Source organism: Xanthobacter sp. DMC47 (genome assembly GCF_056313845.1).
On sequence record NZ_JBQUZM010000004.1, the window covers coordinates 167,786 to 398,471 of the forward strand.

A 230,686-nucleotide genomic window follows, 5' to 3' on the forward strand; every position below is an offset into this window, starting at 1 on the left:
GACACCTTGGAAACCATGGGTCACACCTCCAATCCGCGGCCCCGCCTGCCATCAGGAAGGGGGAAGACGGGACCGGACACTTCATTGTCGGCTACACACTTTGCCAACGCCAAGGCTAAAGATTGGTTTCCGTCTGCAAAAACAATGCTCTAGCAGCCTTCGCACGGGATTGCTGACAGCCGCCGGCCGGGCCGCGGCCGCGCCAGCGCAGCGCCCCTTCAAGGCGGCGCTTTCGCTGCAAGCTGGCAGAATAACGGCCGCTAGCACTCCGTTCCCCTGAGTGCTAATTTTTTTGAGCCGACCCCTTGCGGCCCGAAATGGGCGCCCTTAGATCGCGGTCGGGCCGGGTGGAGGGGTTCCCGGCGCCTTCAAAACAGGCAACCCCGATGGACAACATCGAACCGGAGGTTTCCCTATGGGTTTCCGTCCCCTGCACGACCGCGTGGTCGTCAAGCGCATCGAGGCCGAGCAGAAGTCGGCCGGCGGCATCATCATCCCCGACACCGCCAAGGAGAAGCCGCAGCAGGGCGAAGTCGTCGCGGTCGGTCCCGGCGCCCGCAACGAGAAGGGCGAACTGGTGGCGCTCGACGTCAAGGCCGGCGACATCGTGCTGTTCGGCAAATGGTCCGGCACCGAAGTGAAGATCGACGGCCAGGATCTCCTCATCATGAAGGAGAGCGATATCCTCGGCGTCATCGAGAACGCGGCCGGCGCCAAGAAGGCGGCCTGAGTCGAGGCGGCCTGATCTCAGGCTGCGTGATTTTCGGTCGCAGGATCGAGGCTGCCCGAGGCGCCCGGTCCCGCGGCATTCGCCAATCCCATTTAATCGTCCCAATCTGAAGGAGCACGCCCCATGGCTGCCAAGGACGTGAAATTCTCCGTAGACGCGCGCGACAAGGTTCTGCGCGGCGTCGACATCCTCGCCAACGCCGTGAAGGTTACCCTGGGTCCCAAGGGCCGCAACGTGGTGATCGAGAAGAGCTTCGGCGCCCCCCGTATCACCAAGGACGGTGTGTCGGTGGCCAAGGAGATCGAGCTCGAGGACAAGTTCGAGAACCTCGGCGCCCAGCTCGTGCGCGAGGTCGCCTCCAAGACCAACGACCTTGCTGGCGACGGCACCACCACCGCCACCGTGCTCGCCCAGGCCATCGTGAAGGAAGGCGCTAAGGCGGTTGCCGCCGGCATGAACCCGATGGACCTGAAGCGCGGCATCGACGTCGCCGTGGACGCCATCGTGAAGGACCTCGCCGCCAACTCGCGCAAGGTCACCTCCAACGAAGAGATCGCCCAGGTCGGCACCATCTCCGCCAACGGCGACGCCGAGGTCGGCAAGTTCCTCGCCGAGGCGATGAAGAAGGTCGGCAACGAGGGTGTCATCACCGTCGAGGAAGCCAAGACCGCCGAAACCGAACTCGATGTCGTCGAAGGCATGCAGTTCGACCGCGGCTATCTCTCTCCGTACTTCATCACCAATGCGGAGAAGATGCGCGTCGAGTTCGAGGAGCCCTACATCCTCATCAACGAGAAGAAGCTCGCTGGCCTGCAGGAGCTGCTGCCCGTGCTCGAGGCGGTGGTGCAGTCGGCCCGTCCGCTGCTGATCATCGCCGAGGACGTGGAAGGTGAGGCCCTCGCCACCCTCGTGGTGAACAAGCTGCGCGGCGGCCTGAAGGTGGCTGCGGTGAAGGCCCCCGGCTTCGGCGATCGCCGCAAGGCCATGCTGCAGGACATCGCGATCCTGACGGGCGGTACCGTGATCTCCGAGGAAGTCGGCATCAAGCTCGACAGCGTGAACCTCTCCATGCTCGGCCGCGCCAAGAAGGTGGTGATCGAGAAGGAGAACACCACGATCGTCGACGGCGCCGGCGAGAAGGCCGACATCGAGGCGCGCATCGCCCAGATCCGCGCGCAGATCGAGACCACCACCTCCGACTATGACCGCGAGAAGGCCCAGGAGCGCCTCGCCAAGCTCGCCGGCGGCGTCGCCGTGGTGCGCGTGGGCGGCTCGACCGAGGTCGAGGTGAAGGAGAAGAAGGATCGCGTTGACGACGCCCTGCACGCCACCCGCGCTGCGGTGGAAGAAGGCATCGTCCCCGGCGGCGGCGTCGCCCTGCTGCGCTCCATCAAGGTGCTCGACGGCCTGAAGGTCGACAACGCCGACCAGAAGACCGGCATCGAGATCGTCCGCCGCGCCATCCAGGCCCCGGCGCGCCAGATCGTGCAGAACGCCGGCGACGACGGCTCCGTCGTGGTGGGCAAGATCCTCGAGTCCAACGACTACACCTTCGGCTACAACGCCCAGACCGGCGAATATGTGGACATGGTGAAGTCGGGCATCATCGACCCCACCAAGGTCGTGCGCACCGCCCTGCAGGACGCGGCGTCCGTGTCCGGCCTGCTCATCACCACCGAGGCCCTCATCGCCGAGCTGCCCAAGAAGGCCGGCCCGGCCGCCCCGGCCATGCCGGGCGGCGGCATGGACTTCTGAGGTAAAGGAAGCCTCTGATGCCGCCCGGCTTCTTTACGAAAGTCGCAAACCGGCAAGGCGGTTTGCTCGGGCGGCGGCATGGACTTCTGAGGTAAAGCAAGCATCTGACGCCGCCCGAAACGTTGGGCGGCCAATGAACGGAACGGCCGGGCGAAAGCCCGGCCGTTTTGCTATTGCGGGCCGCCGCACGGGTGGGCGAGCTTCCCCAGCGCCAGATTGAAATCGCTCTATATCACAGGGCTTTGCCGATAATCTGGCCGGGCATGGGTTAGCGTCGGCGGCGAATGGGGGTATAAAGGCGCGAGCCAGCTATTCCCGGCGGAGGGATCGCCAGCCTGTCCGTTTTGATCATTGGTGATGCGCGATGCCTGTTCGCCTGATTTCGCGCACGTCTGCCGGGCGTGCTGATTTTCGTCTTTCCTCGCTGGCGCCGAAGAGCGTGGCTGTGCTTTCGCTGGGCCTGTTGCTGGCCGTGACCTCCGCGCCCGTCGCCGTTTGGGCGCAGCCGGCCGCTCCCACCGAGACGCACCAGCACGCGACGTCCGTTGCGCCACAGCCTTCTGCGGCTGTACCTGCTCCTGCCCCCGCCGCCGAGGCCGCGCCTGCCCCGGCGTCTGCCACCCCGGTCGAGCCCGCGCCCGCTGCGCCCGCACCGGAGAGCATGGCCGATGCGCGCCTGCCCCATGATCTGTCCCCCTGGGGCATGTTCATGGCCGCCGACATGGTGGTGAAGGCGGTGATGCTGGGCCTCGCCTTCGCCTCGATCCTCACCTGGAGCGTGTGGTTCGCGAAATCGCTCGAGCTGCTGTTCGCCCGCCGCGCCGTCGCCCGCACGCTGAAGGCGCTGCGCGGCGCGGTCACCCTGTCGGACGCGGCGGCCGAGATGCCCAAGGCCAACAGCCCGGCCACTGCGACGGTGCGCGCCGCGCTCGCCGAGTGGCACGCCTCCGCCGGCCTGCCGGTGGACGGCATCAAGGAGCGCGTCGCCGTCGCCCTGTCGCGCATCGAGGCCAAGGCCGGCCGGCGGATGACTGCGGGCACCGGCATTCTCGCCACCATCGGCGCCACGGCGCCGTTCGTTGGCCTGTTCGGCACGGTGTGGGGCATCATGAATGCCTTCATCGGCATATCGAAGGCGCAGACCACAAACCTCGCAGTGGTCGCCCCCGGCATTGCCGAGGCGCTGCTCGCCACCGCCATCGGCCTCGTCGCCGCCATTCCGGCGGTGGTGATCTATAACGTGTTCGCCCGCGCCATCGCTGCCTACAAGGCCAACCTTGCCGACACGTCCGCCGAGGTGATGCGCCACCTCTCCCGCGACCTCGACCGTGCCGCGGCCGAGGTGGAGGCCCCGCGCCTGCGCGCTGCGGAGTGACCCGGGATGGCCGCCAAGCTCGATCATGGCGGGGACGACCTCGCCGAGAACCACGAGATCAACGTCACGCCGTTCATCGACGTGATGCTGGTGCTGCTCATCATCTTCATGGTGGCGGCGCCCCTCGCCACGGTGGACGTGAAGGTGGACCTGCCCGCCTCCAACGCCCAGCCGCAGCCGCGCCCGGACAAGCCGCTGTTCCTCTCCGTGAAGAAGGACCTCACGCTGGCGCTGGGCGATGATCCCGTCTCTCGCACCGGCCTCGGCGCCATGCTGGACGGACGCACCAACACCGACCGCCAGCAGCGCGTGTTCGTGCGCGCCGACAAGACGGTGCCCTATGGCGATGTGATGGAGGTGATGAACCTCCTGCGCACCGCCGGCTATCTCAAGGTCGCCCTCGTCGGCCTGGAAGGCGGCGAACCGGCACCCGCCGCCCCCGCCGCGCTCCCTGCCGCCGCACCGGCCCCGGCCGGAGCACCCGGAGCGCCCCGGTGAGCGCGGTTCACCATCATCACCACTGGCACGACTTCGACCGCTACCACCTGCGCAACATGATCCTGCGGCTCGCCGCGGGCGTGTTGCTCGTCGTCGGGCTCCATGCCGCCGCGGTCTATGTGGCGCTGAACTGGAACAAGGAAGCGCCGGGCGAGCAGTCGCCGCCCGCCGCCATCATGATCGAGCTGGCGCCCATGGCCGTGAGCCAGCAGTCCCAGGAGGAGGTGGCGCCCGGCCCGCAGATGGTTCAGGCGCCCGAACCGGTGCCTGACGCCAAGGAGGACCCGCAGGAAGACGCCGAGCCCCCGCCGGTCCCTCAGGTGACCGAGACCGTGGAGAAAATGCCGGAAACCCCGCCCGCGCCCGCCGAGGCAGAGGTGGTGCTGCCCAAGCCCGAGCCGAAGAAGGTGGAGGAGGCGAAGCCCCGGCCCAAGGAGGTGGAGAAGCCGAAAAAGGAGGCGAAGCCCACCCGCCGGCCGGCCGCTCCCACCACCGCCGCCGCGCCGCGCTCCGAGGCGCCGACCGCCCAGACCACGGCCGCCCCCTCCCCGGGGGCCGCGGCCGCGCGCTCGGCTGCGCTGGCGGACTGGAAATCGCGCGCCTTCGCCCACCTCAATCGCTTCAAGCGCCCGCAGGGCTCGAACGTGGGGCGGCCGGGGATCAACATCTCCATATCCGGGTCGGGCGCCGTCACCGGCGTCTCGCTGGCGAGTTCCTCAGGCAATTCGGTGCTGGACCAGGAGGCGGTGGCCATGGCCCGCCGCGCCTCGCCCTTCCCCGCCCCGCCCGATGGAAAGGGCATGAGCTTCGGGGTGGCGATCAACTTCCGCAATTGAGGGCGTCGGTGGGCCGTTCAGAACCAGATGCGGCCGCGCACCGCCTGCTGGGCGGCCCACCACATGGCGAACTGCCTGCGGAAGGGGGAGAGGCCGGCAGGTTGGCGGAAGGGGTCACGCACCTTGGCCAGCGCCTTGAGATCTCCGGAGACCAGCGCCAGCGGCAGGAATGGCGGAGCGATGGACGTGGCGGCATAGGTCTGCCCTGCCGCCTCGCGGGCGGCCCAGAGGTGGCGCGCCGCGGCCTCTCTCATGTCGCCAAGCGCCGCCAGCAGGCCAGGCGTGACCGTGCCGGACACCGCCTCTTCCCGTCCCACGCCATGGCGGGCGAGGACATCGAGCGGGATGTAGCATTGCCCGCGCGCGGCATGGATGGGGAAGGCCCGCATCAGCCCCGTCATGGCGATGGCGACACCGCCGTGTCCCGCCAGATCGCCCGAGCGGCCCACGTCCGGCAGCAGGATGAGCGCCGAGAGCTGGAGCAGCGCCGAGGCCGTCTCGCCCGCATAGCCCTCGAGATCACCCACGGTGGGCATGGGATCGTCGTAGAGGTCGAAGACGCGCGCGTCGGCCATCGCGATCAGGCTCTGGCGCGGCAGGCGGAACCGTTCGATCGTATCGAGCAGCGCGGCGGCGACCGGGTGGCCGGAGACATCGCCCCTGCCCTCCCCCTCGATCACCTCCCGCCACCAGGCGAGGCGCACCTCGCCGGGCAGCGCCTCGCGCACCACCTCGCGCACGCGGGCGACATCGAGATTGTAGGCATAGAGCGCGAGGAGGTGCCGGCGCTTGTCCTGTGGAGCGAACAGGGCGGCAAGGAAGCGGTCGCGATCCTGTGCCTGCACCTGTGCGGCACAATAGGCATAGGCCTCGTCGAGCGCCGCGCCGTCCGTCGTGCGGTCTTGCATGGCTTAGACCGCGATCAGCGCCGCGCCCACCCGCCGGCCCTCGGCGAGGAGCACGTTGTAGGTGGCTGCGGCGGAGGGCGTCGGCATCAGCTCGAAGCGGATGCCGGCATCGCGCAGCACCTGCTTCAACGGCTCTTTCAGGTGCGCGGGATCCTTGCCGGTGCCGATGAGGAGCAATTCGACGGTCGCGGCGTCCGCCACCACCGGGGCGAGCGAAGCCGCGTCGATCTCCGCCATGCTCACCGGCGCCCAGCCGCGGATCCCAGAGGGCAGCGCGAGGACGGAGCCAGCATGGGACATGCCGGAGAAGTGGAAGAAGGTGTCGCCATAGCCGTCTATGGCGACCTGCCGCGGCAGGAAGGGGGCGCCGTCCGGGGCGGCCACCACCCGCGCCTCAGGCCTTGGCCGGGCGCGCGGGGCCGGCCTTGCCGTTGGGCTTGCCGTTCTTGCCCTTGCCGCCCTTGTTTGCCCCCCCGCTGGCCGACACGCCGGTGGCGGGCGCGGCCTCGGGCGGGACAGCGGCGGCGGCGTCCTTGGCCTCCAGCTTCACCAGCTCGTCCAGCTCCTTCACCTCGGGATCGGCCTCCTTGGCCGGCAGGCTGACCGTGGAGGCACGCAGGCCGAGGTGGATGAGGATGGGGGCCGCGACGAAGATGGTGGAATAGGTGCCGATCACCACGCCCACCGTCATCGCCAGCGAGAAGCCGCGGAGCACCTCGCCGCCGAAGAAATAGAGCGCGAGGGTGGCGAAGAAGGTGGTGGTGGAGACGATGATCGTCCGCGAGAAGGTGGCGTTCACCGCGATGTCGAGCAGTTCGGGCAGCGGCAGCTTCTTGTAGCGTCGTAGCATCTCGCGGATACGGTCGTACACGACCACCGTATCGTTGAGCGAATAGCCCATGATGGTGAGGATCGCGGCAATCGACGTGAGGTCGAAATCCACCCCGAACGCAGAATAGATCATCAGAGTGACGAAGATGTCGTGCAGCGTCGTCACGATGGCGCCGACGGCGAACTGCCACTCGAAGCGGAACCACAAATAGGCCAGCACCGCCACCGCGCCGAGCACCAGCGCGAGGATGGACTGGCGCACCAGCTCGCCGGACACGCTCGGGCCGACCGTCTCTACGCGGCGGACGGTATAATCGGTGCCGAGCACGCCATTCACCTTGGCGAGGATGGCCTGCTGGGCCTCGTCCGTGGTGCCGAAGGCGCCGATGCGGATGAGCACGTCCCGCGGAGAGCCGAACTCCTGGATCTGCACGTCGCCCACATCAAGGTCGGTCAGATGCTCACGCAGCGCGCCGATGTCGGCCTGCTGCTGGCTGGTCTGCGCCTCGATGAGCGTGCCGCCCTTGAAGTCGATGCCGAGGTTGAAGCCGTGGATGGCGAACAGCAGGCAGGCCACGATGGACAGCGCCGCGGAGAACGGGAACGTCCAGTGCCGCAGGCGCATGAAGTGGATGTTGGTCTGCGCCGGGATGTAGTCGATCAAAGGCATGTGCGGCGCACCTTCAGATGGGCAGCTTCGCCGGCCGCCGCCACTTCACCCAGTAGGCGATCATGAGCCGCGTCAGGGTGTAGGCGGTGAACATGGTGGTCAGAAGGCCGAGGATGTAGGTGACGGCGAAGCCGCGCACCGGTCCGGACCCACCCATGAGGAACAGGATGACCGCCGTGGCGAGCGAGGTGATGTTGGCGTCGAGGATGGTGCCCAGCGCGTTCACGAAGCCCTTGTCGATGGCCGAGATGGCGGATCGGCCTTCCCGCGCCTCGTCGCGCATGCGCTCGAAGATGACGACGTTGGAGTCCACCGCCATGCCGATGGTGAGGACGACGCCCGCGATGCCGGGAAGGGTCAGCGTGGCGCCGAGCACCGACTGGAGCGAGAACATCAGGATGATGTGCACGGCGAGGGCGATGAGCGCGAACAAGCCGAACAGGCCGTACACGGCGATCATGAACACGGTGACGAGGCCGCCGGCCACATAGGCCGCGGTCTTGCCCGCGTGAATCGAGTCGGCGCCGAGGCTCGGGCCGACGGTGCGCTCTTCCACCACCTTCAGCGGGGCCGGCAGGGCACCGGCGCGCAGGAGGATGGCGAGGTCGTTCGCCTGCTGGACGGTGAACGACCCGGAGATCTGGCCCGCGCCGCCGAGGATCGGCTCGCGGATCACCGGCGCGGAAATCACCTGGTTGTCGAGCACGATGGCGAAGGGCCGACCCACCGATTCCTGCGAGACGGCGGCGAAGCGCTTGGCGCCGTTGTTGTTGAAGCGGAAGGAGACGATGGGCTCACGGGAGTTCTGGTCGAAGCCCGGCTGGGCATCCACCAGGTCCTCGCCGGAGACGCGCACCTGCTTCTCCACCAGATACGGCTGGCCATCCTGGCCCTTCAGCACTTCCGATTCCGGCGGGGCGCGGCCTTCCAACGCCTGCTGCGGCGACATGGACTGGTCCACCATGCGGAAGGAAAGCTTGGCGGTCTGGCCGAGCAGGTTCTTCAGGCGCTGCGGGTCCTGCAGGCCGGGCACCTGCACCAGGATACGATCGAGGCCCTGGCGCTGGATGTTCGGCTCCACCGTGCCGAGCTGGTCGATACGGCGGCGGATGATCTCGATGGACTGGTCCACCGCGGAACGCATCTTGGCGGTGAGGCCGGCATCGGTGAGCTGCAGGGTGACGACGCCGTCGGCGCCGGACGAGACGGTCATGTCCATCTCGCCGGAGGAATTGCCGAACAGGGCGTTGGTGACCGGCGCGGCGAGCTTCCTCAGCTCGGTGACGGCCTTCTGCGTGTCGTTGGGGTCACGCAGGCGAAGCGTCACGCTGGTATCGCGCAGCGCGAGGTTGGAATAACCGATCTTCTGGTCGCGCAGGACGCGGCGCACTTCGTCGCGCAGCTGCTCCGTGCGCTCCTTGCGGAGCGCCGGCCCGTCCACTTCCAGCAGGATGTGCGAGCCGCCCTGCAGGTCGAGGCCCAGCGTGACCCGGCTCGAAGCCAGCCACGAAGGCAGGTGGTCGAGCGTGCCCGGGGAGAGCACGTTGGGCAGCGCGAACAGGAACCCGATGGCGATGGTGATGAGGATCGCCGCGGTCTTGAGACGGGAGAAGTGCAGCATGTCGCGCGCGGTCTTTCAGAAAGCGTGAGGCGGCCGGATCAACCGGCCGAGGCCTCGTCCTTGGCCGGTTCGCCCTTGGCGCGGACGGTGGCGATCTGCGAGCGAATCTGGCGGATGCGGACGTTGTCGGCGATCTGCAGCTCGACCTCGTTCTCGTCGATCACCTTGGTGACCTTGCCGACGAGGCCGCCGCCGGTCACCACCACGTCGCCGCGGCGCAGGGAATTCACCAGTTCCTGATGCGCCTTGGCCCGCTTCTGCTGCGGGCGCAGGATCAGGAAGTACATGACCACGAAGATCAGCAGGAACGGGGCGAGCTGAATGAGCATGTCGGCCCCGCCGCCGGCTCCCGTGGCGCCTTGGGCGAAAGCGGGCGTGATGAACATCTCGATCCTCGTTCGTCTGTGAAGGGAATCCGCATTCCGCCGGGGTCCGGCGAAGCGGCGGGACTATAGCGGCCGCCCCGTCGAATGCAAACGCGGGGCCGGTTGGTTCGCGCAGCTGTTGAAAAGAGAAGGGCGGCAGCGGGTTCTGGGTGCCCGCCGGGGAGAGACTCGCCCAGCCAGAAGATGCCGTTACGGAAGACTTTCGCCTACTTCCCGTCGAACAGGAGCGCGAGGCGGGTCATCCAGGGTTCGTCCGTCTGGTCGAGCCGCAAGGGGGTGACCGAGATGCGCCCCTCGTCCAGCGCGCGCAGGTCCGTGCCGGGGGAGGTCTCGTAGATGCGGCGCTCGAAGGCGATCCAGTAATAGGGATTGTTGCGGCCGTCGCGGCGCTCGTCGATGCGCATCAGGCGCTGGTCGCGCTTGCCCTGGGCCGTGGCGGCGATGCCGGTAATTTCGTCCGGGAGGCGATCCGGGAAGTTCACGTTCATCACGATGCCGGGGGGAATGCCCTCGTCCAGCAGCATCCTGATGATGCGCGGCGCGTGGGTCTCGGCGGTGACGAAGTTGGGATTCTCGCGGGTACGCATGCCGAAAGCCTGCGACAAAGCGATGGAGGGAATGCCGAGGATGGTGCCCTCGATGGCGCCGGCCACGGTACCCGAATAGCTCACGTCTTCGGCGATGTTCTGGCCGCGATTGACGCCGGAGAGCACGAGGTCGGGCGGATTGTCGATGAGCAGATGCCGCACGGCCATGATGACGCAGTCCGTGGGCGTGCCCTTCACCGCGTACCGCTTGTCCTCCACCTGGCGCAGCCGCAGCGGGTCGGAAAGGGACAGCGAATGGGCGACGCCCGACTGATCGAACTCCGGCGCCACCACCCACACGTCGTCGGTGAAGGTCCGCGCGATGGCCGCGCAGCTGTCGAGGCCCGGCGCGTGGATGCCGTCGTCGTTGGTGACCAGAATGCGCATGGCTCAGAAATCCTCGTTGCGGCACAGCCGCTGCTCCCCTCTCCCCTTGCGGGAGAGGGGCCGGGGGTGAGGGGTCAAGGGGGCTGGAAGTCCCTCACGGCGCCCCCCTCACCCGTCTCGCGGCTTCGCCGCGATCCACCCTCTCCCGCAAGGGGAGAGGGGCACACCGACGCCCCGCTACTTCAGCTTCTCGATCGTCTTCAGCCCGCCCATGTAGGGCAACAGAGCCTCAGGCACGGCCACGGAGCCGTTCTCCTGCTGGTACGTCTCCAGCACCGCGACGAGGGCGCGGCCGACCGCCACACCGGAGCCGTTGAGCGTGTGGACATAGCGCGGCCCCTTGCCCTCCGCCGGGCGGTAGCGGGCATTCATGCGCCGGGCCTGGAAATCGCCGCAGACGGAGCAGGAGGAGATTTCGCGATAGGCGTTCTGCCCCGGCAGCCAAACCTCGATGTCGTAGGTCTTCTGCGAGGCGAAGCCCATGTCGCCGGTGCAGAGCGTGACGACGCGATAGGCGAGGTCCAGCTTCTTCAGCACCGCCTCGGCGCAGGCGAGCATGCGCTCGTGCTCCTCGGCCGACTTTTCCGGCGTCGTGATGGAGACCAGCTCCACCTTGGTGAACTGGTGCTGGCGGATCATCCCCCGCGTATCACGGCCCGCAGCGCCGGCTTCGGCCCGGAAGCAGGGCGTGCAGGCGGTGAGGCGCCTGGGGAGCTCTTCCTCGGAGAGGATGGAGTCGCGGACGAGGTTGGTCAGGGGGACTTCGGCGGTAGGGATGAGCCAGAACTTTTCTTGCCAGTTTGGAACATCAAGTCCCCCAAATGCCGAAAGGTCTCCTGCCTGACTAGCATGTTTCTCTAGTGCGGCATTGACCCGCTCGTTTATGGAAGGCGTCCGCGTAGCGAGAAACTGGTCCTCTTCAAATTTCGGCAATTGCGCCGTCCCAAACATGGCCTCATCCCGCACCAAGATCGGCGGGTTCACTTCCATGTACCCATGCTCGCCGGTATGCACATCGAGGAAGAACTGCCCTAGCGCCCGCTCAAGCCGCGCCAGCGGACCCTTGTTCACCACGAAGCGCGCGCCGGAGAGTTTGGCGGCGGTTTCGAAATCCATCTGGCCGAGGCCTTCGCCCACTTCGAAATGCTGCTTCGGAGTGAAGCTGTAGGTGCGGGGCGCGCCGAAGCGGCTCTTTTCCACATTGTCGTGCTCGTCGGCGCCCTGCGGCACCTCGGCGAGGGGGGCGTTGGGTATGGCGGCGAGTTCATCCTCCAGCGCCTTCTCGATGCGCTTGGCCTCGACCTCCAGCGCTGGCACGTCTTCCTTCAGCTTGGCCACCTCGGCCATGAGGGCCGAAGCTGCGGCCTCGTCCTTCTTGGCCTTTGCCTGCCCGATCTCCTTGGAGGCGGCGTTGCGGCGCGCGAGGAGGGTTTCGAGCTTGGTCAGCGTCTCGCGACGGCGGGTGTCGAGGTCGAGGAGCTTGGCGACCAGGGCTTCCGCCGCCGCCTTCGCCTCGTCGGAGCGGTTGCCACGGCGCGCCAGCGCGTCGATGAGGCCGGCCGGTTCCTCGCGGATCCATTTGATGTCGTGCATGGCAAGCTCCGCCGCGTAGGGGCGGAACGGCATTCTCTCCACCGTCATCCCCCGGCTTGTCCGGGGGATCCACGCCTCCGCGTAGACCGGCGCCCGGCGGCGCGGTGGATGCCCCGGACAAGCCGGGGCATGACGGCGGTTCACAGGAGAACCCGCGCGCCCAAATTCCAATAATCCGGGAAGGCCCCGCCGTCAGTCCGCTGTCGCGGCGTCGGCCGCATTGCGCGCCGCTTCCGCCACCAGCCGACGCTTCTCGACGACGCCCACCAGATAGACGGACACCTCGTAGAGAAGCAGCGTCGGCAGGGCAAGGGAGAGCTGGCTGATGACATCCGGCGGGGTGAGCACCGCGGCGAGCACGAACACGCCGACGATGGCGTAGCGCCGCGCCTTCACCAGCATCTCCCGTGTCACCACACCGATCTGCCCGAGCAGGGTGAGGATGACCGGAAGCTGGAAGCAGATGCCGAAGGCCAGAATCAGCGTCGTGATGAGCGAAAGGTATTCGGAGACCCGCGGCAGCAGCGAAATCTCGGCCTTCCCGTCGCCGCCCACCTGCTGCATGCCGAGGAAGTAGGTCATGGCCAGCGGCATGGCGACGAAATAGACGAAGGCCGCGCCGATGAGGAAGCAGATGGGCGTCGCAATGAGATAGGGCCGGAAGGCCGCCTTCTCGTGCTTGTAGAGCCCCGGCGCCACGAACATGTAGACCTGCGTCGCCACCACCGGGAAGGAGATGAAGGCGGCGCCGAACATGCCGAGCTTGATCTGGGTGAACAGAAATTCCTGCGGCGCGGTGTAGATGAGCTTCACGCCGTTGCTGAAGCCGGAGGCGAATTCATAGGGCCACAGCAGGATGTTGTAGATCTGCTTCGCCAGCATGAAGCAGGCGATGAAGGCCACGAGGAACGCCACCAGCGACTTGATGAGCCGCGAGCGCAGCTCGATCAGGTGCTCGATGAGCGGGGCCTTGGAGGCGTCGATCTCGTCCTGGTCGCTCATCACGCGCTCTTCGCTTCGCCTGCGGCGGGCTTGGTCTCGCCGGCGGCGGGAAGGCTCTCAGGAGCCGGCTCAACGGCACCGGCAGGCGACGCGACCGGAGCGGGGGGCACGGCGGCCTCAACGGAGCGGCGGATTTCGGCGCGGATGGCGGCCATGGGATCGGGCAGTTCCACGGGCGGGGGCAGATCGGGCAATGCGGCCGGGGTGACGGGAGCCGGCGGCGTCGGATTCGCGCCTTCCACGGTGGAGCGGATCTCCTCGCGGATGGAGCGCAGCGGGTCGAACATGTCGGAGGTAGCGAGGGTGGAGCGGGCGCTCTCGGTGACGTCGCTGATTTCCTTGCGCATGTCCGCAAGGTCCGCCTCGCGCAGGGCCTCCTGAAACTGGCCCTGGAACTCGCCGGCCATGCGGCGCAGCTTCGTGACGGTGCGGCCCACGGTGCGCAGCACCGTAGGCAGCTCCTTGGGACCGATGACGATCAGCGCGACAATGCCGATCAGCATCAGCTCGGACCAGCCGATATCGAACATGAGCCCGTCTGTCCGGCGGTGGTGCCGCCGCCCTCTTCAAGTGTTCAGGGGCAGAGGTCCGTCAGACGGGCTTCTTCTCGGCTTCGGGGGCGCTCGACGTCTGGTGCGGCAGCGGGCGCGGCGCCTCGGGGGCGGCCGGGGGAGCCTTCACCGGCTCGTCGTCGTCGGCCATGCCCTTCTTGAAGGACTTGATGCCCTTCGCCACGTCGCCCATCAGATCGGAGATCTTGCCGCGACCGAACAGGAGGAGCACCACGGCCAGCACCACGATCCAGTGCCAGATGCTCATCGAACCCATCTAACCATCCTCCAAGGATATTCTTTGTGCCCCTACGGCAAGCCGTAAGGCATTTCGGACGGCGACACTAGGCTCCGCCCGCGGCGAAAACAAGGACTTCACCGGGATCGACCAGAAGCCCCGCCTCGTCGCCTTTTTTCACGTTTCCCGCATCCCTCAGGCGCAGCACCAGCGGGCGCTCCAGCCCGTCCACGATCACTTCCACGAGATCGAGTTCGCCCAGAAAGCGCCGCTCAAGCACCCGCCCCGGAACGCCACGCCCGGCCGGCACGAGCGAGATTCCCTGCGGGCGGACCGCAGCGATGGCCAGTCCCTCCGGAAGCCCCGGGGCGGCAAACCGGCCCAGCGGCGTCTCTGCAGCGCCGTCAATGATCTCCGCCTCGATCTCGTTCAGCTCGCAGAAGAATCGCGCGACGCCGAGGTCCGCCGGGTGGCGGTAAAGCTCCGCCGGCGGGCCGAGTTGCACCAGTTCGCCCTTGCGCAGCAAGGCGATGCGGTCGGCAAGGCGCATGGCTTCTTCCGGATCGTGGGTGACGATGATGACCGTCGCCTTCGCATCGCGTAGCACGGCGAGGGTGTCCGCGCGCACCTGGTCCCGCAATCGCCGATCGAGGCCGGAGAAGGGCTCGTCGAGCAGCAGAATGCCCGGCCGGGGCGCCATGGCGCGCGCCAGCGCCACGCGCTGCTGCTGCCCGCCAGACAATTCGTGGGGATAGACGTCGGCGAGATCAGCGAGGTCCACCCGCGCCAGCGCGAGGCGCGCCTCGCGCGTCGCCTCGGCCCGCTTCAGGCCATTGAGGCCAAACATGACGTTCTCGAGGTTGGTGAGGTGGGGGAACAGGGCATAGTCCTGGAACACCAGCCCCACGCCGCGCCGCTCCGGCGGCACGAAAGTCCCCTGCCCCGCCACGACCGCGCCGTCGATGAGGATGCGGCCGCGGTCCGGCTGCTCGATGCCGGCGGCCAGGCGCAGCAGCGAGGTCTTGCCGCAGCCGGATTGGCCGAGCAGGCACAAAACCTCCCCCGGCTCCACCGCGAGGCTCACGCCGCGCACGGCGGCGACATCGCCATAGGCGAGTTGCACGGCCTCGAAGGAGAGACCCTTGGCGAAGGCGGCGGGGGTGCGGCTGCGGGTCATCCCAAGAGTCTCGATCTCGTCAGCCAGAACCGCCTCCTCACGCGTCACGCTCATTTTCGGGCTCGGCCGCGCCGGGCTCCTCATCCTCCGGCGGGGGCGAGAGGTGGAAATCCAGCATGTCCGGCTCCAGCGCCTCCTCGTCCTCGCGCAGGCCCGGATCGTCGGAGGGCAGCGGAATCGCGAAGCCGGCGGGGATGCGCCCGTCGATAAGGCCGGCGCCCTTCAGTTCGTCGAGGCCGGGAAGGTCCTGCACCGCGTCGAGGCCGAACTGCACGAGGAAGGCCGGTGTCGTGCCGTAGGTCACCGGACGCCCCGGCGCCTTGCGGCGGCCACGCAGGCGCACCCATCCGGTCTCCAGCAGCACGTCGAGCGTGCCCTTGGAGGTGGAGACGCCGCGAATCTCCTCGATCTCGGCGCGGGTGACCGGCTGGTGGTAGGCGACGATGGCCAGGACCTCGATGGCCGCGCGGGAAAGCTTGCGCGCCTCCGGCACCGGGCCGGCGACGACGCGGGCGAGGTCCGGCGCCGTGCGCAGCATCCAGCCCCCGGCGGCCTTCACGATATTCACGCCGCGTCGGGCGTAATCGGCCGTCAACGCCTCCATCAGCGCACCGATATCGGCATCAGCCGAGAGGTGCGGCTTCATGGCCTTGGCATCCACCGGCAGCGGCGAGGTGAACAGAAGCGCCTCGATGGCCCTCAGATCGCGCGCGAAGGCATAGGCGCGCTCGTCCTCCGGACGCACGTCGAACAGGTCGATGCGCGGGGCGGAACGGGTCATCTCTCCTCTCCGGGCGCCGGGTCGGGCGGGTCGAACGGCAAAAGGGGCTCCGGCTCTTCGGCGCGCGGGCGCAGCCACAGGGGAGCGAAGGGGGCATCCTGGCGAATGTCCAGCATGCCCTCGCGCACCATCTCCAGGCTGGCCGAGAAGCTCGACGCGAGCGCGGTCGCCCGCTGCTCGGGCGTCGCCATGTAATCTAGCAGGAATTGGTCGAGCCGCATCCATTCGCCCACCACGTCCGCCCCGAGCAGCCGCTCCAGCCGGGCGCGGGCCTCGGCAAGGGACCACACCGTGCGCGTCTTCAGCGTGACGTGGGACAGCGCCTTGGTCTGGCGCTGGCGGGCATAGGCGGTCAAGAGGTCGTAGATGGTGGCCGTGTAGACGGTATAGAGCGGTTCCTTGGAGGGCGGCGGAAGGGCGCGGGCGAATGCGTCGCGACCCATCTGCGGGCGCGCCATCAGCTGTGCGGCGGCGCGGCGGATGCGCTCCAGATGCCGCAGGCGCCGGGCGAAGGCGGCGGCCATCTCCTCCGCGCTCGGACCTTCTTCCTGCGGCGGTGCAGGCAGCAGCAGGCGCGACTTCAGGTACGCGAGCCACGCCGCCATCACCAGATAGTCCGCCGCCAACTCCAGCCGGCCGCGTCGGGCCTCCTCGATGAAGGTGAGGTATTGGTCGGCGAGGGCGAGGATCGAGATTCGGGACAGATCGACCTTCTGCGTCCGCGCCAGCGCGAGAAGGAGGTCGAGGGGGCCCTCGAAACCGTCCACGTCCACCACGAAGGTCTCGTCCGAAGCGGGGGGCGCGCGGTCCGTACCGATCTCGAAGGCGTCCGGGCCGGCCTCGCCGGAGATCGGCCCCGAGGTCGGCCCCGTCACGGGTCAGCCCACCGTCTTGAGCTGGGCCGCGACGGCGGCCCGCAGCGCCTTCGCATCCACCGGATCGGGCACCACCCGCAGCGACAGGGCCTTGGCGGCGCGGGCATAGGCCTCGCCGGTGAGGACGGGGGCGGAGGCGGCGACCTTCTCCATCTCCTCCATCTTGCCGTTGCAGTGGAGGAGCATGTCGCAGCCCGCCGCCAGCGCATCGCGGCTGCGGGATTCCATGGTGCCGGCCAGCGCCCCCATGGAGAGGTCGTCGCTCATCAGCAGGCCGTCGAAGCCGATGGAGCCGCGCACCACCTCGGCGAGCACCACCGGCGAGGTGGTGGCGGGGCGGTCGGGGTCGATATCGGCATAGACCACGTGGGCGGTCATGCCGATGGGCAGATCGGAGAGGTCGCGAAAGGCGGCGAAGTCCATGCCTTCCAGCTCGCCCCGCTTGGCGGTGACGACGGGCAGCTTCTCGTGGCTGTCCACCGGCGCGCGGCCATGGCCGGGAATGTGCTTGAGCACCGGCAGCACGCCGCCCTCCATCAGGCCCACCGCCGCCGCCCGCGCCAGCGCCGCAACCGCGACCGGCTCGGTGCCGTAGGCGCGATTGCCGATGATACCGTGGCCATCGGGATGGCGCAGGTCCGCACAGGGAAGGCAGTCCACGTCGATGCCGAGGGCGTAGAGGTCCGCCGCGATTGCCCGCGAATTGAGCCGCACCGCCTCCAGCGCCGCCACCGGGTCGCCCAGATAGAGGCGGCCGAACGCCTCGGCAGGGGGATCGTCGGTCCAGTGGGGCGGGCGCAGGCGCTGCACCCGGCCGCCCTCCTGGTCGATGAGCACCGGTGCCGTCCAGCCCACCGCCTCGCGCAGGTCGGCGACCAGCGCGCGCACCTGGTCCGGGTCCGCCACGTTGCGGGCGAACAGGATGAAGCCCCAGGGTTCGGCATCCCGGAAAAAGCTGCGCTCGGTGGCCGAGAGGTTCGGGCCGGCACAACCGGCGATGAAGGCGCGCGACGTCATGTCTCCGGCCTATAAGCGGGGCCCGGCGGCGTCAAGCGCGCCTGCGGCACCGCTTCCGTCTGTCCCGTCGCAGATTTTGCCCCGGCCTGTCGGCCGTGGTCATACTCGCGCGTCCTCGTCGTGACCCTAGGGAGCCCAACCGATGATGTACGCCATCCTCTGTTACCATGAAGAAGACGTTGTCTGTTCCTGGACCCAGGAGCAGGACGACGCCGTGATGGCGAAGATCGCGGCGGTTCAGGAGCGCCTCACCAAGGCCGGCAAGATGGGGGCGTCGCTCCGCCTCCTGCCGACCACCGCGGCGACCACCCTGCGCAAGACGCAGGATGCCCCCCTCGTCATCGACGGCCCCTTTGCCGAGACGAAGGAGCAGTTGCTGGGATTCTATCTCGTCGATGCCACCGATCTCGAAGACATGCTCTCGATCGTCAGAGACCTTTCGGAGGTCAATCCCGGCGCGACCTATGAAATCCGGCCGGTTCGCGCCTTCTTCCCCGACCGGCGACTCGCCGAGGTGGACCAGAAGACCGGCACATGAACACCGCCCCCCTCACGGATCCGGATTGGATGAACGGCACCCTCACCGCCGCCCGACCGCAGGCGGTGGCGGCGCTGCTGCGCTATTTCCGCGATCTCGACACCGCCGAGGAAGCGTTTCAGGAAGCCTGCCTGCGCGCGCTGCGCACCTGGCCGGTGAACGGCCCGCCGCGCGACCCCGCGGCCTGGCTGATCCTCGTCGGCCGCAACGCCGCCCTCGACGGGGTGCGCAAGCGGGCGAAGCACGATCCCCTGCCCCCGGACGACCAGCTCTCCGATCTCGACGACGCCGAAGCCCCGCTGGCCGAGCGGCTGGACAATTCCCACTATCGCGACGACGTGCTGCGCCTGCTCTTCATCTGCTGCCATCCCGAATTGCCGGCGACGCAGCAGATCGCGCTTGCCCTGCGCATCGTCTCCGGCCTCACGGTGAAGGAAATCGCCCGCGCCTTCCTCGTCAGCGAGGCGGCCATGGAGCAGCGCATCACCCGCGCCAAGGGTCGCATCGCGCGGGCCGACGTGCCGTTCGAGGCCCCCGGCCCTGTCGAGCGCGCCGAGCGGCTGGGGACGGTGGCGGCCATGGTCTATCTCGTCTTCAACGAAGGCTATTCGGCCGGCGGCGAGCCCAGCCGCGCGGGCCTGTGCGACGATGCCATCCGCCTCGGCCGGCTGCTGCTGCGCCTGTTTCCCACTGAGCCGGAAATCATGGGCCTCGTCGCCCTCATGCTGCTCCAGCACGCCCGCGCCGCCGCCCGCTTCGATGCCGACGGCCGGGCCATCCTGCTCGACCGGCAGGACCGCTCGAAATGGGACCGCGAGCGCATTGCGGAGGGGCTGGCGCTCATCGACAAGGCCATGCGCCACCGGCGCCCCGGCGCCTACCAGATCCAGGCGGCGGTCGCCGGTCTCCACGCCCGCGCGGCAACGCCCGAGGAGACCGACTGGGCGCAGATCGACGCGCTTTATGCGGCGCTCGAATTCCTCCAGCCCTCCCCGGTGGTGACGCTCAACCGCGCCGTCGCCGTCAGCAAGGTGAAGGGCGCCGAGGCGGCCCTCGCCATGATCGAGCCGCTGGCGCCACAGCTCTCCGGCTATTTCCATTTCTTCGGGGCCCGGGGCGCATTTCTGCTGGAGCTTGGCCGGCATCAGGAGGCGCGCATCGCCTTCGACCACGCCATCGCCCTCGCCAATACCCCGGCCGAGGCGGAGCACATCCGCGCGCAGATCGATCTCATCCAGTCACGTCCTTGAGAAAAAATGCGAGCAGGCTGTCGGGACGGGCGCCACCCGCCCGTCATGACAACAGGCGCGCGCCTGCGCCGGAGGAGGAACGCATGTCCGACACTGCCGAGACCACCATGCCGTCCATCGATCCCGCCGCCATGCCTCCGGTGAAGGGCGGCGTCACGGCCTATGTCACCGTGGAAGGCGCCATGAAGGCGGCCGAGTTCTACAAGCAAGCCCTCGGAGCCGAGCTTGTGTTCGCCATTCCGCCGGACGCGAGCGGGCGGACCATGCACGTCCACCTCTACATCAATGGCTCGTCGGTGATGCTGGCGGACCCCTATCCGGAATATTGCTCCGGCCCGGTGGAGAAGATTGGCGGGTTCAACCTTTCGCTCCATGTGGGCGACACGGATGCCGCCTTCGCCCGCGCGGTGGAGGCCGGCGCGACCCCGGTGATGCCGCCGGAGGATATGTTCTGGGGCGCCCGCTATGCGCAGGTGCGCGACCCGTTCGGCGTGCTCTGGGCCTTCAACCAGCCGCGCTGACGCCGGCTGGAGCAGCGCGCGGGATCAGCCCACCGCGCGCACCCGCTCCTCGTCCATCCCCTCCTCGTCGGGATGCCGGGTGGGGACGATCTCCAGCCCCTCTTCCGCCTGCGCGCGGGCGAGGGCCGCGGCAGCGTCCTCCGCCTCCCGCTGGCGGTTCCAGAGGGCGGCATAAAGGCCGCCCTTGGCCAGCAGCTCCGCATGGCACCCGCGCTCGGCGACCTTGCCATCGGCGAGGACGAGGATTTCGTCTGCGCTCACCACCGTGGAGAGACGGTGGGCAATGACCAGCGTGGTGCGCCCCTCAGACACGCGGTCGAGCGCGTCCTGGATCTCCTTCTCGGTATGGCTGTCCAGCGCGGAGGTCGCCTCGTCCAGCACCAGGATGGGCGGCGCCTTCAAGAGCGTGCGGGCGATGGCCACGCGCTGCTTCTCTCCGCCGGAGAGCTTCAGGCCGCGCTCGCCCACCTCGGTCTTGAAGCCTTTGGGCGTGGCGCGGATGAAGCCGTCGATGCGGGCGAGCCTTGCCGCCTCCTCAACCTCGGCATCCGACGCCGCCGGGCGGCCATAGCGGATGTTGTAGGCGATGGTGTCGTTGAACAGCACCGTGTCCTGCGGGACCATACCGATGGCGGCGCGCAGGCTCTCCTGCGACACGTCCCTGAGATCCTGCCCATCGATGGTGATGCGCCCGCCGGAGACGTCGTAGAAGCGGAACAGCAGGCGCGAGAGCGTGGACTTGCCAGCCCCCGAAGGCCCCACGATGGCCACCGTCCGCCCCGCCGGCACCTCGAAGGAAATGCCCTTCAGGATTTCCCGGCCCTCGTCATAGGAGAAGCGCACGTCCTCGAACCGCACCGTGCCGCCCGAGACCACGAGGTCCGGCGCGCCCAGGCGGTCGGTGACTTCCGGCGCCACCTGCAGCACGGCGAACATGGCCTCGATGTCGACGATAGCCTGCTTGATCTCGCGATAGATGAAGCCGAGGAAGTTCAAGGGGATATAGAACTGGATCATCATGGCGTTGACCATGACGAAGGAGCCCACCGTCTGCCGCCCGGCGCGGATATCCAGCACGCACATCACCATCACCGCCGCGAGGCCGATGGAGAAGATGAGCGCCTGCCCGGCATTCAGCCAGGCGAGCGAGGTGTAGGTGTTCACCGTCGCCTTCTCGTAGCGGGCCATGGAGCGGTCGTAGCGGGCCGTCTCCCAGCGCTCGGCGCCGAAATACTTCACCGTCTCGTAGTTGAGCAGGCTGTCGATGGCCTTGGTGTTGGCGTCGGTGTCGCTCTCGTTCATCTCCTTGCGGATGGCGAGGCGCCACTCGCTGGCGACATAGGTGAAGAGGGAATAGAGCACCACCGTCGCCGAGACGACGGCCACATAGCGCCAGTCGAAGGCGAACAGCAGCACGCCCAGCACCATCACCAGCTCGACGATGGTCGGCGCCAGCTGCAGCGCCAGCATGCGCACGATGGTTTCGATGCCCGATCGCGCCCGCTCCAGCACCCGCGTCAGCCCGCCCGTCTTGCGCTCCAGATGGAAGCGCAGGGACAAAGCGTGCATGTGCTCGAACGTCTGCATGGCGAGGCGCCGCACGGCATTGAGCGCCACCTTGGCGAACAGGCCGTCACGCAGCTGGGTGACGCCCGCCATCAGGATGCGGCCAAGACCATAAGCCAGCGTCAGCGCCACCGGCGCGCCGATGACGAGGGCCCAGAAGCCGACATCCGGTGTCGCAGCCTTGCCGGCGGCGACCTCGGCGGTGAGAGCGTCGGTGGCCCATTTGAACAGGAAGGGCACCGCCATGGTGGCGCCCTTGGAGGCGAACAGCAGCACGAAGGTAACGACGACGCGCGCGCGCAGGTCCGCCCTGTCGGCCGGCCAGAGATAGGGCCACAGGCTGCGCAGGGTCGAGAACATGGCGTCGGAGGAAACGGCGGCCCGCCGGGCTGCGGGCTTCTGGGTCTTTGACATGATGGCCTAACTTTGGTCCGAAGCGCCGGGCGTGCAGCAGCCCGACGGACGGCGGAGCGCCTGGAACAGCGCATCGATCTCTTCAGCCAGCGCATCGAGCGCTGCCCGATCGAGGCAGTAGCTGGACCGCTGCCCCTCGGTGCGGCTGCGGATCAGCCCGGCATCGAGGAGAACCTTCAGATGTTGCGAGACGGTGGACTGCGCAAGGGGCAGCGCCTTCACGATCTCCCCGCATACGCACCGCTCCTGCCCCGCAAGCCGCTCCAGCATGGCAAGCCGCGCGGGATGGGCGAGCGCGCGAAGGCGTGCAGCGAGATCGGCCCGTGCCATGCCGATCTCATCAGCAGCGGCGAGGTCCGGGACTGGGAAGGTCGGAGCATTCATCGTAAATCGACGATAGACGATGGAAGGATACCGAACAAGCGCTTTGCCTCCGCCCGCGTCACGCCGCCGTCGCGGGTGCGCACTATTCGCGCTCCATTCGTCCTCGGGCGGCCTGCCCTACCGGCCGCCAAGTTTGGTAAAGTGCGCGCATGGCCAGAATCGACAGCGTCTGTGTGTATTGCGGCTCCGCCACCGGCGGCGACCCGGTGTTTGCCGAAGAGGCCCGGCGTTTCGGGCGCATCCTTGCCGCCGAGGGCGTGCGCCTCGTCTATGGCGGCGGCGGCATCGGACTGATGGGCGAGGTGGCGAGCGCGGTGGCGCTGGCCGGCGGCGCCGTCACCGGCATCATCCCCCGCTTCCTCATGACCCGCGAACGCGCCTTCGCCCACGAGGCAGAGATGATCGTCGTGGAGGACATGCACGAGCGCAAGCGGCTGATGTTCGAGCGGGCCGACGCCTTCGTGGCCCTGCCCGGCGGCGTCGGCACGCTGGAGGAACTGGTGGAGCAACTCACCTGGGCCCAGCTCGGCCGGCACAGAAAGCCGATCCTCATCCTCAACACGGCGGGCTTCTGGGGTCCGTTCGTGACGCTGGTGGACCACATGCGCGGCGCCGGCTTCATCCGCTCGGACACGCCGGTGGACATGCTCACCGCCGACCGGGCCGAAGACATCCTCCCGCGCCTGCGCGCCGCCGCCGAGAAGGTGCCCGAGCGCGCGCTCCATGCGGCAGACGGCACCATCGCCGGCCGCATGTAGGCATGCAGGCTCCTGCCGGTTCCGCTGCGCGGTCAGCCGTGAGGCTGGTCCAGCGCGGCGATGGCGACCATGACCACGGAGCCGATGAGCATGATTGCGACGACGGTCTGCATCTCCTGAGCCCTTGCTGCACTGCGGCAGAACGAGCGTAACCCCGGACGAATAATTATTGCACTGCACAACGCGCAGAACACGGATGTTCGCGACGCAGGTCAGCGGTAGCAGGGGCGGAAAATGTAGAAAGCTCAATGGGCGCGCCAGAGCGTGGCAAGCCATTGGCGACCCCGGCAGGGCTCGAACCTGCGACCTAGTGCTTAGAAGGCACTCGCTCTATCCAGCTGAGCTACGGGGCCCCGTTCCGCCTTTTACGGCGTGCGGCCGCACAGCGGAAGCGCCTTTCCCGGTCGCGGTCGGGGCGCGGCCGGCTCAGTGGGTCCACTGGCCGGTGCGGGTGAAGGCGAAATTGTCCGAATAGGCGATCCGCCGGCGCCCTGCCTCGTGCGGCTCGGACACGCGATAGGGGATGCCCCGCTTCTCGCAATAGGCCACCGCCTCTTCCTTCGTCTCGAAAGAAAGGCGGATCTGGCTGCGCATGTCGGCCGAGGAGGTGTAGCCCATCAGGGGCTCCACGCGGCGCGCGTGCTCCGGCTCGTAATCGAGCACCCAGTGCTTGGTCTTCGCCACGCCGGACTGCATGGCGTTGCGCGACGGCTTGTAGATGCGAGCGACCATGGTTCGAACCCGTCAGAATGCCCGGCAGCCTCAGCCGGGCGGCCCGTTTCGTCTATAGTGAAGGCGCGCACGCGAGGCAACCGAGCACGGCGCCGCGCCCGCCCCCGAAGGCCTTCAGCGCAGAATGAGGCACTCCGCCGCCGCCTGCGCCGATTCGGCCGCGGTGAGGTGGCTCACCTTGCCCGAGAGCACCAGGGAGCGGGTCTGGTCCGTCACCACGGCGCGACCGTCGGCGCCCTTCACCAGCAGCGGCGCGCTGGCCACATAGATGGCGCGGGCATCGTTGGAGAGCTTGGCCGCGCAGCGGTCGGCGGCGGCCTTGTCGGCAAGAGCGGGAGCCGTCGAGAGGAGTCCTGTGGCCACAGCCATCGCCGCCAGATTCCAAACCGTATTCCGCATCCGCTGACCCTTCACCACGTCCGGCACCTGCCGGGCGCGTTCTTGTTGAGGAGATCGCAGGGGAATGCAAGCCGCACCGGTCAAGTCGCGAACCACCATGTGGCGAGCCCGAGGAAGGCGAAGAAGCCCACCGTGTCCGTCACCATGGTGACGAACACCCCGGAGGCCACCGCCGGATCGAGCTTGAGCTTGGAGATGGCGAGAGGAATGAGGATTCCGAACAGGCCGGCGGCGATCATGTTCAGGATCAGCGCCGACGAAATCACCATGCCGAGGTGCACGTTGGCGAACCACAGCCCGGCGATGAGGCCGAGCAGGCAGGCGAGCGTCGTGCCGTTGACGAGCCCCACCAGCACCTCGCGCGAGACGATGCGCCGCGCGTTGTGGCTGGACAATTCCTTGGTGGCGAGCGCGCGCACCGCCACCGTCATGGTCTGGGTGCCGGCATTGCCGCCCATGGAGGCGACGATCGGCATGAGGATGGCAAGCGCCACCATCTTCTCGATGGTGCCCTCGAACAGGCTGATGATGGAGGCGGACACGAAGGCGGTGCCCAGATTCACCACCAGCCACGGCAGGCGGCTGCGGGCCGTGAAGGCCACGGTGTCCGACAGTTCCTCGTCGCTGCGCACGCCGCCAAGGGCGCGCAGGTCTTCGTCCGCCTCTTCCTGGATCACGTCCACCACATCGTCGATGGTCATGACGCCCACGAGCCGGCCGGCATCGTCCACCACCGGCGCGGAGACGAGGTTGTAGCGCTCGAACATGCGCGCCACGTCCTCCTGATCCTGCGCGGCCTTCACCACCTTGGCCTGCTCGGCCTTTACGGCGCTCATCAGCACGGGGCGGCGCGTGCGCAGCAGCCGGTCGAGCGGCACCGAGCCGACGAGGCGATAGGCGGGGTCCACCACGAACACCTCGTAGAAGGTGTCCGGCAAGTCGGCGGTCTCGCGCATGTAGTCGATGGTGCGGCCGACGGTCCAGAACGGGGGGACGGCGATGAACTCCGTCTGCATGCGCCGGCCGGCGCTCTCCTCGGGATAGTCGAGGGAGCGCTGCAGCGCCACCCGCTCCGGCGCCGGCAGGTGCTCCAGCACCGCGGCCATCTCGTCCTCATCGAGATCCTCGAGGATGTAGACCGCATCGTCCGAATCGAGGTCGCGCATGCCGCGAGCGACGGTGAGCGGCGAGAGGCTGCGCAGGATGGAGAGGCGGACGGTCTCGTCCAGCTCGGTCAGGGCGGTGAAGTCGAAAGCGGGACCCAGCATCTCGATGAGCCGGCGCCGCTCGTCGGCATCCAGCTCCTCGATTAGGTCGCCCATGTCGGCTTCGTGGAGGTCGCTGGCAACCGCTTTCAGCGCGTCCACGTCGCGGGCGGAGATGGCCTCCTCGACCCGACTTCGGAAGGCAGTCGAGAGAGCGCCGTCCTCGTCGCGCACCGTCAGCGCCGGGACGTCTGCGTCAGCCAGTGCGGCGGCCGGATCAGCATCGTCGCGCATGGGCTCCTCCCGGAGGGTGGACGGGGTCGGGCGCCCGCCTCCAGTGTGGATGCGGGCATGGAATGGGGAGATGGGCCCCGGCCGCCCCCCATCACGACGGAGGGGCAGGTGCCTCCCGCTGCGTCTAGTGATCCCGGCGGCGTTTGTGAAGCCTTCCCCGGGGCCTCCTCCCTTTTCGCTGGACCGCGCGGTCTCCATGTCACTATGAACACGCACCCGCCGGCCGGACGGAGAGCTGCCAGATGAACACCCTGCCCTATTCCGAGCGCCCGCTCTTCCGCCCCGGGCCGCGCACGCTCAACTGGATGATTCCGCTGGGCATGGGCGCGGTCGGATGGGCGCTCTACATGCGCTACATGGTGGTGGAGCCGACGCTGGTCTCCCTCGCCTGCGAGGCGGGACTGGAAAGCGCCGGCTGCTACGGCCGCGCCGCCGTGCTGGCGCTGTCGCTGTGGAACGTGTTCGGCGGCGTGGCGCTGGTGGTGGCGCTCATCCAGCTTCTGGCGCCGGGCCTCGCCACCTTCTCCGTGGGCATGGTGTTCGCGAGCTTCGCCCTCGTCTTCCACAACGAGGTCGCCGGCGCGCTGGCGGCGATGATGCTCATCCTCTCCTTTGCACGGCCTGGACCCGCCACAGCGTGAAGGCCATGACGAGGCAGAGCGCGCCGAACCAGGCCGCCTGCCAGTTGGCGAGAGTCTCGTTGAGCGGCACGTAGATGCCGGCCACCAGCAGCACCCACATGGCGATCAGCTCGGCAAGGCCGGCGCCGTCGCGATCCGCCCGCCGCACGAGCAGCGGCGCAGCGACCGCTGCCACGAGCGCGGTGAGCGGGAACACCGGGAAATCCTTGTAGCGCGGATCAAACACCAGCTCGAACGCCACCGAACCGACCGCAACCGTCGCGAGCGCCAGAACCGCCCCCGCCGCAATGGCTGCACCGGACGTCGCGGACCAGCGACGGGAATCGAGCGCGACCGAGAAGGCGGCGAGCCCCTGCCCGCGCACGATGATGGCTGGCACGGTCACCATGGCCAGCGCGGCGGCGGCAAGGATGAGGCCGTTGCGCAGCCAGCCGACGAAGCCCAGGCTTTCCAGCGGCAGCGCCGAGAGCGCGGCGCCCAGCGTCGCCCCGCCGAACAATGCGATGGCCGCGATCGCGTACCATTCCATCGGCCGCACCAATTCCTCCCGGCGGCGGGTGGCGGCGAAGGCCGAACCGAACACGGCCGCGACCGAGAGGATGCCGACGGCGATGTGCATCCTCCAGCCGGGAAAATCCTCCACAGGCTGGCCCCAGGCGAACTTGGGCAGGCGCGTTCCGGCATCGATCACGCCCCAATGGCCGCCCACCGTGCCTTCGCTGCGCCGCTTCCAGGGCTGGTCGAACGCCTCGATGACGTTGACGCGGTAGCCCTGGCGCTTGGCCAGCGCCACCACGTCGTGCATCACCCGCGCCTGATTGGCGGGAGAGGGCAGCGCGTCCTCGCGCATGCGGCCGGCGCTGGGCCAGCCGGTCTCGCCGATGAGAATCTCCTTGCCGGGAAACGCCTCGGCCATGCGCTGGCGGATTTCGTCCACATGCGGGCCGGCATCCTCGGCCGAGACGGGCAGGTCCTCCCAATAGGGCAGGATGTGGATGGTGACGAAATCCACGTTCTCGGTGAGGCCCTTGTTGCGCTCCCAGAACTCCCACACATCGGCATAGGTGACGGGCACGCCGCCCACCTCCCGCTTCACGCGGGCGAGAACGCTGGCGAGTTCCGTGGCCGACATCTCGCCACGCAGCAGCACCTCGTTGCCGACAACGACGGCCTTAACCACGTCGGGATTTTCTTTCGCGAGACGGATGCCGGTCTCCAGCTCGATGCGGTTGCGGTCCGCGTCCGGCCCCAGCCAGATGCCGAGCAGCATGGTGAGCCCGTGCTTGCGGGCGAGCGCCGGTGCCTTGTCGAGGCCCATCTCTATGGAATAGGTGCGCACGCAGGACGTGATCTGCGCGAGGCGGACGAAATCCTCCTCGATCTGCGCCTCGGGAATCACCAGACCCTTCTGGAAGGGCGACTGGCCGTCGCGGAACGGAGCGTAGGAGACACAAGGCAGCTTCTCGCCCGCGGCCAGCGGCGACGGCGGCATCTCCACCGGACGCCCCACATAGGTCCACAGGCCGGCGATGAGGCCACAGACCAGGAGCGCCAGCACCAGCGGCAGCCGCACGGAGGAAGGCATCTCGTCTCCAGAGGTGAAGGTATCCCCCGCGCCACATAGAGCCTTGGACGGGCGGTGTGAAGCCTCCGCCTCAACCTTGGCGGACGGCAGGCGAAAGCCACGCTTTCCATGCGGCATGTGCCGAACGCCGCGCCGTCATGCTGACAAATTCTCTCCCTTCTCCTAGGGTGTCGGGCGCGGCGCCCGCCGACCATTTTCTCGAGATCATGATCCTCATGCACCCCTACCGCCTCCCGCTGCTCGCGGCCGCAATCGTTTTCGCGTGCCTCTCGCCGGCCTCGGCCCAGTCCCAGTCCCAGTCGGCCGACCAGAAGCCGGCGGCGGAGCTGACCCCCGAGCAGAAGGCCGCAGCCGAGCAGCGCCGCTCGGTCGAGGAGTTCAATGAGGCGGCGAAGCTGCCCGGCGCGGCCGGTCTGCCCGAATGCGTCTTCACCGGGCGGCGGATCGCCGCACTGATCTGGAACGACGACGTGGACACCGCACGGCGTCATCTCGAATTCTACGAGCGCTTCGGCTGCCCCACCGAGCACCTGAAGGTGGCGGTGCGCTGCCTCGTGCGGCAGGGCAAGATCGACACCAAGGCGCGCGAGCGGGTGGATGCGCGGGCCCAGCAGTGCTGGGTGAACCCGGATTATGTCGCCTCCGCCCCGGCCCCCGCCGCCGGTGCCGCCCAGGGCGCAACCCCTGCCGCCCCTGGCGCGGCGCAATAATAAGATCATTGCGCAGACACCCGGCTGACGCAGCGGCGTCGAAGAGGCGCCATGATCGGGATTTATCTCTCTGCCTGAGAGTGTTAGTGTCTCGACGCACTGCAGCGTAAATTTACCGTTAACGCTGCGGTGCCGACCGTGGGGCAGGTCGAAAGCGTGCCCCGGTCCGTTCGCGTAATTCCCCGGAAACGTCCTCTGGAACCTGCGCCTTAAGCCAGCGTTCAGGTTCCGACTTCCCCTGATGGGTGGGCATCGCCATGCGTCCCGGTCTTGCTGCTGCGGCAGCGGTCATTGCGGTTGTGACCTCGTTCCACGCCGCGATGTGGCTTTCCATGCGTCCAGAGGCGAGCGCTCCGAACATCACGGACCGCTTCCAGAGCCTGTCCTTCGCGCCCTTCTCCCGGGACATGAGCCCGGAGGGTGACGCCCCCACCACCGAGGCGCAGGTGCGCTCGGACATGGCGGTCGTCGCGCCCTACAGCCGCGGCGTGCGGACGTATTCTTCCACCCACGGCAAGGAACTGATCGCCCCCATCGCGGCCGAGCAGGGCCTGCGCGTGACAGCCGGCGCCTACCTGAACCGCGAGGTCGACAAGGATACGGGCAAGCCGATCGAGGTGGTCGACAAGAAGACCGGCAAGAAGGTCACCGTTAAGGACCTCAACGACCTTGAGATTGACGGCGTGGTTAAGGTCGCCCGCCAGAACCGCAACGTGAACGCCGTCATCGTCGGCAACGAGACGCTTCTGCGCGGCGACATGACCCCGTCGGAGCTGGCCGCCGTCATCCGCAAGGTGAAGCGCCAGGTCAACGTGCCCGTGAGCACCGGCGAAATCTGGAATACCTGGCTGGAGCCGGGTGGGTCCGAGCTTGTCGCCTCCGTGGACTTCATCCTCGCCCACATCCTGCCCTACTGGGAGGACGTGCCGGCGGACCAGGTGGTCGACTACAGCATCAACGCCTACAACCGCCTGCGCGCAGCCTATCCCGGCAAGCGCATCGTGATCGGCGAGTTCGGCTGGCCCTCGCACGGCTACAACCGCGGGGCCTCCGTGCCTGATCCCATGGAGCAGGCCAAGATCATCCGCAATTTCGTCGCCCGCGCCGATGCGCTCGGCATCGAGTACAACATCATCGAGGCCTTCGACCTGCCCAAGAAGCAGAACGAGGGCTCGGTGGGTCAGTACTGGGGCGTGTTCGACGCGGACCGCACCCTGAAGTTCCCCCTGACCGGCCCGATCTTCGAGAAGACCTACAACCAGACCGCCATCCTGGCGCTGCTGCTGGGCGTGCTGTTCACCCTGCCCCTGCTGCGCATGCGCGACCTCACCGTGACCCAGGGCCTTGTGCTGGCCGCCTCGGCCAACGGCGTCGCCGCGTGGCTGGCGCTGGTGGTGGACTACTGGCTCAACCACTATGTGAGCGGCGGTGACTACCTCACCCTCGCCCTGAGCGTGGTGATGCTGGTGCCGCTGGTGTTCGTGCTGCTCTATCGCATCGAGGAACTGGCGGCGGTGGCCTTCGGCAACGGCCCCAAGCGCCTCGTCGAGGAGCAGAAGCACGCGGCGCCCACGCGCTTCCCCAAGGTCTCCATACACGTGCCCGCGTATCGCGAGCCGCCGGAGATGCTGATCCAGACCATCGATGCCCTCGCCCGGCTGGAGTATCCCAACTACGAGGCGATCATCATCGTCAACAACACGCCGGACCCGGCGATGGTGGAGCCGGTGCGCGCCCACTGCGCCACGCTCGGCGACCACATCAAGTTCATCAACGCCGAGAAGGTGTCGGGCTTCAAGGCCGGCGCCCTGCGCATCGCGCTCGACGCCACGGCTCCCGACGCCGAGATCATCGGCGTGATCGACGCGGACTATGTGGTGACGCCGGACTGGCTGAAGGACCTCGTGCCCGCGTTCGACGACCCGACCGTGGGCCTCGTCCAGGCACCGCAGGACCACCGGGACGGCCACCGCAGCCCGCTGCACGAGGCGATGAATGCCGAATATGCCGGCTTCTTCGACATCGGCATGGTGCAGCGCAACGAGGACGACGCCATTGTCGTCCACGGCACCATGTGTCTCATCCGCCGCGCGGCCATGGTGGAGGCCGGCAACTGGTCGTCCGACACCATCTGCGAGGATACCGATCTCGGCCTCTCCATCGCCGAGAACGGCTGGAAGACCCACTACACCCGCAAGCGCTACGGCTATGGCCTGCTGCCCGACTCCTTCGAGGCGTTCAAGAAGCAGCGTCACCGCTGGGCCTATGGCGGCTTCCAGATCATCAAGAAGCACTGGCGCCGGTTCCTGCCGAACAATTCCCGCCTGACGACGGCCCAGAAGCGGCACTTCGTGCTCGGCTGGATCTCCTGGCTCGGCTCGGAATCGGTGGGCGCCTTCATGGCCATCGCGTCCCTGCTGTTCGTGCCCTTCGTCGCCTACTTCTCCATCTCGGTGCCGGCCCACGTGCTGACGCTGCCCATCCTCATCACCTTCCTGGTGTACGTGCTGCATTTCATCAGCCTATACCGCCTCAGGGTGGAGACCACGCCGCTGCGCATGCTCGGTGCGGCAGTGGCGGCGAGCGCGGTGCAGTTCACGGTGGCGAAGGCGGTGGTCGACGGCTTCCGCTACAAGGATCTCGCCTTCGCCCGCACCGCCAAGGGCAACAACTGGCTGGCCGGCGCGGCGCGCTCCTTCCCGGCCTTGCCGGAAGCGATCATCGGTGGCCTCCTGATCGCCGCGGGCACCTACATGCTGGTGGCGAACAACCTGCCGGGCTCTTCCATCGTGAAGACCTCCAACGACTGGCGCCACATCCGCGAGATCAACCTCTACGGCATCGCCCTGTTGGTGCAGAGCCTGCCGTTCGTGGCCGCGGCCGTCATCGGCGCCTTCGAGCCCTCGCGGCTGAACGACTTCGCCACCTGGCGGGCCGTCCGCGCCAAGCTCGCGGCGGTGCCCCGCCGCCTCGGCCTCAACGCGCCGCCCGCCGTCGCGGACTGACCGAAGTCGCACACCTGAACCGAACGCCCGGCCCCCGCGCCGGGCGTTTGCTTTTGCCCTCCCCCTCACCGCCTGAAATGGCGACGCCCTGAACAGCCATGCCCGATCAGCCGCCCGCTTCCCCCCCCACCCTGCGTCCCCCCGCGCTGATCCTCGCGGGCGGCCTGGGCCGGCGGATCAATGCGCCGGCGCTGGGGGCCGTGGAAAAGCCGCTGGTGCCGCTGGGGGGGCGCCCCCTCATCGCGCACGTCATCGAACGCCTGAGTCCGCAGGCGGGTCCCCTCCTCATCAATGCCAATGCGCCCGCCGGCACCTACGCCGGATTCGGCCTGCCCGTGCTGCCGGATACCATCGCCGGTCATCCCGGGCCGCTGGCCGGCGTGCTCGCGGGGCTGGAGCATCTGGCGCAGGCAGCCCCCGGAGCGAGCCTTCTCACCGTAGCCGCCGACACGCCGTTCCTGCCCGACGATCTCGTCGTTCGGCTCATGGAACGGCATCGGGAGACCGGCACTGTGGTATGCGCAGGCTCCGGCGGACAGCGCCATCCGGTGATCGCGGTATGGCCCGCGGCGGCTCACGCCGCGCTGCGGCATAGCCTTGCGTCGGGACGGCTGAAAGTCGGGCTTCTCCTCGATGCCCTCAATGCCGTAACGGTGACGTGGGAGGGCCTTCCGGACGACCCATTCTTCAATGTGAACACGCCGGAAGACCTTGCCATTGCAGAGAAACGCCTCGTTGCCCGCCAATGAAGCATGGTCATGCTTGCGGCAGGATTGGGGAGGGTTTAGGACTGCAGGACGGCGGCTTCGCATTCGCGAAGATGCCGGAGCGGAGACGGACTTGCCGCTCGGAGACCGGACCGCCACCTCCGGACCTCTGCCGAAAACGGGTCTGTCCGCCCAAAGGATGAGGGATCCATGGACGCCACCACCAACACCGGGGCAAAAGCGGCCAAGCTAAGCTTGGGGGAGAAGAGCTGGGACCTTCCGATCCACGAAGGCTCCATCGGACCCGACGTGGTCGACATCTCCAAGCTCTACGGCCAGACCGGGATGTTCACCTACGACCCCGGCTTTACCTCGACCGCTTCCTGCGAAAGCAAGATCACCTACATCGACGGCGACGAAGGCGTGCTGCTGTATCGCGGCTACCCCATCGAGCAGCTCGCCGAGAACGGTGACTTCCTCGAGACCTGTTACCTCCTGCTCTACGGCGAACTCCCCACTGCGGCGCAGAAGGCGGAATTCGACAAGTCCGTGACCAATCACACGATGGTCCACGAGCAGATGACCCGCTTCTTCCAGGGCTTCCGCCGCGACGCCCACCCCATGGCCATCATGGTGGCCTCGGTCGGCGCGCTCTCGGCCTTCTATCACGACTCCACCGACATTTCCGACCCGACCCAGCGCCTGATCGCATCGATCCGCATGATCGCGAAGATGCCGACGCTGGCGGCCATGGCCTACAAGTATTCCATCGGCCAGCCGTTTGTTTATCCGAAGAACGATATCGACTATACGTCGAACTTCCTGCGCATGTGCTTCGCTGTCCCGTGCGAGGAATACAAGGTCAACCCGATTCTCTCGAAGGCGATGGATAAGATCTTTATCCTCCACGCCGACCACGAGCAGAACGCATCCACCTCCACGGTGCGCCTCGCCGGCTCTTCCGGCGCCAACCCCTTCGCCTGCATCGCCGCCGGCATCGCCTGCCTGTGGGGCCCCGCCCATGGCGGCGCCAACGAGGCGGCCCTCAAGATGCTGGCCGAGATCGGCTCCGTGGATCGTATCCCCGAGTACATCAAGCGCTCGAAGGACAAGAACGATCCCTTCCGCCTGATGGGCTTCGGTCACCGGGTCTACAAGAACTACGACCCGCGCGCCAAGATCATGCAGCAGACCTGCCATGAGGTTCTGACCGAACTCGGCATCAAGGACGATCCGCTGCTCGACGTGGCCGTGGAGCTGGAGCGCATCGCGCTTCACGATGACTACTTCATCGAGAAGAAGCTCTACCCGAACATCGACTTCTATTCGGGCATCACCCTCAAGGCGATGGGCTTCCCCACCACCATGTTCACCGTGCTGTTCGCCCTCGCCCGCACCGTGGGCTGGATCGGCCAGTGGAAGGAGATGATCGAAGACCCGAGCCAGCGTATCGGCCGTCCCCGCCAGCTCTACACCGGTGCCGCTCAGCGCGACTACGTGGCCATGTCCAAGCGCAAGTGAGCTCTGAAGAGTGTCTGAAACAGGAAAACGCGGCCTCCGGGCCGCGTTTTTCGTTTGGGGATGCGTGTTTCGTTTGGTGGCCCTTGGGATCAGACGCCGCCTCAACGCGGTGGAGGCAGAGCGCCCGGACGTCCCTCCCGTGCGAGGCGGAGGACCACCTCGGCCGCACGCGCGCTGGGGCTGGGGCCGGCGATGCCGAAAATCTCGTCGAAGCTGGCGAACGCCTGCTCCTGCCGCTGCCGCGCCGGGCTGTCCTCCAGCAAAGCGGACAGGGCGCCGACGAGCGCCGGCACGGTGCAATATTCCTGCAGGAACTCCGGCACCACATTCTCGCCGGCCACCAGATTGGCGAGGATCACGGTCGTGCCCTTCAGCACGCGCCGGCCGATCTGCGCCTCGAGCCAGCCGATACGATAGGCGGCGACATGGGGAATGGCCGCGAGCGCCAGCTCCAGCGTCACGGTGCCCGATGCGGCGAGGGCGGCGTGGGCGGAGCGGAAGGCGGCGAGCTTCTCCGCCTCGCTCGTCACCACGCGCGGCTTCAGCGGCCACTGCGCGATCGTCTCGCGCACCAGCCCTTCCAGCCGCGGCAGGGTGGGCAGCACCAGCTCCATCTCGTGGGTGCGGCCGACTTCGGCAAGCGCCGCGCCAAAGTCGGCGCCAATGCGTGCGATCTCCCGCCGCCGGCTGCCGGGCAGCACCAGTACCAGCGGCGGTTTGGCGCGCCGCCGCTCCGCCTCGACCGAGGACGGCCTCAGTTCGCCGAGCCGCTGCAGCAGGGGGTGGCCCACATAGAAGGTGGGCGGCCCGCCCAGCCTGCGGTGAACCTCCGGCTCAAACGGCAGCAACGCGAGCAGCGCATCCACATAGGGCCGCATGGCCGCCGCCCGCCCCGAGCGCCAGATCCACACCGTGGGCGAGACATATTTGACGATGGGAATGTTCGGGTTGCGCGCCCTCACCCGCGCCGCCACGCGGTGGGTGAAGTCCGGCGCATCCACCAGCACCAGCACATCCGGTGGGTCGGCCAGAACCGCCTCCACCGTCTCCCTGAGGCGCCGCAGGATGGTGGGCAGCTTTCCGACCACGGCGGCGATGCCGATGGCGGTCAGGTCATCCATGGGATAGAGGCTGTCGAGGCCCGACGCCGCCATGCGCCAGCCGCCGACGCCCCGGAAGGTGGCCCCGGGCGCGGCGGCGACAACCGCCTCCATCAGCGCGCCGCCGAGCTGGTCCCCCGATTCCTCCCCCGCGACGATGAAGATCCGCGGCGGGCGCCCGCCGTTCTCGATGCTCACGCGACACGCCCTCCGATGCCAGCGACGAACAGGCCGGCGGCATCGGCCGCCTCCACCAGCGCCTGCGCATCCGGCACGATGGCGCCCCCCGCCTCGAAGGCGATGCCGGCGAGGCCCACCTCAGCCGCCCGTTTCACGGTCTGCGGGCCGAGCGAGGGCAGATCCACCCGGCGGTCCTGGCCCGGCTTCGGCGCTTTGACCAGAACACCCTTGCCGGCGGCGAAGCGCAGCCGGCCGGAGCGGCGCATATCGCCATAGCGGGCCAGCATCTGGTCCGTTCCCTCCGCGGCCTCGACGGCCGCGACGAGCCCATCCACCACGATCACCCCCTGCCCCACGTCGAACGGACCGAGGGCGCGGATCACGTCGAGCCCTCGTGCGATGTCCGCCTGCTGAGTCTCGCTCGGCCGGCGGGCGCCGAGCACGCCCTGCGGAAGCAGCAGGCGGGGGGCCACCTCATGCGCGCCGACCAGGGTGAACCCCTGCTCAGCCACGAGGCCCAGAACGCCCGAGAGCAAGTGATTGTCGCCGCCCCGGAACAGGCGGGCGATACGCGGCAGCAGCCGCAGCATGGTGAAATCAAACCCGAGGTCGCGCACGCGCGGGCGCGTCAAGGCACCCACCATGACCACATCGCGCACCCCGCGCGCCTTGGCCCATGTGGTGACGGAGCCGAGCGAACCGAGGCGGAACCAGAGGTGCGGCCAGCGCTCCAGCGCCGGATCGGCGAAGCCCTGGATGAGAAGCAGCACCACCTCACGCCCATCAGCCGCGGCCGCTTCGGCGACCGCAGCAGGAAAGGCGCCACTGCCGGCGACGATGCCGAGCGGTCCCTGGCTGAGGGCGCCGCGCTTCTGCGACGCGCCGAGGCCGGCCAAACCCGGGCCACGCGCCGCCCCCACGGCACGCCCCTGCCCGTCTTCCCCCGGCAGGCCCACGGCTCAATCCTCCTTGATGACGCCCCGCGCCGGATGACAGATGGGGCGCTTGCGATCGGCATCGATGAAGGCCACCACGGCCGCCGCGAACGCCGATTCCCCCACCATCTGCCGCACCTTCTCGAGGCGCATGTCGAACGTGCCCTCGCCGAAGAAAAGATCGCGATAGACCGCGCGGGCCGCGTGCAGGTCGGACTTGGTGAAGCCGCGCCGCTTCATGCCCACCACGTTGAGGCCGACCAGCTTGCCGGCCTGTCCGAGCACGTTGGCGAAGGGGATCACATCCTCGCGCACGCCGGTGAGGCCGGAAATCATGCACTGGGCGCCGATGCGGGTGAACTGGTGCACCGCGCACTGGCCGCCGAGGAAGGTGAAGTCACCGACGCTCACATGGCCGCCGAGCACCGCGTTGTTGGCGAAGATGACGCCGTTGCCGACCGTGCAGTCATGGCCCACATGGGAGCCCGTCATCATCATCACGCCGTTGCCGATGCGCGTGACGCCGCCGCCGCCCACCGTGCCGGTACTCGCCGTCGCGTGCTCGCGGAGCATGCAATCGGTGCCGATGACGAGCTTCGTCGGCTCGCCCTTGTAGTGCACCGATTGCGGCGCCGAGCCGAGCGAAGCGAAGGGGAAGACCTGCGTGCGCGCGCCGATGGTGGTGACACCCTGAATAACCACATGAGCGTGCAGCTTCACGCCCGCTTCAAGCACCACGTCCGGACCGAGGATGGCATAAGGACCGATCTCGACATCATCCGCGAGCCCCGCTGGGTTCTCTACCCGGGCGGTGGGATCGATCTTCGCCACTAGCTGTTCTCCACGATCATTGCGCCGACCTTGGCCTCGGCCACCAGCTCGCCGCGCACCTTGGCTTCGCCGCGATACCACCACATGTTGCGGCGGCGGCTGATGCGGGTCATGTGGTATTCGAGCACATCTCCCGGCACCACGGGACGACGGAACTTCGCCTCGTCGATGGTCATGAAATAGACCAGCGAGGGCTTCTCCTTGTTTTCCTTGCCGAGCACGCAGACGACCCCTGCCGTCTGGGCCATGCCCTCGATGATGAGGACACCGGGCATCACCGGATTGCCCGGGAAGTGGCCGAGGAAGTGCGGCTCGTTGGCGGTGACGTTCTTGACGCCGATGCAGGAGAGATCGCCGTCGATCTGCTCCACCCGGTCCACCATGAGAATGGGATAGCGGTGCGGCAGGCAGGCGAGCACCTTCTGGATGTCCGCGCTGCCGAGCACCTTGGGGGCTTCGGCCTGGGACGCACCGGCCTCTCCGGCTGCGCGCGTGGTGTCGTTCATTCCTGCGGTCCTTCCCCTTCCTCGTCGTCCTTGCCCCGGCGAGCGCCGGCAGCGGCGATGCGCTTGAGCGTCGCGACTTCGCGGAACCATTCGCGCACGGGCTTTGCCGGCGAGCCGCCCCAGCGCACGCCCGGCGGGACATCGCCCTTCACGTTGCTTGAAGCGGCGATCTGCGCGCCGGTACCGATGGTGACATGGCCCACGACGCCCACCTGCCCGCCGAGCATCACGAAATCCCCGAGCGTGGTCGAGCCCGAGATGCCGGTCTGGGACACGACGATGCAATGACGGCCGATCACCACGTTGTGGGCGATCTGGACCAGGTTGTCGATCTTGCTGCCCTCGCCGATCACCGTGTCGGTAATGGCACCACGGTCGATGGTGGTGTTGGCGCCGATTTCCGCATTGTCCTGCACCACCACCCGGCCGAGTTGGGGCACCTTCACATGACCGGCCGGGCTCGGCTGATAGCCGAAGCCGTCCGAGCCGATCCGGGCGCCGGCATGGATGATGACGCCATTGCCGACATAAGCGTGGATCACGCTGGCGCCAGGGCCGATGGCGCAGCCCCGGCCGATGCGTACGTGGGGGCCAATGATGGCGCCAGCGCAGATGACCGAACCCGCGCCGATCTCGGCGCCGGGGCCGATGACCGCGCCGGGGTCCACCGTCACCCCATCCTCCAGGCGCGCCTTCGGATGGACCTGGGCACCCGGGGCTACGCCCTCATGGCCGAAGATTGGCAGCGGACGGAGCGCGGCGGGAAACATGCGCCGCGACACGGCGAGGAAGGCCGCGGCCGGACGCGGAGCGATCAGCAGCGGAAGACCGGCCGGTGCCTTCGGAGCGAAGCGCTCGGAGGTGATGAGGGCCCCAGCCCGCACGCTCCCGAGCTTCTCCGCGAAGAGGAAGGAATCGCAGAAGGCGAGTTCGTCAGGACCGGCGGTTTCCAGGGTGCCAAGGCCGCTGATGCGGCGGGCGCCAAGCTCAGCTTCTTCCTCCGGACTGGAGGCGGCGAGCCGCGCCCCTGCGAGCGCAGCCACTTCTGCGAGGGTCAGAGGCTCCGGAAGCGGGAAAAAAAGGTCGTGACTCATGACGGATACGCCCAGGCGCCGGAGAACGAAACGGGTGGTTCCACGTACGGAGCAACACGCCCGGCGGGGCACGCCTCATCCGTGACCGCGCCGATCGAAGGCTGGCCGGCCGAAGGCGAGCCGCCCCTCACGGGCAAACGTGGGCACGTCGCAACCTTCAGCACGTCTTGGCCAGAAGCGGGTCTCTGTTCTCGGAGGGTCCTCATCTGGCTGGCCATCCGGGAGATCGGCGCGGCGCAGGCAAAGGCCGGTGCGGGCGAGAACCTCGACAAGGGATTGGGCCGGGGACGAAGACCTCGAAGGCGAAACCGTTGCGGCTGGGATCGGCGCGTCAGTGCGAAATACGCCCCTCCCATAGCGAGACTGCCTCCCCGATGCAACGCACCGGAGAGGCAGTTTGAGGTCTCATCCCTTAGGGGTTCCGGCAACAAGGTCCGCCGCAACCGCTCTATTCGGTCAGGTCAGAACCGGGTGCCGCCCGAGAAGCGGAACGCCTGGGTCTGATCGAACTGGGCCTGCGAAAGCACCCAGGCATAGTCGAAGCGCAGGGGACCGAACGGCGACTGCCAGATCAAGCTGACGCCAACCGAGGATCGGATCGTGTCGTCGTTATAGACGCACACGTTACCCTTGGCATTCTGGGAACCGGCCGGGCAGGTCACGAAGTTCGGGTTGCCGTAGAAATTGCTTCCCTTGTAGTTCGGCACGAGGGGGAAGGTGGTCGGACCGTTATAATCGAACAGCGAGCCGGCATCCGCGAAGATCGCACCCTTCATGCCGATATCCTTGGGCAGGAAGGCGAAGGGGAACTGGACTTCCGCAGAGACACCCCAGTAGGTGGTGCCGCCCAGAGCATTGAGCTGATTGTTGTAGCAGTTGTAGGCGAGCGGAGTGCCGGCATTCGACTTCGCGCAGGGTGCGAGATCGCGAGGACCGATACCGGAGGGCGCAAAGCCGCGGACCAGGTTCGGACCCATGTAGAAGTTGTCCAGAACGTCCAGATCCTGATCGCCCCACGAGGAGACGTAGCCCGCCTGACCCCGCAGGATCAGCACGCTGTCGCCCGGCAGCGGCGTGTAGTGGCGAATGTCACCCGTGGTGCGGATGAAGTTCACGTCACCGCCGACGCCAGCCAGATCCTGCTTCAGCTCGGCATAGATGCCCTGCGTCGGGTTCTGGTTGTTGTCGAGCGAATTGAACGACAGCGTGTAGCCGAGCGCCGAGGTAATGGTCGCACCCTGAGCTTCGGCGTCACGAATGGCCCAGGAAATCGAGGTCGCGCAGTAGTTGTAATAGGCAGTGCCCGGATCACCATACCCGCTGCAAAGGTTGATCGAGCGCTGATAGAGGTTGTAGCGCAGGGCGAGCGTGATCTCGTCCGTGATGGGCAGGCCGAGGCGCAGGCCGCCACCGACCATGTTGGTGCCATACGGCGTGTAGCTCGTGGTCTCGGTGTTCTTCCAGTAGAGGTCGAAGCCGGCGGCCACGCGATAGCCGAGGAAGTAGGGCTCGGTGAAGGAGAATTCCGCGCCCTGCGAATACTGGCCGAGGGTGCCGGACACCTTCACGTACTGGCCACGGCCAAGGAAGTTCTTCTCGCCCAGCGAGACCTCGCCGATGATGCCATCCGCGGTCGAATAGCCACCGGAGATGGAGAACTCGCCCGTGGGCTGGTCTTCCACGTCCACCGCGAGGATCACACGGTCGGGCGCGGAGCCCGGCTCGGTGGTGATCTTCACGTTCTTGAAGTAGCCGAGGTTGCGCAGCCGGCGCTCGGCCCGATCGACCAGCACGCGGTTGTAGGCGTCGCCCTCGCCGATATCGAACTCGCGCCGGATGACATAGTCACGGGTGCGGGTGTTGCCGCGGATTTCGATGCGCTCGATGTAGACCCGCGGGCCTTCCTCGAGCACGAACGCCACGTTGATGAGCTTGGCCTGGAAATCCCGATCGCCACGCGGACGGACCTGGGCGAAGGCATAGCCGGACTTGGAGGCCTCGATGGTGAGGTTCTCGACCGACTTCTCGACCAGCTCGGCGTTGTAGATCTGGCCCTCCTGGGCGCGCACCACGCGCTTCAGGGAGTCGGCGGACAAGTCGCGGATGTTGGACACCACATCGACCTTGCCGAAGCGATACTGGTCACCCTCTTCGAGGGTGAAGGTGAGGATGTAGCCGCCGCCACCGGGATCAAGCTCGGCGGTCGCGCCGACGATGCGGAAGTCCGCATAGCCGTTCTTCAGATAGAAGCGGCGCAGCAGCTCCTGGTCCGAGTTCACCCGGTCGGGATCGTAGGCGTCGGTGGACTTCAGGAACGACAGCCAGTTGGTCTGGGTCGTGGAGATCACGTCCTTCAGCTTCCAGTCCGAAAAGGCCTTGTTGCCGACGAACTTGATGTCCTTGATGCCGGTCTTGCTGCCTTCCGTGATCTCGAAGACCAGATCGACGCGGCCGTTGCCGCGGTCGATGGTGACCGGGTTGACGCGCACGTCGCTACGGCCGGAACGGCGATAGATCTCGATGATGCGCTGGGTGTCGGCCTGGACGGTGGACTTGTTGAACGGCGCGCGCGGCTTGGACTGAACCTCGCCCTCGAGCATCTCGTCCTTGAGCTTCTTGTTGCCCTCGAAGATGACGCGGTTGATCACCTCGTTCTCGGCCACCCGCACCACGATGCGACCGCCGGACTGGTTGATCTGCACATCCGAGAAGAGGCCGGTCGCGTAGAGCGCCTTCCAGGCCTCGTCGATCTTGGCAGCCGTGTAGGGACCGGAGCCGAAATAGGAGCGGATGGTATCCGCGTCCACACGGCGGTTGCCCTCAACCACGATGGAGCTGGACTGGGCTGCGGCGGGGGACGCCACAACGAGAGAACCGGCCACCGAACCCGCCGCAACGCAGGCGGCGAGACCAAAGGCGGCGGCCAGATTTCTCAGGACCCGGAGCGTAGCAGTCATATGGTGCGCAACCTTGAAATTTCGTTGTTCTCGAACCCGCCGCCTTCCCCGGACAAACGCACCGGGCACAGGGACGGATTCTCACCCTGCGATGCCGCTTGTACAGGCTTTTACCGCAGGTGCAAACCGAACCGCGGCCGAAGACTGCCCTTTTCCGGAGACCGTTGCCCGCTCGCCACGACCCCGGTGCGACAAATCAAAATCCCTTACATTGCAGCAATATGCAGCACGTCGTTCCAGGTGGCGAAGATCATCAGCATAAGCACCAGCGCAAGGCCGATGCGGAAGCCGATGTCCTGCGTCCGGGCACTCAGCGGGCGTCCACGGATCGCCTCGAAAGCGTAGAACAGAAGGTGTCCGCCATCCAACAGCGGGATCGGAAAGAGGTTAAGCAATCCGATAGACACGGATAGCACCGCCGCCAGGGACAGAAGTGCCCCGATACCAAATGTCGCGACTTGCCCGGACACCTGGGCAATGCGGATGGGGCCTCCGAGCTGGTCTGCCGACTCGCGCCCGGCCACCAGGCCGCCGAGGTAATCGAAGGTGCGGGCCACCACGAACCAGGTTTCCTGGACGCCCATGCCGATGGCTTCGACGGGGCCGAACCGCTGAGTCGTCACGTCGCCAGCCGCCAGCGAGCGCGAGATTCCAAGCAGCCCGGTCCGGTGGCTGTTGCCGAAGGGGTCCTTGACTTCCTTCAGCTCGGGCGTGGCCGTCAGGGTCACTTCGCGGTCGCCCCGGGCGACGGTGAAGGCCAGCGGCTGGCCGGCGTGGGAGCCGACGATGCGCTGCATGTCGGAGAAGCTCTCCACCTTGGCGCCGTCGATCTCCAGCACCAGGTCGCCGGGCTTGAAGCCGGCGATCTCGGCGGCGCTGCCGGGGTTGATCTGGTCCACGCGCGGCGCCGTCACCTGCTTGCCGAACACCATGAAGACGATGGCGAAGATGGCGATGGCCAGGAGGAAATTGGCGATGGGTCCGGCGGCGACGATGGCCGCGCGCCAGGCGACCGGCTTGTAGAAAAAGCTTTCGTTGCGCTCGGCCGCGGTCATCTGGGAGAGGCGCGCGGCGTCGGGCGTGGAGGCTGCGTCCTCGTCTCCGAAGAAGCGCACATAGCCGCCGAGCGGCACCGCGGCGATGCGCCAGCGGGTGCCATGCCGGTCATTGAAGCCGGCGATCTCGGGCCCGAAGCCCAGCGAGAAGGTCAGCACGCGGACGCCGGCGCGCCGCGCCACCCAGAAGTGACCCAGCTCGTGGAAGAAGACCACCAGCGTCAGGACGAACAGGAACGGGATGACATAGCCGAGGAGAGTGGAGGACAGCGTGCCAAGGTTCGCACCAAGACCAGAAATCACATCCATCATCGGTTCCTCTTCTCCCCGTGCCCGCGGGCGGGATCACCCTACACACTTATCCCGCACCCGCCAGCCTCGGCAGGCCGGAGCTGTGCGACGGGAAACTGCTCTTAGGATGCCTTTGCGGCAAACTTGGGCAGAAGTCCGGAGGCCGTGCGGCGCGCCATTTGGTCGGCCTCCAGCGCATCATCGATGCTTGCCGGTGCCGGACCACCGTTGATCCGGTCGAGGGTCGCCCCGACGATGTCGGTGATGCCGTAGAAACCGATCCGCCCTTCGAGATAGGCCGCGACGGCAATTTCGTTCGCCGCATTGAGCACGGTCGCTGCGATTCCCCCCTGCTTCAGCACTTCGCGGGCGAGGCCCAGCGCCGGGAATCGCGCCACGTCCGGGGCCTCGAAGCTGAGGCGCCCCAGGGCCACGAGGTCGAGCTTGCGGCAGGAGGTCGCGACGCGCTCGGGATAAGCGAGGCAATGGGCGATGGGCACGCACATGTCGGGCAGCGCCAGCCCCGCCGTCACCGAGCCGTCGATGAAGGAAACGAGGCCGTGGACCACCGACTCGGCATGGACCACCGCGTCCAGTTGCTCGGCCGAGACGGCGAACAGGTGCTGGGCCTCGATCAGTTCCAGCCCCTTGTTCATGAGGGTCGCGGAATCGATGGTGACCTTGGCGCCCATGTTCCAGTTGGGATGCTTCAACGCATCCTGCGGCAAGGACCGGGCGATCTCTTCGCGGCTCTTGAGGCGGAACGGACCGCCGGAGGCCGTGAGCGTGATCTTCTCCACCGCCTTGTGGGGACCGGCCGCCAGCGCCTGGAAAATGGCGTTGTGCTCCGAATCCACAGGCAGGATTTCGGTTTCGAGCCGCGCCGCCTCGGCCATGAAGAAGGCGCCGGCGGCGACCAGGCATTCCTTGTTGGCGAGCGCGATGCGCCGGCCCGGCGCGAAAGCCGCGACCGTCGGCGCGAGCCCGGCGCAGCCGACGATGGCGCTCACCACCACGTCGGTCTCGCGACGCGCGGCTTCCAGCACCGCCTCGGGGCCGGCGCCACATTCGATGCCGCTGCCGGAAAGTGCCTCCCTGAGCGCCGCGCCGCCCGCGGGATCGGCCAGCGCGGCGAAGCGGGCACCCAGCGCCAGGGCGGTCTCGGCAAGGGCGGCGGCATCGCGTCCGCCGGCCACCGACTCGATCGCGAAGAGGCCGGGCGCGTCCGCGAGCACCTTGCGCACGCTGTGGCCGATGGAGCCGGTGGCCCCGAGCACGGAAAGACGTTTCATGGGGAGCGTCCTACCACAAAAGCAGTCCGGCTGCCGGGTCGCCCGCATTGCGCAGCACGGCGACGACGACCGCCAGCAGGGCTGCGGCGGCGAAGCCGTCCAGCCGGTCGAGCAGCCCGCCATGGCCGGGAATGAGCCGGCTCGCATCCTTCACGCCGAACAGGCGCTTCACCGCCGATTCCGCGAGGTCGCCGGCCTGGCTGACGATGCTGAGCAGGAGGGAGAGGCCGGCGACCGGCAACAGGGCCGGCGCGCCGGAGGCGTAGGCGACGCCGAGGCCGCAAAGGGTGGCGAGCACGGTTCCGCCGATGGCGCCGGACCACGTCTTGTTCGGCGACACCCGGGGCCACAGCTTCGGCCCACCCAGCGCGCGGCCCGTGAAATAGGCGAAGATGTCGGTCGCCCAGACGATGGCGCACAGATAAAGCACCGCAGAAAAACCCAGTGGCGACGCGCCCCGCAGGACGACCACGGGCAGCGCTGCACTGGCGGCGGCGAGCACCCCGGCCATGGCCCAGGCGCTCTGCCGAGGCACCGCGAGGGTGCAGGCGGCGGCGGCCAGCACGGCTGCGCTGAAGGCCCAGGTCGGCTCCGCCATCACGGCCAGCACGCCGCCGGCGACGAGGCCCAGGCCGCCGAGGCCGAGATAGGCCACGCGATGCTCGAGGCGGGCGACGTCCGCCCATTCATTGAGGACGAGGAGCCCGGCTGCCACCCACAGCACCGCGAACGGGATGCCGCCGTACCAGGCTGCCGCGAGCACCAGCGGCACCAGCACGAGGGCGGAAAGGGTGCGATGCCTGAGATCAGAGCCGAAATGCACGTGGGTCAGGGTCCGGGGCGAGGCGTCACGCCGCCGAACCGCCGGTCGCGCCGGGCATATTCGTCGATGGCCGCGATGAGGGCGGCCTTGTCGAAGTCAGGCCAGTAGATGGGCAGGAACACGAATTCCGAATAGGCGGCCTGCCACAGCAGGAAATTGGACAGCCGCTGTTCGCCGGAGGTGCGCACGATGAGGTCGGGGTCGGGGATGCCTGCGGTTTCGAGCCGCTGGGAGATCATTTCCACGTCCACGTCCTCGGGCTTCACCCGCCCGGCCGCGACGTCCGCAGCGATGCGCGCCACGGCAGAAGCGATCTCCTGGCGGGCGCCATAATTGAAGGCGACGACCAGCGTCAATCCGGTGTTGGTGCAGGTCAGTGCCTCGGCATCGTCCAGCAATTGCCGGATGTCCGGGGCAAGCCCCGCCCGCTCGCCGATCACCTTCACCCGCACATTGGCGGAATTCAGTTCGGCGAGATCGTGCCGCAGGAAGAACTTCAGCAGCCGCATCAGCTCCGTCACCTCGGTGACGGGACGCGACCAGTTTTCCGCGGAGAAGCTGTAGATGGTGAGGAAGCGGATACCGATTTCGCGGGCCGCGCGCACGCAGCGGCGCAGGGCCTCCACGCCGCGGCGATGCCCTTCCACCCGCGGAAGCATGCGCGAGGTCGCCCAGCGGCCGTTGCCGTCCATGATGACGCCGACATGGACGGGAACGCACCGTGGCGCCCCGGCAGGCGTCGGCTGACCGGCGGCCGCCGGCGCAGCCGGCGACGTCCGGCCGGGGACGGCGGTCTCGCTTGCGGCGCGCACGGTCATGGCTTGCTCAGGGCTCACACCTTCGTCCTCAAACCGCGTTGGTTCTCAAACCGTGGCGACTGACCGGCGCCGGTCAACCGCGTCCCAGTCAACCGCGTGCCTACCACTTCCCTGGCCTCGCGCTGCCGCTGCCCTCAGACGGAGAGGATTTCCTTTTCCTTCTGGGCGAGCGTCTGGTCGATGTCGGCAATGGTCTCGTCGGTCGCCTTCTGGACGTCCTTGGAGAGGCGCTCCAGCTCATCGGACCCCATCTCGCTGTCCTTTTCCAGCTTCTTCAGCAGGTCCATCCCGTCCCGACGCACATGACGTACCGCCACCCGGGCGGCCTCGGCATACTTGTGCGCAACCTTGACGAGTTCCTGGCGCCGTTCCTGGTTGAGTTCAGGGATGCGCAGGCGCAGCACCTGGCCTTCCGTCGCCGGATTGAGGCCGAGATTCGAATCGCGGATCGCCTTTTCGACGGCGTTCACCATGCCGCGGTCCCACACCTGCACGGAGAGCATGCGGGCCTCGGGCACAGAGACGGTGGCCACCTGGTTCAGGGGCATTCGCGCGCCATAGGCCTCGATCGTGATGGGCTCGAGCAGGCTGGCCGAAGCGCGGCCGGTGCGCAGGCCGCCCAGTTCGTCCCTGAGCACGCCGACCGCGCCCTGCATGCGGCGCTTGAGATCGGCCATGTCGAAGGTCCCGGTGGTCATGACTATCCTCTGTCTTCAAGATCGCGGGCACGCTTCATTCGCACGGAAACGTTTCTGATTCCATGCGAACGCGCGGTTCCTGGCGGGAAAGGCGCGGCGGAGGAGCCCTGGTCGAGGTTGCGGCTTGCGCGGACATGACAGGACGGCACGGCAATTCGGTGGCCATGCCGCACGCGGTGCGACCAGGACGATGCCCAGGCCCCAGCCTTCTACCTGCATCCGTCGACAGCGCCCCCTGTCCTTCCGGAAAACTCAAGTCGCGGTCCGTCTCGCCCGATCAGGGCGCGACGACCGTGACGCGTCCCTCCCCCATCGCTGCCGTGGCGATGGCGCCGGGCTCACGAATGGAGAAAACGATTATCGGCAAGGCCGCTTCGCGGGCAAGCGCGAACGCCGCCGCATCCATCACCTTGAGGTCGCGGGACAGCGCCTCGTCGTGGGTGATGCGGTCGTAGCGTGTGGCCGAGGGATCGAGCTTGGGATCGGCGGAATAGACGCCGTCCACATTGGTCGCCTTCAGCACCGCGTCGCAGTCCAGCTCGGCCGCGCGCAGCACGGCGCCGGTGTCGGTGGTGAAATAGGGATTTCCCGTTCCGCCGGTGAGCACGACGATGCGGCCGCGCCGCAGGTGCCGCATGGCCGGCTGGCGGGCGTAGGGCTCGCACACCGTCGGCATGGGGATGGCGGAAAGGGTCCGCGCCGGGGCGCCGGCCGCCTCGATGGCCCGCTCCAGCGCGAGGCCGTTCATGACGGTGGCGAGCATCCCCATGTGGTCGGCGGTGGCGCGGTCGAGATTCTCATCGGCCACCCGCGCGCCGCGCAGAATGTTGCCGCCGCCGACGACCACCGCCACCTCACACCCCGCCGCACGGGCGGCGACGAGGTCACGGGCGATGCGGGCGACGGTGGGCGGGTGCAGGCCGAAAGGCTCTGCGCCCATCAGCGCTTCGCCGGAGACCTTCACCAGGATGCGGGGATAAGGCAGTCCCGGCGCCGCGAAGGGCGCCGGGGGTTCCGGATAGTCCGAGTCGTCGGAGATGGCGGTCATGGGAGCCCCCTCCCCGCCTGCGATCAGGACTGGCCGGCGGCGGCGGCCACCTCGGCCGCAAAGTCGGTCTCTTCCTTCTCGATGCCTTCGCCGAGCGCATAGCGCACGAACGCGGTGAGCTTGACCGGCGCGCCGACCTGGCCTTCGGCCTCCTTCAGCACCTGGGCAACGGACTTGGAGCCGTCATGCACGAAGGGCTGGTCGAGGAGGGTGTTCTCCTTGAAGAAGCTCTTCATGCCGCTTTCGGCGATCTTGTCCTGCACGTTGGCGGGCTTGCCCTGGTGCTTCTCGAGCAGGATGGCCTTCTCGCGGGCGATGGTGCTCTCGTCGATGCCGGAGGCGTCGAGCGCCAGCGGGTTGAGGGCCGCCACGTGCATGGCGATCTGCCGGCCGAGGGTGGAGAGCTTCTCCACGTCGCCTTCGGACTCGAGCGCCACCAGCACGCCGATGCGGCCCTGGCCCTCGACCACGGCGCCGTGGACGTAAGAAGCGATCACACCCTTGGAGACCGTGAGCTTCACCGAGCGGCGGAGCGTCATGTTCTCGCCGATGGTGGCGATGAGCGCGGTCAGGCGGTCGGCGACGGACACGTCCTCGCCCGGGAACTTGGCGGCGGCGACCGCCTCCACCGAGCCGTCCGTGTTGAGGGCGACCTTGGCCACCTCACGCACGAATGCCTGGAAGTCCGGGTTGCGCGCCACGAAGTCGGTCTCGGCATTCACCTCGACGGCGGCGGCGTAGTGGCCGGAGGACTCGACCGCCACCAGGCCTTCGGCGGCCACGCGGCCAGCCTTCTTGGCGGCCTTCGCGAGGCCCTTCTTGCGCAGCCAGTCGATTGCAGCCTCGACGTCGCCGTTCGTCTCGGTGAGCGCGGACTTGCAGTCCATCATGCCTGCGCCGGTCTTGTCGCGCAGTTCCTTCACGAGCCCGGCGGTGATCGCAGCCATGTTCAATCCCTTCTTCTCGCGCCACGGCCGGCCACGGTGCGCCCGAGCCGGCCGTGGGGGCGCGGTGCGCGCCCCATTACTCTCGATTCGTTTTCAGATCTGCGACAAGGTCGGTGACGGGTGTCACTCGACCTCGGCAGACAGCTCCTTGGCCTGGGCAACCCAACCGTCCACGCGGCCGGGAAGGCCCACTTCTTCGCCGATGCGGTGGGCGTCGACGGCATCGAGGCCGGCCACCTGGCCGAAGTGGAACACGCCGAGATCGTTGAGCTTCTGCTCAATCTCGGGGCTCACGCCGGTGAGCTTCTTCAGGTCGTCAGCAACGCCGCGGGGACCGGAGAGGGGCTCGAACGACGACCACACGCTGGTCTCGGCCGGCAGGTCCTCCACGAGCGGGGCCTCTTCGGCGCCCACGTCGTAGCCGAGATCGCTGTGACCGCGGCCGATGCCGTCGATTGCGGCGCGGGCGACGAGGTCGCAGTAGAGCTGGATGGCGCGGCCGGCGTCATCGTTGCCCGGGACCGGATAGGCGATGCCGTCCGGATCGCAATTGGTGTCGAGGATGGCGGCCACCGGGATGCCGAGGCGCTGCGCTTCCTTCACCGCGATGTCTTCCTTGTTCGTGTCGATCACGAACAGCAGGTCCGGCAGGCCGCCCATGTCGCGGATGCCGCCGAGCGCCTTGTCCAGCTTCTCCTTTTCGCGGGAGAGCGTCAGGCGCTCCTTCTTGGTGTAGCCGGAAGACGCCTCGGGGGCGGCAAGCATCTCCTCCAGCTTCTTCAGCCGGGCGATGGAGTTGGAGATGGTCTTCCAGTTGGTGAGCATGCCGCCGAGCCAGCGGGAGTTCACATAATACTGGGCGGAGCGGCGGGCGGCGTCCGCCACCTGCTCCTGCGCCTGGCGCTTGGTGCCCACGAACAGCACGCGGCCACCCTGGGCCACGGTGTCGGACACGGCCTGCAGGGCGCGGTGGAGCGCCGGCACGGTCTGCGACAGGTCGAGAATGTGGATGTTGTTGCGAACGCCGAAGATGTACGGGGCCATCTTGGGGTTCCAGCGGTGGGACTGATGTCCGAAATGCACGCCAGCTTCGAGGAGCTGACGCATCGAATAGTCGGGAAGAGCCACTTTGGTATTCTCCGGTTGAGCCTCCGCGGACGTACCTTCGCCAATGGCGATAGGCACCGGATGGCCGATCTGGCCTGTGTCCGCGTGCGGAATGGGTCGGGCACATACACGAGGTGGGCCTGATAGGCAAGTATGGGCGGGGCGCGCGTCGCCCCTTTCACCCTCCGGCGGCGCGCTGCCGCTCCTCTTCCACCAGTTCCTTCTTGGAGAGCTTGCCCACCACGCTCTTCGGCAGGCTCTCGCGAATCTCGACGGCCCTGGGCATCTCGATCTTGGAGATCTGGGCGGAAAGGAACTCCATCAGCTCGGCCGGCGTCGCCTCGGCGCCCTGGCGCAGGGTGACGAAGGCCTTGGGCGCCTGGCCGCGATAGCTGTCGGGAATGCCGATGGCCACCGCCTCGGCCACGGCCGGATGGAGGTAGAGCGCCTCCTCGATCATCCGCGGATAGACGTTGTAGCCGCCGCAGAGAATCACGTCCTTGATGCGGTCCACGAGGAACAGATAGCCGTCCTCATCAAGGTAGCCGACGTCGCCCGTGCGCAGCGCCCCATCGACGAAGACGGCGGCCGTCTCGTCCGGGCGGTTCCAGTAGCCCGCCATCACCTGCGGCCCGCGCAGGCACACCTCGCCCTTCTCGCCCACCGGCATCAGGCGGGTGGAATCGGCGAGGTCGCGAATCTCGATCACCGTCTGCGGCAACGCAGTGCCCACGGAGCCATCCTTGACCACGCCGAGCGGCGGATTGGCACTCACCACCGGCGAGCTTTCGGAGAGGCCATAGCCCTCCACCAGCGGGCAGCCGGTGAGTTCCTGGAAGCGCGTCCGCACATCGAGCGGCAGCGGCGCGCCGCCCGAGATGGAGAGCGTGAGGGAGGACAGGTCGCGCTTCTCGATGTCCCCCACATTGTTGATGGCGGCGTAGATGGTCGGCACGCCGGGGAACATGGTGGGCTTCTCGCGCTCGATGTCGTCGAGCAGCGACGTGAGGTTGAAGCGTGGCACCAGGATGATCTCGGCGCCGAGGCAGATGGGAATCAGCATCACCGTCTGCATGGCGAAGACGTGGAACAGGGGCAGCACCCCCAGCACCCGCTTCACCCCGATGCGCTCGCATTCGGCATGCTGGACCAGCTGGCGGGCATTGGCGGAGACGTTGGCGTGGGTGAGCATGGCGCCCTTGGGCACGCCCGTGGTGCCGCCGGTGTATTGCAGCACCGCGAGATCCCTGGCCGGGTCCACCTCCACCGGCTCGGGGCGATCACCGTGCTTCAGGAGGGAGGCGTACTCCACATGCAGCCCGTCACCAGTGCTGTAGGCCGCCTTCTCCTTGCGCTTGAACAGGTTGAAGAGCAGTCCCTTGGGAAACGGCAGGATGCCCGCCATGGGGCAGACGATGATGGATTTCAGCCCCGCCTCGTGCGCCACCGCGACCACGCGGGAATGGATGAGCTTGAGGTCGGGCACCACCATGATGGTGGTCCCGGAATCGCGGATCTGGTGCCTGAGCTCGCGCTCCACATAGAGCGGGCTGAAGTTCACCACCGTGCCGCCGGCCTTCATCACGGCGAAGAAGAAGATGACGGAATAGGGCGTGTTGGGCAGGCACAGGCCCACATGGGTGCCCTTGTGGACCCCCATGGCCTGGAGCCCCGCCGCGACCCTGTCCACCGCGGCCCCGACCTCCGCATAGGTCCACTTGCGGCCCAGGAAGCTCAGCGCCGGCTTCGCGCCGTGAGCGGCGACACTGGCGTCCAGAAGCTCGGGAACGGGTGAGATGACGATGGGCGCGGCATCGGTGCGATGGAGCATGATGTCCCTCCTGCGCCGGCGCTCTTCTATTTTCTTGGGCAAGCCGGCGGCGTGATCTCCGACGTCGGGTCAGCAACGCCGTGATTCAAGAATGCTGGCGCGCGATTGCGCCGGAAAGGCGGATTGTGCCGGGTCGGCTACGCGGAAACCGGCGGCGCGGACGCCGCCGGGAACACTCAGGCCCTACTTGGTGATGAGGGCCGCCGCCTGGGGCGCGTCGAACTTGTAGCGCAGGCCCACGGAGATGATGTCCACGTAGCCGTTGCTCACCTGGCCAACCAGAGTTCCGCGCAGGGCGTTGGCCGGATCGGCGGGGGTGAGGAGGATCGGGCTCGTCTCGCCGAAGATGTGGGTGTAGGCGAAGTCCGCCGAGAACTGAGACGAGAAGTTGTAGGTGAGGCCACCCGAGAGCCAGAACCGGTTGGTGTCGGGCAGGCGCGGCGAGCGCGTGGAATCGGGCACGGGGGTCAGCTCGTAGCCGACGCCGGCGCGCAGGGCGAGCTTGGGATCCCACTGGTATTCGACGCCGCCGGAGAAGAACCAGCCGTCGTTCCACTGGAGGTCGAGGGTGCTGACCGGCAGACCTGCGGCCTTCACCGTCAGTTCCTGGACCGTCGACCAGTTGGTCCACTCCACCGTACCGAGGACGGTCCACTGGGGATCGAGCTTCGAGCGGAACGAGGCCGTGACCTGATCGGGCAGCGTCAGGCCGGCCGTCACGTTGGCGCTCTTCACCGGAATGATGTTGGCGACTGACACGTCCAGCATGCCGTTGAGCGTCTGCGAGATCTGCGACTTGTAGCCGATGCCGAGCGTCGTTCCGGGCGCCAGCGTGAACAGCACGCCGAGATTGACGCCGTAGCCGATGTCGTCGCCGTTGACCTGGGCATAGAGATTGTTGGACGGCGGCGCGAAGCCCGCGAACTGCGCGTTGGTGAGCTTGGCGTTGATGTAATTGACGTTGAGCCCGCCGCCGATGGTCATCCAGTCGGTGAGCTTGTAGGCCACCGAGAGCTGGGCGTTCATGTCGAAGATGCTGCTGTAGCAGCCGTAATAGCGGCCGGACCAGCTGCACGGCGCGTCGGTGACGAGACCGTATGGAGAGGTGACGCCGAAGCCGATCGCCCACCTGTCCCACGCATAGGTGGCAAAGAAGGTCGGCAGGGTGCCGTTGTCCACCATGTCGCTCACGCCGACATTGCCGAGGCTGGTGCCGGTGATGGGCGCCCCGGCCGCGAACACGTCGATGGAGGCGTGCGGCGCGATATAGGTGACGTTGCCTTCCACGTTCAGCCCGGGATTGAAGCTGATGGCCGCGGGGTTCCAGAACATGGAGGCAAGGCCGTCGCCGCCGGCCGCCGTGCCGGCGAAGGACGTGCCCTGATAGTAGGAACTCTGCTCGCGAAGCCCGAAGCCGCCGGCCTGCGCCGTCGCCGCCGCGAACAGGACAGGGATCGCGACCGCGGAGGCGGCGAGAACCGGAGCGAGGCGGCTCGCCCGGTCGGTGCCGGTCCGGTCGCGCCGCTGCTTGGCTCGCACCGCTTTGGCGACGGACTGCCCGGCACGCATGTGCATCGTCATTGATTGCCCCTCCTCGGCTGTTCCTCCGGGCCCGGCACGCTGCGGTGCACTATACGTTTTATCGGTGCCCTATACGTCACCCAGCATGCCGTTCGCGAATGATCCGTCAACCGGCTTCCTGCAGCGTATCGGCTCTCGACGCTGGGGAAGTCGATGGGCGTTGCGCCGCTGCAACAGTGCCGAAGCGACAGCGCGGCTGTCCAGAAATCTCGGCGCGCGGGCGGCGTCTATCCACGGGCTTATGGCGCGCTCCGGCTCCGCCGCTTGTGAAGCGGCAACCGTTCCGTCATCTGCCAAACGGGTCTTGCGGAGAAGGTCAAAGCATGTATCTTCAGGGCGACTGAGTGACGTATAGGTGAACCGGTGGCATCCTCTGGCAAACGTGGCGGCGCGCCCGCTCTGACCGACACGTTCTTTACCGTCACGCAGTTGGCGCGGGATCTCTCGGTCACGCCGCGCACCATCCGATTCTACGAGGACAAGGGGCTCATCACCCCCCGCCGCGCCGGCACCATGCGCGTCTACACCAAGCGCGACCGCGCCCGCATGGCGCTGATCCTGCGCGGCAAGCGCCTCGGTTTCTCGCTGCGCGAGATCAAGGATTATCTCGACCTCTACGACCTCGACCCAAGCCAGAGCGAGCAGATCCGCCTGCTGCTCAAGAAGGTGCAGGACCGCCTCGAGATGCTGGAGGACCAGCGCCTCGCCCTCGAGGAGACCATCATCGAGCTGAAGGAGATCGAGGACCAGGCGTTGTCTGCCCTCGCCAGCGAGACCGGCGACCAGAAGGCCGCCAGCTAGGCCCGCACCATCCGGCCCGCGGCCGGGTGGAACGCAGGCCATCCTGAGTTTTCCGTGGGTGTTCCCCGGGCGGATTTTCCATTCGCGCGGTGCGCTCCCCCATGCCCCGAGGACCGGCCGCAAGGCCAAGCCACCGCGCCGAGTGGTGGCGGACGCCAGGAATATCCGTCGCACCAAAGCGGCGGAAGACAACAATGGACAGGCAGGAGAGCCCAATGAACGCGCCGATGCGCAACGTCGTGATTGCAGGCTATGCCCGCTCGCCCTTCACCCTCGCCAGGAAGGGTGATCTGGCGCGCGTGCGCCCCGATGACCTCGCCGCCCAGGTGGTGGCCGATCTCGTCGCCCGCACGGGCGTGAAGGCCGAGGACATCGAGGACCTGATCGTGGGCTGCGCCTTCCCCGAGGCCGAGCAGGGATTGAACGTCGCCCGCCTCATCGGGATGATCGCCGGGCTGCCGGAAAGTGTCGCCGGGGTGACGCTGAACCGCTTCTGCGGCTCCTCCATGCAGTCGGTTCACAACGCTGCCGGGCAGATCCAGCTCGGCGCCGGCGAAGTGTTCATCTGCGCCGGCATCGAGAGCATGAGCCGCGTGCCCATGACCGGCTTCAACATCATGCCCAACCCTGCGCTCGCCAAGTCCATGCCGCAGGCCTACATGGGCATGGGCGACACGGCCGAGAACGTCGCGGCCAAGTGGCAGATCACCCGCGCGGACCAGGACGCCTTCGCCCTCAAGAGCCACCAGAAGGCGACGAAAGCCGAGGCGGAAGGACGCTTCAAGGACGAGATCGTCGCCATCAAGGCCAATGGCAAGGTCAACAAGACCGTGGACCAGGACGGCTGCATCCGCCGCGACGCCACGCTCGAAGCCCTCGCCGGCCTCAAGCCGTCCTTCGATGAACATGGCACGGTGACGGCCGGCACCTCCTCCCCGCTCACCGATGGCGCCTCGGCGGTGCTGGTCTGCTCGGAGGACTATGCGCACAAGAACGGCCTCACCCCCCTCGCCCGCATTCGCAGCGTGGCGGTGGCCGGCTGCGCGCCGGAGATCATGGGCATCGGCCCCGTCGCCGCGACGAAGAAGGCGCTGGCCCGCGCCGGCATCGACGTGTCCGAGATCGAGGTGGTGGAGCTGAACGAGGCCTTCGCCTCCCAGGCCCTCGCCTGCCAGCGGGAACTCGGCATCAAGGACGAGGTGCTGAACCTCGACGGCGGTGCCATCGCCCTCGGCCATCCCCTCGGCGCCACCGGCGCGCGCATCGTCGGCAAGGCGGCGTCGCTGCTGAAGCGCGAGGGCGGCAAATATGCCCTCGCCACCCAGTGCATCGGCGGCGGACAGGGCATCGCCACCATCCTCGAGCGCGTCTGAGGAGGGCCGGATGTCCCAGGAAAACGCTAGCGAAATCAAGAAGGTCGCCGTCATCGGCGCCGGCGTCATGGGCGCCGGCATCGCCGCCCACGTCGCCAATGCGGGCGTGGAGGTGCTGCTCCTCGACATCGTTCCCGAGGGCGCGAGCAACCGCAACGCCATCGCCGAAAAGGCGGTGGAGAAGCTGCTGAAGGCCGATCCCGCGCCCTTCATGTCCAAGGCCGCGGCGAAGCTGGTGAAGCCCGGCAACATCGAGGACAACCTCGCCGACATCGCGGACTGCGACCTCATCATCGAGGCCATCATCGAGCGCCTCGACCTCAAGCAGGCGCTCTACGCGAAGATCGAGGCGGCGCGCCGGCCGGGCTCGGCCGTGTCCTCCAACACCTCGACCATTCCGCTCGCGGACCTCACGGCGGGTCTGCCCGAGAGCTTCCGCCGCGATTTCCTCATCACCCATTTCTTCAATCCGCCCCGCTACATGCGGCTGCTGGAGATCGTCTCGGGGCCGGAGACGAACCCGGACACCGTGGCCGCCGTCGCCCGCTTTGCCGATGTGAAGCTCGGCAAAGCGGTGGTGATGTGCAAGGACACGCCCGGCTTCATCGCCAACCGGCTCGGCACCTATTGGCTTCAGTTGGCCGTGGGCGAGGCCTTCGCGCTGGGCCTGAAGGTGGAGGATGCGGACGCGGTGATGGGCCGCCCCTTCGGCTTCCCGAAGACCGGCGTGTTCGGCCTCATCGACCTCGTGGGCCTCGACCTGATGCCCCACGTGCAGGGCTCGCTCAAGCGGGCGCTGCCGGCCGCGGATCCGTTCCACGCAACGCTTCGCGACGAGCCGCTGATCGAGAAGATGATCTCGACCGGCTACACCGGCCGCAAGGGCAAGGGCGGCTTCTACCGCCTCAACCGTGACGGCGGGCAGAAGCTGAAGGAGGCCATCGACCTCTCGACCGGCGTCTATCGCCCGCAAGCCAAGGCGCAGGTCGCGGAGCTGGAGGACGGCGGCGGACGGGACCTATTCGCCCTCCTCTCCGCCCCCGGAGAAGGCGGACGCTATGCCCGCGCGGTGATGGTGCGCACGCTGGCCTATGCCGCGCGGCTGGTGCCCGAAGCGGCCGATGACATCGTTGCCATCGATGATGCCATGCGCCTGGGATATAATTGGAAATCGGGGCCCTTCGAGCTGATCGACAAGATCGGCGCGGCCCGCCTCATCGACCTCCTGAAGGCGGACGGGGAAGAGGTGCCGCCGCCGCTGGCGCTCGCCGCCGACAAGCCCTTCTACCGGGTGGAAAACGGCCAGCGTCAATACCTTGGCCTCGACGGCATTTACCGCGACATCGCCCGTCCCGAGGGTGTGCTGCTGCTCGCCGACATCAAGCTGAAGTCCCGGCCTTTGGCCAAGAACGGATCGGCGGCGCTGTGGGATATCGGCGATGGCGTGGTGTGCCTGGAGTTCACCTCCAAGAGCAATTCGCTGGACGAGGGCATCATCACGATGCTCGCAAAGGCGCTGAAGCTGGTGAAGGACAAGTACAAGGCGCTCGTTATCTATAATGAGGGCACGAACTTCTCCGTCGGCGCCAATCTCGGCCTTGCTTTGTTCGCCTGCAACATCGGCGCCTTCGGCGAAGTCGAGAAGCTGGTCGCCACAGGCCAGAAGACCTATCAGGATGTGAAGTACGCGCCCTTCCCCGTGGTAGCGGCGCCGTCCGGCATGGCCCTCGGCGGCGGGTGCGAGATTCTGCTGCATGTCAGTGCGGTTCAGGCCCATGCCGAGAGCTACATCGGGCTTGTGGAATGCGGAGTGGGCGTTCTGCCGGCCTGGGGCGGTTGCACCGCCATGCTGGAGCGCTGGGCGGCCGACCCGAAATTCCCGAAGGGACCCATGCCGGCCCCCTCGAAGGTGTTCGAGACCGTCTCCACCGCCACCGTCGCCAAGTCCGCCGCCGAGGCGAAGGAGCTGAAGTTCCTGCGCGAGGGCGACGGCATCACCATGAACCGCGACCGGCTCCTCGCCGACGCCAAGGCCAAGGCCCTCGCCATGGTGGATGGGTACGCGCCGCCCAAGCCCGTGGAATTCTTCCTGCCCGGCCCCGCCGGCAAGGTGGCCATGGACATGGCCGTGGAAGGCTTCGCCAAGCGCGGCATGGCGACCAAGCACGACAAGGTGGTGTCCTCTGCGCTGGCGGAAGTGCTCACCGGCGGCGACGCGGATCACATCGCCCCGGTGCCGGCGGCGCGGCTGCTGGAGCTGGAGCGGGAGGGCTTCATGAAGCTCATCCGCACCACCGCCACGCTGGACCGCATCGAGCACGTGCTCGAAACCGGGCGGCCGCTTAGGAACTGAGGGGCGCGAGCGCCGTCGCCCTCCGGTCAAGCCGGAGGGCGACGGCGGTTACATGCAGTCCGCCCCGCCCCCGGCCAGAAAGCCGGCGCGTGCAAAGGCGGAAACCAAAACGGGAGCCAACGCCATGCAGGTCTATACCCCCCCGCTGCGCGACATGCGCTTCGTCCTCCACGAGCTGCACGGCAGCGCCGAGCTGAGCAGGCTCAAGGGGCTGGAGGAGCTTTCGCCCGACCTCATCGATGCGGTGCTGGAGGAGGCGGGCAAGTTCGTCACCGAGGTGCTCGCGCCGCTCAACCAGTCCGGCGACCTCGAGGGCTGCACCTATGAGAACGGCGTGGTGCGCACGCCCAAGGGCTTCAAGGAAGCCTACGCCGCATTCCGCGAGGGCGGGTGGAACGGCATCGCCTGCGATCCCCAATATGGCGGCCAGGGCCTGCCGGCGAGCGTGAACAAGCTTGTGGAGGAGATGCTCTGCTCGGGCAACCTCGCCTTCGGCATCTGCCCCGGCCTGACACACGGCGCCTATCAGGCGCTGAAGGCCTATGCCTCCGAGGAGCTGAAGGAGCGCTTCCTGCCGAAGATGGTGGATGGCGTGTGGTCCGGCTCCATGTGCCTCACCGAGCCGCAATGCGGCACTGACCTCGGCCTCGTGCGCACCAAGGCCGAGCCGCAGCCGGACGGCAGCTACAAGGTCACCGGCAACAAGATCTTCATCTCCGCCGGCGAGCAGGACATGACGGAGAACATCGTCCACCTGGTGCTCGCCCGCCTGCCGGACGCGCCCAAGGGGATCAAGGGCATCTCCCTGTTCCTGGTGCCGAAATTCCTGCCGAAGGAGGATGGCTCGGTCGGCCCGCGCAACGGCGTGCTGTGCACCGGCATCGAGCACAAGATGGGCATCCACGGCTCGTCCACCTGCCAGATGTCGTTCGACGAGGCCACCGGGTGGCTGGTGGGCGAGCCCCACAAGGGCATGCGCGCCATGTTCGCCATGATGAATTCGGAGCGCCTCTCGGTGGGCACGCAGGGCCTCGGACTGGGCGAAGCCGCCTATCAGGCCGCCGTCGTCTACGCCAAGGAGCGCCTGCAGGGCCGCGCCCTTTCCGGCGCCAAGCACCCGGACAAGCCGGCCGACCCCATCATTGTCCATCCGGACGTGCGCCGCACGCTGATGACCATGCGCGCCTACAATGAGGGCTGCCGGGCGCTCGCCGGCTGGGTCGCCCGCGCGCTGGACCTGATGGAGCGGGCGGAAGACCCGGAAGAGCGGAAGCGCGCCGAGGACTTCACCGCGCTGATGACGCCCATCGTGAAGGCGCTGTTCACCGACCTCGGCTTCGAGGCCACCTCCATGGGCATGCAGGTCTATGGCGGCCACGGCTACATCCGCGACCACGGCATGGAGCAATATGTGCGCGATGCCCGCATCGCCATGATCTACGAGGGCACCAACGGCGTGCAGGCGCTCGACCTCGTGGGCCGCAAGCTGCCGGCGCACATGGGCCGCTACCTGCGCTCCTTCTTCCATCCTGTGCTGAACTACATGGATGCGAAGCTGGACGACGAGAATCTCGGCCCTCTCATCACGCCCCTGTCCAAGGCGTTCGGCGCGCTGCAGCTCGCCACCGCCCACATCGCCGAAAAGGGGCTGAAGGACCCGGAGGAGGCCGGCGCCGCCGCCACCGAATACCTGCGGCTGTTCGGCCTCGTGGCGCTGGGCTACATGTGGGTACGCATGGCGGAAGTGGCCTATGAGAAGCGCGTCTCCAACCCGGACGACGCGGCCTTCTATGATGCCAAGATCGTCACCGCACGCTTCTTCATGGAGAAGCTCCTGCCGGACGTGGCCGCCCTGTGGGGGTCCATCAAGGCCGGCAAGGGCGCCATGATGGCGCTCGACGAGGCGATGTTCTGATCTTCAGGCGCACGCGCCTCGCCTCTGTTATCTTCACGTCGCCCGCTCTCATCGTCATGCCCGGCCTTTTGCCGGGCATCCACGTCGGTCCGCCGGATCCACCCTGTGGATATGGTTCCCGGCCTATCCACGTGGATGGCCGGAACCCGCTTGTTTGCGGGTTCCGTTCGCCGGGGCGGAAGTCGGCAACAGCCGACTTCCGGGACAAGCCCGGCCATGACGCCAGTGATTGGGGCCCAAGACGTTCACCGCGGCCCTGAACTCCCCGAGAGGGTTCGGGCGGCCTCTCACAAGGACAGTCCATGGCCGATCTTTCCTCCCTCGTCGAAGCCATCCGCGAGCGCGCCGATGCCCTGTCGGAGCTTGGCTACAAGGTGCGCTTCGACCTTAGCGACACCGGCGAGGCGATCCTGCTCGATGCCACCGGCGGCGGCGTGGAGGTGGGCGAGGGCACGGGCGAGGCGGATGCGGTGCTGAAGCTCTCCACCGATACGCTGGACAAGCTCATCACCGGCAGAATCGGCCCGATGATGGCCTTCTCAACCGGCCGGCTGAAGGTGGAAGGCTCGCAGGGCGTCGCCCTCAAGCTCGCCGGCCTGCTCGACAAGGACTGAGCCGGGCCGTCCGTCCCGACTTTCCGCCCGCGGGCTTTCGCCCTCAGTCGTTCGCCGTCGCGGTGGTCGCGCCACCGGCGGCGAGCGCCTGAATCAGGGTCTGGCGCAGGGCCTTGTCCTCGGCCGCATGGCGCGTGCCGGTGACAGAGAGGTGGTCGCCATCCACATAGAAGAAGCGCGTGCCCTCCCCGGCCGTGCAGCGGTCGTCCCGGCAAAAGATGTCGGCCATGCGGAAGGCCGAAGCGCCGGGATGCCGGCTCGCCGTGGCGGAGATGACGTCGTTGCCGAAGCCCACGATGTCCAGCGCCGCGGCGCGCGGCTGGCTCATGCAGTCTTCGGCGCCGGCCGTCCGGTTGAACTCGTGGGTCGCGACGCAGCCGGCCGGCGCTGGCTTGTATTCCGGCGACTGGCCCAGCACGATCACCTGCGGCCCCATCTGGCGCAGTTCGGCGACGGTGCGCTCCATCATGTGGGCGAACACCTGCTTGCTGGTGGCCCGGTCCCGCGTCATGCCGCCCGGAATCTCGTTGCTGACGAGGGAGAAGCCGGGGTTTGACCGCGTCGTCCAGATGGACCAGCGGCCCACCAGCACCACCACCTTGGGCTTCACGCGGCGAATCTCGTCCATGACGGCCGCGACGTAGCTGGCGCAGACGGCGCCGTTATTATGCTCCTGCCGCGCGATCCCGCCAATCAGCGGCGGGCAGCCCGCCATGGTCTGGAGCCGTGCCGTGAGCCCGAGCTTCTCGACGATTTCCGCGAGGCCGAGGAAGGTCGCGCCGGCATGGGAATCGCCCCACACCAGCACGTCGTAGCTGCCCTTCGCCGCCCCCGGGCCGACCGCGCAGGTGGCGATGGGCTGCATCTGGTCGGGCGTCCAGAAGCGGGCGTTGTTGTTGCAGGTACGCTGGAACGGGCTGCGGTCGTCCGCCGCTGCCTCGGCCGCCGCCCCCAGCGGCGAGATGGGGAATACGCCCCGTCCGGCCTTCTGGAGCGCGAGGGCGACGCCCACCGTGAGCAGAATGGCGCAGGCTCCGGCGCCGATGCGCAGCATCCTCCGCCCGCCCAGCGCGCTGCCGCGCCGGAGCGGCGTCTCCACATATTTCAGCGAAAGGCCGGAGATGAGGCCGGCCAGCAGGACCAGGATGCCGGACTCGATATAGGTGGAGTGCCGCCCCTTCCAGATGGCGAAGAGCACCAGAATGGGCCAGTGCCACAGATAGAGCGCGTAGGAGATGCGGCCCACATAGACCATGCCCTTCAGGCTGAGCACGCGCGCGACGATGCCGTTCGGCGCGAAGCCCCCGGACAGGATGATCGCCACCGCGCCAAGCACCGGCGGCAGCGCCCACAGGCCGGGGAAGACGGTCTGCTTGTCGTAGGCGAACACCGGCACCACGATGGCCAACGCCCCTGCGATGGCGAGCCAGGACGCCGCCCTTTCCGGCAGGCGCGGCAGCGCGACCATGGCGAGAAGCGAGCCTGCCAGAAGCTCCCACGCCCGGCTCTGCAGCAGGAAGAAGGCGGCCGACTGCTCGCTTTCCACGATGCTCTCGGCATAGGCGAGCGAGCCCAGCGCGATGCAGGCGAGCACGCCGACCGCGAGCCGGCGGCCGCCGAGCTTCATCAGCACGAACAGGACGAGCGGAAAGAAGATGTAGAACTGCTCCTCCACCGCCAGCGACCACAGGTGCAGCAGCGGCACCTCGTCGGCGGCGGGGCCGAAATAGTTGAGCAGGCTCTCGAAATGGATGTTGGCGAAGAACAGGGCCGAGGGCACCAGCGTGCCCACATAGCCCTGCATCTGCCGCGGCATCAGGATGAGCGCCGCGAACAGCGTCGTCGCCGCCATCATCAGGAACAGCGCGGGGAAGATGCGGCGGATGCGGCGGTCGTAGAAATCCACCAGCGAATAGGTGCCCGCCGTCATCTCCTGATGGAGGATGGACGTGATGAGAAAGCCGGAGATGACGAAGAAGACGTCGACGCCGATATAGCCGCCGGTAAAGGGCGGAATGCGTGCATGGAACAGAACCACGCTGCCGACGGCGATGGCCCGGAGGCCGTCGATGTCGGACCGGTAGGCCAGACTCATCCTGGTGTCCTTGATCGGCGCACCCGACGCGCGCGCCCCCGCGGCGACCGCCTTACCGTCAAAATCCGGCTTGGGCAAATCACGCGGACACCCGCCGCGCCGCCCATTCTGGGCTGACGCAGCGTTCGGCGAGGCTCTGGCAGGCTAAGCTCCCGCTTACGAAGAGCGGGGCCGCAGGGGGTAGACGGGAACCGGCGGAGCGGTCCGTTGCCCCAACCCGGCTTGGTCAGTCCTTGGCCGTCGCGGGGGCCAGCGATGCGCTGGTGTTGCCGCCTTCGCCCAGCGCCTTGAGCAGGGCCGTGCGAAGTGCGGGGTCCTGGCTCATGTGGTGGGAGCCGGTGGCGGACAGGTGGTCGCCGTCCACATAGTAGAATTTTTCGCCCTCGCCGGCGCGGCAGGTACCGTTGCGGCAGAAGACGTCGGAGAGGAGGAAGGTGGTGGTGCCGGGGAAGTTCGCCGCCGCCTTGGTGATCATCTCGTTGCCGACGCCCACCACCTTCTCCACCGCTGCGCTCGGCAGTTCGAGGCAGTTGCCGAGCTTGCTGCGGTTGTAGAACTCCTTCTCGGCCACACAGCGGCCCGGCGAGCGGGCGAACTCCGGCGGCTGGCCCACCAGAACCACATGGATGCCGAGGCCGGAGAGTTCCTTCATCGTGCGGTCCAGCATGTGGGCGAACACCTTCTGGCTCACATCCCGCGAGCGCACGCCGCCACCCGGCACCTCGTCGGACGTGAGGGTGAAGGCGGGGCCGGCCTTGGTCGTCCACATGGCCCAGCGTCCCACCAGCACAGCTACCTTAGGCTTGATGCGGCGGATTTCCTGCAGCACTTCGGCGTTGAAGGCGGTGCAGGTCCAGCTCGGCATGTCGTCGCGATGGGCCTGTCCGCCAATCAGGGGCGGGCAGCCGGCCATGGTCTGGAGGCGGGCGGTGTGGCCGAGGGCTGCCACTTGCTCGGCGATGCCGACGAAGGAGGCACCGGCGTGGGAGTCGCCCCACACCACCACGTCGTATTCGCCCTTCGCCGCGCCCGGCCCCACCGAGCAGGCCGAGGCCGGGTTCAGCGCGGCGGCCCTGAAGCCCTTGGGCGAATTGTTGCAGGAACGGCTGAAGGGGCTCCTGTCTTCCAGTGCCGCCTCGGCGCGGGCGCCCAGCGGGGAGATGGGGTAGAAGCCGCCGCCCAGCCGCTCGAACAGCACGCCCACGGCCAGCGTCATGGCCATGGCCATGATGCCCGCCGCGAACCGCGCCCGACGCTTGCCGCCGAGCGAGCCGGCGTGGCGCAACGGCGTCTCCACGTATTTCAGCGACAGGGAGGCGAAGATGAAGGCCAGGATGAGCATGCCACCGGCCTCGAAATAGGTCAGCGCGCGGCCCATGTAGGTCTTGCCGAACACCAGCAGCGGCCAGTGCCAGAGGTAGAGCGCATAGGAGATGCGCCCCACATAGACCACCTTCGGCCGGCTAAGCAGGAAGTTGGCATAGCCGGCGGGATTGATGGTGCCGGCATAGATCACCGCCGCCGTGCCGAACACGATGGGAGCCGCGGACAGGCCGGGGAACGTCATGTCGTGGCTGTAGGCGAAGACCGGGACGACGATGCCGAGCAGGCCCGCCACGCCGATCCAGTTCGCCGTCTTCTCCGACACCTTCGGCATGTGCACCAGCGCGAGCAGCGCGCCGACGAGCAGCTCCCAGGCGCGGCTCTGAAGCAGGAAGAAGGAGGCGGTCGGCTGGGTCCGCGCGCTCATCTCCGCATAGACGCCGGAAACCACCGCAATGACGAGGAAGCCGAGGATCGCCATGCGCCGTGGGCCGAGGGTGATCCGCCCGCCGGTCTTGAGGAAGGCGAACATGAGCAGCGGGAAGAAGATGTAATACTGCTCCTCCACCGCCAGCGACCACAGATGGAGCAGCGGCGTCTCGTCGGCCTGGGGGCCGAAATAGTTCATCAGGCCCTGGAAGTGGATGTTGGCGTAGAACAGGGCCGAGGGAATGATGGATTGCGCGAACAGCACCATCTGCCGCGGCATCAGCAGGAACGCCGCGATGAAGGTGGTCACCGGCAGCACCACGAACAGCGCGGGAAAGATGCGCCGGATGCGGCGATCGTAGAAATCGACGAGCGAGAACTCGCCCTTCATCATGTCGCTATACAGGATGGAGGTAATCAAGTAGCCCGAGAGGACAAAGAAGATATCGACGCCGATGAAGCCGCCGCGAAACGGGGGAATGTGAGCGTGAAACAGCAGCGCCACCACGACCGCGACGGCGCGCAAGCCATCGATATCCGGCCGATACTTCAGATTCATGCCCCCGCCCCCGGATCAAGGCGCGCAGCCGCCCGCGCGCAAACCTCGCCTCAGGCGGGATAACAAAGCGGCGACGTTGGGGCAATTCCTCGCAAGGCGAGGACTGGTCACGGTTCCTTAATCATTTTGTCATGGGGGCGCGGGCGCAACACCGGGAGGTATCGCCCAACGGCATGCGCGGGCTGGTGGCGAGCGGGAGGAGATGGCGGAAGGCCAAGCCCCCTGCTCCTGCCCCGCCCGCTCCCTGCCCCCTACTCCGCCGCCATCCGCTCGGGCGCTGCCGGATGCGGGGGATGGGCCTTTTCCTCGTGCCGGCCCGAGACGGCGTGATGGACGATGGCGTCCAGCCGGTCGAGATAGAGATAGACCACCGGCGTGATGAAGAGCGTGAGCAGCTGCGACACAAGAAGGCCACCCACCACCGCGACGCCCAAGGGCTGGCGCAGTTCGGAGCCGGCGCCGGCACCGAGCGCGATGGGCAGCACGCCGAAGATGGCGGCGAGCGTGGTCATCATGATCGGCCGGAAACGCAAGAGCGCCGCCTCGCGGATGGCATCCTGCGCCGCCGCCCCGGCGCGCCGCCGCTCCAGCGCCACGTCGATCATCATGATGGCGTTCTTCTTCACGATGCCCACCAGCATGATGATGCCGATGATGGCGATCACCGACAGCTCCATCCCCGCCGCCATGAGCGTCAGGAGCGCACCGATGCCGGCGGAGGGCAGGCCCGAGAGGATGGTGATGGGGTGGATGAAGCTCTCGTAGAGCACGCCCAGGACAATGTAGATCACCACCACAGCGGCGAGGATCAGAAGCGGCTGGTTGGAGAGCGAATCCTGGAACACCTGCGCGGTGCCCTGGAAGCCGGTGACGACGCTGTCCGGCACCCGTGCCTCGGCGGCCGCCGCGTTGATCTCCTCCACCGCCTGGCCCAGCGAGGTGCCGGGCGCGAGGTTGAAGGAGATGGTGACGGAGGGCTGCTGCTGCTGGTGCTGCACCGACAGCGGCCCCACCGTGCGCTTGATGTTCGCCACCGTCTCAAGCGGCACGACATTGCCGGAGGTGGTGCGCAGATAGACGCGGCCGAGGTCGCTCGGGTCGCGCTGGAAGATGGGCTGCACCTCGGCGATGATCGCGAACTGGTTGGTGGGCGTATAGAGCGTTGCGATCTGGCGGGTGCCGAACTGGGTGTAGAGCGCATCCCGCAATTGCTGCTCAGTGATGCCGAGGGCCGCCGCCTTGTCCTTGTCCAGTTCGATGGTGAGCTGGGGGTTGGAGATCTGAAGGTCGGAGGTCACGTCCCTGAGGCCCGGAAGCTGCGCGAGCCGCTGCTCCATTGTCTGGGCGAAGGCATAGAGTGTCCCGGTATCCGGGCTTTGCAGCGTGTACTGGTACTGGCTCTTGGAGGCGACGCCGCCCACGGCGATGTTCTGCACCGCCTGGAAGAAGACGTTGACACCGGGCACCTGCGCGACGCGCTTCCTCAGACCCTGGATCACATCGTTGGCCGATCCCGCGCGCTGCCCTGGGCCGGTCCCCTTGGGCTTGAGAGCGATGAAGAGCCGGCCGGAATTCGTGGTGCGGCTGATGCCCGTGGCCCCGGCGGTGGAGACGATGTAGTCCACGGCCGGATCGGCGCGCACCGCGTCCGCCACCTGCTTCTGGCGTTCGACCATGGCCGCGAACGAGCTGTCGGTCGCCGCCTCCACCGTGCCGGTGATGAAGCCGTTGTCCTCCTGCGGGAAGAAGCCCTTGGGGATGACGATGTAGAGGTAGACCGACAGGCCGATGGTGGCGAACGTCACCATGAGCATGAAGGGCTTGTGCCGCAAGACGAAATCAAGGCTCACGCGATAGGTGTTGAGCCAGGAATCGAACATCCGCTCGGTCACGCGGAAGAACCAGCCGGGCTTCTTCGTGTGGTCCACCGGCTTCATCACGCGGGCGCAAAGCATGGGCGTGAGCGTGAGGGAGACGAAGCCGGACACGAGGATGGCCACCGAGATGGTCATCGCGAACTCGCGAAACACCCGGCCCACCACGCCGCCCATGAACAGCACGGGGATGAACACCGCCACCAGCGACAGCGTCATGGAGATGATGGTGAAGCCGATCTCCCGCGAGCCGCGCAGGGCTGCGCGGAACGGGCTCTCCCCCGCCTCCACGTGGCGATAGATGTTCTCCAGCACGACGATGGCATCGTCCACCACGAAGCCGACGCAGAGCGTGAGCGCCAGCAGCGTCATGTTGTTGATGGAATAGCCGAAGCCCCACATGGCCGCGAAGGTGGCGATGATCGACAGGGGCAGCGCCAGCGAGGGGATGATCGTCGCGCGCACATTGCGCAGGAACAGGAAGATCACCAGCACCACGAGGACGATGGCCTCGAACAGGGTCTTCTGCACGTCGGCCACCGCGTCGCGGACGGAGACCGAGCGGTCGTTGAGCACCTCGATGCCGACCGAGTCCGGGAGCTGGGCGCGGAACTGGGGCAGGCGCGCGCGCACCTCGTCCACCACCTGCACGGTGTTGGCATCCGGCTGGCGGATCACGGCCAGCCCCACCATGCGGCGGTCATTGAACCAGCTGGCGACGCGCTCGTTCTCCACGCCGTCGGAAACGTTGGCGATCTCCTCGAGCCGCACCACCGAGCCGTCGCGGGCCTTCACTACCACCCGGCGAAACTGGGAGGCGTCCGCCTTGGGCGTGCCCATGTCGATGGTCTGCGCCTGCTTCGGGCCGGAGACGATGCCGAGCGGCGTATTGGAGGCGGCCGCCTCGACCGCGCGCTGGATGTCGTCGGCCGAGATATTGCGCGCGCCGGCGGCCGCGGGATCGACGCGGATGCGCACCGCATATTTCTGCGAGCCGAAGACCTGCACCTGCGCCACGCCGGGCAACTGGGAAATCTGCTGGCCGATCAGGGTGTCGGCATATTCGTTCACCGCCGACAGCGGCAGCGTGTCCGAGGAGATGGCGAGCAGGATCACCGGCGCGTCGGCGGGATTCACCTTCCGGAAGCTCGGCGGGGTCGTCATCTCGTCCGGCAGCTGGCGCTGGGCGACGGAGAGGGCGGACTGCACGTCGAGGGCCGCCGCATCGATGCTGCGGTTCAGGTCGAACTGCACCGTGATGGAGGTGGAGCCCTGGGTGGACGAGGAAGTGAGCGAGGAGATGCCGGCGATGGTGGCGAGCTGCCGCTCGATGGGCGTCGCCACCGAGGTCGCCATGGTCTCCGGGCTGGCGCCGGGCAGGCTTGCGGTGATGTTGATGGTGGGGAAGTCCACCCGCGGCAGCGCCGCGACGGGAAGCTGGCGATAGGCGAACAGGCCCGCCACCACGAGCGACAGCATAAGCAGTGTCGTCATCACCGGGCGGCGGATGCACAGTTCGGAGAACATGGCCTCAGCTCCCGGTGGCCGGCGTGGCGGTGCGGGTGCGCACGTTCACGCGGCTGCCCTCGCGCAGGGAGAGCTGGCCATCCGTCACCACCGTCTCTCCGCCGTCGAGCCCCTTCGCGATGACGGTGCGCCCGTCCACCGTTCGGGCGACGGCCACTTGCCGCACATGGGCGATGCCGTCGTCCACGATGAAGACGAACGGGCCGTCCTGCCCGTTCTGAACCGCTTCGCTCGGGACCGCGACCACGTTGTCCTCGATGCGCAGCGTCACCGTCACCGCGCCGAGGGCGCCCGGCCACAGCTTCTCGTCGGCGTTGGGGAAGATGGCGCGGGCGGTGAGGGTTCCCGTCTGCGGCTCGATGGTGTTGTCGATCACCGCCACCGCGCCGCCGGAGATGGTCTCGCCCGTGCCCTGGAAGGTGAAGGACACCTTGGCATCGTTCGCCGCCCGGAGGCCGGCGATGTAGCGCTCGGGCAGGCCGAAGGCGACATAGATGGGCGCGAGCTGGCGTACTGTGGCGAGGGTGTCGTCCACCCGGATCACGGTGCCGGGGCGCACCGCGGAAACGCCGATGCGGCCGGTGGCGGGGGAGCGGATCTCGTAATAGCCGCGCTGCACCTTGAGCGCCGTCAGGTTCGCCTCGTCCTGTGCGACGGTCGCCTTCTGCACGTCGGCGGTGGTGCGGGCATCGTCCACCTGCACCTGCGAGACCGCATTGCGGGTGGCAAGGCCGGCGTAACGCTCCACGTCGCGCAGGTTCTTTTCCAGTTGCACCTTGTCCCGGTTCAGCGTCGCCTCGGCCTGGAGGATCTGTGCGTCGATCACGCGCGGGTCGAGCTGGTACAGGAGGTCGCCCTCCTTCACGGTCGCGCCGTCGGCGAAGCCCACCTTCTCCACGGCGGCGGCGACGCGGGAGCGCACCGGCACCGTGACCATGGATTCCACCGTGCCCAGCGCCTCGACCCGTACCGGCAAAGAGGTGCGCTCCGCCTTGCCGGCGAGCACCGAGACGATGCGCGGCGGCGCCGCCGTCTTCTGACCGCTGGCGGCGAGCCACGGCTTCTTGTCCCACATCCACGCCCCGCCGCCGAGGAGGGCCAGAAACAGGACTGCGAGGACAATCTTGCGGCCGGCCGATCCGCCGTTCTTCGCGCTACCCGGTGCATTCTCGGCTGGCATGAATGTCCTCGAGACTCCCACGGCGTCCAAAACGTTTCGCGCCGCAATGCAACAACAATTGAGCGCGCTGGTCCAATTAAGCTTTTGTCACGCCATTCCGCTATGGAAGCCAAGCCAATGACGCATTCGTGAATGGCCAAGGCTGCGCTTGACTGCCCGCGCTAACTTGACCTTGGGTTAGAACTTGCGAACCAGTCCGGCCAGATGCTCAAGCGCCCGGTCGATGGTCGCGTCATGCTTGGCGAAGCAGAAGCGCACCACACTCTTCACCGCATCCTGCGCATAGAAGGCCGACACCGGGATGGCCGCCACCTTCCGCGTCTTCACGAGATCGAGGCAGAAGGCCTCGTCGTCGAAGGCGTTGGCGTGAGCGGCGAGGTCAATGGAGAGGAAATAGGTCCCGCGCGAGGGCAGCACCTCGAAGCCCAGCCCCTTCAGCCCCGCCGCAAGGCGGTCGCGGGAGCGCTGGAGGCCGGCCCGCATGGTGGTGAAATAGTCGTCCGGCTTGCCGAGGCCGTAGGCCACCGCCGCCTGCAGGTTCGGCGGCGTCGTGAAGGTGAGGAACTGGTGCGCCTTGGACAGCACCTTCATCAAATGCGGCGCGGCGAAGACGAGGCCCACCTTCCAGCCGGTCATGCCGAAGATCTTGCCGGCGGAGGAGATCTTCACCGTGCGGTCGCGCATCCCCGGCAAAGCCATCAGCGGCTCGAACGTGAGCCCGTCGAACACCACGTGCTCCCACACCTCGTCGCACACCGCATAGGCGTTGAAGCGCACGCAATAGTCGGCAAGGAGCTGCATCTGGGCGCGGTCGTAGACGACGCCGGTGGGGTTCTGTGGATTGTTGAACAGCACGAGCTTGGTGCGCTCGGAGAACACCTGGTCGAGCTTTTCCGACGTCATGGCCCAGGAGGGCGGCTCCAGCCGCACGAGGCGGGCAATGCCCCCTGCCCTCTGCACCAGCGGCAAATAGGCGTCGTAGAGCGGCTGGAACAGCACCACCTCGTCGCCTGGCTCGATCAGCGAGAACAGCGCGCCGGCCAACGCCTCGGTGGCACCGGAGGTCACCATGATCTCGGCGTCGGGATCGAGCTCCAGCCCCTGCCAGTGGCGATAATGCGTGGCCGCCGCACGGCGCAGTTCGGGAAGGCCCATCATGGGCGGATACTGGTTCCAGCCGTCTACCACGGCCCGCGCCGCCGCCTCGCGCACGTCCAGCGGACCCGGATCGTCCGGAAAGCCCTGGCCGAGGTTCACCGCCTCATGGGTGCGGGCGAGCGCCGACATCACCTCGAAGATGGTGGTGGGCAGCCCGGCATAGATGGGATTGAGCGGGCGCGGCGTAAAATGCGGATCGGACATGGGAAATTCGCGATGGAAAGGGCGACAAGGGGTCTGGCCCGCGCCCTTTAGACCCTTCAGGCCCCTTCGGAAAGCCCGGTCGACACCGCCGCATCCCCCGGCATCAGCGGCTTGAGCGCCGCCAGCAACGCCTCCGGCGTCACTTGCCCCATAGGCATCAGCACCTTGGCGGCCTCGGTGCGGCGGCCGGGGCGCATCACCAGCACCACCGTCTCGGCCCCGCCGCAGGCCGGATCGCCGCACGAGATCTCGGAGACGGAGACGGTCGCCGCCTCCTCCAGCGACAGGGTGGTGCGCACCAGATCGGCGAGGGCACGCGAGGCGTCGAGGCCGGCTCCCGCCTCGCCGCGGCGGCGCATGAACAGTCGCATCCAGTGGATCTCCTCGTACCGACGACGCCAACCCAAGCCCGGTTTGCCCAGGCCCTGTTTGGCGTGCGCTCGCGGCATGAACATGACGGCGGCGCCCCCTGCCCCCTTCTATTCGTCGTCGTCGTCCTGCTCGGGCGGAAAGCCGAGCAGGCGGCGGGCGCGGGCGATGGAGCGCTTGAGGCGGCCGGCCTGAAGGCGCAGCACCACATAGCTCACCCGCCCGTCCGTCACGGCGCGCACCTCGATCACCGCATGGCCATAGGCGATGCGCATGCCCGGCGCGGGCTTGTCGTCGGAGCGGTCGGCGAAGGCGTCGGCGATGGTGAGGCCAAGTTCGGCGTCCGGCACGGCGAGGCCGTAGAAGCTGGCGAGATCGCCGAGCCGCACCTCGCCCACGAAGGGGAAGGCGGCGCTGTCGTCGAGCGGCGTCGCCTCCTCAGGCCGGAACATGCGGTCGAGCTGGTGGACGCGCTTGGGCGGCGCGAGGAGGTAGCCGTAGTCCCCGGCCTTGAGCGTGCCGGCCGCCTCCGGCGTCAGCGTCTCGTTGGCCCGCACCACCATGACGAGGCGCGCCCACGGGGGCATTTGCACCTGCCCCACCACCGGCGTACCCGCCATGACAGGATAGGCCACCAGCTCCATCTCGGTCTGTCCCGGCAGGTCGATCTCGAAGCGCCGCACGCCGGGATCGGGATCGGACAGGGCCACATCCAGCCGCCGCGCCGCATAGCCCATGGTCCATCCGTGCAGGATCAGCGAGACGACGACCACCGCGAAGGCGACGTTGAAATACACCTCGGCCATGGGCAGGTGCGCCAGCATGGGAATGGTCGCGAGGAAGATGGAGACCGCGCCGCGCAGGCCGGCCCAGGAGACGAACAGCTTCTCCTTCAGCGAGAAATGGAACGGCGCGAGGCAGGCGAACACCGCCGCCGGCCGCCCGATGAGAATGAGAAACGCCGCCACCCCAAGGGCCGGCAGCGCGTACTGCAGGATCTTCTCGGGCGAGACGAGCATGCCCAGCATCACGAACATCACGATCTGGCAGAGCCATGTGATGGTGTCGAGAAACGAGGTGATGGAGGCGATGGCCCGCACCGGGCGGTTTCCAACCACCAGCCCGGCCAGATAGACAGCGAGGAAGCCCGACCCGTGCAGCAGCGAGGTGAGGGCGAACAGCAGTACCGCCACGCCCACCACCATCACCGGATGAAGACCGCCCGGCAGGTCCACGCGGTTGAGCAGCGCCACCAGCGCATAGCCGCCAGCAAGGCCCAGCACCGCGCCCACCACCATCTCGCGCAGCGCGCCGAACACCACCGCAAGGCCGGGGTCGCCCATATGGCTGGTGAGCAGTTCCACCAGCAGCACGGTGAGGAAGACTGCGGCAGGGTCGTTGGTGGCCGATTCGATCTCGATCACCGAGCCCACCCGCCGGCCGAGATGCAGCCCCTGCGCACGGACGAGGAACAGCACCGCGGCAGCGTCGGTGGAGGCGACGATGGCGCCCACCAGCAGCCCCTCCATCCAGCCGAGGCCGAGCAGCGGGGACGCCACCAGCGCCACCAGAGCGGCGGTGAAGGCGACGCCCACCGTCGAAAGGCCCACGGCGGGCAGGATGGCGCCTCGCATCGAGGCGACCCGCATCCTGAGGCCGCCGTCGAACAGGATCACCGCCAGCGCGGCGGAGCCCACCATGTAGGTGGCCCAGTAGTCGTCGAAATGAATGCCGCCCGGCCCTCCCTCGCCGGCCGCAACGCCGACGACCAGGAAGACGAGCAGGATGGGCGCACCGAACCGCGCAGCGAGCAGGCTGGAGAGCGTGCCAACCACGACCAGCGCCGCAACCACGAGGAGTACTATGTTGGAGACGACAACCGATCCCATGTGCCCGAAATGCCTCACCCCCTCGAATCCAGAACGGAACAGTAGCGCGACGTTCGTCTAAGGCGTAAGGTTCCTAGTGTCGCGGTGCCGAATTACCAATTCTGTACTACGGACGGACCGATCCGGGGGCGGAAAGGGACGCGAATGACATCTAGCGGCACCCCCAACGCCTATTTGGTCATGGCGATGGTAAGTGAAGAGGGAAAACTTCTCCTTCAGAGCGAAACCGTCTGCTTCGATCGTGATCTCGCCTTCGCCATGGCGGACGATGACGGTGACCATTGCACCTGGGTCGGCGTCTATGCGCTCGATGCCGACGGGCGGAGCATCCAGAACGGCGCTCTCTATTCCAACGGCTCTCTCCACGGCTCCGGGACATCCAAGCGCGCCTATCGCGCGGACCGCACCGAAACGGGCATGACCGTCTCCTAGACTCCCGAAATCATCCGCCGGAGCGATCCGGAGCCAGCCGCCCGTTGATGAAGGCCACGGCCTCGAACGGCGATGCGACGCGCACGAGGCGCACCCGCCGGCTGCCGCACAGGTCGCAGCGCAGGGACATCCCCTTGCTTTCGGTGGTGTCGTCGATCCTCTCGCCCTCCTCGCCACGCGGGGAGAGGATGGAACGGCGGTGGCATCGGTCGCAGACGGCGCAGATCATAGGGCACCGGTAGCCGGCGATCGCGGTCACATGATGGCCGCATTTGCGGCTCGCCTCACAGCAGGGCGCGCACTTCAAAGAAAAGCCGCACCTGCCGCTCCGCGAAGGCCACATCCTCCGGCCGCCCCGCCTCGGCCGCGCCGATCACCGCCCGGAGGGCGCTGTCCAGCTCCGGGCCCTGCTCGCCCTCGGCGAAGCGATGGAGCAGGACGCGACCGCAATCACCCACCGTCGCCAGCCAAGAGCCGTCGTGGAGCCAGATGGGGCGGAGGAGTTGGATTTCCCAGAAGCGAGCCATGGTGCAGGACTAACGAGGCCGGCGCTTGTTTGTTTCCCGGCTCAGATGGCTTCCAGCACCGCCACCGCGAACCAGCCGCGCGCATCGGTCCACAGCGCCGCCTGACGCCAGCCCGCCGCCTGCGCCATGCCCATGAGGCGGGGCGCCGCGTATTTGTAGGAATTCTCCGTGTGGATGGTCTCGCCGGGAGCGAAGGTGAAACGCGCACCATCGAGGCGCACCGTCTGCGCCGCACGGCTCTCCAGATGCATCTCGATGCGGCTCTCCGCTTCGTTGAAGAGCGCCCGGTGGTGGAATGCTGCGAGGTCGAAGTCGGCGCCCAGTTCCCGGTTCATACGGGTCAGCAGGTTGAGGTTGAAGGCGGCGGTGACGCCCTGCCGGTCGTCATAGGCGGCCTCCAGCACGGCCCGCTCCTTCGGCAGGTCGAAGCCGAGCACCAGCGCCGCCCCTTGTCCCAGTGACTGCCGCGCGTGGGTGAGGAAGGCCTCGGCTTCACGCGGCGTGAAGTTTCCGATGGTCGAGCCCGGGAAAAAGCCGATGCGCCGCCCGCCCTCGCCGAGGTGCGGCAGCTCCAGCGGGCGGGTGAAATCGCCCTCGACCGGCGTCATGGCCACGGCTGGATAGTCCCGCGCCAGCGCGGCCACGGCGGCGCGCATGTGCGGCCCGGAGATGTCGATGGGCACGTAGGCCCCAGGATGCTCCAGCGCATCGAGCAGCAGGCGCACCTTCACGCTCGATCCCGAGCCGAACTCCACCAGACTCGCGCCCGGCCCCGCGATCGCGGCGATGTCGCCGGCATGAGCCTTGAGCACGCCCAGCTCGGTGCGGGTGGGATAGTATTCGGGCAGGCGGCAGATGAGATCGAACAGGCGCGAGCCAGCCTCGTCATAGAAATACTTGGGCGAAAGCTGCTTGGGGCTGGCGGACAGCCCTTCGATCACGTCGGCGCGGAAGGCGGCGCGCTCGGGCGTCTCGTGGCTCTCAGCGGCGCACAGAAGGGTCGAAGCGCGCATCAGGCATCCTCGGCAAGGCGCAGGCCGGCGAAGGCCCAGCGCTGGTGGGGATAGAAGAAATTGCGATAGGTGGCCCGGGCATGGCCCTCGGGCGTGGCGCAGCAGCCGCCGCGCAGCACCATCTGCGACGACATGAACTTGCCGTTGTATTCGCCGAGCGCGCCGGGTGCGGGCCGGTAGCCGGGATAGGCCACGTAGGGGCTCTGGGTCCATTCCCAGACATCGCCGAACATCTGCGCGGGCAGATCGTCAGTGGCGGCCGGAAGCGGGCGCAGCGCGCCGGTGTCGAGGAAGGTGCCGGCGACGGGAAGGCCGCGCGCGGCCACTTCCCACTCCGCTTCCGTGGGCAGTCGCTTGCCGGCCCATCGGGCGAAGGCATCGGCCTCGTAATAGCTCACGTGAACGACCGGGGCCGCGGGATCGAGCGGACCGAGCCCGTTCAGCGTGAACGCCTGCCAGTCGCCCTCATGATGCTCCCAATAGAGCGGCGCCTCATACTCCCCCGCCTTCACCCGCGCCCAGCCGTCCGCCAGCCAAAGGTCCGGCCTGCGATAGCCGCCGTCGGCGAGGAAGGCGAGCCACTCGCGGTTGGTCACGGCGCGGGAGGCGAGACGGAAGGGGCGCAGCAGCACCTCGTGGCGCGGCCCCTCATTGTCGTAGGAGAAGCCCTCCCCGGCATGACCGATCTCGAAGATGCCGCCGGGATAATCGATGAAGGCGAGCGGCCGTGCCTCCCCCGTCGCAGCCGGGCCACCGGGACGATAAGCGGGGCGCAGGGGATTGGCGGCGAACAGGTTCAGGATGTCCATCAGGATCAACTCCTGATGCTGCTGCTCATGGTTGATGCCGATCTCCACAAGCGGCGCGAGCCGGGCGAAGGCCTCCTCGTCCGCGCCGGCCAGAAGATCGGTCATGGCCTGCGTCACATGCCGGCGATAGTCCGCCACCTCCACCACGGTGGGGCGGGTGATGAGGCCGCGCGCGAAGCGGGCGTGGCGAGGGCCGGCGGCCTCGTAATAGGAATTGAACAGAAAGGCGAAATCCGCGTTGGCGACTTTGTAGCCGGGCAAATGCGGCACCAGCAGGAAGGTCTCGAAGAACCACGAGACATGGGCGAGATGCCACTTCGTCGGGCTGCAATCCGGCATGGATTGCACGGTCTGGTCTTCGGGATGGAGGCGCTGCGCCAGGTCTTCGGTTTGCGCGCGCACCTTCAGGAAGCGTGCGATGGCGGCGCTACGGGCGCCTTCACCGCTGGCATCGGAGGAAAAAGGCTGCGTCGCCGCGAGCGGATTCCAGGGCTTGTTCATTCTTCCTCGCTCGACCGGTGCGGACTGAACCGCCTCCCGGATAAACGCCGCAGACGACATGTGGTTTCTACGGGCGTGTTCGCGTTTCGGACGTCCGACGTTACATGCGGCTGAGCACGATCGCGCGAGGCCACTCAAAGACGAGCGTGCGGATCAGAAACCGGCGAGGGCGATCAGGGCATCAATGGAGCGGCGGGACGGACTCCCGGCCCGGAACAGGGCCAGCGTGCGCACGCGCCCCCGGCCGTCCGGAAGGGGCCGCGTCTCCACCTCCCCCGCCCGGCGCCAGCGCTCCACCGCTGCCGCCGGCAGAAGCGTGCGCCCGAGCCCGGCCGCGACGCAGCCCATGATGCCGTCCAGGGTGCCGAGTTCCAGCAACGGCAGTTCGCCGAACGCCTCGGTGAAGCGCGCGCGGTAGCAGCAGCCCGCCCGGAAGACGACGGCCGCCGCCTCCGCCGCCCCGCCGACAGGCACCACCTCCACCAATTCTTCCTCGAACAGCGGCACGCTTTCAAAACGCGCCTCCGCCGCTTCCTCGGCCACGAAGGCGAGATCGATGTCACCCCGCCCGATCGCCGCGACCAGCTCGCCGCTGGTGCCGGTGGTGATGGACAGGCGCAGGTCCGGCAGCTTCGCCCGCGCCGCCTTCAGCAGGGGCGGCAGGCGCACAGCGGCGGTGGTCTCCATGGTGCCGAGGCGCAGCGGCGGGAAAGCCTCGGCTGCCGAACGCAGGCGCTTCTCGGCCTCTTCCGACAGGCGGACGATCCGCGCGCCATAGTCCAGCGCCAGCACCCCCGCCGCCGTGGGCACCATGCGGCCGTCGATGCGCTCCACCAGCTTCTGGCCGAGCCTCTCCTCCAGCTTCCGCAGCCGGGTGGTGACGTTGGACTGAACGCAGCCGAGCCGCCCGGCGGCACGGGTGACGCTTCCCGTGTCGGCCACGGCTTCCAGAAAGCGGAAATCGCGCAAATCCATCATCAGAAGTGAACGATAATATCAGAATGTTTCAATTTCAATGATTGACGGAAGCGCGATAATGGCGGCAACCCCTCGGGAGACAACGCCATGACCGCCGCCACGCCAGATGCTCCCGCTCACGCCGCCGCTCGCTGGCCGGATCGGCGCATCGTTGATCTGTTCGGCATTGAGCACCCCATCCTGCTCGGCCCCATGGCCGGCCCCGGCTCGCCGGAACTTGCCGTCGCCGTGGGGTCGGCCGGCGGCCTCGCCTCCCTGCCCTGCGCCATGTACGCGCCGGACGATCTGAAGGCGGCGGTGGCGAAGATCCGCGCGGGCCTCCCCGGCAAGCCGCTCAACCTCAACTTCTTCTGCCACACCCCGCCGCAGGATGATCCGGCGCGGGCGCTGCGCTGGCGGGCGCGGCTGGCCGATTATTATGTCGAGGCCGGGCTCGACCCCGCTGCGAGCGTCCCCTCCCCCTCCCGCGCGCCGTTCGACGACACCTTCTGCACCGTCGTGGAAGAGGTGCGCCCCGAAGTGGTGAGCTTCCACTTTGGCCTGCCGGCGCCGGACCTTGTGGCGCGGGTGAAGGCGACGGGCGCAAAGATCATCTCCTCCGCCACCACCGTCGCCGAGGCGCGCTGGCTGGAGGACCATGGCTGCGACGCCATCATCGCCATGGGGTTCGAGGCCGGCGGCCATCGCGCCCTCTTCCTCGGCGGCGACTATTCCCAGACGCCCATCGCCTGGCAGGACGTGGCCCGGCAGGTGGGCACCTTCTCCTTGGTGCCGCAGGTGGCGGATGCGGTGAAGGTGCCCGTGATCGCCGCCGGCGGCATCGCCGACGCGCGGGGCATCGTGGCGGCTTTGGCGCTAGGGGCGTCGGCAGTGCAGATCGGCACCGCCTTCCTGTTCTCGCCGGAAGCGAAGGTGCCCGCCGTGCATCGCGCCGCGCTGGAGGCGGCGACCGACGAGAGCACCGCCCTCACGAACATCTTCACCGGCCGCCCAGCGCGCGGCATCATGAACCGCGTCATGCGCGAGATCGGCCCCATCGCGCCGGAGGCCTCGGCCTTCCCCACCTCCGGCGGCGCCCTCGCCCCGCTGCGCGCGAAGGCGGAAGTCGAGGGGCGGGACGATTTCACCAACCTCTGGTGCGGCCAGTCCGCAGCCCTGAGCCCGCGCCTGCCGGCCACGGACCTCACGCACAAGCTAGCCACGGAGGCCTTGGCGCGGCTCGCCTGAGCCGCCACACGGGGACACCACCTCCCGCACCGCAGCGAAACTGGCCTCCCGTTTGCACCTCCTCCATCAGCGTTCCTGTGCGGATGGTTTGGAGGATGCGATGTCGGACGATGCCCTGAGCCCGGTGATCGTGGCCAAGAAGACGATCGAGGCCGAAAACATGGCCTCCTTCGAGCTGGTCCCCGCCGAGGGCGGCGAACTGCCGGCCTTCACCGCCGGCTCCCATGTGGATGTGAGCATCCCCGGCGGCCTGGTGCGGCAGTATTCGCTCATCAACAGCGAGAGCGAGCGCCATCGCTACGTGATCGGCGTGTGGAAGGACGCCAACAGCCGCGGCGGTTCCAAGGCCCTGTTCCAGCAGGTGAACGAGGGCGACCGGCTCGCCGTCGGCACGCCGCGCAACCGCTTCGCCGTGCCGCGCGACACCAAGCGCGCGCTGCTGTTCGCCCGCGGCATCGGCGCGACGCCCATCCTCTCCATCGCCGATCATCTCAAGGCGAAGAACATCCCGTTCGAGTTCCATTACCTCTTCGCGGGCGGCTCGCCGGGCTCGTTCAAGTCCACCATCGAGGCGTCGGCCTTCGCCGCCAACACCACCTTCTATTTCGAGGCCACCGAGCCCCGCCTCAACGCCGCGAACCTGCTCTCGGACCGGCCCGATGACACGCACCTCTTCCTGTGCGGCGTGGACTGGTGGCTCGATCCCATCATCGCCAGCGCCCAGCAGAAGGGTTTCGGCGTCAACCGCATCCATGTGGAGCGCTTCACCGGCAAGGCGCCGCCCCCGCTGCTGGACAAGGTGTTCGACGTGAAGATCGCGTCCACCGGCAAGGTCATCAAGATCCCCGGCGACCGCTCCGTCTCCACCGCCATGGAAGAAGCGGGCGTGAAGATCCCCACCTCCTGCGAGCAGGGCGCCTGCGGCACCTGCAAGGTGAAGGTGCTGGAGGGCGAGGTCGATCATCGCGACAAGCGCCTGAAGCCCGAGGAGAAGGAACAGGGCTGGTTCCTGGCCTGCGTCTCGCGTGCCAAAGGCGACCTGCTGGTGTTGGATTTGTGACAATTCCACTTCGCGCATGCTGCCCCGGAGCGAAGGAAGGATGAGACCCATGGTGACCGAGGAAGATGTCTGGCGCACCGCCTTCATCATCGCCGAGCAATACGGGCCGGAGGGCGTCGCCTTCGCCCACCGCATGGCCGAGAGCTTCGAGATCGGCGGCAAGGTGGAGGAGCATCGCACCTGGGTCTCCATCATGACCAAGGTGGAGGAGCTGGTGCAGGACGAGGACGTCCCCTCCCGGGCCAACTGAAGCCGCAGCCCCCTTCGCGCCGGGCCGACCCGGCGCGAAGCCGCGCCGGTGCTCGGTTTTACCCTGCGCACAATGCCGCTGTGGCCAGCGGCTTGCGCCCCCTTGAAATTGCGGAGCGCCCCGCGTAGGTTCCGCCCTCTCTTCCGGCGCCCCGACGCGCCGGAGCCGTGCAGGTGTAGCTCAGTTGGTTAGAGCGCCGGTCTGTGGAACCGGAGGTCGGTGGTTCGAGCCCACCCACCTGTACCATTGAAGCGTCTCCACGATACGTGACTGATCGCCGGACGGGACGCAGCTGCAAGCTTTTGTCCCCACGGGATAGTGGCTGCCGGTAACAGCCGCGATGCGGGTCGTGCGCGCCCCGCCGCCCCGTTGACCTCGCCGCAGCGAATCCCCTGCCCTCCCTGCTGAGGATCCGAGCAGGAGAACGTGACACTCTCCGGCGACCGGCGGCGCCATTCCGACAGGCCGCGGCCTCAGCCCAATACCGAGAGCACCACCCCCGCCAACCCGCATGCGGCGAGCGTCGGAAGCATTCCGAGCCTCAGCCGGAACATGGCGAGCATGGCCATCGCGGAGAGCGCGGCCGCACGCCAGTCAATCGAGGAGAGCACGGGCAGATCCGGCCCGATGCCGTGCCAGTCCACGCTCACCACCTGCCGGAAGACGACATGGATGGCGAACCACAAGGCGAGGTTCAGGATCACGCCCACCACCGCCGCCGTGATCGCGGACAAGGCCGCCCCGAGCGCGCGGTTGCCGCGCAGGGCCTCCACGTAGGGCGCGCCGAGGAAGATCCAGAAAAAGCACGGCGCGAAGGTCACCCAGAGCGTCAACAGGGCGCCGAGGCACCCCGCCAGCATCGGATTGTGAACGCCGGGCGCACGATAGGCCGCGAGGAAGCCGACGAACTGCAGCACCATGACGAGGGGGCCGGGCGTGGTTTCGGCGAGGCCGAGGCCGTCGAGCATCTCGCCGGGCGCGAGCCAGCCGAAGCCGTCCACCGCGGCCTGCGCCACATAGGCGAGCACCGCATAGGCCCCGCCGAAAGTGACGACCGCCATCAGGCTGAAGAAGGAGCCGATCTGCGTCCACACGCTGTCGCTGCCGAAGGTCGCCCACAGCACAACGACCGGGCCGAGCCACAGGGGCAGCCAGACCGCGATGATGCCGGCCGCCCGCCGCAGCGATGGCTCGGCATGGGCCATTTCCCCACGCTCGAACATCCGGTCCACCACGCCATGGGTATCGGCCTTGGCGCCCGCGTGGCCGGCGCCCTGGAACAGCTCCGGCGCCGCTCGGCTGCCCGCCCATCCGGCGAGGCCGGCGGCGAGGATGATGAGCGGGAACGGGATGTGCAGGACGTAGATGGCCAGAAAGGCGAGGCCGGCAATCGCCACCATGAGGCGATTCTTCAGTGCGCGACGGCTGATCCGCAGCAGCGCTTCCACCACCACCGCCAGCACGGCCGCCTTCACGCCGAGGAAAGCGGCATCGATGAGCGGCACATGGCGGTACAGCGCATAGAGGATGCTGAGCGCCAGCATCACGACGGCGCCGGGCAGCACGAACAGAAGGCCGGCCACCAGCCCGCCCGCGGTTCGGTGCATGAGCCAGCCGATATAGGTGGCGAGCTGCTGCGCCTCGGGGCCGGGCAGGAGCATGCAATAGTTCAGGGCGTGCAGGAACCGCTGCTCGCCGATCCAGCGGCGCTCCTCCACCAGTTCCCGGTGCATGAGCGCGATCTGCCCGGCCGGGCCGCCGAAGCTCAGGCAGCCAATCTTGGCCCAGACTTTCACGGCCTCGCGGAACGTCGGGCGCGCGGGTGCTGCGGCCGGGCCGCTCGTTTCCAGGGTGATGGTCATGGCGCGCCCCTCAGCCCTGCTTCTGCTGGCCCGCAGGCCAGTTATGGGTTTCCTCCACGGCGTCCCGACACCAGCGATAGAAGGCGTCGTAAAGCAGCATGCCGGCGTCGAGCTGCTGCAGGTCGTCCCGATACATGCGGGAGAGGCCGAGGGAGGCCGCGAGGAAGCCTGCCGCCTGGGGGGACAGGTCGAGCCGCGCCGTATCGGCGGCGCGGACGATGACCGCGAGGTGGTCGAGGACGGGGGACCTGAGCCCGAACTCCGCGATCATGGTGTCGAAGGTGCAGCCGTCGCCGCGGTGGCTCCAGAAGGCGCCGTCGATATCGAAGGGCGCGGCGCCGAAGGTCGATGCCACGCTTTCGACCTCGGAGGCACCGACATAGAGGAAGGCCGCGTCGGGATCGATGAAGCGGCGGATCAGCCAGGGGCAGGCGATGCGGTCCACCTTCGGGCGGGCGCGCGTGACCCAGACCGTTCGCCCCGCCGCATCGCGCGGCGGCAGGGCGGCCTCGGAGAAGAGCACGCCGCCGCCGTCCCGCCACGCCGCGAAGCCGCCTTCCAGCGTTTCCGCCGCAACGCCCTGGATCCGAAGCCACGCGGCCACGCCCTGGCTGATCTTGTGGCCCCTCTGGCAGACCACGACGACCGTTCGTCCCGCCAGCGCGGGGCCCCATTCCGCGACGTTCGCATGGGATCGCCGAAGGGCCGCCGGCAGCATTCGCCGGTCGGCGGCGAAGTCGTCGTCGGTGCGCACGTCGATGATGACGGGCGCGGTCGGCAGGCCGACGAGGCGACCGAGCTGCGCCACGGTGATTTCAGTGTTTGAAGGCACGAGCGTCCATCCCTGGGCAGAGGGGAGAAAGGACGCGATTTCAGGCTGGCGCCTCACGGGGCAATCGCGGGAGCCCCTTGGGGACAGATTAGCCAGACCGCTGATCCACGCGCAACCCCGCAGAAGGCTTACGCGCCGTGTCCGTGCCTGTGATGGATGTCCGGGTAGTGCGGATGCCGGTGCATCATCGGCACATGCCGGTGCCAGTGGCTGTGCGGCTCGCCGGAGGGCGTGTCCGCATCGTGGGCGTGCTGGTGGTGCGCGTCGTGGCGGTGGCGGTGCTCGTGCTCCAGCGCCTCGTGGGCGTGCTCATGCTCATGCTGTTCGGAGAGGTGCAGCCAGAGGCCGAGTGCCATCAGCAGGCCCGCGATCAAGAGCTGGGGCGTCAGTGCCTCGCCGAGCAGCGCGATGGCGAGCACCGCGCCCACGAACGGCGCGAGCGAGAAATAGGCGCCGGTGCGCGCGGCACCCAGGTGGCGCAGTGCGAGCACGAACAGGGCGAGGCTGACGCCATAGCCTAAGAAGCCGACCACCGCGGCCGCCCCCACGATCCCCAACGCGGGAAAGGCGGCTCCGTGGCCGAGGGCGATCAAGAGATTGATGGTTCCGGCGATGAGGCCCTTGAGCATGGCGATCTGCACCGGATCGGCGGAGGAGAGCTTCCGGGTGAGGTTGTTGTCGATGCCCCAGCACAGGCACGCGCCCGCGGTCAGCGCGGCTCCGAGGTCGAGCGTCGCCCGGCCCTGCCATGACAGCAGCGCGGCGCCGGCGAGGATGGCGAGCGCGCCCAGAAGGAGGCGTCTGTCCACATTCTCACGGAAGGCGAGCCAGGCAATGGCCATGGTCGCCACGCCTTCCAGATTGAGCAGAAGGGATGCGCTGGCGGCATCGGTCCGGGCGAGGCCGAACATGAGCAGCAAGGGGCCGAGGATGCCGCCCGCGAGAATCACCAGCGCGAGCCATGGCACGTCGATCTTTCGCAGCGGCGCTTCCACCGCCGGCAGCCGAAGCGCGGCCCGGGACAGGTGGACAGCGGCGAGGCCCGCACCTGCCCCGAGATAGAGAAGGCCGGCCATCATCCACGTGTCGACGGCGCCGAGAAGCAGCTTGGCGAGCGGCGTGCTCGCGCCGAACAGCAGGGCGGACAGCAGACCGAAGATGATCCCGACGTTCATGGTTATCTCCCCTTGGGAGCACTTCTATCCGCTGGTGGTATGGGGTGTGAAACGGTGGGTGCCGATACGCCCATTATGCGCACAGATAGATCCTCGGCGGCATGGTCAACGCGAAGGAACGCTTCCCAGCAGCCGTTCGGGTTCAGCCTCGCTATTCCGCCGCATGGGATTCGACATGCCGGCGCACCTCAGGCACCACGGCAGCGTCGCACCATTGGGTGATGCGGGCGGTTTCCACGCCACGATCGGCGTCGTAATGGCTGCGCACCGCCATCAGCGCGATGGCGCGCGCCGCGTCGGCGGATCGCCGAACGAGGCGATCCGCGTCCTCCTGCGGGAGCTGGGCTGCGGCTTCCGTCTTCACGTGATGAGCCAGTCCGTTGACCCCGCCGTCCTTGCCGACCGTCTGGGACAGGGCCGAAGGCGTGAACTGGCCGCAATAGACGGCGAGATTCTGGAGGGTGAAGGCCTGGACCAGATCGCGCTCGCTGTGGCTCTCGCTCGCCTGTGCCGGCGCGAGCACAAGAAGGGCTGCGAGCGCGCCGACGGAACGCAGCATCCACCCTGAGGATGGGACGGCCCTCATTTGGCCGTGCCCCACACCCGCATGCACTGGTCGTAGCGCATGGAGCAATGGGTGATCTCGTGCGGCCGGAATGCGCGGTTGCTGCTGATGCACTCCGATTTGGTCTTCGCGCAGAAGAGGTTGTGCGCGCCGGCGCTGCCGTGCTCGCAGCCGGCGTCCGAGGCGCTTGCCGGCCGCGCGGGTTGGATGCCGTCTGCGAGGGCCGGGCCCACGGCAAGACTGCCGAGAGCCAGGCAGATGAGACTTGTGTAGCGCATGCCTTTCATGGCGTGCCTTTCGTGATGGGTGTAGCGGGAGTGCTGGGGACGGTGGCCGGCCAGCGGGACCGAGCGGCCGTGGCCGGAGGGACGACAGGTCTGCTGCGCCCTTCGGGTGCGGGATGCGCGAGGCCGAGCTGCACGTCACGGAAGTCGTGCTTCGCCCTTTCGCGATAGGTGCTCGGCCGCGGGTCCAGGCCGAGCGCCGGCGACCCGAGGCCGAGCAAGGCGGCGACGGCCGCAGCCGCGCGGCCGAGCCTTCGATGCCGTGCCATCGGTGGGTCCTACGGCGCCGTGAACTTCGCCTGGCCGGACTTCCCCGCCGGCGTTTTGATGAGCAGGGTCACGGTGGCGCCCTTGGCGACCGGCGCGGCCGCCTTCCCGGAGAGGGTCTCGCCGGCGGCAGCGAGCGGCAGCGTCTTGCGTTCGGTCCCGGCCGCAACCATGGCGGAGCCGGTGAAACCGGCGGCGCTGAGAGGCTTGCCCGCCTCGTCGAGGAGATTGAAGGTCACGGCCTCTCCGGCGACGACCAACTCCACATGAACGCCCGCCACGTCCTCCATGGGGCCGCCGTTCGGCCCCTTCTGGGCGCCGTGGGCGTGCTGCGCGAGGGCCGGGCCGGCGGCGAGAAGGCTGAGGGCGACGATCAGGCTCTTGAGCATGGGTTTTTCTCCTTGGGGTCAATGGGATGCCGCCGCCGCGGGTTCGGGCGGGGCGACGGGCTTGGGCTCGCGCCGGAAGAGGACGTAGAGCGCCGGCAGCACGAGCAGGGTGAGAATGGTGGAGGAGACGATGCCGCCGATGACCACGGTGGCGAGCGGCCTCTGCACCTCCGCGCCGGGGCCGGTGGCGATGGCCATGGGCACGAAGCCGAGGGAGGCGACCAGCGCGGTCATCAACACCGGGCGCAGGCGCGTCAGCGCCCCCTCCCGGACGGCGGTGACGATGTCGCGCCCCTCCGCCCGCAGCTTCTGGATGAAGGCGATGATGACGAGGCCGTTCAGCACCGCCACGCCGGACAGGGCGATGAAGCCGATGCCGGCGCTGATGGAGAGCGGCAGTCCGCGCAGGGCCAGGGCCGCGATCCCGCCGGTGAGCGCCAGCGGCACCCCGGAGAACACCAGCGCCGCATCCGCCATCGACCCGAAGCTCATGAACAGCAGCAGGAAGATGAGCAGCAGCGCGATGGGCACCACGATGGCGAGGCGCTGCGTCGCCGACACGAGCTGCTCGAACTGCCCGCCCCAGCCGATCCAGTAGCCCGCAGGCAGCCGGACCTTCTCGGCCACCTGCCGCTGGGCCTCGGAGACGAAGGAGCCGAGATCCCGCTCGCGCACGTTCGCGCTCACCACGATGCGCCGCTTGCCGTCCTCCCGGCTGATCTGGTTGGGCCCCGGCGACACCGAGAGGCTGGCGATGGCCGAGAGCGGCACATAGCGGATCTGCCCCGTGGCGGCCGGCGTCCAGGCGGCGCGCACTGCCCGTTCCGGCGCAGCCGCGGCCGGCGGCAGGGGAATCGGCAGGTCGCGCAGCGCCTCCACGTCCGTGCGCAGGTTCTCCGGCAGACGGACAATGATGTCGAAGCGCCGGTCGCCCTCGAACAGGACACCGGCCTCGCGCCCGCCGACGGCGATCTCGATCAGCTCCTGCACCTCCGCCACGCTCACGCCGTAGCGCGCCATGGCCGGCCGGTTCAGCGCCACGGTGAGCATGGGCAGGCCCGAGACCTGCTCGCTCTTCACGTCGGCGGCGCCGGGGACGGTGCGCATGACGGCCTCCACCTGCCCCGCCACCTGGAGCAGCGTGTCGAGATCGTCGCCGAAGATCTTCACACCCACGTCGGAACGGATGCCCGAGATCAGCTCGTTGAAGCGCAGCTGGATGGGCTGCGACAGCTCGTAATTGCTGCCCGCCACCCGTTCTGCCGCCTTCTCGATGTCCTCCATCACCGCGGTTTTCGGCTTGCCCGGATCCGGCCATTCGGCGCGGGGCTTCAGCATCACGTAGCCGTCGGAGATAGAGGGTGGCATGGGGTCGGTCGCGACCTCCGCCGTTCCGGTGCGGGCGAACACCTCCCGCACCTCCGGCACCCCGAGCAAAGCCTTCTCCAGCGCCTGCTGCATCTCCAGCGATTGGGTCAGGCTGGTGCCGGGCACCCGCAGGGCCTGGATGGCGGCATCGCCCTCGTCGAGGCTCGGGATGAACTCGCCGCCCATGCGGGAGGCGGCGACGCCCGACGCGATCACCAGCACCGCCGCGCCGACGGCCACGAGAGCGCGCAGGTTGATGGCGGCGTCCAGCAGCGGCGTGTACAGGCGCCGCGCCGCGCGCATGATGAAGTTCTCGTGCTCCGAGACCTTGCCCGTGACAAGCAGCGCCACCGCCGCCGGCACGAAGGTCATGGAGAACAGCGCCGCCGCCCCCAGCGCCATCAGCACCGTGATGGCCATGGGCGTGAACATCTTGCCCTCGACCCCGGTGAGGGTGAGCACGGGCAGGTAAACGACGGCGATGATGAGCGTGCCGAACAGGCTCGGCCGGATCACCTCCTTCGAGCCCGCGAGGATGGTCTCGAAGCGCTCCGCGCGCGTCAGCAGGCGGCCGCGCCGGTGCTGCTCCTCTGCGAGAAGGCGCAGGCAGTTCTCGACGATGATGACCGCGCCGTCGATGATGATGCCGAAGTCGATGGCGCCGAGGCTCATGAGATTGGCGCTGACCTTGTTCTCCACCATGCCGGTGATGGTGAGCATCATGGAGAGCGGGATGACGCAGGCCGTCACCAGCGCCGCGCGGAAATTGCCGAGCAGCACGAACAGCACCACGACGACGAAGAGCGCGCCTTCGACGAGGTTCTTCTCCACCGTGGCGATGGTGGCTTCCACGAGATGCGCCCGGTCATAGACGGCGCGCGCGACGACGCCTTCCGGCAGGGAGCGGGAAATCTGCTCCAACCGCGCCGCCACGCGCTGGGCGACGGTGCGGCTGTTCTCTCCGATCAGCAGCATGGTGGTGCCGAGCACCACCTCCTCGCCGTTCAAGGTCGCGGCGCCGGTGCGCAGCTCCCGGCCCTCGCGCACCTCCGAGACGTCGCCGATGCGGATGGGCGTGCCGCCCTTCGAGCCGATGACGATGTCGCGGATGTCGTCGGCGCCGGCCACCTGACCCGGTGTGCGCACCAGATACTGCTCGCCGTTGCGCTCGATATAGCCCGCCCCGACATTGGCATTGTTGGCGGCGAGCGCGGTCATCACGTCCCGGAACGAGATGGAATAGGCCATCAGCCGGGCTGGATCGGGCAGCACGTGGAACTGCCGCTCGTAGCCGCCGATGGTGTTGACCTCCACCACCCCCGGCACGGTGCGCAGCTGGGGCTTGATGATCCAGTCCTGGATCGTGCGCAGCTCGGTGGGGGTGAAGGGCGTGCCGTCCGGCTTCTTCGCCCCGGGCTTGGCCTCGACCGTGTACATGTAGATTTCGCCGAGGCCGGTGGAGATCGGGCCCGGAGCGGTCTCGACGCCTTGCGGGAGCTGGTCCTTCGCCTGCTGGATGCGCTCGTTGACGAGCTGGCGCGCGAAGTAGATGTCCGTCCCGTCGCGGAACACCACGGTGACCTGCGAGAGCCCGTAGCGCGAGAGCGAGCGCGTGTACTGGAGCCCCGGCAGACCGCCCATGGCGGTCTCGATCGGGAAGGTGATGCGCTGCTCCACCTCCAGCGGCGAGAAGCCCGGCGCCTGGGTATTGATCTGCACCTGGACGTTGGTGATGTCCGGCACCGCATCGATGGGGAGGCGGGTGAAGTTCCACGCGCCGAAAGCGCCCACCATCAGGCAGGCGAGAACCACCAGCCAGCGCTGGCGGATGGAGAAGGCGAGGATGGCGTCGATCATCGCGTGCCCTCCCGCCGGAGGAACGGCTCAGTGCTCATGGCTGGCGCTCCCCTTGGCGAGTTCCGCCTTGACCACGAAGCTGTTCCTCGCCGCGTAGACGTCGCCCGGCATGAGGCCGAACACGACCTCGGCGAACGTGCCATCGCGCGCGCCGGTCTCCACGTCGCGGGGCTCGAAGGCGTCGCCGTTGCGCACGAAGACCACCGTGCGCCCCTCGATGGATTGCAGGGCCGAGACGCGCACCGCGAGGTCCACGGGCTGCTCGGCGAGGGTGATGGTGCCGCTGGCGAACAGCCCCGGGCGCAGCCGCAGGCCGTCGTTGGGAATGACCACCCGCGCCAGAGCCGACTGGGTGTCCGCCGAGCCGATGGGCGAGACATAGGAGACCTTGCCGACGATGGGCGACGCACCGTCGTCCGGGTCGATGGCCACCGCGTCGCCCACCCGCACGCGGGCGAAGTCGCGCCGGTAGACGGAGAGATCCACCCACAGGGTGGAGAGGTCCGCGACCACGAAGGACGGCTTCTGCTCGGAGGCGTATTCGCCGAGCGCCACCTGCCTGTCGACCACGGTGCCGGCAATGGGTGCCTTCAGGTCGTAGCTGGTGAGGCTCTGGTTACTCTCGATCACCGCGAGCACGTCGCCCTTCTGCACGGTGTCGCCGATGCGCTTGCGGATCTCGCGGACGATGCCGGGAAAGCGCGGCGTCACCTGGACGAGGGCTTCCTGGTTGGTCTGCACCAGCCCGTTGAGCCGGAGCGTCTGCCGCAGGGTGCCGGGAGCGGCCGTCTCCAAGCCGATGCCGGCGGCAGCGAGCTTGGCGTCGTCCAGCTCCACGGCGCCTTCGCCATGGCTGTCGCCGTGGCCGCCTTCCGCCTTTTCGGCGTGGCTGTCTTCCGCCGCATGGCTGCCGCCCACCGGGGCGGCGCGGTCCGAGAATGTGTAGGCGGCACCCGCTCCGGCCAGCAGGCCGACGAGCAGCATCGCGAGGTCCCGTCGGGCCGAGCGGCTCATTTGGATTTTCCCTTGGCGAAGGCGACGGGGCGGCCGGTGAGGCCTTCGATGGTCGCGAGCGCGGTGTGATAGGTGACGAGCGCGTCGAGTTCGCGCAGGGATGCGTCGGTGAGGGCGGATTGCGCGTCGAGCAGTTCCAGCAGCGTGTAGCGGCCCTGGGCGTAGCCGGTCTCGACCCCTTCATGGGCGCTGCGCGCGCCGGGAATGGTGCTGCCGCGCAGCAGCGCCACTTCGTCGAAGGCGGCCTTCAATTGGTCGTGGGCGCGCCCGAGCTGGGACACCAGCGCGCTGCGGGCGATCTGCTCCTCCGCCTCCGCCCTGAGGAGGGATTCCCGCGCCTCGCTGATACCGCCCTCGTTGCGGTCGAACAGCGGGATGGGCACCGACAGGGTGAAGATCATCCCGCTGTCGGCGGTCTCGTTATAGTGCCGGTAGCCGACGCCGAGTGTGACGTCCGGCACCGCCTTCGCCTGGGCGGAGCGCAGCTCGGCGCGCCGATGGGCCTGAAGGGCGGTGAAGCGGGTGAGCTGCGGGTTGCCCTGAGCGGACTTCAGCAGCTGCGGCAGCAGCGGCGGGGGCGCCACCCGCACCAGATTGCCCGTGGCGCGGGAGAAGTTCGCGGCGCCGAGGCCCATGAGGAGCGCCAGCTCCCGCCGGGCCGTGCCGAGGGCCGCCTTTGCGCGGTCCAGCTCCACCCGCGCGAAATCGGCCGCCACCCGGGCGCGGGAGATTTCGGACGGCGAGGATGCGCCCGCTTCCACCCGTTGCTGGAGAAGGGGCGAGAGCCGGCCGATGGCTTCGGCCTGGGCCTGGAGGATGTTGACCCGCTGCTGCGCCCCGAGGACGCCGGTGAAGGCGGCCGTCGTTTCCGCCAGCACCTGCAGGCGGATGGCCTCGCGCTCCCACCGGGCGACGCCGACGCCGGCGCCGGAGGCCCCCATGCGGGCCTCCCGCTTGCCGCCCAGCTCGACCAGCTGGCTGATCTGAAGCGTCTGCTCGGCAAGGTCCAGCCCCTGGTAGGGCCCTGAGCCGAACGCGTTGTCCACCTCCAGTGAGAGGTTTGGATTCGGCAGCGCCGCGGCTTGCCGGTCGCGGCCGGCAGCCATGCCGATGTCTCGCTCGGCGGCGGTCAGCCGTGGATTGGCCGCGAGCGCGCTCGCGAGGGCACTGGTAAGGGTCAGCGGGCGTTGGGTCTCCGCGCGGCCGGGCAGAGCGGAAAGCAGCGCGAATGCTGCCCCGAGCGCGAGCGCGAGAGCCTGCCCGTTTGCACGGGGCGGCATGATCTGATCCGGAGTCTGATTGCGATGGGCCGATGCAGGGCATCGGCGCGCGAACAGAGGGGATCAGGCGCGCGGGGGGCGGGGGTCGGCGGGAATGGCGCGGCCGGAGCCGAAGGCCGGGCTGGGGGCGCCCGTCACAGCCACCACCTCGGTCAGCCGGGTGGCAACGGCGGCGGGGAGGAGCACGGCAGCGCAGCCATGGCAATCATGGTCTGCGGCGGGCACGACATGCTTCTGCTGGGCGGCGTCGCCGCTCTTGGCGCTGTCCGCGGTCACATCCGGTTGAGCCGCCGGCGGAACCGCAGCGTCCGCAACGGCCACGGCCTCCGCGAAAGCGGGGCTGTCCAGATCGTCCGAATGATGGGTGAGAAGCCCGGCGGCGACGGGGGCCGCAACCATGGACAGCACGACGCAGGCCGCGATCAACCGGCGCAGCGCCAGCGACCACAAACGTGCAAACTGCCATGCCGAGGTTCGGAGCATGGCGAGGAGAGAGCCCAACCCCACCTCGAATGTCAAGCACGGTGACATCGTCAAGCCACCTCCGTCCAGTCGATGTCGGGCGCAACATCGATGGGCTTCTTTCCGCCTCGGATAGAGAATGATGCGCTGCGGGTTCAGCGTGTGTTCCGGGGCGCCCTCTCGCGATGGGCCAGCCGGCAACGCAATCCCGTCCCGAGCGTTTTTCCCGTTGTTGATGGGAGCAAACCATGCGTCTCGAAGGTTCGTGCCACTGCCGCGCCGTCCGGTTCACCGTGGAGGCTCACTGCCCGGTCCCCTTCATGCACTGCCACTGCTCCATCTGCAGAAAGACAGCCGGGAGTGGCGGCTTCGCGATAAATCTCGGGGCGAAGGCGCAGAGCCTGAAGGTTCGTGGGCGCAAGCATGTGAAGGCGTTCCATGCGCGCCTTCGCGAGCCCGGCCGCCGGCCAACGCGATCACCGGCCGAACGAAACTTCTGCGGGGAATGCGGAAGCGCATTGTGGCTTTGGGATCCACGATGGCCGGAGCTTATCCACCCCCACGCGTCGGCGATCGATACGCCGCTGCCGAAGCCGCCCGAGGTGGTGGAAGCAGGCCTGGACTATGCACCACACTGGGTGGATGTGCCGAACGGGCCAGATCACGTCCGAAGCGGCACCTGGCCCGGCGAATCCCTTGAGGCGTGGCACAGGCGGCACAACCTTCTCAGCGAATAGGGAGGACGGCGGGCGTCCCAACGGCATGGCTCGGGCGTGATCCCCTCGGGCAGCCTTCCCCAGCCTCGCGCTCCCCGCCCCTCGCCATTCGCGGCCACGAAAATCAGGCCGGCTTCGAGGCCGCCGTGCCGGCTCGCCAGCCGGGACGCAGAAAGCTGTTGCGTGAAATGTATGCTTGATCCTACATTCATATAAAGCCGACTGGAGCACGCTCGGTCCGGCTCCGGCGCCAAGGTTACGCAGCAGGTTTCGCACCATGTCCGAGACGTTAACCAGCGTTGCCGCACTGGACGCCGAAGGGCCTTTCCCGCCCCTCGATCGCGCCTCCCCTTTGCCGCTCTATGCCCAGATCAAGCAGCGGCTCATCGGCCTCATCCTCAAGTGGGACCAGGGCGACCGGCGCTTCTTTTCGGACGAGCAGCTCTGCGCCATGTTCTCGGTCAGCCGGGACACCGCGCGGCAGGCGGTGGCGGAACTGGTGCAGGAGGGCCTGCTCACCCGCAGCCGCGGCCTCGGCACGTTCGTCGCCGTGCGCAAGCTGGAAGAGCGCTTCAATCCGGGCATGGATTTCCTGAACCAGTGGGCCGCCACCGGCATGCCCATGCAGGCGACCGTGCTCGCCTTCGAGCGCATCGCGGCGGACGAAACCATCGCGGCAAGCCTCGAGACCGAGGTCGGCGCGCCGGTGCTGTTCATCAAGCGCCTCCGCGCGGCGGCCCGGGTGCCGCTCGCCATCGACTATCGCTATCTGCCGGCCGACCTCACCACCGACTGGACGGAAGAGGCGGTGCACGGCTCGCCCCTCCACCGCCTGTGGCAGGCGGTGGACCTGAAGACCGGCGATTTCACCATTGAGGCGGGCGTCGCGGGACCGGAGGAGGTGGAATATCTGCACCTCGCCAAGGGCGCGCCGGTGCTGATCCGTGCGCTGAGCTATCGCGACGCCACCGGGCGCCTCGCTCTGTCCGGCCACACGGTGCATCGCGCCGATCTCGTGCGCTATTCGCTGAGCGTCCCCCTCTCCCGCGACGGCGGCCCCGCTGCCGATATCGACCGCAGCGGCGTCCACGACGACTGACCGCCGCGCCCGCAGCCGTTTCCGCTCCGGGCATTCCGTCCGGCGCACGATGAACGAGGCGCACCAAGCGCCCTTCCAGAGGAGGCCAGAAGTGCAGTTCGGACGACGCAGCTTCCTGAAGATGGTGCCCGCCGCCGCCCTCGCGGCCACCGGCACCGGGACCGTGGCCGGCCTGTGGAGCAGTGCCGCCCGCGCCGCCGAGCCGCTGCGCGTCGGCTCCATCCTCTCCGTGACCGGACCGGCGGCCTTCCTCGGCGAGGACATGAAGGCGGGCCTCGAACTCGCGGTGGACGAGTTCAATGCGGCCGGCGGCATGGGCGGCCGCAAGATCGAGTGGACCTATTACGACGCCGAGAGCCAGACCCAGAAGGGCATCACCGCCACCCGCCGGCTCATCAGCCAGGACAAGGTGGAGGTGATCCTTAGCGGCGGCAACATGAGCGGCATCGCCCTCGCCATGGCGCCCATCACCAACGCCACCAAGGTGCCGTTCATCTCGTCCGAGGGCGCGCTCGCCATCGTCACGCCGGTGGCCGAGCGGCAATATGTGTTCAAGAGCACGGTGGATGACGGCGACGTGCTGGAGCGCATCGCGGACTATCTCGACAAGAAGAAAATCAAGAAGGTGGCGCTCATCGCCGACACGTCGGGCTTCGGCCAAGGCGCGGTGGGGCAGATGAAGATCGTCGGGCCGAAGCGCGGCCTCGACGTGATGTATGAATCCTTCGCCCCCTCCGACACCGACATGATGCCCCAGCTGACCCGCATCCGCGATGCCGGTGCCGAGGCCATCATCTGCTGGACGGTGACGCCGGCCGGCGTCGTCTTCCTCAAGCAGGCGCAGCAGCTGGGCCTCGACAAGAAGACGCTGATCCACAGCTACGGGTTCGTCTCCGCCGACTACATGAAGCTCGCCGGGGACGCCGCCAACACCCTGCTCCTCGCCAGCCTGAAACTGCCCGTGGGCGACCAGCTGCCGGACAGCGACCCGCTCAAGGCCGGTATCCTCAAGCTGATGAAGGCCTATGAGGCGCGCTTCAAGCGTCCCGCCAGCATCTATGCGGCGGAATCCTACGACGCGGCGCTGCTCGCCCGCGAGGCGCTGAAGAAGGTGGGGGGCGATGTCTCCAAGCTCAGCCAGGGCATGGAGCAGATCAAGGATTTCCCCGGCATCTCCGGCGTCTTCACCTTCTCGCCCGAGCGCCATTCCGGCCTTTCCAAGCAGGACATCGTGCTGGTGAACTGGCGCGATGGCCGCTTCAACCTCGCCGACTACGCCTGACGGGAACCATCAACGGGAGGAAACAGCCATGGCCCTTTCGCGAGACATGTCCGCCGAGCAGGCGTTCGAGGTGGTCCAGACGCTGCTGGACGCCCCCGAGGACCGCTTTCCGCTGACCTTCAATTCGGATCTGCCGCGCATCCGCGAGCTGTTCCACGCGGCGACGCGGAACCAGTGGGACCCCAAGACCGACGTGGACTGGGACCAACTTGATCCGTCGAAATACACCGAGGAACAGCGCTACGCGGCCCGGCTCTACTGGAGCCGGCGAGCGTGGAGCGAATACGGCGCCATCTCCGAGAGCCCGGCGCTGCAGGTGCGGTTCGGGGTGGAGAACCGCCCCTCCGACATGCAGCTCTTCTTCACCATCCGCTCGCAGGAAGAGGCGCGCCACGCCGAAGCGTGCCATGCCATGGCGGAGAAGCTCGGCGGCTATATCGAGAAGCCGGTGCAGCAGCTGTTCGAGGGCTCGGTTTCCACCCACGGCGTGCGCCGCGCCGCCCTCAATGCCGACGTCCCGCTGGAGGGCATCATCGCCGCCCTCGTCTGCACGGCGGAAGAGATCGCCTTCGACGTGTTCAAGCACCTGAACGACGTCACCCACGATCCCGTCGCCAAGCAGATCGTGCGTTACATCATGCGCGACGAAAGCCGGCATTGCGCCTTCGGCTGGTATTTCCTCGAAGCCATCTGCGAACAGCTCACGCCCGAGCAGAAGAAGATGATCGAGGATGCCGTCATCACCATGATGGAGAAGGTGGAGCTGAACGGCTACCACAGCGCGTGGCTGGCACCGGAGAACCCCGCCTCCAGCGCCGAGGTGGAAGCCGACCGCATCACCTACGAGGCGGGCCTCGGCTCCACCGTGGAAGAGGTGGAGAAGCCGGTGTTCATCGCCACCGTCCAGCGCATCCGCGAGCAGATGCGGGCGCTGGGCATCGATCTACCCCCGTTCACGCATCCCAAGCTCGGGACGATCTGACATGCCGCTTCACGCCACGCGGGCCGAGCCCTCCTTGCCGCCGGTGCGGCTTTTGGTCGAGCGTCGTTTCCCGCTCGAGATGAACGTGACGCTGCCGGAAATCCGCGCCCTCTACGACACGGGCAAGGCCGGCCGCTGGAACCCGCACCGCGACGTGGACTGGAGCGCGCTCAATCCGGAAAGCTATCCAGAGGAGGTGTGCGCCGCCGCCCGCCGAACCTGGAGCCGGCGGGTGTGGACCGAGGCCACCGGCCTCACCGAGACGCCGGCCCTCATCGTGCGCTTCTGCATGGAGGTGGGCCGGGAGATCGACCCGAAATTCTACCTCACCACCCGCAACACCGAGGAAGCCTGGCACGTCGAGTGCTACGACAAGATCGCCGAAGCCTTCGGCGGCCGCCTCGCCCGCCCTGCCGCCAAGGCCTATGAGGCGGTGTTCAACCGCCACCTGCACCGCCGCGTGATGGATGCGGGCCAGTTGCTCGATGCCTATGTGGCGGCCCACGCCGCCTTCGAGGACGGGCTGGAGCTGGAGCTGACCAAGGCCTGGCGCGCCGCGGCCACCAACCCGACCGTGCAGTCCATGCTCGATTTCGTCATCGCCGACAAGGAGCGCCACGCCGCCTTCGGCTGGCTCTATCTCGCCGCGAAGGCGGAGGGCTGGACGAGGGCGGAGCGCGAGACCATCGCGGCCGAGCTTTCCGACTATGTGCGGGACGTGGTGCTGAAGGGCTATCACTGCCCCTGGCTCGCCCCCGAGCACGCCGCGGCCGAGGCGGAAGCCGATGCGATCACGGCCGAAGCCGGTCTCGGCGGGGCACCCCGCGCGGCGGAAGAGGATGCGCTCGCGACCTTCGCCGGCAATGCCCGCACGCGCCTCGCGGAACTTGGGGTGGTGGTTCCCCTGTTCGAGACCAACCGCATGCGCAGTTTCTGACCCCTCGGACATCTCGTTCCGAGGAAACGGGCGGGCCCTGCGCCTAACCCGAACCTGTCCCGGCCGTCCGCGCCCATCGGGGGGAAGCCCTGATCCTTCCGGAGCGCGGCGGCCGGGATCTTCATGCCCCTTCGGGGCCATCATTTCCGCAAGGCGCCGAAGGCTGGCCGTCACCTCATGCAGACCGCAACCGCCCTCCTCCAGGTCCTCTCCGCCGGCATCGGCACGGGCGCCGTCTATGCGCTGGTGGCGCTCGGCTTCAACGTGGTCTTCAAGAGCACGGGCGCGATGAATTTCGCGCAGGGGGAATGGGTGGTGATGGGCGGCATGGTCACCGCCCTTCTCATCGGCGCCTTCTCCAGCATCGGGCTCGCGGTGGTGACGGCGGTGGTGCTGGTGGGCATGGTCGGCCTTCTCTCCGAGCGGCTCACGGTGCAGCCGCTGAAGAAGCCGGACGCCCTCGTCATCACCCTCGTCACCATCGGCCTCTCCATCGTCAGCCGCAGCCTCGTGATGCTGGTGCTGGGCAAGAAGCCGGTGGGCTACGCCGGCTTCTCCGGCAACACCGCGCTCTCGTTCGGCGGGGTGAGCATCCAGAGCCAGACGCTCTGGATCATCGCCATCACCCTCGCCTTCCTCGTGGTGATGCACGCCTTCTTCGAGCGCACCATCCTCGGCAAGGCGCTGCGCGCCGCGGCGGCGGACCGGGAGGCGGCGGCCATCGTCGGGGTGAACGTGGGAAGCACCGTGCTGCTCTCCTTCGGCATCGCGGCGCTGGCGGGCGCGCTGGCCGGGGCCATCGTCACGCCGCTCACCCTCGCCTCCTACGACCAGGGCGCCATGTTCGGCTTCAAGGGGTTCAGCGCCGCCATGCTGGGCGGGCTCGGCAGCCTGCCGGGCGCCGTGGTGGGCGGGCTGGCGCTGGGGCTGCTGGAGGCCTTCGGCAGCTTCTACATCTCCTCCGCCTTCAAGGATGCCATCGCCTTTGCCGTGCTGCTGCTCATCCTGTTCGTCCGCCCCTCCGGCCTGCTCGGCCGGGCCGACATCGTGAAGGTGTGAGGCCATGGCGAGCATGGGGGCGGAGACCGGACCGATGACCCACAGCCGCCTGCCCCGGCGCGGCCTCTCCCGCCATGCACGCCTCGCTTTGGTGTGGCTGGCGCTGGCGGCGGTGCCCTTCGTGGTGCCGAACGCCTACTGGATTTCCCTCGCCAACCTCGCTCTCATCAATCTGGTGCTCATCGCCTCGCTCAACCTGCTGATGGGCTATGGCGGCCAGATCTCTCTCGCCCACGCCGGCTTCTTCGGCCTCGGCGCCTATGCGAGCGGCATCCTCAACGTGCGCTACGGCGTGCCGCCCTTCCTCGGGCTGCCGGCCGCGGCCGTCGTCGCGGGGCTCGGCGCGCTGCTGATCGGCATCCCCGCGCTGCGCCTGCGCGGGCATTACCTCGCCATGGCGACGCTGGGGTGGAACGCCATCCTCGTCGTCTTCTTCACCCAATTGGTGGGGCTCACGGGCGGGCCCAACGGCCTGCTCGGCGTCGAGCCCTTCTCGGTCTTCGGCCATGCGCTGGACACCGAGGCGAAGGCCTTCCCGCTCGCCTGGGCGGTGGCCTTTTTGGTGATGCTCGCCATCTCCAATCTCCTCGCCTCGCGCATCGGCCGCAGCATAAGGGCGGTGGCGACGAACGAACTGGGCGCGCAGTCGCTGGGCATCGACAGCTTCCGCACCAAGCTCGCCGTGTTCGTGCTCAGCGCCGGCATGGCCGGCATCGCCGGCAGCCTCTACGTCCACATCAACCAGTATGCCTCGCCGGAAACCTTCGGCATCGCGCCCTCCATCATGCTCCTCGTAATGGTCGCCATCGGCGGGGCGGGCACCTTCTACGGGCCGATGTTGGGGGCGCTGATCTACACCACCGTGCCCCAGATCCTGCTCGATTACGAGGATGCCGAGCTGATGCTGTTCGGCCTCGGCCTGCTGGTGGTGCTGATCCTCTTCCCCCGCGGCCTTGCCGGCGTGCCGGCTGCGCTGGCCGGCCTCATCCGCAGGAGGCGCGCATGAGCGATCTTCTGGAAGTGGAAAACCTCACCTGCCGCTTCGCCGGCGTCACCGCCGTGGATGATCTCTCCTTCCGCGTGAAGGCCGGGGAGATCAAGGCGGTGATCGGCCCCAACGGTGCCGGCAAGTCCACCCTGTTCAACATGATCGCCGGAGTCACCCCGCCGACCGAGGGGGCCATCCACTTCGACGGCGCACGCATCGATCGCCTGCCGACCCACGCGCGCGCCCGGCGCGGCATCGCCCGCACCTTCCAGAATTTGCAGATCTTTCGCGAGATGAGCGTGCTGGAGAACGTCATGGTGGGCCGCCATCTGCGCGGCCGGGCCACCACGCTCTCTGCCCTCCTGCACGTCCCGTCCGTGGGCGCCGAGGAACGGGCGATGGAGGCCGCCGCCATGGCCCTATTGGAGCGCTTCGGCCTCGCCGCCAAGGCCCATGCGCCGGCGGGATCGCTGGCCTTCGGGCAGATGAAGGTGCTGGAGCTGGCCCGCGCGCTCGCCTCCGAGCCCCGCCTGCTGCTGCTGGACGAGCCTGCCGCGGGCCTTCCCCACGCCGAGGCGGACAGGATGGCCGAGACCATTCGCGGGCTGAACGGCGACGGCATGACCGTGCTGCTGGTGGAGCACAACATGCGCATGGTCATGTCGCTCTCCCACGACATCCTCGTGCTCAGCAACGGCCGCCGCATCGCCGAGGGCACGGCGGAGGACGTCCGTCGCCACCCGGAGGTGCTCTCCGCCTATCTCGGCGAGGAGGCGGCCGATGCTTGAGGTGGAAGGCCTCGTCGCCGGCTATGGCGGCACGGAAGTTTTGCACACGGTTTCCCTAAAGGTGGCGCGTGGGCAGTCCGTCTGCCTCATCGGCGCCAATGGCGCGGGCAAGACCACGCTGCTGCGCACCCTCGCCGGCCTCATCCGCCCCACGGCCGGGCGCATCTTCTTCGACGGCGCGGACATCACCCACCTCTCCACCTCGGCCCGGCTCTCGCGCGGGCTGGCGCTGGTGCCGGAGGGGCGGCGGGTGTTCGCGCCCATGACGGTGGAGGAAAACCTGGAGATGGGCGCCTTCCGCCGGCTGTGGCCGCGCCGGGCGCAGGGTGTCGGCGCCGACCTCGACATGGTGTTCGCGCTGTTCCCGCGCCTCGCCGAGCGGCGGCGGCAGGCGGCGGGGCTCCTCTCCGGGGGCGAACAGCAGATGCTCGCCATCGGCCGTGCCCTCATGGGCCGCCCCCGCCTGCTCCTGCTGGACGAGCCCTCCATGGGCCTCGCGCCCAAGGTGGTGCAGGACATCTTCGCCACCATCCGCCGCCTCAATGCCGAGGGCATGTCCCTCCTCATCGCCGAGCAGAATGCGAGCATGGCCCTGCGCAGCGCCGCCCACGGCTATGTCCTCGCCGAGGGCGCCATCGTCCGCGACGGCGCGGGCGCGGATCTGCTCCATGACGACGGCGTGCGCGCCGCCTATCTCGGCCTGTGAGTTTTCGGAAATCCCATGCCGCATACCCTCATCGATCCCGCGCTCGAAGCCGAATACGCCCTGCGCCGCCGGCATCCCGAGCGCGAGAGCGTCTATGACGGCCATCGCCGCCTCGGCGCCGCGCTGCGCGCCACCGGCCATTGGCGGCTGGACCAGCGCTACGGCCCCGGGCCGCGCTGTCTGCTGGACGTGTTCCCGGCGGGCGAAGGGGCGCCCGTGCTGTTCTTCATCCATGGCGGCTACTGGCGGGCGCTGGACAAGTCCGATGTCTCCTTCATCGCCGGTCCCTCAATCGCCGCCGGGGTGACGCTGGTGGCACCGACCTATGATCTGGTGCCCGGCGTACGCGTCGCCGACATCGTGGACGAGATGCGCCTCGCGCTGCGCTGGGTGGTGGACACCCTCGCCCCCTCCCGCATCGTCGTGGCCGGCCATTCGGCGGGCGGGCAGCTCGCCGCCATGCTGGCGCTCGATCAGGCGGAGCGGGGCGACGGCCCCATCTGTGCCCTTGCCGGGCTGTCCGGCGTGTATGACCTGCGCCCCCTCCGGCACACCTCCATCAATGCCGACCTCCGCCTCTCCGCGGCGGAGGCGGCGGCGGCGAGCCCGCTGCTGCGCCTCGGCGACCTGCCGTCCCATGCCCGGCTGACGCCGTTCCTGTGCGCCGTGGGCGGGGACGAGACGGATGGCTTCAAGTGCTGGAGCCGCGATTTCGCCGAGCTGTGGGCGGCGCGCGGCGGCGCCGTGCAGTCCCTGGAGCCGCCGCGGCGCAACCATTTCACCCTGCTCGATCCCCTGGCCGACGGGACCGATCCGCTCACCCGCGCGATCCTCGCCCTCGCCCGCCCTTCGGAGGCCTGAATGACCGTCCTCTCGCCCATGCTCGCCACCTCGGCCGATTCCGCCCTGCCCTACAGCCCCGCCGTGCTCGCGGGCGGGCCGGTACGCACGCTCTACATCTCGGGACAGGTGGGCATCGATGCCTCGGGACAGGTGCCCGCCGATTTCGAGGGGCAGGTGCGTGCCGCCTTCGCCAATCTGGAACAGGTGCTCGCAGCGGCCGGCATGGGGCTCGGAGACCTCGCCAAGGTCACGGCCTTCCTCACCGATCCCGCGGACTATCCTGCTTATGGTCCGCTGCGCACCGAGCTGCTCAAGGGCAACAAGCCGGCCTCCACCCTGGTGATCGCCGCCGCCCTCGCCCGTCCCGAATGGCGCTTCGAGATCGAGGCCGTGGCCGTCGCCGCGGCCTGATCTCCTCAGGCCGTGATCCCCTGCCGCAGCGCCAGAAGCGTCAAGGCGATGTCCGACTGGACGCCGAGCTTGGCCCGGATCTGGGAGCGGATGTTGGCCACCGTCTTGGGGCTGAGGTTCAATGTCTCGGCGATGTCGTCGGTGCCTTGGTCGGCGAGGAGCAGACGCAGCACCTCGAACTCGCGCGGGCTGAGCACATCGGCGACAGCGGGGGTGTCCTTGAGCCGGGAGAGGGCCAGTTCGTGGTCGATGTCCGGGCTCAGCGCCATGCGGCCGGCGAGCACGTCGCGCACCGCGGCGATCAGCACTTCCGGCGGGCTGCTCTTGGTCACATAGCCCTGTGCCCCGGCGCGGATGGCCTGCACGGCGAAGGCGGCATTCTGGTGCATGGTGAAGACGAGGATGCGGGCCGCCCCGTCCCATTGCCGGATGCGCCGGATGGCCTCCACGCCGCCGAAGCCGGGCAGGGACAGGTCCATCACCACCAGATCGGGCCGCGCCTGCTTGAACAGCCGGTAGGCCTCGGCCCCCTCCCCCGCCTCCGCCACCACGGCGAGGCCGGCCTGGCGGTCCAGAAGGGCGCGGTAGCCCTCGCGCACCACGGCGTGGTCATCCACCAGCATGATGCGCTGGGTCATGGCGTGGCCTCCCCGGCCGGCAGCGGGAGCCGCGCGCGCAGCATCAGCCCGCCGCGGGGAGCGGTCGCGATGGACAGGTCGCCACCCATGGCGGCGACGCGCTCGCGCATGCCGAGCAAGCCGAACCCGTCCGCCGCCGGCGCCGGGGAGCCCCGGCCGTCGTCCTCCACGGTGAGCGTGACAGCATCGCCCGCCGGCCCCGGTTCGCGCGCGAGCACGAGCTGCACGCGGGAAGCGCCGGCGTGCTTCGCGGCATTGGTGATGGCCTCCTGCGCGATCCGGTAGAGGCCAGCGGCGAAGGCCGGCTCCAGCGGATCGAGCCGGCCGGAGACATCGAGGCTGAAGCGGGTGGCGGCGCCGAGCCGGCCGTTCCAGCCCGCCACCAGCCCTTCCAGGCTGGCGACGAGGCCGAGGTCCTCCACCTCCGGCGGGCGCAGGCGCAGCAGCGCGCCGCGCAGGGCCTGCATCATGGATTGGGCGGTGCGACCGATGCTCTGGCATTCGGGAACGAGGGCCGGGCAGTCGCGCGCCGCCGTCTGACCAGCAAGGGCCGCCACCGCGCCGATGGCGGCGAGGCTCTGGCCGAATTCGTCGTGCAGCTCGCGGGCGAGGGACCGCCGCTCCTCGTCCTGCACCGCGATCAGCCGGCGCGTGAGGCTGCGGCTCTCCGCCAGAGCCGCTTCGAGCCGTCCCGCCAGCGTGTTGAACACCTGCCCCACCGCCGACAGCTCGGCGAGATCGAAGGCCGGCATGCGGGCGGAGAGGTCGCCCCGCGTCAGATGATCGAGCCCGTCACCGATGATGCGGGTGGGCCGGAGCGCCCGCGCGAGGGCGAGATAGACCAGGACGCACAGCACCAGCAGCATGGCCGAAACCACCGCGGCGAGGCGGCTCACTTCGCGCCACGCCCGTCCCGCCAGCGTCTCGGGGGCGAGGCTGACGGTGACGACGCCTTCCGCCGCCCCGCCCCCTTCGACCGCGCGTTCCGCCGTGCCGCCGGCCCCGAACAGGCCATGATAGAGGCGCTGGAAGATCTCCGGTGTGCGCCCGTCGTCCGGCTCGGCGCCGCTGCACAGGCGCTGTACTCCATCCGCGCCGGATGGCCGGAAGGCGATGCACAGGCCCGGTGCCATCAAGGCGGGCGCGAGGCGCTGGAGATCGGGGAACACGCCGGGCGCGCCACGCACCCACTGCATCTGCTGGCGCTGGAACGTGAGGTCGCGGGCCATCAGATCGGCGATGCGGGCCACCTGCGCCTCACCCGCACGCACGCCGTCGAGAAGCAGCCAGCCCACCGCTCCGGCGAGACACAGCGCCATGAGCGCGGCGATCCGGAGGGTCAGCCGGAGCTTGAGGTCGAGGCGGGAACGGGTCATCGGTTCACTCGCAGGCGGACACCGCGGCATCGGCCGCGATGCCGGTGCAGACCTTAGGGACGCCGGCCCGGCGGCGGAAGATCGCCGGCGCACGTCGGGAAATCTTCCCGGCCGTCGGCGTGAGGCCGTCTCTGGCCGGGGCTCCGTCGGAGCGGCACGCTCAGGCCATCAGACCGGAGACACGACCATGGCGTTCCGTCCCTTCCCGCTCCTGCCCGCCCTCGCCGTCCTCGGCACACTCGCGAGCGGCGCCGCCGCTGGCGGCGAGGCACGCGGCGTGGCGATCATCGATTTCACCTACAGCGATTCCTCCGGCGAGCCGCGCGACCAGACCGCCGAGCATCAGGCGCGGCTGAAGGCCTTCATGGCCAGCCTCGCCACGGACCTTGCCGCCGGCGGGCGTCTGCGCGTGGTGACGCCCGATTGCGATCCCGCCCCCTGCGCCCTCACAGCCGGCGCGGTTCCGGACTTGGCCGAGGCGGCGAAGCAGGCCGGAGCCGACCTGCTCGTGGTCGGCGGCATCCACAAGATGAGCACGCTCGTGCAGATGGCCAAGGTGGAGGTGGTCTCGGTGAAGGCAGGGCGCGTGGTGTTCCAGAAGCTCTATACCTTCCGGGGCGACAATGACGAGGCCTGGCGCCGGGCGGAAACCTTCATCGCCGGCCAGATCCTCACCGCGCCGCAGGATTGACCCCCCACCCCGGCACCAGCGTCAGTCGCTGCACGCGATATTGCTTTAGGCGTCGGATGTTCAAGCGCTGTCTTGGCCTTTAATCTGCGCGGCTCTGAGTGGGGAGGAGCCGATTGTGAAACTCGGATCGTTCAGCAAAAGTCATGCGCCAGCGCTTCGCGCCTCGGCCGCGGCGGCCGCGCTGCTTGTCTCGGCGGTGGCGCAGGCCGAGGTGCCGGCCAAGGTCGTCGAACAGCTCGGCGCACCGGCGTCGATCAGCACGGGCTTCGGGCCGCTGACCTTCAAGGACGGCGTGCCGACGGCCGAGACGGCTGAGAAGACCTACGACATCCTGGATTTCAACCAGGCCCTGGCCGCCTACAACAACAGCTTCCGCGGCGCCTCGGCGCTGGCCCTCGTCAAGGGCTTCGAAAGCATCGGCGCCAAGCCCGGCGACGTGGTCATCTTCTCGAAGCTGATGGATGCCCATTCGCTGTTCCTGACGGCCAACGCCGACACGGTCTACTACCTGACCGGGCTCGACCTGAGCAAAGGCCCGGTCGTGGTCGAGCAGCCCTCCGACGCGGTGGGCACCATCAACGACATGTGGTTCTCGTGGATCATCGACATCGGTGGCCCGGGGCCGGATCGCGGGCTCGGCGGCAAGTACCTGATCGTCGGGCCGGACTATGACGGCCCCCTGCCGGAAGGCGGCTATTTCATCGGGCGCTCGAAGACGAACTTCGCGCTCTATGCGGCGCGGGCCTACCTGAAGGACAACGATCCCAAGCCCGCGATCGAGAACATCAAGAAGACCATGAAGGTCTATCCCTACCAGCCGGGGTCCTACGGCTCGAGCCTTGCGCAGGCGCTGGAGGGCAAGGTGCGGATCGCCCCCGAGCCCAAGATCCCCGAGACGAAGTTCATCGAGGGCAGCGGGCTGTCGTTCAACACGATCCCGCCCAGCGACATCGGCTTCTTCGAGCTGATCAACGAAAACATCCAGATGCAGCCGGCGACCAGCTACGACGTGGAGCTGGCCGGTCAGCTTGCCGCCATCGGCATCGTCCACGGCAAGCCGTTCAATCCCGATGCGCGGATGAAGAAGATCCTCTCGGACGCCGCGGCGTTCGGGCAGGCGACCGGGCGGGCGCTCAACTGGCGCTACGCGATGAAGCACCCGGACTGGGCCTACTACAAGGACTCCAGATGGGGCAGCATGCTGTGGCAGGGCGGCGCCTTCTTCGAGACGCCCCCGCCCGTCTTCGAGGCCGGCGTGTTCAAGCCCCTGCCGCCGACGGGCGCGCGGACCCTCGATTCCCGCACGGCCTTCTATTACGGCTACACGCTGGATTCCCCCGGCATGATCATGCGCGTGCCGGGCATCGGCTCGCAGTATCTGATGGGCTTCCTCGATCCCGAGGGGAATCCCTTCGACGGCGCCAAGACCTACAAGGTGGTGCTGCCGCCGCACATCCCGGCGGCGGCGTTCTGGTCCCTCACGCTCTACGACAACCAGACCCGCTCCATGCTGCAGACGCCGCAGAACTATCCTCGCGCCGGCAGCCAGAGCTATCCCTCCCCGGCGGCCGAGGCGGCGGCGGATGGCACCACCACCATCTGGTTCGGCCCGACCCAGCCCCAGGGCGTGGCGCGCGGCAACTGGATCCAGACCATGCCCGGCAAGGGCTGGTTCACGATCCTGCGCCTCTATAGCCCGCTGCCGTCCTTCTTCGACAAGAGCTGGCGGGTGGGCGAGATCGAGGCCGTGAAGTAACCGCATCGGCCCGGGGGGCGCTTTGCCTCCCGGGCCGGTTTACGACCCATGGCGGCTTCAGCGTCCGCGCTGGTCCCAGCGCCCGCCCATGGTGTTCACGAGATGCACATAGTCGAACAGGTCGCTCAGCATGAAGTGCCGGTTCTCGATGGTGGTCATGTGTGCCACCGTGTGCGGGTCGCCCTCCAGATAGCGGAAGGCGGTGGTGCGGAACTGCTCCGGCAGGGCCAGATTGAAGGGCGACGGCTGGGTCAGCATCCGGCAGATCTGGTCGAACAGCAGGCGGAAACGCTCGTCCTCGGGATCCATGTAGACGTCCCCGAAGTCCGCCTTGTAGCGCCCGAAGAGCGCGAGATAATCGTCGGCATCCGGCTTTGGCTGCATGGGCCTGTCCCTGGTTTCCCTCGCGCGCAGGCAAACAAGTTCGATGCCAGAAGAGGCGGCGACGGCTGGGACGGACATTAAGCCGCGGCCCTGCTTCCTATCCGCCCCCATGGCTTAGGATGGCCCAGCCGGAGGGCCGGGAATGGCTGGGAACGACGCAATCATCGAGGTGAGGCAGACCGCCGGCGGCGAGCCTCTGAAATTCGCCGTCACCGTCCGCGATGCAACGGGCGAGACGCAGCACGTCATCACCATGGCGCCCGCCACGTGGCAGGACCTCACCGGCGGCGCGCAGACGCCGGCGGCTTGCGTTGAGGCCGCCTTCCGCTTCCTGCTCGACCACGAGGCCAAGGACCACATCCTCGCCCGCTTCGACATGGACGTGATCGGCCACTACTACCCGGAGTTCCGCGCCCGCTTCGCGGACTATCTGAAGGGCGCCTGACCCCTCAAGAGAGCAGCCGCCCCACCAGCACGCCGGCCGCAGCGGCGGAGGCGGCGATGGCCAGCGTCTCGGCCGTGGCCCGCACGATGGAGCGCTTCGCCACGATGCCGCGGCCGATGCCCAGCGCCACCAGCAGCACCGTCGTCAGCGCCAGCGAGACGATGCGCGCCTGGTCCATGGGCAGGAAGGCGAAGGGCAGCACCGGGGTGAAGCCGGCGAAGAGGTCCGAGATGAACATCCAGAAGGCGTGCGCGGTAGGGCTGGCGCCGTCGTCCGCCTCGTCCAGTTCGGAGCGCAGGCCGAGGGTGGCGCGCGGCGCGCGCTTCAACGCCTCGGACACCTGCGCCACGTCGCCCGCCGCCATGCCGCCACGGGTGAGGGCCGCCGCGACGGTCTCCACCTGCGCCTGAGCCTCTGCCGCATCCACCGGTCCGTTGCGACGGGCGCGGCGGGCGTCGCGCACCGATTCCGCATCGAGATAGCTGCCGGCCATCATGGACACGGCCGCCGCCGCCGCGCCGGTGGCACCGGCAATCAGCACCGCGCGCGGATCGTTGGTGCTCATTGCCACGCCGAAGACGAGGCCGAAGATGGAGACGGTGCCGTCCTCCATGCCGAACACCACATCGCCGATGGACGCCTTGAGCGAGGCGACGACGCGCGACGGCAGCGACATGACACGGTTCTCCAGCCCGATCCAGACACCACTGCTCATGGCACGGCCGGTGGACTGACGGAAGGGCATTCCAATTCCTTTCGCGTTCCTTTCCGGAATGAAAGCCGACTGAAAGCTGGGAGGGTTTATGCGTGATTGAGTGGAAAAGCCGGCCGTCTCAAAAGTGCCGCAGGTCCACCACCGGGAAACGCGGGCGCAGGGCGCCCTCAAGGGAAGGGCATCACATGCTGAAATCCTCTGCGACTCTCTTTGCGCGTGGCCGCCTGAAGGCCCTCGCCGGCGCGGCCGTCATCGCCGCCGGCCTGCTTGGCCCGGCTGTCGCCCATGCCGAGAAGCTGACGATCATCGTCGGCGGCATGGAGAAGCAGATCTACCTGCCCGCCGCCCTCACCAACGCCCTCGGCTACTTCAAGGACGAAGGGCTCGAGGTGGAACTCATCAATTCCCGCGCCGGCGTCGAGGCGGAGAATGAGCTGCTCGCTGGCGCCGTGCAGGGCGTGGTCGGCTTTTACGACCACACCATCGATCTTCAGGCCAAGGGCAAATTTATCACCTCCGTGGTGCAGTTCAGCCAGGCGCCCGGCGAAGTGCAGATGGTCGCGACCAAGTATGCCGACCAGATCAAGTCTCCCGCCGACTTCAAGGGCCACACGCTGGGCGTGACCGGCCTCGGCTCCTCCACGGACTTCCTCACCCGCTATCTCGCCTTCAAGGGCGGCCTGAAGCCGGGCGACTATTCCCTGCTGCCGGTGGGCGCGGGCAACACCTTCATCGCCGCCATGAAGCAGGACCAGATCCAGTCCGGCATGACCACCGAGCCGACCATCGGCCAGTTGGTGAAGATGGGCGTCGCCAAGATCCTCATCGACATGCGCACGCCGGAGAAGACCGTGGCGGCCCTCGGCGGCCTCTATCCGGCCGCCTCCTTCTATGTGCAGGCGAGCTGGCTGGAGAGCCATCCGAAGGAAGCGCAGAAGCTCGCCAACGCCTTCGTGCGCACCATGCGCTTCATCGCCAGCCACTCGGCGGCGGAGATCGCGGACAAGATGCCGAAGGATTACTACGTCGGCGACAAAGATCTCTACATCCAGGGTCTCGCCGAGGGTAAGGCGCAGTTCACGCCCGACGGCCGCATGCCCGCCGGTGGCCCCGAGACGGTGCTGAAGGTGCTCGAAGCCTTCTCCAAGAACGTGCAGGGCAAGGCCATCGACCTGTCCAAGACCTACACCACGACCTACGTGGACAACGCCGCCAAGACACTCGGCAACTGACCCTCGGCAACTGACGCCTTTCAGTTGACCCCGGCGCTGCGGCCTTGTCGCGGCGCCCCTCATCACACTCCGACAGAACCAAGGTCGCCGCCCCGTGCCGGCGGCGGGAGGAAACGCATGTCCCTTCAGACCCTCGATCCCGCCCGCCCAGCGGTGGTCCCCGGCGTGATGGCCGCCGCCGGCCTCGGCCCGGCCATCGAGCTCGACAACGTGACCCGCCGGTTCTTGACGCCCAACGGCAAGTCCATGACGGCGCTGCGGGATTTCAACATGACGGTGGACCGCGGCGAGTTCGCCTGCGTGGTCGGCCCCACCGGCTGCGGCAAGTCCACGACGCTCAACCTCGTCACCGGCCTCGCCAAGCCAAGCGCCGGCGAGGTGCGGGTGATGGGCCAGCCGGTCAACGGCATCCACAAGGACGTGGGCTTCGTCTTCCAGGCGGATGCGCTGTTCCCCTGGCGCTCGGTGCTCGACAACGTGGCCGCCGGCCCGCTCTATCGCGGCCTGCCCAAGGCGCAGGCCTACGAGAAGGCGCGCGACTGGATCGCCCGCGTCGGCCTCGCCCGCTTCGAGCACCATTATCCGCATCAGCTCTCCGGCGGCATGAGGAAGCGCGTGGCCCTCGCGCAGACCTTCATCAACGAGCCGAAGATACTGCTCATGGACGAGCCCTTCTCGGCGCTCGACGTGCAGACCCGCACCAACATGCAGGACGAGCTTCTGAGCCTGTGGTCCGGCTCCGGCGCCTCGGTGGTGTTCGTCACCCACGATCTCGAAGAGGCCGTCGCCCTCGCCGACAAGGTGTATGTGCTCACCGCCGGCCCGGCCACGGTGAAGAGCGTCTACACCATCGATCTGCCGCGCCCGCGGGTGATGGCGGAAATCCGCTACGACGCTGCCTTCGTCGAGCGCTGCCGCACCATCTGGGACGACCTGCGCGAGGAAGTGCAGATCGGCCAGCAGCGCACCCTCGACACCGGCCACTGAACGGGAGGAACGACCATGACCATGCAGGCAGACGCCGCTTCCGCCCCCTTCGCCGCCGCCCGCGCGGTGCCCACCGAGGCCGAGATCGAGGCCAAGGCCCGTGCCCGGCTGAAAGCCCGCCGCGCCCTGGTCATCTCGCTGCGCATCGGCATTCTCGTGGCCGTGCTCGGCATCTGGGAGATCGGCGCGCGCACGGGCTTCATCGACCCGTTCTTCTTCGCCAGCCCCTCCGGCATCGCCGAGCAGATCTGGGTGTGGATGACGGAAGGCACCTCGCAGGGTCCGCTCTGGGTGCAGATCATGGTCACGCTGGAGGAAACCATCCTCGGCTTCTTCATCGGTGCCGTGGGCGGCATCGTGTGCGGCATCGTTCTCGGCCGCAACAAGCTGCTGGCGGACGTGTTCTCGATCTACATCAAGATCGCCAATTCCATCCCGCGCGTGGTGCTCGGCTCCATCTTCATCATCGCGCTCGGCCTCGGCATGGCGTCGAAGGTGGCGCTGGCGGTGGTGATGGTGTTCTTCGTGGTGTTCGCCAACGCCTTCCAGGGCGTGCGCGAGGCCGACCGGGCGATGATCGCCAACGCCCAGATCCTCGGCGCCTCGCCCTTCCAGATCACCACCTCGGTGATCATCCCCTCAGCCATGAGCTGGATTCTGGCCTCGCTCCACGTCTCCTTCGGCTTCGCGCTGGTGGGCGCGGTGGTGGGCGAATTCCTCGGCGCCAAGCAGGGCGTGGGCCTCTTGATCGCGACCGCGCAGGGCGCGTTCAACGCCAACGGCGTGTTCGCGGCCATGATCATCCTCGCGGTGGTGGCGCTGGTGATGGAATTCCTCATCACGCTGGTGGAGAACCGTCTCGTGAAATGGCGCCCGGTGCCCTACAGCGAGCAGAACTGAGGGTTTATCCCTCCCGCACGACGGCCCCGGACGACCTCCGGGGCCGTTGCCGTTTGCGTTCCCCGGACAAGCGACGGCGCAGCCGGAGCGCTGATCCGGGGTCCAGCGCATGACCCCCGCGCAGCGGGGCAATGCCCTAGGATGCCAAGGCCAAGTAGCGCCTTCGGCGGTCTTTCGAGCTGGGCCTCGGCTCGCATTCCGCTGGCGCTGCATGCGTCCGGGGCGCGAGGGTGGTCACCCCCCCGGCAGCCGCATCTCCACCCTCAGCCCTCCGGCCGCCGCCGTGCCGAGCAAGAGCCTGCCGCCGGCTCCATCGACCACCTCGCGCACGATGGAAAGGCCGATGCCGGAGCCCTCCCCCGGCGTGCCCGGCACCCGGTAAAAGCGCTCGAACACCTTGTCGCGCTCCTCGGCCGCAATGCCCGGCCCGGAATCCTCCACCACCAGCACAGCCTCGGGGCCCGCCTCTCCCGCCCCGCCGTCCACCGTGACGGTGACGGTGCCGCCCTTGGGCGTGTAGCGCAGAGCGTTCTCCACGAGGTTCACCACCGCCTCGCGCATCATGGCGCCATCGCCGCGCGTGACGGCGGGGGCGTTCACGTCGAGGCCGAGGTCGATGTCCCGCTCCACCGCGAGATGGGCGAGGCCCTCCAGCACCTGCCGGGCGGATTGGGCGAGATCGATGTCCTCGTCGCGCGGACGCCGGCTGCCCGGCTCTGCGCGGGACAGGGTGAGGAGTTGGGCGGCGAGGCGGGCGAGGCGGCGGGTGCTCTCCTCCGCGCCGGCCAGCGCCTCGGCTCGCTCGCCAGCCTCCCCCGTGCGCCGGGCGAAAGCCACCTGCGTGGAGAGCAGCGCCAGCGGCGTGCGCAACTGGTGGGCAGCATTGGCAACGAAACGCCGCTGCGCCGCCATCTGCCCTGCGACCCGGCCCATATAGGTATTGAGCGCGGCCACCAGCGGGCGCAGCTCGCTCTGCACAGCGTGGTCCGGCAAGGGGGAGAGATCGTCCCGCCCCTTCTCCATCACCGCCTCGCGCAGCCGCATCAGCGGCGCCAGCCCCCGGCCGAGACCGATGATGACCAGAACGCCGGCTGCCACCAAGAGGATGAGCTGCTGGCCGAAATTGCCCACCCACAATTCCCGCACCATGGCCGCATGGCCGGCAAGGGTGACGCCCACCACCACCGTCACCCGCGCCCCATCGGTCGCGCCCACCAGCGGATAGGACAGGGCCGCGAGCCTCAGGTCGCTGCCGCGGTAGCTGCCGCTGAAGTGTACGGGCGCGCTCGCCTTTGGCAGCGGCTCGGGCAGCGGCAGATCGGGATAGCCGGTGAGCAGGCGCCCGGCCGACGTGTCCACCCGATAGAACACCCGATCGCGGTGGCCGGTATCGAACATCTCCAGCGCGACGGGCGGCACGATGGCGTCGATGACGCCCCGGTCGATGCGCACATCCTCGGCGATGGCGCGCACCGAGGCGTCGAGCGTTCGGTCGGTGACGAGATCGGCGGTGGCGCTCGCCTGCCGCCAGCTGGTGAAGACGTTCACCGCCACGAGCCCCGCCAGCGGCAGCAGCAGCCAGCGCAGCAGTTGGAGGCGCAGGCTATCCATGCGCATGCTGCAACAGATAGCCGAGCCCGCGCAGGGTCACGATCCGCACGTCGGCCCCCTCCAGTTTCTTGCGCAGGCGGTGGACATAGATCTCGATGGCGCTGGGGTCGGCGAGATCGTCGAGGCCGAAGATGCTCTGCGAAAGCTGCGCCTTGCTCACCGTCTGCCCGGCCTTGATGAGCAGCGCCTCCAGCACCGCATGCTCGCGCGGGGTCAGTGCCAGAGGCTCGGGGCCGAGGCGGAACAGGCGGGTGTTGGTGTCAAATGCGAGCGTGCCACAGGTGATGAGCGGGTCCGGCCGGCGCGCCGAGCGGCGCAACTGCACGCGGATGCGCGCTTCCAGCTCGGCGATGTCGAAGGGCTTGGCGAGATAGTCGTCCGCCCCTTCGTCGAGCCCCGCCACCCGCCCGTCGAGGCTCGCATTGGCGGTGAGGATGATGACCGGCACGGCGTTGGCCCGGCTGCGCAGGCGCTTGAGAAGCTGCATCCCACCCATGCCCGGCAGGCCGAGATCGAGGATGACAAGATCGTAGGTCTCCAGCGCCAGCGCCTGGTCCGCCGCCTCCCCGTCGTTCAGCACGTCCACGACGAAATTGTCCCGCCGCAGGATCTTGGCGAGCCAGTCGGCAAGCTCGTGATTGTCCTCGACCAGAAGCAGACGCATGAAACAGGTGCCCGGCCGCCCCGGCGGCGACGCCCCAGTCTCGCCGTGCGGCGGGGGCCGATCAAGGGCGGAGGTCTCGGCCGTGACGGTGCGGTGCAACACCTTAACCACGCCCGACAACCGTCGGAAATGAAGCGGGAGAAACGCTCCCGGCGCATTGCGCGCGAGCCGAATCGGGAGGTAACGTCCGCAAGGTTCCCATTCGTCCATTTTGCAACCGAAGCCGCCCGCCGCCCGGGAGAGATGCGCATGTCCCGCCTGCTTGCGACCAGCCTGCTCGCCTCGACCTCGCTGCTGGCGCTGGCGCTGGCCGCGCCGGTGGCGCGGGCCGGAGACTACATCGTTCCCTTGGGCACGGTGCTCACGGCGCCGGTTTCGCTCAATAGCGCCACGCCGGGCGTGCCCTTCAGCGGCGTCACCGTGCTCGGCGGCATCGTCTATACCGAGACCACCAAGAACAGCTCGGTGGCGCTGGAAATCAACCGGACCGCCCTTACCGACGGCGCCGGCATCCTGAACACCGGCACGGTGAGCGTCACGCAGACCATCACCAAGCTGAAGCTCCATCCCGGCGGCACGTCGGTCGATGCCTCGGGCGTCACCAAGGGCATCGTCCTTTATGGCACCGCGCCCTCCTCCGGGAGCGTGCAGAACAGCGGGACTGTGCTGGCGCACCGTGTCGTCACTGATCAGCCCGTCATCAAGACCAGCAGCGCGGTGGCCATCTCCGAGTATGCGTACGGGGTGCAACTGGACAGTTATTTCGCCGGCGGCGTCACCAACACCAATACCGGCATCATCGACGTCGCCAACACGGCGAACGTCACCATCACCCAGTCGGACAAGGTCACCCAGCTGGAAATCGTCACCGGCATGAGCGCCTATGGCTTTGCCGGCTATGACACGGGTGCGGCCAACAGCTTCGACAATGCCGGCACAATCAAGGTGCGCGCCTCTGCCGCTATCAGCCAGAGCTTCGCGCAGACCGGGACCGGCACGCTGCTGGCCTCGGCCACCGCCAGCGCCGTCGGCGTAATAATGAGCCAGTCCGGCATGGCGACGCCCGTCGGCGCGACGGGGGTCCTAAAGAACTCCGGCATCATCGATGTCGCCGCCTCCATCACGGCGGCGACCCAGTTCTCGGTTACAACCACCGCCGCGAAAGCGACCGGGCTGATGATCCAGTCCACCGCCAACGCCGAGGCCTCGGGCGTCCAGACGAACGGACTGACCATCAGCCGGTTCGAGAATACGGGCACCATCTCGGTCGCCGCCTCGGCGACGGCGACGTCCTCCGGCAAGGTGACGGCGGACAAGATCGCCCAGCTGGTGAACTACAATTCCCCCGCCGGCCCGACGACCTCGCTCGAGGCCGGCTCGGTGGGCGCGGCGGTGATCGGCTATGGCGTCAATCTCGCCAATGGCAGCCTCGGCGGGCTCACCAACAGCGGCACCATCGAGGTTACCGGCGTCGCGAAGACGACCGCCACCGCCAGCGCCGCGGCAAAGGACGAGGCGCTTGTGGCGCAGCAGGACTTTGCCGCCGTCGAGCTCACCGGCATCAGCGTGTCCGTGGACAATTTGACCGGGCCCATCGTCAACAGCGGCACCGTGGCGCTGACGGCCTCGGCCTCGGCGAGCGGCAAGCTCGTTGCCTCTGCCGCGAGCGGTCCCACCGGCAAGCAGGCTACGGCCAATGCCTCCGGCTATGTGGATACGCGGCTGGTCGGCATCGATGTGGCGGCGAGCAGCCTCCAGGTCGGTACCTACAGTGCCACCGTGCGCAACAGCGGGCGCATCCTCATCTCCTCCGGCGCGGTCGGCTCGTTTGCGGGATCGGCCCTGTCGGACGGCGCGGCGGTGGCGGACGTCACCTATTCCTCGGGACAGAGCTTCCTCGTCGCCGGCCTGATGAACGCCACCAACCAGGCCATTGGCATCGTGGTCAGCGCGCCGAACATCGCCGAGGTGACGAACTCCGGCATCATTGACCTCACCTCGACCTTCGCCTCCACCCAGACCGCGGCCGCGACAGGCGGCACCAAGGCGAGCGCGACGGCTACCTCCGCCTCGCCGACGTTCAACAGCTTCGGCCTCGACATCACGGCGGCGACGACCGCGCCGGCAAGCGGCACGGTCGCGACCACGGCGATCACCAATTCCGGCGTCATCGACCTGTTCTCGACGGTGACGCTGACCAACTCCGCAAGCGCGAGCGCATCCAACGGCGCGGCGGTGGCCTCGGCACTCAGCCAGTCCACCCAGCTCAGCACCCTGCCCGGCCTCGACGGTGCGATCGCGGCGAGCTACGGAATTTATGCGAGCCTCAACGGCCTCGACGGCAACTTCACCAATTCCGGCGTCATCTCCGTGGAGCAGGCGCTCGCCATCTCCGGCACGGCCACCGCCACGGGCACAAGCGCGCAGGCGACCACCGTCTCGGACGGCCTGTCGCTCGCCATGGGCGTACTCGCGCTGCCGGGCCAGATGACCGGCTCCATCGTCAATTCCGGCGCCATCTCCGCCCGCGCGTCCGGCCTTTTCAACGCCACCGCGACGGCCTCGGGCGGCAGCGGCACGGCGACGGCGGAGGCCACCGGCATCGTGCTCGCGAGCGGCCTCATCGCTTCCACAGGCGGCATCGGCGGCTTCTCCAACAGCGCCGACATCCTCTCCGGCGCCTCCGTCGCCACCCTCGTCTCGGCCACCGGCAACGCGAACGCCATCACCCACGGCGTTGGCTCGGCGCTCTCCATGGGCGTCATGCTGAGCGGCAGTCAGGGCATTTCCGGCACCTTCACCAATTCCGCCACCATCGGCGCGACCGCGTTGTCCACGGTGACCGCCTCGGGCAGTGGCGCAGTGGTCGGCACCGACGCGGAGGCGGTTGCATCGGCCTTCGGCGTCCTCACCGCATCCAGTGCCGGCATCGGCGGCGATCTCCTCAATACGGGCACCATCGGCGGCATCGCCACGGCGAACGCCTCCGCCGGTGGCGGCACGGCGAATGCGTCCGCCTTCGCCTATGGTCTCGCGCTTGATGCAACGGGCGGCGGCGGCGGCAGCATCGTCAATTCCGGCATCGTCATCGCCGTCGCCGAGGCCGGCGTCGCGGACGCGAGTGGCGCGGCGATGGCGAAAGCCGTGGGCCTCCAGATCGCCTCCGGCACGGTGGGTGGCACGCTGACCAACTCAGGCGCCATCGCCGCGCAGGCGGGCGGCACCGACGCCACCGCCATCGGCATCGCCATCGGTACACCCATCGACGGGAAAGCGCTGGGGGCGGCGCAGCTGACAACGCTCGACACGCTGGGCGTGGACACGACCCTCGCCACCGCCGGAGCGGTGACCCTCACCGGCGGCCTCGTGAATACCGGCGGCATCACCGCCACGACCGGCGCCACGGGAAGCGCCACCGCCATCAAGGTGGCGGGCGGCAGCAGCATCGGCACGCTCACCAATCGCGGCGGCATCTACGCCTTCGAGGGCAATAACGCCGGCATCGCCATCGACCTCACCGGCGAGGGCTCGGCCACGCGCGTCCTGCTGCAGGACGGGACCGTCTATGGCGATCTCGCCCTCTCCTCCACCTATGCCGACTCCATCACCTGGAGCGGCGGCATCCTCAACGGCGACGTGCTGGGCGGCGGGCTCGGCAGCCTCACGGTGCTGGCCGGGGCGGACACAAGCTTCGTCTATTCGGGCACGCTGGAGAGCCTCGCGAGCGTTAGCGTCGGCGGCGACGGCACGCCGGTGAGCCTCGCCTTCACAGGCACGGCGGTGGGTATCGGCTCCTTCGCCGTCAAGGATCAGGGCACGCTGATCCTCACCGCCGACAGCGCCATCGAAACCAAGTCCTACACCCAGTCGGCCGGCGGCACGTTGGGCGTCTATCTTTCCCCGCAATGGAGCGCCGCGCCCATCGTCGCGACGAGCGCCGATCTGGACGGCACGGTGGCGGTGCTGGGCGCCACAGGCATTCGATCGAAGACCACGAGCTACGATCTCGTCTCCTCCTCCGACATCTCCGGCAGCTTCGCTGACGTGACCACGCCCAACAGCCTGCTCTCCGCCGCCGTGACCTATGATGCGGACGGGGCGACCTTGGTGCTCACCCGCAACGCCACCACCTCCCTCGCCGGTCTTTCGCTGGCGGGGCGCTCACTCGCGGCGGGCATCGATCTCAACTACCAGCGGCTCTCGCTCTCCTCCCCGCTGAGCCCGGTGCTGGACAGCTTCTATTCCGGCAGCGACGGGCAGGTGGCGAACCTCATCAACCAGATGTCCGGCGCCCCTCTGGCCGATGCGAAGACGGCCGGCATGGCGACCTTCGGCACCATCAACGGGCAGATCAGCCAGCAGCTCGCCGCCACGCGCGGCACGGGAGCGCTGCCCAGCGGCGGCAGCGCGCTCCTCTCCTATGGCGCGGGCGAGGTGAGCCTTTCCGGCAATGCCTATGCCGCGACAACGCCCACCTCCGCCGCCTCCGGCCCGTGGGCCGCCCTCTCCCCGACACCGGCCGTACCTGAGAACAGCGTGTGGCTGCGCCCGTTCGGCAACTGGGGCAGCACCGACACCGGCAACGGCACCACCACCAGCTCCGGCGGCGGCGTCCTCGGTGGCATCGAGCGGGCGTTCGGCGACGATACGCGCGGCGGCGCCGTCTTCAGCTACCAGACCGCCAACCTCGGCTTCACCACCCCCGCCTCCGGCTCGGTGGATCAGTGGACCGCCTCGCTCTATGCGGAAAAGCAGTGGGGCGCCTTCTACGCCAACCTGTTCGGCACCTACGGCTACCAGACCTACGACATGAGCCGCTCCATCGCGTACGGCGGCACGCTCTTCACCGCACGTTCGAACTTTTCGGGCAATGCGGGCGCGGTGGTGGGCGAGGCGGGCTATGATTATGCCTACGCCCCCGGCGCGAAGCTGGAGCCCTATCTGCGCCTCGCCTATGCGGCGCTGGGCACCGACACCTTCGCCGAGCGCGGGGCCGGCGTGTTCAACCTGAACGTCGCGGCCGACACCACCCAGTCGCTGCAATCCACCCTCGGCCTGCGCGTGATCCAGCCGCTGTCGCTCTCGACCCTGCCGGTGACGCTGCGCCTCGAGGCGGGCTGGCAGCACGAATATCTCGACACGGGCGCGAACCTCGGTGCCGCCTTCCTTTCGGACAGCACCATCGCCTTCAACATTCTCTCCGGCGGGCCGAGCGATCTGGCGCTGGCGGCGGCGGGCCTCTCCTTTGCCTTCTCGGCCAACCTCGACGGCTATCTCGAATATCGCGGCAGCTTCGGCGACGGCTATTCCAACAGCACCGCCTCCGCGCAGCTGCGGCTGCGGTTCTGAAGGCGCGGGGGATGGGCGCGGATCGCGCCGGGCCGCTGCCGACGCTGGAACGGGCATGGGAGCTCTACCACGCCGGCGACCGGGCCGGTGCCGAAGCGATGGCGCGGGCCATCGTCCAGCGCGCGGTGCTCGGCCAGCAGGCGACGACCGCCGAGGCGGCGCACCTCGTCGGCGTCATCCTCGCGCAGACAGGTCGCACGGAGGAAGCCGTCGCCTTCATGGCACGGGCGGCCGAGAGCGATCCCGGCCGCGCCTCCTACCACAGCAATCTGTGCGAGATGCGCCGCCAGACCGGCGACCGGGCGGGCGCCATCGCCGCCGGGCGCGCGGCGGTGGCGGCGGACCCGGCCTATGCGGCCGGCCACAACAATCTCGGCATCGCCCTGTTCGAGACCGGCGCGCTGGAAGAGGCCATCGCCTGCTACGGCCGGGCCATCGCGCTACGCTCCACTTTCGCCGAGGCCCACAACAATCTCGGCAACGCTTTGCGCGCCAAGGGCCTGCCGGGTGAGGCCATCGCCGCGTTCCGCGCCGCCCTCGCCCAGCGCGGGCATTATCCGGAGGCCTGGAACAACCTCGGCAACGTGCTGCGCGAGCAGGGCGACTTCCGCGAGGCGGATGCCGCCCTCCACACGGCCATCGGCCAACGGCGGGACTATGTGGAGCCCTACAATTCCCTCGCCCTCTCTCTGTTCGCGCAGGAGCGGAGCGAAGAGGCCTTCGCCGTGCTGGCCCTTGCCATTTCCGCGGCGCCGGAGCGGCCGGAGCCGGCCTTCTATCTGGCGCAGGGGCTGCTCAACGAGCGCAAGGCGGAAGGCGCGCGCTCGGCGTGCCAGCGTGCGCTCCGGGCCAATCCGCACCATGTGCCGACCCTCGTCCTCCTCGCCCGCATCCTGCGCGATCTCGAGCGCGGCGAGGAGGCCATGGACGCCGCCCGCCGGGCGCTGGCCCTCGCCCCGGACGATCTCGACGCCCTGAACGTGCTCGGCCTGCTGCTGATGGAGACCGGCGACCTGCGCGGCGCCTGCGCCCTGTTCGAGCAGGCGCTGGCCAAGGACCCCGCCTCCGTCAACAGCCGCATCAACCTCGTAGCGGCCCGCAAGGTGCGGCCGGAGGACGACATGGTGGCGGCGCTGGAATCGGCGCTGTCGTGCGAGACCGGCGTAATGGAGCGCATCCCGCTCCATTACGCCCTCGGCAAGGCCTATGACGACCTCGGCCGCCACACCGAGGCCATGGACCAGTTCATCGCCGGCGCGAAGCTCAAGCGCGCGCAGGTGACCTATGACGAGCCCGCCGCCCTCGCCACCTTCGAGCGCATCCGCGCCATCTTCACGCGGTCGTTCATCTCCGAGCGGGCGGGAATGGGAAATGCCGCGGCCCGGCCCATCTTCATCGTCGGCATGCCGCGCTCGGGCAGCACGCTGGTCGAGCAGATTCTCGCCAGCCATCCCGCCATCGAGGGTGGCGGCGAGATGGATCTGTTCCACCGCGCGGTGAACCGCATCGACCAGGCCTTCGGCGGCATGGTCCACTATCCCGAGCTGATGCATCTCATCGAGCGGCCGGAGATGGCGGAGATCACCTCTGCCTACCTCGACGCCCTCCCCGCCCGCGCGCCCGGCAAGCGGCTGGTGGCAGACAAGATGCTCAACAACTACTTCTACCTCGGCCTCATCCACATTCTGTTCCCGCGCGCCGTCATCATCCATTGCCGGCGCGATCCGGTGGACACGACCATCTCCTGCTTCTCCAAGCTGTTCCGCGACGACCTGCCCTACAGCTACGATTTCGCCGAACTCGGCCGCCACCACGCCGCCTATGCCGGGCTGATGGCCCACTGGGACGAGGTGCTGCCGGAAGGCACCATCCTGCCCATGGATTACGAGGCGGTGGTGGCCGATATCGAGGGCGCGGCCCGGCGCCTCATCGCCGCCTGCGGGGAGGCGTGGGACCCGGCCTGTCTGAAATTCCACGAAACAGAGCGGCCGGTGCGTACGGCCAGCATCACCCAGGTGCGCGAACCGCTCTATGCCACCTCGGTCGGCCGCTGGCGCCGCTACGGCCCCGCCATCCAGCCGCTGCTGGATGCGTTGGGACGGTGAGTACTCAAGGCTTGTGCCGGCGTAGCAGCCGCATCTGCACCCGCGCCAGGAGACCGGAGGCGAGGCCCTGCACTCGCGCGATGGCGGCAAGCTGCGCTGTCGGAGCGGACAGGAAGCCCCCACTCTCGGCGGTGCGGATGAGATGCGCCGCCACCACCTGCGGCGGCAACGGGCGTCCGGCACCGGCAAACGGCGCGATCGCGGCGGGGCGCAGCGGCCGCTCTTGGGCGAGCTGGGGCGTATCGGTGTCCGGCGGCACGGCGACCGTCACCCCGACGCCCGCTCCGGCCAGCTCGATGCGCAGCGCCTCGGCGAAGCCGCGCACCGCAAACTTGGACGCGCAATAGCCCGCATAGCCCGCGACCCCGAACAGCCCGGCCGCCGAGGCCACCATGGCGATGTGTCCCCGCCCCGCCGCCACCATGAACGGAGCTGCAGCGCGCACGAGAGCCGCGGTGCCGAGAAAATTGGTTTCCATCTGGGCCGCCGTGGCGGCGATGTCCTGCTCCAGGAAGAAGCCCGGTTCGACGACGCCGGCACTCGTCACAACCCAGAGCGGCGGCCCGTGCTCCGCAACGAGGGCGTCCACCAGCGCAGTGCATGCCGAAGGGTTTCGCACGTCGAGCGTGTGGGCGACCACCGCGATTCGCTGCGCCTCCAGTTCCGCCCGCGCCTGGGCGAGTCGCGCGGGGTCGCGGGCCAGAATCGCAACCTGGCAGCCCGCATTCCCAAGACGTTCCGCAACGCAAAATCCGATGCCGCTCGACCCACCGCTGATGATGGCGAGGGGTCGGCGGGGGCGACCTGACGCTGCTGCGACCAAGTGCTGCGACATGACAGAGTTACCTTATTACCGGCACGCAGTTGGTAACCGAGGCGTCAACGGCGCCGTGATACCATGCAACTGCACGTGCCGACTGCGCAATTTCGTAGGACAACGTTGACGTGTTGCAGTACCGCAACGCTCCCTTAAACGTTGTGTGGCTAGGTCGCTGTGCATGGCGAGGGGATGTATAACAGCCCTGCTCCTCCAGCGGCGGGACCGTAGCGCGTCAATGTTGTCGGCAAAAAAAATTCTCGTTTCGCTGCTGCTCGCGGCCGCAACCAGCGGCTGCACGGCGCTACCCTCTTCCGGCCCTTCCCGCGTCGAAATCGAAATGGCGCAGCCCTCCGACGACCAGCGCTATCTGCTGGTGGACGTGGACGACCGCACCCTGTCCCTTCTGGCGCAGGAGCGCCCTGCCACCTTCGGTGGCCGCTTCGGCGACTATCGCCCGCCCACCCGCTACGTGGTGGGCGTGGGCGACGTCATTTCCGTCACCATCTGGGAAGCGGCCGCCGGCGGCCTGTTCTCCGGCCCGGTCATCGACCGGCTCGGCACCGGCTCGCGCAGTGCCGCCATCCCCGAGCAGCAGGTGGCGCAGGACGGCTCCATCACCGTGCCTTATGCCGGGCGCATCCCGGTGGCCGGCCGCACCACGGCGCAGATCGAGACCGCGGTGGTCGAGAAGCTGAGCGGCAAGGCCATCGAGCCTCAGGTGGTCGTGGTGGTCACGCGTAGCGTCAGCAACGCCGCCACCGTGCTCGGCGAGGCGACCTCCGGTGCGATCGTCCCGCTCTCCCCGCGCGGCGACCGCGTGCTCGACGTCATCGCGGCAGCCGGCGGCATCAAGATCCCCGCCCATGAGGTGTTCGTGCGCCTCAGCCGCAGCGGCAACACCGTCACCGTTCCCATGCAGGCGCTGCTCAACGATCCCAAGGAGGACGTCTACGTCCGTCCTCTGGACAAGATCGTGGTCATCCGCGACCCGCAGACCTTCACCGTGTTCGGCGCCGCCGGAAACCCGACCATCGTGCCGTTCGACGCGGTGGGCATCACGCTCGAAGAGGCTGTGGCCCGCGTCGGTGGCGTGCTCGATTCCCGCGCGGATCCCTCCGGCGTCTATCTCATGCGCATCGAACCGGTGCGCTTCGCCGCGCGCCTGCGGCCCGATTCCCAGCCGCTGGAAAGCCACGGCTACGTGCGCGTGATCTATCGCTGGAACATGCGCGACCCCAATTTCGTGTTCCTTGCCCGCGGCTTCCAGATCCGCAACAAGGATGCGATCTACGTCGCCAACGCGCCGCTGGCGGACCTGCAGAAAGTCACCTCGCTGTTCAACTCCGTCGCCCAGCCCGTGGTCAGCACGGCCGCGGTGGTGCCATAGGGCCGGCATGGTCTCCCCGGCGCAGGCGACGCGGGAGGGCGGATCGACCCGGGTTCGGGGCGGACGGATGACCCCCGTTCCCGAGTCCACCCCGTCCGGACAGGCGCCGGTCGCCGCGTCCCCGGCGGCGGCGCGGCTGCAGCGCTTCCTTCCGCTGCCGCTGCTGCGCGGCGTGGGCGCCGCCATCGCACGCCGCACCACGCCGCGGAACGAGGCGCAGGCTACCCTCGCCGAGGGGCGCCGCGCCCGCCTGACCCGGACGGAACTGGCGCTCGGCAGCTTCGCGCTGCTGGTGCTGCTGCCGGCGCTGGCGAGCTTCCTCTACCTCGCCTTCGTCGCCGCCCCCCAGTTCCGCTCCGAGGCGCGCCTCGTGGTGCGCGGCAATCTGGAAACCGTCGCCAACGCCTCGGGCGCCCCCGCCGGCAATGCCATTCCGCAGGTCGCCAACACCCAGGAGGCGCGGGTCGTCGTGGACTACCTGCGCAGCCGGGCGATGGTGGATGCGCTCCAGGAGCAGCTCGACCTCAAGCGCATATTCGGCGTCTCCGAGCGCGACCCGGTGTTCGCCCTGTCGCCTGACGCCAGCACGGAAGATCTCGTCGCCTACTGGAACCGGCAGGTCAGCGTCAGCCTCGAGCAGATGTCCGGCGTCATCAAGGTGCAGGTGTCCGCCTTCAGCCCGGAAAGCGCCGCCCTGCTCGCCGCCGCCGTGGTGCGCCAGGCCGAGCAGGTCGCCAACGATCTCACCGCCCGCAATCGCAGCGATCGCGTGATGGAGGCCGAGGCCGAGGAGCGTGCGGCCTTCACCGAGCTGGCGGTGGTACGCACGGCGCTGGAAGGCTTCCGCAACACTCAGGGCACGCTGGACCCCACCAAGTCAGCCAGCGACGCCTTCGCCGTGATCGCCAAGCTGCGCGACCAGCGCTCGGCCCTGAACACCGACCTCAACGCCGCCCGCGCCCGCCTCGATGAGGATTCCCCCGTGGTGCGCGCGCTCAAGGAACGGCTGCGGTCGCTCGACGAGAAGATCGCCACGCTCGACAATTCCCTTCTCGGCGATACCGCTTCCACCGGCTCCAGCGGCAACCTCGTCGCCGGCGCAGAGCTGGAGGCGAGCCGCCGCCTCGCCGAGCAGCGGCTCAAGCAGGCCGAGGCGGAACTCATCGAGGCCCGCGCCGAGCGTGGCCGGCAGCAGGTCTATATCCTCGCCTTCATGGCGCCCACCCTGCCCCACGAAAAGACCTTCCCCACCCCTGCGCTGCAGGCCGGCGCGGTCTTCGCCATCCTGTTCGCCGCCTGGGCGGTGGGCGCGCTCTACGTGGCGAGCGTCTACGCGCGGACGCGGTAGGGGCGGCCGTCGGGGCGAACAATCCGGGCGCCTCGTCGAGCTGGCCCCTCTGGATGATCCGGAGATTGCATCGACGGTTGGGTGATCCTGAAGGACGGGGACGAGCCTGCGTCCGCCGGTCAGGCCTGCATCTGCCCGGCCTGTTCCGTCACTCCGGCGGCACCGTCCTGGGCGGCCTCGTCGGTGGCCTCGTCCACCCGGCCCACGGCGGCGCCGACATCGGCGAAGATGCGCGCGTCGACGGCGAGGAGATCCTGCGCGGCCGGCCATTCGGCGATCTGCTCGCGCAGCTCGCCCACCTGGCGCGACCAGGCGAGTTCCGGTAGCGGCGGGAGGTTCAGCTCCAGCACCGCACGCATCGTCTCCCACCACACGTCCTCATCGCCGGCGAGGCCGACCACGTCCATCTCGGACAGCGTATCCAGCGCATTTTCCACCGCCGACGTCTCCAGCACGTCGTCCGAGCCGCGGCAGGTGAGCAGCCGCGCCATGGGATTGGCGACGAGACTGCGCTCGAAGGCCGTGAGGGTGCCGAGCCAGGTCTCGAGGTCCGCCATCTCTGCGAGGTCCGCCCTGGCGAGGCTATCCACCAGCGGCTTGTAGACGTCGCTGAGCACGGAGGCGGCAAGGTTCGGCGTCTTCACCGCCCAGCGCAGCACCAGAAGCTCCTCGGCCAGTTCCTCGAAGGGATCGCGCAGGAGCACCGTGCACTTGAAGCCGCGGTCGCGCAGCAGCGGCTCGTAGGTGCGGAAAAACACCCGTCCCGTGCAGAAGATGGACGGCGTGAAGGCGATGCCGAGGATGGATTTCACCGCCTCCTCGGGAATCCGCTCCAGCCGCGTGAAGGGCATGTGGAAGAGCTCTTGTAGCGGCAGGTTCAGCTGCGCCTGGGCCACCACCCGCGTCTCCAGCCGGAACAGCTTCTGGTCCGCCCGCGCCGTTGGCGGACGGCGGCGGTAGATGCGGATGTTGGTGGTCTCGTCGTACAGCTCGATGTCGATGATGCCGGCCAGGTCTGCGACCACGTGGTCGTCCACCACGAAGCCGCAGATGCCGGTCTCGTGCAGGCCCTGCTCGCGCAGCAGCGGGCGCAGCACGGTGGCGGGGATCACCTTGCGCAGTTCGCCGCCCACCAGCACAGCGACGCGCGGCGTGGCTGCGGGATTGTCCGGCATGATCCACCCGACGATGCGGCTGCCGGCGTCCTCGTCGATGCTAAAGAGCACGCCGGCCCTCCTGGTGGCGGTCGCGATGGGGCGCGATCATGAGCGGCTTCTCACTGGCGATGGTCGCGGATGACCGCGACCAGGACCATGGCGTTGAGCCAGAAGATGCCGGCGAGCACCAGCACGAACAGGCCGGTGCGCCACCAGCTTGGCTCGGTGGAGGTGGTGGGCAGGCTCGGCGGCACGAACACGTTGACGAAGGCGCTCTGCGCCCGCATCCGCCGCTCGGCCTCCTGCAGGCCGGCCACCGCGATGGACTGCATGGTCTCGGCGAAGCGCACCTCCATCTCCGCCTCCTCGAAGGCGGCGAGCGCGTTCACCGCACTCGACTGCGAGCCGCCCGGGCCGCCCATGCTGGCCCTGAATGCCGCGATCTCCGTGTCGATGGCGCGCACCCGGTCGCGCAGCACCCCGAGGGCCGGACCGTCGGGGGCGGAGAGCTTCTCCAGCGCGCGCATCTCCTTGTCGGCGGAGATGCGCTCCTGCTCCAGGCGCAGCAGGCTGGTGCCCAGCGCCTCGGCCGCCTGCACGGGATCCACCGCCCGCTGGCGTCCGCGCCATTCCTGCTGACGGGCCAGCGCCGCCACATAGCGCGCCTTGGCCCGGTTGAGCTGGTCCGCGGCGCGGGTCACGCTGTCGGAGCGGGAGCGGGAGACGATTTCGTTGAGCAGCACCTCGCCGTCGCGCACGATGCGCTCGGCGATGGTGCGGGCGTCCTCCGGCGAGAAGGCGCGCACGCGCAGCAGCACGATTTCGGAGCGGCGGTCCACCGCGGCGGTGACGTGGCGGTTCCAGTAGCGCCACACGTCCTCCAGCGTCGCATCTGCAGAGAGCCGCGAAAGCGGATCGAGACCCGGGCGGGAGAAGAAGGCGCGCAACCAGCCGTCCGCATCGAGGGAGGCGACGAAGGAACGGCTGGTGATGTAGCTGGCGAGCACGAACGGCGCCTGCGCCTGGCTGCCCCCGGCGCCGCCACCGAACAGGCTGGAGAGGCCTTTCATCACCCCGGCCACCGCGCCCTTCGTGCCATCCTGACCGTCGTCGGCCGTGGCCCGGTCGGGCTGGGATTCGCGCACGGCGAGTCGCGCTTCCGAGACATAGACGGGGCTCGCGATGACCCCCGCATAGAAGGCGCAGACCGCCGCCGGCAGCAGCACGCAGGCGACAAAGGTGAGGCGCAGCAGGCGGAACCAGCGTTGCGAGGCCGTCGCGCCGGTGCCGAAGGTGCGCGGCAGCCGCCGCCAGCGCAGCGCCGGCTGCACGAACGGCAGCACCACGAAGGCGCGGCTGCGCTCGATCAGGACCCGGATGGGCGGCGCCGACGGCAACCCCATCGTCACCTCGCTCTCAGGACCACGACGTCCTGGAAATCGTGCAGCGCGCCGGAGCCGATGGCCACCACATCGAAGAAGTGGCTCCACTCGGCCTGGACATAGGCCGCGCTGATGAAGGTGATGCCGTATTCATAGGCCGCGCTGGTGAGGTGGCCGTCCTGGCGGATGAAGACGTAGCCGTGCCCGCCCTCCATCACCGGCTGGGCGGCAGCCAGCTCCGGCTCCGGGATGGACAGCATCTCGAAGATGCGCGGTTCGGTGCGGGCCCGGGCGAAGGCGCGATCGCCGTGGATGGAGAGGAACAGGAGCGCACCGGGAGCGCTCACGCGGCGCAGCTCGTCGAGGTAGAAGAGCTGGTCCTGCTCGTTCAGGTGGCTGAAGACGGAGATGGAGACCACCGCGTCGAAGCTGCCATCCGCCACCGGCAAGGGCTGGCGCGGCACGCTCAGCACCGGCTCCACATGGGCGAGGTTCTGACCCACCCAGGCGAGGTGGCGGGCGTCCACGTCCATGCCCACGTAGCGGCCGGGAAAGCCGTGGAACATGCGCGCCAGCCGCCCGACCCCGACGCCGAAGTCCAGCAGCGAGCGGAAGCCGGCCAGCGGCACCGGGCTCAGCCCCTGCAGCGCGCGCAGGAAATCCACGCCGTGGCTGGCGAAGTCGCGCGTGGCGGTGAGGCCTGTGGTGTTGTGCATCAGCTCTTCAGGCGGAAACGGCGCGATGGCGCCTTCGGGGGCCTCCTCGGCGCGGTTGAGCGCGAGCCAGGCGTCGAAATCCCCGGCGATGCCCGAGGCGACGGCGCCGGGCGCTGCGGCCGGGGGAGGCGCACCGGCGCGGTCGTCCGCCCGCTCGCCCGCTGTCGTGCCGTCGCTCTGCGAACCCGCCATCGTCTCCGCCTCGATGCTCATCACGCCTCTTCCATCTCCCCCGCCCGCGCCCCGATGCCTTCAGTCCGACGCCGCGCCTTGGCGGGCGCGATCATAGAAGGCGACCACATCCTCCACCATATGGCGCGAGGTTCGATCGTATCGCGTGCCGGCGGAGAGGGTGCGGGCAAGGCCCGGATCACGCACGAAGGCTTCCAGCCTGCCATACAGCGCCTTGACGGAGCCTTTTGTGAAGGTGAAGCCGTTGACGCCGTTTTCCACGAATTCGCTCATGCCCTCCACGTCGGAGACCAGCACCGGCGTGTGCGTGGCGAGCGCCTGGAGCAGGATCAGCGGGCTGTTCTCCACCCATACGGAGGGGATGACGAGCACGTCGATCTGCGCCAGCACCGCGGCCATGCGCTCCACCGGGAAGGTGCCGCGGAACGCCACCTGAAGCCCCGCCGCGGCGGCGCGCACTTCTGCGGCATAGGCCGGGTCCATCCGCTCGTCGCCATAGATGTCGAGGCTGAAGGCGTCCGCCGGCGCCGACTTCATGGCATCGAGCAAAAGGTGCAGGCCCTTGTGGGGCGCGAGCTGGCCGATGAAGCCGAGGCGCAGCGGCTCGCCCGCCCGCTCGGGCTTGGGCGCCCGGTCGATGTCGATGCCGAAGCGGCACAGGTCCAGCGGCACGCGGATGTCCGAGCGGCGATAGCTCTCCAGCATGAACCGGGTCGGCGTCAGTGCGCCAGCATAGCCGCCATAGGCGGCGGCAAGGTGCCCCGGCCGCTCCTTGAGGGCGGCGATGGTGCCACGCCAGTCGGCGGGGGCGAGGCGCGGCGCGCGCGCCACCACCCGCGGCACCACGGCACGCAGCAGCCCCTGCACGGGCCCCTTGTCCTTGCCGCCCGCGAAGAAGGCGCAGGCGACGCAATTGGCGCGGTCGGCATCCGGCCCGGCGCACAGGCTGCCGTCGGCGGCGTCCAGCTTGTTGTTGAAGCAGAAGCCGAAGAAGTCGGTGAAGGTGGCGACCGTCGGCAGACCCAATCGCCCCGTCACCTCCAGCAGCGCCGTGGTGTGGTTGATGAGGTGGCACACATGCACGATGTCCGGCCGGATATCCCTGAGGATGCGCTCGTGGATGAAGCGCAGGGCCGGCAGGTGGAAGGTGTCGCGCAGGGCCGCGTTGGGATGGACGTTGCGGTCGATGCGGATGACCGGGATGCCGTCGAAACTGTCGCGCTCCACCAGCGCGTTCTGCACCGGCTCGCCCGGAAAGGTGGCGGTGACCACCACGGGCTCGTGTCCGAGCGCCTTCAGCTCCCGCGCTACGGTGCGAGTGTAGCTTTCAGTGCCGTAGAAATGGCCGGGGAAGTAGCAATGGACGTAAAGGGCGACCCGCATTGAACGTCTGCTTCGGTCCTCAGCTCGCTGACGAGCATCTCGATGCCGAGATCGAGATCGATGACGGGGGTCCAGCCGAGACGCTCGCCGGCGCGGCGGATGTCGAGGACGGAGGCGGGCACGTCGAAGGGGCGGGCCGCGATGGGCTCGATGAGGACGCGCTGCCCCACCGCCGCCTCGACCTTGGCGATCAGCTCGGACAGGGAATGGCCGGTGCCGGAGGCGATGTTCACCGGGCCGGGCACGTTGTGCATCCGGCCGGCGGCGAGCAGCGCGCTCACCACGTCGTCCACGTGGATGTAGTCGCGCACGATTGAGCCGTTGCCGAACAGCTTCACCGGCTCGCCACGCAGGGCGGCGCGGGTGAAGAGGGTGACGGCGCCGAGCCCGCCCAGCTCGGTCTGGCCCGCGCCGTAGCAATTGCCGATGCGCAGTGCGATGCCATCCACGCCGTGCAGGCGCCGGAACTTCTCCAGATAATGCTCCACCATGAGCTTGGAGATGCCGTAGGCGCTGAGTGGCTTCGCGGTGTGATGCTCCGCCACGGGAAGCTGCTCCGGCGCGCCATAGACGGCGCCGCCGGAAGAGGCAAAGACGATGCGGATGCCGGGATAGCGGCGCGCGGCTTCCAGCAGGCGCACGCTGCCCACCACGTTCTCGAGAATGTCCCGCGCGGGATCGAGGCCGGCGCTGGAGGGGATGGTGGACCAGGCGAGATGATAGACCGTGCTCACGCCGTCGAGCAGTTCATCCCAGGCGGTGAAGGTCGCAAGATCGAGGGCGCGCCAGCGCACGCCACGATGGAAAGGCGCGTTCTCCAGCCGTCGGGTGGTTGCGATGGTGCCGACCGAGCTCTCGGCAAGCTTGAGACACAAACGACGCCCGATGACGCCGGCGCCCCCCACAACCAGTGATGTCATGCACCGCCGGCGCGAGGCACCGCCTCCCCGCACCCTCCACCGAGTGTCGCTCTCAGAAGCGGCCAGGATCAAGCTTCCGACGGCACCTGCCGTTGGGACCTGCCTACCACTTCAGTTGCTACCTTAGCGCGAACGATTCGGACTCGCCAGCCCGCATCGCACCGCAATATGCCGCAACGTTCGTTAAACTTCGGCGAACAGGCTTGCCTGAGGGAAGCCCGGCATGAGGTCGGCGGGGCGGCCAAGGGCCTGAGCATAGACCTCGGCATAGGCGGTGATCATGGCGTCGATGCCGAACATCCGCGCCCGGCCGCGATTGTGGGCGCCGATGGCGTCGAGCCGCGCGGGATCGTCCAGCAGGTCGCAAATGACGCCCGCCAGCCCTTCGGAATCCTGGGCCAGCGTCTCCGAGGAGCCGAGGATTTCCGGCAAGGCACCGACGTCGAATCCGGCAACCGCCTGCCCCATCGCCATGGCGAAGGGCGTCACCTGCCCGAAGCTCTCCCGCACCACCGGCGCGACGAACAGCCGGAAGCGGCGATAGAGCATCGGGAGGTCCGCATAGGACACGGTGCCGGTGAACTCGAAATTGTGGATGACGCCCGCCGCAGTCGCTTTGGCGTGGAAAACGGGCAGCAATTCGCCGTCGCCCACCACGATGATGCGGGTCCCCGGCCGGCGCCGCGCCACCGCGATGAGCGGGTCGACGGAGTTTTCGCCAAGCTTGTCCGGGTGGAGCCGGTAGACCATGCCGATGCTGTCAGCCGCATCCCCGATCCAGGGGCCGGGCGTGAAGGCGTCGAGATCGATGCCGGGGTGGACCACGCGGCCGTTGGTGATATCCGGCGCGAAGGCGGTCCGGATATAGTCCGAGACGAAGACATAGGTGGCGATGCGCGGGTCGCGCAGCGGCTCCACCGGCGTATTGACGTTCTCGACCAGCACGGCGGGCGTCGGCCGCGCGGCCTCGAGGGCCGCCTCGTACCAGGGCCGGTCGCTGTCGCCCCAATAATGGATATGCACGATGTCCGGCGCCACCTGCGCCAGCACACGGGCGAAGGCGCTGGCGGGGCTGCCCAGAGGCAGATGATGGATCACCATGCCCTCGTGCCGACCCTGCGGGGGCAGCGCGGCGGTCAGCACCTGCATCTCGTAGCGGTGGCCGAGCCGTTCCATCAGGTCCACCACCAACTGCGTGGAGCCACCCACGAACACATTGGGGATGATGTGGAGCATGCGCGGGCGCGCCGGCACCGGAGAGTGGTGCGGCCGCACGCGGTAGACCACCCCCTTGCGCCCGAACACGAGCCCGGTGAAATCGCGGCCGAAGGTGCGGATCTGGCGCGCCGGGCGCGAACGCGCCTTCAGGCGGCCGGCGCCGTCGCGCTCCGGCACCATTGCGGTGCGGCCGGCGGCGCGCCACATGTCGGTGAGCGTGGCGATGGAGGGACCCGGCGCCACGATGAGCTCGCGCAGCCGCTCCAGCGGCAGCGGCAGATGGAAATTGAAGGTACGCGGCGGCGGCCCGGCGGTGATCTGCTCCACCTTGTAGCCGACGAGGTTGGCATGGTCCTGCAGCGCTTCCAGCCGGCGGACGATCTCCGCCTGTCCGGCGGCGAGGCGGGCGAGGCTTTCCTCGATCCGGTCGAGGCGGGCGGAGGCGTCGTCCCCGTCCGGCACGGGATCGGCTGCGGGCGGACCGGCGACGAACGGACGAGGCATCTGCAACGCGAACCTTTTCTTGGGTAATCTCGGGCCATGGTCTGGCCGGCAGGCGGCGAGGATAGACACACAAGCCCGCCGGCTGCTAGTAGCGGCGTCCTGCCACGCGCGCCGGTTGCGGCCGCGCGCAGGCGGGAGAACTGGGGCACGGCGGGGCGCTCCGGGAGGGTAAAGGCGTGAACCAGGAGGTCGCATCGCGCGTCCGGCTGCCGGCACGGGGCGGCTCGCCAGACCTTCTCGTGCGTCGCAATGCGCGGCTGCGCGAGGAGCTGAGGCGGCAGGCCCGCGAGGCGCGGCAGCAGCGCTCCGTGGTGCGGCCCTCGGCCGCGGCCTTCTGGGGCGCGGAAGTGCGCGCCATTTCCGAGTTCCGCCTGCCGCTGATGGCGAGCTTCATCGTGGTGGCGGTGATTCCGACCCTCCTCGCCACGCTCTATTTCGTCTTCATCGCGTCCAGCCAGTACCTCTCCGAAGCGCGTTTCGCCGTGCGCGCGTCCGAGCACGCAGGGCTGGAGTCGCTTTCCGGCGGCGGGCTCGGCGGACTGGCGGAGGTGCAGGACAGCCTCATCATCGCCAATTACGTGAAGAGCCTCGCCGTGGTGGAGGCGCTGGAAGAGCGGGTAAACCTGCGCCAACTCTATTCCCGGCCGGGCATCGACTGGCTCTCCCGGCTCAATCCCAACCGCCCCATCGAGCGGCTGGAGAAGAGCTGGCGCAGCCAGATCGACACCGCCATCGAGTCGCCGTCGGGCATCATCACGGTGAAGGTGTGGGCCTTCTCGCCGCAGGATTCGCTCAAGATCGCGCAGGCCATCGTCTCGCTCTCCGAGGATATGGTGAACAAGCTCAGCGAGCGCACCCGCACCGATGCCATCTCCCAGGCGGAGAAGGAGCTGGACCGGGCGGAGGCGCGGCTGCGCAAGGCCCGCGCCGCCGTCCGAGACCTGCGCAACGAGGTGGGCGTGATCGATCCCGCGCGCACCAACGAGGGCATCGGCAAGCTCATCGCCGACCTTGAGAGCGACCAGCTGCTGATTGACCAGGAGATCGGCACCGCCCGGCGCACGCTCAGCCCCGGCGCGCCGCAGTTCGCTCTGCTCGATGCGCGGCGGCAGGCGATCCGCGAGAACATCGCGCTGCTGAAGGCCCGCCTCACCAGCGGCACCGGATCGGACAAGGACACCCTGTCCGCGGTGATGACGCGCTACGACACCCTCGACCTCGAACGCCAGATCGCCGAGCGGCAGTACACGGCGGCGGCGGCGGCGCTGGAGCAGGCGCGGGTGGCGGCGGAGCGGCAGGGCATGTACCTCGCCACCTTCGTGAAGCCGGTGCTGGCGCAGGAGCACGATTGGCCGCACCGTTTCTGGATGCCGATGGCGGCGGCGCTGCTGTTCGGCCTGCTGTGGCTGCTGCTGGTGTCGGCCTTCGAGCTGATGCGGCACATCAAGTCGTGAGGCGGGCATGATCGTCACCGACCACCTCACCAAGACCTACTGGACGCACCTGAAGCGCAAGGTGGTGCTCTCCGACGTGTCGGTGAGCCTCGACACGCGTGCCAGCTACGGGCTGCTCGGCCAGAACGGCGCGGGCAAGTCCACCTTCCTCAAGCTCATCGCCGGCACCGAGGCACCGAGCTCCGGGCGCATCTACCGCTCGGTGCGCATCTCCTGGCCGCTGGGGTTCGCGGGCGGCTTCCACCCGATGATGACCGGGCGGGAGAACATCCGCTTCCTCGCCCGCGTCTACGACGCCGACATCGCCGAGGTGACCGAGTTCGTGGAGGATTTCTCCGAGCTCGGGCGCGACCTCGAGATGCCGGTGAAGACCTATTCCTCGGGCATGACCTCCCGCCTCGCCTTCGCGGTCTCCATGGCCATCGAGTTCGATTTCTACCTGGTGGACGAGATCACCGCCGTGGGCGATTCCCGCTTCCAGCTGAAATGCGCGCGCGCCTTCGCCGAGCGGCGGGCGCGGGCCGGCCTCATCATGGCCTCGCACTCCACCGGCACCATCAAGGAATATTGCTCGGCCGGGATGGTGCTGCAGAAGGGACGGCTGATGGTGTTCGAGGACATCAACGATGCCATCGAGGTCCACCGCCAGCAGATGGAGGCCTGACGATGCAGCGCCCCCGTCACGCTCCGACCCGCCACGCCCCCGCGCGCCACGCGGCCGAAACCTGGTCCGCCGCCTCCAGCATGCACGCCCGCGTGGTCGGCGCCGTCATCATGCGCGACCTGCAGACGCGCTTCGGCACCGGCTATTTCGGCTTCCTGCTGGGGCTGATCATGCCGCTGGGGCATTTGTCGGTCGCGATGGGCATCACACTCCTGCTCGGTCGACCGGCGCCCGTCGGTTCGGATACGGCGATCTTCCTGACGACGGGGCTTCTGCCCTTCATCGTCTGGCTTTACGGCCATCGCCAGATCATGCTGACGCTCGCCCAGAACCGGCCACTCCTCTACTTTCCCGGCGTGGACATCTTCGACCTGTTCGCCGCACGCATCGTGATTGAGATCGTGACGGCGACACTCGTTGTCGGCATCGTTCTCGGGTCTTTGTCGATGATCGGCCACGATGTGCACATCGCGGACTGGCCGGGCTTCACCTATGCGCTAATGCAGGCATGGCTCCTGGGCGTGGCGACGGGCCTGATCTTTGGCACAACGAGCGCATTCGCGCCGATTGCATTGTTAATTGGCAACCTCATCGGCCCCCTCCTGTGGGGCATATCCGGAATATTCTTTCTCGCCGACAGCCTTCCGGAACGCATTTACAACGTTCTTTACTATAACCCGTTGAGCCAGATAATCGACGGGCTTCGCATTTCCTATTATGCGGAATATTACTCGTCATTCTACAGCGAGAAATCGTTATCAATTCAAATTCTCGTTCTGCTTACCGCCGGGATGGCTCTCATACCCGTCACGAGGAAAGTATCCTGACCCTGGAGGCGGCCCCAGGCCAACGCTGGCCGCCTCGACCAACCAGAACCCCCGGCGAAGCCATTCATGCTCAATCCCCACCTTATCGCGCAGTTGCGCAGAGCCGCGGCCGAGAACCCCGAAGTATCGATGCTCGGGAATCTCGCGTTGGACCGTGTGCAGATCAGCGTGCCCTCCGCTCCGAGCGTTTCTTCGGTGATGGTTGAGCCTGCCTGGTACGGCGGGATGACCGGACCGCGAGAGATCTTCGGGCGGCCTGTGGATGAATCCTGTCTGTCGGGCGTCGGCGCCCTGGGAGTGAGCGTCCCTGAGAAATCCATCTTCACCATAGAAAATGCACGCGTGATCGGCTTCGACAGCGTCCTGGGCCCGACGGGAGAGCTTTTTGCGCCATCTCCCGCCACCAAGAAAAACATCGACAGCCTGATGCACAAGAACGCGACGGACCATCAGGGCTACCTGATACAGAGGTCGGGCGACTCCCTGTACGTCTATTACGCAGCCCGACCACACGCCAAGCACTTCAATCTTGATGCGGTATACTTCCCCAATCTGGAGCCGGGAAACTACGGATCCTTCATATTCAGGCAGCTTCCGCAGATTCTATCTGTAACAAATATCGATCGTTTTCGAGCCGTTATCGTGCCTGACAGGACGCCGTGGACATCCGCCGTCTTGAAAATGATGGGATTTGAAAACACGCCCGTGTTTTCCCTTCGCGAGGTGAGCGGCGACACCTTCCGCTCGATTTCCCTGTTTTCCGATTTCGATGTGGAAGGAACATTGACGCCTACAACGATAGGCCGGATGAGACATTTAGCGACATCCGGCGGGATGGCCCGAACCGAACCGTCCAAGCGCCATATCTACGTGTCGCGCCTGCTCTCGTCGCTCGCGAGGCCAGACTATCGTCCGCTCAAAAACGAACTGGACATCGAAGCGTTCTTTTCAGAGCGCGGTTTCGAAATCGTCTATCCCGAGACGCTGACTTTTTCGGAACAGATCCATCTCTTTCATGGCGCATCCAAAATAATTGGCCCATCCGGATCTGGAATGCTGAACGCCGTCTTTTCGGAGCCAGACACAAAGGTCGTGGACATGGAATCTTTCCATGTCTGTGTCAGACAACATGCTAAAATATACAGCAGTTCCGAAAAAACCTACAGCTTCCTGTTCGGTGAACTGGCAAAAGGCGATCGCCACTCAATGATCGTCAGCCCGTGGACTGCGCCGATGCACCTTGTTCGCGAAGCGTACGACTGGATCATGGACTGACGGCGCCTCGTCACTGACGTGGCGCCTGCATCGCATCTTCGATCGCCCTTTCGACAAGCCATGGATCGACTGAGAAGTCTTCGTTGCCACATCCACGCCCCTTCGTCTGTTCAGCATCGAAGGCGCTACCGACGACGGCCGAATACTGCTGGCCACGTCGAGCGCTCAGGGTCCTGAAAGTCGGCCAAAGCCGCGCGGGGCTTACGAGTTCGACCACACGGCATCTGTCCGGCGCAAAGATCAAGTTGGATAGTCCTGCACCGTGCGGCCCGATCACAAGTTCGGCTCCGGAGAAGAGCCGCATCTGCTCGGACACGCTTTTTCCGCTGAGCGTAACAACCTGCACTCCATGCCGCTGCAGGCGTTCGGCCAGGGCGGCTTCATCTGTCAGCCGACGAACCGACGCATCGTCCCGGCTAATGTAGATGCGCTTGGGCGAGCCTTCCTCGCTCTGCGGAATGAGTTTCCGAAGCCAGTCCTCCAGCATCCTGTTCGCCACGGGCGATCTCGTAAAATGATCACCCTCGAAAATGACTGGCGAGGGGAAGATCAGGCGCTTGACACGAAGCCATCTCGAACGCTGCACATAGGGCGAGATACCCGCGATGCCCCACATCTGAGATGCAAATTTTTGATAGGACGACGCAAGCACGGGAGTTCCGTCGGCACGAAATCGACTGAATATTGCCAGACGCGGAAGTATCGAATTCAGGAAGTGGAAATAGCCCGCTTCTCCGCCCTCTCTTGCGTAGAAAAGGCACTCAACGTCCTCGACGTCCCCATCGATTCTAGGCGTATATCCGCCGTCACGAGCCCAAAGATCCCCCGAGAACTGGGACATGAAGTTCGCCTCTTCCCAAGGGAAAAGACTCTCGTAGAGAATATTGTTATTGGAAATGATAATTCCGGACGGGCCAATCAGCACGTCTTGCAATTCGGCAATATACATTTCAGGTATAGAACAGGTTCTTCCTGCTCGAAACGCATAGAATATGCCCGGCTCAATTTCAGGACGTCCGCCCAGCACCAATCTCGGCGGATTGATCGTGAACTGGTGACTGCTTTCGATCGTATACAACCAGCGAATCGCTGAGAAACGCTCCATACCGCTCACATTTGCGATGCTTGCGATCATCAGTGGCTTCATTCTGACTCGAGACCTCTCACGCTTAAGTTGCCGATCTAGCAGCAAAATTTATTTGCCGGCTAGATTGCGGGCTGTGCGCCGCCATACGGCGGTGAGCTGCCGCTCACATGCCATTTCAGCAATCATTGGTCCAAATGTTGAGATGATCGTGCGGCGGGCAACCCGCCCCACATTCACGAGCCCGAGCTGTACAGCTGGCCCGCCCCGCTCCCCTGTTCTTCCATCCTGACATTATCGTTGGGGCAACTTCGCATCGGAAGACCGAGGGGCGCAATAGTTTGGTCAGGATTTTTCCACGTCGTACGAGCCTACCGCCATGCTGCACCGCCACACAGGTTTGACAGCGGGATTCCGGAACGTTAATTGAACATTTCGGCACCCAAACCTGAGCGTGCGGTGGTTGTGGTGGAAGCGGGGCGGAGCAAGGGAATGGGCTGGCTCGCAAATCTGCTGCAGCGCCACAGGACCGGGCCGGAGAGTGCGATACCTGCGGCGCGAGTCGAGGCGGGCGCGCCGCTGGGTCATCAGGGTCCGCCTGCGGACCACCCAATGCCCTCAGCAGCTCCCTCCGCCGCCGTCGAGGCCGGCCCGATCTGGTCGCCCCTGGTGGATGGCACGTCCAAGCCTCCCACTGACGGGGCCGGACTGGACCGGGTATTCCGCGACCATGACCTGCTGGTCATTACCGGCTGGACGAGCGGGGCAGCCTCGCTCCGCGTGGAGGGCGAGGCGGGCGTGATCGAACCCGGCCTGCGCGTCGAGGTTCCCCGCCCGGACGTTTCCGCCGCCTACGGTTTTCCGGCGCCGGTGCAGGGCATGCTCCTCGCCTATCGCCTGCCGCCCGTCGGCGCCGCCCGGCCGGTGCGCATCGTCGCCACCGCCGGCTCGAACACCCGTTCCGCCGACGTCACCGCCTTCCCGGCCGAGCGCTACGAGCGCGACCTCGACCGCATCCTCGCCGAATACGCCGTGGCGCGAGCGCGGCTGATCGACATCGTGCACGATCTGCCGAGGCACCTCGCCGCCGTCGCCCGGTCCGCCGTCACCTCCACCGAACCCGGCGCGTCGCAGGGCCACATGGAAACCCTGAAATCGGTGCCCGGCGCCGGCGGCCTCTGCGTCGGCTGGACGCTGGGCGCGGGCCCCTTCTTCCTGGTGGACGAGAAAGGCCTGTGCCAGCCGCTGGAGGCTCCCGAGCGCTGGAACCGCCCGGACATCTTCGAGGCCTTCGCCGCCGACTACGGCGCCGCCTGCGCCGACGCCGGCTTCCTCCAGGCCCTGCCGGCCGGCTTTGGCCGCCACGCCCGCCTCATCGCCCGCGACGGCGATACCCTCGTCCTGGTCCACGAGCGGGACGTCGATCCGGCCCCCCGCGACGCGGTCGGGTATGCCCGCTGGGCCTTCTCCTTCCCCGTCCCCCCCGAGCGGATGGCAGCGCGCTTCACCCGGCATGACGGATCAGTGCTGAAAACCCTCATAAACCGCATCGAACACCCGCAGAATACCTGGGTGGAACGTGCCGGATCGGTGCCGGATCAGCCCGAGGTGTCGATCGTGGTTCCGCTCTACGCCCGCTACGATTTCGTCGAGCACCAACTGCTGGAATTCGCCGAAGATCCCTTTATCCGCAAGCGGTGCGAGCTGATCTATGTGGTCGATGACCCGGCCCTGCGCACCCCCGTCTTCGCCGCCCTCGACACCTGGTTGCAGCTCTACGGCGTTCCCCTTACCGCGGTATGGGGCGGGCGCAACCGCGGCTTCTCCGGCGCCAGCAATCTCGGCCTTTCGCAGGCACGCGGCCGGCAGGTTCTGTTCCTGAATTCGGACGTGATTCCAACGCGTTCTGGCTGGCTCGCCGAGCTGAGCCGACGCCTTGACGACCATCCCGACTACGGCCTCCTCGGCACCCGCCTGCTGTTTCCCTCGGGGGGCGTCCAGCATGACGGTATGGTCTTTGAATATAACGGAAAATACGGCGTCTGGCTGAATCAGCATCCGGGCAAGGGACTGCCTCCGTTGAGCGCTGCGGCGGGAAAAGTCGTGCCTTGGCCCGCCGCCACCGGCGCCTGCCTGATCGGCGACCGCGCGGAAGTGGCCGCGCTCGGCGGGTTCAGTGAGGACTATCTCATTGGCGATTTTGAGGATTCCGACCTCTGCCTGAAGATGCAGGCGGCCGGCCGGTCCGTCGGCGTGTGCCCTGACATCACGCTGACGCACCTCGAACGCCAATCTTTCGGCCTCCAGGGTTCGGGTGATTTCCGCATGCGTGTGATGCTGTTCAACGCCTGGCTCCATCAGGAGCGCTGGCGCCCCGCCATCGAGCGCCATTCGGTCACCGAAGCGGGAGCCTCGGTATGATCGGCACCGCCCTCATCATCGCCCACGGCCATCGCGACTTCAGCGCAGGCGGCGCGGAAGTCGCGGCACATCAATTGTTTACGGCCCTGCGCGAGAGCGGCGCCGCCCGCCGCGTCGCGCTTCTCGCCCGCCACGGCGGGACACAGAGCGGCCTCGTGACCATGCTGCGCGAGGACGAATACCTCTGGCGTACCGGCATGGGCGACTGGTTCACCTTCCGCTCGTCCCAGCCCCACGCCGTGACCGGACCGTTCCGGAGCTTTCTCGAGCGGCTCAAGCCGGATGTGGTGTTCATTCACCACTACGCCCATATGGGACTGGAGATGCTGCGGGAGATCCGCCGCATCTGCCCGGACACGCGCATCATCCTGACGCTCCATGAGTTCCAGGCCATCTGCAACAACAACGGACAGATGGTGAAGCCCGGCAGCACGGAGCTTTGCTTCGCCGCCTCGGCGGAAGCCTGCTCGGCCTGCTTTCCCGACCGCAGCGAAGAAGACTTCTGGCTACGCAAGCACTTTATCGGTCGCCATTTCGACATGGTCGACCGGTTCATCGCACCTTCGGAATTCCTGCGCCAACGCTATATCGACTGGGGCATCGCCCCCGAGCGAATCGCGGTGATCGAGAACGGCCAGCCGAGCGGCAAGCGCCTGCCGCCACGTCCGCTGACCGAGACGGGCACCCGCAACCGCTTCGCCTTCTTTGGACAGGTCACACCGTTCAAGGGTGTCGACGTGCTTCTCACGGCCCTGGCCAACCTCAGCCGCGCCCAGAGGCGCGAGTTGCATGTGGAGATTCACGGCGCCAACCTCGAAAAGCAGTCCGACGCCTTCCGCGCCCGCATCGAAGCGCTGCGTCAGCCGCTCATGAAGGAGGGCGTTCTGCACTGGCCCGGCGCCTATCATCGCGATGATCTCGAACGGCGCCTGTCACGCATCGACTGGGTTGTGATGCCGTCGGTGTGGTGGGAGAATTCGCCGGTCGTGATTCAGGAGGCCCGCCGCTTCGGCCGGCCGGTCCTATGCTCTAACATCGGTGGCATGGCGGAGCACGTGCGTGACGGAGTGGATGGACTTCATGTGGGCGTCGGCAACGTGACGGACTGGGGCGAAAGCCTGCTAGCCGCCACCGATCCGGCCCTCTGGGACCGTCTCGTCCAAAGCATGCGACCACCGATTCCCGTCGCAACTGCGGCGCGGCAATATCTTGATTGGGCTCTCGACGACACGCCGCGTCGGGCGCCCGAACTGCCCCGTGTGATCTCGGGCCGCGTCTGACCGCGCGAAGGTGCAATGGCGGCATTGTCGGGCGCGGACCCGAAAAGCACAGCGGGAGACGACGGGGTTGCGTTCTGAGATTGTGTCCAGTCAGGGTGGCTTTGATCTTGCCGTCGTCGGACAGGCCCTGCGCCTGCCCGGCGCGGCGAATGCGGATGCGCTGTGGCGTCTTCTGACGTCCGGACAGTCATCCGTCCGCGACGTTCCGACCGGGCGCTGGCCCATCGAGCGCGCGCTGCATCCACGTCGCACGGAGCCGGGCTTCAGCTACACCTTCGCCGGCGGCTATCTGGAGGATCCCTTCGGCTTCGATCCGGCGGTGTTCGGCATTTCGCCGCGTGAGGCGCAGCAGATCGACCCGCAGCAGCGGCTGCTGCTGGAGGTGGTCTTCGAGGCGCTGGAGGATGCCGGCCTGCCCCCGTCGCGCACGGCGGGGCAGGAGATCGGCGTCTATGTCGGCGCCTCGAACGTGGACTACCAGTCCGGCGCGGCGGGCGACCCCGCGGCGATCGAGAGTCATTTCATGACGGGGAATTCCCTGTCGATCATCTCGAACCGCATCTCCTACATCTTCGACTGGCGCGGCCCGAGCTTCACGGTTGATTCCGCCTGCTCGTCGTCCTTCGTGGCGCTGGTCCAGGCCGCGGCTGCGCTTGATGCCGGGTTGATCGACACCGCCGTCGTCGCGGGCGTGAACCTGCTGCTGTCGCCGGCGCCTTTCATCGGCTTCTCGCGGGCCTCCATGCTCTCGCCGACGGGGCGCTGCCGCCCCTTCTCTGCGGCCGCCGACGGCTATGTGCGGTCGGAGGGCGCCATCGCCATCGTGCTGCGCCGCGCGTCGGACGCCCGCGCGGCGGGCCAGCGGATTCGCACCGGCATCGTCGGGGCCGCCGCCAATTCGGACGGCCGCACCTCCGGCATTTCGCTGCCCTCCGCCGAGGGCCAGGCGGCGCTGATGTCCGCGCTCTATCAGCGGCTCGGCATCACGCCGGACCAGCTCGCATTCGTCGAGGCGCACGGCACGGGCACGCCGGTGGGCGACCCCATCGAGGCCAGCGCGATCGGTTCCGCCCTTGGCAGGGGCCGTTCGGCGGCGCTGCCGGTGGGCTCGGTGAAGTCCAATATCGGCCATCTCGAATGCGTCTCCGGCCTCGCAGGGCTGGTGAAGGCGGGCATGGCCCTCGCCCAAGCCCACCTCCCGCGCACGCTCTATCTCGACGAGATGAGCCCCTACATCGATTTCGCCGCGCTCAACCTCGCGCCGGCGCGGGAAGAGGTTGCCCTCGACCTGGCCCGCACGCCGTTCGCAGGCGTGTCCAACTATGGCTTCGGCGGCACCAACGCGCACGTGATCCTGCGCGCGCCGGACAAGGCGCCTGAACTGCCGCCGGAATCGGACGCACGCCTCCTGCTGCTTTCGGCCCGGTCCCAGGCCGCGCTGCGGGGGCTTGCCGCCGGCTATGCCGAGCGGATCGAGGCCGGCGACGCGTCGCCGGCGACCATCGCCTCCGCCGCCTTCCACCAGCGCGAACGGATGGACCTTCGGCTTGCGCTGCCGGTGGGCGACGCCAAGGATATGGCGGCGGCCTTGCGCGGGTTTTCCCAGGATGGAGCGGCCCCTTCCGTTGCCACGGGCAAGGTTCAGGTGCGCCCCGGCAAGACGGTCTTCGTCTACAGCGGCAACGGCGCGCAATGGGTGGGGATGGGGCGGACGGCACTCGCCCGCAACCCCGCCTTCCGCACGGCCTTCGCCGCGGTCGACGGGCTCTATCGGGACGTCGGCGGCTGGTCTCTGACGGAAGCGCTGGAGGCCCCGGACCTTGCGAGCCGCCTCGGCCGCACCAGCGTGGCGCAGCCGCTGCTGTTCGCCATCCAGGCAGCTCTCACGGCCGCGCTTGAGGCGGAGGGCGTGGTGCCCGACGTGGTGCTTGGCCATAGTGTCGGCGAAGTCGCCGCCGCGCTGGCGAGCGGAGCGCTCGACCTGGAGCAGGCCGTCCATCTCATCCATCACCGCAGCCAGCGGCAGGAGAGCGTCGCCGGCCTCGGACGCATGATCGCGCTTGCCACCGGACCGGCGCAGGCCGATGCCTTCGTCGCAGGACTCGGCGCGCCCGGCCTCGCGGTTGCGGCCTATAACGGCCCCGGATCGGTGACTCTGAGCGGGCCGGAAACCTCGATCGCGCTCGCGGAAAAGGCGGCACGGCTGCAGCGCATCGCCACCGTCGCCCTCGATATCGCCTATCCGTTTCATTCGGGACTCCTGGACGGGACCGAACAGGCCATCCGCGAGGATCTGAAAGCCCTCGCCCCGCGCGAGACCCGCGCTACCTTCGTCTCGACGGTGACGGGAACGGTCGTTGCCGGACCGAGCCTTGACGCCGAATACTGGTGGCACAACATCCGCCTGCCGGTGCGGTTTGCGGCGGCGGTCGAAGCCGCGGGGGCACTGGGCGGCACCCATTTCGTCGAGATTGGCGCGCGGCCCATCCTGGTTGGCCCGACGGGCGACAGCCTCCGCGAAGCTGGCGTCGCCGCCGAGTGCCTCGGCAGCCTCTCCGAGCGAGACGACCAGACCGACGGCGATCCGGTGCGGGCGCTGGTTGCCCGCCTTGCGGCGCGCGGCCTCGAACCCGATGCGGAATGCGGGTTCGGCGCCCCTCTCCCGCCCCTCTCCTTGCCCAATTATGCCTGGGACCGGCAGCGCTTCGTGCTGCCCACCACCTCGGAGGCCATCGGCCTCTACGGGCGCCTCAATGATGCGCCCGCGCCCCATCCCCTGCTCGGCCTGAAGGTGAGCGAGGGCGTGCCGGAATGGCACGCCTGGGTGGACGCCGAGATCGTGCCCTATCTCGGGGACCATCGGGTGGACGGCGAGGCCGTGGTGCCCGGCGCGGCGCTGGCCGAGATGATGCTCTCGGTCGGCCGTGCGGAGCTTGGCGAAGGCCCGCTGGAGCTTTCCGATTTCGACATCCTGCGTCCGCTCGCCCTCGCCGAGGGCAGCATGCGGGAGGTTTCCACGCGCTTCGAGGCGACCACCCGCACCTGCGAGATCTGGTCCCGCCACCGGCTCGCCGGCGGCGCCTTCGTGCTGCATGCCACCGGCAGGCTGTCGCTCGCCGTCGGCGAGGCCGCACGCCAACCGGGACCGGAGCGCTCCGACGCCTGGCAGGTGACCGAGGACGAGGTCTATGCCGCCGCTGCGCGCTGCGGCCTCGATTACGGGCCGAGTTTCCGCCGCGTGCGCCACGTGGACCGCGATGCCGATGCCGGCATTGCTCAGATCGCGCCCGGCCATCTGCCGCTCGGCGCCTATCAGGACACGCTGCTGATCGACCCGACCGCGCTCGACGCGGCGCTGCACATGCTGTTCCTCGACGCCGACGTGGTGGAAGGCGAAACGCGTACCCACCTTCCGGTGCGCCTCGGCGCGCTCCGGGTCTGGCAGCCGGGCGTCGCCGTCACCCGAAGCATCATGCGCCGCAAGCGCAAGAACCGCTTCACCGCTGTCGTGGACCTCACCTTGCTTGCCGCCGACGACAGCGTCGTCGCCGAGGTCGCCGATCTCGTGCTGCGCGAGGTGGTGCTGTCCCAGCGCCCGGACGAGGACCGCCAGTTCCATGTGGACATCGAGCCCGTGCGCATGGAGGTGGCGACACCGCCCGGCCGCGCGGTCGAGGTGGTGGCCGAGGCCAGCGATGCGGCACTGTTGCTACGGGCCTTCGTGCGCTCCTTCGCGTACGAGTGCGCGGCCGAAGCCGATGCCGGCTTCCTCTTGCGCGCCGATGAAGGCCGCGCGGCCGTGCTCATGGGCTATCTGGCCGCCTGCGGGCTTGCCGACCGCGAGGAAACGGGATGGCAGCTCAAGGCGGCGGCTCTTCCGCCGTCCCGCCTGATCTTCCGTTCGATGGCCGAGCGGTTTCCGCAGGCGAATGCGGAAATTCGCCTTGCCGCCCATCTCATGGCGAGCCTTCCGGCGTCGCTCTCCGGAGGGGGCTCCGACCTTCCCGCCCACCTCGCGGAGCAGTTCGAGACGGAGTCGGTTGCCGCCGCTGCGCTGCTTGGAACGCTGCGCGAGGTCGTCGAGGCGCGTATTGCCGCCTGCGCGCCGCGGCCGATCCAGATCGTCGCCGGCTCGCGGCCCGGCGCTGCGCTGATCGCCCTTCTGCTCCCGTTCGCCCGCGACGGGCGCGCTCAGGTGACGATCATCGGAGCGAATGCCGCCGATTGTGAGCGCCTCGCGTCCATGCCGGGCATGGATGCCTTTTCCGTGGTCGACAGCGCAGCACCGGACACGGCCTTCCTACCGGTCGATCTCGTGCTCGGCCGTGCCGACGGCACCGCCGACGTCGACATCCTGGAGCGCGTCGCCCCGCTCTGCCCCGGGGCGCAGGTCGCGGTCGCCGTTCCGGCCTTCGACCCTGCGCTTGACCTTCTGCTGGGTGCGGCCGATCCCGAAGCCGCTGCACGCCAGCACCCGCCGGCTCCGGAATTGGTGGAGGGTGCCCTGCAGCGCGCAGGCACCGGCGAGACCATCCGGATTGACGGGCCCGGTGCGACGCTGCTCATGGCGACGATCACCCTCCCCGCGCTTGTGGCCGAGAAGACGGCACCTCTCTGGGTCGTCGGCGATAAAGCCCCGGCCTTTGCGCTGGCGTTGGCGGGGCCGGTAGATCGCGTTGTCGGCGGAACGCCTCCAGCGCCGGAGACGGCGCCCCACGCGCTGGTTCTACCATTGGCCTTCGACCCCGAGGTTTCGCCACGCGAGGCATTGGCGTCCGCCCTGCTCGACCTCAAGGCGCTGATCGCCTGGGCTGCTACGGCAGGCTCGGCGCTATGGATCGTCACTGCGCGTGGCCGGCAGCAGCCGGGCGAGGTGCTGGATCCCCTTGCGGTCGCCATCTCGGCATTCGTACGGGTCGCGATGAACGAGACGCCGGGTCTCGACCTGCGGCTCGTTGATGTAGATGCCCACGACGCCGCATCCGCGCGTCGAGTCCGCAGCATCATCCTCGCCTCTGGACCGGAGACGGAGCGCATCTCCCGTCCCGGCGGCGAATACGCCGTCCGGGTCCGCCGCGGCCCTGCGCACGCGGCGGCCTCGATCGACGAAGCCCGTCGCACACGGCTCCATGTGGGTCGGCAGGGCGCGCTCGGGGCGATGGAATGGCGCGCCGAGCCGCGCATCCCACCCGCCGAGGGACAGATCGAGATCGAGGTGGCCGCGACCGGCCTCAATTTCCGCGACGTGATGCTGGCGCTGGGCGCGCTGGACGATGACATCCTTGGCCCGGGCCTCACCGGCGCATCCCTCGGCTTCGAGATGGCCGGCACGGTGACGCGGGTGGGACCCGGCGTCACCGATCACGCCGTCGGCGACCGCGTGATGGGCTTCGCGCCTGACGCGTTCTCGTCTCATGTGACGGTGCCGGCCTGGTTCGCCTTCAAGGTGCCGGAAACCCTGGCCCTGGAGGCGGCAGCGGCCGTGCCCGTGGTTTTCGCCACGGCCTGGTACGCGCTCGTGGACCGCGCCCGCCTGACTGCTGGAGAGACCGTGCTGGTACACGGCGCGGCGGGTGGCGTGGGCCTCGCCGCCGTGGGCATCTCCCTGGCGCGCGGCGCGCGGGTGATCGCCACCGCCGGCACGCCGGAGAAGGCGGCCCTCCTCAAGGCTCTGGGCGTGGAGGCCGTCTACAACTCCCGCGACCTGGCCTTCGCCCGCGACATCGCGCGCGATCATGGCAAGGTCGACGTGGTGCTGAACTCCCTGGCCGGGGATGCCATGGCGGCAAGCCTGAAGCTGGTGAAGCCGTTCGGTCGCTTCATTGAGCTGGGCAAGCGCGACTTCCTCTCCAACACGACGGTGGGTCTGCGCCCCTTCGCCCGCAACATCAGCTATTTCGGCGTGGACCTCGACCAGCTGCTCGCCCACGACAAGGCGCGGGCGACGGCGTTGATGGCCGAGATCGGCGAAGCCTTTGCGAATGGCTCGCTCCAGCCGATTCCCTATCGAGTCATGGAGGGATCGGCGACGGAAGATGCCTTCCGCCAGATGCAGGCGGCGCGGCACGTGGGCAAGATCGTGGTGCGCCCGCCGCGCACGGGCCGTGTCGTTTCCAGCGCGCCGGAGACGCCAGCCCTTCGCGAGGGCGTCCATCTCGTGCTCGGCGGCAATGGCGGCTTCGGTCTTGAAACCGCCTTGTGGATGGCAGCTCAAACGACCGGCACGGTGGCGATCGCGTCGCGCTCCGGCGTGCGGGCAGCCGACGATCTGGCCCGCATCGAGGCCGCACGCGCGGCCGGTGCCCGTATCGTCATCGAGCAGGCGGATGCCCGCGATGCGCCGGCCCTGGAGGCGCTGGTGGACCGGCTCGTCGCCGAGCATGGCCCCCTTCGCAGCGTGGTCCACACCGCCATGGTGCTGCGCGACGGTGCCATCCCCAACCTCGACGCCGAAAGCCTCGACGCCGTGCTGGCGCCGAAGGTGGACGGCGTTCTGACCCTCGACCGGATCACAGACAGACATCCGGTGGACCATTTCGTCGTCTATTCCTCCGCCTCGGCCATGATCGGCAGTCCCGGACAGGGCGCCTATGTGGCGGCCAACGCCTTCCTGGAGGGCGTGGTGCGCAACCGCCGGGCGCGTGGGTTGCCGGGCCTCGCCGTGGCCTGGGGGGCCATCTCCGACGCCGGCGTCATCGCCAAGGACCAGGAACTCGGCCAGAGACTGACGCGGGCCACAGGCGTCGCCGGCATCGCCTCGGCGGAGGCTCTCGGCTTTCTCGGCCGGCTCATGGCGCAGGGCGATGCCGCAGACGTGGTCAACGTCTATGCGCAGGTGAACCGCACCGCCATCGCGAGCCAGCTGCCGGTGCTGCGCACGCCGACCTTCCCGCGCCTGTTCTCCACCGCGGCGGATGGGGCGGCCGGGAGCGGCGAGGATCTGATGGAGCAGATCGCCGGCCTCGGCGATGCGGAGGCGCGCGTGCTTCTGCGCGAGGTGCTGGGCCGCGAGGTCGCCGGCATCCTGCGCCTGCCGCCGGACGCGGTGACGGGCACGGCTGCGCTGTCCGAACTCGGCATGGACTCGCTGATGGCCCTGGAGCTGCGCCTGACGCTGGAGAAGAAATTCGGCTTCGAGCTGCCGCTGCTCTCCATCGGCAGCGGGCGCACGCTCGATGACCTGGCCGCCGTTGCCCTCGGCAGCCTCAGGTCGCCCGAGAATGCCGCGCCTGCCGAGACGGCCGCACCGGCTGTGGTCCTCGCGCCCGAGGAAGCCGCCCTTGCGGCCCGGCACGGCGTGCGGCTGGACGCGGAATCCATCGAGGCCCTGACCGAGATGGCCGCCACATCGCCCCGCGACGCTGCGGGGACAGGTTCGTGAGGCACGTGCCATGAGCGGGCGCCGCGGCCTGTCAGATGAGGATCTCGCGCATCTGCTGGGCGAGATGCGTGCGGGCACGGCGGCGCCGGCTCCCTCCCCCGCTTTCGTGGACCGGGAGGGGCTGCTCTCGTTCGAGTCACTGCCGCGCTATCGGGAGCTTGAGGCGCAGCGCTCGGCCGCGAGCATGCTAGGGCTGAAAAATCCCTACCACCGCCTGCACGAGGGACGTTCCGGCGCCACCGCGCGCATCGGCGGGCGGGAAGTCGTCAATTTCGCAAGCTATGACTATCTCGGCCTCAATGGCGACCCGCGCATCACCCGTGCCGTGTCCGCCGCGGTCGAGGCTTGGGGAACCAGCGTTTCCGGCAGCCGCCTGTCGTCGGGCGAGCGGCCGGCGCATCTGGCGCTGGAGCGCGCGCTGGCCGACGTCTATGGGGCGCAGGATGCGGTCGCCTTCGTGAGCGGCCACGCCACCGCCATTGCCGTCCTTCCGACGCTGATGGGGCCGAAGGATCTCGTCGTCACCGACGCCTTCATGCACAACAGCGTGGTGCTCGGCGCCCAATATGCGCCGGCCACCCGCCGCACCTTCCCGCACAACGATCTGGACGCTCTGGAGGCCATGCTGGGTCGCGAGCGGCACCGGTTCGAGCGGGTGCTTGTGGTCAGCGAGGGCCTGTTCTCCATGGATGGCGACGGGCCGGACCTCGCCCGCCTTGTCGCGCTGAAGGAGCGCTTCGGCTTCTGGCTGATGATCGACGACGCCCACGGGCTCGGCGTGCTGGGGGCGACGGGGCGCGGCATTGCCGAGCATGCGGCCATCGATCCAAAGGGCGTGGACATCTGGTTCGGCACGCTTTCAAAATCGTTGGTGAGCTGCGGCGGCTACATCGCGGGACCGGCGGCGATGGTCGCCTATCTGAAAGCCTTCGCGCCGGGCATGGTCTATAGCGTCGGCCTTCCGGTGCCGGTGGCGGAAGCCGCGCGCACCGCGCTGGGCCTGATGCTGGAAGAGCCGGAGCGCGTCGCGCGCCTCCAGGCCAACAGCCGCGCTTTCCGGGACGGTGCAGCCTCGCTCGGCCTCGACGTGGGGCCGTCCTGGGGCGCTGGAATCGTGCCGATCATGGTGGGCGAGACCATCAAGACCGTGATCCTCGCACAGCGCCTGCTGGAGCGCGGCATCAACGCCTTCCCGGTGCTGCCGCCGGGGGTTCCTGAGCGGTCCGCACGGCTGCGCTTTTTCCTCTCCGCCGCTCACACGCCGGAGCAGATCGAGGCGGCGCTGGAGGCACTGGCCGAGGAAGCGGGCGCGCTGGGGCTCACCACGGATCGACCGCGCTGAGGGCATCGAGCCAAGCCGCAAAGGCGCGGTCCCAGCCGAGCAGGGGCCGCTCGGCCAGCGCTCCGTCGCGCAAGGCCAGCCGTGCCGCTTCGTCCTCCACCAGCCGCGCTGTCCCCTCCACGAAGCCTGACGCATCTGCGGGGGCGAAAAGCAGCCCGTTGGCGCCGTGGCGCACCTGCCCGGGCAGGCCCCCGGCCCGGGGCGCAAGCACCGGAAGGCCACTCGCCAGCGCCTCGTAGACGGCAAGGCTGGCATTCTCGAAGCGCGACTGGGTGGCAGAGAGATCACTGTTGGCGAGAAGCGCACCCATCTCGGCCCGCGGCACCGGCCCCGCAAGGAAGCCGCACGGCAGCGATGTCACCAGCCGCTCCACCTCTTGCCGCATGGCCCCATCGCCCGCGACCACGATCCCCAGGGCCGGCCCGAGCCGCGCGGCCAGCGCCGGCAGCACGCGCTGCCAGTCTGCCCAGCCCTTGTCGGCGGTCAGCCGGCCGGCGATCAGCATCACCACCCGTCCGTCGAGATCGGGGCGGTCCCAGCGCGCGCGCCAGTAGCCGGAGCAGCGCAGTTCAGGGCGAAAGCCCTCTGTGTCCACGCCGTTGAACCGGCCGGCGTGGCCGTTTGCGAGGCCGAAACGCTGGAGCCTGGCAAGGCTGGCCTTACTTGGTACGAGGGTGGCGTCGTAGCGATTGTAGAGCTGCGCCACGGCCCGCCAGACCACCGCGCGCAGCGGAGCATAAAGACCACGGCTGTTGCCGCCCGCCCCGAGATAATCGGCGAAATTGGTATGGAAGAAAGCGACCAGAGGCACGCGGTGGCGCCGGGCGAAGGCACGGGCCGGGGGGCGGCGCAGGCCCAGGGCAAGACGCTCGGGCTCGTCCACGTGGATCAGGTCGGGCCGGAAGGCGGCGAGCGCTCGATCGATCTCGCCTGCGGCCGCAGGCACGACATTGCGGTCCGACGCGGCCGCACCGAAGGGCACGCTGGTCAATCCCGCAAAGGTAACGGCCGGCGACAACCCGGCGGGGCGGGCACCATCGGCGGCAGCGGGTGCCAGCAGCAGCACCTCGTCGCCACGCGCCACCAGCCGGCGTACGCGGGCATCGACGCTCACGGTGACGCCATCGAGGACCGGCAGGACACCGGAGGCGAGGAGGGCGATCCTCATACCGGCATCGTCAAACGGGAACCGGGATTGCACCGGCCGGCACGGCGCCAAAGGAACGGTAGAAGGCGAGAAGATCGAGCGCCATGTCGCGCTCGGTCCGGTCGTAGGTGGTTGTCCGGCTGAGGGTCGCGGCAAGGTCGGGAACATCCACGAAACGCTGCAGCACCGTGGCCAACGCTTCCGCATCGCCTCGAGGAAAGGAGAATCCGTTGACTCCCTCCTCGATGAACTCGGTCATGCCCGGCACATCGGAAACGACCACGGGTGTGTGCGTGGCGAGGGCCTTCAGCAGCGTCAGGGGCGCGTTCTCAAACCAGGTGGAAGGCATGACCAGCACGTCCACCTCGGCGAGCAGCCCAGACATCTCGCCTTCTGCGAAGGTGCCGCGAAAACGCGCCGGCAAGGGCGGGATCGTCTGCGTCGCCACCGCGCGCAGATCCCGCGAATAGGCCGGCGACAGGCTCTCCGATCCCCAGATATCGACGGTAAAGGCATCGCGCGGCAACGCGCGCAACGCCTGGAGCAGCAGGTGCGGGCCTTTGTGATAGGCCAGCTGGCCGATGAAGCCGAAGCGCACCGGCCGTGCGGACGCGGCGGGCTTGGGCGCGCGATCAATCTCGACGCCGAAGGGCGAGCGGAAGAGGGGCGGCCCGGCCCCATGCGCATCGAACAGTTCGGCGAGGAAGGCGCTGGGCGCGAAGGCCGCCCGGCAGTGGGCCAGAGCAACGCGCAGAACGCGGGCCCGGTCGCGGACCGCCCGCGCGTCGCGCCCGAGGTCCAACGGCAGCACGGGCGCAAGGGTGGCGGCTGTCGCCGCGGCAACAGAGCGGACGGACGGCTGCGCCAGAACCCGCCAGAACGCGTTCGGCCGCTCCCCCGCCCGCGCGAGCAGCCCGCAGGACAGGCAGTTGCTGCGGTTGGCGTTCGGCCCGTTACAGAGCCCGCCGTCGGGCAGCTCCAGCCGCGTGGTGAGGCACAGATTGAAGAAATCGGTCAGCGTCGCGAAGGTCGGGATTCCTAGCCGCGCCGTCACGTGCGGCAGGGCGGCGGTGAAATTGGCGAGGTGGCAGATATGCACCACATCCGGTGCGAGCGTGCGCAGGATGCGTTCGAGGAGTGGGGCGAGGCCGGGATGATCGTAGTCCTCGCGGGCCGTGCGGGACGGGGTCCGGTTGCGGTCAATCCGCACCACCGGGATGCCCTCGATCTCGTAGCGCTCGATCTCCTCCGCCTGGTCTGGCTCGCCGACCGCCCGGGCGGTCACGACAGTGGGCGCGTGCCCCAAGGCCTTGAACTGCCTCGCAAGGGCAAGCGTGTAGGCCTCGGTGCCATAGACGTGGTCCGGATAAAAGGCGTGGACGAACAGGGCGACACGCAGCGGCCGCATGGAGAATCTCGGAACGTCCTTCGGCACGCCACGCATCGAATCCCAATCCTCGTGACTTGCGATGCCAGCTCATGGATTACCCTGCGTTGTGAGTGGCGCGCAACCGACGCCGGCAATATGGCGCATTGACGATACGGGCAAATGCCGCAACCAAAGGTAGTACTAGAACCCGTTTTGTTGCATTGCGAACCGGCCAGGTCGGCCCAAATGCAAGTCTGGCAACGGGTGGCCCGGGCTACATCCGCAGGCACATTCTGCGCACTCCTGGTGGAGATTCGATCGCGAAGTGTTCGATATGGCGCGCCATGTTTCGGGCGTCCCGTTCCCATCGGCGTGCGCGCGCCGACAGGGGGCTCCGGCTCGCCCTGTTGCCGATTCCAGCAACCAGGCCGAGCCGGATAGGGAAGCGGGCCGCTCGCGCCGGGAGCTTCAGCCCGGCTGAGCCGATACGCGTTTTCTAGCCGCCGGCGAAAGCCTCGCATAAGCTGGTCGCGGGTGCCGTCGCAGGATGGCAGCAGGGATCGGCGGTGGCATGTTCGATGCGGTGATTATCGGCGGCGGTCCGGCCGGGGCGTCCTGTGCGCTCTGGCTGAAGATGCTCGGCTTCCGCCCCTGCATCGTCGAGCGCCGGCCGGTGCTCGGCGGGCTCGGCAACGACAATCCCTACCCCAATCAGTGGATCGCGCCCATCCGCGACAAGACCGGCATCGAGATTGCCGCGGAGGTGGACCGCCACATGCGCGACCACGACATTGTCTGTCGCACAGGCGAGGCCGTGACCGAGCTGGAGGTCGTGCCGGGCGGCTTCCGCATCACCACTGCCACCGGAGAAGTGGTGATGGGGCGGGCCTGCGTGCTTGCCACCGGCGTGCGGCCGGTGAAGGGCGGCTTCACCGCGTCCGAGCACGTCATCATCGGGCCCGGCCAGACCCTGTTCAACGCCGATTTCGAGGGCCGCTCGGTCGCCATCCTCGGGGGCGGGGACAATGCGTTCGAGAACTACATCTTCGTGCGCAAGCGCGGTGCCGCCCGCGTCACCCTGTTCGCCCGTACAATCCGCGCGCGGCGCGAGTTCCTGGAGAAGGTGCCGCCCGCGGACGTCCGCATCGGCCCCTATCCGGTGCAGCCCGACGTGCCGGCCGTGGCGGGCGAGCAGTTCGATCGCTTCCTCGTGCTGTATGGCTGGGAGCCCTATCTGCCCTACGCCCGGCATCTCGGACTTGCGCGCGATGCCCGCGGATTCGTCGAGACCAGCCTCGATTGCGAGACCTCGATCCCCAATCTCTACGCCATCGGCGAGATCGCGCAGCGCATGCACCCCTGCTGCGTGACATCCATGGCGGACGGGGTGGTCGCGGCCAAGGCCATCCAGCGCACACTGGAGCAGGACGCCATCGCCCGCTTCGCCGAGCGCGTTCGCCGCGCCGCCGCCGATGCGATGCCGACTTCCGTCCGCCCGCCGCGCATCACTTAGGGACGTGACCTTTTTACAGAGAGGCCGCCTCGCCCCTTCCCGCCAGGGAGAGCCGATCGCGCCCACCGGGGAACGCCAGGGTGGTCGCCCCCGGCGGGGCGAGGGCGGCGGCCACCTCGGGCCGTCGCAGCAATGCGGCGGAGGCCTCATAGGCCGCCCCGACCGACGCGAGCATGGGCGTCTGTTCAACGTTCGCGACGATGCGGGCGGGGCGTGGGGAGAAGACCACGATCCGGTCGGCCAGACGCACCGCTTCGGTCACGTCGTGGGTGACGAACAGCACTGCCGCGCCCGCCCCTTCCACCTCGGCCCGCAGCAGCGCCTGGAGATCGTGGCGCAGGCCGACGTCCAGGGCGGAGAACGGCTCGTCCATCAGCACGAGATCCGGCGAAAGAGCGAAGGCCCGGGCGATAGCGACCCGTTGCAGCATCCCGCCCGAGAGCTGGGATGGGCGCTTGTCCAGGTCCTGCGCCGAGAAGCCGAGGCGCATCAGGATGGCCTCCGCGACGACGCGGCGCTCCGCCTTGCCCACGCCCGCCGCCTTGAGACCGAAGGCGGCGTTGTCGCGCGCATTGGCCCATGGCAGCAGGCGCGGGTCCTGAAACACCATGGCAACGCGGCGAAATGCGTTCTCCACCCGTCCGGCGGTGGCCGGCGCGACCCCGGCGGCGATGCGCAGCAGGCTGGTCTTGCCGCAGCCGGAGGGGCCGAGCAGCACCACCAGCTCGCCCGCGGCGACATGAAGATCGATGCCGGCGATGATGTCGGCCTCGCCAAACCGGAGCCGCAGACCGCTCAGAGAGAGCATGCTCATGCCTCGGCAGAGACGGGTGGCGTCGCCGCGCGCCCTATCCTGCGCCGCCGAAGGGGCGCAAGGAGCAGCGCATCGGCAAGGATCAGCACCGCCACGGCGAGGACGATCCACGCCATGGTTTCCGGTAGATCGAAATGGGCGCGTGCGGTGGCGATGCCGCCGCCCACCCCATCCGCGCCGCTCAGCACTTCCGCCATGACCGCCACCTTGAAGGAGAAGGCGAGCGCGGTGGCGACGGCCGGGATGAGGAAGTCCGCCAGCGCCGGCAGGACGAGATCGGTCAGCCGCATCAGCGCGGGCGCCCGATAGAGCTGCGCCATCTCGGCGAGCGCCCGGTCGTGGCTCCGCACGCCCTGCAACGTGGCGATAAAGAGGATGGGCGCGGCGGTAATCGCCACCGTGAACGTCGCCGCAGCGCCGCCCGGCCCGAACCAGAGCAGCGCCAGCACCACCCAGGCGATGGGCGGCGTGCCGAGAAGCGCGGTGAACACCGGATAGGACATGGCCCCGACCGGCAGCGCGAGCCCGCCGGCGACGCCGAGAAGGAAGCCGACCGCGCCTCCCGCGGCGCAGCCGGCCAGGGCGTGAACCAGCGTCGCCAGCAGCGCCGGGCCAGCCTTTCCGGTGGCGATGAGCCGGGCAAGGGCCTCGCCCGTTTCGGCAAGGCTCGGCAGCACGAACGGCCCGAAGGCCACGGCCCCCCACTGCCAGGCCCCGGCCAGTAGTGCGAGCCCCGCCGCACCCCAGGCCAGGCTCTGGAGCGAAGCGGAGAGCGCGGGCGGATTGAGACCCATGGAAGCCGTCAGAAGTCGAGATAGAAGCTGTCGGGGGGCAGCTTCCCGGCCAGCGCATCCGGCTGGAAGGAGAGCAGCGTCTCGTAGAAAGCGACAAGGCCGGGCTTCAGCTTCGCCGCGGGCTCGGCCACCACGTTGAAATGGGAGAGCGCGCTGGCGAGAATGGGCGCCTTCATGTCCATCTTCTCCTCGCCCAGTTGGCCGGCCGCAGCGGGATCGGCCAGCACCCAGTCGCGCGCGCCCGGCAGGCCAGCGGCCATGGCCATCAGAAGTTCCGGGCTCTCCTCGATCAGCCGCTCATGCACGGCGATGCCGGCCATGGGCAAGCCGAGGCCGCCATGCTGCTTTTTCCAGTCGTCCTGAAGGCTGATGGCACGGTTGAGCGTGCGGCCCTCCTTCTTCGCCATCATGATGGCGGCGGTGGCCGGCGGCTCGGAGAGGATGGCCGTGGTGGCGCGCCCAGCGGCGAGCATCTGCGCCGCCTCCATGGGGGTGCGCACATAAGTGAGGGTCATGTCCTTGTCCGGGTCCATGCCATAGCCGCGCGCGATGGAGCGGAAGACGAGATCGGGCATGTCATTCTTGAAGAATCCGACCAGTTCCTTGCCGGCGAGGTCCTTGAACGAGGTGATGCCCGCGTCGGACGAGATGACGAAAAGATGGCCCATGGAGAGGATGGCGAACAGCTTCAGCGGCAGGCCGCGATTGGCGAGGTTCGCCGGAACATGGGTCGGGGTCGTGAACAGGCTGGTGCGGCCCGAGACGATGGCGGCGCGCAGTTCGTCCGTGTCGCGCCACAGGCGGAAGGTGGCGTCGGGCGCGCTCGCACTGAGGGCTCCCGACTGGAGCAGGCGCAACAGGACGATGGTCGAGCCGTTCGGCGCGCCGAGGATCTCCAGCCCCTTCGCCGGAGCCGCCAGCGCCGAGCCCCGCGGGGCCAATGCGCCAGCTGTTGCGCCGGCCATGGCACCCAGAATGCGGCGCCGGTTGAGCAATATCGTCATGTCCAATCCTGCCATCAAAGCCAGCGGGAGCCGGAAAAGCTATATCCGTAGCAATATAACAATTTCGCATCGCCTCAAAGGCAAGGCAGCTGCGGCGGAACGGCCCGACGATCGGCACCGGATGCGAAGGGTTGCTTTCGCGCCACTATGCGCGCCGGCCTTTCGCTGCACGCGCGGAAGTCCTTGGCCGCGCCCCGCGAGCCGGGCAAGATCAGCGCAAACGGACCGCGGGAGGCGGCGGACAAGGGGGCGTGGATGTTTGAGGTGATCGGGACGGGGCACAGCGCCAGCATCAGGACTGGGGGCATGCGGACGGCACTGTTCGTCGCTGGTCTCGCCGCCCTCCTCCTCGCACTGGCCGCGCCGGCCGGCGCACAGACGCTGGATCGCCTGGCGAAGGGCGATCCCTTCCGCATCGGCTATCGCCAGTTCGCCCCGCCCTATTCCTATGCCGCCAGCAATGGCCAGCCCTCCGGCTATATCGTCGATCTCTGCCGCGAGGTGGCGGATGCGCTCAAGCGCGCGCTCAAGCTGCCCAACATGCCGGTAGACTATGTGAAGGTCTCGGCCGAGGACCGCTTCGAGGCGGTCCGCGACGGGCGCATCGACATCCTGTGCGAGCCAACCTCCATGACCATGTCGCGGCGGGCGCTGGTGGATTTCTCGCTCCCGACCTTCCTCGATGGCGCAGGCGTGGTCACGCGCGGGCCGGCAGTGAAGGGACTGGAAGAGCTGCGGGCCAAGAAGGTGGGCGTGCTCAAGGGCACCACGACCGAAGAGACGCTGCGCTCGACCCTCGCGCAGATGGGCATCGCCGCCACCATCGTCACCGTCACCGACCACCCGGACGGGTTGAAGCAGCTGTCCGAGGGCAAGCTCGACGCCTATTTCGGCGACCGCGGCATCCTCAACTATCTCATCGCCAACACGCCGTTCGGCAGCCGCCTGAGCCTTTCGGACCAGTATTTCACCTTCGAGACCTATGCGCTGGGCCTGCCGCGCGGCGACCAGGCGTTCCGCCTGCTGGTTGACACCACCCTCGCCGACCTCTACCGGACTGACCGCATCCGCGACATCTATGCCAAGAGTTTCGGCAAGTTCCCGCCGGACCAGTTCCTGAACGCGCTGTTCGTCATCAACGGCGTGCCGAAATAGACAGGCGTTTTCCTCGAAGGCATATTTGTTGCTTATCGCTGACGAATGAGGTCGCGGCAGATGCGCCGCGTCCGCCCGATCGGAGCGCGCCATGGCTCATGTCCATCGCATCGGAGCGAAGTCCTTCGTCTTCTCCGACCTCAAGGACCTGATGGCCAAGGCGACGCCGCCGCGCTCGGGCGACATGCTCGCCGGCATCGCCGCCGCCACGGCCGAGGAGAATGTGGCGGCGCGCATGTGCCTCGCCGACCTGCCCTTGAAGACCTTTCTCGCCGAACCGCTGGTTCCCTATGAGGGGGACGAGGTGACGCGGCTCATCCTCGACAGCCACGACGGCGCGGCCTTCGCGCCGGTCTCGGCCATGACGGTGGGCGATTTCCGCGATTTCCTGCTCTCCCCCGCGGCGACGCCCGAGGTTCTGACGGCCCTCGCCCCCGGCCTGATGCCGGAGATGGCGGCGGCGGTCTCCAAGATCATGCGCAACCAGGATCTCATCCTCGCCGCCCGCAAGTGCCGGGTGGTGACGCGCTTCCGCAATACCATCGGCCTGCCCGGCACCATGGCGGTGCGGCTCCAGCCCAACCATCCGACCGACGACGCAGCCGGCGTCTCCGCCGCCATTCTGGACGGCCTGCTCTATGGCTGCGGCGATGCGGTGATCGGCATCAACCCCGCCTCCGACAGCGTGCCGGTGATCGACCGCCTGCTGAAGCTGATGGACGAGATCATCTCGCGCTTCGAGATTCCCACCCAGAGCTGCGTGCTGACCCACATCACCACCGCCATCGCGCTGATGGATCGCGGTGCGCCGGTGGACCTCGTGTTCCAGTCCATCGCCGGCACGGAGGGGGCGAACCGCTCCTTCGGCATCGACCTGAAACTGCTCGCCGAGGGCACCGATGCGGCGCGCGCGCTCAAGCGCGGCACGGTGGGGCAGAACGCCATGTATTTCGAGACCGGCCAGGGCTCGGCCCTGTCCGCCGGCGCGCACCATGGCGTCGACCAGCAGACGCTGGAGGCGCGCGCCTATGGCGTCGCCCGCGCCTTCGATCCGCTGCTGGTGAACACGGTGGTGGGCTTCATCGGCCCCGAATATCTCTATGACGGCAAGCAGATCATCCGTGCCGGGCTGGAGGATCATTTCTGCGGCAAGCTGCTCGGCGTGCCTCTGGGGGTGGACGTCTGCTACACCAACCATGCCGAGGCCGATCAGGACGACATGGACACGCTGCTCACCTTGCTCGGGGCGGCGGGCGTCACCTACATCATGGGCATTCCCGGTGCCGACGACGTGATGCTGAACTACCAGTCCACGTCCTTCCACGACGCCCTCTACATCCGCGAGGTGCTGGGCCTGAAGCGCGCGCCGGAGTTCGAGGCGTGGCTGGAGAAGATGGATATCACCGGCGCAGACGGGCGCCTGCTGCCGGCCGACGCCCGTCATCCGATCCTGGGCTATGTGGCGGAGCGCGCGGCATGATCGCCCGCGATCCCTGGTCGAAGCTCGCCCGCCACACCCCGGCCCGCATCGCCCTGGGTCGCACCGGCGCAAGCCTCCCCACCGAGGAGGTGCTGCGCTTCGCCCTCGCCCATGCGCAGGCGCGCGATGCCGTTCACACGCCCTTCGATGCGGATCGGGTGGAGGAAGAGGTGCGCAGCCTCGGCTTTTCCACCCTGCGGGCAGAAAGCGCGGCGCAGGCGCGTGACGTCTATCTCCGCCGGCCGGACCTCGGCCGCCGCCTCTCCGACGAAAGCCGTGCCCGCCTCGCGCAGGCGGCGGGCGAGCCCGTGGACCTTGCGCTGGTGGTGGCGGATGGCCTCTCTTCGGCCGCGGTCCACGCCCACACGCTCCCCTTCCTCGCGGCGTTGAAGGCGCGCATCACGGACGCCGGCTGGACCACCGCACCGGTGGTCATCGCCTCGCAGGCGCGGGTCGCGCTGGGGGACGAGGTGGGCCATCTGCTGAAGGCCCGCGCCGTGGCGCTGCTGGTGGGCGAGCGGCCCGGCCTCTCCTCTCCGGACAGCCTTGGCCTCTACCTCACCTACAATCCCAAGCCCGGCCGATCGGATGCGGAGCGCAATTGCATCTCAAACGTGCGCCCGGAGGGTCTTGCCTACGATCTGGCCGCCTTCAAGCTCGCGTGGCACATTCGCGAGGCATTCGCGCGGCAGCTCACGGGCGTCGAATTGAAGGATGAAAGCGATCTGCTGCTCGAAACCGGCCTGCCGCCTCTGCGTCTCGGCGCGAGCTGACGGTTTTTGCCGGCGCCCTTAGGGAATGGCAACAAAGTTGCCTGTAGGGCAAGCGCGCCGGACCTTACTCTGGTGCTATCGGAGGGCTGGGCATGGCCGAAGGCAGCAAATCCGGCGTTACCTACACCACGGTTGATGTTTCCTATTTCGAGCAGCGGGCCCTGAAGCGGCACGCGCGCGTCTGGTCGCTCTGGGCGCTCGGCGTCGGGGCAGTGATCTCCGGCCATTTCTCGGGCTGGAACCTCGGCATTGCCTCGGGCGGCTGGGGCGGCATGTTCATCGCGGCGGTCATCATCGCCATCATGTATCTCGGCCTCACCTTCTCCATCGCCGAAATGTCGCCGGCCCTCCCCCACACGGGCGCAGCCTATTCCTTCGCGCGCACCACCATGGGGCCATGGGGCGGCTTCGTCACCGGCCTGTGCGAGAACGTGGAATACGTCATCACCCCGGCGGTGGTGGTGTCCTTCATCGGCTCCTACATGGGCTCCATCTTCGGCACGCCACCGGCATTCCAGCCGGTTTACTGGATCTTCGGCTACATCATCTTCGTGGGCCTCAACATCGCCGGTGTGGAACTCTCCTTCCGCGTGACGCTGGTGGTGACGCTGGCCGCGTTGGCCTGCCTTGTCGCCTTCTGGGTCAGCGCCCTTCCGGTGGCCAATTTCTCCCGCTGGGCGCTGAACATCGGCGTCGGGCCGGACGGCACGGCGGTGGAATTGCCCAACGGCGGCGGGCCGTTCCTGCCCTTCGGCATCGGCGGGGCACTCGCGGCCCTGCCCTTCGCCGTCTGGCTGTTCCTCGCCATCGAGCAATTGCCGCTGGCGGCCGAAGAATCGGTGGACCCCAAGACCGACATGCCCAAGGGCATCATGGCCGGCATGGCGACGCTCATCGTCTCCGCCTTCATGATCCTCTGGCTGAACTCCTCGGTGGCCAATGGCTCCTTCGGCCTCTCGACGTCACTCGAGCCGCTGCTGGACGGCTTCAAGGCCATCTATGGCGACGGCCTCGCCAAGCTCCTCGCGGCGGTGGCGGTGATCGGGCTGATCGCCTCGTTCCACACCATCATCTATGCCCAGGGCCGGCAAATCTATTCGCTGTCGCGGGCCGGCTACTTCCCGCGCGGCCTGTCCGTCACCCACGGCGGGCGCAAGACGCCGCATGTGGCCATGGTGGCGGGCGCGCTGGTGGGCCTCGTCATCATGCTCGGCATCTGGTTCGCGCTGGGCGCGGAAGCGGGCGCAGCGGCCATCGGCGGCACGCTGCTGAACATGGCGGTGTTCGGCGCCATGCTCTCCTACGTGATGCAGGCCATCTCCTTCATCCTGATGCGCAAGAACATGCCGCACATCGAGCGGCCCTATAAGAGCCCCTTCGGCATCCCCGGCGCGGTGGCGACGATCGTGATCGCGCTCGTCACCATCTGGTTCCAGCTCTCCGATCCCATCTACCGGAACGGCGTGATCGGCGTGGCCATCTGGTTTGCGGCGGGCATCGCCTATTTCGGCCTCTGGGGCCGGCACAAGCTGGTGCTTTCGCCGGAGGAGGAGTTCGCCCTCTCCAAGGGCACAGCCGAATACAAGAGCTACTGAGCGGCGGCGGTCCGCCCCTGCGGGCGGACCGCATTTCCCGATCAGATCACCGAGACCACGCGGAAGGTGTGCATCTCGTCGTCCTCATGGACCGAGACATATTCCCCCACCTCGAACCGCTCGTCGCCGAAGCGGTAGCCGGCCTCGTCATCGTCCGTGCCGGAAATGTCATAGCGGAACGCCCAGCTGCCGCCGGGGCGGCGCACCAGATGGCCCACCTCGTCCGCCTCGTCCGGGCGGAACTTCACCACCCGGCAGCTGTCGCGATGCTTTGCCCATTCCGTCGCATCGATGCGGCCGGCGCTGTCCAGGGGCGCCACGAAGCTGTAGCCGAAATTGCGGGCGCCGTCGGGATGTCCCTTTTCGCGGGCGAGCTCCATGCGGATCTGACGGAAGCCGTGCGGCAACTGGGTCATGCTTTTTGTCTCCCCGGCCTTCCGGCCTTTGGCCCCGTCCCGAGCGCAAACATCACGATGCGTTGACGGAAGCCTCTTTCACCCTCCGCCTCCCGGCGCGGCCATAGGCAGCGAGGCGGCGGAGTGCGATCATGACGACGCCCTGAAGGGCGACGCGTGGAAATGTGATTTTCCCCGATCCGGCGTGCAAGGCATTTGACCTTCCGCAACGCCGAAGTCTCACATCCGTGAAACGGTAATTCTGATGGGCGCTGGGGGCTGCTCAGGTCCGGGGGTCATCGTCAGACGGGAGAAATGGACATGAACGACTCGGTGATGTTCCAGGGTCTCGCCCGCGCGCTGTCACCCGCCACGCCGCCCATGGCATGGCCGGTTACCGTGTGGAAGAACCTGTTCTTCGACTGCCCGATCGCGGTCAGCACGCATCTGCAGCAATTTGTCGGCCGGCAGATGCAGGAGCAGATGGACCTTCTCAACCAGCTTTCGCGCGAGCAGAATCCTTCAGCCTTCGTCACCCGCGAGGCAGCTTTCCTGCAGCAATCGGCCCTTGCCTGGAGCACCGAACTGGTCGCCGTGGGCGAGATCGTCCAGTCCAAGCTGCTGAACGCCACCCAGCCGGAGCAGCAGGACGGCGAGCCGCCGTTTGCCCGGGCTGCGTGAAGCTTTCCGCGTAAGCCGAAATGATCGCCTTCCCCCGGCCTGCCGGGGGAATTGGCGCGAGGATCATCAGGCCGTCTCTCGCCGCTGAGCCTGCGTCGTCTTCCCCGCCCGGATTGCCCCGGCGGCGCCATGGCGCCATGGTGGGACCGAAGCGTTCTGAATCGGTCGCCCCCTGTGCTTATCGTTGAAATCCCGTATCGCGACCCGTTCGCCGCGTTCCAGGCCTTCGCCGACGCCCCCCATTGCGCCTTTCTCGACAGCGCTGCGGAGGGCGACGTGCGGGCGCGCTGGTCCTATATCGGCGCGGATCCCTATGCCTTCATCACTTCCGGCGCGGACGGCGTCCGGCTGAACGGCGCCCTCGTGCCCGGAACGCCGTTTGACGTGCTGGCGCGCGCGCTCAATCCCGGCGACCTGCCGCCCTGCCTCGGCCCCTCCTCGGCCCCTGTGCCCTTCCTGGGCGGCGCCATGGGCTATCTCGGCTATGAGCTGGGCCGGCATCTGGAGCGGCTGCTGCCGCCCCGCCCCGCCGAACCGGCGGTGCCGGAAATGGCCATGGGCCTCTACGACGCCATCCTCGCCTTCGACGGGCTGGAAAAGCGCGCCTTCATCGTCTCCAACGGCCGCCCCGAAACCGGAGATGCGGCCGAGGCCCGCGCCCAGCGCCGCGCGCAGGAGCTTTTCGACCGGCTCGCCACCGCGCCCGCTGCGGCCCCCGCTCCCGATTTCAGCCGCACCGGCACGTTCACGCCCGACCAGCCGCGGGCGGACGTGGAGGCGGAAGTGGCGCGGGTGATCGAATACATCCGCGCCGGCGACATCTTCCAGGCCAACCTCACCCACCAGATGCGGGCAAAGATGCCGGAAGGTCTCACGGACCTTGCCCTCTACACCCGCCTGCGCGCGCTCAGCCCCTCCCCCTTCGCCGCCTTCCTGCGTGCCGGCAAGAATCTCGCGGTGCTCTCCGCCTCGCCCGAGCGCTTCCTCTCGCTCACCTCCGACGGGCGGGTGGAGACGCGCCCCATCAAGGGGACCCGCCGCCGCAGCGCCGACCCCGCCGAGGACAAGGCGCTGGCCGACGCCCTCCTCGCCTCGGTGAAGGACCGGGCGGAAAACCTGATGATCGTGGACCTCATGCGCAACGACCTCTCGCGGGTCTCGCAGGTGGGCAGCGTGAAGGTGCCGGTGCTGTGCGGGCTGGAGACCTTCGCGAGCGTCCATCATCTGGTGTCGGTCATCGACAGCCGGCTCAAGCCCGGCCTCGGCCCGGTGGACCTGCTGAAGGCCTGCTTCCCCGGCGGCTCCATCACCGGCGCGCCGAAGATCCGCGCCATGGAGATCATCCACGAGCTGGAGCCCTCCCCGCGTGGGGTCTATTGCGGCTCGGTGGCGTGGATCGGCTTCGACGGAGCTATGGATTCCTCCATCGTCATCCGCACCATCACCCGCTCCGGCGACACGCTGCTGACCCAGGCGGGCGGCGGGATCGTCGCCGATTCCGATCCGGCGGACGAATATGAGGAGAGCCTCGTGAAGCTCTCGCCCATGCTGCGCGCGCTTTCGGGGGACGGCGCATGAAGCTGTTCCTCGGCACCCGGCTGGTGGAGGAGGCGGAGGCGGCCGTGTCGCCGTTCGATCGCGGCTTCACGCTTGGGGATGGGCTGTTCGAGACGGTGCGGGTGAAGGGCGGCCGCGTGCTCCGTGTCGAAGCGCATCTCGCCCGTCTCGCGACCGGGGCCAAGGTGCTGGGAATGCCCCTGCCCTCTCTCAACCTTTCCGAGGCGCTGTTACGGACCGCCGAAGCCAACGGCCTGTCGGAGGGCGTGCTCCGCCTCACCCTCACCCGCGGCACCGGCCCACGCGGCGTGCTGCCGCCGGCCGAGCCGAAGCCGACGCTGGTCATAACCGCCGCCCCGCTCTCCCCGCCTTTGCCGCCGGCGCGCCTCGTCATCGCGCAGGGCACCCGCCGCAACGATCGCTCGCCGCTGGCACAGGTGAAGTCGCTCAACTATCTCGACGGCATCCTCGCCCGGCAAGAAGCGGCACGACGGGGCGCGGATGACGCCATCCTGCTCAACACGCGCGACGGCGTGGCGGAGACATCCATCGCTAACCTGTTCGCCGTCATCGACGGCGCGCTGGTGACGCCGCCTTTGTCCGAAGGCGTGCTCCCCGGCGTGATGCGGGCGAACGTGATCGGCGCCGGAGCCCTGGAGCGGCCGTTGACGGCGGACGATCTCGCATCGGCCGAGGAAATCCTGCTCACCTCGGCGCTCGGCATCCGTTCCGTCGCGACGTTGGAAGGCCGTCCCCTCCCCTCCACCGCGGCCGCGGACCGCCTGCGCGGCCTGATCGAGGGCGCATGAGGCGCCGGCCATGACCGCCCCGACGCTCACCACAGCACGCCTCACGCTGCGCCCATGGCGGCCCTCGGATCGCGAAGGCCTGTGGCGCATGCAGTCCGACCCGCGCACGATGGAATTCCTGATGCCGGTGCCCGACCGCGCCGCGAGCGATGCGGTGGCGGATCGCGCCGAAGCGCATTTCGTCCGCCACGGCTTCGGCCTGTGGGTTGTGGAAGTGCCCGGTATCACCGACTTTGCCGGCTATTGCGGGCTGGTGCATGTGCCCTACGCTGAGCACTTCACGCCGGCGGTGGAAATCGGCTGGCGGTTCGATCCTGCCTTCTGGGGACGCGGCTATGCCACCGAGGCGGCGCGGGTGGCGCTGGCGTTCGGTTTTGACAGGCTGGGGCTGGAGGAGATCGTGGCCATCACCGTGCCGGCGAACCTTCGCTCGCGGGCGGTGATGGAACGGCTCGGCATGGCGCGGGACGAAGGAGGGGATTTCGACCTGCCGTCCACGCCGCCCGGCCACCCATTGCGGCGGCAGGTGCTCTATCGCCTCAGACGGTCACAAGCGCGGGCCTGACCACCGCCGCCTCGATGAGATCGGCGGCATCGATCACGCCACGCCCCTGCGCCATCTCGGCCGCGATCCGCTGCGCATTCTCCCGATAGCGCGGCTGTTCCAGCACGGCCCGCAGCGCCGTGGTGAGCCGCTTCTGGCTGGCGCGGCCGGCGGGCACCACCTCGGCGACACCAGCAAAGGCGAGGCGTGCGGCGGTGGCCGGCTGCTCGAAGGCGATGGGCATGGCGACGAGCGGCACACCCTCGGCCATGGCATCGAGCACCGTGTTCATGCCGCAATGGAGCACGGCCGCCGCGCAGCGCTTCAGAACCTCCTGCTGAGGCACAAATGCGCGCACTTCGGCGAAGTCGCTCAGACGCCCGGCCTCGGCCGGAGAGAGAAGACCGCCATGGGCGATGAGCAGGCGCACGCCCACTTCCCGGGCCGCCAGCGCGACCTTGCGGAACAGATCCGCCCGCGCGCCCTGCAATGTGCCGAGCGAACAGAAGACGAGTGGCTTGTCCCCCACTTCCGGCAGCGGTGCCGTCGCAGCCGGGATGGCGGCGGCATCGCGCCAGGGGGAGCCGTAATGAAAGGTGGCGGGCAGCTCGATGCGGGGAAAATCGAGTCCCCTCGGCATCTGCGCCACCGTCAGCAGCGGCGAGAAGCCGCCGTCGGCGAACGGGTCGAGCCCGAAGGCTGCGCCATGCCGCGCCAGCACCTTGCGCATGGACGACATGAGAAAATCGGTGACGCGATAGCCGCCCTTGTTGCGGACCAGCGCCTTCTCGCCTTCCTCATAAGGCCAGGGCACGAACGGCGGTGGCACGCCGACCTCGCGGTTCAGCAGCAGCGCCGTTGCGGTGGAGATCACCGGCAGGCCGAGATGGCGCGCCACCAGCGTGCCGGCGGCCTCCGTCTGGTCTGCGATTACCGCGTCCGCGCCGATGTCGCGCAGCACGCTGGGTAGGTCGCGACACAGCATGTCGGTCTGCGCTGCGGTGGCCTTGAGCGTGCCGAGCAGGCCCAACAGTCCCGTGGGCTTGGCGAGGCGGTTCACATAGGCATCGAGGGCGCCGGCGGGATAATCCCGCGCGCCGACCGCCGCGAAGCCCGCGCCCTTCCCGCTTACCAGCCGAGCCGCATCCGCCATGTGGACGAAGGTGACGCGATGGCCCCGCGCGCCAAGCTCGCGCGCGAGCACCAGCAAGGGGTTGTAGTGCCCCGGCAGAGGTGGGGCGACGACGGCGAAATGAGTCATCGCGGCCGCGTCCACAAATGCTTCGGGCGCGGCGGCTGAGGCCCGCTGCGGCGGGTGGAGAGGGCAAGGCCGATGCCCTGCATCAGGTAGCCGATCTTCTGCGCCTTGGTGGTGGAGACGCGCGCATCCCACGCCCCTGCCCCGCGCCGGCGCACCTCGGTGCCAATGGCGCGGTAGACACAGCGGGCAGCGCCCACGGCGGCGGCGGCGCGGAACGGCAGGGCGCCCATGCCGATCACCGCCTGTTCGTAATAGGGCTCCGCCACGTCCAGGAGGCGCGCGACGGCGGCGGCGACGGCGGCCCGGTGCTCCGGCGCGCCAATCTCCGCCTCGGGCACGCCTTCCATGTCGAGGAAGGTGCCGGGCACATAGATGCGGCCGATGCCGGCATCCTCGATCACGTCGCGGGAGATGTTGGTGAGCTGGAAGCCGAGGCCGAGATCGCTCGCCCGGTCCAGCACCACTTCGTCCCGCGCGCCCATGATCAGCGCCATCATCACCCCCACCACGCCGGCCACGTGGTAGCAGTAGGTGAGCGTGTCATCGAGGGTCTCGTAGCGGCGGCCTTCCACATCCATGCGGAAGCCTTCGAGCAGGTCGAGGGGATGGCGCTCTGGAATGTCGTTGCGCCGGACCACTTCGGCGAAGGCGGCGAAGGCGGGGTGGGAAGACGGCACGCCCCGATAGGCCCGGCGCGTCTCCTCGAACAGGGCCTCCAGCCGCTCGGCCGGCGTCTGCGCGCTCGCGATGCGGCCGTGGCCCAGCTCCTGCCCATCCACCACGTCGTCGCAGTGGCGGCACCAGGCATAGAGCATCACCGCGTCCTCGCGCATCCGCGGGGCGAACAGGCGGGCGGCGGCTGCGAAACTCTTGGAGCCCTTGGCGATGGCCTCCTCGCTCGCGCCCACAACATCCGGAGCGGCGTCCGTCCCGCTCATGCGGGGGACCGGGCGGCGATGCCGAGGTCTTCCAGGATGAGGCCGGCCGTCGCCTTGGCCGATCCCACCACCCCGGGCACGCCCGCGCCCGGATGTGTGCCGGCGCCGGCGAAATAGAGGTTGGCGATCTTGTCGTCCCGGTTGTGTGGCCGGAACCACGCCGACTGGGTGAGGATCGGCTCCACCGAGAAGGCCGAGCCGAGATGGGCGGAAAGCTCATCCCTAAAGCCGAAGGGCGTGAGGATGCGCGTGGTCACGAGGCTGTCCTTCAGCCCTGGCAGCAGGCGCTGCTCCAGATGGCCGAGGATGCGGTCGCGATATTTCGGCCCCTCCACCTCCCAGTCGATCTCCGCCTTGCCGAGATGCGGCACGGGGGAGAGCACGTAGAAGGCCGTGGAGCCCTCCGGCGCCAGCGATTTGTCAGTGACGGTGGGGGCGTGGAGATAGAGCGAGAAATCGTCCGGCAGGTGCGGGCCCTTGAAGATCTCGTTCACAAGGCCCCGATAGCGCGGGCCGAACAGCACGGTGTGGTGCTGGAGATGATCCCACGTCCGGTTGGCGCCGAAATAGATGACGAACAGCGACATGGAATGCCGCTTCTTCGCAAGCTTCGCGCCCTCCGCCTTGCCCCGCGCGCTGTTGCGCATGAGGTGGGCGTAGGTGTGCACCACGTCGGCGTTGGAGGCGACGAGATCGAACGGGAGCTTCTCGCCGCCCACGCGAACGCCGGTGGCCCGGTCGCCCTCCACCACGATCTCATCGACCTTGGCGGAGAGGTGGATGGTGCCGCCGAGGTCGGTGAACAGCTTGACCATGCCGCGCACCAGCGCGCCGGTGCCGCCGCGCGGGAAGAACACGCCCCATTTGCGCTCCAGCGCATGGATGAGGGCGTAGATGGACGAGGTGGAGAAGGGATTGCCCCCCACCAGCAGCGAGTGGAAGGAGAAGGCCTCGCGCAGGTGCTCGTCCTGGATGAAGCTCGACACCATGGAATAGACCGAACGCCACGCCTGGAGCTTGGCGAGCTGCGGACCGGCCTTCATCATGTCCGAGAAATTCAGGAAGGGCACGGCGCCGAGCTTGAGGTAGCCCTCCTCGAACACCGCCTTGGAATAAGCGAAGAACCGCCGGTAGCCCTCCACGTCCGCCGGGTTGAAGGCGGCGATCTGGGCGTCGAGGGCGGTCTGCTCGTTCACATAGTCGAACTGGCGCCCGTCCGACCACAGCAGCCGGTAGAAGGGCGAGACCGAGATCAGGTCCACATAGTCGGAAAGCCGCCGGCCGGCCGCCTCATAGACCTCTTCGAGGCAGGAGGGGTCGGTGATGACCGTCGGCCCGCCATCGAAGGTGAAGCCCTTGTCCTCATAGACATAGGCCCGACCGCCGGGCTTGTCCCGCTGCTCGAAGATTGTCGTGGCAATGCCAGCCGCCTGCAGGCGGATGGCGAGGGCGAGCCCGCCGAAGCCGGACCCGATGACGGCGGCGCGGCGGGGAGACTTGGTGACGTCGAGCATTATCTGGGACCGATAGCGGATTTTGTCTCGGGCAGGCAGGAAAGCGCCTTCAGCACCGATACGGGCGGACGGCCCGTAAGGATGCGTGCCTTGTCCTTGAAGGTGAGGCGATCCCCGTAGAAGCGCTGGATCAGCTCCTCGGGCAAGCGGTAAAAGCGCTCGAGGATGGCGTAGCGGCGATCCGGCGCGGCGGCGCGGAACAGCATGCGGTTGAGCAAACGGAAGAAACCGCGGCTTTCCCAGCGCTGGGCGGCGTGCTGGCGCACGAAGGCGGAGATCGCGGGGCCTGACAAATCCGGAAGTTCGCTCACGAGGTCGGCAAGCTCCAGTGCATCGGGCAGGGAATAGCCGGTGGTGGGGTGGAACAGCGCGGCGCGCAGGCCGACCCGGGCGACACCCTGAGGCGCCTCGGCCAGGAACGCGCTGATGTCGCCGCCCAGCGCGATGGGCAGGATGCCCTCCTCCTCCCGCACCACATGATCGATCTCCCAGCCCTGCGCGGCGGCATAGGCGGCGATGCGAAGGCGGAGGCTATCGATGGGCAGCTCGGCACCGCTCGAATAATAGGTGTCCTCGATCAGCAGCGTTTGCGGGTCCAGCGGCAGCACATAGACGAAGCGATAGCCGTCGATCTGCTCGACCCGCGCGTCCATGATGAAAGGCCTGTGCAGGCCGTGCGGACGGGTGAGCTGGACCTCCTGGCCGAGGAACTTCTGGAAGCCGAGGTCGAGATGGCGGGACGAGACCGGGCCTCGGCCGTCGATGACCGCGCCCGCGTCGATGCGCTCGCCACCAGCCAGGACCACATGATCGGCCGCCACATGGGCCACCTTGGCGTTGAGGCGGATGGAGGGGTTGAGGCGTTCATGCATCACCTGCGACAGCCGCTCGGAGGTGATGGTGCCGTAGTGGCCCTTGAGAATGCGGGAATAGGCCGGGAAGTGCACGTCGTGCCCCATCCACACATGGGCGCGGAACGGGCTGAGGAAGGCATGCTGCATGCGGCCGAAATCGCTGGAATGATAGGACCAGCTATGGTTGCCGCCCACGCTTTCGCCGGCCTCCAGCAGCAGCACGCGAACCCGGCTGCGCCGCTCGGCGATGCGGGCGGCGATCAGGCAATTGGCGAGCCCGGCACCGACGAATACGATATCCATGCCCGCCCCGTTCCCCTGGGTTGCGCCTCCTTGAAGCCGAATAGCTGTCGGCCGCACGCCTGTCACCCCCTGCGTCAGGATGGATGCGGCCTGGTGCCGCTGCGACTCGCTCTCACTTGCGAGTGGCGCCGCCGAGACTTACCTCAACGGAGCACACTGCGCCGGCGAACAATCGCCAGACCCGCGTGACGCCGGCAGGCACCTGCCCGACCCGGCCCGGGAGACATCATGAACGAAGAACATTGGCCGCGTCTCTCGCCCCTTTCGACGGGCGTGAGGGGCCGCTGCCCCCGCTGCGGCGAAGGCCACCTCTTCAACGGCTTCCTGACGATTGCCCCGTCCTGCGAAGTCTGCGGGCTGGACTATTCCTTCGCCGATCCGGCGGACGGCCCGGCCTTCTTCGTCATGTGCTTCGCCTGCGTCCCGGCGGTGCTGTTCGCCATCTGGCTGGAGGTGGCCTTCCAGGCGCCCTACTGGGTTCACCTCGTCACCACGCTGCCCCTGCTGCTGCTCACCTGCATCCCGCCGCTGCGGCCGTTGAAGGGCTGGCTCGTGGCGAGCCAGTATTATTACAAGGCCGAGGAAGGCCGCCGCGTGATCACCCCGTCCGCCCCCGAGGGACGGACGGGCGCCTGATTCTCCTCAGCGTCCCCTGCCTCAGCGTCCCAGCCCCATGGCGTGGGGCAGCCAGAGGGTGAGGCCGGGGATGTAGGTGATCGCCAGCAACGCGATTATCAGCGGCACCAGCCACGGCAGGATGGCGATGGTGGTGCGCTCCACCGAGAGCTTCGCCACCCGCGCCAGCACGAACAGCACCATGCCAAGCGGCGGGTGCAAAAGCCCGATCATCAGGTTCAGCGTCATGATGAGCCCGAAATGGATCGGGTCGATGCCGAGCTTGAGCACGATGGGCAAAAGGATCGGCACCAGGATCGTGATGGCCGCGATGGTGTCGATGAAGCAGCCCACGAACAGGATGAGCAGATTGGCCAGCGCCAGGAACACCCACTTGTTCTGGGTGAAGCCGAGAATGGCGTCGGAGAGCATCTGCGCCGCCTGGCTCGCGGTGAGCAGCCACGCGAAGATGGACGCCGCGGTGACGATGAACAGCACCGAGGCCGTCGTCTCGATGGTGTCGAAGGTGGCCTTCGCCAGCGTCTTCAGCGTCATGGAGCGGTAGCGCACGAGGCCGAGGAACAGGGACCAGATCACCGCCGCCACCGCTGCCTCGGTGGGCGTGAACCAGCCGAGCGTCATCCCGCCAATGAGGATCACTGGCGTCATCAGCGCCATGACGGCGGAGAAATCGAAGTACCAGTCGAGCGCCACGAGCGCCGCGAGCGCGATGAGCACGGCCTGATTGGTGGAGAGCCCCACCGCCATCATCACATAGACCGCCGCCGGGAAGGCCAGCACGATCACCACCTCGACGCCGGCCGACAGAAGCTTCCCCCATTCGAACGCCGCATCCGAGCCCCAGCCGTTGCGGCGGGCGAAATAGGCGACCGTAGCCATCATCAGCAGCGTCATCACCGCGCCGGGCACCACCCCGCCCAGGAACAGCGCGCCGATGGAGACGTTGGCCAGCATGCCGTAGATGACGAAGGGCAGGCTCGGCGGGATGATCGGCCCGAGCGTCGCCGAAGCAGCGGTGACGCCCACTGAGAATTCGGTGGAATAGCCATGATCCTTCATGGCCTTGATCTCGATGGTGCCGAGCCCGGCCGCATCGGCGATGGCGGTGCCGGACATGCCGGAGAAGATCACCGACCCGATGATGTTCACCTGCCCCAGGCCCCCGCGCATCCAGCCCACCAGCGCCACCGCGAAGGCATAGATGCGCCCGGTGACGCCGGCGATGTTCATGAGGTTGCCGGCCAGGATGAAGAATGGCACCGCCAGAAGCGGAAAGCTCTCCACGCCGGCGATCATGCGCTGGGCGATGACCACGTCGGGCACCGAGCCGGTGACGAGAATGTAGACCAGCGATGCCCCGGCCATGGCGATGGCCACCGGCACGCCGCAGAGCATGAGGAAGAGGAACCCGCCGATGAGCAGCCACATGGCTCAGTCCCCCTTGTGATCGAAAGTGCCCTCGAACGCCTCGGGGCGTTCGAGCACGCTGTAGCCGCGGCGGATGTTGCCGATGGCGACCTGAACCGAGCGGATCAGCATCATCACGAAGCCGAACAGCACGGCGTAGTAGACGACGCTCTTCGGCGCATCGACCATCACCATCGGCTCGTCGCCCACGAGAGCGATGTAGCGCACGAGCAGCCACACGCCGTAGGCGATGAAGCCGGTGCGCACGAGGTCCACGAACAGCGAGAGCACGTGCCCGGCCGGTGCCGGCAGGAAGCGGTAGATGAGGTCCACCTGGATGTGCCGGGAGAGCCGCACGCACATGGCTGCGCCAATGAACACCACCGCCACGAGGCAATAGGTGGCGAGTTCCTCGGTCCACGAGAAGCTGTCGTTGAGGACGTAGCGGGTGAAGAACTGGGTGAAAACCAGCCCCGCCATGATCCAGAAGATCGCCAGGGTGATCCAGTCCTCGAAGGCGTAGCCGGAGAGGTCCACCTCCTCCTGCTGCTCGAACGTATGGGCGAGTTCCTCGCCGGTGACGCGGGTGTGGACTTCTTGGGCCATGAAGGGGTCCGGGCTGGGGGATGCACGAATGAATCGGACGAGGCACGGTCTTCCGCTCGCCATCCCCCGGCTTGTCCGGGGGATCCACGTCTCGGCGAAAGCTGAGCCTCAGGCCCGAGAACCGACCGAGCGGCGGCGCGGATGCCCCGGACAAGCCGGGGCATGACGAACCTGGAAGGGCATGGTGACGCGGGAGCGGACCCCGCCCCGCCTCACATGTTGCTCTTGATGGCCTGGATGCGGTCCCAGTCGGCCTTGCGATAGCCGAAGCTCTCGAAGGTGATGTTCTTCATCACCGTGTCGCGGAAGTCGGCCGTGTCCACCTCGACCACGGTGAGGCCCTTCTGCTTGAAGATGTCGAGCAGTTCTTTCTCCCGCTGCGCCACCTCGGCCGTGGCCTTGGCGGCCGCCTCCTGGGTGACCTCGGTGAAGATCTTCTGGTCCTCGGGCGAGAGCTTCTTCCACAGGCTGCCGGAGATGATCGTGTTGAGGTGGTCCACGATGTGGCCCGTCAGCACGATGTTCTTCTGCACCTCGTAGAACTTCTTCGCCTCGATCGTGGTGAGCGGGTTCTCCTGCGCATCCACCGTGCCGTTCTGGAGGGCGAGATAGACCTCGGCGAAGGCGATGGGGGTAATGTTGGCGCCGCAGGCCTTCGGCATGGCGAGATAGGCCGGCGCATCCGGCACGCGGATCTTGAGACCCTTCATCTCGGCGCAGGTCTTGAACGGCTTGTTGGAGGTGGACTGGCGCACGCCGTAATAGGTCACGGCGACGATGTGGTTGCCGGTCTTGTCCTCGTAGCCCTTGGCGAGGTCCTTGAAGACGTCGCTCTTGGCGTAGGCGAGCAGGTGGTCGGCGTCGCGGAAGGTATAGGGATAATAGGTAACGCCGATGGGCGGATACGCCTTTCCGGCAAAGCTCGAGCCGGAGATGATCATGTCCACGGTACCGAGCGTGAGGCCCTGGTTGATGTCGCTCTCCTTGCCGAGCTGCGAGGAGGGATAGACATCGATCTGGTAACGCCCGTTGGTGCGCTTGGCGATTTCGCCGGCCGCCCACACCGAGGCGGTGTGGAACGGCTCGGACGGCTCATAGACATGCGCCCACTTGAGCTTGGTCTGGGCGCTGGCCGGCCCGCCGAAGGTGAAGGCAGCCGCAAGGGCAAGAGGCAGGGCTAGCGCGGCCGCAAGGCCACGGCGACGGTCGATCATCAAATTCCTCCCACACGGAATGCGGCGTCTTTGTCCGCTTGGTGCGATGCGGCGTGTTCCGGTCGGCTAAATCGTTTTGATCCGCAGCCGGATGCCGCTCTGCCCCATGGTACTCGGTCCAAAGCGCGGGGCAAGGCTCATGTCGACACGAGTCACGCTTGCGCGCCTGACGTGTGCAGGGATGTGGCGCCCGTTTAGCGGGCCGGAGTGGACGTGCCCTCCCCCGCCACCTCATGCCCCCCGCTTCCCTTCTGTGCGAAGAACTGCGTGACGCCGGTGGCGATGGCTCCGGCCATGCGGTCGCGGCCGGCTTCGGAGGTGAGCTGCTTCAGATCGTCGGGGCTCGACATGTAGCCGAGTTCCACCAGCACCGACGGCACGTCGTGGGCACGCAGCACGCGGAAGCCGGCGGATTTGAGCGGCGTCCCATGCAGCCGCGTCGCGCCCTTCATGCTGCCGACCAGGGTGCGGGCGAACAGCGCGGAGAAATTGCGCGTCTCCCGCCAGGCGAGATCCACGAGGATGCCGGCGACCTCGTCGGTCTCGTCGGAGAGATCGACGCCGGCGATGAGGTCCGCCTTGTTCTCCTTGTCGGCCAGATGGGCCGACTCCGCATCGCTGGCCGTCTCCGACAGGGTGTAGACGCTGGCACCGCGCGCCCTGCCGTCGCCGCGGGCGAGCGCGTCCGCATGGATGGAAATGAACAGGTCCGCTCGGTTAGCGCGGGCGATACGGACCCGGTCGGCGAGCGGGATGAAGGTATCGGTGGAGCGGGTCAGCACCACGCGATACCCGCCGGCTTTTTCCAGCCGGTCGCGCAATGCGAGGGCGGTTTCCAGCACGATGGTCTTTTCGACGAAGGCCGAATAGCCGGAGGTGCCGGAATCGATCCCGCCATGGCCAGGATCGATGACGATGACCGGCCGCGTGTCGCCGGCCTGCGGCGTTTCGACGGGCGTCGCCGGTAGCGCGGTGCGCTGCTCGGCCTCGGTGGCGATGGAGCGGGCGAACGCGTCCGGGTCGGCCTTGACCAGATCGACCACCAGACGGGCGGGCTGGTCGTCCACCGCGTCCAGCACGAACGCCTTGTCGATGGCGACCGGGCCGGAAGCCTCCAGAACCATGCGCGCCTTGCCCGGCGCAAAGACGCCGAATCGGTAGGCCGTCACCAGTCCCCGGCGCAACTGACTCGCTTCCGGCTTCAGGGCAAAGGTCACGTCGGAAAGATCGAGAATCACCCGGGGCGGGTTGGCCAGGGTAAAGGCGCGGAAAGACGGGGCACGGTCGAGATCGACGACGAGGCGCGTGCGCTTCGCGTCCCCGGCGAGGCGAGCCTCCCGCGCCACCGCCGGTGCGGCCGTTTCCCCCTGCGCCCGAGCAGGCCCCGTTCCGAACGCCGAAAAAACGAACAAGAGCAGGAAAGCGGCAATTCGGGCCGTCATCCGCAGATGGGCGGACGTATGGAGAACGGACAAGGCGGCGGGCCCGGGCCGGCGTCGCATCATCGAAATTTCACCCTCGTGCTGGTCAGCTTCGGCGTGCTTCCAGAGCGGGCCACAGGAGAGGGGCAGGCATAAGGCGGCGGGTGTAAACGAGCCGTTGACGGAGCGTTATAGCCGCCCGGCGCGAGGTTCGGGACGCATGATCCTTGCCAAGCGGGAAGTCGGGCGGGTAAGAAGGGGACCGTACACAGTTCGCGTTCCGGAACAGGCTCTTCGGCCCCGGTTGCCGCGGCTGCCGCTGGGCGTGTCGGGAATTCAGGCGGGTCGCCGCGCATGCGACAGCCCGGAATCAAGGCATCCCCAATTGCCGATGGCGGCACCCTCAGGGACGAACCCCCGTCACCGAGGACCCTTTCAGCAAGCGCCCAAGCGGCGCGGGCGGCATGCCTCGAAACCAGCTTCGCCGATGGTCCGCGAGGGGACGATCTGGGGAATCGGGCGAGTGTGTACCGTGGCCGGAACGAGGCGCCCGCCTCCGCCCCGGCCTGAACCCTTCATCGAGGAGCGGGTAGCCGAGGGCATGGAATTTTTTCCGCACGACATGCGCGCTGAGCGCGCTTCCGTGTGCCCCGCCCCCGAGCGTGCGAGCGACGCGCTTGGGCGTACCTGCGCCTCCCCTTCTTCCTCACGTCATCACATCCGGCGCCAGAACGGCGTCGCGGCAGCGCCCGCAGGGGTCGAGCCGCGGCCGTCGCGGAGCATTGCTCCCGGCGCCGTGAAGAGAGATTTCCATGGCCAACAAGATGCTCATCGATGCGACCCACCCGGAGGAGACCCGGGTCGTGGTCGTGCGCGGGAACCGGGTCGAAGAATTCGACTATGAGTCCGCATCCCGCAAGCAGTTGCGGGGCAACATCTATCTCGCCAAGGTGACGCGCGTTGAGCCGTCGCTGCAGGCGGCCTTCATCGAGTACGGCGGCAACCGCCACGGCTTCCTCGCCTTCAGCGAGATCCACCCTGATTATTACCAGATCCCGGTCGCCGACCGCCTGGCCCTGATCGAGGAAGAGGAGCGCGCCGCGCGCCTCGCCGAGGATGAGGCTGACCTCAAGGAGCGCCGCCGCGAGCGCAGCCGCGCCAAGCGGTCCCAGCCGGACCAGAGCATCAGCGCCGCCGCCGAGCCGGTGGAAGCCGTTTCGCCCGAATTCGGCGATGCGGAACTGAGCAATGCGGATTTGGGCAATGCGCCCGCCGCCGATGACGTCGAGGCCACTGCTGGCTCCGCGCCGGAATTCGTCGCCGAAGCCTCCTCCGAAGATTCGCACACCCCGGCCGACCATCACGCCGAGCCCATGAGCGCGCTCGTCGCGCCCGCAGAGGCGGCTGAGGCGGCTGCCGCTGTGGTCGAGGCCGCCATCGACGCCCCCCTCGGCACTCCCCTGCCCGCCCCCCAGGAGCAGGCGCCGGACGACGAAGACGCCCTGCGCCGCCGCGAGGCGGCCGAAGGCGAGAACGATCCTGCGCCGATCCTCGAAGGTGGCGCCGTCGTGCGCGACGACGAGCCCGCGCAGGCCGCCGGCGATGACGAGGCGGACGAAGAGGACGACGCCGAAGACCACGGCGAGGACGAGCACGACGAGGAAGAGAGCGACGAGGACTCCGAGGAGACCTCTGAGGAAACCTCCGACGACAAGGCTCCGGAGGAAGAGTCCGCGCGCGAGACTCGCTACGAGGACGGGCACCGCTCCCGCCGTCATCGCGGGCGCCGGAACGACCGCAAGCGCGACAAGGACGAGGACGACGACGAGGACGACAGCGATGTCGACCAGATCGACGAGGAAGAGGAAATCGAGCACCTCGGCGCCGATGACGACGCCCTCGAGGAGGTGCCGGAGCGCGCGCCGCAGCGCCGCGCCCGCAGCTACAAGATCCAGGAAGTCATCCGCCGCCGTCAGGTGATGCTGGTGCAGGTGGTCAAGGAAGAGCGCGGCAACAAGGGCGCCGCCCTCACCACCTACCTCTCCCTCGCCGGCCGCTATTCCGTTCTGATGCCGAACACCGCCCGTGGCGGCGGCATCTCCCGAAAGATCACCAACGCGGTCGACCGCAAGCGTCTCAAGGAAGTGGTGCAGGATCTGGAGGTGCCGGAAGGGATGGGCATCATCCTGCGCACGGCCGGCGCCAACCGCACCAAGACCGAAATCAAGCGCGACTTCGAATATCTCCTGCGGCTGTGGGAGACCGTGCGGGAGATGACGCTGTCGTCCACCGCGCCGAGCCTCGTCTACGAGGAAGGCTCGCTCATCAAGCGCGCCATCCGCGACCTCTACAACAAGGACATCGACGACATCCACGTCGCCGGCGAGGAGGGTTTCCGCGAGGCCCGCGACTTCATGCGGATGCTCATGCCGAGCCACGCGAAGTCGGTGCTGCCCTATCGCGAGCCCCAGCCGATTTTCGCCCGCTATGGCGTGGAGCAGCAGCTCGATGCCATGTTCTCCCCCGTGGTGCAGCTCAAGAGCGGCGGCTACGTGGTCATCAACCCCACCGAGGCGCTCGTCTCCATCGACGTGAACTCCGGCCGGGCGACCCGCGAGCACCATATCGAGGACACCGCCCTCAAGACGAACCTCGAAGCTTCCGAGGAAATCGCCCGCCAGTTGCGCCTGCGCGACCTTGCCGGCCTCATCGTGATCGATTTCATCGACATGGAGGAGAAGCGCAACAACCGGGCGGTGGAGCGCAAGCTCAAGGATTGCCTCAAGAACGACCGCGCCCGCATCCAGATCGGCCGCATCTCGCATTTCGGCCTGCTGGAGATGTCGCGCCAGCGCATCCGCACCGGCGTGCTGGAAAGCTCCATCGAGGTGTGCCCGCACTGCGGCGGCACCGGGCACGTGCGCTCGGCGGCCTCCGTCTCGCTCCAGCTGCTGCGCGCGCTGGAGGAGCAGCTGCTGCGCTCCCAGACGCACAATCTCATCGCCCGCACCCGCACCGAGGTGGCGCTCTACGTTCTGAACCAGAAGCGCGCCCACCTGCGCGAGCTGGAGGAGCGCTTCAGCGTCACCCTCGCCATCGCGGCGGACGAGACCGTCACCGGCCACCAGCCCTTCATCATCGAGAAGGGCGATATCGCCGCCCCCGCACCGGCCGCGCCGCGGCCGAGCACGGTGGTGCAGCCCGACTCCATCCTGCCCGACGAGGATTTCGTCGAGGAGGATGAGGAGGAAATCGTCGAGGAAGCCGAGACCGAGGCCGACGCAGAGGCTGCCGAGGGCAATGGCGAGCGCTCCGACGACGCCGGCCGCAAGCGCCGCCGCCGCCGCCGCCGGCGGCGGGGTGAGCGCGAGGAGGGTCGCGAGGGCGCTGAGGGCACCGATGGCGAGGAGGAGGATGACACCTCCGCCGACGCCGCAGAAGCCCAGGAGGGCGCGCGCGACGACAGCGCCCGCGAGGATGACGACCGCGACGACGAGGAGCGCGGCGAGGACGAGCGCGCCGATGGCGAGCGGTCCGACGACGAGAACGGCGATCGCCGCCGTCGCCGCCGCGGCCGCCGCGGTGGCCGCCGCAACCGCCGCGAGCGGGACGACGAGGCCCCGCTGAGCGCCGATGGCGAGAGCGACGGCAACGAGGAAGCCGACGAGGAGCAGCCCTCGGCCGCGGAATCGGACGAGACCGCCGCCCCCGTCGCAGCGTCGTTCGTTGCGGAAGAGACGTCCGAGACCAAAGCCGAGCCTGCACCCCCTCCCGCCCTGGTCCCGGCTCCCGAGCCCGTCGCCGAGGTGGAGACCCCGGAGGCTGCGCGCCGCCGGCGTCGCTCGACCGTTCGCGAGAAGGCACCGGTCATCCTGTCCGATGGCGGCACAATTGCTCCGGCAGCCCCCGCGGCAGCGGAAGCGCCGGCCGAACCGGTGGCCGAACCGGTGGCCGAGCCCGCGCCGGCTGCTGCGGCGCCCGAAGCCGCTGCGCCCGAAGCTCCCGCGCAGCTTGCCCCGGCGCCCGAAACCCCGGCCGCCCCGGCCGAGCCTAGCGCGCCTCCCGCCAAGCCCCGCTCGGGCTGGTGGCAGCGCAAGCTGTTCGGCGAATGAGGCCTTCCGGCACTCTACTGTCCTGAATCCGAAAGGGCCTCCTCCCGGGGAGGCCCTTTTCATGTCTGGTCCCGGCTCAGGTCAGGCGCTGCGGACGAAACCCTCCCGTTCGTCGCGAAGAGGCCACGTTTCGCCCCCATAGCGATGCCCGTGCGAGTCCTTGACGGTGCGCATGGGTAAGGCCTTCTCCGGGTCCTTCACCTCGGCGCGGCGTCAAGGCCGGCGAAGGACAGCGGGCACAAGAAGGCTGTGGCGGTTGCCTTGGGGCGTCGGTTTCCCCAATGTAGTCGCTTCGCATTGGCGCCAAGTCGGGTTATGGCGGGTCGCACGCCGCAAGGTCGCGCTCCGGCAGGTTTCGTCCGGGCAGGCTTGCGCAGGTGGGCCCTGAAACGGTGTGGTCCGGCGAGGGCCGCGACGATCAAGGGCAGCCGTGGCCGGAGCTAAGGCAGTCGAGCGCCTGGCTTTGGGCGTCCCTCGGGTTGCGGCGGGAGGAAGCTGCGAGATGCGGGTGATTTTGAGGTTCCTGGGTTTCCTGTTCGCGCTCGCCACGCTGGTGCTGCTGGCGGGTGCGGCCGGCGCGACCTATCTGGTCTGGAAATATTCCCAGGACCTGCCTGACTACTCCCAGCTGCAGAACTACGAGCCGCCGGTGATGACCCGCGTCCATGCGGCGGACGGTGCGCTGGTGGCCGAGTATGCCAAGCAGCGGCGCCTCTACATCCCCATCCAGTCCGTGCCGCGCCTCGTCATCGAGGCGTTCCTTTCGGCCGAAGACAAGAATTTCTACGAGCACGGCGGCATCGATCCGACCGGCATCTTCCGTGCCGCGCTCAACCTCGCGCAGAACTACGGCAAGAACGTTCGCGCCCAGGGCGCCTCGACCATCACCCAGCAGGTGGCGAAGAACTTCCTGCTCACCAACGAGCGGAGCCTTGACCGCAAGATCAAGGAAGCCCTGCTCGCCCTGCGCATCGAGCGCGCCTATTCCAAGGACCGCATCCTCGAGCTCTATCTCAACGAGATCTATCTCGGCATGGGCGCCTACGGCATCGCCGCGGCGGCGCTGGTCTATTTCGACAAGTCCGTGGACGAGCTGAACGTGCAGGAAGTGGCCTATCTCGCCGCCCTGCCAAAGGCGCCGTCCAACTACAACCCCTTCCGCGAGCGCAACCGCGCGACCGACCGCCGCAACTGGGTCATCGACCGCATGGTGGAGAACGGCTTCGTCTCCCCGCAGGAGGGCGAGGCGGCCAAGAAGGCGCAGCTGGAGGTCACACCCCGTGCCACGGGCGCGCAGATCTTTGCCGCCGAATATTACGCGGAAGAGGTGCGCCGGCAGATCTACGAACGCTACGGCGAGCGCAAGCTCTATGAGGGCGGCCTCTCGGTGCGCACGCCGCTCGATCCCAAGCTCCAGGTGCTGGCCAAGAAGACCCTCACCGATGGCCTCGTGCGCTACGACGAGGAGCGCGGCTGGCGCAAGCCCGTCACTCACATCGATCTCCTGCCCGGCGACGACTGGGGCGTGAAGGTGGGCGAGGTGAAGGAATGGACCGACATTCCCTGGCGCCTCGCCATCGTGCTCGACGTCAGCAAGGACAACGCGCGCATCGGCCTGCAGCCGCCGCGCACCAAGTCTGGCCAGCGCTCCATCGAGCGCGAGGTGGGTCTCATTCCGGCCGAGGGCGCCAAGTGGACGCGCAAGGCCATCAACCAGGTGCTGAAGCCCGGTGACGTGATCTATGTGGAGCCGCTCGGCGGCGCCGGCGGCCAGTGGCGCCTGCGCCAGCCGCCCGGCGTCGAGGGCGCCATGGTGGTGATGGAGCCCACCACCGGCCGCGTGCTCGCGCTCTCCGGCGGGTTCTCCTACGACGAGAGCCAGTTCAACCGGGCCACCCAGGCCATGCGGCAGCCGGGCTCCTCGTTCAAGCCCATCGTCTATTCATCCGCGCTGGACAATGGCTATACGCCGTCGACCATCGTCATCGACGCGCCGTTCGAGCTTGAGCAGCAGGGCCAGGACACCTGGCGGCCGGAGAACTATTCCAAGAAGTATTACGGCCCGCAGACGCTGCGCTTCGGCCTGGAGCAGTCGCGAAACGTGATGACCGTGCGGCTCGCGAACGACGTGGGCATGCCCATCATCGCGGAATATGCCAAGCGCTTCGGCATCTATGACGACATGCCGCCTTACCTCGCCATGGCGCTCGGCTCCGGCGAAACCACGCTGATGCGCATGACCGGCGCCTACGCCATGATCGCCAACGGCGGCCGCAAGGTGACGCCCTCGCTGATCGACCGCATCCAGGACCGCTACGGCCACACGATCTATCGCCACGACGAGCGCGAGTGCCGAGGCTGCGAGGCGACCAAGTGGGAGAACCAGCCCGAGCCGTCGCTGATCGACCGCCGGCCGGTGGTGCTTGATCCCATGACCGCCTACCAGATCACCTCCATGATGGAGGGCGTGGTGCAGCGCGGCACGGGTACCGCACTCAAGGAGCTGGGCAAGCCCATCGCCGGCAAGACGGGAACGACCAACGACGAGAAGGATGCCTGGTTCATCGGCTTCACGCCGGAAATCGTCGTCGGCATCTATCTCGGCTACGACAAGCCAAAGCCGATGGGCAAGGGCGCGACCGGCGGCGTCCTCTCCGCACCCATCGTGCGGGACTTCATGAAGGTCGCCATCGCCGACCGCCCCGCCATCCCGTTCCGCGTTCCCGCCGGCATCAAGCTGGTGCGCATCGACCGCAAGAGCGGCCAGCGCACCAGCGCAGGCGACAGCAACGCCATCCTGGAAGCCTTCAAGCCGGGCACCGCCCCGCCGGATGGCTACTCGGTGGCGGGCTATGCGGGCACGGACGGGTCCAATCCCGAGCCCGTCACCCCGGTGGCCCGGAGCGGGACCGGCGGCCTCTACTGACGGTTTCCTCACCGTGTTTCCCACCGGCTGCGCGCTCTCCCACGCAGACGGTGGCGGTGCACCCTTCCCACGCCGTCCTGATGCTTGAGCTTTGCCTTGCGTCAGTATGCGGCAGCGGACGGGATCAGCCCGCTACCCATCCCTGCAACGCAGCAATCGCAGCACATTCCAGTCGGGACCATGCAGCGACGATGCGTGACCGGACAGCACCGCCAGCCCGGAATTTGACGCAGATTAACCTCATTCTCGTACCGTTCCTGTACAAGCGGGCAGAGATAGGTAAGCTAGTCACGTATGCCGGTAAGCTGAAGATATTGCGGGCGGACGGCTTTGTGGCGTCCTCTTGACGCTGAGGGCCGATAGTCGGGAGCTTCAGCCATGGACTGGAAAATGGCGGATCGCCTAGCTGCTGCCCGCGCCCATGGCCGCGAGGCCGTTGTCTTCTTCGACCAGAATAATCTCGTCACCTTCATCAACACGGCCGCTGAACGCCTGTGGGGATTGAGCCAGGCCGACGCCATCGGGCGCGATGTGGGCGAACTCATCCCCGGAGCCGAGTTTCCGCCCGGCGGTGCAGGCCGTACCGGACCAGGCGATGCCGGGCGGGCCAGCGAGCTCCCCCTCTCGATCATGCGTGGCGACGGCTCGCGGGTGGAGGGGGTCGTCTCCGTCACCCGCGCCCAGCACAAGCGGGAGACCTGCTATATCGCCTTCGTGCGCCCCACCGTGAGCACCACCACCGACCACAAGGGCCTCGGAATCCTCGCCGCCGTCGCCGAGAAGACCGACCGTGGCGTGCTCGTGGCCGATGCGCACGGCAAGGTGATCTACGCCAACCCGGCATTCCGTGACATGGTGGACCCTGGCGCGGAAGAGGCCGCCAGCCTCACGCTGGCCGAGCTGTTCGCCGGGCGGTTCGGCAACGCCGGTTTCGCGGAGCGGATCACGGACGCCATGGAACGGCGCATCGCCCTCGCAGAGGACGTTCCGCTCAAGCGCACATCGGGAATGGAGGTCTGGGTGTCGGCCAACGTCACGCCGGTCGTGGACCGCCATACCGGCGAGCTGGAGCAGGTCGTCGTCGTCGTCGCCGACATCACCCACACGCGGCTGGTCGAAGACCTCCAGCGCCAGGTTCTCGGCGCGCTGGCCGCCGATGCGCCCATGGCCGACATCATGGACATCCTGTGCCGCAAGGTGCAGGGCCTTGCCCCGGATGCGCTTTGCTCGATCCTGGGCGTCACGGCGGACGATCGCCTCACCGTGCTCGCCGCGCCGAGCCTGCCGGAGGCCTTCACCGCGGCAGTCGAGGGGCTGCCCATCGGCCCGAAGAGCGGAAGTTGCGGCACGGCTGCCTTCCGCGGCACCCCCGTGCTGGTGGATGACATTGCCACCAGCCCCCTCTGGGAGGATTTCCGGGACCTGCCCATTCCGCCCGACATCACCGGCTGCTGGTCGATCCCGGTGAAGCTGCGCGGCGGCAAGGTGGCAGCCACCTTCGCCTTCTATTTCCAGACCGCGCGCGGCCCGACACCGTGGCTGGAGAATGTCGTTGCGGCCTGCTCCGATCTCTGCGCGCTGGCGCTGGAGCGCTTCGAGGCCAAGAAGCGCATCGAGATGCTGGCCAATGTGGACACGCTGACCGGCCTCGCCAACCGCCGCCAGCTCCACGCCGTTCTCGAGGAAATGCTGGTGGAGGCCCGCACGCTGGAGCAGCCGCTCGCCGTGCTCTTCCTCGACATCGACCATTTCAAGGACGTGAACGAGACCCTCGGCCATTCCACGGGCGACCAGCTTCTGGTGGAGGTCGCGCGGCGCCTCAAGGCGCAGCTGCGCACCGGCGACGTGGTGGGCCGCACCGGCGGCGACGAATTCCTCATTCTGGTGCATGACTGCACGGCGGAGGAGGCGGCCCGCATCGCCCGGCGGCTGCTGGAATATGTGGCGGCGCCCATCACCGCCCAGGCCCTTCACCTCACCATGTCCGCCTCGGTGGGCATCGTGCTCTATCCCGAACATGGGGCAGATGCGGAAACGCTGCTGAAGCACGCCGATGCGGCTGTGCACGAGGCGAAGCGGAAGGGCCGCGGCAAGTTCCATTTCTTCACCGAGGAGCTGAACCGGCGGGTGCTCGACCGGCTGGTGTTGTCGGTGGCGCTCCGCGAAGCCATCCAGAACCGGGCGTTGCGCCTGGTGTACCAGCCGCAGGTGCTGCTCGCCTCCGGCGCGCTGCACGGCGTGGAGGCGCTCGCCCGCTGGACGGACCCGATCCACGGCGACGTCCCCGCGACCCGATTCATCCCCCTCGCCGAGGAATACGGCCTCATCGAGAGCATCGACGAATGGGCGGTCGAAGCGTCCTGCCAGCGCATCGCGGCCTGGCGCCAGGAAGGCGTGGAGGTGCCGCACGTCTCGGTGAACCTCTCGCCGCTCAGCTTCCGCAGCGGTGATATCGTCGGCTTCATCTCCGGCGCGCTGCGCGAGTACGGCCTCAAGCCGTCGGACCTCCGGGTCGAGATCACCGAGCGGGTGATGATGGACCAGCACCCAAACTCGTTCGCGACCGCGCGGGCCATCGAGGCCCTCGGCGTGCGCATCGCCATGGACGATTTCGGCACCGGCTATTCCAGCCTCAGCGCCCTCTCCCGCCTGCCCATCGCCGAGCTGAAGATCGATCGCTCCTTCATGCTCTCCATCGAGCAGGACCAGAACGCCCAGGCCCTGGCCACGGCGGTGATCCGCATCGGCCACAGCCTCGGCATGACGGTGGTGGCGGAGGGCGTGGAGACGCAGGCCCAGGCTGATCTCCTGCGATTCCTCGGCTGCCATGCCGCGCAGGGCTTCCTGTTCGCCCGCCCCATCGAAGCTGCGGACATCGGCACCTGGCTCGCGGCGCAACGCGCCAGATGAGCCATTTGCCCACCTGATCCCCCTCCCCGCCGGCCTGGCGTTTACACCTGCGCCCCTCGCCGCTATTTTCCGCGGCCCTCAGCCGGAGAAAGATGAGCCATGCGCGCGGAACTCGCCGCAAAAGTCGACGAGATCAAAGCCTCCCTCGACCTGTTGCGGTCCCACCTCGACGTGGAGCGCTCGCGCCGTCGTCTCGCGGAGCTGAATGCCATCGTGGAAGACCCCAAGCTGTGGGACGATCCCGAGCGGGCGCAGAAGCTGATGCAGGAACGCACCAGCCTGGAGGATGGCCTCGGCGCCATCGACCGGGTGGAGCGCGACCTTGCCGACAATATCGAGCTGATCGATCTCGGCGAGTCTGAAGGCGACGAGGGCGTGATCTCCGAGGCCGCAGCATCCCTCGACGGGCTGAAGGCGGAACTGGCCCGGCGCGAGCTGGAGGCTTTGCTTTCGGGCGAGGCCGATTCCAACGACACCTATCTCGAAGTCCACGCCGGCGCGGGCGGCACCGACAGCCAGGACTGGGCGGAGATGCTGCTGCGCATGTACCGCCGCTGGTGTGAGCGCCACGGCTTCAAGGTGGAGCTGATGGACGAGAGCCAGGGCGAGCAGGCCGGCCTGAAGTCCGCCACCATCCAGGTGAAGGGGCACAATGCTTACGGCTGGCTGAAGACCGAAGCCGGCGTCCATCGCCTCGTGCGCATTTCCCCGTTCGATTCCAACGCGCGGCGGCAGACGTCGTTCGCGTCGGTGGATGTCTATCCCGTGGTGGACGACCGCATCGTGGTGGACATCAAGGAAGCCGACGTGCGCGTGGACACCATGCGCTCCGGCGGCGCCGGCGGCCAGCACGTGAACAAGACGGAATCGGCGGTGCGCCTCACCCACATCCCCACCGGCATCGCCGTGGTGAGCGAGGGCGACCGCTCCCAGCACAAGAACCGCGCCACCGCCTGGAACATGCTGCGCGCCAAGCTCTACGACCTCGAGCTGAAAAAGCGCGAGGCGGAGGCCATGGCCGAGCAGGCGGCCAAGACCGACATCGGCTGGGGCCACCAGATCCGCTCCTACGTGCTCCAGCCCTACCAGCTGGTGAAGGACCTGCGCACCGGCGTCACCTCCGGCACGCCGCAGGAGGTGCTGGACGGCGATCTCGACCCCTTCATGCAGGCGGCCCTCGCCCAGCGCGCCTACGGCGGCGGACCGGAAAGCGTCGACGACGTGGACTGACATCCTTGAGTCCATCCGTCCGGGTACCGCCTTCCGGCACCGGGCCGGCTGTGTCGGAGACGCGACATTCGGGGCACTGCAGCGGCGGCCCGCTTCTTGCCTGAGGCTTCTTGGTCCCTCCGGACCTGGAAGCCTGTTTCATGACCGAACTTTTCGCCGTCTGCGCCACCTACGAGATTCAGGATGGCGACGCGCGCGGCTTCGTGCTGGCGCGGCTCGACGAGGACGGCAACAAGAAGGCGTGGCCGATCTTCATCGCCCGCCGCGGCAACAGCTTCCACGCTTATGAGAACGTGTGCCCCCACGAGGGCAAGCGGCTCGACGCCTATCCGGGCGAGTTCCTGGACCGAGAGGCCAATTTCCTCGCCTGCGGGCGACATCAGGCGAAGTTCGACCCCGACACCGGGGTCTGCTTCATCGGCCCCTGCAAGGGCAAGTCTCTCACGCCCATCGAGATCGTCATCGATGATGGTGACGTCTGCCTCGTCAACGTTCCCCTCGCCGAGGAGGATGGACTGGACGTGGAGGACCCCAACGAGATGCCCGAGGTGTTGATTACCGGCGATTGAGGCGCACCGCCTCCGCTGGACCAGAGGTCTTGTCCGAAAGGGCACGGCAGACCGGGGCCCCGTGCCCGGTCCGGCTTCCGTGGCCGGCGCACACGGGGTTCCGGGGCACCCCAGAAGGGGCACGCCCGTCACGACCTCACCCCAAGGATCATTTCATGACCGCTGTTGCTGACACGCCCTTTGCCAAGCTGAGCACCGAGGGCCGGCTCCTGAAGCCGACGCTGAATGCCGACACCCACGTGGCCGGCCGCTTCGGCTTCCGCGGCGAGATTTCCTATGACGGCCCAGAGACGGTGCTGAAGGAGGTGTTCTCGGTCAGCGAAGACGGCAAGCCCGCCATCGGCTTCCTCGCCGGCTCCATCACCAGCTACGAGGACCTTCCCAAGCTGGTGGAAAGCCTCGGCGCCGCCCTTGATGGCGACGGCAAGTATTTCGTCTATATCGCGGACCTCCCGCAGGGCAACCGACTGCTGATCCGCTTCGGCGATGTGAAGATCTTCGCCATCTTCATCGACGACACGTCGGTCTACAACGAGCTGATCGACACCTTCTACGTGGACAAGGTCAAGCTCAAGAAGTTCGACACAGCCGCCAAGCTCGACGCTCTCGCCGACGTCGGGCTGAAGTATGACGAAGTCTCCAATTACAAGGAGGTGTCCTACGCGGACGGCCTCGCCATCAAGAACGCCGCCTGACAGGGCGGCATTCGGCGACGGAGGCTGCCCCGCCTCCGTCTGCGGACCGCTATCCCCTGCGCGCGACGATATGGGACGGGTCGAGCCATGTGACACGCAGGCCGGCTCGTTCGAGGGCGGCTTTCAGTTGGCCGGCGCCATCGTCCAAGCCCCGCTTGGACATTTCCAGGAAGTGGACTTCAATAAAAACCGACCGCAGCTTGGCCTGTGCCAATGTCCGCGTCATGCCCCGGACCACATCAAGCTCGAAGCCCTCGACGTCGATCTTGATGACATGGGGACATTGGTCGGCCGAATAGACATCGCCCGGCTCGACCTTCACCTCGATGCAATCGCTTGCCTTGGCACTTGTGTTGAGCGTGTTGCTCTGGTGGTGCTCGCTGGTGCTGAAATGTGCCACGCCGGAATAATCGGCAAGCGCAACCGGAACGATTGTCACCTGAGGATAGGGCGCGACCGCTTCGCGCAGCACCTCAATGGTCGAGGGCGTGGGCTCGAAGGCGACGACCTGTCCAGTCGGCCCCACGGCCTCGGCCAGTTTCCGGCTGTAGAGGCCGATATTGGCGCCCACGTCCCAGACGACGTCGGCCGTCCTGACATCCTTCAGCAGTGCGACCCCGAAGGCGTCTTCGTAGCCGGTCCCAGCGATCTTGCGGTACAATTGAACCAGAGGCCTGAGTATTCCGACCTTTTGGCCGACACGACGAGCCGCTAGCGCGAGCGGATGAGCGTAATCCATATCGGCCTCCTGCCAAAATACCAGATGAACTTGGTATCAACGTATGGCCGCGCTCCCCTCCAACAGGAGTGGCGGCGTGACATAAACGGGGCAAACGAGGTCATGGCATCTTTCAGACATTGCCCTCGGCCGTCAACCGGAACACGCACGCCGTCGCGCTCTCTAATGGCTCGCAGGTCCTGACCGGGCGGGTGGGCACTTAGGCCGGGTAGGGTCGACCTTCACGACCTCAGGCTTGGACCAAAACGAAAAATGCCCGGGACCGCAGGCCCGGGCATTTTTGTTACAGAGGAGGCGAAATCGCTCAGCTGCAGCCGGTGGTCCCGCCGCAGGTGTCGCACTTCAGGCAGGTGCCGTTGCGCACCATGGTGAAGTTCATGCACTCGGGGCAGGCTTCGCCCTCGTAGCCCTTGGCCTTGGCTTCGGCGCGGGCTTCGGCCTTACGGGCGGAGGCGGACCAGGGGAGCGACTTCTCCATCAGGCTCTCCACCGCCGCTTCCAGATGCTCCACCTCGGGCGTGGCCTCGGCGAGTTCGGAAGTTTCGGTCTTCAGCGCGGTCGCGCCGACGGTGGACGCCCGCAGCATCGTCACATTGTCGGTGCCGGAGCGCGGCTCGCTGACGACCGGCTGGGGCACCAGCAGGTTCACAGTCTTGCCGCGCACAAGACCCTTGGAAACGATGCGGGCCGACGGATTGGTCGGCGCCTTGCCCTCGTCCACGCCCTTGCCGAGCGCGTCGAAGCCGGTCTCGGACAGGTCCACGTGGCCGAGGTCGTTGCGGCCGAGATAGCTCACCGCCAGTTCGCGGAACACGTAGTCCAGCATGGAGGTGGCGTACTTGATGGTGTCGTTGCCCTGCACCGGGCCGGCGGGCTCGAAGCGGGTGAAGGTGAAGGCGTCCACATATTCCTCGAGCGGCACGCCGTACTGGAGGCCGAGCGAGATGGCGATGGCGAAGTTGTTGAGGAGCGAGCGGAGCGCCGCGCCCTCCTTGTGCATGTCGATGAATATCTCGCCGAGGCGGCCGTCATCATATTCGCCGGTACGCAGATAGACCTTGTGGCCACCCACGACAGCCTTCTGGGTGTAACCCTTGCGGCGGTCGGGCATCTTCTCGCGCTCGCGCACGCGGTGCTCGACGATGCGCTCCACCACCCGCTCAACGATCTTCTCGGTGACCGAAGCGGTACGGGCTGCGTTGGGCTGAGCGAGAACCGCCTCCAGCGCGTCGTCCTCGTCCTCCTCGTCCGCCACGAGCTGGGCGTTGAGCGGCTGGGAGAGCTTGGAGCCGTCGCGATAGAGCGCGTTGGCCTTCAGCGCGAGGCGCCAGGAGAGCAGGTACGCCGCCTTGCAATCCTCGACGCTGGCGTCGTTGGGCATGTTGATGGTCTTGGAGATGGCGCCCGTGATGAAGGGCTGTGCCGCCGCCATCATGCGGATGTGGCTCTCCACCGAGAGGTAGCGCTTGCCGATGCGGCCGCACGGCGAGGCGCAGTCGAACACCGGCAGGTGCTGGGCCTTCAGGAACGGCGCGCCCTCCAGCGTCATCGCTCCGCAAACGTGGACGTTCGCGGCATCGATGTCGGCCCTGGAGAAGCCGAGGAAAGCGAGCAGGTCGAACTTCGGGTCGGCCAGTTGGGCGGCCGGCACCTTCAGGGCGCTGGCGAGAAACTCCTCGCCGAACGTCCAGCGGTTGAAGGCGAACTTGATGTCGAACGCGGTCTTCACCGCAGCTTCGGCCTTCTCGATGGCCGCATCGTCGAAGCCCTTGGCGCGCAGCGAGCCATGGTTGATGGCCGGCGCGTTGGCGAGCGAGCCGTGGCCCACCGCATAAGCCTCGATCTCGGCGATCTCCGCTTCCTTGTAGCCGAGGGTGCGCAGCGCCTCGGGCACGGCGCGGTTGATGATCTTGAAGTAGCCGCCGCCGGCCAGCTTCTTGAACTTCACCAGCGCGAAGTCGGGCTCGATGCCGGTGGTGTCGCAATCCATCACCAGGCCGATGGTGCCGGTGGGGGCGATCACGGAGACCTGCGCGTTGCGGTAGCCGTGCTTCTCGCCCAGCTCCAGCGCCTTGTCCCAAGCCGCCGTGGCGTGGGCGACGAGGCGGGTATCCGGGCAGGAGAGGTGATCGAGCGGCACCGGGGCGATGGAGAGGCCCTCATAGCCCTCGGCGATGCCGTGAGCGGCGCGGCGGTGGTTGCGGATGACCCGCAGCATGGACTGGGCATTGCCCGAATAGGCCGGGAACGTGCCCAGCTCCTTCGCCATCTCGGCGGAGGTGGCGTAGCAGACGCCGGTCATGATGGCCGAGAGCGCGCCGCAGATGGCGCGGCCCTGGGGCGAGTCATAGGAAATGCCGCTCGACATGAGCAGGCCGCCGATGTTGGCGTAGCCGAGGCCCAGCGTGCGATATTCGTAGGAGAGCTCGGCGATGCGGCGCGAGGGGAACTGCGCCATCAGCACCGAGATTTCCAGCACCACGGTCCACAGCCGCACGGCGTGCTCGTAGCTCTCCACGTCGAAGCGCTTCTCGGCGTCGCGGAACTGCAGCAGGTTCAGCGAGGCGAGGTTGCAGGCCGTGTCATCGAGGAACATGTATTCCGAGCACGGGTTGGAGGCGCGGATCTCGCCGGCCGCCGGGCAGGTGTGCCAGTCGTTCACCGTGGTGTGGAACTGGATGCCGGGATCGGCGCAGTGCCAGGCGGCCGAGCCGATCTTCTCCCACAGCTCGCGGGCCTTGACGGTCTTCGCCACCTTGCCGTCGGTGCGGCGGATGAGCTTCCAGTCCTCGTCGGCCTCGACCGCGCGCAGGAAATCGTCGGTGACGCGCACGGAATTGTTGGAGTTCTGGCCGGCGACGGTGATGTAGGCCTCGCCGTCCCAATCGGTGTCGTAGATGGCGACGTCGATGTCCTTGTAGCCCTGGCGGGCGTACTGGATCACCCGGCGGATGGCGGCATCCGCCACCGAGGCCTTGCGGGCGGCCTTGATCTCGCGCTTCAGCGCCGGGTTCTTCTCCGGGTCGAAGCAGTCGTCGCCATTGCCTTCGCAGTTCACGCAGGCCTTGAGCACGGCCTTGAGATGCTTGGCATTGAGCTTGGAGCCGGTGACGAGGGAAGCGACCTTCTGCTCCTCGATCACCTTCCAGTCCACATAGGCCTCGATGTCCGGATGGTCGGCGTCGACCACCACCATCTTGGCGGCGCGGCGGGTGGTGCCGCCGGACTTGATGGCGCCCGCAGCCCGGTCGCCGATCTTGAGGAAGCTCATGAGGCCGGACGAGCGGCCGCCGCCGGACAGGCGCTCGCCTTCGCCACGCAGCGCGGAGAAGTTGGAACCGGTGCCGGAGCCATACTTGAACAGGCGCGCCTCGCGCACCCACAGGTCCATGATGCCGCCGTCACTCACCAGATCGTCGCTGACCGACTGGATGAAGCAGGCGTGGGGCTGGGGATGCTCATAGGCCGAGGTGGAAGCCGTCAGCTCGCCGGTCTGGTAGTCCACATAGAAATGGCCCTGCCCCGGTCCGTCGATGCCGTAGGCCCAGAACAGGCCGGTGTTGAACCACTGCGGCGAGTTGGGCGCGGCCATCTGCATGGCGAGCATGTAGCAATGCTCGTCGAAGAAGGCCTGGGCGTCGGCCTCGCTGTCGAAATAGCCGCCCTTCCAGCCCCAATAGGTCCAGGTGCCGGCGAGACGGTCGAACACCTGCTTGGCCGAGGTCTCGCCGATCAGGCGCTCCTTCTCGGGCAGGCCGGCAAGCGCCTCGTGGTCGGCCACGGAGCGCCACAGGAAGGAGGGGACCGAATTCTCCTCCACCTTCTTCAGGCGCGCGGGCACGCCGGCCTTGCGGAAATATTTCTGCGCGAGGATGTCGGACGCCACCTGCGAGAACTGCGCAGGCACCTCGATGCCCTCCTGGCGGAAGACCACGGAGCCATCGGGGTTCCGGATCTCGCTCACGGTCTCGCGGAACAGAATGTCCGCGTAAGGGGAACGACCCTCTTGCGTGTAGCGGCGTTCAACGCGCATGACCGGTGCTCCTTCGGCTCGGCCCCGCTCGGGCCGATCAGTCTACAAGACGAATGTGGCGGACGTGACAAACCGACGGGCATGGCGCAGCGCGCCGCGCCAGGCGGGTTGGAAATTCGCGGGTTCCGGGAGGCCCGCCAGCATCCACCGATACGTAACCCGTGGGATGCCGGCTGCCGAGGACCGAACGCTAGTGCGAGTCTGGCCCGCCGGTCAAACCCCTCTTCGCCATCATTTGGGGTCCCAAGCCCCACTTCCTACTACATATGGTGCCTGCCCGCAGGTTATCAAATTCTTAATGGGCCTTGCGCCGGCTCGATTTTCACCAGTCCGTGACCGCGGAAGCCACAAGGGGTGGAGGCGGAGAGTCATCACCGTCATCCACAGTTTGAGGCGGGCGGTGGATGACGGTCCCCGGCACGGCCGCCATGCGTTACCCGCAGGACACCGTCGCGCCGGCTCAGGATCCAAGCACTGGCGTCGCTGCGCGCAATAATCTATCTGGACGGCCAAAGACGCTGCGCGCCGGCCTTCTCTGCCCCTTGCCGACGCGACAGAAAATTGCCGGACCCTTTAGCCGCCGCCAACGGCTCCCGGCCTTTACGGGGCGCAGTTGGAAAGTACCGGCATGTCCACGACCTTCGCCGCCGATGCGGCGCCCGCCGTCAATCCCCGCTCGCGTGTCATCCTCGCGAGCCTGGTCGGCACCACCATCGAGTTCTACGACTTCTACGTCTATGCCACCGCGGCGGTGCTGGTGTTCCCGCACCTGTTCTTCCCGGCCGGCAACGATACGACGGCGCTCCTCGCCTCGTTCGCCATCTTCGGCGCGGCCATGGTGGCGCGGCCGCTCGGCGCCATCTTCTTCGGCCACCTCGGCGACAAGAAGGGCCGCAAGATCACGCTGGTGGGCGCGCTGCTCACCATGGGCATCGCCACCTTCCTCATCGGCCTCTTGCCCACCTTCCAGACCGCCGGCTGGTTCGCGCCCCTGCTGCTGGTGATCCTGCGCCTCGCCCAGGGCTTCGCGCTCGGCGGCGAGTGGAGCGGCGCGGCGCTGGTCGCCACCGAGAACGCGCCGGCCGGCAAGCGCGCCGTCTACGGCACCTTCCCCCAGCTCGGCGCCCCCATCGGCTTCATCATCGCCAACGGCCTGTTCCTTGCCATCGCGGCGCTGATGCCGTCGAGCGATCCGTCCCGCCCGTCCGACGCCTTCCTCTCGTGGGGCTGGCGCCTGCCCTTCCTGTTCTCGGCGGTGATGGTGATCGTCGGCCTGTGGGTGCGCATCTCGCTGGTGGAGAGCCCGGCCTTCGCCAAGGCGCTAGAGCACGGCCGCATCCAGAAGCTGCCGCTGGCTGCCGCCTTCAGGACGCACTGGCGCGAGCTGATCCTCGGCACCTTCTACATGCTCGCGACCTACGTCCTGTTCTACCTGATGACCACCTTCTCGCTCAGCTACGGCCGCGCCCCCACCACGGCGGCGGTGCCCGGGCTCGGCTATGACTACCGCACCTTCGTGCTGATGATGATCGGCGGCGTGGTGTTCTTCGGCATCTTCACCCTTGTGTCCGGCCCCTGGGCCGACCGCTGGGGCCGCCGCCGCACGCTCATCGGCATCACCGCCGCCATCGTGCTGTTCGGCCTTTTGTGGGTGCCGATCCTCTCCGCCGGGCCGGTGGGCGTGATGGCGTGGCTCATCATCGGCTTCACGCTGATGGGCCTCACCTTCGGCCCCATGGGCGCGCTGCTGCCGGAGCTGTTCCCGGCCAACGTGCGCTACACGGGGTCGGGCATCTCCTACAACGTCTCGTCCATCCTCGGCGCGGCGGTGGCCCCGTTCATCGCGGTGGCGCTGTGGAGCTATGGCGGCGGCAGCCCCTTCTGGGTGGGCGTCTATCTCTCCGTCATGGCGCTGCTCACGCTCACGGCCCTGCTGATCGGCAAGGAAACCCGTGACGTGAACATGGACCACTGACGCACCACTTGCGCCGGACGGGAAAAGGGAGTGAACCTCCCGTGTCCCGTCCGCGTAGGAAGGTGCGTCATGACAGCCGCTCCATCCCTCCTGTGGTTCCGCGACGATCTGCGCCTCGCCGATAATCCGGCGCTGAACGCCCTCGCCGAAATCGGCGCGCCCATCGCCGCGCTCTATGTCCTCGATGAGGACAGCCCCCACATCCGCCCGCTCGGCGGCGCCGCACGCTGGTGGCTCGCCCAATCCCTGCGCGCGCTCAGGGCCGAGCTTTCCCACCAAGGTATCCCACTGATCCTGCGGCAGGGACCGGCCACCCGCATCGTGCCGGAAATCGCCTCCGCACTGGGCGCGGCCACGGTCGCGTTCAACGATCGGGCGGGCGAAGCCGAAGGCAAGCTGGACCGGGCCATTACCGCCCGTCTCGCCTCAGAGGAGCGGCGTGTTCTGCGCTTCTGCGCCCACCTGCTCCATCCACCCGGCAGCGTGCTTGGCGGCTCGGGGCGCATGCCGCGCACGTTCTCCTCATTCCATCGCGCCGCTTTGCGTGAGCGCGACCTCTCCCCGCCCCTCCCCGCACCGAAGCGCCTCAAGGGCGTGGCCCGTCTGCCGGAGGGCGACACGCTGGAGAGCTTCGCACTGGAGCCCGAAAAGCCAGACTGGGCCGGCGGGATCCGCACGGCATGGAGCGTAGGCGAGGCGGCGGCGCGGGAGCGGCTTTCCGCCTTCATCGCCGATGGCCTCAAGGGCTACGCCACCGGCCGCGATCGGCCGGATCTCGATCACGTCTCTCGCCTCTCGCCGCACCTGCGCTTCGGCGAGATTTCCCCGCGGCAGATCCTCTTCGCCGTCCGCCACGCGGTGGACGCGGGCGATGTGCCGGGCGCGGACGCGGCGAAGTTCGAGGCGGAACTCTACTGGCGGGAGTTCTCCTACCACCTCCTCGCCGAGGACCCGGACATCGCCCGGCGCAACATCCAGCCGAGCTTCGATGCCTTCCCCTGGCGGGAGTGCTCCGGCGAGCTGAAGGCGTGGCGGCGCGGCCTCACCGGCTATCCGCTGGTGGACGCCGGCATGCGCCAGCTCTGGCAAACGGGCTGGATGCACAACCGGGTGCGGATGGTGGTCGCCTCCTTCCTCGCCAAGCACCTGCTCATCGACTGGCGGGCGGGCGAGGAGTGGTTCTGGGACACGCTGGTGGACGCGGACGCGGCCAACAATGCCGCCTCCTGGCAATGGGTGGCCGGCTCCGGCCTCGATGCCGCGCCCTATTTCCGCATCTTCAATCCGGTGGCTCAGGGCGAGAAGTTCGACCCCGACGGCGCCTATGTGCGCACCTTCGTGCCCGAGCTGAAGCGCCTGCCGGCAAAGCTCATCCACCAGCCGTGGACCGCGCCGCAGGACACCCTCGCCGCAGCCGGCATCAGGCTAGGCCAAACTTATCCCAAGCCCCTCGTCGACCATGCCGCCGCCCGCGATCGCGCCCTGCGCGCCTTCGAGCATCTGCGGCACGCAGCTCCCGCAGAAGCCCGCGCGGCGGCCCGCTGACACCTCTTCCCGGCGCAATCCCGCGCGTTTGCGCCAGCCTTGCAACGCCGCTATTGAGGGAAGACGCACGCCGAGGCAGCATAGGGCCCATTAAATTTCACATTGCGATGAAGGTATTTATTCCATGATCCGTAACGGCCTTGTGGACTCCATCGGAAACACACCCCTCATCCGTCTGAAGCGGGCCTCCGAGGAGACCGGCTGCGAGATTATCGGCAAGGCGGAATTTCTCAATCCCGGCCAGTCGGTGAAGGACCGCGCGGCGCTCGGCATCATCCAGGACGCGGTGGCGCGGGGCGAGCTGAAGCCCGGCGGCGTGATCGTGGAAGGCACTGCCGGCAACACCGGCATCGGCCTCGCGCTGGTCGCCGCGCCGCTGGGTTTCCGCACTGTGATCGTGATCCCTGAGACCCAGTCCCAAGAGAAGAAGGACATGCTGCGGCTCGCCGGCGCGACGCTGGTGGAAGTCCCGGCCGTGGCCTACGCCAACTCCAACAATTACGTGAAGGTCTCCGGCCGCCTCGCCGAGGCGCTGGCCAAGACCGAGCCGAACGGCGCCATCTGGGCCAACCAGTTCGATAACGTGGCCAACCGTCAGGCCCATATCGACACCACCGGCCCGGAAATCTGGGAGCAGACGCAGGGCAAGGTGGACGGCTTCATCTGCGCCGTCGGCACCGGCGGCACGCTGGCCGGCATCGGCATCGCCCTGAAAGAGCGCAACAAGGACATCAAGATCGGCCTCGCCGATCCCATGGGCGCCGCGCTCTATTCCTATTACACCACCGGCGAACTGAAGGCCGAGGGTTCCTCCATCACCGAGGGTATCGGGCAGGGGCGCATCACCGCCAACCTCGTGGATGCTCCGGTGGATGCCGCCTTCCAGATCCCCGACGAGGAGGCGCTGCCCGTCGTGTTCGACCTGCTTGAGCACGAAGGCCTGTGCCTGGGCGGCTCCTCGGGCGTGAACGTCGCCGGGGCGATCCGCCTCGCCAAGCAGCTTGGGCCGGGCCACACCATCGTGACCATCCTCTGCGACTATGGCACCCGCTATCAGTCGAAGCTGTTCAACCCCGAATTCCTGCGATCCAAGAACCTGCCGGTGCCGGCCTGGCTGGAACGCAAGGCCGAGGTCCCGAACGTCCTCGTCTGACGGCTTGACGCGGGGCGCGTTCCGGCCGAGGAAACCGCGCCCCGCCCGAATGCGCGCGAGATCGTCATGAGCATTGCGTCCGAGACTACCCTGCCGGTGGACACCTCCGAGAGCCCGTTCGTCTCCACCGAATGGCTCGCGGCCAATCTCGGCGCGCCGGACCTCGTTGTTGTGGATGCCTCATGGCACATGCCCGCTTCGGGCCGAAGCGGCGCGAAGGAATATCTCGCCGAGCATATTCCCGGCGCGGTGCATTTCGACATCGACACCATCGCCGATCACTCCACCTCCCTGCCCCACATGCTGCCGGACGCGCACAGCTTTGCGGTGGCCATGGGCGCGCTGGGTATTGGCGATGGCCTGCGCATCGTGGTCTATGATTCCGTCGGCCTGTTCTCCGCGCCGCGCGTGTGGTGGACCTTCCGCGCGTTCGGTGCGAGCGACGTGAAGCTGCTGGATGGCGGACTGCCCAAGTGGAAGGCCGAGGGCCGCCCGCTGGAGGATGGCCCGGTGCGTCGCCTGCCGGCGAGCTTCACGCCCCGCTTCGACCATTCCCTGGTCGCCGATATCGAGCGGGTGGATCAGGCGCTGAAGACCGGCTCCGCCCAGGTGCTGGACGCCCGCCAGGACACCCGCTTCCGCGGCGAGGCGCCGGAGCCGCGCGAGGGCCTGCCCTCCGGGCATATGCCGGGAAGTTTCAACCTGCCGCACGGCCTGCTCGTGAAGGACGGCCGTCTGCTGCCGCCGGCCGACCTGCGCAAGGCCATCGACGGCTCCGGTCTCGACCTCACCCGCCCGGTCATCACCTCATGCGGCTCGGGCGTTTCGGCCGCCATCCTCTGGGTGGCGCTGGAGATGATTGGAAAGCAGCCCCTCGCGCTTTACGACGGCTCCTGGACCGAATGGGGCGCGAGCGGCAAGGAGATCGCGGTCGGCTGAGAGCGCGCCGCGCCCGACCCGCCCTACCCTGCCCGCGCGTTCCGCGCGGCCAGGCGCTCTTCCCAGCCGAGGGCATGACGCACGATGGTCTCGAGGTCATCGAGCTGCGGGGTCCAGCCGAGCTCGGTGCGGATACGGTCCGCAGCCCCCACGAGGCAGGCGGGATCGCCGGCGCGCCGTCCCGAGAGCTTCACGGGGAAATCGACGCCCGACACGCGCTTCACCACGTCCACGACCTCCTTCACCGAGAAGCCGCGCCCGTAGCCGCAATTGAGCGTGAGGTTCGCGCCGCCCGCCCGCAGGTGATCAAGCGCGGCCACGTGGGCGCTCGCGAGGTCGGAGACGTGGACATAATCTCGGATGCAGGAGCCGTCCCGGGTGGGATAGTCGGTCCCGAAAATCTCCACGCCGGGCCTCACCCCCGAGGCCGCCTCGCTCGCCACCTTGACGAGATGGGTCGCCACGCGGCGGGTCTCGCCCGCGCGGCCCGCCGGATCAGCCCCGGCCACGTTGAAATAGCGCAGCACCACATAGGCGAGACCATGGGCGCGCGCAGCGTCTGCGAGCATCCACTCGCTCATCAGCTTCGAACGTCCGTAGGGATTGATCGGCGCGGTCGGCTGGTCCTCGGGAATGATATCCACCTGCGCCTCGCCATAGACAGCCGCGGTGGACGAGAAGATCACGCGAGTCACCCCGCGGGCGAGCGCCGTCTCCAGCAAAGCCCGCGTCTTGACCGTGTTGCCGAGGTAGTAACGCAGCGGGTCGCCCACCGACTCCTGCACCAGGATGCGCGCTGCGAAGTGGACGATCTCCGTGATGCCGCGCTCGTCGATCAGCCGGCCCACCAGTTCCTGATCGCAGACATCCCCAACCACAAGCTCTGCAGCCGGCGGGACCGCCCAGTAGAACCCTGAAGACAGATCGTCAAGCACCACGACGTCTTCGCCACGATCACAAAGGGCGAGAGCCGTATGACTTCCAATATACCCGGCTCCGCCGGTGACGAGAACGGCCACTCAATGTCCTTTCGCCCCAAGTGCTGCGGCGGTCTCGTCTGGTCTTGCCGTCAGCCTGGATTGCTCAGGCGATACCCTGTGAGCTTTTCCAGCATTTCCAGGCGCTCCGCATTGCTGGCGCACCCGACGAGCTCACGCTCATATTCGACGACTTTTGAACCGACCAGGAATCGATACCAGCCTCCTTGGAGGAAATGGTAGATCAAACCGGGTTGTCCATCAAGAAAACCGAACTTAAAGATGTATCGGTATATGAAAAAGCCCGCGGGTCCGGCCCACAGAGGCAATTTGTTATAAATCCCCTCTTTGATCCAACGCTTCATCGAAGCCTGGAAAGACGCAGACCCACCCGGGATTTCCTCATCCATCGGAAAGAGGCTGTATTTGCGATTCAAGACATCGATAGCTTCTCGGGTGGCGTATTTATTGTGCTTGTCGGTGAAAAAGGTGAGATCATTGATGTTGTGGTCGGAAAACCCGCCGTCGAACATCACGGTTCGTCCACCCCACGTGATGATATGCTCGTCCATCCACCGGTTCTCGACCCGCCCGTGGCCGCGCCGCCAGATGCGCAGGAGGATGACGGGGTATCGCCCGCCGTGCCGGATCCAGCGGTCCATGAAGATGTGCTTGCGCTTCAGGTTGATGCCCACGACATCGGTGCCCAGCGTCGGCAGCTTCGCTTCGATTTCCGCCACAAGATCGGGCTCGATCACCTCGTCGGCATCGAGACGCATGATCCAGGATCCGGTGATCGGCGCGTTCTGGACTCCCCACTCGAACTGCTGGGCCTGATTGACGAACTTGTTCTTCAGAACCATCGCACCGGCCGCTTCCGCCAGTTCCACGGTGCGGTCGGTGGAAAAGCTGTCGATGACGAATATTTCCTTCGCAATGCTGCGAATGGACTCAAGTGCGCGGACGATATGCCGCTCTTCGTTGTAAGTGAGGATGACGACCGACAGATCAAGCATTGTTTCCCCCATCTGTCAGTATCTCCAGGAACTCCTTTGCATATCGCGGGTCAGGCTGCCATGCGGCGACCGCAACGTTGGCCTCCAGGTGGCGCTCCGCAAACATGGAGCACAGGACCAGGCCGGTGGGATTGTTGGCGAAGGCGAACCGCATCAGGCTCTCCGGCTCCCAGCGATCGCTCGCGATACCCCAACGGCGCGCGAAGGCTTCAAGGCGCGCGCGCTTGGCGGCGTCGAAACCCCTGATCCGCTCAAGCGCGCCCGAGCCGATGACCCCGTGGGTGGACAGCAGCGGCTCCCGTGCCCAAGGCAGCTTCCGCACCGCGTCGGCGGCACCCATGAAGGGCGATTCCCGGAACTGAACCACATCCGGCTGCCGGCCGGCCTCAGCAGCCGCACTGATCGCGGCAAGGGGACCGGCGATCGAGACGGCGCGGAGCTTCCCCTTGGCAACCAGCGCCTGAAGCGCCGCATGTGTCTCTTCGCTCGCAGCGGTCGTCGGCGAGGGATCATGGAAGGCGAAGACGTCCAAATAGTCGGTGCCGAGCCGGCGCAGGCTTTCGTCCAGCCACGTCTCGATCTCAGCCGGCTGAATTCCCACGACCTCGCCCGTATCGCGCGAGCGCCGCGCCACCTGTCGCAGTCCCGGCATCAGGCTTACGGCGTGCCGCGCCAGCGGCCGCAGCACTTGCGCCGCGAAAGACACGTTGGGGCGGGAAATGCCGAACTTGGAGCAGATGACCACATCCCTTCGCCGGGCACCGAGGCTCTTGCCCAACAGTTGCTCGGCATGGCCGTCCCCATATGGCGGCGCCACGTCAAACCATGTCACGCCGCGATCCAGGGCGCGGCCGATGGCCCTGACGCCGTCTGCCTCCGAGACGCGAGAGACCAGCGAGGCGCAGCCGAAGGCGATGCAGGACACCTCGCGCTGAAGGGCGGGGACAAAGACCTGTCTCAAGCACGTGCTCCTTCATGAAGGAGAGAGGAACCGGGCTCGGCGGCGACATCCGCCCCCGCGCGCTTGAGCCCCGCCAGATGGTCGGCAAGCCGCAGCCCGAGGGCCACCGCAACAAAGGTGGGATTGGCCTGTCCCGACGATGGCAGCACCGAGCTTCCCGCCACGAACAGATTCTCGACGCCATGGACCCGGCACTGGGCATCGACCACCCCCTCGGAGGGCGTCGCGGCCATGCGGGTGGTGCCAGCCTGATGAAAGCCGTCGGCCGCCTGGTCGAGCACCGCAGCCAGACGCGCATCGCGATCGGCCTGCCGGTAAATCAGCCGCCCCATCCCGGCGCGCTGCAAGGCCGCATCGAGGACCTCGTGGGAGCGCACGATCGATTCCGCATCCCCGTGCGTGAACGTCAGGTCCACGTCGAGAAAAGGCATGCCCAGGGCATCGCAGCGATCGGAAAGAACCACCCGCGACCTGGAATGCGGCGCGTGCTCCCCGTGATAGTGCAACGAGTAGCGACCCGCCCGATTGCGCACGAGGAAGCCCGGTCGCCGGGGCTTCGCGAGGAAACGGGCCTGCAGGATCTTCAGAATGCCCGACAAGGTGCCGAACGGCGAGCGCACCACGTTCCAGATGTGGCGCCCCCAGCGGTGGGGCTGGGCGCCGACGTGGGCGACCCGCACCCCCTCCGAGACAAGCCTGCGTCCCACCGGGGCGAAGGCCAATGCGCACCACACCAGCGACAGCACGCCGTTGCCGTGCTCGTGCTGATGGAACGGCGGATTATCGATCCAGAAGGCGGTGTTCAGCACCCCCTCCCGCATCTGCGTTTCGCCCGTCAGATTCAGGCGGCGCCGGACGTAGGCGCCCTCATCCGGGAAGAAGTCATGGTCGGCGACGGATGCGGGGTCCGCCAGGACGAACTCGGCGATCTTGCCGGAAATGTGCCCCATGTAGGTCCGGCCCAGAGGCCCCCCGAGGCCCCCGAAGGCGCGCGGGTGCGACTGTTGGGACACGAGGAGAAGGCGCGCTGTTTCCAGGCCGCCGCAGGCCAGAACCGTGAGCGGAGGTGTGATGCGCAGGGCGCCCGAGGCGCCACCGACCGTGAGAGACTCAACCCGGCGCTCGTTGGCATCGAGATGCACGGCGGTGACGGCGGCCCCCAGGACCACGGTGATGCGGCGGGATACTTCAAGGCGATCCCGATGCAGGACGCCCATGTTGATCTGCGGCGTCCACCGCTCCAGGCGCTCGAACTCCACGTCTCCTAGGGAGCCGGCGACGGAGGGCGCCGTGAAGCGCGCGGGTCCGATCGCGAAATAGGCGGCGGCGCGTGCGTAATAGGTCGCGATCTCGGTGTGGGGAATGGGCCAGACCGCATCCGGCACGAACGGCCGATGGGCAAAGTCGATGTCATCGAAGGGCACGCATCGTCCGCCCCACCAGCGCGATGTACCCCCCAGTGCGCGGCACATGGCGATGTCCGTCGGCGCGTGACGCCGCTCATCCACCTTGTGGCCGGCACCGAGGCCCGCCGCGAAAGCGTCGGGCTGCTCCTGCCCCGCCTCGAGGAGCAGGACGCTCAGGCCCGCGTCCTCACACGCCAGCGCCACGGCGATGCCCACGGGCCCGCTGCCGACGACGCAGACATCATGCGGCGGTAGACCCGACAATTGGCCGAGGGAGACGAACATTTAAGCCGCGCCCTAGTTGGGACAATCAGGGAAGCGAACCTTCCGGGGCTTGATCGCCTTGGCCGGATTGCCCACGTAAACCGTCCAGGGTTCCAGATTCTTGAAGGCGCACGCCCTCGCCCCCAGCACCGCGCCACGTCCCACAGTCACGCCCGGCCCCACGAAAGCCTCGGCCGCCACCCATGCCCGGGCCTCGATCCGGATCGGTGCCGTGCGCAGCTGGAAATTGACGTCCTCGATGTCGTGGGTGCCGGCGCAGATATGAGCGCCCTGCGAGACCAGGGAGTAGGGCTCGAGCACGATGCGGCCCATGGAATAGACCGTCACGTCGGGCCCGATGAAGGCGTAGTCCCCCACCTCGAGATTGGCGGGAGACCAGATGCGCGCGCTCGGGTAGATGCCGGCCGTGGGCGCAATCGTCGCGCCGAAGGCGCGCAGGATCATGCGCCTCCACCCGTGCCACTTCGGCAGGGTCCACCGCGCGAGAAGCAGCCACACAATGCGAAACGCCGTGCGGTGAAGAAGGTTCGTCAGGGTAAAGCTGGACCCGCTACGCCAAGTATCCACCCGGCTCGCATCGAGAATATCTCTATCGCTCATAGCTTGGCCTCACACCTCATCCCTGACGCCCGTCTCACCGGAATTGATCGGCGGTGGAGAGATAGTCTTTGACGTAGCGGGTCAGCCCCTCTTCCAGCCCCGTGGTCGGCCGATTATAGCCGGCCGCCGCGAGCTTATCGAGCGACGCGCAGGTGTAATACTGGTACTTGCCCTTGAGGCTCTGCGGAAGATCGATGAACTCGACCCGTTCCTCCACGCCCATGGCCGAAAACACGATCTTGGCCTTGTCGAGGAACGAGCGGGCCGATCCCGACCCGACATTGTAGAGGCCGGACTTGACCCCTTCGGTCTTCAGCGCCCAGAGCGCGACGTCGACGCAGTCGTCGACCCACACGAAGTCGCGCAATTGCTCGCCGTCAGCATAGTCGGGATTGTCGGAGCGGAACAGGCGGACGAACCCCTTGTCGCGGATCTGCTCAAACAGCTGGACCGCCACCGAGCGCTGGCCGCCCTTATGGTACTCGTTCGGCCCATAGACGTTGAAGAACTTGAGCCCGGCCCACAGGGGAGGCGTCGCCGCCCCGCGCTTCACCCGGTCGACCACGAAGCGATCGAAGACGTTCTTGCTCCAGCCGTAGGGATTAAGCGGCCTCAGGTCGGAGAGATAGGCGTCGTCGTCGCGGTCAAGAAAGCCTTGGTCGCCATCGCCGTAGGTGGCCGCCGAAGAGGCATAGACCAATGGGATCCGGTTGGCCGTCGCGAACGTCCACAGGTCGATGGACAAGCGCACGTTGTTGTGGACGATCAGGTCGACGTCCGTCTCGGTGGTCGTGGAGATGGCGCCCATGTGGACGATGCCGGCGATCTTGGAGGCGTTGGCCTTCAGGAACGCTTCGCATGCCTCCGGACGTACCAGGTCCAGGAGCCGGCGCTTGGCGATGTTGCGCCATTTGATGTCGTTCGTGCCGAGGGTATCGACGATGACGATTTCCTCGCCTGCGGCATCAAGCGCCGCCGCGATGTTCGAGCCGATGAAGCCCGCCCCGCCGGTGATCACATACATGGGTATCGCATCCTAAATTCGGCCGGCCATGGCGTCTCGGCACGCGTCGTTGAGATCCTCGGCGGCGCGGCTCACCTCGAACGAGGACAGGAATATCGCGCGCGCCCGTTCACCGATCACCTGACGTTCGTCGGGGCTGAGAGCGGCAAAGCGGCGCAGCAGGCGGACAACGCCCGGCTGGTCGTCCTCGTCCGCAAAGCCGCCGCCGGCCGCCACCTCACGCCAGATGTTGACCTTGTTGGTGATGAAGACCGGCTTGGCGCAAGCCATCGCCTCGGCCACCACTATCCCGAAGTTCTCCTGATGCGAAGGCAGAACGAAGGCTTCGCACCCGTGGAAGCCGCCCCACTTGGCATCGCCCCGCAGCATGCCCGGCCAGTGGATGCGGTCGGCGATGCCGCGCCGCTCGGCCTGAGCCTTCAGCTCGGCAAAATAATCGTCCGCGACCGGGCCAGCCATGACCAGATCGACATCCACACCGTCGCGCACGATTTCGGCGAAGGCATCGATGAGGAGATCGCAGCCCTTCTTGGGATGGATGCGGCTGAGATAGAGCAGATAGGGGCGCCGAAGGTTGGGCACCAGCGCGCGAAACGCCTCGGTCTGCCCTGGGCGCAGCGGGCCGGGATCGGAGGTGCCGTAGGCCACCACCCGCTCCTTCGCCCGATAGGGCGTGAAGGACTGACGGGCGAGAATGCGCTCCTCCTCGCTGGTGAAGAGCACGGCCCGCGCATTGTTGACGAGCGGCCCTTCGTTGAACCACCAGAGCGCCTGCTTCATCGCGCCCTTCAGGGGGAAGTTCCGCTTGAACCAGGGGTCCAGCATGCCGTGGCTCATCACGAGATAGGGCACGCCCCCGCCCACGAGCGCGGCGCGAGCCCCCATGGTCGAGAAGTTCCAGAGACCGTGGACCGTCACAACGTCATAGTCGCGTGCATGCGCCTTCAGCCAGGGAATGAAGGCCGGGCAATAGCCGTAGCGATGCCAGGGACGTTTCGCACCACTGGCGTCCATCGGCTCGCCGCACGCGAAGACCTTGAGCGGAAAGTCCTTCACCCAGGGCGCATCCGGCGGATCAAGGCACACCACGTGCTCCTCGACGCCCGCGGATGCGTGGAACGGCGCCTGCTGACGGATGCCCTCGATGGGGCCGCCGTGACGTGGGTCCACGCCGGCGATGACCCTTAGGCGCAACCGCATTGCAACCCCGAAGACTGAAACATGAAATGAATTCCCCTGCACTTTGGCGCGCCAAAGAGGATATCAGGCATCGCAAAGTAGATTTGCGACACTATACGTTCAACCGGCCCCATTGTGGAGCTTGTGGCAACGTCGCAGGCCGCTGTCCCCCCGAGCCAGCTCATCGCCCGAACACCAGCACGACCACGGACATGCCGCCATGGAGCAGCAGCAGCGCCGCCGCGATGCCGGTGGCTCCCGCGGACATCGCCCAGCCATAGGCGAGTATCGCGCACACGGCGGTCAGCCCCACGAACAGATAGGACAGGCGCACGTGCCGATTGATGGCCGCGATGGGTGTGAACAGGCATCCCCACCACATCTCCGCCGCCACCGCAGCGTTGAGCAGGGCAAAGAAGGGATAGACCACCGCCACGTGGCCATGTGTCCACAATTCCATCACGTAGGGACCGAGCGCCCACAGGCCGAGGCAATAGGCGAGGATGCCCGCGATGCCGATCAGCACATGGATGCGCTTCAGCCTCGCGAAGGCGCTGGTGTTGCCCTGCCCATGCAACCGCGAATATTCGGGCGCAAAGGAGTAATTGACGAGATTGGCGGCGGACGTCCCCATGCGCGCCAGGGTCCGGGAAGTGGAGAACAGCACGGTTTCCTGCGCGGTCGCGACCGCGCCCAAAAGCACGATGGGCCCCTGGATCGCCAGAGCCTGCGCAAGCCCGAGCAGCATGTAACTGAAAGAGGGATTGGCCATGCGGCGGATCTCGGCGAGACGGGCGGCCTTGAGCCCGAGCGGAATGTCCGGTGCCGTGCTTCGCAGCCAGATCCACAGGGCGAGCGTGCAGGCGGTTCGCATCACCAGCACGGCAAGCGCCGCCAGCTCGACCCGCGTGGTGAGGAGGGCAACGGCCACCGTGGCGACGCCCTCCAGCAGGCGCGAGGTAGCGCCCCACATCACCTCGGCCGCCGGCCGGCCGGCGGCACGCACCCCGGCGCACAGGAGCAGCAGGAACTGGTTCACCACCACGCCGCCCACAAGGAACAGAATGGTGAGCTTGGCAGCGGTCTCGGTCAGCGGACCAAGAGCGAACGCCTGCGTCAGCGTGACGGCCTCGATGCCGAGGCCACAGGCGGCGAGGATAACCGCCGCAGTCACCAGCAGCAGGGCGAAGACGCTGTGATAGACCCGCAAGACACCGGCGTGATCGGATGACGCGGCGTGCATCACCATGCTGTTCTTCGCCACCAGGGTGAAGCCGAAGTCGCTCAGCGTGAGATAGCTCGGCACCGCATAAAGCACGAGCCACCCGCCGTAGCGGTCCGCTCCCCAGGCGGAGAGCAGGAACGGCACCTGCAGCAATTGCACCGCGACGATGCCGATCTGGTTGTAGATCTGCGCGGTGAAGGTGAAGCCCACCCTGCGGAAGGCGAGAAGGCGACTCATGTCAGCATTCACCTTCGCAGCCGGTCGGCGGTTGCAGGATGATCGTCCCGGTCACGGCGCGCGATCCTTCCGTCAGCCGAGCAGTTCGGAAACCGCGGACACGACCTGCTCCACGGCGATTGCGCGGACGCCGCGCATGTCATGCAATGTGCGGTTATCCCCCACATAGGGATGCCACTTTCGCGGTCGATTGAAGTCTCCGAACAGGCCCACGCACGGCACACGCACCGCCGAGGCGAGGTGCAGCGGGCCGGAATCATGCCCGATGAAAACCCGCGCGCCCTGGATGGCGGCCGCCGATTCCCGCGGCGAGAGCGTGCCGCATTGGTCGGACACCGGACCGGGCCATGCGTCGCGCACCGCCGTCACCCGCTCGGCATCTTCGCGCGCGCCGACCACGAGCAGGCCATGGTCCGGCCGGCTCCTGCCGATCGCTGCCAGAAGGGCGCGCCAGTTCTCGATGCCCCAGTCCTTCTGCGCGGCCTTGCCGCCCATGTTGATGGCGATGACCGGAGCGCCGCCGAGCCCGGCCACGGCCTGACGGCCGGCCGCAATCTCACTGGCGTCGAGCGAGAGATCCCAATTGGCCTGATCGTGCAGGTCGATGGGGCCGAGGCAGCTGAGCGCACGCGCCAGACGCTCGCATTCCGGCTCCTCCTCGCCCGAGCCGGGCGCGATGCGGCAGGTGTCGAGATCCCGCGTCCACGGCACGCCCAGCAGGTTGCTGAAGCCGCAAAGCTTGAAATAGGCGACGTCCCGATACACCCCGGCAAGACCGCGCGAGGGCATGAGATAGACCATGGTGTCCGTTTCAAGCGCAGTCAGCCGGCGCCGCAGATCCCACAGCGCGGCGGGGCTGCGCGTGCCGACGGGATAGGAGATCGCCCCGTGAACCAGCGACGTGCCGAGCACCGTGATCAACGGCGCCGCCTTTGAAGAGATGGGGATATTGGTGAGCACGATGCGCTCGTGATCCGGATAAAGTTCCGCGATGCGCCGGAAGAACGGCACGGCGATGATGGTGTCGCCCAGGCTGCCCAGGCGATAGATGAGAAGACGTTTCATCTGAAAAGGGTCCAGGGCGGGGCAGAGCGCGTCCAAAGGCAGCGGCCAAAAGGCCCCAGGGCGCAAGGGACGCAGCGTGGTCGGGACGCAGGGTGGACGGGACGGCGGCGCAGCACCTTTCTCAGACGGCCGGGGCTGTCGTGTTGGCGCCTGTGCCCTCTGTCATGCGGCGGATGGTGTTCGTGGTGCTGCGCCCGGGCACCAGCTCGAAGCGCAGCACCTGTCCGCCGCGCGCCAGCACGGTGTCGGCGCCCACGATTTCGGAGACCTGATAATCCGCGCCCTTCACCAGCACGTCGGGCTGGAGCTGCTCGATCAGCTCCTTCGGGGTGTCCTCGTCGAACACCACCACCAGATCGACCGCCCCGAGCGCCGCGATCACCTGCGCGCGGTCGGCCTCGTTATTCACCGGACGCGTCGGCCCCTTGAGGCGCTTGACCGAGGAATCGGCATTCACCGCCACCACGAGGCGATCGCAATGCGCCCGCGAGAATTCGAGGATGCCTACGTGGCCCACATGCAGCACATCGAAGCAGCCGTTGGTGAAGCCAACCGCGAGCCCATGGCGCTGCCAGGCCGCGACCTGCGCGGCGGCATCCGTGCGGGAGACCACCTTTGCCGTGGATGGCGGCCCCTCGGGCGGGCTTTGCCGGTCGAGCTCGCCGACCAGCTCGGCGCGCGAAACCGTGGCGGTGCCGCGCTTGCCCACCACGACGCCCGCCGCCGCATTGGCGATGAAGGCCGCCTCCTCGAGCGCGCCGCCGGCACCGATGACCAGGGACAGGGCCGCGATCACCGTATCGCCGGCACCGACCACGTCGGCCACTTCGCGCGCCGCCGTCGGGATATGCACCGGTTCTCCCGCCCTCTGGACGAGGGTCATGCCCTTCTCCGAGCGCGTGACGAGCACGGCGCCGATGTTGGTATCTGCCAGCACCTTGCGGCCAGCGGCGACGGCTGAGGCATCATCGTCGCCCTGGATGCCGGTGGCCATCCAGACTTCGTGCAGGTTCGGCGTGACCAGCGTCGCGCCATCGTAGCGCGAGAGGTTCGACGTCTTCGGATCGACGATGATGGGCGCGCCCCGACGGGTGGCGAGCTCCACGGCGCGCCGGATCACGCGGGGGGTCAGAACCCCCTTCGCATAGTCCGACAGGACAAGCACGTCGTGCTCCGGCAGCGCGGCCACCACCTGCTCGATGATCGCGTCCTCGATCTCCTCCGCGACCGGTGAGCTGTCCTCGCTGTCCGAACGCAGCATGTGCTGGCCCTGGGCAACGAAGCGCACCTTCTCCGTGGTCGGGCGGGACGGCGCGGCCAGGAACATGGACACGACGCCAGGGGTTTCATCGACGATGCGCCGCAGCTCGGCCCCGCCCGCATCCGCGCCCGTGACGCCGATGAGGGTGCACTGCCCACCGAGGGAGGCGATGTTGCGCGCCACGTTGGCGGAGCCGCCGGCAATGGTGGTCGAGCCGGTCACGGAGAGGACCGGGACCGGGCTTTCCGGCGAGATGCGTCGGGCCGATCCCGTCACGAAGCGGTCGAGCATCACATCGCCGAGGCACAGGACACGCACGCGCGGGAAAGAATCAATAATGGACATCTCGCCCCCTCGAAGTGACCAGACCGCTCGGCTGGCAACAACCTGTTCCCAATGTGGGCCCTGCGCCCTTGCGACGTACCATCTGCGGCACCAGGGAATCCCCTCAACGCCAGGCGGGGCCGGCCGGCGATGCCAGCCGCAGGTCGCCCCACCTGAGGGTTTTCACGCTCGCGCCCATCCCGGTGGACACCAAGGCCCGCTCCGAAGCCTGGGCGGCCTCGATATCCGCCACCGCGATGTTTTCGTCTATCGGACCTAGCGTCACGCTCGCGGTCAGGAGGGTTGACCCCAACCGCTCGGGTGAGATGTGGCCGTTGAGCGGAATCACCAATTCTGCCGCCGCCAGCCCCGCCTCGGTCCGTACGGTCCAGCGACCCGACATGTCCACGCCGTCGAACACGCAGGGGCCGCCGCGCACCACCGCCTTCCAGTTCTGGCACGCGAGGACGAAGACGCCGGCATCGAGCTGCTCGGCGTGAGCCCCCGCACCTTCGACGGACAGGCGAAAAACGAGGGACTGTCCGGAATAGCCGGACCGCGAGCGGTCGGCGGACACGTGCCTGTCACCACTGTTGATGACGGGATAGGAGGCGACGAGAACGCTGCGTTCCTTCTGCTGCGCCCGCATGCCGAAGGACGCGAAATCGTACCCGTCCTTCATAACCCGCGCGCGAAAGACAGCCGGCTTGGGCAAGGCCTTCCAGTAGCCGATCACGGGATGAGCCTGAATCCAGCAATTGGCGATCGACGCACTCCCGAGACAGACGTCAGGCTCGAGCCAGGTGGACGTCCAGACCTCTTCTCCTGTCTCGGCATAGCGACGCACGCGCTCGACGACGGCGCGCGGCATCGGCGCATCCACCGTGAACAGGACGCGCAGATTTTCCGGACATGGAAGCATGCCCTTGCGCAACGGCAGAAGCGGCAAGTCCCGATCGGGCACATCGTGGCCGAGGCGCGCAGCGAGGGAGCCCCACAAGTTCGGAACCAGCAATTCCGTGTAGGCGCGGCTGTGCGGCCCGGCCCATTGGCCTGTCGCCGGGTGAAAATGAGTTGCGGCCACCTGCCAGGCCTGCTGCCAGATCGACCGCATTCCTTCCATGAGGCGTTCGTCGGGCTGATAATAAAGGAACGCCTCGGTCTCGACCAAAACGGCATTCGTATAGGTCGGGCTGTTGTACTCTACGAAACCGCCCTGGGCGCGCGTGTACTTGATGAACCGGTCCAGCAGGTTCGCGCCGTATTCGGAGAGATCGGGCCTGCGGAGCAGGCGGCCGGCCATGGCCGTCAGCCGGATGCTCATGATCACAACGTTGGTGGCATCGAGGCTGACATTTCTGCGCACGACACAGGCGCAAGCGTGGCTGATCGCCTGGCCAGCCTTATCCTGCGCCGTCGAGGTCAGCAGGTCCTTATAGGACCAGAGCAGTTCGGCGAGACGCGCGCCGATGAAGCACGCCCAGTTCAGATCGGGCGGCCGCATTTCGGCCAGCGGCTCCTCGACGTACCAGGACCAGGTTCCGTAGGTCGGGCTCGACGGATCGACATCCTGCAAGTCCGCCAGCCTCGTCACGATCTTGGAGACCCGATCGGCCGCCACAGCCCCGCCCTGATCCGCGATCGCGACCGCATAGTCCGCGCTGCGCCGCGTGTCATGGACCACCATCTTCGACGTGGTCCGCGTGGCGTAGCCGGGACCCCCGCCGGGGCCCACCAGCAGCCCTGCGGCCTCATCCCACCGCGCGGGGAGCACGCGTGCATCCGCGGAAAATTCCTCTGCCGCGCGTGCCGCCTCGACCGAGCCCGGGCCGGCGAGCAGAAGCGCCCCCAACACCGGCAACAGGGTGCGGCGCGTAAGCCCCGCACCGCTGTCGAGGCCGCCGGCGCCAGGATGTTCGCTCGGCTGCATTATTCGGCCCTTCCCGCCATCGCCGGAGGCGCGCCTCGCGCAGGGGCGATCTGTTTGACGATGAACAGGAACACCAGAATGATCGGCAATTGCCGCAAGAAGAAGATCACGATCTGCGACATCTCCTTCTCGGCCAGGAAGAGCGTCGCGGACGTGATAAAAATTCCGAGGGCGTTGTCGCGCAGCGGGCCCGTCAATCCGTTCAGGATGGAAAAGGCAAGAAAGATCACGAGCCCCGGACACAGGATCACCGCGGGATAGCCACCCAAGGCGAACGCACTCGCGGTCAACCCGATGACGGGCCGCCCAACGACGCCCGGATCTCGGATCCGATAATGCCAGGCGATGAAGTCGGCGCTGGAGCCGGCCGACTTCGCCACCAGAAATGACGGCAGCACCGAAGACGCGACATCGGCTAAGCTCTCAAAGCCTAGAATACCGTAGGTCGACGTTCGCGAAACAACCTGATCCACCGGCTGGATGAAACAGAATCGGGAAACGTTCGCGTTACTGGGGAAAACGTAATTGAGGGTCGGATCGCGCATCGACGCGAACGTTTCCAAGACGCTCTGAGCCTGCTCCTCCAGCAGCATCGGATCGAAACCCGCACGCTCTATCACGTCATAAGCCGCTTCGAGCCGTTCCACGACCGAAAGCTGAGCAGCCATATTTCTCGTTATATGGATCGCCGGAGAAACATAGAACACAAGTATGACGGCGACTACACTACCAATAATCACTTCTCTCAAGAGGTTTATACGAACTGAACTGTTCGCAACCACGAGCCCGACCGCGATCACGTTCGCGACAAAGGTAGCTTTCACATTGGCTGCGACAGACGTAAGCATGACGACGCCGAGCATCACGCCAAGAAGGCCCAAGCCGCGCTGGGTGCGGTTCTCGCGCGAGAACACATACGATGCCTGGCACACGAGGCCGAACGTGGTGACGAAAATGAAGGAGCCAAAAAAACCAATGCCTTCCCCCGAGTCCACCGCCGCTTGCGTCGCCTGAGGACGCAGGATGATGTGGAGCAGGTCGAACATCGTGCCGATGGGGAACACTACCAACGCCAAAAAACGCAGGTTTTCCGGCACGAGAAGCGGAGCCCTCACGCCAAGCACGAATTTCGGCATGTTCCTCGAAAAGAAATAACCGCAGAATATCGACAGGAAGCCGATCAGATTGACTGAGCTCGATTCAATGGGACTTACCAAATTTTCGTCAACCGATTGACCAAGAAGCGTTTTAACGATCAAGGTAAAATAACCGGAATATAAAATTATATTGATAATAATGACATCTGCGGGAAGGAACGCTTTCACTTCAAAGACAAAAAATGCAAAACAAGAAATGGCCGTGAGAGTGAACAGAACGAAGAGATCAGCACCCATCGCAACCTGAACCACCACAAGGCAGAACAGGACCCCAAAATATACCAGTTTAGCGATCGACTTCATCAAATCGTCCTGTTGAGATAGTCTACCTGCCCTGAGCCAGTCCCGTAAGTTGCTCGACCTCCCTGCCGGGATGGAAAAGGACGCCCTCCAGGACATCCATTGCGGCTTTTTCCGACAATGTCATGGCCAACGCGATGCGCCGATCTTCGGCATCCGCGACGGCGCCGGCCGCGTGGCAACGGACGGCCTCCACCATGGCAGATGGATCCCCCGGCGTCACGAGGGTCGCCGCGCCGACCAGGAAGTCGGCAAGTTCGGTGCCCGGCTCGGCCGTGACCAGGATCGGCCGTCCACTCGCAAGCATGCCGCCGAGCTTGGACGGCAGCACCAGATCCGCCGCGCTGGCCTGCTGCGGCAGGAGGTGCAGGTCGCACAGGCTGAGAAACTCCGGCAGGCGGGCATAGGGCTGGAACGGCAGGAAATGCACGTTGGGAAGGCCGGCGGCCTGCCGCTGGAGGTCCGCCAGCGAAGGCCCCTCGCCGGCGATGGCGAAGACGATGTCGGAGCGGTCCGCCAGCTGTCGTGCCGCCTCGATCACCACGTCGAGCCCCTGCTTGGGGCCGATGTTGCCGGAGTAGAGCGCAACGAAGGCATCGCGCGGCAGGCCAAGCTCCTCGCGATAGGCATAGGCCGTCGGAAGGGGGCGAACGTGGCCGAGATCGACCCAGTTGCGCACCAGGGCAATGCGCTCTTCGGGAATGCCCTTCTCGGCGATCCGCTCCGCCATGCGCTGCGAGATGGTGACGATGGTGTCGAAGCGCGACAGGCAGAAACGCTCGAACGCCGCCGCGAGCCGCTTCAGCCCCCCTGCCCCGCCGAGATGCCCCACCGCGAAGGCCGCATCCACTTCCAGATCCTGCACATGCAGCACGGTGCGCGCGCCGGTGAGCCAGGCCGAGAGGAGCACGAACGGCGCCGCAAAAAGCGTCGGCTCGATGGAAAGCACCGTGTCCGGGCGTCGGCGCAGCGCCCGCCACAGCGTCACGGGGGCCGAAGAGGCAGCGAACGACATGGGCGCGATCAGGCGCCAGATGCCGCCCATCGCGGACCTGACCAGGACGGGACAGCGATAGAGCCGTGCGCCGTCCCGCTCCTCGGTGGAGTAGCGGTTGCGGTAGGGGGCCTTCACCGTCCAGCCGGGGTAATGGGGCGGCGCGGTGACCACCTCCACCTCATGGCCGCGGCCAACCATGAGCGCCACCAGCTCTCCGGTGTATTTGCCGCAGCCGGTAAGCTCCGGCGCATGGTTCATGGCGGAGACGAGAAGCTTGCCCATGATATTCCGTCCGTGACCCGTGCCCGCCGCTTCAGCTCGCGGCCCGGAGAGCGCCCTGGTTCTCAAGGAACCAGCGGTAGCTCGCCGCGATGCCGTCGCGAAGCGGGATGGACGGCGTCCAGCCGAGCGCCCGCAGGCGATCGGCGCTCATCAGCTTGCGTGGCGTGCCATCGGGCTTGGAAAGGTCGTGCACGATCTCGCCGGTAAAGCCCACCACGTCGCAGACCGTGCGGGTCAGCTCCAGGATGGTCACGTCGTCGCCCGAGCCCACGTTGACGTGGGTGTCGCCCGAATAGACCTTCATCAACAGCACGCAGGCGTCGGCGCAATCGTCCACATGCAGGAACTCGCGGCGGGGCGTGCCCGTGCCCCACATGACGATTTCCTTGTCGCCGCGCAGCTTCGCCTCATGCGCCTTGCGAATGAGCGCCGGCATCACGTGGCTGGAATTGAGGTCGAAATTGTCGCCCGGCCCGTAGAGGTTGGTCGGCATGGCCGAGATGAAGTTGCTGCCATGCTGGCGCCGGTAGGCCTGCGCCAGCTTGATGCCCGCGATCTTGGCGACCGCATACCACTCGTTGGTGGGCTCCAGCGGTCCCGTCAGAAGGGAGTCCTCGGTGATGGGCTGCGGCGCCATCTTGGGGTAGATGCACGACGAGCCGAGGAACAGCAGCTTCTCCACACCGAAGCGATGGGACGCCTCGATGATGTTCGCCTCGATCATCAGGTTGTCGTAGAGGAAATCGGCCGGATAGGTGTCGTTGGCGAGAATGCCGCCGACCTTGGCCGCGGCGAGGAACACCGCGTCCGGACGGGTCCGCTCCAGGAAGGCGCGGACGGCGGACTGATCCTTCAGGTCCACCTCCGCGCGCGAGGCGGTGACGACCTCGCATCCCTCACGCGCCAGGCGCCGCACGATGGCCGAGCCCACCATGCCGCGATGGCCGGCGACCCAGACTTTCTTGCCCTCGAGCGCGTAGGATCCCATCTCAGGCTTCCTTCATGACGGTCGAGGTCTGCATCACCTTGAGGTCTTCGGCGACCATCTCGCGGCAGAGCTCGCGCACCGACGTCTCGTGGGTCCAGCCGAGCTTCTCGTGGGCCTTCTTGGGGTTGCCGATGAGGAGGTCCACCTCGGTCGGGCGGAAGTAGCGGGGATCGACCTCGACGAGGCACCGGCCCGACTGCGTATCATAGCCCTTCTCGTCCACGCCGCTGCCGCGCCATTCCAGCGCAATGCCCACGTCCTCGAAGGCCCACTGCACGAACTGGCGCACCTCGGTGGTCTCGCCGGTGGCCAGCACGTAGTCGTCCGCCGCCTCCTGCTGCAGGATCAGCCACATGCCGCGCACATACTCGCGCGCATGACCCCAGTCGCGCTTGGCATCGAGATTGCCGAGATAGAGCTTCTGCTGCTTGCCGTGCCGGATGGCGGCAACGGCGCGGGTGATCTTGCGGGTCACGAAGGTCTCGCCGCGCAGCGGGCTCTCGTGGTTGAACAGGATGCCGTTGGAGGCATGAATGCCATAGGCCTCGCGGTAGTTCACCACGATCCAGTAGGCGTAGAGCTTGGCGGCCGCATAGGGGCTGCGGGGATAGAAGGGGGTGGTCTCCGACTGGGGCACTTCCTGCACGAGCCCGTACAGCTCGGATGTGGAGGCCTGGTAGAAGCGCGTCTTCTTTTCCAACCCCAGGATGCGGATGGCCTCCAGCAGACGCAGGGCGCCGATGGCGTCGGCATTCGCGGTGTATTCCGGCGTCTCGAACGACACCTGCACATGACTCTGCGCGGCGAGGTTGTAGATCTCGTCCGGCTGGCACTGCTGCACCACCCGGATCAGGTTGGTGGAATCCGTCATGTCGCCATAGTGCAGGACGAACCGCGGGTCGGACTCGTGCGGATCCTGATAGATGTGCTCGATGCGCCCCGTGTTGAAGGACGAGGAGCGGCGCTTGATGCCGTGGACGGTGTATCCCTTCTCGAGCAGCAACTCTGCCAGGTAGGCGCCATCTTGACCGGTCACGCCGGTGAGAAGAGCCACCTTGCCATTGGACGGAACCTTCACGGACATTTATCGCCTCACTGTGTGCTGAAGGCTCGGCAGCGGCCCGGCCCCCAAAGTGCCCCCAACTCATGACCGTCCGAGCGAGGCCGGTGGTCATCCCAAAACCTTCCGCACGGGTCCCTGCTCACGCGCACCAGGGCGCCGACAGGAACGCACACCGATGCAAATCCGGCATGCTACCGCACTTCGGGTGAAACGACAGCGTCGTCCCGCCCGACTTCATCCCGCACGCCACCCGTTATGCGTGCGCAAATCCGAGTATACTCAACCCGCCGGGACGAGCATTTCTCGGTCAATACTCAATCGTACGCTACCATTCATCACCGACAGGAGTAACGCGACGCGCCCCCGAGCATCCAGTCTTTCGAGAACGCCAAGGCCCCCCGAAAACGGACCCGAGGTCAGGCGCACCGGATCACCCTGTTTCAGGTCGTAGTCGACCACGGTGATGCCATCCGCGGCGGTCGCCTTCACCATGGCTTCCACAACGCCCTGAGGGACCGGCTGCGGACGCTCGCGGGCCATAACGAGGCCCGAGACACCGATGGTGCCGTTGATGGAGCGCCAGCGATCACGCTCAGGATCGAAGAAGGCAAAGCCATAGCGGGGAAACATGAAGGCTCTCACAGCCTCGGTCTTGCGAGCGTGCCGCCGCGTCTCCCAGATCCGGGGGAAGAACACCGCAAAGCCCTGACGATCAAGCTGCTCCTGCGCCACCGCTTCCATGCGTGGCAGCGTGTAAATCACATGCCAGCGCGATCCGGCGGACATGAGGGAGTAAGGAAGCGTCATTGCCGTGAATCTATCTCGCCCACGCGCTTGACCAATTCGCTCAGCGAGACATCGCTCGATGTCGGACGAAGGAGCCTCCCGCAACGAGACCCCCGCCACCTTCAACCGATACGCCCGCCCCCGGCGCTTTGTCGGCACACGCCCAACCCGACCCGCCAACATACAGACGGACCCCCTGGGTGCCCCGCACGCTTAGCATTCGGGCCATGCCGACAAGACGACGAATTACGTAGATTTCCATAGGCGATGCGCATTTATTTTGCAATGCAGAAAATTGGGCACGGATGAAATATCCTGCAGATTCAACAAATTGAGGCTGACGCGCCACGCCGCCGCCCGCCTCCGATCCACTTTCATTGCGCACCGCACCACCGTCTCAACCCACTACCGTGCTGCCCGCCGAAGCGAACGCGCCATGCCGCGAGACGCCCGTGAGCACTGACTGACGCAAATTTCGCAAAAAGCAAAGAAGACCAGGATCAGGACCCTAGCTGGAAAGTAGAAAATTCCCCCTGCGACAGATTGGCAGCCAGTAGCACACCCATAGGTAGGCAGGATGAGCCACCGATATTCTCAAGGCACTGTCGGAATCCAATCGGCAGCGCAGATGCCGCCACCGTCATTTGACAGCCCATCGACGGGAGATCGGAACGGCGATTTTGCGCTTGCGAACACCCCTTCCCGCTCCCCGCGCCTCCACGCAACTCCGCGACCGGGTCCCCAGGTACGCGCCAACGGGCGCGCGCGCCGCCACGATGGACTCCTGAGAACCTTTTGTCGCACAATTATAAAATTTGAATGACCGGCGACTGCGCAATGCCCGATCATTGGTCAACGGATCAGCAGATGTGCATCTGGCGTATGGGCGTCCGACCCTGACCCCGGCTTTGGAAGAGCGTGAGTCGGGGGAAAATGCTGTATTTTGCCGCATCGCAGCATGGAACGACGCCGCAAATTTGTGCAGGGCATGATCCTAAGCGTGTACTGCAAAACGTCATTGAGATTCCGTATCGATACACGTAATTAGCACGAAGCAGACCTTGTGTGGTCGCGCAGCTTGGGGAAGTGGGGATCATGCGCGTTGCGATGATTGGCGCGGGCTACGTCGGCTTGGTTTCCGGAGCCTGCTTCGCGGACTTCGGGCATATCGTCACCTGCGTTGACACGCACGCCGGCAAGATCGAAGCCCTCAAGCAGGGCGAAATCCCCATCTATGAGCCCGGGCTCGCCGCGCTTGTCGCGAACAACGTGAAGGCGGAGCGTCTCTATTTTACCACCAGCCTCGCCGAAGGGGTGAAGGACGCCGACGCCGTCTTCATCGCGGTCGGCACGCCGTCGCGCCGCGGCGACGGCCATGCCGATCTTTCCTATGTCTATCAGGCCGCGCGCGACATCGCCGGCGCCATCAGCCGCTATACGGTCGTCGTGACCAAATCGACGGTTCCGGTGGGCACTGGCGACGAGGTGGAGCGCATCATCCGGGAGACGCGCCCGGAGGCGGAGTTCGCGGTCGTCTCAAACCCCGAGTTCCTCCGCGAGGGCGCGGCCATCACCGATTTCAAGCGCCCCGACCGCATCGTGGTGGGCACCGAGGATGAGCGCGCCCGGCAGGTGATGACGGAACTCTACCGTCCGCTGTTCCTCAACCAGTCGCCGCTGCTCTTCACCTCGCGCCGCACGGCCGAGTTGACCAAGTATGCGGCCAACGCCTTCCTCGCCACCAAGATCACCTTCATCAACGAGATCGCCGATCTGTGCGAGCAGGTCGGCGGCAATGTGCAGGACGTGGCCCGCGGCATCGGCCTCGACAACCGCATCGGCTCCAAGTTCCTGCATGCGGGACCCGGCTACGGCGGCTCGTGCTTCCCGAAGGACACCCTCGCCCTCATGAAGACGGCGCAGGACTACGGCGCACCCGTCCGCATCGTCGAAACCGTGGTGGCGGTGAACGACCAGCGCAAGCGTGCCATGGCCCGCAAGGTCACCGAAGCGCTGGGCGGCTCGGTGCGCGGGAAGACCGTGGGCGTCCTGGGCCTCACCTTCAAGCCCAATACCGACGACATGCGCGATGCTCCGTCCATCGCCATCATCACCGCCCTGCAGGACGGCGGCGCCATCATCAAGGCGCATGACCCCGAGGGCATCGAGCAGGCCAAGCTGGTGCTCGACAAGGTGACCTACGTCGACAGCCCCTACCTCGCTGCCGACGGTGCTGACGCTCTGGTGATCGTCACCGAATGGGACGCCTTCCGCGCGCTGGACCTGAAGCGGATCCACGGCATGATGGCGCAGCCGGTGGTGGTGGACCTGCGTAACATCTATCGCCCCGAGGAGATGGAAGGTCTCGGCTTCCGCTATTCCAGCGTCGGCCGCGGCAGCCTCGCCAGCGCCTGACGGGCATTGCCGCCCCGACGCACGCCGTGTGCTGGGGCGCCGGCATTGCTGTAGACTGCCTCGATTCAAGCCAGGCGCCTGCCATGACAAGCCAAGCACATCCCGAGTCCCCCCATGCTGACGCCGGGAAGATCATCCCGGTCGTCTTGGCCGGAGGATCGGGAACACGCCTCTGGCCGCTGTCGCGCAACAGCCTGCCCAAGCAGTTTCTGCCCCTCGCCTCCGACCACACGCTCTTTCAGGACACGCTGCTGCGCTGTGCGCCGGATGACGTGTTCGGCCCGCCGGTGGTGGTGGCCAACGAGGAGTTCCGCTTCTTCGCGCAGCGTCAGGCCCGCGAGATCGGCATCGACGCCACCGTCATGCTCGAGCCTGCCCGGCGCGACAGCGCGCCTGCCCTTCTGGCTGCGGCCCGCCATGTGGCGGAAACCTATGGTCCGGAGACCCTGGTGCTCGCGCTCGCTTCGGATCATGTGGTGCAGGACACGGCCGCCTTTCGCGAGGCCGTGCAGCTCGGGGCAAAGATCGCCCGCCCCGGACGCATCGTGACGTTCGGCATCTCTCCCACCGAGCCCCGCACCAGCTACGGCTACATCCGGTTGGGCACGGAGCTAGACCCGCTCGGCGCCTACGAGGTCGACTCGTTCGTCGAGAAGCCGGACCGCGCGACGGCCGAGCACTATGTGCAGGCCGGCTACCTCTGGAACTCCGGCAACTTCCTGTTTCCCGCGGGCCTGCTTCTTGCGGAGGCCGAGCATTACGAGCCGGCCATCGCCGCAGCGGTTACGGCCTCCGTCGCCAAGGCGAAGATGGATATCGTCGGCTTCCTCAGGCTCGATCCGGCGGCGTTCAAATCGTCGCCGGCCAAGTCCATCGATTTCGCGGTGATGGAGCGCACGCGCCTCGCGGCTGTGGTGCGCGGCAGCTTCGGCTGGTCCGACGTCGGCGCCTGGGACGCACTCCACGAGATCGGCACCAAGGACGAGACCGGCAATGTGACGGTCGGCCTCGTGCAGTTGCTGGACAGCTCCGAATCCTACGTCCGCTCGGATGGACCACTGGTGACGGCCATCGGCATCGAAGGTCTATCGGTCATCGCCACCTACGACGCGGTGCTCGTCATGCCCGCGAACCGCAGCCAGGACGTGAAGCACCTCGTCACCATGCTCAAGGCGCGGAACCCCCGCGTGGTGGACGAGCATCTCACCGTCCACCGGCCTTGGGGTACGCTCGAAAGCGTGTGCGAGGGCGCGCGCTTCCAGGTGAAGAAGATCGTGGTCGAGCCCGGCGGCGTGCTCTCGCTCCAGAAGCACTATCACAGGTCCGAGCATTGGATCGTGGTGCATGGGACGGCCGAGGTGACCGTGGAGGATCGCACCTTCATCGTGCACGAGAACGAATCCACCTACCTGCCCATCGGCACGGTCCATCGGCTCAAGAACCCAGGCAAGATTCCCCTCGAAATCATCGAGGTGCAGACCGGCTCCTACCTCGGCGAGGACGACATCACCCGCTTCGAGGACATCTACCAGCGCGCCTGAGCCCCCTCAGGCGAGGCCGCCGGCCTTCAGCAGCACCGCGAAGGCCGACAGGATGTGATAGAAGGAGGACGCTGGCGACGGCTCTTCCACGAAGGCGCCATCGGCAAGCCATTGGTCGCGCCACAGGCCGGCCACCGGCACGTCCAGATAGACTTTCAGAACCTCGAACGCCTCGCGGGCATCGGCTACGAAGGCCTCCCGCACCTCGCCGTCGGGCGTTGCCCCGGCGAACACGAGCGCGGTGCGCAGGCGCTCGGTCTGAGCCCACAGGCGGGCGCGGGGGTCGGTGGGCACGCCAGCCGCATCCACGGCGAAGATCGCCGCGCGTCGATCCGGGGCGATGCCGAAGCGGGTCCCGAAGGCGTAGAGCCGGTCCGACGCGGCGCGGTGATCGACGCCCAGCAGGTCGCCGGCGTGGCGGAACAGATAGGCCCACTCGAACTGGTGTCCCGGCTCGCGCACGGCACCGGCAGCGCCTTCCGCAAAGTGCCAGTCTCCGTCGTAATACTCGCCAACGGCGCCGGTCTCGGGATCGATGAGGCGCGTCGCGCCGAGCTCGACGATCGCGCGCGCCACGCCCTCGAATGGCTCGCTGATGCCCTCGGCAACCCAGGCGAGCTGCGCCTCCAGAAGGTGCATGTGCGGATTGGAACGCAGCGGCAGGTTGCGGGGGTTCGCTTCCTCGAAGCCGATCACGGGATGCGCGCGCTGCGCCGCCAGTTCGGCCTGGAGGGTACGGGCGGCGGCGAGCAGGTCCGTACCGCTGATCCCGGCCGCATGGGCCTGGGCGAGCGCGAACAGCACGAAGGCCTGATCGTAGAGGTCCGCGGTCTCGTCCAGCGGCGCCCCGTCCGGGGCCACGAGGCTGCGATACAGCCCGTCGGGCCGACGGAAACGGTCCATGAAGAAGGAGAGGCCATGGGCGGCCGCCTCCCGCCACGGGCCCTGCCAGCCGAGGCGCCCGCCCTCGATGAAGGCGTAGGTCTGCCGCGTCTGAACGCGCAGCCGGCGCGGCGCGATCACCGGCGTTCCATCGAGCGCGATCTTCTCGTAGAAGCCGCCGGAAGGGTCTGCCCCCGCCTGCCACCAGAGCGGCAGCGCGGCATCGAACAGCCATTCACGCGCCCAGCGAGCCTCGGCCTCGAGCATCATCGCGACTCCCCAGTGTCCGCAGCGGCTGATCTTGACGCGCCGATCCCGACGTCGCCATTTCTGCCTTACCGCACTGCAGCGACAAATTGTACCTGCTCGTGCCCGGCTGGCCTGCGGAACAGGCTGCGGCCTTGTGTTCTCACGCTTCGGCCGGTGTGCTAGAGCACCCGCCAATCCAGCTGTGCCGCAAGGCGAGATTGATTCCACCCGGCTCTAGGAAATGTGGGTACGCTCGTGACAGCATTTCTCCCGCTTGGCCTGCCCGACGTCATCCTCGTCCAGCCGCGCCGCTTCGGCGATGCGCGGGGCTATTTCTGCGAGACCTATGTGAAGCCCGTCTATGCGGCGAACGGGATCGGCGCGGATTTCGTCCAGGACAACGAGTCGTTGTCGGCGCAGGTCGGTACCGTGCGCGGGCTGCACATGCAGGCCCCCCCCTTCGCCCAGGCGAAGCTGGTGCGGGTGCTTTCCGGCGCCATCTTCGACGTGGCGGTGGATGTGCGGAAGGGCTCTCCCACCTACGGCCGCTGGGCCGGCGCGCGCCTGACGGCCGAGGGCGGGGAGCAGCTTTACATACCCCAGGGTTTCGCTCACGGTTTTTGCACCCTCGCGCCGGACACGCGCGTCGCCTATAAGGTGGACGCGGTCTATGACCGGGCGAGCGAACGCGGGATCATCTGGGACGATCCCGACCTCGCCATCGACTGGACCCTGGGCGACGGCGAGAAGATCCTCTCGGACAAGGATCGCATCTTGCCCCGCCTCAAGGATTTCGACAGCCCGTTCGCCTATCAGGGGACGGCGGCGAACGAAAGGTAGCTTCATGCGGGTGCTGGTGACGGGTGGCGCGGGCTTCATCGGCTCGGCGGTGGTGCGGCACCTCGTGGGGCTCGGGCACGACGTCCTGAACTTCGACAAGCTGACCTACGCCGGCAACCTCGCCTCGCTCGCGACGGTGGTCGACAATGCCCGCTACACCTTCGTGCAGGCCGACATCTGCGACGCCGCCGCCGTGCGTGCCGCGCTGGAAGGCTTCAAGCCCGACCTCGTGATGCACCTCGCCGCCGAGTCCCACGTGGACCGCTCCATCGACGGCCCGGGGGATTTCATCTCCACCAATGTGGTGGGCACCTACACCATGCTGCAGGAGGCCCTGCGCTACTGGCGGACGCTGCCGGGGCCGCAGAAGGAGGCCTTCCGCTTCCATCACATCTCCACCGACGAGGTGTTTGGCAGCCTCGGCGCCGAGGGGCTGTTCCGGGAAGACACCCCCTATCAGCCCAATTCGCCCTACTCCGCCTCCAAGGCGGCCTCCGACCATCTGGTCCGGGCCTGGTTCCACACCTATGGCCTGCCGGCGGTGATGTCGAACTGCTCGAACAATTACGGGCCCTACCACTTCCCCGAAAAGCTCATCCCCCTCGTCACGCTGAATGCGCTTGAGGGGTTGGAACTGCCGGTCTACGGCACCGGCGAAAACGTGCGCGACTGGCTGTTCGTGGAGGACCACGCGGAGGCGCTGTTCCTGATCGCCACCAAGGGCCGCCCCGGCGAAAGCTACAATGTGGGCGGCGCCTGCGAGCGGCGGAACATCGACGTGGTGCGCACCATCTGCGCCATCCTGGACGACCTCGTTCCGGACGCCACCATCGGCAAGCGCGAGGGGCTGATCCGCTTCGTCACCGACCGGCCCGGCCACGATGCGCGCTATGCCATCGACTTTTCCAAGCTGAACGCCGAACTCGGCTGGTCGCCGCGCGAGACGTTCGAGACGGGGCTGGAGAAGACCATCCGCTGGTATCTCGCCAACCGCCTCTGGTGGGAGCCACTGCGCCAGCGCTATCAGGGCCAGCGGCTGGGGCTGGACAAGGCACCGGCGGCCGGCGCCAAACTGGGGCTCGCATCTTGACGCGCATTCTTCTGTTCGGCGCCGGGGGGCAGCTCGGACGCGAAACCGTCGCCCTTGCCGGTGAGCGGGGGATCGATCTCGTCGCCCTCGGCCATGCCGACCTCGACATTTCCGATCCGGTCGCGGTCGCGCGCGCGCTTGAGGCCGCACGGCCGGATGCGCTCATCAATGCGGCCGCCTACACCGCCGTGGACAAGGCCGAGAAAGAGCCGGACCTCGCCGCCCGCATCAACGCCTTCGCGCCCGGCCTCATTGCCGAGCGCTGCGCGCGCTATCGCACGCCGTTCGTCCATGTCTCCACGGACTACGTGTTCGACGGCACCAAGCAGGGCGCCTATGTCGAGGCGGATCCTGTGGCGCCGCTCGGCGTCTACGGTCGCACCAAGGCCGCCGGCGAGGCGGCGGTGCGCGCCGCGCACGAACGCCATGTGATCGTGCGCACGTCGTGGGTCTACGGTGTCCACGGCAACAACTTCCTGAAGACCATGCTGCGCCTCGCCGGTGAGCGCGACCAGTTGCGCGTCGTCGCCGACCAGCGGGGTTGCCCCACCGCCACGCGCGACCTCGCCGAGGCGGTGCTGGCTGCGGCCCTCGCAGCGGCGAAAGGCGACGCCCGCTGGGGCACCTACCATTTCGCGGGGAGCGGCGTGACCACCTGGCATGGCTTCGCCAGCGCCATCGTGGCGGCGGCCGAGCCCCACACCGGCCGCAAGCCGGAGGTGGCGCCCATCACCACGGCCGACTATCCGACGCCGGCCAGCCGCCCGAAGAATTCGGAACTGGCCAGCGACCTGTTCGAGCGCACCTTCGGCGTGCGTGCCGCCCCGTGGGAGCAGCGCGCCCGCGAGGTGGTGGAGGCGCTTCTCGCCAAGGTTCCGGAGCCTGAGGCTTCAAAGCCTGAGCAGGCGCCGGCTCCCTCATCCGCAAGTCCCGCGCCGCAATCCGAGGAAGCATCGTGAAGGGTATCATTCTGGCCGGCGGTTCCGGCACCCGGCTTCATCCCATCACGCTCGTCGTCTCCAAGCAGCTGCTGCCGGTCTACGACAAGCCGATGATCTATTACCCCCTCTGCACGCTGATGATGGCGGGCATCCGGGACATCCTCATCATCACGACGCCGCACGATTCCGCGCTGTTCCAGGCGCTGCTGAAGGACGGCAGCCAGTTCGGCATCAACCTCACCTATGCGGTGCAGGAGCAGCCCCGCGGCCTCGCCGACGCCTTCATCGTCGGCCGCGAGTTCGTGGGCAACGATCGCGTGGCGCTGGTGCTCGGCGACAACCTCTTCTTCGGCCATGGCCTGCCCGAGCTTCTGGCGGATGCGGCGCGGCAGGAGCGCGGCGCCACCGTGTTCGGCTATCCGGTCCACGACCCCGAGCGCTACGGCGTTGCGGAAATGGCCGCGGACGGCCGCGTGCTGTCGCTGGAGGAGAAGCCCAAGGCTCCCAAGTCGAACCTCGCGGTGACGGGCCTCTATTTCTACGACAACCGGGTGGTGGACATCGCCGCCAATCTCGCCCCCTCCCCGCGTGGCGAGATCGAAATCACCGACGTCAACAAGGCCTATCTCGAACTCGGCGAGCTACGCGTGGCCATGATGGGGCGGGGCTTTGCCTGGCTCGACACCGGCACGCCGGACTCCCTGGTGGAAGCCGCCCAGTTCGTCCAGATCCTGGAAAAACGGCAGGGCCTGCGCATCTCCTCCCCCGAGGAAGTGGCCTATCGCGCCGGCTTCATCGACCGCGCCGGGTTGGAAGCGCGGGCGCACGACCTCGCCAAGTCGAGCTACGGCCAGTATCTGGCGCGTGTGGCCGCCGGCACCGCCTGACACCGACAGGGCGGCTGCGGACACCCGCCGCACTTTTGAAGCGCGGCCGCATCCTGTAGGGTGACGGCCGTCTTCCCTTGAGCTTTGCGGGATTTTCGCCATTCCGGCGCGCCGCACCTTGTCGAGACCGGACTTTCGAGATGAGCAATTTCAACGAAGAGACCGTTACCAGCGTCCACCACTGGACCGATAATCTCTTCTCCTTCACCTGCACCCGCGATCCCGGTCTGCGCTTCCTCAATGGCCAGTTCACGATGATCGGCCTGCTCGTGGACGGCAAGCCGCTGCTGCGCGCCTATTCCATGGCGAGCGCGAACTACGAGGAAGAGCTGCAGTTCTTCTCCATCAAGGTGCAGAATGGCCCCCTCACCTCCCGCCTCCAGCACCTCAAGGTCGGCGACAAGATTCTCGTCGGCCGCAAGCCCACCGGCACGCTGGTGCAGGACAGCCTGCTGCCGGGCAAGCGCCTGTACCTCCTCTCCACCGGCACGGGCCTCGCGCCCTTCCTGTCGGTGGTGAAGGACCCGGAGGCCTATGACCGCTTCGAGACGGTCATCCTCATCCACGGCACGCGCACGGTGGCCGAACTCGCCTATGACGAGTATCTGACCAAGACCCTCCCGAATGACGAGATCCTCGGCGAAGAGGTTCAGGCGAAGCTGCGTTATTACCCGACCGTGACCCGCGAGCCCTTCCGCAACCAGGGCCGCATCACCGACCTCATCACCTCCGGCAAGCTGTTCACCGATCTGGGCATGCCGGTGATGTCGCCGGAGGAAGACCGCCTGATGCTCTGCGGCAGCCCGGCGATGCTCAAGGACGTGGTGGAACTTCTGGAATCACGCGGTTTCACCGAGGGTAGCCAGTCGGCCCCCGGCCACTATGTGATCGAGAAGGCTTTCGTCGAGCGCTGAGCATGATGGGCCGACCGCGGCCTCAATGCGCGGGCGGCGGGACCGACCGCAGCATTTCGTCGAGGCGCGTCTCGAGGATGTCATGCGCCGCCTTGGAGAGATGAATTTCGTCGGTGGCGAAGCGGGGCGGAAGCGTCGCCGCGTCGCCGACCAGAAGCGCGTCCGCGTCCAGGATCAGAATGTCGGCGGCCGCCAATCCACGAATGTGGGCATTCACCTCGTCGATGATTCCATAGACCCGGTCCGACCAGAACGGCCGCCGGATCAGCCGCGGCGTCGTCGGACGGACGATGGTGGAGACGATGGCGATCGCACCGGAGGCCGATGCCTCGCGCGCAAACCGCGATAGGTTTGCCTTGAGGTTGGCAATGGCCCCCCGCTCCCTGTCCGGAAGATTGGCGGCGGCCACCATGTCGTTGATGCCGGTGACGATGAGCACCGCCCTTGGTCTCAGGTCAACGACGTCATTCTTGAAGCGGTAGCTCGACTGGACCGAGGTTTCTCCGGAAACGCCCCGGTTGACCACCTGCCAGGCCGACGCAACCGCCGGGCTCACCGTGATCTGGTGCGCGCGGGAATCGCCGAAGATGACGAGGCGACCTTGGCCTGTCTCGGACAGCTCGCGATTGGCCTGGGCGAAGCGTTCCGGATCGATGGGGCGGAGCCGGACCTCGGATCGGTCGAGAAAGAAAGAGCGCGCGCCCATCGCGGCTTTCGTCAGCCCGCCGGCCAGAAGCAGGCAGAGGACGCTCAAGGCCGCAAGGCCTGCCGCCAGCCAGTTCATCCCGTCTGGTCCATGGCTGAGAAGCGCTCCCGGATCATGCCATGACAGGCCGGCAACCCATGGCGCCCGAGCGCCGGCGGGCAAAATCCCCCGTCATGTGGCGGGGCTTGCGGCTGGGGCTCCAGGGGCCACGGTCTCAGCCGTCCCGGTCTCAGCCACCTCGGCCCCGGACGGTGCCGCCGGGCGCCGAAGCACCCGTTTCCGGACCAGCTTGCGCTCCTCTCGCGGCAGGAAGGACCGGCCGAGAGCAATGCCGACAACGGACAGATAGATGATGAGGAAGCCCGGGATCTGCAGCGGGAAGTCGAAGCTCGTATGCAAGACCCCGATTATGCCGACCAGGACGCCCGCAAGAATGTAGGGATCACTAGGCCTACGGATCGCGCCCCGCACCATGAGGCCCCCACAGAGCGCCACGAAGGCGAACACCACGAGCGCGAGCGGCACGCCGCCCTCGAAGGTCAGCTCAAGAGGCGTGCTGTGGCCGATGTCGAACACGGCCAACGTCCCGAGGTCCTCGGTACGGAACTGGGGAAAGCTCTCCGCGAAGCTGCCGAGCCCATACCCGATGAGGGGCCGATCCGCGATCGCGCCGAGCATCATCTCATAGGCGTCGTAGCGCCCGAGGATATCAAACCCGAGCTTCGCCTGTCGCTCGCGCCATGCCCCGCCCGACAGGCCGTAGACGAGGGACAGGAGGACGAGAATGCCGAACGCAAGCTTGAAGATGGACGCGCGCCTGCGCAGGCGAAGCTTCGAGACAATGGCGCCGATCGCTGCAAGGAGCGTCAGGACGACCCCGGCGCGCGAAAGGGTCAGGGGCAGAAGCACGACCAGGAACAGGCCGGCCGACGCAGCGATGATCCGCCTGCGGCCCCCCTCGCCACTGAACATGCTCGACAACGGCTTGTTCTCATGCGCCGCGGCGAGAGCCCGCGGCAGCAGAAGGGCCAGCACGATGAGCGCTGCCGAGCCGAGATAGATCGCAGAGGTGTTCTTGTTCAGGAAGAAGGTGGTCAGCGAGCCATTCTGGTCGAACGGCCGCAGACTGTCGGAATCGAAGACGAAGCCCACCAGCCCGATGAAGCCGTAGAGGCAAGCCGCGCCGACAATGGCGCGCAACACGAGGTCGGCTCGCTTGCGATCCGGACCGATCACGACGGCTGCCGTCAGCACCAGCGCCGCAAGGAGAGGCCGGCCGAGAAAGAGAAGCGGCGAGTGGCGCACCGAGCCGGACAGGGGCGGAATGTCCATGCCCAGGATCTTGCCGGTTTCCGACCAGATGGCGAGCGGGGCGGGGCCTGGAGAGATGGACTGAAGGAAGGCCACGAGGGCATAGGCCGCAAGAACGATCAGCAGCCCGCCGAGCACCAGGGCTGCTCCGCGCGAGACGTCGCGATAGCTGATGAGGAGCACGGAGACCGCCGCGAACGCCGTCCAGACCTGGACCCAGAGCAGCGCGACCGATCCGTCCGGGACCGGTGCAAGGACCACCATGGCCAGGAAAACCCAAAATCCAATGCGGTCCGGAAGGCTGCGCACGCGGCGCCGACGCCCGCGGACGTCCGGCGATGCTTCCGCCTTTGCCTCGTCTGTCACTTCCACGGCCGGCTCCCCAGGGGTTCGACCGCCGGCAGACTGATGTCCTCGCCCCCATTGCGGATCACGTCGGCAGCCCGCTTCTGGGCCCGCTCGGGCGCCTCGGCCAGGATGTCGCGGATCACGATGCGGGCTTCCGGTTTGGCGGCGATGTACTGCTCGCCGACGAATTCGCCCCACTGCTTCACGGCGAGCCAGTTCACCGACTGCTTCAGGTCAGCCAGTTCGGCCGCATCCAGCTTGGGATACAGCGAGAGCAGAATCTCCATGCGGCGGATGAGAGGCCAGCCCTCGAAAGCGCCCGTCTGGAACGACTTTCTCAGATAAGTCCGCAGCAGCGGCGTATCCTCGTGCCGGATGTGCTCGATCCAGGCCAGAATGGTCCAGGCACGGGGCGATCCCGGGCTGCAGGCCAGGCTGGCCTTCGCCGCCTGCTCGGTCGCCGTCAGCCTTTTGTCCGCGAGATCGGCGTCGTCCCCCTGGAACGCGGTTTCGGCCAGCGCGGCGCGGATGATGGCAAGGTCTTGAAGGGCCTGGTAATCGCAGACCGGATCGGACATCACCACAGACATGTCGGTGTCCATGGCCTCGATCAGCGCCGGATCGTATGGCTCCCCGGCCATCATGTGCAAAGCGACGGGTCGCAGAAACAACCCTGAGTCGATGCGCTTGACACCCGTGGAGACGGACAGCCAGAGCGCCGCCCCTGCGACCATGACGATTCCGGCCAAGCGGCCCGCCATCTTCACGGCGGTCGCTGCGGTCGAGGCCGGGTGACCCTCGCGGCCGCCGCCCGTGTCGGACCCCACCCGATCGCCCGCCGCAGCGAGGGCGGGTTCGGCGGGATCAGGACTCGCGGCCATAGCTCGCGTAATACTTGTGGTAATAATACTTGCTGCCATAGTCCTCAAGGCTGCGAAGCGCCTTCAGGTCTGCCTTGTTCAGCAGGCAGCCCAAGACTTTTTCGTAGACCGTCGGCGCGTTCTGCAGCGTGTTCGCGACCAGATCCCGGTTGGATGACCCCCAGTCCAGAACGTAGACATAGCCATCCACCATGTGGGTGGACGCCATGACGTCGACGACGGGCGCAAGCGGCGGGAAATCGATGACGATGTAGTCGACTTCACGCTTCAAGGCATCGAGCACCGCAGACATCTGCTCGGACGCGAGGATTTCATTGGTGTGGACGATGTCGCCCGGCACGACGGCCGGGATGAAGCGCAGGCCCGTCATGCGGTCGACGATGCTCACCTCTTCGAGCGTCGCCTTGCCGAAGACCAGCTCGAGCAGACCCGCGCTGCGGCCGGGCGCGAGGCGCCGCGTCAGCGTCGGATTGCGCAGATCGCCATCGATGAGCACGCAGCGCTGGCCACTGTGTGCGATCAGCTGGGCGAAATTCGCCGAAACGGTGGACTTACCTTCCTTCGGCAAGGTCGAGATGATCCCGATGACCTTCACCGACCGGCTGTGAATGGAGACGTCCGCCGAAACCTTCACCGAGCGCAACGTTTCCGAGAAACGCGAGAACGGATCCGAGGTGACCTGGCGCATGATGCCGGTGGAACTGTCGAAAGCGCTCTGGCCGGCCGGAACCGGCGTCGCCACCGACGAGGGCAGCATCGGCAGGACGCCGAGGCAGTCGAGCCCGAGATAGCGCTCGACGTCAGCCGGCAACCGGAAGGTGCGGTTCATGCGCTCGCGCCATATGCCGACGCCGAAGCCCATCAACAGCCCGACGAAAAGGCCGCCGGCGACGATCAGCGTAGTCCGGGGCGAGGAGGCACGCAGGGGCGTGGAGGCATCGGTGATCAGACGCGCCTCAGTGATCGGAAACGACTGTTGCTGCGTCGCCTGCATGAAGCGCTGCAGGAAGTTGTCGTAGAGCGCGCGATAGGACTGCGCGTTGCTCTCCAGCTCGCGAAGCTCGACCTGTGCCTGACCCGTCAGCTTGGCCTGCACCATCAGCTGCTCGAGGCTCGACGACAGGCTTTTCTCGCGGGCGCGGGAGATTTCAAGATCGGACTTGTAGGTCTCGGCGATGCGCGACAGCTCCGTGAACAGAGAGCGCTGGAGACCCTTGATCTCGCTGTTGAGGTTGAGGACGGCGATGTGGTCGGGCCCATAACGCTTGGACCAGTCCGCTTCCCGCTTCACGGCATCCAGGTACTGCGTGCGGAGGCGGCTGATGACCTCGTTGTTGAGCACGTCCGACACGACTTCATCACTCGTGCCCGTGACGCCGCCCTGCTTGATGATGCTGTTGACGCGCTCGTAACGCGCCTGCGCTTCGGCGACCGCGGTCCGCGCCGTAATCAGCTGCGTATTCAGCTCGGACAATTGCTGGTCGGAGATGAGGCCGCGCTGGGTATCGATAATGTTGTTCTTGGCCTTGAAGTCCTGAACCGCGCGATCAGCCGCGAGCGCCTGGTCCCGCAGTTCGGCAATGCGATCCTGAAGCCAGACGCTGGCGCGCCGGGTCGCCTGATACTTGGCCT

At 67.7% G+C, this 230,686-nt stretch carries 189 protein-coding genes and 2 tRNA genes (2 of these 191 cut by a window edge); 80 read left to right on the forward strand and 111 right to left on the reverse strand.

Annotated elements, in window-relative coordinates; translation table 11 throughout:
• Positions 1-17: the start of an usg protein gene (locus ACT54R_RS12575; RefSeq protein WP_476326766.1), read on the reverse strand. Its footprint begins 262 nt before the window's first position; 17 of the gene's 279 nt are visible here — the first part of the coding sequence; it begins with the start codon at positions 15-17; its stop codon lies beyond the left edge, outside the window.
• A gap of 398 nt (positions 18-415) precedes the next feature.
• On the opposite strand from ACT54R_RS12575, the gene groES reads away from it, so the two are divergent.
• From groES to ACT54R_RS12600, 5 genes are all read left to right on the forward strand, one after another.
• Positions 416-730 (forward strand): co-chaperone GroES, encoded by a 315-nt coding sequence (gene groES, locus ACT54R_RS12580; protein WP_024279254.1) that lies wholly within the window; start codon positions 416-418, stop codon positions 728-730.
• Positions 731-853: 123 nt separating this feature from the next.
• A complete protein-coding gene (groL, locus tag ACT54R_RS12585; RefSeq protein ID WP_476326768.1) occupies positions 854-2,485 on the forward strand; it encodes a chaperonin GroEL in 1,632 nt (543 codons plus the stop codon).
• Between the two features lie 364 nt (positions 2,486-2,849).
• Positions 2,850-3,860: a tonB-system energizer ExbB gene (exbB, locus tag ACT54R_RS12590; RefSeq protein ID WP_476326770.1), complete on the forward strand. Its 1,011-nt coding sequence runs from the start codon at positions 2,850-2,852 to the stop codon at positions 3,858-3,860.
• Between the two features lie 6 nt (positions 3,861-3,866).
• Entirely contained in the window at positions 3,867-4,358 is a 492-nt protein-coding gene (gene exbD, locus ACT54R_RS12595; RefSeq protein ID WP_476326772.1) for a TonB system transport protein ExbD, read from the forward strand.
• Complete coding sequence (locus ACT54R_RS12600; protein ID WP_476326774.1) at positions 4,355-5,194, forward strand: TonB family protein; 840 nt, start codon at positions 4,355-4,357, stop codon at positions 5,192-5,194. The genes exbD and ACT54R_RS12600 overlap by 4 nt, the downstream gene beginning before the upstream one ends.
• Before the next feature lie 17 nt (positions 5,195-5,211).
• On the opposite strand, the gene ACT54R_RS12605 is transcribed toward ACT54R_RS12600, so the two are convergent.
• The 14 genes from ACT54R_RS12605 to nagZ form a co-directional block, all read right to left on the reverse strand.
• Entirely contained in the window at positions 5,212-6,102 is an 891-nt protein-coding gene (locus ACT54R_RS12605; protein ID WP_476326776.1) for a phytoene/squalene synthase family protein, read from the reverse strand.
• 3 nt (positions 6,103-6,105) lie between these two features.
• Positions 6,106-6,486 (reverse strand): Mth938-like domain-containing protein, encoded by a 381-nt coding sequence (locus ACT54R_RS12610; protein ID WP_476326778.1) that lies wholly within the window; start codon positions 6,484-6,486, stop codon positions 6,106-6,108.
• Positions 6,487-6,496: 10 nt separating this feature from the next.
• Positions 6,497-7,603 (reverse strand): protein translocase subunit SecF, encoded by a 1,107-nt coding sequence (secF, locus tag ACT54R_RS12615; RefSeq protein WP_476326780.1) that lies wholly within the window; start codon positions 7,601-7,603, stop codon positions 6,497-6,499.
• Between the two features lie 13 nt (positions 7,604-7,616).
• Positions 7,617-9,224 (reverse strand): protein translocase subunit SecD, encoded by a 1,608-nt coding sequence (gene secD, locus ACT54R_RS12620; protein WP_168456904.1) that lies wholly within the window; start codon positions 9,222-9,224, stop codon positions 7,617-7,619.
• Between the two features lie 38 nt (positions 9,225-9,262).
• Complete coding sequence (yajC, locus tag ACT54R_RS12625; RefSeq protein ID WP_168456903.1) at positions 9,263-9,610, reverse strand: preprotein translocase subunit YajC; 348 nt, start codon at positions 9,608-9,610, stop codon at positions 9,263-9,265.
• A 206-nt stretch (positions 9,611-9,816) separates the two neighbouring features.
• Positions 9,817-10,584, reverse strand: coding sequence for a 5'/3'-nucleotidase SurE (gene surE, locus ACT54R_RS12630; protein WP_476326782.1), 768 nt, complete (start codon positions 10,582-10,584; stop codon positions 9,817-9,819).
• A 177-nt stretch (positions 10,585-10,761) separates the two neighbouring features.
• A complete protein-coding gene (serS, locus tag ACT54R_RS12635; RefSeq protein ID WP_476329170.1) occupies positions 10,762-12,177 on the reverse strand; it encodes a serine--tRNA ligase in 1,416 nt (471 codons plus the stop codon).
• Between the two features lie 192 nt (positions 12,178-12,369).
• A complete protein-coding gene (tatC, locus tag ACT54R_RS12640) occupies positions 12,370-13,179 on the reverse strand; it encodes a twin-arginine translocase subunit TatC (protein ID WP_476326784.1) in 810 nt (269 codons plus the stop codon).
• Positions 13,179-13,709: a Sec-independent protein translocase protein TatB gene (gene tatB / locus ACT54R_RS12645; protein WP_476326786.1), complete on the reverse strand. Its 531-nt coding sequence runs from the start codon at positions 13,707-13,709 to the stop codon at positions 13,179-13,181. The genes tatC and tatB overlap by 1 nt, the downstream gene beginning before the upstream one ends.
• A 61-nt stretch (positions 13,710-13,770) precedes the next feature.
• Positions 13,771-14,007 carry a twin-arginine translocase TatA/TatE family subunit gene (locus ACT54R_RS12650; protein ID WP_024279268.1) on the reverse strand — a complete coding sequence of 79 codons (237 nt, stop codon included), beginning with the start codon at positions 14,005-14,007 and terminating at the stop codon, positions 13,771-13,773.
• Between the two features lie 67 nt (positions 14,008-14,074).
• Entirely contained in the window at positions 14,075-15,199 is a 1,125-nt protein-coding gene (locus tag ACT54R_RS12655; protein WP_476326788.1) for an ABC transporter ATP-binding protein, read from the reverse strand.
• Positions 15,183-15,926 (reverse strand): SMC-Scp complex subunit ScpB, encoded by a 744-nt coding sequence (scpB, locus tag ACT54R_RS12660; protein WP_476326790.1) that lies wholly within the window; start codon positions 15,924-15,926, stop codon positions 15,183-15,185. The genes ACT54R_RS12655 and scpB overlap by 17 nt, the downstream gene beginning before the upstream one ends.
• Positions 15,923-16,801, reverse strand: coding sequence for a segregation and condensation protein A (locus ACT54R_RS12665; RefSeq protein WP_476326792.1), 879 nt, complete (start codon positions 16,799-16,801; stop codon positions 15,923-15,925). Before ACT54R_RS12665 ends, scpB begins: the two co-directional genes overlap by 4 nt.
• Before the next feature lie 3 nt (positions 16,802-16,804).
• On the reverse strand, positions 16,805-17,818 hold the full coding sequence (gene nagZ / locus ACT54R_RS12670) for a beta-N-acetylhexosaminidase (RefSeq protein ID WP_476326794.1): 1,014 nt from the start codon (positions 17,816-17,818) through the stop codon (positions 16,805-16,807).
• A 142-nt stretch (positions 17,819-17,960) separates the two neighbouring features.
• Between nagZ and ACT54R_RS12675 the strand changes: the two genes are divergently transcribed.
• The 3 genes from ACT54R_RS12675 (at position 17,961) to ACT54R_RS12685 (ending at position 20,127) form a co-directional block, all read left to right on the forward strand.
• Positions 17,961-18,356: a YciI family protein gene (locus tag ACT54R_RS12675; RefSeq protein ID WP_476326796.1), complete on the forward strand. Its 396-nt coding sequence runs from the start codon at positions 17,961-17,963 to the stop codon at positions 18,354-18,356.
• Complete coding sequence (locus tag ACT54R_RS12680; RefSeq protein WP_476326798.1) at positions 18,353-19,606, forward strand: RNA polymerase sigma factor; 1,254 nt, start codon at positions 18,353-18,355, stop codon at positions 19,604-19,606. Before ACT54R_RS12675 ends, ACT54R_RS12680 begins: the two co-directional genes overlap by 4 nt.
• 83 nt (positions 19,607-19,689) lie before the next feature.
• A complete protein-coding gene (locus tag ACT54R_RS12685; RefSeq protein ID WP_476326800.1) occupies positions 19,690-20,127 on the forward strand; it encodes a VOC family protein in 438 nt (145 codons plus the stop codon).
• 24 nt (positions 20,128-20,151) lie between these two features.
• On the opposite strand, the gene ACT54R_RS12690 is transcribed toward ACT54R_RS12685, so the two are convergent.
• Both ACT54R_RS12690 and ACT54R_RS12695 read right to left on the reverse strand, forming a co-directional pair.
• Entirely contained in the window at positions 20,152-22,107 is a 1,956-nt protein-coding gene (locus ACT54R_RS12690; protein ID WP_476326802.1) for an ABCB family ABC transporter ATP-binding protein/permease, read from the reverse strand.
• A 6-nt stretch (positions 22,108-22,113) separates the two neighbouring features.
• The gene (locus ACT54R_RS12695; protein WP_476326804.1) at positions 22,114-22,437 is read right to left on the reverse strand and encodes an ArsR/SmtB family transcription factor; all 324 of its coding nucleotides are present in this window, start codon (positions 22,435-22,437) and stop codon (positions 22,114-22,116) included.
• Between the two features lie 203 nt (positions 22,438-22,640).
• Between ACT54R_RS12695 and ACT54R_RS12700 the strand changes: the two genes are divergently transcribed.
• Complete coding sequence (locus ACT54R_RS12700; RefSeq protein ID WP_476326806.1) at positions 22,641-23,249, forward strand: LOG family protein; 609 nt, start codon at positions 22,641-22,643, stop codon at positions 23,247-23,249.
• Between the two features lie 276 nt (positions 23,250-23,525).
• Here ACT54R_RS12700 and ACT54R_RS12705 read toward each other — a convergent pair.
• The 4 genes from ACT54R_RS12705 to mgtE all read right to left on the reverse strand — a co-directional run bounded on the left by ACT54R_RS12705 (position 23,526) and on the right by mgtE (position 25,879).
• A tRNA-Arg gene (locus tag ACT54R_RS12705) sits at positions 23,526-23,602 on the reverse strand.
• A 73-nt stretch (positions 23,603-23,675) separates the two neighbouring features.
• The gene (locus tag ACT54R_RS12710) at positions 23,676-23,981 is read right to left on the reverse strand and encodes an ETC complex I subunit (protein WP_168456827.1); all 306 of its coding nucleotides are present in this window, start codon (positions 23,979-23,981) and stop codon (positions 23,676-23,678) included.
• Between the two features lie 114 nt (positions 23,982-24,095).
• Positions 24,096-24,344, reverse strand: a complete 249-nt coding sequence (locus ACT54R_RS12715; protein ID WP_476326808.1) for a hypothetical protein — start codon at positions 24,342-24,344, stop codon at positions 24,096-24,098.
• Between the two features lie 116 nt (positions 24,345-24,460).
• Complete coding sequence (mgtE, locus tag ACT54R_RS12720) at positions 24,461-25,879, reverse strand: magnesium transporter (RefSeq protein WP_476326810.1); 1,419 nt, start codon at positions 25,877-25,879, stop codon at positions 24,461-24,463.
• A gap of 242 nt (positions 25,880-26,121) precedes the next feature.
• Between mgtE and ACT54R_RS12725 the strand changes: the two genes are divergently transcribed.
• Positions 26,122-26,520, forward strand: a complete 399-nt coding sequence (locus tag ACT54R_RS12725) for a hypothetical protein (protein WP_168456824.1) — start codon at positions 26,122-26,124, stop codon at positions 26,518-26,520.
• On the opposite strand, the gene ACT54R_RS12730 is transcribed toward ACT54R_RS12725, so the two are convergent.
• Positions 26,480-28,105: a glycoside hydrolase family 17 protein gene (locus ACT54R_RS12730; protein ID WP_476326812.1), complete on the reverse strand. Its 1,626-nt coding sequence runs from the start codon at positions 28,103-28,105 to the stop codon at positions 26,480-26,482. The genes ACT54R_RS12725 and ACT54R_RS12730 overlap by 41 nt on opposite strands.
• A 206-nt stretch (positions 28,106-28,311) precedes the next feature.
• On the opposite strand from ACT54R_RS12730, the gene ACT54R_RS12735 reads away from it, so the two are divergent.
• From ACT54R_RS12735 to gltA, 4 genes are all read left to right on the forward strand, one after another.
• Entirely contained in the window at positions 28,312-28,815 is a 504-nt protein-coding gene (locus tag ACT54R_RS12735) for a hypothetical protein (RefSeq protein WP_476326814.1), read from the forward strand.
• A gap of 257 nt (positions 28,816-29,072) precedes the next feature.
• On the forward strand, positions 29,073-31,820 hold the full coding sequence (locus ACT54R_RS12740) for a glycosyltransferase (protein ID WP_476326816.1): 2,748 nt from the start codon (positions 29,073-29,075) through the stop codon (positions 31,818-31,820).
• Between the two features lie 98 nt (positions 31,821-31,918).
• A complete protein-coding gene (gene mobA / locus ACT54R_RS12745) occupies positions 31,919-32,569 on the forward strand; it encodes a molybdenum cofactor guanylyltransferase MobA (RefSeq protein ID WP_476326818.1) in 651 nt (216 codons plus the stop codon).
• Positions 32,570-32,737: 168 nt separating this feature from the next.
• Positions 32,738-34,048 (forward strand): citrate synthase, encoded by a 1,311-nt coding sequence (gltA, locus tag ACT54R_RS12750; protein ID WP_024279289.1) that lies wholly within the window; start codon positions 32,738-32,740, stop codon positions 34,046-34,048.
• Between the two features lie 101 nt (positions 34,049-34,149).
• On the opposite strand, the gene lpxB is transcribed toward gltA, so the two are convergent.
• From lpxB to ACT54R_RS12830, 16 genes are all read right to left on the reverse strand, one after another.
• Entirely contained in the window at positions 34,150-35,346 is a 1,197-nt protein-coding gene (gene lpxB, locus ACT54R_RS12755) for a lipid-A-disaccharide synthase (RefSeq protein WP_476326820.1), read from the reverse strand.
• Positions 35,343-36,284: an LpxI family protein gene (locus ACT54R_RS12760; RefSeq protein WP_476326822.1), complete on the reverse strand. Its 942-nt coding sequence runs from the start codon at positions 36,282-36,284 to the stop codon at positions 35,343-35,345. The genes lpxB and ACT54R_RS12760 overlap by 4 nt, the downstream gene beginning before the upstream one ends.
• Before the next feature lie 3 nt (positions 36,285-36,287).
• Positions 36,288-37,094, reverse strand: coding sequence for an acyl-ACP--UDP-N-acetylglucosamine O-acyltransferase (gene lpxA, locus ACT54R_RS12765; protein ID WP_476326824.1), 807 nt, complete (start codon positions 37,092-37,094; stop codon positions 36,288-36,290).
• A complete protein-coding gene (fabZ, locus tag ACT54R_RS12770; protein WP_168456819.1) occupies positions 37,094-37,600 on the reverse strand; it encodes a 3-hydroxyacyl-ACP dehydratase FabZ in 507 nt (168 codons plus the stop codon). Before fabZ ends, lpxA begins: the two co-directional genes overlap by 1 nt.
• Complete coding sequence (gene lpxD / locus ACT54R_RS12775; protein WP_476326827.1) at positions 37,597-38,694, reverse strand: UDP-3-O-(3-hydroxymyristoyl)glucosamine N-acyltransferase; 1,098 nt, start codon at positions 38,692-38,694, stop codon at positions 37,597-37,599. Before lpxD ends, fabZ begins: the two co-directional genes overlap by 4 nt.
• 461 nt (positions 38,695-39,155) lie before the next feature.
• The gene (bamA, locus tag ACT54R_RS12780; protein WP_476326829.1) at positions 39,156-41,651 is read right to left on the reverse strand and encodes an outer membrane protein assembly factor BamA; all 2,496 of its coding nucleotides are present in this window, start codon (positions 41,649-41,651) and stop codon (positions 39,156-39,158) included.
• A 206-nt stretch (positions 41,652-41,857) separates the two neighbouring features.
• Positions 41,858-43,015, reverse strand: coding sequence for an RIP metalloprotease RseP (gene rseP / locus ACT54R_RS12785; protein ID WP_168457051.1), 1,158 nt, complete (start codon positions 43,013-43,015; stop codon positions 41,858-41,860).
• A 104-nt stretch (positions 43,016-43,119) separates the two neighbouring features.
• A complete protein-coding gene (dxr, locus tag ACT54R_RS12790; RefSeq protein WP_476326831.1) occupies positions 43,120-44,289 on the reverse strand; it encodes a 1-deoxy-D-xylulose-5-phosphate reductoisomerase in 1,170 nt (389 codons plus the stop codon).
• A gap of 10 nt (positions 44,290-44,299) precedes the next feature.
• Positions 44,300-45,112, reverse strand: coding sequence for a phosphatidate cytidylyltransferase (locus ACT54R_RS12795; RefSeq protein WP_476326833.1), 813 nt, complete (start codon positions 45,110-45,112; stop codon positions 44,300-44,302).
• 5 nt (positions 45,113-45,117) lie between these two features.
• Positions 45,118-45,930 carry an isoprenyl transferase gene (locus ACT54R_RS12800; RefSeq protein WP_476329173.1) on the reverse strand — a complete coding sequence of 271 codons (813 nt, stop codon included), beginning with the start codon at positions 45,928-45,930 and terminating at the stop codon, positions 45,118-45,120.
• Positions 45,931-46,064: 134 nt separating this feature from the next.
• Entirely contained in the window at positions 46,065-46,628 is a 564-nt protein-coding gene (frr, locus tag ACT54R_RS12805) for a ribosome recycling factor (protein WP_476326835.1), read from the reverse strand.
• A 277-nt stretch (positions 46,629-46,905) separates the two neighbouring features.
• The gene (gene pyrH, locus ACT54R_RS12810) at positions 46,906-47,676 is read right to left on the reverse strand and encodes a UMP kinase (protein WP_024279301.1); all 771 of its coding nucleotides are present in this window, start codon (positions 47,674-47,676) and stop codon (positions 46,906-46,908) included.
• A gap of 23 nt (positions 47,677-47,699) precedes the next feature.
• Positions 47,700-48,623 carry a translation elongation factor Ts gene (tsf, locus tag ACT54R_RS12815; protein WP_168456813.1) on the reverse strand — a complete coding sequence of 308 codons (924 nt, stop codon included), beginning with the start codon at positions 48,621-48,623 and terminating at the stop codon, positions 47,700-47,702.
• A 123-nt stretch (positions 48,624-48,746) separates the two neighbouring features.
• On the reverse strand, positions 48,747-49,751 hold the full coding sequence (locus ACT54R_RS12820; RefSeq protein WP_168456812.1) for a 30S ribosomal protein S2: 1,005 nt from the start codon (positions 49,749-49,751) through the stop codon (positions 48,747-48,749).
• A 157-nt stretch (positions 49,752-49,908) separates the two neighbouring features.
• A complete protein-coding gene (locus ACT54R_RS12825) occupies positions 49,909-51,561 on the reverse strand; it encodes a long-chain-fatty-acid--CoA ligase (protein WP_476326838.1) in 1,653 nt (550 codons plus the stop codon).
• Between the two features lie 183 nt (positions 51,562-51,744).
• On the reverse strand, positions 51,745-53,142 hold the full coding sequence (locus ACT54R_RS12830; protein ID WP_168456810.1) for an outer membrane protein transport protein: 1,398 nt from the start codon (positions 53,140-53,142) through the stop codon (positions 51,745-51,747).
• Positions 53,143-53,505: 363 nt separating this feature from the next.
• Here ACT54R_RS12830 and ACT54R_RS12835 point away from each other — a divergent pair, with 363 nt between their 5' ends.
• The 5 genes from ACT54R_RS12835 (at position 53,506) to ACT54R_RS12855 (ending at position 60,198) form a co-directional block, all read left to right on the forward strand.
• Complete coding sequence (locus ACT54R_RS12835) at positions 53,506-53,943, forward strand: MerR family transcriptional regulator (protein ID WP_168456809.1); 438 nt, start codon at positions 53,506-53,508, stop codon at positions 53,941-53,943.
• Between the two features lie 227 nt (positions 53,944-54,170).
• The gene (locus tag ACT54R_RS12840) at positions 54,171-55,316 is read left to right on the forward strand and encodes a thiolase family protein (protein WP_476329175.1); all 1,146 of its coding nucleotides are present in this window, start codon (positions 54,171-54,173) and stop codon (positions 55,314-55,316) included.
• Between the two features lie 10 nt (positions 55,317-55,326).
• Positions 55,327-57,669 (forward strand): 3-hydroxyacyl-CoA dehydrogenase/enoyl-CoA hydratase family protein, encoded by a 2,343-nt coding sequence (locus tag ACT54R_RS12845; protein WP_476326840.1) that lies wholly within the window; start codon positions 55,327-55,329, stop codon positions 57,667-57,669.
• Between the two features lie 124 nt (positions 57,670-57,793).
• Entirely contained in the window at positions 57,794-59,584 is a 1,791-nt protein-coding gene (locus ACT54R_RS12850) for an acyl-CoA dehydrogenase C-terminal domain-containing protein (RefSeq protein WP_476326842.1), read from the forward strand.
• A 302-nt stretch (positions 59,585-59,886) separates the two neighbouring features.
• The gene (locus tag ACT54R_RS12855) at positions 59,887-60,198 is read left to right on the forward strand and encodes an SCP2 sterol-binding domain-containing protein (RefSeq protein WP_394112326.1); all 312 of its coding nucleotides are present in this window, start codon (positions 59,887-59,889) and stop codon (positions 60,196-60,198) included.
• A gap of 43 nt (positions 60,199-60,241) precedes the next feature.
• On the opposite strand, the gene ACT54R_RS12860 is transcribed toward ACT54R_RS12855, so the two are convergent.
• From ACT54R_RS12860 to ACT54R_RS12890, 7 genes are all read right to left on the reverse strand, one after another.
• Positions 60,242-62,293, reverse strand: coding sequence for an acyltransferase family protein (locus tag ACT54R_RS12860; protein WP_476326844.1), 2,052 nt, complete (start codon positions 62,291-62,293; stop codon positions 60,242-60,244).
• A gap of 226 nt (positions 62,294-62,519) precedes the next feature.
• A complete protein-coding gene (locus tag ACT54R_RS12865) occupies positions 62,520-64,604 on the reverse strand; it encodes an acyltransferase family protein (protein ID WP_476326846.1) in 2,085 nt (694 codons plus the stop codon).
• Between the two features lie 251 nt (positions 64,605-64,855).
• Positions 64,856-68,005: an efflux RND transporter permease subunit gene (locus tag ACT54R_RS12870; RefSeq protein ID WP_476326848.1), complete on the reverse strand. Its 3,150-nt coding sequence runs from the start codon at positions 68,003-68,005 to the stop codon at positions 64,856-64,858.
• A gap of 4 nt (positions 68,006-68,009) precedes the next feature.
• Positions 68,010-69,185 (reverse strand): efflux RND transporter periplasmic adaptor subunit, encoded by a 1,176-nt coding sequence (locus ACT54R_RS12875; RefSeq protein ID WP_476326850.1) that lies wholly within the window; start codon positions 69,183-69,185, stop codon positions 68,010-68,012.
• A gap of 177 nt (positions 69,186-69,362) precedes the next feature.
• Complete coding sequence (locus ACT54R_RS12880; RefSeq protein WP_476326852.1) at positions 69,363-70,547, reverse strand: aminotransferase; 1,185 nt, start codon at positions 70,545-70,547, stop codon at positions 69,363-69,365.
• Positions 70,548-70,603: 56 nt separating this feature from the next.
• The gene (locus ACT54R_RS12885; protein ID WP_168456801.1) at positions 70,604-70,918 is read right to left on the reverse strand and encodes a hypothetical protein; all 315 of its coding nucleotides are present in this window, start codon (positions 70,916-70,918) and stop codon (positions 70,604-70,606) included.
• 108 nt (positions 70,919-71,026) lie between these two features.
• Complete coding sequence (locus ACT54R_RS12890; protein WP_168456800.1) at positions 71,027-72,805, reverse strand: potassium/proton antiporter; 1,779 nt, start codon at positions 72,803-72,805, stop codon at positions 71,027-71,029.
• 144 nt (positions 72,806-72,949) lie between these two features.
• Between ACT54R_RS12890 and ACT54R_RS12895 the strand changes: the two genes are divergently transcribed.
• Positions 72,950-73,237, forward strand: a complete 288-nt coding sequence (locus tag ACT54R_RS12895) for a hypothetical protein (RefSeq protein WP_168456799.1) — start codon at positions 72,950-72,952, stop codon at positions 73,235-73,237.
• Positions 73,238-73,247: 10 nt separating this feature from the next.
• Here the strand turns inward: ACT54R_RS12895 and ACT54R_RS12900 are convergent, their stop codons facing one another.
• The 5 genes from ACT54R_RS12900 to ACT54R_RS12920 all read right to left on the reverse strand — a co-directional run bounded on the left by ACT54R_RS12900 (position 73,248) and on the right by ACT54R_RS12920 (position 77,065).
• Positions 73,248-73,496 (reverse strand): hypothetical protein, encoded by a 249-nt coding sequence (locus ACT54R_RS12900; protein ID WP_476326855.1) that lies wholly within the window; start codon positions 73,494-73,496, stop codon positions 73,248-73,250.
• Between the two features lie 25 nt (positions 73,497-73,521).
• Positions 73,522-73,764 carry a hypothetical protein gene (locus ACT54R_RS12905; protein WP_476326857.1) on the reverse strand — a complete coding sequence of 81 codons (243 nt, stop codon included), beginning with the start codon at positions 73,762-73,764 and terminating at the stop codon, positions 73,522-73,524.
• Positions 73,765-73,805: 41 nt separating this feature from the next.
• Complete coding sequence (gene egtD / locus ACT54R_RS12910; protein ID WP_476326859.1) at positions 73,806-74,777, reverse strand: L-histidine N(alpha)-methyltransferase; 972 nt, start codon at positions 74,775-74,777, stop codon at positions 73,806-73,808.
• Positions 74,777-76,087 carry an ergothioneine biosynthesis protein EgtB gene (gene egtB / locus ACT54R_RS12915; protein WP_476326861.1) on the reverse strand — a complete coding sequence of 437 codons (1,311 nt, stop codon included), beginning with the start codon at positions 76,085-76,087 and terminating at the stop codon, positions 74,777-74,779. Before egtB ends, egtD begins: the two co-directional genes overlap by 1 nt.
• A gap of 153 nt (positions 76,088-76,240) precedes the next feature.
• The gene (locus ACT54R_RS12920; RefSeq protein ID WP_476326863.1) at positions 76,241-77,065 is read right to left on the reverse strand and encodes a LysR family transcriptional regulator; all 825 of its coding nucleotides are present in this window, start codon (positions 77,063-77,065) and stop codon (positions 76,241-76,243) included.
• 87 nt (positions 77,066-77,152) lie between these two features.
• Between ACT54R_RS12920 and ACT54R_RS12925 the strand changes: the two genes are divergently transcribed.
• From ACT54R_RS12925 to ACT54R_RS12940, 4 genes are all read left to right on the forward strand, one after another.
• Positions 77,153-78,292, forward strand: a complete 1,140-nt coding sequence (locus ACT54R_RS12925) for an NAD(P)H-dependent flavin oxidoreductase (protein ID WP_476326865.1) — start codon at positions 77,153-77,155, stop codon at positions 78,290-78,292.
• Between the two features lie 100 nt (positions 78,293-78,392).
• The gene (locus ACT54R_RS12930) at positions 78,393-79,352 is read left to right on the forward strand and encodes a PDR/VanB family oxidoreductase (protein WP_476326867.1); all 960 of its coding nucleotides are present in this window, start codon (positions 78,393-78,395) and stop codon (positions 79,350-79,352) included.
• Between the two features lie 49 nt (positions 79,353-79,401).
• Positions 79,402-79,602 (forward strand): hypothetical protein, encoded by a 201-nt coding sequence (locus tag ACT54R_RS12935; RefSeq protein ID WP_168456792.1) that lies wholly within the window; start codon positions 79,402-79,404, stop codon positions 79,600-79,602.
• Between the two features lie 169 nt (positions 79,603-79,771).
• Positions 79,772-79,848 (forward strand) — tRNA-His (locus ACT54R_RS12940).
• Positions 79,849-80,075: 227 nt separating this feature from the next.
• Here the strand turns inward: ACT54R_RS12940 and chrA are convergent.
• From chrA to ACT54R_RS12990, 10 genes are all read right to left on the reverse strand, one after another.
• A complete protein-coding gene (chrA, locus tag ACT54R_RS12945; RefSeq protein ID WP_476326869.1) occupies positions 80,076-81,464 on the reverse strand; it encodes a chromate efflux transporter in 1,389 nt (462 codons plus the stop codon).
• 10 nt (positions 81,465-81,474) lie between these two features.
• The gene (locus ACT54R_RS12950; RefSeq protein ID WP_476326871.1) at positions 81,475-82,296 is read right to left on the reverse strand and encodes a chromate resistance protein ChrB domain-containing protein; all 822 of its coding nucleotides are present in this window, start codon (positions 82,294-82,296) and stop codon (positions 81,475-81,477) included.
• Positions 82,297-82,424: 128 nt separating this feature from the next.
• The gene (locus ACT54R_RS12955; RefSeq protein ID WP_476326873.1) at positions 82,425-83,471 is read right to left on the reverse strand and encodes a DMT family transporter; all 1,047 of its coding nucleotides are present in this window, start codon (positions 83,469-83,471) and stop codon (positions 82,425-82,427) included.
• Between the two features lie 151 nt (positions 83,472-83,622).
• Positions 83,623-84,030: a hypothetical protein gene (locus ACT54R_RS12960; RefSeq protein WP_476326875.1), complete on the reverse strand. Its 408-nt coding sequence runs from the start codon at positions 84,028-84,030 to the stop codon at positions 83,623-83,625.
• A gap of 23 nt (positions 84,031-84,053) precedes the next feature.
• Positions 84,054-84,323, reverse strand: a complete 270-nt coding sequence (locus ACT54R_RS12965) for a hypothetical protein (protein WP_476326877.1) — start codon at positions 84,321-84,323, stop codon at positions 84,054-84,056.
• Between the two features lie 275 nt (positions 84,324-84,598).
• Complete coding sequence (locus tag ACT54R_RS12970; protein WP_476326879.1) at positions 84,599-84,976, reverse strand: hypothetical protein; 378 nt, start codon at positions 84,974-84,976, stop codon at positions 84,599-84,601.
• 18 nt (positions 84,977-84,994) lie between these two features.
• Positions 84,995-88,201 (reverse strand): efflux RND transporter permease subunit, encoded by a 3,207-nt coding sequence (locus ACT54R_RS12975; RefSeq protein WP_476326881.1) that lies wholly within the window; start codon positions 88,199-88,201, stop codon positions 84,995-84,997.
• Positions 88,202-88,228: 27 nt separating this feature from the next.
• Entirely contained in the window at positions 88,229-89,215 is a 987-nt protein-coding gene (ihpB, locus tag ACT54R_RS12980) for a divalent metal ion exporter adaptor subunit IhpB (RefSeq protein WP_476326883.1), read from the reverse strand.
• On the reverse strand, positions 89,212-90,495 hold the full coding sequence (locus tag ACT54R_RS12985) for a TolC family protein (protein WP_476326885.1): 1,284 nt from the start codon (positions 90,493-90,495) through the stop codon (positions 89,212-89,214). The genes ihpB and ACT54R_RS12985 overlap by 4 nt, the downstream gene beginning before the upstream one ends.
• 63 nt (positions 90,496-90,558) lie before the next feature.
• A complete protein-coding gene (locus ACT54R_RS12990; RefSeq protein WP_476326887.1) occupies positions 90,559-91,026 on the reverse strand; it encodes a hypothetical protein in 468 nt (155 codons plus the stop codon).
• Positions 91,027-91,205: 179 nt separating this feature from the next.
• Here ACT54R_RS12990 and ACT54R_RS12995 point away from each other — a divergent pair, with 179 nt between their 5' ends.
• The 11 genes from ACT54R_RS12995 (at position 91,206) to ACT54R_RS13045 (ending at position 100,768) form a co-directional block, all read left to right on the forward strand.
• Complete coding sequence (locus ACT54R_RS12995; RefSeq protein WP_476326889.1) at positions 91,206-91,694, forward strand: GFA family protein; 489 nt, start codon at positions 91,206-91,208, stop codon at positions 91,692-91,694.
• A 256-nt stretch (positions 91,695-91,950) separates the two neighbouring features.
• Positions 91,951-92,772: a GntR family transcriptional regulator gene (locus ACT54R_RS13000; protein ID WP_476326891.1), complete on the forward strand. Its 822-nt coding sequence runs from the start codon at positions 91,951-91,953 to the stop codon at positions 92,770-92,772.
• A gap of 91 nt (positions 92,773-92,863) precedes the next feature.
• A complete protein-coding gene (locus tag ACT54R_RS13005; protein ID WP_476326893.1) occupies positions 92,864-94,054 on the forward strand; it encodes an ABC transporter substrate-binding protein in 1,191 nt (396 codons plus the stop codon).
• A 28-nt stretch (positions 94,055-94,082) separates the two neighbouring features.
• Entirely contained in the window at positions 94,083-95,036 is a 954-nt protein-coding gene (locus ACT54R_RS13010; RefSeq protein ID WP_476326894.1) for a ferritin-like domain-containing protein, read from the forward strand.
• 1 nt (position 95,037) lies between these two features.
• On the forward strand, positions 95,038-95,973 hold the full coding sequence (locus tag ACT54R_RS13015) for a hypothetical protein (RefSeq protein WP_476326896.1): 936 nt from the start codon (positions 95,038-95,040) through the stop codon (positions 95,971-95,973).
• A 177-nt stretch (positions 95,974-96,150) separates the two neighbouring features.
• The gene (locus ACT54R_RS13020) at positions 96,151-97,032 is read left to right on the forward strand and encodes a branched-chain amino acid ABC transporter permease (RefSeq protein WP_168456726.1); all 882 of its coding nucleotides are present in this window, start codon (positions 96,151-96,153) and stop codon (positions 97,030-97,032) included.
• Positions 97,033-97,066: 34 nt separating this feature from the next.
• Positions 97,067-98,038, forward strand: coding sequence for a branched-chain amino acid ABC transporter permease (locus ACT54R_RS13025; RefSeq protein ID WP_476326898.1), 972 nt, complete (start codon positions 97,067-97,069; stop codon positions 98,036-98,038).
• The gene (locus ACT54R_RS13030) at positions 98,035-98,808 is read left to right on the forward strand and encodes an ABC transporter ATP-binding protein (protein WP_476326900.1); all 774 of its coding nucleotides are present in this window, start codon (positions 98,035-98,037) and stop codon (positions 98,806-98,808) included. The genes ACT54R_RS13025 and ACT54R_RS13030 overlap by 4 nt, the downstream gene beginning before the upstream one ends.
• The gene (locus ACT54R_RS13035) at positions 98,801-99,514 is read left to right on the forward strand and encodes an ABC transporter ATP-binding protein (protein WP_476326902.1); all 714 of its coding nucleotides are present in this window, start codon (positions 98,801-98,803) and stop codon (positions 99,512-99,514) included. The genes ACT54R_RS13030 and ACT54R_RS13035 overlap by 8 nt, the downstream gene beginning before the upstream one ends.
• Positions 99,515-99,529: 15 nt before the next feature.
• Positions 99,530-100,375: an alpha/beta hydrolase gene (locus ACT54R_RS13040; protein ID WP_476326904.1), complete on the forward strand. Its 846-nt coding sequence runs from the start codon at positions 99,530-99,532 to the stop codon at positions 100,373-100,375.
• Positions 100,376-100,768 (forward strand): RidA family protein, encoded by a 393-nt coding sequence (locus tag ACT54R_RS13045; RefSeq protein WP_476326906.1) that lies wholly within the window; start codon positions 100,376-100,378, stop codon positions 100,766-100,768. It begins immediately after the preceding gene.
• Positions 100,769-100,773: 5 nt separating this feature from the next.
• On the opposite strand, the gene ACT54R_RS13050 is transcribed toward ACT54R_RS13045, so the two are convergent.
• The gene (locus tag ACT54R_RS13050; RefSeq protein ID WP_476326908.1) at positions 100,774-101,406 is read right to left on the reverse strand and encodes a response regulator; all 633 of its coding nucleotides are present in this window, start codon (positions 101,404-101,406) and stop codon (positions 100,774-100,776) included.
• Positions 101,403-102,782, reverse strand: coding sequence for a HAMP domain-containing sensor histidine kinase (locus tag ACT54R_RS13055; protein ID WP_476326910.1), 1,380 nt, complete (start codon positions 102,780-102,782; stop codon positions 101,403-101,405). Before ACT54R_RS13055 ends, ACT54R_RS13050 begins: the two co-directional genes overlap by 4 nt.
• A 187-nt stretch (positions 102,783-102,969) precedes the next feature.
• Between ACT54R_RS13055 and ACT54R_RS13060 the strand changes: the two genes are divergently transcribed.
• The gene (locus tag ACT54R_RS13060; protein ID WP_476326912.1) at positions 102,970-103,473 is read left to right on the forward strand and encodes a DUF2380 domain-containing protein; all 504 of its coding nucleotides are present in this window, start codon (positions 102,970-102,972) and stop codon (positions 103,471-103,473) included.
• Positions 103,474-103,588: 115 nt separating this feature from the next.
• Positions 103,589-105,229 (forward strand): DUF1254 domain-containing protein, encoded by a 1,641-nt coding sequence (locus ACT54R_RS13065; RefSeq protein ID WP_476326914.1) that lies wholly within the window; start codon positions 103,589-103,591, stop codon positions 105,227-105,229.
• Between the two features lie 57 nt (positions 105,230-105,286).
• On the opposite strand, the gene ACT54R_RS13070 is transcribed toward ACT54R_RS13065, so the two are convergent.
• Positions 105,287-105,613 (reverse strand): hypothetical protein, encoded by a 327-nt coding sequence (locus ACT54R_RS13070; protein ID WP_476326916.1) that lies wholly within the window; start codon positions 105,611-105,613, stop codon positions 105,287-105,289.
• Positions 105,614-105,755: 142 nt separating this feature from the next.
• Between ACT54R_RS13070 and ACT54R_RS13075 the strand changes: the two genes are divergently transcribed.
• Positions 105,756-106,058 carry a hypothetical protein gene (locus tag ACT54R_RS13075; RefSeq protein ID WP_476326918.1) on the forward strand — a complete coding sequence of 101 codons (303 nt, stop codon included), beginning with the start codon at positions 105,756-105,758 and terminating at the stop codon, positions 106,056-106,058.
• 4 nt (positions 106,059-106,062) lie between these two features.
• Here the strand turns inward: ACT54R_RS13075 and ACT54R_RS13080 are convergent, their stop codons facing one another.
• Entirely contained in the window at positions 106,063-106,803 is a 741-nt protein-coding gene (locus tag ACT54R_RS13080; RefSeq protein WP_476326920.1) for a VIT1/CCC1 transporter family protein, read from the reverse strand.
• Positions 106,804-106,961: 158 nt separating this feature from the next.
• Here ACT54R_RS13080 and ACT54R_RS13085 point away from each other — a divergent pair, with 158 nt between their 5' ends.
• From ACT54R_RS13085 to ACT54R_RS13095, 3 genes are all read left to right on the forward strand, one after another.
• Complete coding sequence (locus ACT54R_RS13085) at positions 106,962-108,005, forward strand: ABC transporter substrate-binding protein (protein ID WP_476329177.1); 1,044 nt, start codon at positions 106,962-106,964, stop codon at positions 108,003-108,005.
• A gap of 168 nt (positions 108,006-108,173) precedes the next feature.
• Positions 108,174-108,992 carry an ABC transporter ATP-binding protein gene (locus ACT54R_RS13090; RefSeq protein ID WP_476329179.1) on the forward strand — a complete coding sequence of 273 codons (819 nt, stop codon included), beginning with the start codon at positions 108,174-108,176 and terminating at the stop codon, positions 108,990-108,992.
• 15 nt (positions 108,993-109,007) lie between these two features.
• Positions 109,008-109,892, forward strand: a complete 885-nt coding sequence (locus ACT54R_RS13095; RefSeq protein ID WP_476326922.1) for an ABC transporter permease — start codon at positions 109,008-109,010, stop codon at positions 109,890-109,892.
• A gap of 234 nt (positions 109,893-110,126) precedes the next feature.
• On the opposite strand, the gene ACT54R_RS13100 is transcribed toward ACT54R_RS13095, so the two are convergent.
• Both ACT54R_RS13100 and ACT54R_RS13105 read right to left on the reverse strand, forming a co-directional pair.
• On the reverse strand, positions 110,127-111,509 hold the full coding sequence (locus ACT54R_RS13100; protein WP_476326924.1) for a sensor histidine kinase: 1,383 nt from the start codon (positions 111,507-111,509) through the stop codon (positions 110,127-110,129).
• A complete protein-coding gene (locus ACT54R_RS13105) occupies positions 111,496-112,167 on the reverse strand; it encodes a response regulator (RefSeq protein ID WP_168456713.1) in 672 nt (223 codons plus the stop codon). Before ACT54R_RS13105 ends, ACT54R_RS13100 begins: the two co-directional genes overlap by 14 nt.
• A 249-nt stretch (positions 112,168-112,416) precedes the next feature.
• On the opposite strand from ACT54R_RS13105, the gene ACT54R_RS13110 reads away from it, so the two are divergent.
• Positions 112,417-117,516: an autotransporter domain-containing protein gene (locus ACT54R_RS13110; protein WP_476326926.1), complete on the forward strand. Its 5,100-nt coding sequence runs from the start codon at positions 112,417-112,419 to the stop codon at positions 117,514-117,516.
• 11 nt (positions 117,517-117,527) lie between these two features.
• Positions 117,528-119,621: a tetratricopeptide repeat-containing sulfotransferase family protein gene (locus ACT54R_RS13115; protein ID WP_476326928.1), complete on the forward strand. Its 2,094-nt coding sequence runs from the start codon at positions 117,528-117,530 to the stop codon at positions 119,619-119,621.
• A 4-nt stretch (positions 119,622-119,625) separates the two neighbouring features.
• On the opposite strand, the gene ACT54R_RS13120 is transcribed toward ACT54R_RS13115, so the two are convergent.
• On the reverse strand, positions 119,626-120,456 hold the full coding sequence (locus ACT54R_RS13120) for an SDR family NAD(P)-dependent oxidoreductase (RefSeq protein ID WP_476326930.1): 831 nt from the start codon (positions 120,454-120,456) through the stop codon (positions 119,626-119,628).
• A 322-nt stretch (positions 120,457-120,778) separates the two neighbouring features.
• On the opposite strand from ACT54R_RS13120, the gene ACT54R_RS13125 reads away from it, so the two are divergent.
• On the forward strand, positions 120,779-121,828 hold the full coding sequence (locus ACT54R_RS13125) for a polysaccharide biosynthesis/export family protein (RefSeq protein ID WP_476326932.1): 1,050 nt from the start codon (positions 120,779-120,781) through the stop codon (positions 121,826-121,828).
• Between the two features lie 67 nt (positions 121,829-121,895).
• Positions 121,896-123,176: a KpsE/RkpR family capsule polysaccharide export protein gene (locus ACT54R_RS13130; protein ID WP_476326934.1), complete on the forward strand. Its 1,281-nt coding sequence runs from the start codon at positions 121,896-121,898 to the stop codon at positions 123,174-123,176.
• A gap of 119 nt (positions 123,177-123,295) precedes the next feature.
• Here the strand turns inward: ACT54R_RS13130 and ACT54R_RS13135 are convergent, their stop codons facing one another.
• The 6 genes from ACT54R_RS13135 to ACT54R_RS13160 form a co-directional block, all read right to left on the reverse strand.
• Positions 123,296-124,402 carry a hypothetical protein gene (locus tag ACT54R_RS13135; protein ID WP_476326936.1) on the reverse strand — a complete coding sequence of 369 codons (1,107 nt, stop codon included), beginning with the start codon at positions 124,400-124,402 and terminating at the stop codon, positions 123,296-123,298.
• A 50-nt stretch (positions 124,403-124,452) separates the two neighbouring features.
• Positions 124,453-125,736, reverse strand: coding sequence for a KpsE/RkpR family capsule polysaccharide export protein (locus tag ACT54R_RS13140; RefSeq protein WP_476326938.1), 1,284 nt, complete (start codon positions 125,734-125,736; stop codon positions 124,453-124,455).
• Positions 125,737-125,738: 2 nt separating this feature from the next.
• Entirely contained in the window at positions 125,739-126,644 is a 906-nt protein-coding gene (locus ACT54R_RS13145; RefSeq protein ID WP_476326940.1) for a class I SAM-dependent methyltransferase, read from the reverse strand.
• Positions 126,645-126,683: 39 nt separating this feature from the next.
• Positions 126,684-128,006 carry a glycosyltransferase family 4 protein gene (locus tag ACT54R_RS13150; RefSeq protein ID WP_476326942.1) on the reverse strand — a complete coding sequence of 441 codons (1,323 nt, stop codon included), beginning with the start codon at positions 128,004-128,006 and terminating at the stop codon, positions 126,684-126,686.
• The gene (locus tag ACT54R_RS13155) at positions 127,931-128,926 is read right to left on the reverse strand and encodes an NAD-dependent epimerase/dehydratase family protein (RefSeq protein WP_476326944.1); all 996 of its coding nucleotides are present in this window, start codon (positions 128,924-128,926) and stop codon (positions 127,931-127,933) included. The genes ACT54R_RS13150 and ACT54R_RS13155 overlap by 76 nt, the downstream gene beginning before the upstream one ends.
• 183 nt (positions 128,927-129,109) lie before the next feature.
• Positions 129,110-130,648 (reverse strand): glycosyltransferase family 4 protein, encoded by a 1,539-nt coding sequence (locus ACT54R_RS13160; protein WP_476326946.1) that lies wholly within the window; start codon positions 130,646-130,648, stop codon positions 129,110-129,112.
• Between the two features lie 176 nt (positions 130,649-130,824).
• On the opposite strand from ACT54R_RS13160, the gene ACT54R_RS13165 reads away from it, so the two are divergent.
• The 4 genes from ACT54R_RS13165 (at position 130,825) to ACT54R_RS13180 (ending at position 134,868) form a co-directional block, all read left to right on the forward strand.
• Positions 130,825-132,102, forward strand: a complete 1,278-nt coding sequence (locus ACT54R_RS13165; RefSeq protein ID WP_476326948.1) for a KpsE/RkpR family capsule polysaccharide export protein — start codon at positions 130,825-130,827, stop codon at positions 132,100-132,102.
• Between the two features lie 7 nt (positions 132,103-132,109).
• Positions 132,110-132,766, forward strand: coding sequence for an ABC transporter ATP-binding protein (locus ACT54R_RS13170; protein ID WP_476326950.1), 657 nt, complete (start codon positions 132,110-132,112; stop codon positions 132,764-132,766).
• A gap of 2 nt (positions 132,767-132,768) precedes the next feature.
• On the forward strand, positions 132,769-133,593 hold the full coding sequence (locus ACT54R_RS13175; protein WP_476326952.1) for an ABC transporter permease: 825 nt from the start codon (positions 132,769-132,771) through the stop codon (positions 133,591-133,593).
• Between the two features lie 66 nt (positions 133,594-133,659).
• Positions 133,660-134,868 (forward strand): glycosyltransferase family 61 protein, encoded by a 1,209-nt coding sequence (locus ACT54R_RS13180; protein WP_476326954.1) that lies wholly within the window; start codon positions 133,660-133,662, stop codon positions 134,866-134,868.
• Positions 134,869-134,878: 10 nt separating this feature from the next.
• Here the strand turns inward: ACT54R_RS13180 and ACT54R_RS13185 are convergent, their stop codons facing one another.
• Complete coding sequence (locus tag ACT54R_RS13185; RefSeq protein WP_476326956.1) at positions 134,879-136,015, reverse strand: glycosyltransferase family 61 protein; 1,137 nt, start codon at positions 136,013-136,015, stop codon at positions 134,879-134,881.
• 549 nt (positions 136,016-136,564) lie between these two features.
• On the opposite strand from ACT54R_RS13185, the gene ACT54R_RS13190 reads away from it, so the two are divergent.
• From ACT54R_RS13190 to ACT54R_RS13205, 4 genes are all read left to right on the forward strand, one after another.
• Positions 136,565-138,373 carry a glycosyltransferase family 2 protein gene (locus tag ACT54R_RS13190; RefSeq protein ID WP_476326958.1) on the forward strand — a complete coding sequence of 603 codons (1,809 nt, stop codon included), beginning with the start codon at positions 136,565-136,567 and terminating at the stop codon, positions 138,371-138,373.
• Positions 138,370-139,653 (forward strand): glycosyltransferase family 4 protein, encoded by a 1,284-nt coding sequence (locus tag ACT54R_RS13195; RefSeq protein WP_476326960.1) that lies wholly within the window; start codon positions 138,370-138,372, stop codon positions 139,651-139,653. The genes ACT54R_RS13190 and ACT54R_RS13195 overlap by 4 nt, the downstream gene beginning before the upstream one ends.
• A gap of 67 nt (positions 139,654-139,720) precedes the next feature.
• Complete coding sequence (locus ACT54R_RS13200) at positions 139,721-147,034, forward strand: SDR family NAD(P)-dependent oxidoreductase (protein WP_476326962.1); 7,314 nt, start codon at positions 139,721-139,723, stop codon at positions 147,032-147,034.
• Positions 147,035-147,044: 10 nt separating this feature from the next.
• Positions 147,045-148,376 (forward strand): aminotransferase class I/II-fold pyridoxal phosphate-dependent enzyme, encoded by a 1,332-nt coding sequence (locus ACT54R_RS13205; RefSeq protein ID WP_476326964.1) that lies wholly within the window; start codon positions 147,045-147,047, stop codon positions 148,374-148,376.
• On the opposite strand, the gene ACT54R_RS13210 is transcribed toward ACT54R_RS13205, so the two are convergent.
• Positions 148,354-149,544 (reverse strand): glycosyltransferase, encoded by a 1,191-nt coding sequence (locus tag ACT54R_RS13210; protein ID WP_476326966.1) that lies wholly within the window; start codon positions 149,542-149,544, stop codon positions 148,354-148,356. The two genes, ACT54R_RS13205 and ACT54R_RS13210, sit on opposite strands and share 23 nt — an antisense overlap.
• A gap of 10 nt (positions 149,545-149,554) precedes the next feature.
• A complete protein-coding gene (locus ACT54R_RS13215; RefSeq protein WP_476326968.1) occupies positions 149,555-150,931 on the reverse strand; it encodes a glycosyltransferase in 1,377 nt (458 codons plus the stop codon).
• A 508-nt stretch (positions 150,932-151,439) separates the two neighbouring features.
• On the opposite strand from ACT54R_RS13215, the gene ACT54R_RS13220 reads away from it, so the two are divergent.
• Entirely contained in the window at positions 151,440-152,405 is a 966-nt protein-coding gene (locus tag ACT54R_RS13220; RefSeq protein ID WP_476326970.1) for an NAD(P)/FAD-dependent oxidoreductase, read from the forward strand.
• A 13-nt stretch (positions 152,406-152,418) separates the two neighbouring features.
• Here ACT54R_RS13220 and ACT54R_RS13225 read toward each other — a convergent pair whose 3' ends face one another.
• Genes ACT54R_RS13225 through ACT54R_RS13235 form a run of 3 tightly spaced genes read right to left on the reverse strand, consistent with a single transcriptional unit; the run spans position 152,419 to position 155,017 of the window.
• Positions 152,419-153,213, reverse strand: coding sequence for an ABC transporter ATP-binding protein (locus ACT54R_RS13225; protein WP_476326972.1), 795 nt, complete (start codon positions 153,211-153,213; stop codon positions 152,419-152,421).
• Positions 153,214-153,215: 2 nt separating this feature from the next.
• The gene (locus ACT54R_RS13230; RefSeq protein WP_476326974.1) at positions 153,216-154,013 is read right to left on the reverse strand and encodes an ABC transporter permease; all 798 of its coding nucleotides are present in this window, start codon (positions 154,011-154,013) and stop codon (positions 153,216-153,218) included.
• Between the two features lie 8 nt (positions 154,014-154,021).
• Positions 154,022-155,017, reverse strand: a complete 996-nt coding sequence (locus tag ACT54R_RS13235; RefSeq protein WP_476326976.1) for an ABC transporter substrate-binding protein — start codon at positions 155,015-155,017, stop codon at positions 154,022-154,024.
• 306 nt (positions 155,018-155,323) lie between these two features.
• On the opposite strand from ACT54R_RS13235, the gene ACT54R_RS13240 reads away from it, so the two are divergent.
• The 4 genes from ACT54R_RS13240 to ACT54R_RS13255 all read left to right on the forward strand — a co-directional run bounded on the left by ACT54R_RS13240 (position 155,324) and on the right by ACT54R_RS13255 (position 160,020).
• A complete protein-coding gene (locus tag ACT54R_RS13240) occupies positions 155,324-156,172 on the forward strand; it encodes an amino acid ABC transporter substrate-binding protein (protein ID WP_476326978.1) in 849 nt (282 codons plus the stop codon).
• Positions 156,173-156,263: 91 nt separating this feature from the next.
• Positions 156,264-157,652, forward strand: coding sequence for an ethanolamine ammonia-lyase subunit EutB (locus ACT54R_RS13245; protein ID WP_476326980.1), 1,389 nt, complete (start codon positions 156,264-156,266; stop codon positions 157,650-157,652).
• Complete coding sequence (gene eutC / locus ACT54R_RS13250; protein ID WP_476326982.1) at positions 157,649-158,425, forward strand: ethanolamine ammonia-lyase subunit EutC; 777 nt, start codon at positions 157,649-157,651, stop codon at positions 158,423-158,425. The genes ACT54R_RS13245 and eutC overlap by 4 nt, the downstream gene beginning before the upstream one ends.
• Positions 158,426-158,517: 92 nt before the next feature.
• Positions 158,518-160,020, forward strand: a complete 1,503-nt coding sequence (locus ACT54R_RS13255) for an amino acid permease (protein ID WP_476326984.1) — start codon at positions 158,518-158,520, stop codon at positions 160,018-160,020.
• A 41-nt stretch (positions 160,021-160,061) separates the two neighbouring features.
• Here the strand turns inward: ACT54R_RS13255 and ACT54R_RS13260 are convergent, their stop codons facing one another.
• Positions 160,062-160,436 (reverse strand): hypothetical protein, encoded by a 375-nt coding sequence (locus tag ACT54R_RS13260; RefSeq protein WP_476326986.1) that lies wholly within the window; start codon positions 160,434-160,436, stop codon positions 160,062-160,064.
• A 300-nt stretch (positions 160,437-160,736) separates the two neighbouring features.
• Here ACT54R_RS13260 and ACT54R_RS13265 point away from each other — a divergent pair, with 300 nt between their 5' ends.
• The 4 genes from ACT54R_RS13265 to ACT54R_RS13280 all read left to right on the forward strand — a co-directional run bounded on the left by ACT54R_RS13265 (position 160,737) and on the right by ACT54R_RS13280 (position 164,027).
• Entirely contained in the window at positions 160,737-161,096 is a 360-nt protein-coding gene (locus ACT54R_RS13265; protein ID WP_476326988.1) for a hypothetical protein, read from the forward strand.
• 174 nt (positions 161,097-161,270) lie between these two features.
• Entirely contained in the window at positions 161,271-162,674 is a 1,404-nt protein-coding gene (gene pabB / locus ACT54R_RS13270; RefSeq protein WP_476326990.1) for an aminodeoxychorismate synthase component I, read from the forward strand.
• Entirely contained in the window at positions 162,671-163,462 is a 792-nt protein-coding gene (locus tag ACT54R_RS13275; protein ID WP_476326992.1) for an aminotransferase class IV, read from the forward strand. The genes pabB and ACT54R_RS13275 overlap by 4 nt, the downstream gene beginning before the upstream one ends.
• A gap of 10 nt (positions 163,463-163,472) precedes the next feature.
• Positions 163,473-164,027 (forward strand): GNAT family N-acetyltransferase, encoded by a 555-nt coding sequence (locus tag ACT54R_RS13280; RefSeq protein ID WP_476326994.1) that lies wholly within the window; start codon positions 163,473-163,475, stop codon positions 164,025-164,027.
• Here the strand turns inward: ACT54R_RS13280 and ACT54R_RS13285 are convergent.
• Genes ACT54R_RS13285 through crtY form a run of 4 tightly spaced genes read right to left on the reverse strand, consistent with a single transcriptional unit; the run spans position 164,002 to position 168,876 of the window.
• Positions 164,002-165,267: a glycosyltransferase gene (locus ACT54R_RS13285; RefSeq protein ID WP_476326996.1), complete on the reverse strand. Its 1,266-nt coding sequence runs from the start codon at positions 165,265-165,267 to the stop codon at positions 164,002-164,004. The genes ACT54R_RS13280 and ACT54R_RS13285 overlap by 26 nt on opposite strands.
• Positions 165,264-166,205: a phytoene/squalene synthase family protein gene (locus ACT54R_RS13290; protein WP_476326998.1), complete on the reverse strand. Its 942-nt coding sequence runs from the start codon at positions 166,203-166,205 to the stop codon at positions 165,264-165,266. Before ACT54R_RS13290 ends, ACT54R_RS13285 begins: the two co-directional genes overlap by 4 nt.
• Positions 166,202-167,719, reverse strand: coding sequence for a phytoene desaturase (locus ACT54R_RS13295; RefSeq protein WP_476327000.1), 1,518 nt, complete (start codon positions 167,717-167,719; stop codon positions 166,202-166,204). The genes ACT54R_RS13290 and ACT54R_RS13295 overlap by 4 nt, the downstream gene beginning before the upstream one ends.
• Positions 167,719-168,876: a lycopene beta-cyclase CrtY gene (crtY, locus tag ACT54R_RS13300; protein WP_476327002.1), complete on the reverse strand. Its 1,158-nt coding sequence runs from the start codon at positions 168,874-168,876 to the stop codon at positions 167,719-167,721. Before crtY ends, ACT54R_RS13295 begins: the two co-directional genes overlap by 1 nt.
• 228 nt (positions 168,877-169,104) lie before the next feature.
• Between crtY and ACT54R_RS13305 the strand changes: the two genes are divergently transcribed.
• Positions 169,105-169,512 carry a DUF983 domain-containing protein gene (locus ACT54R_RS13305; protein WP_168456673.1) on the forward strand — a complete coding sequence of 136 codons (408 nt, stop codon included), beginning with the start codon at positions 169,105-169,107 and terminating at the stop codon, positions 169,510-169,512.
• A gap of 21 nt (positions 169,513-169,533) precedes the next feature.
• On the opposite strand, the gene ACT54R_RS13310 is transcribed toward ACT54R_RS13305, so the two are convergent.
• The 4 genes from ACT54R_RS13310 to ACT54R_RS13325 all read right to left on the reverse strand — a co-directional run bounded on the left by ACT54R_RS13310 (position 169,534) and on the right by ACT54R_RS13325 (position 174,085).
• Positions 169,534-170,940 carry a TRAP transporter large permease gene (locus ACT54R_RS13310; RefSeq protein ID WP_476327004.1) on the reverse strand — a complete coding sequence of 469 codons (1,407 nt, stop codon included), beginning with the start codon at positions 170,938-170,940 and terminating at the stop codon, positions 169,534-169,536.
• Positions 170,941-170,943: 3 nt separating this feature from the next.
• Positions 170,944-171,525: a TRAP transporter small permease gene (locus ACT54R_RS13315; RefSeq protein ID WP_476327006.1), complete on the reverse strand. Its 582-nt coding sequence runs from the start codon at positions 171,523-171,525 to the stop codon at positions 170,944-170,946.
• Positions 171,526-171,737: 212 nt separating this feature from the next.
• A complete protein-coding gene (locus tag ACT54R_RS13320) occupies positions 171,738-172,739 on the reverse strand; it encodes a sialic acid TRAP transporter substrate-binding protein SiaP (protein ID WP_168456670.1) in 1,002 nt (333 codons plus the stop codon).
• A 194-nt stretch (positions 172,740-172,933) separates the two neighbouring features.
• On the reverse strand, positions 172,934-174,085 hold the full coding sequence (locus tag ACT54R_RS13325) for an N-acetylmuramoyl-L-alanine amidase (RefSeq protein ID WP_476327008.1): 1,152 nt from the start codon (positions 174,083-174,085) through the stop codon (positions 172,934-172,936).
• Positions 174,086-174,972: 887 nt separating this feature from the next.
• Between ACT54R_RS13325 and ACT54R_RS13330 the strand changes: the two genes are divergently transcribed.
• The 6 genes from ACT54R_RS13330 to ACT54R_RS13355 all read left to right on the forward strand — a co-directional run bounded on the left by ACT54R_RS13330 (position 174,973) and on the right by ACT54R_RS13355 (position 186,602).
• The gene (locus ACT54R_RS13330) at positions 174,973-178,272 is read left to right on the forward strand and encodes an Rne/Rng family ribonuclease (protein ID WP_476327010.1); all 3,300 of its coding nucleotides are present in this window, start codon (positions 174,973-174,975) and stop codon (positions 178,270-178,272) included.
• Between the two features lie 502 nt (positions 178,273-178,774).
• Complete coding sequence (locus tag ACT54R_RS13335; protein WP_476327012.1) at positions 178,775-181,198, forward strand: penicillin-binding protein 1A; 2,424 nt, start codon at positions 178,775-178,777, stop codon at positions 181,196-181,198.
• Between the two features lie 378 nt (positions 181,199-181,576).
• Positions 181,577-184,108: an EAL domain-containing protein gene (locus ACT54R_RS13340; protein WP_476327014.1), complete on the forward strand. Its 2,532-nt coding sequence runs from the start codon at positions 181,577-181,579 to the stop codon at positions 184,106-184,108.
• 99 nt (positions 184,109-184,207) lie between these two features.
• Positions 184,208-185,338: a peptide chain release factor 2 gene (gene prfB / locus ACT54R_RS13345; protein WP_476327016.1), complete on the forward strand. Its 1,131-nt coding sequence runs from the start codon at positions 184,208-184,210 to the stop codon at positions 185,336-185,338.
• A gap of 140 nt (positions 185,339-185,478) precedes the next feature.
• On the forward strand, positions 185,479-185,907 hold the full coding sequence (locus ACT54R_RS13350) for a Rieske (2Fe-2S) protein (protein WP_476327018.1): 429 nt from the start codon (positions 185,479-185,481) through the stop codon (positions 185,905-185,907).
• 155 nt (positions 185,908-186,062) lie between these two features.
• Positions 186,063-186,602, forward strand: coding sequence for a hypothetical protein (locus tag ACT54R_RS13355; protein ID WP_168456664.1), 540 nt, complete (start codon positions 186,063-186,065; stop codon positions 186,600-186,602).
• 49 nt (positions 186,603-186,651) lie between these two features.
• Here the strand turns inward: ACT54R_RS13355 and ACT54R_RS13360 are convergent, their stop codons facing one another.
• Positions 186,652-187,341, reverse strand: coding sequence for an FkbM family methyltransferase (locus ACT54R_RS13360; RefSeq protein ID WP_476327020.1), 690 nt, complete (start codon positions 187,339-187,341; stop codon positions 186,652-186,654).
• Positions 187,342-187,645: 304 nt separating this feature from the next.
• Complete coding sequence (locus ACT54R_RS13365) at positions 187,646-191,374, reverse strand: vitamin B12-dependent ribonucleotide reductase (protein ID WP_476327022.1); 3,729 nt, start codon at positions 191,372-191,374, stop codon at positions 187,646-187,648.
• 628 nt (positions 191,375-192,002) lie between these two features.
• On the opposite strand from ACT54R_RS13365, the gene ACT54R_RS13370 reads away from it, so the two are divergent.
• The 4 genes from ACT54R_RS13370 to sseA all read left to right on the forward strand — a co-directional run bounded on the left by ACT54R_RS13370 (position 192,003) and on the right by sseA (position 196,986).
• On the forward strand, positions 192,003-193,349 hold the full coding sequence (locus ACT54R_RS13370) for an MFS transporter (protein ID WP_476327024.1): 1,347 nt from the start codon (positions 192,003-192,005) through the stop codon (positions 193,347-193,349).
• A 69-nt stretch (positions 193,350-193,418) separates the two neighbouring features.
• A complete protein-coding gene (locus ACT54R_RS13375) occupies positions 193,419-194,894 on the forward strand; it encodes a cryptochrome/photolyase family protein (RefSeq protein ID WP_476327026.1) in 1,476 nt (491 codons plus the stop codon).
• Positions 194,895-195,018: 124 nt separating this feature from the next.
• Positions 195,019-196,047, forward strand: coding sequence for a cysteine synthase A (locus tag ACT54R_RS13380; protein WP_476327028.1), 1,029 nt, complete (start codon positions 195,019-195,021; stop codon positions 196,045-196,047).
• A 66-nt stretch (positions 196,048-196,113) separates the two neighbouring features.
• On the forward strand, positions 196,114-196,986 hold the full coding sequence (gene sseA, locus ACT54R_RS13385) for a 3-mercaptopyruvate sulfurtransferase (protein WP_476327030.1): 873 nt from the start codon (positions 196,114-196,116) through the stop codon (positions 196,984-196,986).
• Between the two features lie 23 nt (positions 196,987-197,009).
• Here the strand turns inward: sseA and galE are convergent, their stop codons facing one another.
• The 16 genes from galE to nusG form a co-directional block, all read right to left on the reverse strand.
• Positions 197,010-198,005, reverse strand: a complete 996-nt coding sequence (gene galE, locus ACT54R_RS13390; protein WP_476327031.1) for a UDP-glucose 4-epimerase GalE — start codon at positions 198,003-198,005, stop codon at positions 197,010-197,012.
• Positions 198,006-198,055: 50 nt separating this feature from the next.
• Positions 198,056-198,979 carry a glycosyltransferase family 2 protein gene (locus ACT54R_RS13395; RefSeq protein ID WP_476327032.1) on the reverse strand — a complete coding sequence of 308 codons (924 nt, stop codon included), beginning with the start codon at positions 198,977-198,979 and terminating at the stop codon, positions 198,056-198,058.
• A complete protein-coding gene (locus ACT54R_RS13400) occupies positions 198,972-199,904 on the reverse strand; it encodes an aldo/keto reductase (RefSeq protein WP_476327034.1) in 933 nt (310 codons plus the stop codon). Before ACT54R_RS13400 ends, ACT54R_RS13395 begins: the two co-directional genes overlap by 8 nt.
• Before the next feature lie 32 nt (positions 199,905-199,936).
• Complete coding sequence (locus tag ACT54R_RS13405) at positions 199,937-201,631, reverse strand: GMC oxidoreductase (RefSeq protein WP_476327036.1); 1,695 nt, start codon at positions 201,629-201,631, stop codon at positions 199,937-199,939.
• Between the two features lie 12 nt (positions 201,632-201,643).
• Entirely contained in the window at positions 201,644-202,075 is a 432-nt protein-coding gene (locus ACT54R_RS13410; protein ID WP_476327038.1) for an LbetaH domain-containing protein, read from the reverse strand.
• Between the two features lie 190 nt (positions 202,076-202,265).
• Positions 202,266-203,255: an ADP-glyceromanno-heptose 6-epimerase gene (gene rfaD / locus ACT54R_RS13415; protein WP_476327040.1), complete on the reverse strand. Its 990-nt coding sequence runs from the start codon at positions 203,253-203,255 to the stop codon at positions 202,266-202,268.
• A gap of 12 nt (positions 203,256-203,267) precedes the next feature.
• A complete protein-coding gene (locus ACT54R_RS13420; protein ID WP_476327042.1) occupies positions 203,268-204,455 on the reverse strand; it encodes a glycosyltransferase in 1,188 nt (395 codons plus the stop codon).
• A gap of 160 nt (positions 204,456-204,615) precedes the next feature.
• Entirely contained in the window at positions 204,616-205,896 is a 1,281-nt protein-coding gene (locus ACT54R_RS13425; protein ID WP_476327044.1) for a lipopolysaccharide biosynthesis protein, read from the reverse strand.
• Between the two features lie 72 nt (positions 205,897-205,968).
• Complete coding sequence (locus ACT54R_RS13430; RefSeq protein WP_476327046.1) at positions 205,969-206,961, reverse strand: glycosyltransferase family 9 protein; 993 nt, start codon at positions 206,959-206,961, stop codon at positions 205,969-205,971.
• A gap of 121 nt (positions 206,962-207,082) precedes the next feature.
• Positions 207,083-208,567, reverse strand: coding sequence for a D-glycero-beta-D-manno-heptose-7-phosphate kinase (rfaE1, locus tag ACT54R_RS13435; protein WP_476327048.1), 1,485 nt, complete (start codon positions 208,565-208,567; stop codon positions 207,083-207,085).
• A 103-nt stretch (positions 208,568-208,670) separates the two neighbouring features.
• Positions 208,671-210,476, reverse strand: coding sequence for a hypothetical protein (locus ACT54R_RS13440; RefSeq protein WP_476327050.1), 1,806 nt, complete (start codon positions 210,474-210,476; stop codon positions 208,671-208,673).
• Positions 210,476-211,936, reverse strand: coding sequence for a hypothetical protein (locus tag ACT54R_RS13445; RefSeq protein WP_476327052.1), 1,461 nt, complete (start codon positions 211,934-211,936; stop codon positions 210,476-210,478). Before ACT54R_RS13445 ends, ACT54R_RS13440 begins: the two co-directional genes overlap by 1 nt.
• Positions 211,937-211,958: 22 nt before the next feature.
• Positions 211,959-213,212, reverse strand: coding sequence for a WcaI family glycosyltransferase (locus tag ACT54R_RS13450; RefSeq protein ID WP_476327054.1), 1,254 nt, complete (start codon positions 213,210-213,212; stop codon positions 211,959-211,961).
• A gap of 31 nt (positions 213,213-213,243) precedes the next feature.
• Positions 213,244-214,200 (reverse strand): GDP-L-fucose synthase, encoded by a 957-nt coding sequence (fcl, locus tag ACT54R_RS13455; RefSeq protein ID WP_476327056.1) that lies wholly within the window; start codon positions 214,198-214,200, stop codon positions 213,244-213,246.
• Position 214,201: 1 nt separating this feature from the next.
• Entirely contained in the window at positions 214,202-215,284 is a 1,083-nt protein-coding gene (gmd, locus tag ACT54R_RS13460) for a GDP-mannose 4,6-dehydratase (protein ID WP_476327058.1), read from the reverse strand.
• Between the two features lie 258 nt (positions 215,285-215,542).
• Positions 215,543-216,070, reverse strand: coding sequence for a transcription termination/antitermination protein NusG (gene nusG, locus ACT54R_RS13465; protein ID WP_476327059.1), 528 nt, complete (start codon positions 216,068-216,070; stop codon positions 215,543-215,545).
• 1,074 nt (positions 216,071-217,144) lie between these two features.
• Here nusG and ACT54R_RS13470 point away from each other — a divergent pair.
• Positions 217,145-218,464, forward strand: a complete 1,320-nt coding sequence (locus ACT54R_RS13470) for a UDP-glucose dehydrogenase family protein (protein WP_476327061.1) — start codon at positions 217,145-217,147, stop codon at positions 218,462-218,464.
• A gap of 83 nt (positions 218,465-218,547) precedes the next feature.
• A complete protein-coding gene (locus tag ACT54R_RS13475; protein WP_476327063.1) occupies positions 218,548-220,005 on the forward strand; it encodes a mannose-1-phosphate guanylyltransferase/mannose-6-phosphate isomerase in 1,458 nt (485 codons plus the stop codon).
• Between the two features lie 6 nt (positions 220,006-220,011).
• Here the strand turns inward: ACT54R_RS13475 and ACT54R_RS13480 are convergent, their stop codons facing one another.
• A complete protein-coding gene (locus ACT54R_RS13480) occupies positions 220,012-221,157 on the reverse strand; it encodes an AGE family epimerase/isomerase (RefSeq protein ID WP_476327065.1) in 1,146 nt (381 codons plus the stop codon).
• A gap of 234 nt (positions 221,158-221,391) precedes the next feature.
• Between ACT54R_RS13480 and rfbC the strand changes: the two genes are divergently transcribed.
• The 5 genes from rfbC (at position 221,392) to ACT54R_RS13505 (ending at position 225,808) form a co-directional block, all read left to right on the forward strand.
• On the forward strand, positions 221,392-221,976 hold the full coding sequence (gene rfbC / locus ACT54R_RS13485; protein ID WP_476327067.1) for a dTDP-4-dehydrorhamnose 3,5-epimerase: 585 nt from the start codon (positions 221,392-221,394) through the stop codon (positions 221,974-221,976).
• A 4-nt stretch (positions 221,977-221,980) separates the two neighbouring features.
• On the forward strand, positions 221,981-223,066 hold the full coding sequence (gene rfbB / locus ACT54R_RS13490; RefSeq protein WP_476327069.1) for a dTDP-glucose 4,6-dehydratase: 1,086 nt from the start codon (positions 221,981-221,983) through the stop codon (positions 223,064-223,066).
• On the forward strand, positions 223,063-224,025 hold the full coding sequence (gene rfbD, locus ACT54R_RS13495; RefSeq protein WP_476327071.1) for a dTDP-4-dehydrorhamnose reductase: 963 nt from the start codon (positions 223,063-223,065) through the stop codon (positions 224,023-224,025). The genes rfbB and rfbD overlap by 4 nt, the downstream gene beginning before the upstream one ends.
• Positions 224,022-224,894, forward strand: coding sequence for a glucose-1-phosphate thymidylyltransferase RfbA (rfbA, locus tag ACT54R_RS13500; protein ID WP_476327073.1), 873 nt, complete (start codon positions 224,022-224,024; stop codon positions 224,892-224,894). Before rfbD ends, rfbA begins: the two co-directional genes overlap by 4 nt.
• 140 nt (positions 224,895-225,034) lie before the next feature.
• Complete coding sequence (locus tag ACT54R_RS13505; protein WP_476327075.1) at positions 225,035-225,808, forward strand: ferredoxin--NADP reductase; 774 nt, start codon at positions 225,035-225,037, stop codon at positions 225,806-225,808.
• Positions 225,809-225,830: 22 nt separating this feature from the next.
• Here ACT54R_RS13505 and ACT54R_RS13510 read toward each other — a convergent pair whose 3' ends face one another.
• From ACT54R_RS13510 to ACT54R_RS13525, 4 genes are all read right to left on the reverse strand, one after another.
• Positions 225,831-226,592 (reverse strand): SGNH/GDSL hydrolase family protein, encoded by a 762-nt coding sequence (locus ACT54R_RS13510; protein ID WP_476327077.1) that lies wholly within the window; start codon positions 226,590-226,592, stop codon positions 225,831-225,833.
• A gap of 93 nt (positions 226,593-226,685) precedes the next feature.
• Complete coding sequence (locus ACT54R_RS13515; protein WP_476327079.1) at positions 226,686-228,089, reverse strand: O-antigen ligase family protein; 1,404 nt, start codon at positions 228,087-228,089, stop codon at positions 226,686-226,688.
• Positions 228,090-228,187: 98 nt separating this feature from the next.
• Positions 228,188-228,940 carry a hypothetical protein gene (locus ACT54R_RS13520; RefSeq protein WP_476327081.1) on the reverse strand — a complete coding sequence of 251 codons (753 nt, stop codon included), beginning with the start codon at positions 228,938-228,940 and terminating at the stop codon, positions 228,188-228,190.
• Positions 228,941-229,037: 97 nt separating this feature from the next.
• Positions 229,038-230,686, reverse strand: the 3' portion of a protein-coding gene (locus ACT54R_RS13525; RefSeq protein ID WP_476327083.1) for a polysaccharide biosynthesis tyrosine autokinase. The gene runs 604 nt beyond the window's last position; 1,649 of the gene's 2,253 nt are visible here — the last part of the coding sequence; the start codon falls outside the window, past its right edge; the stop codon is at positions 229,038-229,040.

Bases quoted from the DNA above. Each gene is read 5' to 3' on its own strand.
- ACT54R_RS13245 (WP_476326980.1), top strand. From the start codon at position 156,264: ATGGCTCATGTCCATCGCATCGGAGCGAAGTCCTTCGTCTTCTCCGAC.
- ACT54R_RS13420 (WP_476327042.1), bottom strand. From the start codon at position 204,455: ATGCGGTTGCGCCTAAGGGTCATCGCCGGCGTGGACCCACGTCACGGC.
- ACT54R_RS13430 (WP_476327046.1), bottom strand. From the start codon at position 206,961: ATGAAACGTCTTCTCATCTATCGCCTGGGCAGCCTGGGCGACACCATC.
- ACT54R_RS12695 (WP_476326804.1), bottom strand. From the start codon at position 22,437: ATGGCACGGGCCGATCTCGCTGCACGCCTTCGCGCGCTCGCCCATCCC.
- ACT54R_RS13115 (WP_476326928.1), top strand. From the start codon at position 117,528: ATGGGCGCGGATCGCGCCGGGCCGCTGCCGACGCTGGAACGGGCATGG.
- ACT54R_RS13040 (WP_476326904.1), top strand. From the start codon at position 99,530: ATGCCGCATACCCTCATCGATCCCGCGCTCGAAGCCGAATACGCCCTG.
- ACT54R_RS12740 (WP_476326816.1), top strand. From the start codon at position 29,073: ATGCGTCCCGGTCTTGCTGCTGCGGCAGCGGTCATTGCGGTTGTGACC.
- mgtE (WP_476326810.1), bottom strand. From the start codon at position 25,879: ATGCGCGACGATGCTGATCCGGCCGCCGCACTGGCTGACGCAGACGTC.
- ACT54R_RS12935 (WP_168456792.1), top strand. From the start codon at position 79,402: ATGGTGACCGAGGAAGATGTCTGGCGCACCGCCTTCATCATCGCCGAG.
- ACT54R_RS13095 (WP_476326922.1), top strand. From the start codon at position 109,008: ATGACCATGCAGGCAGACGCCGCTTCCGCCCCCTTCGCCGCCGCCCGC.
- ACT54R_RS12955 (WP_476326873.1), bottom strand. From the start codon at position 83,471: ATGAACGTCGGGATCATCTTCGGTCTGCTGTCCGCCCTGCTGTTCGGC.
- ACT54R_RS13265 (WP_476326988.1), top strand. From the start codon at position 160,737: ATGAACGACTCGGTGATGTTCCAGGGTCTCGCCCGCGCGCTGTCACCC.
- tsf (WP_168456813.1), bottom strand. From the start codon at position 48,623: ATGGCTGCGATCACCGCCGGGCTCGTGAAGGAACTGCGCGACAAGACC.
- ACT54R_RS12650 (WP_024279268.1), bottom strand. From the start codon at position 14,007: ATGGGTTCGATGAGCATCTGGCACTGGATCGTGGTGCTGGCCGTGGTG.
- fcl (WP_476327056.1), bottom strand. From the start codon at position 214,200: ATGGGATCCTACGCGCTCGAGGGCAAGAAAGTCTGGGTCGCCGGCCAT.
- tatC (WP_476326784.1), bottom strand. From the start codon at position 13,179: ATGAGCGACCAGGACGAGATCGACGCCTCCAAGGCCCCGCTCATCGAG.
- ACT54R_RS13515 (WP_476327079.1), bottom strand. From the start codon at position 228,089: ATGGTGGTCCTTGCACCGGTCCCGGACGGATCGGTCGCGCTGCTCTGG.
- ACT54R_RS12890 (WP_168456800.1), bottom strand. From the start codon at position 72,805: ATGGGATCGGTTGTCGTCTCCAACATAGTACTCCTCGTGGTTGCGGCG.
- ACT54R_RS13285 (WP_476326996.1), bottom strand. From the start codon at position 165,267: ATGACTCATTTCGCCGTCGTCGCCCCACCTCTGCCGGGGCACTACAAC.
- ACT54R_RS13440 (WP_476327050.1), bottom strand. From the start codon at position 210,476: ATGCAGCCGAGCGAACATCCTGGCGCCGGCGGCCTCGACAGCGGTGCG.
- ACT54R_RS12870 (WP_476326848.1), bottom strand. From the start codon at position 68,005: ATGTTCTCCGAACTGTGCATCCGCCGCCCGGTGATGACGACACTGCTT.
- rfaD (WP_476327040.1), bottom strand. From the start codon at position 203,255: ATGTATGTGATCACCGGCGGGGCGGGCTTCATCGGCTCGAACATCGCG.
- ACT54R_RS13470 (WP_476327061.1), top strand. From the start codon at position 217,145: ATGCGCGTTGCGATGATTGGCGCGGGCTACGTCGGCTTGGTTTCCGGA.
- ACT54R_RS13335 (WP_476327012.1), top strand. From the start codon at position 178,775: ATGCGGGTGATTTTGAGGTTCCTGGGTTTCCTGTTCGCGCTCGCCACG.
- bamA (WP_476326829.1), bottom strand. From the start codon at position 41,651: ATGACTGCTACGCTCCGGGTCCTGAGAAATCTGGCCGCCGCCTTTGGT.
- ACT54R_RS13355 (WP_168456664.1), top strand. From the start codon at position 186,063: ATGACCGCTGTTGCTGACACGCCCTTTGCCAAGCTGAGCACCGAGGGC.
- ACT54R_RS12885 (WP_168456801.1), bottom strand. From the start codon at position 70,918: ATGCGACTGTTCATGCGCCGCCGCGGCGAGGCGGGAGCCGGCCTCGAC.
- ACT54R_RS12690 (WP_476326802.1), bottom strand. From the start codon at position 22,107: ATGTCAAAGACCCAGAAGCCCGCAGCCCGGCGGGCCGCCGTTTCCTCC.
- ACT54R_RS13130 (WP_476326934.1), top strand. From the start codon at position 121,896: ATGACCCCCGTTCCCGAGTCCACCCCGTCCGGACAGGCGCCGGTCGCC.
- ACT54R_RS13380 (WP_476327028.1), top strand. From the start codon at position 195,019: ATGATCCGTAACGGCCTTGTGGACTCCATCGGAAACACACCCCTCATC.
- ACT54R_RS13205 (WP_476326964.1), top strand. From the start codon at position 147,045: ATGAGCGGGCGCCGCGGCCTGTCAGATGAGGATCTCGCGCATCTGCTG.
- pyrH (WP_024279301.1), bottom strand. From the start codon at position 47,676: ATGACCGCCATCTCCGACGACTCGGACTATCCGGAACCCCCGGCGCCC.
- ACT54R_RS13180 (WP_476326954.1), top strand. From the start codon at position 133,660: ATGCTCAATCCCCACCTTATCGCGCAGTTGCGCAGAGCCGCGGCCGAG.
- ACT54R_RS12700 (WP_476326806.1), top strand. From the start codon at position 22,641: ATGGCCAGAATCGACAGCGTCTGTGTGTATTGCGGCTCCGCCACCGGC.
- ACT54R_RS12675 (WP_476326796.1), top strand. From the start codon at position 17,961: ATGATGTACGCCATCCTCTGTTACCATGAAGAAGACGTTGTCTGTTCC.
- ACT54R_RS13350 (WP_476327018.1), top strand. From the start codon at position 185,479: ATGACCGAACTTTTCGCCGTCTGCGCCACCTACGAGATTCAGGATGGC.
- ACT54R_RS13310 (WP_476327004.1), bottom strand. From the start codon at position 170,940: ATGTGGCTGCTCATCGGCGGGTTCCTCTTCCTCATGCTCTGCGGCGTG.
- crtY (WP_476327002.1), bottom strand. From the start codon at position 168,876: ATGGATATCGTATTCGTCGGTGCCGGGCTCGCCAATTGCCTGATCGCC.
- exbD (WP_476326772.1), top strand. From the start codon at position 3,867: ATGGCCGCCAAGCTCGATCATGGCGGGGACGACCTCGCCGAGAACCAC.
- groL (WP_476326768.1), top strand. From the start codon at position 854: ATGGCTGCCAAGGACGTGAAATTCTCCGTAGACGCGCGCGACAAGGTT.
- ACT54R_RS13125 (WP_476326932.1), top strand. From the start codon at position 120,779: ATGGCGCAGCCCTCCGACGACCAGCGCTATCTGCTGGTGGACGTGGAC.
- ACT54R_RS13275 (WP_476326992.1), top strand. From the start codon at position 162,671: ATGAAGCTGTTCCTCGGCACCCGGCTGGTGGAGGAGGCGGAGGCGGCC.
- eutC (WP_476326982.1), top strand. From the start codon at position 157,649: ATGATCGCCCGCGATCCCTGGTCGAAGCTCGCCCGCCACACCCCGGCC.
- ACT54R_RS13280 (WP_476326994.1), top strand. From the start codon at position 163,473: ATGACCGCCCCGACGCTCACCACAGCACGCCTCACGCTGCGCCCATGG.
- ACT54R_RS13025 (WP_476326898.1), top strand. From the start codon at position 97,067: ATGACCCACAGCCGCCTGCCCCGGCGCGGCCTCTCCCGCCATGCACGC.
- ACT54R_RS13155 (WP_476326944.1), bottom strand. From the start codon at position 128,926: ATGACATCACTGGTTGTGGGGGGCGCCGGCGTCATCGGGCGTCGTTTG.
- ACT54R_RS13045 (WP_476326906.1), top strand. From the start codon at position 100,376: ATGACCGTCCTCTCGCCCATGCTCGCCACCTCGGCCGATTCCGCCCTG.
- ACT54R_RS13290 (WP_476326998.1), bottom strand. From the start codon at position 166,205: ATGAGCGGGACGGACGCCGCTCCGGATGTTGTGGGCGCGAGCGAGGAG.
- ACT54R_RS12850 (WP_476326842.1), top strand. From the start codon at position 57,794: ATGCAGGTCTATACCCCCCCGCTGCGCGACATGCGCTTCGTCCTCCAC.
- ACT54R_RS13195 (WP_476326960.1), top strand. From the start codon at position 138,370: ATGATCGGCACCGCCCTCATCATCGCCCACGGCCATCGCGACTTCAGC.
- ACT54R_RS13075 (WP_476326918.1), top strand. From the start codon at position 105,756: ATGGCTGGGAACGACGCAATCATCGAGGTGAGGCAGACCGCCGGCGGC.
- ACT54R_RS13260 (WP_476326986.1), bottom strand. From the start codon at position 160,436: ATGACCCAGTTGCCGCACGGCTTCCGTCAGATCCGCATGGAGCTCGCC.
- yajC (WP_168456903.1), bottom strand. From the start codon at position 9,610: ATGTTCATCACGCCCGCTTTCGCCCAAGGCGCCACGGGAGCCGGCGGC.
- ACT54R_RS12985 (WP_476326885.1), bottom strand. From the start codon at position 90,495: ATGCCGCCCCGTGCAAACGGGCAGGCTCTCGCGCTCGCGCTCGGGGCA.
- rseP (WP_168457051.1), bottom strand. From the start codon at position 43,015: ATGGATGTGATTTCTGGTCTTGGTGCGAACCTTGGCACGCTGTCCTCC.
- ACT54R_RS13320 (WP_168456670.1), bottom strand. From the start codon at position 172,739: ATGATCGACCGTCGCCGTGGCCTTGCGGCCGCGCTAGCCCTGCCTCTT.
- ACT54R_RS13210 (WP_476326966.1), bottom strand. From the start codon at position 149,544: ATGAGGATCGCCCTCCTCGCCTCCGGTGTCCTGCCGGTCCTCGATGGC.
- ihpB (WP_476326883.1), bottom strand. From the start codon at position 89,215: ATGAGCCGCTCGGCCCGACGGGACCTCGCGATGCTGCTCGTCGGCCTG.
- ACT54R_RS12840 (WP_476329175.1), top strand. From the start codon at position 54,171: ATGCGCAACGTCGTGATTGCAGGCTATGCCCGCTCGCCCTTCACCCTC.
- ACT54R_RS12970 (WP_476326879.1), bottom strand. From the start codon at position 84,976: ATGCTCAAGAGCCTGATCGTCGCCCTCAGCCTTCTCGCCGCCGGCCCG.
- ACT54R_RS13070 (WP_476326916.1), bottom strand. From the start codon at position 105,613: ATGCAGCCAAAGCCGGATGCCGACGATTATCTCGCGCTCTTCGGGCGC.
- ACT54R_RS13370 (WP_476327024.1), top strand. From the start codon at position 192,003: ATGTCCACGACCTTCGCCGCCGATGCGGCGCCCGCCGTCAATCCCCGC.
- ACT54R_RS12800 (WP_476329173.1), bottom strand. From the start codon at position 45,930: ATGACCGTGCGCGCCGCAAGCGAGACCGCCGTCCCCGGCCGGACGTCG.
- ACT54R_RS13035 (WP_476326902.1), top strand. From the start codon at position 98,801: ATGCTTGAGGTGGAAGGCCTCGTCGCCGGCTATGGCGGCACGGAAGTT.
- ACT54R_RS12965 (WP_476326877.1), bottom strand. From the start codon at position 84,323: ATGAAAGGCATGCGCTACACAAGTCTCATCTGCCTGGCTCTCGGCAGT.
- ACT54R_RS13225 (WP_476326972.1), bottom strand. From the start codon at position 153,213: ATGCTCTCTCTGAGCGGTCTGCGGCTCCGGTTTGGCGAGGCCGACATC.
- ACT54R_RS12710 (WP_168456827.1), bottom strand. From the start codon at position 23,981: ATGGTCGCTCGCATCTACAAGCCGTCGCGCAACGCCATGCAGTCCGGC.
- nusG (WP_476327059.1), bottom strand. From the start codon at position 216,070: ATGACGCTTCCTTACTCCCTCATGTCCGCCGGATCGCGCTGGCATGTG.
- ACT54R_RS13220 (WP_476326970.1), top strand. From the start codon at position 151,440: ATGGCAGCAGGGATCGGCGGTGGCATGTTCGATGCGGTGATTATCGGC.
- ACT54R_RS12880 (WP_476326852.1), bottom strand. From the start codon at position 70,547: ATGTCCGATCCGCATTTTACGCCGCGCCCGCTCAATCCCATCTATGCC.
- frr (WP_476326835.1), bottom strand. From the start codon at position 46,628: ATGACCACCGGGACCTTCGACATGGCCGATCTCAAGCGCCGCATGCAG.
- ACT54R_RS12995 (WP_476326889.1), top strand. From the start codon at position 91,206: ATGCGTCTCGAAGGTTCGTGCCACTGCCGCGCCGTCCGGTTCACCGTG.
- ACT54R_RS13145 (WP_476326940.1), bottom strand. From the start codon at position 126,644: ATGAGCATCGAGGCGGAGACGATGGCGGGTTCGCAGAGCGACGGCACG.
- ACT54R_RS13305 (WP_168456673.1), top strand. From the start codon at position 169,105: ATGAACGAAGAACATTGGCCGCGTCTCTCGCCCCTTTCGACGGGCGTG.
- ACT54R_RS13015 (WP_476326896.1), top strand. From the start codon at position 95,038: ATGCCGCTTCACGCCACGCGGGCCGAGCCCTCCTTGCCGCCGGTGCGG.
- nagZ (WP_476326794.1), bottom strand. From the start codon at position 17,818: ATGACGTCGCGCGCCTTCATCGCCGGTTGTGCCGGCCCGAACCTCTCG.
- ACT54R_RS12975 (WP_476326881.1), bottom strand. From the start codon at position 88,201: ATGATCGACGCCATCCTCGCCTTCTCCATCCGCCAGCGCTGGCTGGTG.
- dxr (WP_476326831.1), bottom strand. From the start codon at position 44,289: ATGAAACGTCTTTCCGTGCTCGGGGCCACCGGCTCCATCGGCCACAGC.
- ACT54R_RS13425 (WP_476327044.1), bottom strand. From the start codon at position 205,896: ATGAGTCGCCTTCTCGCCTTCCGCAGGGTGGGCTTCACCTTCACCGCG.
- ACT54R_RS13255 (WP_476326984.1), top strand. From the start codon at position 158,518: ATGGCCGAAGGCAGCAAATCCGGCGTTACCTACACCACGGTTGATGTT.
- ACT54R_RS13360 (WP_476327020.1), bottom strand. From the start codon at position 187,341: ATGGATTACGCTCATCCGCTCGCGCTAGCGGCTCGTCGTGTCGGCCAA.
- ACT54R_RS13215 (WP_476326968.1), bottom strand. From the start codon at position 150,931: ATGCGGCCGCTGCGTGTCGCCCTGTTCGTCCACGCCTTTTATCCGGAC.
- scpB (WP_476326790.1), bottom strand. From the start codon at position 15,926: ATGACCCGTTCCGCCCCGCGCATCGACCTGTTCGACGTGCGTCCGGAG.
- ACT54R_RS12655 (WP_476326788.1), bottom strand. From the start codon at position 15,199: ATGAGCGTGACGCGTGAGGAGGCGGTTCTGGCTGACGAGATCGAGACT.
- ACT54R_RS12830 (WP_168456810.1), bottom strand. From the start codon at position 53,142: ATGACGATGCACATGCGTGCCGGGCAGTCCGTCGCCAAAGCGGTGCGA.
- sseA (WP_476327030.1), top strand. From the start codon at position 196,114: ATGAGCATTGCGTCCGAGACTACCCTGCCGGTGGACACCTCCGAGAGC.
- ACT54R_RS12895 (WP_168456799.1), top strand. From the start codon at position 72,950: ATGACATCTAGCGGCACCCCCAACGCCTATTTGGTCATGGCGATGGTA.
- ACT54R_RS12875 (WP_476326850.1), bottom strand. From the start codon at position 69,185: ATGCCAGCCGAGAATGCACCGGGTAGCGCGAAGAACGGCGGATCGGCC.
- ACT54R_RS13190 (WP_476326958.1), top strand. From the start codon at position 136,565: ATGCCCTCAGCAGCTCCCTCCGCCGCCGTCGAGGCCGGCCCGATCTGG.
- ACT54R_RS13505 (WP_476327075.1), top strand. From the start codon at position 225,035: ATGAGCAATTTCAACGAAGAGACCGTTACCAGCGTCCACCACTGGACC.
- ACT54R_RS13060 (WP_476326912.1), top strand. From the start codon at position 102,970: ATGGCGTTCCGTCCCTTCCCGCTCCTGCCCGCCCTCGCCGTCCTCGGC.
- ACT54R_RS13410 (WP_476327038.1), bottom strand. From the start codon at position 202,075: ATGATCCTGCGCGCCTTCGGCGCGACGATTGCGCCCACGGCCGGCATC.
- lpxD (WP_476326827.1), bottom strand. From the start codon at position 38,694: ATGAGTCACGACCTTTTTTTCCCGCTTCCGGAGCCTCTGACCCTCGCA.
- ACT54R_RS13055 (WP_476326910.1), bottom strand. From the start codon at position 102,782: ATGACCCGTTCCCGCCTCGACCTCAAGCTCCGGCTGACCCTCCGGATC.
- ACT54R_RS13340 (WP_476327014.1), top strand. From the start codon at position 181,577: ATGGACTGGAAAATGGCGGATCGCCTAGCTGCTGCCCGCGCCCATGGC.
- ACT54R_RS13030 (WP_476326900.1), top strand. From the start codon at position 98,035: ATGAGCGATCTTCTGGAAGTGGAAAACCTCACCTGCCGCTTCGCCGGC.
- ACT54R_RS12920 (WP_476326863.1), bottom strand. From the start codon at position 77,065: ATGATGGATTTGCGCGATTTCCGCTTTCTGGAAGCCGTGGCCGACACG.
- ACT54R_RS13140 (WP_476326938.1), bottom strand. From the start codon at position 125,736: ATGGGGTTGCCGTCGGCGCCGCCCATCCGGGTCCTGATCGAGCGCAGC.
- ACT54R_RS13315 (WP_476327006.1), bottom strand. From the start codon at position 171,525: ATGGCCCAAGAAGTCCACACCCGCGTCACCGGCGAGGAACTCGCCCAT.
- ACT54R_RS13150 (WP_476326942.1), bottom strand. From the start codon at position 128,006: ATGCGGGTCGCCCTTTACGTCCATTGCTACTTCCCCGGCCATTTCTAC.
- ACT54R_RS12925 (WP_476326865.1), top strand. From the start codon at position 77,153: ATGACCGCCGCCACGCCAGATGCTCCCGCTCACGCCGCCGCTCGCTGG.
- egtB (WP_476326861.1), bottom strand. From the start codon at position 76,087: ATGAACAAGCCCTGGAATCCGCTCGCGGCGACGCAGCCTTTTTCCTCC.
- ACT54R_RS12735 (WP_476326814.1), top strand. From the start codon at position 28,312: ATGATCCTCATGCACCCCTACCGCCTCCCGCTGCTCGCGGCCGCAATC.
- ACT54R_RS13405 (WP_476327036.1), bottom strand. From the start codon at position 201,631: ATGTTCGTCTCCCTCGGCCAATTGTCGGGTCTACCGCCGCATGATGTC.
- prfB (WP_476327016.1), top strand. From the start codon at position 184,208: ATGCGCGCGGAACTCGCCGCAAAAGTCGACGAGATCAAAGCCTCCCTC.
- egtD (WP_476326859.1), bottom strand. From the start codon at position 74,777: ATGCGCGCTTCGACCCTTCTGTGCGCCGCTGAGAGCCACGAGACGCCC.
- ACT54R_RS13240 (WP_476326978.1), top strand. From the start codon at position 155,324: ATGCGGACGGCACTGTTCGTCGCTGGTCTCGCCGCCCTCCTCCTCGCA.
- ACT54R_RS13230 (WP_476326974.1), bottom strand. From the start codon at position 154,013: ATGGGTCTCAATCCGCCCGCGCTCTCCGCTTCGCTCCAGAGCCTGGCC.
- tatB (WP_476326786.1), bottom strand. From the start codon at position 13,709: ATGTTCGATATCGGCTGGTCCGAGCTGATGCTGATCGGCATTGTCGCG.
- ACT54R_RS12990 (WP_476326887.1), bottom strand. From the start codon at position 91,026: ATGTCACCGTGCTTGACATTCGAGGTGGGGTTGGGCTCTCTCCTCGCC.
- ACT54R_RS12685 (WP_476326800.1), top strand. From the start codon at position 19,690: ATGTCCGACACTGCCGAGACCACCATGCCGTCCATCGATCCCGCCGCC.
- ACT54R_RS13375 (WP_476327026.1), top strand. From the start codon at position 193,419: ATGACAGCCGCTCCATCCCTCCTGTGGTTCCGCGACGATCTGCGCCTC.
- ACT54R_RS13445 (WP_476327052.1), bottom strand. From the start codon at position 211,936: ATGAAGTCGATCGCTAAACTGGTATATTTTGGGGTCCTGTTCTGCCTT.
- ACT54R_RS13365 (WP_476327022.1), bottom strand. From the start codon at position 191,374: ATGCGCGTTGAACGCCGCTACACGCAAGAGGGTCGTTCCCCTTACGCG.
- ACT54R_RS12960 (WP_476326875.1), bottom strand. From the start codon at position 84,030: ATGCTGCGTTCCGTCGGCGCGCTCGCAGCCCTTCTTGTGCTCGCGCCG.
- gltA (WP_024279289.1), top strand. From the start codon at position 32,738: ATGGACGCCACCACCAACACCGGGGCAAAAGCGGCCAAGCTAAGCTTG.
- ACT54R_RS13330 (WP_476327010.1), top strand. From the start codon at position 174,973: ATGGCCAACAAGATGCTCATCGATGCGACCCACCCGGAGGAGACCCGG.
- ACT54R_RS13090 (WP_476329179.1), top strand. From the start codon at position 108,174: ATGGCCGCCGCCGGCCTCGGCCCGGCCATCGAGCTCGACAACGTGACC.
- ACT54R_RS13105 (WP_168456713.1), bottom strand. From the start codon at position 112,167: ATGCGTCTGCTTCTGGTCGAGGACAATCACGAGCTTGCCGACTGGCTC.
- ACT54R_RS13450 (WP_476327054.1), bottom strand. From the start codon at position 213,212: ATGGGCAAGCTTCTCGTCTCCGCCATGAACCATGCGCCGGAGCTTACC.
- ACT54R_RS12680 (WP_476326798.1), top strand. From the start codon at position 18,353: ATGAACACCGCCCCCCTCACGGATCCGGATTGGATGAACGGCACCCTC.
- ACT54R_RS13020 (WP_168456726.1), top strand. From the start codon at position 96,151: ATGCAGACCGCAACCGCCCTCCTCCAGGTCCTCTCCGCCGGCATCGGC.
- ACT54R_RS13120 (WP_476326930.1), bottom strand. From the start codon at position 120,456: ATGTCGCAGCACTTGGTCGCAGCAGCGTCAGGTCGCCCCCGCCGACCC.
- ACT54R_RS13000 (WP_476326891.1), top strand. From the start codon at position 91,951: ATGTCCGAGACGTTAACCAGCGTTGCCGCACTGGACGCCGAAGGGCCT.
- ACT54R_RS13510 (WP_476327077.1), bottom strand. From the start codon at position 226,592: ATGAACTGGCTGGCGGCAGGCCTTGCGGCCTTGAGCGTCCTCTGCCTG.
- ACT54R_RS12860 (WP_476326844.1), bottom strand. From the start codon at position 62,293: ATGAGTCTGGCCTACCGGTCCGACATCGACGGCCTCCGGGCCATCGCC.
- secD (WP_168456904.1), bottom strand. From the start codon at position 9,224: ATGCTGCACTTCTCCCGTCTCAAGACCGCGGCGATCCTCATCACCATC.
- chrA (WP_476326869.1), bottom strand. From the start codon at position 81,464: ATGACCATCACCCTGGAAACGAGCGGCCCGGCCGCAGCACCCGCGCGC.
- ACT54R_RS12930 (WP_476326867.1), top strand. From the start codon at position 78,393: ATGTCGGACGATGCCCTGAGCCCGGTGATCGTGGCCAAGAAGACGATC.
- ACT54R_RS13175 (WP_476326952.1), top strand. From the start codon at position 132,769: ATGCAGCGCCCCCGTCACGCTCCGACCCGCCACGCCCCCGCGCGCCAC.
- ACT54R_RS12825 (WP_476326838.1), bottom strand. From the start codon at position 51,561: ATGCTCCATCGCACCGATGCCGCGCCCATCGTCATCTCACCCGTTCCC.
- ACT54R_RS13010 (WP_476326894.1), top strand. From the start codon at position 94,083: ATGGCCCTTTCGCGAGACATGTCCGCCGAGCAGGCGTTCGAGGTGGTC.
- rfbB (WP_476327069.1), top strand. From the start codon at position 221,981: ATGCGGGTGCTGGTGACGGGTGGCGCGGGCTTCATCGGCTCGGCGGTG.
- ACT54R_RS12725 (WP_168456824.1), top strand. From the start codon at position 26,122: ATGAACACCCTGCCCTATTCCGAGCGCCCGCTCTTCCGCCCCGGGCCG.
- ACT54R_RS13480 (WP_476327065.1), bottom strand. From the start codon at position 221,157: ATGATGCTCGAGGCCGAGGCTCGCTGGGCGCGTGAATGGCTGTTCGAT.
- ACT54R_RS13475 (WP_476327063.1), top strand. From the start codon at position 218,548: ATGACAAGCCAAGCACATCCCGAGTCCCCCCATGCTGACGCCGGGAAG.
- ACT54R_RS12855 (WP_394112326.1), top strand. From the start codon at position 59,887: ATGGCCGATCTTTCCTCCCTCGTCGAAGCCATCCGCGAGCGCGCCGAT.
- ACT54R_RS13395 (WP_476327032.1), bottom strand. From the start codon at position 198,979: ATGCTTGATCTGTCGGTCGTCATCCTCACTTACAACGAAGAGCGGCAT.
- groES (WP_024279254.1), top strand. From the start codon at position 416: ATGGGTTTCCGTCCCCTGCACGACCGCGTGGTCGTCAAGCGCATCGAG.
- mobA (WP_476326818.1), top strand. From the start codon at position 31,919: ATGCCCGATCAGCCGCCCGCTTCCCCCCCCACCCTGCGTCCCCCCGCG.
- secF (WP_476326780.1), bottom strand. From the start codon at position 7,603: ATGCCTTTGATCGACTACATCCCGGCGCAGACCAACATCCACTTCATG.
- ACT54R_RS12865 (WP_476326846.1), bottom strand. From the start codon at position 64,604: ATGAATCTGAAGTATCGGCCGGATATCGATGGCTTGCGCGCCGTCGCG.
- ACT54R_RS13050 (WP_476326908.1), bottom strand. From the start codon at position 101,406: ATGACCCAGCGCATCATGCTGGTGGATGACCACGCCGTGGTGCGCGAG.
- ACT54R_RS12605 (WP_476326776.1), bottom strand. From the start codon at position 6,102: ATGCAAGACCGCACGACGGACGGCGCGGCGCTCGACGAGGCCTATGCC.
- ACT54R_RS13160 (WP_476326946.1), bottom strand. From the start codon at position 130,648: ATGCCTCGTCCGTTCGTCGCCGGTCCGCCCGCAGCCGATCCCGTGCCG.
- ACT54R_RS13170 (WP_476326950.1), top strand. From the start codon at position 132,110: ATGATCGTCACCGACCACCTCACCAAGACCTACTGGACGCACCTGAAG.
- ACT54R_RS13080 (WP_476326920.1), bottom strand. From the start codon at position 106,803: ATGCCCTTCCGTCAGTCCACCGGCCGTGCCATGAGCAGTGGTGTCTGG.
- ACT54R_RS13100 (WP_476326924.1), bottom strand. From the start codon at position 111,509: ATGCGCATGGATAGCCTGCGCCTCCAACTGCTGCGCTGGCTGCTGCTG.
- ACT54R_RS13110 (WP_476326926.1), top strand. From the start codon at position 112,417: ATGTCCCGCCTGCTTGCGACCAGCCTGCTCGCCTCGACCTCGCTGCTG.
- ACT54R_RS13295 (WP_476327000.1), bottom strand. From the start codon at position 167,719: ATGCTCGACGTCACCAAGTCTCCCCGCCGCGCCGCCGTCATCGGGTCC.
- serS (WP_476329170.1), bottom strand. From the start codon at position 12,177: ATGCACGACATCAAATGGATCCGCGAGGAACCGGCCGGCCTCATCGAC.
- rfaE1 (WP_476327048.1), bottom strand. From the start codon at position 208,567: ATGTCCATTATTGATTCTTTCCCGCGCGTGCGTGTCCTGTGCCTCGGC.
- surE (WP_476326782.1), bottom strand. From the start codon at position 10,584: ATGCGCATTCTGGTCACCAACGACGACGGCATCCACGCGCCGGGCCTC.
- exbB (WP_476326770.1), top strand. From the start codon at position 2,850: ATGCCTGTTCGCCTGATTTCGCGCACGTCTGCCGGGCGTGCTGATTTT.
- ACT54R_RS13185 (WP_476326956.1), bottom strand. From the start codon at position 136,015: ATGAAGCCACTGATGATCGCAAGCATCGCAAATGTGAGCGGTATGGAG.
- ACT54R_RS12845 (WP_476326840.1), top strand. From the start codon at position 55,327: ATGTCCCAGGAAAACGCTAGCGAAATCAAGAAGGTCGCCGTCATCGGC.
- fabZ (WP_168456819.1), bottom strand. From the start codon at position 37,600: ATGAACGACACCACGCGCGCAGCCGGAGAGGCCGGTGCGTCCCAGGCC.
- ACT54R_RS12905 (WP_476326857.1), bottom strand. From the start codon at position 73,764: ATGGCTCGCTTCTGGGAAATCCAACTCCTCCGCCCCATCTGGCTCCAC.
- ACT54R_RS13235 (WP_476326976.1), bottom strand. From the start codon at position 155,017: ATGACGATATTGCTCAACCGGCGCCGCATTCTGGGTGCCATGGCCGGC.
- ACT54R_RS12730 (WP_476326812.1), bottom strand. From the start codon at position 28,105: ATGCCTTCCTCCGTGCGGCTGCCGCTGGTGCTGGCGCTCCTGGTCTGT.
- gmd (WP_476327058.1), bottom strand. From the start codon at position 215,284: ATGTCCGTGAAGGTTCCGTCCAATGGCAAGGTGGCTCTTCTCACCGGC.